Consider the following 184,204-nt stretch of genomic DNA (forward strand, 5'->3'; position numbering starts at 1 on the left):
GTGGCTGACCGAGTTCATGGCGTGGACGGGCTTCCTCGGCATCTGCTGGCTCATCTGGAACCGCCGCAAGAACCACCCGGGCCGTTCGGCCGGCAAGGACGGCCGCAAGTCGCGCTTCTTCGGTTCGTCGTTCTGGCAGGCCTACTACGTCGAGTTCACGATCTTCGGCGTCGGTCTGTGCATCGTCAGCCTGCGCGCGCTCGAGTACGCGCTGGGCCGCGTCGACGGCAGCCACCACGCGAGCGTCCTGCACTTCCCGATGACGTTCTTCCTCGGCAAGCCGTTCGAGTCGATCGGCAAGGACGGCCTCGAGCAGCTCATCGTCGTCATCGCCGCGATCAAGATCCTCATCTCGATGGCGTGGATGATCACGATCTCGCTCAACACGACGATGGGTGTCGCCTGGCACCGCTTCCTCGCGTTCCCGAACATCTGGTTCAAGCGCAACGCGGACGGCCGCACGGCCCTCGGCGCCGCGAAGCCCATGATGGTCGACGGCGAGCCGCTCAAGGACGTCGAGGAGCTCGAGCTCGACGAGGACACCGTCCTGGGTGTCGGCAAGGTCGAGGACTTCACGTGGAAGGGCCTGCTCGACTTCTCCACCTGCACCGAGTGCGGTCGTTGCCAGAGCCAATGCCCCGCGTGGAACACCGAGAAGCCGCTGTCGCCCAAGCTGCTCATGATGACGCTGCGCGACCACTCCGCCGCGAAGGCGCCGTTCCTGCAGGCCGCTGCGGCCGCGTCCGGGCCCGTCGACGAGAAGGGCCTGCCGACGGTCGCCGACCACTCCGGCGTCGACCTGCTGCGCACGCCGCTCATCGGCTCGACCGGCTACGACATCGCGAACCCGCTGACGGCGTACAACCCGGCCGGCACCACCGCGAACGGTGACGCGGCCGGTGCCATCATCGACGAGGACGTCCTGTGGTCGTGCACGACGTGTGGCGCCTGTGTCGAGCAGTGCCCCGTCGACATCGAGCACGTCGACCACATCGTCGACATGCGTCGCTACCAGACGCTCATCGAGTCCGCGTTCCCGACCGAACTCGCGGGCCTGTTCAAGAACCTCGAGAACAAGTCGAACCCGTGGGGCATGTCGGCGCGGGCTCGCCTCGAGTGGGCCAAGGGCCTGCCGTTCGACGTCAAGGTCATCGGCTCCGACGTCGAATCCGCCGACGAGGTCGAGTGGCTGTTCTGGGTCGGCTGCGCCGGCGCCTACGAGGACCGTGCGAAGAAGACGACGCGCGCCGTCGCCGAGCTGCTGCACACAGCGGGCGTCGACTTCGCCGTCCTCGGTGACGGCGAGAGCTGCACCGGCGACCCGGCACGCCGCGCCGGAAACGAGATCCTCTTCCAGATGCTCGCCGGCCAGAACGTCGCGACGCTCAACGAGGCGAAGGCGAAGAAGATCGTCGTCACGTGTGCGCACTGCTTCAACACGATCAAGAACGAGTACCCGCAGATCGGGGGCGAGTACGAGGTCGTCCACCACACGCAGCTGCTCAACCGTCTCGTGCGCGAGAAGAAGCTGACGCCCGTCGCGGCGCCGGAGGAGTTCGCGCAGCAGCCGAAGGACAAGTCGGGCGCTGCGTCGACGGGCAAGTCGGTCACGTACCACGACCCGTGCTATCTCGGCCGTCACAACCAGGTCTACGCGCCGCCGCGCGAACTCATCGCGTCGCTGCCCGGCGTCGAGTACAAGGAGATGGAACGCTCCGGCGAGAAGTCCTTCTGCTGCGGCGCCGGCGGCGCCCGCATGTGGATGGAGGAGAAGCTCGGTGAGCGCATCAACCTCAACCGTACGAAGGAGGCCGTCGCCACCGGCGCCGACCGCATCGCCATCGGCTGCCCGTTCTGCCGCGTCATGATGACGGACGGCCTCACGGCCGAGCAGAGCGACGGCAACGCGCGCGAAGAGGTCGAGGTCGTCGACGTCGCCAACATGCTGCTCGCCGCGGTGCGTCGCGGTGAGGACACGAAGGCCGTCGACGAGGGCGCGACGCAGACCGTCTGAGCCGCCGCACCCGCCCGTCACGGGCACGAGGGTTGACACCCGGGGCGCTTCGTTCCGCTGAGAGATCAGCGGGACGGGCGCCCCGTTCGTCGTTTCATGGGGCGCCTCGGGCGGGGTTTGTTGAGCGAGGTTCGTTGAGCGGGGTTCGTCCATCCCAGTTCGCCTGCCAGGGTTCCGCTACTCACGCCCCCGCCTCGTGCGTCCAGATGCACCCGGGTGCATCTGGACGACGAGGCGGACCGGCGGCGCGGCCTCGTCATCCACAGGCAGTGACGGCCACGGGCCGTTTCGACGCTCTCGGGAGGGCTGATCCACAGGGTCGCGGCGCCCGGGCTGCGCGGGGGCGACGCAGGGACCTAGCGTCGCCGTCATGAGCACTCTCGGAGACGACATCCGGGCGCAGCAGCGGCGAGCCGACCTGCTCTCGAGCGACCTCGCACAGTCCGCCACGGATCTGCGCACGACCATCACGACGACGCAGTGGACGTCCGGTGCGGCCGACCATTGCCGCAGCGTCCTCACCTCGTTCGCCCGCGACCTCGACGCCTGCGGTGACGACGCGGCGTCGTTCGCGACCGACATCGGCCGGCACGCCGCATCGGTCGAATCGCATCAGACCAGCGTGACCAACGTCGTCATGGCGCCGATCGATCTCGCGCGCGATGGCCTGTCGAAGGTGGGCAAGGCCCTGCACCGCGACGAGAGCGAGGGTCCGTACGACTACTCCCACTACGGCGACTGGCGGGGATGACGATGACGCAGCCGTTCCTGCTCGTGCGAGCCCGTGCCGGGCAACACACGTCGTTGCTCGAGGTCACCTTCGCTGACGGGTTGTTCCGCCTCGCGAGCACCCGGGGCGCGAGCGTCCACGCCGCCGAGGACGTCGTCAGCGCCGTGCTACAGCTCGTCGTCGACGCCCCGCCCGACGCCGACGCCGACCTCGTCGTCATCGGCTGTCTGGACGAGGTCGCGACACCTTGCCTCATCGCAGCGCGCCGAGGCGGCGAGTGGTGCGACGTCGGGTTCGACGACGCAACACGCGACTGGTTCGACGTTCGCGCCGAGGTCGTGGCGGCACTCGTCGGCCTCCATGCGCAATCGGGCGCGCCGAGCGGCTGCCTCGCGGCTGGCGACGCCCAGGATGAGATGCGTCCCGACGCCGGATGGGAGCACGCCGCATGAGAGTCGACCCGCCCAGCTCGTCGGTGACAGGCACCGTCATCGCTAAGAAGAGCGCCGGCCCGAGCGCCGTCGACGCCAACCTCGCTGATCTGCGCACCCTCGCCGCCGCGCTGACGACGGCGCACGGTGACGCGAGCAGCGCTTCCACCACGAGCCTGTCGATCGGCTGGGGCCTGCCGTTCACCGGGGATGCCCTCTCCCCTGGCACGGCCACGACATGCGCCACGGCGTCACTCGATCTGGCGGCCACCCTGACGGCCACGGCGCTGCGCGCGCAGTTGCTCAGCACTCTCGTGAGCGCCTCGCTCGACGCCTACGAGCTCGCCGAAGCCTGCGCCGTCGCCCACATGAAAACAGCCATCGCGACGTACTCGCTGACGGTGACTCTGGCGAAGATCTCGATGCGCCAATGGACCGGCAACGCGCCCTCGCCCGATACGACCGCGATGATCGTCGGTGACGTCGTCGCCATCATCGACGCGAGACTGCCGGGTTCGTACGAGGAGAATGTCGCCGGCATCAACATCGGCCTCGTGCGTGCGCTGGGCACTCCGAACCCCGTCACCACCTCGATCGTCAGCGGGCCCGATGCGCCCCGGCCCGCACCCGCAGTGCGCAGCGTCGGCCAGAGCATGGGACGCATCGACGATCTGTACGAGAACGGCAACGACTCCGCCCACATCCAGGTGCAGCGCGTCGTCGACCCGGCCACTGGCCAGGGCCGCTGGATCGCGATGATCCCCGGCACCGCGACGTTCTCCTGGAACGCCCGCACGCCACTCGACGGCTCCGGCAACGTTGCCGCCGCGGCGGGTCTCGTCAGCGGTGGCGAAGTCGCCGTCCGGGATGCCTTGCGCGATGCGATGCAGCGTGAGGGCGTGCTCGGCAAGGGCGAGCCGGTCATGCTCGTGGGTCACTCGCAGGGCGGCATGGTGATGACGAACCTCGCGCGCCGTCGCTCCGACGGTCTCAACGTCACCCACGTCACGACGTACGGTTCGCCGGTCGGGGCCGCCAAGCTCCCCGCGGGGGTGCGTACGCTCAACATCGAGAACTCGGCTGATTTCATCCATCGCATCGACGGGCGGGCCACCGGTGACGGCGACCCTGGACGCGTCCGACTCGTCATCGACGACCCGACGTCGGCGGTGACCGCGAAGGGTTCGACGAGCATCATCGAGCCGCACTCGCACGAGAAGTATCGGTGGAACTACGAGGCCGTCATGGGTCAGGAACGCGGACGCCCCGGCCCGCCGAGCGCCGCCGTCGACTTCGAGACCAGCGCGGCGCCGTTCTTCGAGGGCGAGGCTCGCACCTACCGGTACGACGCCTCGCGCGAGCCCGGCGTCGAAGCAACGCAGAACGCCGTCACGCCGACGCTGACGTGCACGTCGGAGACGACGCACAAGCCGTCACCGACGCCGAACTTCGGCGTCGGCCCCGCCGGGCAGTACCGGGTGACCTCGCCATGACCGCGCCCCTCCGCGATTACTGTCCCCACCGGCGATTTTCGTCTGCAGTCGCGGGGCCGCTGCCGGTGCGCCGTCAGGGCCTGGAGGCCGGGCTGACGGTTTCGTCCCCGGCGCTCTACGTCTCGACGTTCTCCACACCGGTTGCGGGGATGGCGCGGTCGCCGTCACCCGGGGCGGCACCGTCGAGCAAGTGGTCGATGAGGAACCGCGACGTCTCACGGTGCCAGCGCGGCGCGCCCCACAGCATCGCGTGCCAGCCCGGCATCGAGACGAAGCGGGCGTCGCCCCCGAGGGCCGCGACGTCGTCGATGAGCTTCTTCGTCGCGACGGGGTTGGTCACGGTGTCGCGTCGGCCGTGGATGCCGAGCAGCGGGATGGTGCGGAACGTCGCGGGCTCGGACGCTTCTGCCGCCCACGGCGCGAGCGCCACGACGGCGGCGACGTCCTCGCTGCTCGCGATGTCGAGCGCGACCCGCCCACCCATCGAGTGGCCGGCGATGGCGATCGGCACGCCCGGGTAGCGATCGCGCAGCTCGCCGAGAGCCCAGCGTGTGTCCTCGACGGCCGGCTTCTCCGGCTCGTTCCACCCACGGACGGCGAGGCGCAGCGTCGCACCCCCGATTCGGCCGTGGCTACGACGCTCGACGTCGCGCGCGAACGGCACGATGCGCAGGTAGGCGGGGTCACCGCGACGCATCCGCAGGTGACCTTCGACGTCGCCTCCGTGGACGAACAGCACGATCGCCTCGGGGTGACGCACGCGCGGCATCGTCAGCAACGGACTCGCGACGACGGCCGCACCACCGCGCTTCGTCGTCGCCGGACGCTGTGGCGCCTCCACGCTCAGGGGGGCGTCGACGGCAGCCGAACCGTCTTGCGCGGGAGCGTCAGGAGCGGCGGCACCCCCGGCGCCGGCCCGCCCGCCGTCGCGGTCCGCCCTGCCGTCATCCTGCTCGTCCCCGTCGTCCTCACCCTCAGGACGATGCACGTGCGGCATGGGCGTCGGCGGGTTGGTGGACGCCAGCACGTCGGACTCGCGACGCGTCGTTGCGGCACGCTGCGGTGCCCTCACGGCGTCGGCGTCGTCATCGACGGTGACACCGTCGAGCGCCTCGTCGCCGAGTTCGTCGTCGCGCAGCAGCGCATCGGCGGCGTCGGCGGCGAGGCCGACCACTTTGTCGCCGAGGGAGGTCTCGTCGACGGGGGTGGCTTCACCGTCCGGTACGCGCGGAGAATCTGCTTGCCCCGGGGCGACCTCGAGCTCGGAGCCGAGACGACGGCTGAGCTCGACGGCCGCGCGCGCCGGCAGCGACGTGACGTCGTCGTCGCTCTCGTCGGCCATCGTCAGACGTCGGTGCGGTGGAAGGAGGAGAAACTGCGGCTCGCGGTGGGGCCGCGCTGGCCCTGGTAGTGCGAGCCGTATTCGGAGCTGCCGTAAGGGTGTTCGGCGGGGGACGTCAGCTGGAAGAAGCACAGCTGGCCGATCTTCATGCCCGGCCACAGCTTGATGGGCAGCGTCGCGACGTTGCTCAACTCGAGCGTCACGTGGCCGGAGAAACCGGGGTCGACGAAGCCCGCCGTCGCGTGCGTCAGCAATCCGAGGCGACCAAGCGACGACTTGCCCTCGACACGAGCGGCGACGTCATCGGGCAGCGTGATCTGCTCGTAGGTCGAGCCGAGGACGAACTCGCCGGGGTGCAGGATGAACGGCTCGGACGCGTCGACCTCGACGAGGCGCGTCAGTTCCGGCTGCTCGGCGGCGGGGTCGATGAAGGGGTACTTGTGGTTGTCGAACAACCGGAAGAACTTGTCGAGGCGCACGTCGATGCTCGACGGCTGGATCATCGACGGTTCGTACGGGTCGAGCACGACCCGGCCGGAATCGATCTGGCTCTTGATGTCACGGTCCGAAAGCAGCACACGGCTACGGTAATCGACGCGCGTCTGCCGCGGCCCCGCTCTCACTCATCGGCGCCGTCGGTGGCGAGAGACCGACACACCGTCCGTCATGACATGCACGTACGGCGCGGACGCGCTAGAGTACGAGGCGCTTGATCGACGCGCCGGACGTTCACCAGGACGGGCGCCGGACAGGCAAGAACCCCGCCGTGGCGGGGCTCGCGAGTGTAGTTCAATGGTAGAACATCAGCTTCCCAAGCTGAATACGCGAGTTCGATTCTCGTCACTCGCTCCAAGCATGTGAAAGGGGCCGGATCCGATGGGATCCGGCCCCTTTCGTCATTCTTGCTCGGCCTCGCCGGGACGCGAGGTCGGCTGTGGCTCCTTCGAGCACTGCGCACACCGCCCCAGCAGCGCCCCGTGCTCGGCGTCGAGCGTGAACCCCGTCAGCTCCTTGATTCTTGCGGCGAGTGGCGCGAACTCGGCCACGTCGACGTCGACGAAGCGCCCGCACGTGTCGCACTGCAGGTGCGCGTGGGCGTGAGGCTCGGCCACGTGCCCGGTGACCTCGTGCCCGGCGGCATCGCCCTCCCCCGAGTCCCCATCCGATGCACCAACATCGGCCTTCGCCCCCTCACGCGCCACGTCGGCCGCCAGGTGGTAGATCGTCGCGCCGCCCGGAACGTGGGTGTGCGTGACGATGTCAGCGTCGACGAGAGCCTGCAGCGAGCGGTAGATCGTCGCGCGGTGGATACCCGGTTCGACCTCGTCGACGAGCGCCGCGACGGCGTCGGCGTCGATGTGACCCGGTTCGCGGCTCAACACGTCGAGGACGGCTCGTCGTCCAGGCGTCACGCGTTCTCCGCGCGCCCGCAGTCGCGCTAGCGCTGCGTCGCGGCGTGTTTCGCTCGGGATCGCGCCCGCGGGCACGTCAGCGTTCGCTGCAGCACCACGTGCGTCAGGGCTTCGAGGGGTCATGCCTCCATCGTCCGGGCTCCCCACCGGCGAGGCAAACCGAGCACTCAGCACAACCTCACGTACTCATGAGTAGACTTACCGGCGAGTAGCGCCTGGACCATCGCGCTGCACCCCTACCGATCTCGGAGGACATCTTGTCTCACTACAAGAGCAACGTTCGCGACCTTGAGTTCAACCTCTTCGAGGTCTTCAACCGTCAGGACGTGCTGGGCACCGGCATCTACGAGGACGTCGACGTCGACGTCGCGAAGGACATCATCGGCCAGGTCGCGAAGCTCGCCGAGGGTGACCTCGCGGCGAGCCTCATCGACTCCGACCGCAACCCCCCGGTCTACGACCCGGAGACCAAGTCGGTCACGATGCCGGAGTCGTTCAAGAAGTCGTACAAGTCGTACATCGACGCCGGCTGGGGCATGCTCGACGCCCCCGTCGAGCTCGACGGCATGAAGGTGCCGCCGTCCGTGCGCTGGTCGCTCGCCGAACTCGTCTGCGGCGCCAACCCGGCCGTCCACATGTTCTCCGCGAGCTACGCGTTCGCGTCGCTGCTGTACTTCATGGGCAACGACGAGCAGAAGAAGCTCGCCAAGCACATCGTCGACGGTGGCTGGCACTGCACGATGGTGCTGACCGAGCCCGACGCCGGTTCTGACGTCGGCGCCGGCCGCACGAAGGCCACGCAGAACGACGACGGCACGTGGAACATCACGGGCGTCAAGCGCTTCATCACCTCGGCCGAGTCGGACATGGTCGACAACGTCGTCCACTTCGTCCTCGCCCGCCCCGAGGGTGCCGGCCCCGGCACGAAGGGCCTGTCGCTGTTCATCGTCCCGAAGTTCCACGTCGACCTCGAGACGGGTGAGCTCGGCGAGCGCAACGGCGCATACGTGACGAACGTCGAGGACAAGATGGGCCTCAAGGTCTCCACGACGTGCGAGGTGACGTTCGGTGACGGTGCCCCCGCCGTCGGCACGCTGCTCGGCGACGTCCACGACGGCATCGCGCAGATGTTCAAGGTCATCGAGAACGCCCGCATGTTCGTCGGCACGAAGGCGATCGCGACGCTGTCGACCGGCTACCTCAACGCGCTCGAGTACGCCAAGGAGCGCGTCCAGGGTGCCGACATGACGACGCCGCAGAAGGACGCGCCGCGCGTCACGATCACGCACCACCCGGACGTGCGCCGCAGCCTCATGCTGCAGAAGGCCTACGCCGAGGGTCTGCGTTCGCTCGTCATGTACACCGCGTGCCAGCAGGACGTCGTCGACCAGGCGACGAAGGGCAACCCGGCCGCCGAGCTGGAGGAGGGCAGCCCCGCCGAGATGGCGGCGCGCCTCAACGACCTGCTGCTGCCCATCGTCAAGGGCGTCGGTTCGGAGCGCGCGTGGGTGCTGCTCGGCACCGAGTCGCTGCAGACGTACGGCGGGTCGGGCTTCCTCAAGGAGTACCCGCTCGAGCAGTACGTGCGTGACGCAAAGATCGACACGCTCTACGAAGGCACGACGGCCATCCAGGGCCTCGACTTCTTCTTCCGCAAGATCGTCAAGGATCAGGGTGTCGCCCTCGGCATGCTGCAGAAGGAGATCGAGACGACGATCGGCCAGGCTCCCGAGGCCCTCAAGCGTGAGGCGGGTCTGCTCGCGCAGGCCGCGACGGACCTCAAGGACATGGGTGAGTTCATGTTCGGCGCCGCGATGGGTTCGCTCGAGAAGCCGGCCGAGGCGTACAAGATCGGCCTGACGTCGACGCGTCTGCTGCTCGCTGCGGGCGACGTCGTCATCGGCTGGCTGCTGCTGCGGGCCGCCATCGTCGCGCAGGCCCGCCTCGAGGCGGGCGACGCCGGCAAGGACACCGACTTCTACACCGGCAAGGTTGCCGCGGCGCAGTTCTTCGCGCGCACCGTGCTGCCGCGCATGGCGTCGGAGAAGGCCATCACCATCGCCGAGGACGGCTCGCTCATGGACGTCCCGGAGAGCGCTTTCTGATCTGACCTCACCGGTCTCGACCAGAACCGCTGCGGCCCGGCTCCCTCACGAAGGGAGCCGGGCCGCAGCGATTCCGCGACGCCCCACATGACGCGTAGACGCACGATGTGGGGAGGCGCACCGCGACCCACTCGGTGCGCAACTGCAGCGAATGGGGGCGCGCGTCAGGCGTCGATCGCCGCCACCGCGTGACGCGCGATGGCAAGCTCTTCGTTCGTCGGGACGACGCACACGGTCACAGGCGATCCTGCCGCGGAGATGATGCGCGCGTCATGATCGTCGGCGCTGTTGGCGACTGCGTCGAACGTCACGCCGAGCCACCCGAGACGGCGACACACGGCCTCGCGGATGGCGGCGTTGTTCTCGCCGACGCCGGCGGTGAACGTGATGACGTCGACGCCCTCGAGCGCCGCCGCGTACGCGCCGATGTACTTGACGAGCCGGTGCACGTAGACGTCGAATGCGAGCTGCGCCGTCTCGTCACCGTCGTCGACGCGCCGCATGAGGTCGCGGAAGTCGCCTGACCCCGTCAGCCCGAGGATGCCCGACTTCTTGTTGAGCAGCGTGTCGATCTCGTCGACGCCGAGCCCCGCGACACGGTTGAGGTGCAGGACGACGGCCGGGTCCATGTCGCCACCACGCGTGCCCATGACGAGGCCCTCGAGCGGCGTCATGCCCATCGACGTGTCGACGGCGCGGCCCCCGTCGATCGCCGAGATCGACGCGCCGTTGCCGAGATGGCAGATGATCTGCTTGAACCCCTCGACGGGACGTTCGAGAAACTGTGCGACCCGCGCCGAGACGTACTCGTGCGACGTGCCGTGGAAGCCGTAGCGACGGATGGCGTGCTCCTTCGCGAGCTTCGCGTCGATCGCGTAGGTGTACGCGGAGGCGGGCAACGTCGAGAAGAACCCGGTGTCGAACACGGCGACCTGCGGCAGGTCGGGAAAGATGCGCCGAGCCGCCTCGATGCCGAGCGCGTGCGCCGGATTGTGCAGCGGCGCAAGGGTTCCGAGGCGTTTGATCTCGTCGAGCACGTAGTCGGTGATCATCTCGGGGCCCGTGAAGTTGCGCCCGCCGTGCACGACGCGGTGACCCACGACGACGACGTCCGCGTCCTCGATCGGCAACCCCGTCTCGGCCATGACCTTCGTCATCTCCTCGAGGGCGACGCCGTGGTCGGCCATGTCGACGTCGTGCGTCGTCTTCTCGCTGCGGTACTCGTGCGTGATCGTGCCGCCCGAGTCGCCGACGCGCTCGGCGAGGCCCTTGACGACGAACTCCCCCGTCACCGGGTCGACGATCTGGTACTTGAGCGAACTCGACCCCGCGTTGATGACGAGGACGTTGCCGGCCCCGCCGTCCCGCTCGCTGCTCGGCGCCTGCGCCACGTCGTTCATGCCTTCTCCTCCTGCGCCTGCACGGCCGTGATGGCGATGGTGTTGACGATGTCCTCGACGAGCGCGCCGCGCGACAGGTCGTTGACGGGCTTGTTGAGCCCCTGCAGCACCGGGCCCATGGCGACGGCACCCGCCGAGCGCTGCACGGCCTTGTACGTGTTGTTGCCGGTGTTGAGGTCGGGGAAGATCAACACCGTCGCGCGCCCTGCGACGGGCGAGTCGGGCATCTTCGACTTCGCGACGCTCGGTTCGACGGCCGCGTCGTACTGGATCGGCCCGTCGACGGCGACTTCCGGCGCGCGCTCGCGCACGAGTTCGGTTGCAGCGCGGACCTTCTCGACGTCGGCGCCGCTGCCCGAGGTGCCCGTCGAGTACGACAGCATCGCGACACGCGGCTCGATGCCGAACGCCGACGCCGTCTTCGCCGAACTGATCGCGATGTCGGCGAGTTGCTCGGCGTTCGGGTCGGGGTTGACGGCGCAGTCACCGTAGACGAGCACCTGATCGGCGAGCGCCATGAGGAACACGGAGCTGACGATGTCCGCGTCGGGGGCTGTCTTGATGATCTCGAAGCTCGGCTTGATCGTGTGGGCCGTCGTGTGCGCGGCGCCGCTCACCATGCCGTCGGCGAGCCCGAGGTGCACCATCATCGTGCCGAAGTACGACACATCCTGCACCGTCTCGCGGGCCAGCTCGATCGTCACGCCCTTCTTCTTGCGGATCTCGGCGTACTCGGCGGCGAACTTCTCGACGAGCTCCTCGTCGTGCGGGGAGACGATCGAGGCGGACGAGATGTCGAGGCCGTTGCTGCTCGCGAGCGCCTTGATCTGCGTCTCGTCACCGAGGATCGTCAGTTGCGCGATGCCGCCGCGCAGCACCTCGTCGGCAGCCTTGAGGATGCGCAGATCGTCACCCTCGGGCAGGACGATGTGCTTGCGGGCGCTGCGCGCGCGATCGAGCAGACGGTGGCCGAACATCAGTGGCGTGACGGCGGCCGCCTCGTCGATGTCCATGGCGGCGAGGAGGCCGTCGGCGTCGATGGCTTCGCCGAACGCACGCAGCGCCGTCTGCTTCTTCACGACACTGCCGGAGCTGAGGGCGCTGCGCGTGCGCGCCAGGGCTGCCGTCGTCTCGAAGGTGCCCGAATCTGTCACGAGGATCGGCACGTCGAGCTTCGTGCCGTCGAGCAGCTGCTGCACGCTCTCCGGCGGGCGATAACCGCCCGTCAGGACAATGGCGGCGAGCCCGGGGAACGTGCCGGACTGATGCGCGAGGACGAGCCCGGGCAGGATGTCGTAGCGGTCGCCGGGGGCGATGACGGTGACGTCCTCGACGAGGCGCGTCAGCACGTTCGGCAGTGACATCGCAGCGACGACGAACCCGCGCGACTCGCGCTGCAGCCACTCAGGATTGCCGCGCCACAGCTCGGCGCCGGCGGCTTCTGCGAGCGCCGCGACGGTGGGTGCGACGAGCAACGGAACCTCGGGAATGACGCCGGCGACGGGCACGGACGCCGTCTCGGCGTCCTTCGTCAGTGCGAGGCGGATGCCGGTGACGTCACCGCTCGTGGCGCGGTTGACGACGATCGCGACGGGCGTTGCGTGCCTCGCGCGCAACTGCTCGCAACCCATGACGGCGACCTGCGCGATCTGCTCGGGTGTGCGCTCGCGCCCATGGACGACGAGGACGACGGGCGCGCCGAGGTTCGCGGCGACCATGGCATTGATCTCGGCTTCGCGGCCGGTCGAGACGTCCGCGAAGTCGCTGCCGAGCACCATGACGAGATCGGCGTCGGCGGACACCTCGTCAAAACGGGCCAGGATCGTTGCGAGCGAGCCCGACTCGTCATCGTGCATCTGGTCGTAGGTGACGCCGAGCGCGTCGTCGTAGGCCTGGTCGACGGCCGGGTGCGACAGCAGCAGGTCGACGACCTTGTCGCGGGAGCTGGTGGCGACGGGCCGGAAGATCGCGATGCGCCCGGCCTGGCGCGAGAGGAGGTCGAGCAGCCCGTAGGCCACGGTGGACTTGCCGGTTTCACCTTCGGCTGAGGTGACGAAGACACTGCGCGTCATGGTTTCCACCCTAGGCGAGAGCGGTGACAACCCGTCCGCGACCTTGGTCCTGTGCGTCGGGCGACGCGTCCGCCCGAGTCAGCCGTGCGTCGGTACCGAACACCACGTCCGACGAATGTGGAGAAAATCGCAGATGTGGACAGGAATCGCAGTTGGGTCAGGGGGTCGCGGCGAGCGCAGCCAGGCGACGCAGCGCGAATTCGTAGCCCTGGACACCACACCCGACGATGACGGCCACCGCCTTGTCGCTCAAGTACGAGTGGTGCCGAAACGCCTCGCGCGCATGGACGTTCGAGATGTGCACCTCGACGAACGGCGCCTCGACACTCGCGAGAGCATCCCGGATGGCGACACTCGTGTGCGTGTACGCCCCCGCGTTGATGACGATGCCCGCGCTGTCGTGACGGATGCGCTGGATCTCGTCGACGAGCGCCCCCTCGTGGTTGCTCTGGAAGCACTCGACGCCGAACCCCAGCTCGTCACCGACCCGCGCGGCGAGCGTCTCGACGTCAGCGAGGGTGTCGGCGCCGTAGATCGACGGTTCGCGCTCACCGAGCAGGTTGAGGTTTGGGCCGTTGAGGACGTGCAGCGTGCGAGTCATGGGCCCATTGTCGTCGGGTTCGGGCGACGGATCCAGGTGGTGCCTCGGTGGTGGTTCCGCGGCGCCTCGGGCATCCGTCACACCGCGTCCGCGCTACGCCCCGTGCTGCGGTGACCGAGCGCCCCCACCGTCACGACGAGCAAGCCCATCGCGACGGCAACGATGACGAACACCGGTGTACTGCCGTGGTCTTCGAGCACCGGCAGCAGGATGAACGGCAGGAACGCCGTGACGAGCTTGCTCAACGAGTACGCCGCGCCGGCAGCCGTGCCACGGATCGCCGTCGGGTACGAATCGGCGAGATACACGTGGTACGCGTTCGAGAACAGGTTCGACGCGCACGAGTACAGGAAGCCGGCGGCGATGATCTGAGCCGTCGACGACGCGAATCCGAACCACATGCCGAAGATCGCCATGAGCGTCGCCGTCGCCATGACGAGGTACTTGCGCTCGATGCGCTCGACGATCGGTACGGCCAGCAGCGACCCGAGCGGGTAGCCGAGGTAGCTGAGCGCGACGAACAGCAGCGAGCTCGTGACGCTGTAGCCCTTCGCGACGAGGACGAGCGGCGCCACTGTCCCGAAGCCGTAGTAGCCGAACACCTCGAGGGCCGACAGCAGCCACAACATGATCGTGCGCTTCGTGTACGGCGCCTTGAACAGCGACGCCATCGAGACCTGACGGGACGCGACGGGCGTGAGCGACGCGTCCGGCTCGGCGAGGGTGTGGCCCTCGGCGCGCGCGGCGTCCTCGAACTCGCGGGTGATCGCGTCGGCCTCGTCGTGACGGCCCTGCGCCTCGAGCCAGCGTGGCGACTCGGGCAACCCGGTACGCACGGCCCACACGACGATCGAGCCGATCGCGCCGAAGACGAACAGCCAGCGCCACCCGTCGACGCCGAACGGCGTCATCGGCACGAGCCAGCGCGCGAGGAAGCCGACCGTCGGCACCCCGAGGAAGCTGATCGTGTACGCCCACGAGATGAACTGCCCGCGCTTGTTCTTCGGCAGGATGTCGGACAGGTAGGAGTCGCCGAGCGCGTACTCGCCGCCGATGCCGATGCCCGCGAAGAACCGCGTGATGACGAGCCACGCCGCGTTCGGGCTGAACGCGCCCGCGAGCGAGAACGCCGAGTAGAGCGCGAGGTTGACCATGAACGCCTTGCGCCGCCCGATGCGGTCGGCGAGGCGCCCCATGAACAGCGCCCCAATGAACTGCCCGATGAACGCCGACGCGAGCACCCACTTGAGCACGTCGCCCTTCAGCGCGAAGTCTTCCTTCAGCACCGCGGCGATCGTCGAGGCGAGAAAATTCTCGTACGCGTCGAAGAACAACCCGAGGCCGATGACGCCCGTGGCGAGCAGATGCTTGCGTGTGATCGGGAGCCGGTCGAGGCGTGCGGCGACCGACGTCCCCGTCGCGGGTGCCACCGACGCATTGGGCAGCGATGCTTCTGTCATCGCGGCAGCCTAGCCGCGGTGAGACTCGCGCACTAGGTTGAGGTCGGACAGCGATACACGGCATGCGGTCGGCTCGGGCCGACCGCATGGCGGTGGCGACGGACGGACGATGCTCGGCCGCCACACCCACGTGACGAGAGGACACCCGAATGCAGCGCGAATCCCGCGACGCTCACATCCGCCGCTACTACGAGGTCGTCGACGCCGGCGACGTCGAGGGCGTGCTCGACATCTTCACCGACGACGCCACCTACTGCCGCCCCGGATACGAACCCATGGCCGGCCGCGAGGCGCTGCGGGCGTTCTACTCGGGCGATCGCGTCATCGAATCGGGGCGCCACAGCGTCACGTCACTGCTCATCGACGGCGACGAGGCGTTCGTGCGCGGCGCGTTCAACGGGGTGCTCAAGGACGGCAGCGACGCGCACCTCGAGTTCGCCGACTTCTTCCGCTTCGGCGCCGGCGATCACATCGCCTACCGCCAGACGTACTTCTACGCTCCGCTGGTCTGACGCCCGGGGGGGGCACGCTTCGAAGGGGTGCTGACGTCACGTCGGCGGAGCATCGATTACTCGACGTGCTGAACACCGCCCATGCGGGCGCACTGCCTGAGAGCGGCGACCCCGCATCGCCGAGTTGCAGCTCCCGGGGCCGGCAAGAGCCGACGTGAGCGTCAGACGCCGCGCAGGTCGAGCGTCAGCGTGCGGGGGCCGTCGCCGGTGATGACGAGGGGGATGCCCCAATCCTGTTGGTAAAGATGGCAGGCGGCGTGCTCGGGCACCTCGCCGGTGTCGGGGTCGCCGTCGCAGGCGGCTGCGCGGACGCTGACGTGCAGGATGGCCGAGCCGACGCTCTCGTCGATCGTCAGCGTGCGCGTGAGCCCCTGCTGCTTGCCCGCTCCGTCGCGTAGGAACGCCTCGGGAGAGCTGCTCACCTGCAGCATCGTCGGGTCGCCGTAACGGTGGTCGAGTTTCTGCCCCGCCGGCGGCGTGAACGTGACGACGAGTTCCACTGCGCCCGAGGCGATCTCGCTCGGCGGGCGCTGCGTCTGCTGCGCATCGCCCTCGATGCGTTGCGCTTCGGCGGTCAGCGCCACCGGCGTCAGACGATGGGCGTTCGACTCGACGACGAGCAGGTGCGCATCCGCGCCCACCTCCCCCGGGACGACGATGACGTCGCTCGGTTCGGCCAGGCCCGTGGCGAGCGTCGTCACCTCGCCGCTCGACGGGTCGAAGCGCCGAATCGCGCCGTTGTACGTGTCGGCGACGGCGACGGATCCGTCGGGTAGTTCCGTGACACCGAGGGGATGCTGCAGCAGCGCCGCGTCAGCCGCGCCGTCGACGTGGCCGAAGTCGAACAACCCTTGCCCGACGTGGGTCGTCACCTCGAAACCCTCGTCGCTCACGCTGAGGCTGCGCAAGGCACTCGTCTCGGAGTCGGCGACCCAGACGTGTGAGCCGTCCGCGCTCGTCGCGAGACCGCTGGGCTGCGCGAACCAGGCGTCGTGAGCGGCGCCGTCGCGGATGCCCTCGTTGCTCGTGCCGGCGAGCACGGCGACGGTGTTGAGCTCGGGGCTCTCGCCCAGATGCAGCGCCCACAGCTGGTGCGTGCCCGCCATCGCGATGATGACGCGGTCGTGCCACCACGCGAGATCCCACGGCGTCGACAGCGCCTGACGCAGCGCCGGGCCGCCGCCGTCACGTTCGCGCAGCTGCTCGCCTGTGCCCGCGACGGCGCGAATCCGCCCGTCACTCAACCGAATCGCCTTGATCTCGTGGTTGACGCTGTCCGCGACGAGCAGGTCGTCGCCGGTGCGTGCGCGAGCCTCTTCGGGAAGGAGCAACAGCCCCTGTGGTTCGTTGAACACCCCCGGGCCGCCGTAGCGCGCGAGCTCCGTCTGGCCGTCCTCGGCGAGGTGCACGACCTGGTGGTGCGCGGTGTCGCTGACGAAGAAACCCCCGCTCGTCAGGTGCTCCCCGGCACCCGCGGAAGCGGCGGCGTCGTCCGCGCTCTGGCGGACCGTGGGCTGCGCCTGCACCGGGCGAGCTGGCGCGGTGATGACCTTTCCCGGGAAACGCAGCAACGTCTCGGGGGCAGGCGGCGCGACGTACGGACCGTCACCGCGACGCAGCGTCCCCTTGGTCGTGTGCTCGGCGATGAGGTCGTCGATGAGCACGCTCAATCCGTGCGCGTGTCCTTCACCGGACATCGACGCGACGATGTAGCCCTCCGGGTCGAGGACGACGAGCGTCGGCCACGCGCGCGCCGCGTACGCCTGCCACGTCGTGAGGTCGGGGTCGTCGAGGACGGGGTGGTGCACCGCGTACCGCTCGACGGCGGCTTCGAGGGCATCGCGATCGGCCTCGTGCTCGAACTTCGGCGAGTGCACGCCGATGAGGACGAGCTGGTCGCCGTATTTCTCCTCGAGCGGGCGCAATTCATCGAGCACGTGGAGACAGTTGATGCAGCAGAACGTCCAGAAGTCGAGGACGACGACCTTGCCGCGCAGGCTCGTCAGCGTGATGTCGGCGCCGCCGGTGTTGAGCCAGCCCCGCCCTGTCAGTTCCGGCGCCCGAAGTTTCATGACCGCCACCCTACGCGCCCGATCTTGCGTCACGAACGCATGCAATACCGCGCGTTCACGACGCAAGATCAGCGGCTGCACCGGCCAAGGCTGACTCACGTCGCCGGGCACCTCGCCGATCAACACCCGACGCTTGAGCTTGGGCAGCAGCCGCAGGGCGTGCATCATCGCCTCGGGCCGCGCCATTCGTTGTTGCGCCACCATGCTGAGGACGGTCGCCGCCGCACGATCACTGCGCGCCCATGACGCCAACCGCGCAGGCCTGCCAGCATCAGCGCGCTCTCGCCGTCAGCCCAGGCGGAATCGCCGGCGTTGAGCACGGCGGCCACGATGGGTGATCGCTCGTCCCACCACCCGGCTGCGAGCACGTGCACCGCCTGCGTCCCGAGCACGCGCAATCGCCCCGCGACCACGTGCGTCAGGATCTGATGACGCGTGACCGCCCACTTGACGCAGCTACCCCCGCGACACCACCCCGAACGTCGCGGACGCCAGTTCACAGGCGTGGGCGTGGGTCGTCTGCGCTGAAGTCACCCTCCGAGCGTGCCCGAATCGGGGTGGCGCGCGCTGAGGCCCCTGTGGACAACCGGATCTTGTGTCATGAACGCGCGGTATGGCGCGCGTTCATGACACAACATCCGAAGCGAGGTTCAGAGGCGACGGTCGGCCAGCACCGGGAAGGCCGCGCGGGCCGCCGCGACGTCGTCGAGGTCGATGTCGAGGGTGATGGTGCGTTCGCCGCGCCCGGCTTCGGCGAGCACCTCACCGGTCGGCGAGACGATGGCCGAATTACCGCCCATCTCTGTACCGGCGTGCGTGCCGGCGGTGTTGCAGGCGATGACGAACACCTGGTTCTCGATGGCGCGGGCGTGCAGCAGCGTGCGCCACGCCGCGACGCGCGCAGCCGGCCAAGCGGCAGGGATGACGAACACCTGGGCGCCCGCGTCGACCTGCTTGCGGTACAACTCGGGAAAACGCAGGTCGTAGCACGTCGACAGACCAACCTTGACGTGGCCGTCGGGCGCAGCCGCACCACCCCTCGCATCGTCGGCGACACTCGCGGCGGGGGCATCGTCCACCTCGCTGGAGGTGCTCATGTCGCCGTCGAGGTTGACCCCGGCCAGTTCGGCGCCCATCGCCCATTCGCTCTGTGACGCCTCGACGCAGGCCTCCGGGTTCGCCGGGTCGCAGACGGCGCCGTCGTCGACTGCGACTTCGGCGGCCATGGCGCCACCGGCCCTGCCACCACCGGCCATGTCACCCAGCGCCAGGTCGAGGACGATGACCTCCTCGCCGGCTTCGAGCAGTTTGGGTTCGCCGTTGCCGAAGCCGAATCGGTGGATCTTGCGGTAGGTGCCGACGAGGTCGCCGTCACGGTCGAACATCAGCGAGGTGTTCCACAGCCCGCGCCCCTCGGGGCCCTTCTCGCCGGGCTTCTCGATGATCGAGCCGGCGTGCACGAATGCGCCGACGTTCGCCGCGGCCTCTGACAACACCCGCGCGACGGGTCCTTCGACGTTCTGCGCCTTCTCGTTCCACGCCGGGTAGTCGAAACCTCCGGCGCTCCACAGTTCCGGCAGCACGACGAGGTCGGCGCCCTTCTGCGACTCGACGAGCGACGCGACGCGTTCGATGCGCGCCCCCATCGGCTCCGAATCGGTGTACGCAAGCTGGATGACGGCGACGCGCATGGCTACTCCTTGTCGATGCCCCCGACGGTGACGCGGCCGGATTCGCCGCGCCCAGAGGGCTGCTCGGGACGTTCGTCGTGCTCACCTTCGACCGTAGTCGACGACGATGCTTCCGTCGTGCTCGACGACATCTGACGGGCCGGTTCTTCACCCTCCGTCTGACCGGGGGACGCAGCCTGACCACCCTGACCACCCCGCGAGGCGAGGTAGGCGTTGTAGGCCTTGAGCTCAGCGTCACCGTCGCGTTCGGCACGACGCTCCGCGCGCTGACCCTCGATGCGGTCGGATCGGTACCACTGCGCGGCGACGACCATGGCGAGCAAGAATGTCGGGCCCTCACCGGAGCCCCACGTGATCGTTCCGGCGGCCTGCTGGTCGCGCAGCGGATCCGAGACGTAGTGCAGCGCGGTGAAGAACGAGGGCGCGAGCAACGTGCTACCCGTCATCATCGCGACACCGAAGAACGCGTGGAACGTGATCGTGATGAGCAGCACGAGCAGCCGCAGCGGCGCCGGCCACTTCTTGGGGCCGGGGTCGATGCCGATCAGGGCCCACGCGAACAGGTAGCCACTGACGAGGAAGTGGATGTTCATGAGGATGTGCCCGGTGTGCGTGCGCAGCGCCAGCTCGAAGAACGGCGTGTAGTAGAAGACGATGAGGCTGACGAAGAACAGGGCCGAGCTGACAGCAGGGTTGGCGACGACGTTGAGGTAACGGCTGTGCACGACCGACAGCAGCACCTCGCGCGGTCCGCGTGTGCCGTCGGAGCGCTTGGGCCATGCCCGCAGCATGAGGGTGACGGGCGCGGCCATGACGAGCAGGATCGGCACCGTCATCGAGATGACCATGTGTCCGGCCATGTGGACGCTCATCATGACGCGTCCGTAGACCCCGGCGCCGCTGTCGATCGTCACGATGAACACGAGCCAAGCGAGCACCCACAGGATCGTGCGGTGGATCGGCCAGTGGTCGCCGCGGCGGTGCAGGCGCACAGCCCAGCGCACGTACTGGACGATGGCGATGACGGCGAACGTCGTCATCAGCCACTCGATGCGCCACTGCGAGAAGAAGTTCGCGGGCGTCAGAGCGGGCGGCGCCGGGTATCCGGTGAGCGCGACGACCGGGTCGGCGCTCTCGACGACCTGCCCTGACGGCGGCGCGGAGCGCGCTAGCGCCGCAGCGAGGCCCATCGTCGCGCCCATGACGAGCGCCTCGACGAGGGCGAGCCGGGCGAACAGCGCCTTGCTGGGCCGGTCGCTCGCGTCACGTTCGAGGACGGCGACGACACGGCGTCGCTGCATGAGCCCGAGCGCGCCGAGCACGACGAGGCACAGTGCCTTCGCGACGATGACGAGGCCGTAGCGCGTCGTCACGTACTGGCTGAGGTCGGGTACGCGCAGCGTCGAGGCGAGCACGCCGGAGAAAGCGACGAAGCCGACGCACCACGTCGCGACGCTCGAGTAGCGCCGCACCGACGCCGCCGCGGCCTTGCCGAGGCGGCCCCACATGACGCCGAGGGCGATGATGCCGCCCACCCAGAGCGTCACGGGGACGAGGTGCATGATGAGCGAGTCGACAGCCGTCTCGTGATCGCTCGAACCGGCGGCGTGGCCGCTCAACGCGATCGGCCACAGCGCGAGCAGACCGAGTGCCGTCATCCATGCCAGGCTCGTGCGCGAGGAGTGCCACCAGCAGACCACCGCGATGACGAGCGCCGCGATCGCCGTCAGCATCGGGTTGCGCAGGATCTCCAGCTGCCACGTGTTGCTCCACCACTGACCCGTGTACCCGCGCGAACCGACGGGGATGCCGGCCAGGTCGCCGTAGCTGAGGTAGCTGACGACGAGGGTCGCGCCGAACCACAGGGCTGCGCTGATCGAGGCCCAGCGCCCGATGCGCGCGACCCGCATCGTCTTGTGGCCCTCGGCGACGAGAAACGCACCGAGCCCGGTGAAGCCGATGGTCGCCGCCATCGCGACGTCCGCCGCGGGCTTGAACAGAGCGATGCCCCAGCGCACGATCGCGCCGGCGTCGAGCAGCTGCTGCGCCTTGCTCGCTCCGGTGAACACGACGGCGCCGGCTGCTACGGCGACCGCGAGCGCCATCGCAGCCGCGAGCAGACGCCCGCCACCGAGCGGCCCTGTGGGGGCAGACGGGGTGGGTTTCGTGGCGCTCGAACTCATGCGCCCAGCCTACGCGGGCCCGGTGACAACCCCTCGCGCCACCCGATCCCCGCACGTCCGGCGTCGACATGCCCGACAGGGCCCGCGCGGCCCGGCGACCCATCCATCCATCCGATCGACCCCACCCCATTTAATTTGCTTGCATGGCACAACCAAACATATAGTTGTGCAGCCCAAGCATTCTTGGGCACTCCCTCCCCTCAAGGAACCGAAGTGACCGTCGACCTCCCCGTCGCACGCGACATCGCGACATCCTTCGTCGGGGCCGCGAAGGCGATGAGCGCGCACAAGCGCAAGTTGCCACGACCCCACCCGCACGCCGACCACGGCGCGCTGCCCCTGCTCTACGCCCTCGAGGCGGAGCCGCTGCGCGTCTCGGCCCTCGCCGACATCGTCCACTCCGACGTCTCGACGGTCAGTCGCCAGGTGAGCGCACTCACCGACGGCGGCCTCGTCACCAAGATCTGTGATCCGCAGGACGGTCGCGCGCAACTCGTCACCCTGACGCCCGACGCGCGCGAACTCGTCAGCACACTGCGCGAGGATCGCGCCGCGTGGATGCAGAACCTGCTCACCGACTGGAGCACCGCGGAAGCCCGCGAGTTCCAGCACCTGCTGCTCAAGTTCACCGCATCGCTCGATGCCTACCAGGGCGGCTGCACGCCCCGCGCCGGGCAACCCACTCCCCTCCGTCCCCCAGCCTGAACGTCGAAAGGCACCCTCTTGTCTGCACAGACCGCTGCGCCACCCGCGCAGCAATCGAGCTCGGCAGGGCTCTCGCACGGCCAGATCATGACGATCCTCGCGGGTCTCATGATGGGCATGTTCCTGGCCGCACTCGACCAGACGATCGTCTCCACCGCCATCCGCACCATCGGTGACGACCTGCACGGCCTCTCCGCGCAGGCCTGGGTGACGACGGCCTACCTCATCACCTCGACCATCGCGACCCCGCTGTACGGCAAGCTCTCCGACATCTTCGGCCGCCGCGGGTTCTACCTGTTCGCGATCGTCATCTTCGTCATCGGCTCGCTCGCATGCTCATTCGCGAACAGCATGTACATGCTTGCCGCGTTCCGCGCCATCCAGGGCATCGGCGCCGGTGGCCTCATGTCGCTGGCCCTCGCGATCATCGGTGACATCCTGCCGCCGCGCGAACGCGCCAAGTACCAGGGTTACTTCCTCGCCGTCTTCGCGACGAGCTCCGTCCTCGGCCCCGTCATCGGTGGCTTCTTCGCCGAGCAGGGCCACATCCTCGGTCTCACCGGCTGGCGCTGGGTCTTCCTCATCAACGTGCCGATCGGCATCGTCGCTTTCCTCGTCGTCGCCCGCACCCTGCACCTCGAGCACACGCGTCAGGACCACCGCATCGACTACTGGGGCGCCGTCGCGCTCACGGTCGGCCTCGTGCCGCTGCTGACCGTCGCCGAGCAGGGACGCACGTGGGGCTGGGGTTCGGGCAAGTCGATCGCCTGCTTCGCCATCGGCATCCTCGGCCTCATCGCTTTCGTCCTCGCCGAGGCGAAGATGAAGGACGAAGCCCTCATCCCGCTGCGCATCTTCCGCCACCGTGCCGTGACGGTCACCGTCGTCGCCTCCGTCATCATCGGCATGGCGATGTTCGGCGCCATGATGATGCTGCCGCTCTACATGCAGATCGTGCACAACGCCTCCCCGATGAAGTCGGGCCTCATGATGCTGCCGCTCGTCGCCGGCATGATGACGGCCTCCATCACAGCCGGCCAGTTGACGGCTCGTACGGGTCGCGTGCGCGAGTTCCCGATCATCGGCACCGCCATCGTCGCCGTCGGCATGTTCCTGCTGCACACGATCAGCGCCGACACGCCGCTGTGGCAGGTCATGGTGTTCATGGCCATCGTCGGCATCGGCCTCGGCAACTGCATGCAGGCGCTGACGCTCATCGTGCAGAACGCCGTCAGCCCCCGCGAGATCGGCATGGCCACCTCGTCCGCCACGTTCTTCCGTCAGATCGGTGGAACCGTCGGCGTCGCCATCTTCTTGTCGATGCTGTTCTCGACGGTCGGCGGTAACATCAAGACGAACCTCACCGACGAGGCGAAGACGCCCGCGTTCCAGCAGGCCCTCAAGAGCGGTCTCGCCGACAAGGAGCTCATGAAGGACGAGCACGCCTACGGCATCCTGCAGAGCCTGGCGAACCCGAAGTCCGGCGGCGGCGCCCTGAACAACGTGAGCGAGGACTCCTCCGTCATCGCTCGCCTGCCGAAGGCTGTTGCCCACCCGTTCGAGGCAGGCTTCGCGCAGTCGATGGACCACGTGTTCCTGCTCGCCTCCGGCATCGCACTGCTCGGTTTCATCACCCTGCTGTTCCTGCCGAAGATCGAGTTGCGCAAGCAATCGGCGATGGCCGCGGCCGCGGCCGCGGCGCAGGACAAGTCGAACGCCGAGCTCGCCGCTGACGGTGGCGCGGCACGTCGCGCCGACACCGAAGCCGACGGTGGCGTGGACACAGGTTCGACACCCGCCGACGAGACGCACGATGACGTGAGCGACGCCGTCGCCGCCGCCATCGCGCGCGTCGAGGCGCGCAAGCACGGCGAGCAGGTCGATCACTCGGTCGCTCGTCACGCCTCCCACGACGAGTGACGGCTGCTCGCGACGCACGCTGAGTGATGCCCACCCCGACCTGGTCAGGGTGGGCATCACTCGTCTTCGGCGCACCCGATGTTTGAATGGGCGGTTCATCGTCGGCGCCGCACGCCGGGCCGAGGGAGGGACAGGCATGGAGCACTGGCAGCTCGATCACCCCGAACGCGGAACGTTGGAGGCCTACGCCGGGTCGGCTGACGAACTCCGTACCGTCGACCCGGGATTCACACCCGGCGCACCGGATCCCGGCCGCGACGATGACGGCACGGGCGCGTCGCCGGTGGGCGACGAGGGGCACGGGGTCAAAGGATCTTCGACGGGTGCGCCGGTCGTCACGCCGGCCGGTGCCAGTCGCGCCCGCGGCAGCACCCGCCGCCGGGCAGGCGAGCGTCTGCCCCTCTCGCCGGGGCGAAAGGAGAAGCTGCGCACCCATCTCGGCCTCGACGATGAGTGGGCGCGCCCAGGGCTCGTGCTCATGCGTGACGGGGTGGTGTTCGCCCGCCGCCGCAGCATCGGCAACGTCAAGATCCGCCTCGTGCGTTCCACACCCGACGGGCACTTCACCGAGCACACCCAGGCGACGGAGAAGCCGCGCGTCGAGGTGAGCGTCAACCCGGTGCGCGGGTACGTCATGGACGTCCAGCTGCGCGACGACGGCGGGGTCACCGCCTTCGAGGCGCCGGTGGGTTCGATGGCGGCACATCGGTACGCCGCGATGGATTCGTCGCCGCTCAAGCGGGTGCTGTACCCGATCCTCGGCGGGCTCGGCAAGAGTGGATGGGCGGTCAGCGTGCTCGTCCTCGGTCCCCTCGTCGCGCGATTGCTCGCGTGGATCTTCGGCCCGATCATCGCGTGGATGGCATCACTCGTGCCGGACATCGACTGGCCCGAGATCCCATGGCCGAGCGTCTCGTGGCCCTCGGTCGACCTGCCGTCGATCCCGTGGCCCAGGCTGCCGTCGTGGACCCCACCGGGCTGGCTCGCATGGTTGCTCGAGCACCCGAAGGTGTGGGTACCCATCGTCGCGGCCGCGTTCTGGGGCGTCACCGCGGATCGCAACCGCAGACGCTCGGAGCGCAAGAAGGCCGAGTGGGCCAAGCGTCACGCCTACGCGCGCCTCGCGGCGGATCTGCACGCCCTCCACGGCTCACGCACCGAGGAAGCTCAGGGCGCAGCTGAGTCACTTCGTGCCCCACGAGTCAGTCAGAGTGACGCAGGTGGCACGACGTGACTCAGCCGGCCGAACGAGGGAGCGAAATCAGCCCCAGAGCATCGCCTTCGCAGGGTTCTCGAGGATCTGGCCGACGGTCGACAGATACCGCGAACCGACGTCGCCGTCGATGATGCGGTGGTCGAAGCTCAAGGACAGCTGCGCGATCTGGCGGATCACCATCTCCTGCTCGCCGCGCTCGTTCTCGACGACCCACGGCATCGGACGCACCGTGCCGATGGCGAGGATGCCGCTCTCACCGGGCTTGATGATCGGCGTGCCCGAATCGACGCCGAAGACACCGATGTTCGAGATCGTGAACGTGCCGCCGTTGAGGATGGCCGGGCTCGGCTTGCCGTGACGTGCGATCTCGACGAGCTTCGCGATCTCACGCCCCAGGTCGCCGAGGCCGAAGCGGCCGGCGTCCTTGACGTTCGGCACGAGCAGCCCACGGTCGGTGGCCGCGGCGATGCCGAGGTTCACCTCGGAACGCATGACGATCTCGCCGTTCGCGTCGTCCCACAGTGCGTTCATCATCGGCTCACGCTGCATCGCGATGAGGCACGCCTTCGCGACGACGAGCAGCGGCGTCACCTTGATGTCCTTGAGCTCGCGCATGCCCTGCAGCTCGCGGACGAACTCCATCGTGCGCGTCATGTCGACGGTGAGGAACTCCGTGACGTGCGGCGCCGTGAACGCGCTGCTCACCATGGCCTGCGCCGTCACCTTGCGCACGCCCTTGATCGGGATGCGCTCGTCGCTCAGACCGGCCGGGGCCGGAGCTGCAGCCGTCGGCTTGTCGGGGCGCACCGACGGGGCACTGGCCGCAGCCTTCGCGACGGTGTCCGCACTCGGCGCTGATGGGGCGCTCGGCGTCGACATCGCCGCGGGCGCGTTTGAACCCCCGGCCTTCTTCACGTCGTCCCGAGTGACGACGCCGTCCTCTCGCGAGGGTTCGACAGTATCGATGTCGACGCCCTGCTGCTTCGCGAACCCGCGCGTCGCGGGGGCGGCGAGCGTGCCGCCACCCGACGCGCCGCCACCGGCTCCACGGCCGCGACGAGCGCGGCGCGTCGAGCTCGACGGCGTCGGGCCGTAGCCGACGAGCGTCTTCTGCTGCGGCTCGTCATCCGACTCGCCGGTCTCGGCGGGCGCGACGTCGGCCGCCGTCTGCATCTCGGCCGCGACCTCGCCACCGTCGGCAGCTCCGGAAGCGTCATCGGCGGCACCGGCAGCGCCACCGTCCGCAGGGGCTGTATAGCCGCCGACGTCGATCGTGACGATCGGCGTGCCGACCTCGACCGTCTCGCCCTCGGGCACGAGGATCGATGCGACCGTCCCGGCCCATGGGATGGGCAGTTCGACGAGCGACTTCGCCGTCTCGATCTCGAGGACGACCTGGTTGACGTCGACGGTGTCGCCTACGGCGACGTGCCACGTCACGATCTCGGCCTCGACGAGCCCTTCACCGGGGTCGGGCAGGGTGAACTCTTGAATGGCCATGTTCGGCGGTACTCCTAGTAGCTGAAGGACGCGTCGACGGCGTCGAGGATGCGGTCGAGCCCGGGCAGGTATTCGCGCTCGTGGCGGCTCGGCGGGTAGGGGATGTCGTAGCCGGTGACGCGTTGCACGGGCGCTTCGAGCGAATAGAAGCAGCGCTCCTGCAGGAGCGCGGCCAGCTCGGCGCCCACCCCGTACGAGCGTGCGGCCTCGTGCACGATGACGGCGCGGCCCGTCTTGCGCACGGACTCGCAGATCGTCTCCTCGTCGATCGGCGACAGCGTGCGCAGGTCGATGACCTCGAGCGAGCGACCCTCCGCCTCGGCGGCCGCGGCGACGTCGAGGCACGTGCGCACCATCGGGCCGTACGCGAGCAGCGTCAGGTCGGTGCCCTCGCGCAGCACCTCGGCCTCGAACAGGCCGCGAGCGGGGCCGGCTGCGAGGTCGAGCTGGTCGGGGCTGGGCTCGTGGTAGCGGCGCTTGGGCTCGAAGAAGATGACCGGGTCGTCGCAGTCGATCGCCTGACGCATCATCCAGTACGCGTCGACGGGGCGCGAGCAGACCACGACGCGCAGGCCGGCGGTGTGCGCGAAGTACGCCTCGTTCGACTCGCTGTGGTGCTCGACGGCGCCGATGCCGCCGCCGAACGGGATGCGGATGACCATGGGCAGCTTGACGGCGCCCTCGGTGCGGTTGTGCACCTTGGAGACCTGGCTGACGATCTGGTCGAACGCCGGGTACACGAACCCGTCGAACTGAATCTCGACGATCGGGCGGTACCCGCGCATCGCGAGGCCGACGGCCGAACCGACGATGCCGGATTCGGCCAGCGGCGGGTCGATGACGCGCTCGCCGAACTCCTTCTTCAACCCGTCGGTCAGGCGGAAGACGCCACCGAGCTCGCCGACGTCCTCACCGATGACGACGACCTTGTCGTCGGCCGCCATCGCGTCGTGCATCGCCGCGTTGAGCGCCTTGGCAAGGGAGAGCTTGGGGGCCTTCTTCGGTTTCGCGGCCTTCTCGGCGCCGGGGGCCGTGCTCGTGGAAGCGCCGCTCATGCTGCATCGTCCTCGAAGGAGGCGAGGTAGGCCGCGAACTCGTCGCGCTGAGCGGTGAGCTGGTCGTCCATGACCGTGTACGCGTGGTCGAACATCGCCGTCATCTCCGGGTCGGGCATCTCGAGGCACGAGCGGCGCCACTCGGCGGCGAGTTCCTTGGCCTCGGCGTCGACGTCGTCGAAGAACGCCGCGTCGGCGTGGTTCTCGCGCTCGAGCAGCGAACGCAGACGTGCGATCGGATCCTTTGCCTTCCACGCCTCGACGTGCGCCGAGTCGCGGTAGCGCGACGGGTCGTCGGACGTCGTGTGCGCGCCGATGCGGTAGGTGAACGCCTCGACGAGCGTCGGGCCGAGCCCGCTGCGCGCGTTGTCGAGGCTGCGACGGGTGACGGCGTACGTCGCGAGGACGTCGTTGCCGTCGGTGCGCACGCCGGGGAAGCCGAAGCCGTCAGCGCGCTTGTAGGGCGGGATGATGAACTGACGCGTGTTCGGCTCGCTGATCGCCCAGCCGTTGTTCTGGATGAAGAAGACCATCGGCGAGTGGTTGACGGCCGCGTAGACCATCGCCTCGTTGAAGTCGCCCTGGCTCGTGCCGCCGTCGCCGGTGAATGCCATGACGGCCGCGTCGACGTTCACGTCCCCCGTGCCGACGACACCGTCGAGGCGCAGGCCCATGGCATAGCCGACGGCGTTGAGCATCTGGTTGCCGATGACGATCGTCGAGGTGTTGAAGTTGTGCTTGCGTGGGTCGTGGCCGCCGTGCGTGACGCCGCGGTAGAGCGCGAAGACCTGGCTCGGCTGGATGCCGCGGCAGAACGCGACGCCGTGCTCGCGGTAGCCGGGGAAGCCGTAGTCCTGCTCGCGCAGCGCGTGGCCGGCGGCGACCTGGGCGGCCTCCTGGCCGAGCAGCTGCGGCCACAGGCCGAGCTCGCCCTGGCGCTGCAGGCTGTAGCCCTCGATGTCGAATCGGCGCACGAGCACCATGTCGCGGTACATTGCGCGCACCTCTTCGGCCGTGATGGCCTTGAGCGCTTCCATGTACGGCTCGTTGACGCTCGTCATCGGCGAGCGGGTGCCGTCGGGTGCGATGAGCTGCACCATGTCGGGGCCGCCGTCGGTGATGTCCGGCTTGCCGTCGAGGGCATGACCGGCCACGTGCGTCACCCCATCGAGGTGCGCTGCGTGATTGGTGCGCGAAGCGTCGGGAATCGTCATCGTTTCCTCCTTGCGCGACGTCGCCCTGAGTGCGGGGCGCGAGGCGTTCGGGGGTGACGTCACGGAGTGCGGGACGCCACCACAGGGCTTGTGACGCAGATCACGCCACCTAGGAGACGCTACCCGGCTACCGACGAGTAATTCGCATCCGAACGACGGTTTCTTCGTCCAGGTTCACAGTCGTATCGAGGCGCGAAACCCCTGTCTCACGATGTGATCGGCACCACTCGAATCTAGCCTGAAGAGACGACTCACCCCGCGTAGAAGCGCGTCACGACGTCGATGAGACGGTCGTTGGCCTCGACCTCGGCGATCGTGCAGCGCACGCCGTCACCGTCGAAGGGGCGCACGACGAGACCGTTCTCGTCCGCGAAGGCGGCGAACTCGAGTGCCCGCTCGCCGAGCGGCAGCCACACGAAGTTGGCCTGCGTGTCGGGGATGTCGACGCCCGCCTCGCCCAGGGCGTCGACGACGCGTCGGCGCTCAGCGACGAGGGCGACGACGCGCTCCTGCAGTTCGTCGAACGCTGCGATGCTGGCGATGGCGGCCTTCTGCGCCATGTCACTCACGCCGAACGGGGTGGACGCCTTGCGCAGCGCCGTCGTGATGCGCGGGCGCGCCAACGCGTAACCGACGCGCAGCCCCGCGAGGCCGTAGGCCTTCGAGAAGGTCCGCAGGACGACGACGTTGGGAAACTCGCGGTAGATGGCGAGCGCGTCCGGCGCATCGTCCGCGACGACGAACTCGAGGTAAGCCTCGTCGAGCACGACGAGCAGATCCTCCGGCAGCGACCGCAGGAACGCGCGCAACTCGTCAGCACGCACGCTCGGGCCTGTCGGATTGTTGGGTGTGCAGACGATGAGCAGCCGCGTGCGATCGGTGACGGCAGCCGCCATCGCATCGAGGTCGTGCCGCGCGTCGGCGTCGAGCGGCACCTGCACCGAGCGCGCCCCCGCGAGCGCGACGACGATCGGGTACGCCTCGAACGAGCGCCACGCGTAGACGACCTCGTCGCCCGGCTCGCACGTGATCTGGATGAGGGAGGCGAGAACGCCCACCGAGCCCGTGCCGAAGCTCACCTCGTCGGCGCTCACACCCACCCGCTGCGCCAGGGCGTGCGTCAACTCCGACGACGCCATGTCCGGGTAACGGTTCATCGTCGTCGCGGCCTCGCACACGATGTCGAGCACGGACGGCAGCGGCGGGTACGGGTTCTCGTTGCTGGAGATCTTGAACACGCTCGTGACGCCGCGCTCGGAATCCTCCGCGGCCGTGGCCGCCGGCCTGCCCGGCTTGTATCCCGGCACGGAGTCGAGGGTGGTGCGCAGACGGACGGGGGTCTCCAGCGATTCGCTCATGCTCCCAGCCTAGGCCGCGCGAGGTTTCCAGATGTTCTTCATCGTTCCCCCAGCAAGGGCACCTTTAATGACGCCGAGAATCAGATCAGGGGAGGCCACCTTGTCCATCACCAGCCCGTCGCTGCTCACCCTCGTGGTGATCGGTGCCGTCATCGTGCCACTGGCGCTCGTCCTGGTGCGCCAGCGCACGAAGGCGACGTGGCAGCGCGCCGTCGGCAGTTGGGTGGCGGTCGTCGTCGCCCAGGTGCTCGCCGTCGCCTCGCTCGGGTTGTACGTCAACCGTCAGTACGGTTTCTACTCGAGCTGGGACGACGCGCTCGGCAAGACGGACAACGGCGCGGCCGCCATCGCCGCCGGTGGTGTCGACGCCAGCTCCGCCGGCAGCGGCAGCTTCGAGTCGTTCCCCATCACCACGCCGGGCGGTGGCACCGCGCAGAGCGTCGCGTGGTTGCCGCCGGGCTACCACGACAAGGCGAACGCCAACAAGCGTTACCCCGTCCTCGTCGTGCTGCCTGGCTACGCCAACACGGTCGGCTCCACCGTCGAGAACCTCAACTTCGGTCAGACGGCGAGCGCTCTGGTCGAGAAGGGGACGACCGCCCCGTTCGTCGCCGTGTTCGCGCCCTACCAGACGGTGCAGGGACGCGACACCGAGTGCACCAACATCACGCACGGCCCCCAGGAACTGACGTTCCTGACGCGGACGGTGCCCAACGCCATCCGTTCGCACCTGCGAGTCGCCAAGGAGTCGAAGCAGTGGTCGGCGCTGGGCTGGAGCACCGGCGGGTACTGCGCGGCCAAGGCGCTCTACACCCGTTCCGGTTCACCATGGGGCTCGGCAGTCTCGATGGGTGGGTACTTCGAATCGCTGACGGACGGAACGACGGGCGACCTCTACCGCTCGAAGAGTGAGCGCGACCTCAACTCCCCGTCCTACCTCTACCGCCTCTACCAGATGCCCACGACGCGCATGCTCGTCGTCGCGAGCCGCGAGGACAAGGCGACCTGGACCACCTCGAAGCGCATGGCCGACCTGGCCAAGGCCGATCCGCACGTGTCGGCGATGTGGATCGCGCACGGCGGGCACAACTACAACACGTACGTCCCCCACCTGGGCGAGATGATCCAGTGGGCGTTCACCCAACCGCAGACCTGAGGCCGGCCGTCAGCGAGCGCGCCGCTCAGATCGAGGAAACTTTCAGCCCTGCGGGGCAGAGTGGGTTCATGCGCACACTCGTCAAGGTCGCCATCAACGCGGCCGCCATCTGGGTGGCCGCCGCCCTGCTCGAGGGCATGACGCTCGCGGACGGGTTCACGACGAACTCGACGAAGCTGGTCACGGCACTCGTCGTCGGCGCACTCTTCGGCGTCGTGAACGCGCTCGTGCGGCCGCTCGCGAAGCTGCTCGGGCTGCCGTTCCTCGTCCTGACGCTCGGGTTGTTCATCTTCGTCATCAACGCGGCGATGCTCATGCTGACGTCGTGGCTCGCGGGTCAGCTCGGCGTCGCGTTCCACATCGACCGCTTCTGGCCGACCGCTGTCGTCGGAGCCGCCATCGTGTCGGTCGTGTCATGGATCCTCGGGCTCATCATCGACCCGGACGACGAGCGCAGCGACTACCGCGTCTGAGGCTCAGGCCCAGCCCGGCTCGTCACCGTTCTCGAGGTAGACACCGCTCTCGCCGTTCTCGATCGCCGTGACGGCGCGCCGGATCACCTTGGCGGTGTAGGCCGCGACGTGGTCGTCGAGTTCGTCGAGGCCGACGAAGTGGATGCCGGCGATCTCCTTGCGCTGCAGCGCGAATTCGCCTGCCGGACGGTCGAGTTCGACGTCGAACAGGTAGAGCATCGCGTCGTCCCAGCCGCGCCACGGCGGCAGCCACGACACGACACGCAGACCTGTGATCGTCGCCGTCGCGCCGAGTTCCTCCGCGATCTCCCGCACGAGGGCGTGCGCCGGTGACTCGTGCGGGTCGACGACACCGCCGGGCAGATCCCAGAACTTCTTGTACGACAACTGACACAGCATGACCCGACCCTCGGCGTCACGCACGAGCCCCTGTGTGATGGTGCGCGTGCGCGGCAGCTTGCGGTTGAGGTAGACCGCCGCCTTCGAGACAGTGTTCTCGTCGGGCAGGCCCTCGGCGTCGACCTCGGCGCGCGTCGCACGACGCAACTCGTCGACCCCTGCAGGTGTGCCGCTCTGCGCGGCGTCGTCGACCGGCGAGCTCGTCACGGGGGCCGACTTCTCATCGCCTGAGTTCTCGAGGGCGCGGTTCTCGGGAGCCTGGTTCTCAGGGGCCCGGCTGTCGTGGGCGGGCTTGTCGGGATCGGTCATCGCTCGTCATCCCTCCGGTCGCAGGTGGGCGATCTCGTCGAGGAAGTCGTCGACTTCTTTCGGGTCGTATCCGCGCCGCAAGCCCGACGACGCGAAACGCGCCTGCGCCGGGTCGGGCAGCTCGACGCCGCGGCGCATCGCGACGACGACGGAGTCGAGGTAGTCGTCGACGTCGCTCTCGTCGTAGCTCGTCGCCGTGCGCCGCAGCAACGTGAAGTGCTTGTCGCGCACGCGATCCATCTGCTGCGAACTCCAGCGCGGCGCGCCGTCACGCGCACCCGCGAAGGCCGCCAGTTCGGCTTCCTGAGCGCGACGTGCCACGTCCTGCGGATCCTCGATCGGCGTGGTGCGTCGCCACACCGACAGCACGGTGCGCAGACCGTCGACCTGCCCGAGGTTCAGCCCGCCGCGCGCGGTGCGCCGCAGTACCATCGCATCGAGGTCGGGCAGCGGCTTGCCGGCTCTCATCGCGATGACGGCGCGACGGCGCAGGCGCTCGACGTCCTCACGTTCGTACCCGATGGTGCTCGGCGCGAAACGCGCTCCTTCGACGCAGGCGATCTGCTCGGAACTCCACGACATGCCCCCACCTTTTCACGTCCTCGCAAACCCCGCCCGCCGACGATCCGTGCTTGGCTGAGCCAAGAGCGTGAGTCGCACCCTAAGCGCGATCGGCGCAGGCGACGCGGCTGCTGAGGGGGAGGCCATTTGCCGACGAGCGAGTACGTCACGACCCACGCAGGTTCCGGTGTCATCAACGCCGTCCTGGCCGGGATGCTGGGGCTGCTCGCCGTGACGGTGTTCGTCGTCGGCGCCCTCATCGGCGCCACCGGCCTGCTCGTGCGCCGGGCCTGCAGAGCGGATCCCGAGCAGAACGAGGCGAGTGCGCCCGGCTCGGCACCGGGCGGCACCCGAACCGTCACAGCGTGAGGACGAGCTTGCCCGTCGCGCGGCGCTCCTCCATCTCGGCGATGGCCTCGCCGGCACGCTCGAGGGGGCGCACCTCGCCGAGTACGGGTGAGAGTTGACCGGAGGCGACGAGCGGCTCGATCGCCTTCCACTGCGCGGGGACGGTCTCGGGGCGCGGCATCCAGAACGCGCCCCACCCGACGCCGACGACATCGACGTTGTTGAGCAGTAGCCGGTTGACCTTCACCTCGGGAATCGCGCCGCCGGTGAACCCGATGACGAGCAAGCGGCCTTCGACTGCGAGGCTGCGCAGCGAGTCGGTGAAGCGGTCGCCGCCGACCGGGTCGACGACGATGTCGACGCCGCGGCCGTCCGTCAGCTCCATGACGGCGTCCTTGAACCCGTCGGGCGCGATGACGTCGTCCGCGCCGGCCTGGGTGGCGATCGCGCGCTTGTCGTCGCTCGAGGCGACGGCGATCACGCGCGCACCACGCGCCTTGGCGTGCTGGATCGCGGCGATGCCGATGCCGCCGGCCGCACCATGCACGAGCACCGTCTCCCCCTCGGCCAGGCGCCCACGTCGGTCGAGGGCGAACTGCACGGTGAGGTAGTTCATGGGCAGCGCCGCACCCGTCTCGAAGCTGACGTCGTCCGGCAGGTGGAAGGCGAACGGCGCTGCGACGCACACCTGCTCGGCCATCCCCCCGAAGCCGGGGAAGGCGACGACACGGTCGCCCACGCTGAACCCCGACCCCTCGGGCGCCTGGGCGACGACGCCCGCCACCTCGGCCCCGAGCGTGAACGGCGGCTCGGGCTTCATCTGGTACAGCCCACGGGTCAGCAACGCGTCGGGGTAGCACAACCCGGCGGCGCGCACGTCGATGAGCACCTCGTGCGGCTTCGGCGTGGGGGCGTCGACGTCGTTGATACGGACGGCGCCGGGCCCGTCGAGGGTGACGACCTGAACTGCGCGCATGGCTACTCCTTGGTGGGGGTCTGGGAGGTGTGATCGTGAGGGGTGACGGGCTGGGGCACGTCAGGCCCGCAGTCGTGGCGGGGCGCGCCGTCGTCCTGGGGGGAGAAGTGCGACGGCGTGATCGCCACGCCGCTCAACGCGTCGAGCGCCGCCAGCGCATGACGGACGGTGGCGCCGGCGTCGAACTGCTCGCGCACGGCGGGGCGTGTGCCCTGGACGGCGAGATCCTCGACGTACGCGAGCCAGGCGTGGACGACGGCGGGGTGCGGCGTCGTCGAATCGGGTTCTGTGGCAAGCGAAGAGAGGACGATGTCGGTGAGGCGCTCCCGCAGCGTGACAGCGACCTCGGCTCCCCCGACGTCGGCCAGGCTGCCCTCGACGAGGGCGCGATAGAGCTCGTGTCGGCGTTCGATCTGAGCGACGAACGCCTCGACCATCGCGGCGAGCGCCGCGCGGCCCGTCACGTCGTCGGGCGGGGCGACGTTGCGCAGGATGCGGCGACCCGCGGCTGCGACGACAGCCTCGTAGTACGCGGTCTTCGACGGGAAATAATGGAAGAGCAACCCGCGCGAGATGCCGGCCTCCTCGGCGACGGCGTCGAGCGCGACGTCCTGGATGGGTCGCTCGGTGAGCATCTTCAGCCCGATGCCGAGCAGCTGACGGCGGCGCTCGTCCTGTGTCAGGCGCTGACGGGGTCTGGAATCTTTCTCGCTCACCCTATTGAGCATTGCTCAACAAAGGGGTTACGGTCAAGACATGGACCTCACCGTTTCGCCCCGCGCGGCCGAGATCGCCGCAGACGTCGATACCTTCGTGCGCGAGAGGATCGAGCCCGCCGAGGCCGAGATCACGCGCGACTACGCCGCGATGCGCGCTCGCGGCGAGAACTCGTTCGTCGTGCACCCGAAGATCGACGAGCTCAAGGCGCAGGCACGCGAAGCGGGGCTGTGGAACCTGTTCCTGCCCGCCGGCGAGCACGGCGACGAGTGGGCCGCACGCTTCGGCACGCGTGGCGGCAAGGGTTTTTCCAACGTCGATTATGCCGCCATCGCGGAGAAGACGGGCCGTACGGCGCTCGCGCCGCTCATCTTCAACTGCAACGCCCCCGACACCGGCAACATGGAGGTGCTGCTCAAGTACGGCACGCGCGAGCAGCAGGAGGAGTGGCTCGTGCCGCTGCTCGAGGGAAAGATTCGTTCGGCGTTCCTCATGACGGAGCCCGCGGTCGCGAGTTCGGATGCGACGAACATGGCGGCGCGTGCCGAGGTCGACGGGGACGAGATCGGCATCAACGGCCGCAAGTGGTGGAGTTCCGGTGCAGCGCACCCCGACTGCAAGGTGTTCGTCTTCATGGGTCTGACCGACCCGGACGCACCGCGTCACGCCCAGCACTCGATGGTTCTCGTGCCGGCCGACGCGCCCGGTGTGACGATCGAGCGTGCGCTGCCCGTCATGGGTCAGCTCGACGAGCCGCTCGGGCACTGCGAGGTGTCGCTCGAGAACGTCCGCGTGCCGGCGTCCAACGTGCTGTCGGGGCCGGGTCAGGCGTTCGCCATCGCGCAGGGACGCCTCGGCCCGGGCCGCATCCATCACTGCATGCGCCTCATCGGGCTCGCCGAGATGGCGCTCGAGCGCGCCTGCCGTCGTGGCACGGAGCGCGTCGCGTTCGGCAAGCCCCTCGTGCAGCTCGGCGGCAACCGCGAGCGCATCGCGAAGGCCCGCATCGACATCGACATGGCGCGTCTGCTCGTGCAGAACGCGGCAGCGAAGCTGGACGCCTACGGCACCGAAGGCGCGCGCGTCGACGTCAGCGCCATCAAGGCCGTCGTGCCGCAGATCGCCTGCGACGTCATCGACTTCGCCATCCAGATGCACGGCGGCGGTGGCATGAGCGACGACTTCCCCCTGACGTCCGCTTATGCGACGGCGCGTTCGCTGCGTCTCGCCGACGGCCCCGACGAGGTGCACCTCGGCATGGTCGCGCGCGCCGAGCTCAAGCCCTACCTGGCCGCCGCGAAGGGTGAGGCCAAGTGAGCCCGGCCCCGGACACTCCTGGCGCTCCCGCGGCCCCCACCGCCCCCACGGCGGCGCCCGTCGACGACGTCGCGACGAACGCCTCCGACGTGCGCGGCGAGGATGCGTTCGACGTCGAACGCGTCGCCGCATGGCTGCGTGAGCACGCGCACCCCGACGCAGACACGAGCGGACTCGACGCGGCGCCGGAGGTCAAGCAGTTCACCGGCGGCGCGAGCAATCTGACGTATCTGCTGCGTTACCCGACCCGTGACCTCATCCTGCGTCGTCCGCCGGCGGGCACGAAGGCGAAGGGCGCGCACGACATGCGCCGTGAGCACGACATCCAACGCGCGCTGGCGCCCGTGTTCCCCGCCGTCGCGCCGATGATCGCGTTCTGCGACGACGCCGGCGTCATCGGCAGCGACTTCTACGTCATGGAGCGCCTCGACGGCATCATCCTGCGCAAGAACATTCCCGCTGAGCTGGGTCTCGGCGAGGCCGAGGTGCGGGCGCTGTGCACCGCCGCGATCGACCAGCTCGTCGCGTTGCACTCGATCGACGTCGCCGGCACCGAGCTGGAGCGCTTCGGCAAGGGCGAGGGGTACGTCAAGCGGCAGGTCGACGGATGGTCGGCGCGCTACCGCAAAGCACGTACGCACGGTGTGCGTCATGGCACCGGATCGTTCGAGAAGGTGATGGCCTGGCTCGACGAGCACCAGCCACACGACGTCGGAAACTGCCTGATCCACAACGATTTCCGCTTCGACAACCTCGTCCTCGCGCACGACGACCCGACGCGCGTCATCGGTGTCCTCGACTGGGAGATGGCGACGCTCGGCGACCCGCTCATGGATCTCGGCGGCGCCCTCGCGTACTGGGTGCAGGCCGACGACGACCGCATCATGCGCGGCTCACGCCGTCAGCCCACGCACGCGCCCGGCATGCTCACGCGCGACGAGGTGTGGCAGTACTACGCGCACGCGTCGGGGCGCGCGATCAGCCCCAAGGATCAGCTGTTCTACGAGATCTTCGGCCTGTTCCGACTCGCCGTCATCGCCCAGCAGATCTACTACCGGTATGCGAACGGCCAGACGAGCAACCCCGCGTTCAAGCAGTTTCGCGGCATGGTGATCTACCTCGAATGGCGCTGCCGGCGCCTCATGCGACGCGCGGGACGGCTGTCGTGAGCGTCATCCACCTCGTGCGGCACGGGCAGGCCGGGCCCTCGCGCGCGGCATACGACCAGCTGTCGGAGCTCGGCGAACGTCAGGCACGCCTCGCCGGCGAGGGGTTGGCGGCGCGCGGCGTGACGCCCGACGTCCTCGTCACGGGCACGATGCGGCGTCAGCAACTCACCGGGTCGCGACTGTGGGAAGCCGCCGGGTGGGAGTCGGACGTCAGCACGGATGCGGGGTGGAACGAGTACGACCACGACGCGATCATCGAGGCGTACAAGCCCGCGTACCGCAACCACGCCGTCATGCGCGCCGACCTCGCGCGTCACCGTCACCCGCGCAAGGCGTTTCAGGAGATGTTCGTCGCGGCCGCATCGCGTTGGGCGAGTGGCGACTTCGACGACGACTATCCCGAGAAGTTCTCGCAGTTCCGCGACCGCGTCGCGCTCGCGCTCGGGCGCGTGACCTCGCGCCTCGAGTCGGGGCGCAGCGCCGTCGTCGTCAGCTCCGGCGGGCCGATCGCGTGGGTCGCCGCGGGGCTGCTGACGGCGCCGTCACCGGCATCGACGCTGCCCGCGGCGTTGCCTGACGGTGCGGCGACGGTGTGGCGGCGCCTCAACGAGGTGACCGTCAACACGGGCGTGACGACGGTGCTTGCCGGGTCGGCGCTCACCGCAGTGAGCCTCAACGACCACGCTCATCTCGGCGGGGATCGTTCGCTCATCACGTATCGGTGAGCCCTCGCCGCGGGGCGCTGCGGATGTCGGCTGCGGCCGCGGCGTCCTTGATGCCCGAGATGCCCTGGGCCGGCGCACAGCCGCGTCTCATCGTTCTCGGCGGGTGGGGCGCCTAGGCTGAGGTCATGCGCGTACTCGTTGCCGGTGGTGCCGGCTACATCGGATCCCACACCGTCCTTGCCCTGATCGAGGCGGGGCACGAACCCGTCATCGCCGACAACTTCTCGAACTCGAGCCCGGCCGTGCTGCCGCGCCTGGAGAAGATCGCCGGCCGCTCGATCGACTTGCACGAGATCGACCTGACGGACGCTGCCGCGACGAGTGCCCTCGTCGCCTCGGTGAAGCCGGACGCCGTCATCCACTTCGCGGGGTACAAGGCCGTCGGCGAGAGCGTCGAGAAGCCGCTCATGTACTACGCGAACAACCTCGACTCGACGTTCTCGCTGCTGTCGGCGATGACGGCGCACGGCGTCGAGAAGTTCGTGTTCTCGTCGTCGGCGACGGTGTACGGGCCCGACGCGCCGCTGCCGTACAGCGAGACGTACGAGCCGCTGCGCGCGACGAACCCGTACGGCTGGACGAAGGCGATGATCGAGCAGATCGTCACCGACGTCGCCGCTGCCTCGCCCCGCTTCAAGGCCGCGCTGCTGCGTTATTTCAACCCGATCGGCGCGCACTCGTCGGGGCTGATCGGTGAGGATCCGAGCGGCATCCCGAACAACCTCATGCCGTACATCGCGCAGGTCGCCGTCGGGCGCCGCGAGAAGCTCGGGGTCTTCGGCGACGACTACGACACGAAGGACGGCACCGGCGAGCGCGACTACATCCACGTCGTCGATCTCGCGGCGGGGCACGTCGCGGCGCTGGATCATCTTGACGCCATGGACGATTCGGCGCGCGCGTTCAACCTCGGCACGGGTGAGGGCACGAGCGTGTTCGAGTTGCTGCACGCGTTCGAGCGGGCGTGCGGCCGCGAACTGCCCTACGAGGTCGGGCCGCGACGTGCGGGCGACCTGCCGACGACGTTCGCCGACCCCACGCGCGCTCGCGAAGAACTCGGTTGGAAGGCCCAGAAGACCATCGACGACATGTGCACCGACACGTGGCGCTGGCAGTCGGCCAACCCGAACGGCTTCGGGGGCTGAGCCGACGCCGTTCGGAAACCGCATGGCACGGTCTCTCGAGTCCGTGCCCCGCATGTTCAGGCTTCGGCGAGGCGCCGAACCACGCGCCGTCCTGTGCCCCCGGCCCCGATGATGGAAGCAGACGTGCGACCCACGACGAGGAGACTGGCATGACCGAGCCGACGCGCGAGTCGCGACGCGAGAACCCGAGCTGGGCGGAGTGGGTGAGCGAGGATCCGACGCGTTCGCAGTGGTACGTCGACCGCATCCGCGCCATGGCGGCGCGCGGCGACGACCTCGGTGGCGAGGCGCGGCTCGTCAACGCGCTCGTCACGCCCGGCTCACGCATTCTCGACGCGGGTTGCGGGCCGGGACGTGTGGCCGCCGCGTTGAGTGCCCTCGGGCATGACGTCGTCGGCGTCGACCTCGACCCCGTCCTCATCGCCGCCGCACGCGAGGACCACCCGTCGCTGCGTTTCGAGGTGGTCGACCTCGCACGGCTGTCCCTCGACGATCTCGACGTCACGCCGTTGGACGCGATCGTCTGCGCGGGCAACGTCATGCCGTTCATGCCGGACGACGCACGCCGCGACGGCCTGGCCGCGATGCGTCAGTGCGTGCGTGACGGCGGGCGCCTCGCCGTCGGCTTCGGCGCGGGCCGCGGCTACACGTTCGAGCAGTTCTTCGACGACGCCGACGCCGCCGGCTGGCGCCTCGACGCGCGCTTCTCGACGTGGGAGATGCGCTCCCCCGCGCATGACGACGGCTTCGTCGTCGCGGTCTTCACCGCTGTCGCGCCGAGTTGAGGTTACGCGCCTCGTGATGCCCCACCCATGCGTGGGATCGCTCGAGTGAGGAAGGGCGACGTCGGGGATGCCCCACTCGTGCGTCGTGCCGCATCATGGGGGCGGGCACCTGCCAGGGAAGGGGCGGCATGGGCGAGGCACCGATCGAGCTGCGCGCGACGTATCTGTCGACGGAGGAGGCGGACCACCTCATGTCGCACCTCGTCGGCGCGACACCCTGGCGGACGTCGTCGCTCACGATGTACGGCCGCACGATCGCGATGCCACGCCTCATCGCCTGGTACGCCGACGCGCCGTACACCTTCTCCGGCTCGACACAGCCGCCGAACACGTGGACGCCCAAGCTCGCCGCGCTGCGGGAGCGTCTGGCCGCCGACACCGGAGCGCCCTACAACTCGGTGCTGCTCAACCTCTACCGCGACGGCCAGGACTCCATCTCCTGGCACAGCGATGACGAAGCCGAGTTGGGCCCTGCGCCCACCATCGCAAGTGTCTCGCTCGGCGCCACGCGCGACTTCGTCATGCGCCGCAAGGACGATCACACGGTGAAGGAGACGCTCGCACTCACCCACGGGAGCCTCGTCGTCATGCGCGACGACTCGCAGAGCGCCTGGCAGCACGCCGTTCCGAAACGCACGCGAGTGACCGAGCCCCGCATCAACCTGACGTTCCGTTGGTTCGAGCCCCGCCCGGAACATCCCTGACGCTCCTGCAGGATCGATCGAATGTGGAGGTAAATCGCCGATGGGGCAGGTTCGAGAGGGCCCCGAGCGTCACATCTTCTCGGGCGTCTCGATGCCCAGCAGCGACAATCCGTCGACGAGGACGCCCAGCGTCAGTTCGCACAACGCCAGACGCGACGCACGGACGTCGTCGTCATCAGCCTTGAGCACCGGGCACTTCTCGTAGAACGCCGTGAACGTCGTCGCCAGTTCGAACAGGTAACCGGCGAGGCGATGCGGCTCCAACGACTCGCCGACGGCAGCCACGACGGCGCCGTAGTCGAGCAGTTTCAACGCGAGGGCGCGTTCGGCGTCCTCGCCCAGCGTGATCTCCGCCGCCGGCGAGTACCCCGCCTCGGCGGCACGCGCGAGGATCGAGCGAATGCGCGTCGCCGCGTACTGGAGGTAGGGGCCGGTGTTGCCCGTCAACGCCAGCATGCGGTCGAAGTCGAAGATGTACTCCGAGTCGTGCGAGACCGACAGGTCGGCGTACTTCACCGCGCCGATGCCGACCTGACGCGCGACGACGGCGCGCTCCTCGTCGCTCATGTCGGCCTTCGACTCGCTGACGACGCCCGCGGCGCGGTCGACGGCCTCGCCGAGCAGGTCCATGAGCAGCACCGAGTCGCCCGAGCGCGTCTTGAACATCTTGCCGTCCTTGCCGAGCACCGACCCGATCTGCACGTGGATCGGCGTCGACTCGGGGCGGATGTAGCCGGCCTTGTCGGCGGCGGCCCACGTCATGCGGAAGTGCAAGTTCTGCGGCGCGCCGACGACGTACACCATCCGATCGCCCTGGAGGTCGAACGAGCGGTGACGCACCGTCGCGAGGTCGGTCGTCGCGTAGCCGTACCCGCCGTCGGACTTGCGGATGATGAGCGGCACCGGCGCGTCGTCGCGCCCGGTGAACTCGTCCTGGAAGATGCACAGCGCCCCGTCGGAGACGACGGCGATGCCACGCGACTCGAGGTCGTCGCAGATGCCCGCGAGCTCGTCGTTGTACGTCGACTCACCCGCGAGGTCGGCGTCGGTCAACGTCACGCCGAGCAACCCGTAGACCTTGTTGAAGTACGCCTTCGAGCGCTCCATCAGCTTGTTCCAGTGCGCGAGCGTCTCGGGGTCACCGCCCTGCAGCAACGTCACGCGCTTGCGGGCCCGCGTGTTGAAGTCACCCTTCGAACCGGCGGGCTCGGCCTTCTCGGCCGTGTCGAACTTGGTGCGCGCCGCCTGGTAGAACGCGTTCGGGTCGCTCTCGAGCAGCGCCGCCTCCGGCGAATCCTCGCCCACCTCGAGAAGGTGCTCGATGAGCATCCCGAAGGGCGTGCCCCAGTCGCCGACGTGGTTCTGCCGGATGACGGTGTGCCCGAGCCGCTCGAGCACACGCGCCAGCGAATCCCCGACGACGGTGGTGCGCAGGTGCCCGACGTGCATCTCCTTCGCGACGTTCGGCGAGGAGTAGTCGATCGGGATGATCTCGGTCTTCGCTGCCGGCGCGACGCCGAGCGAGCCGTCCGCGAGGATCGTCGACGCCTGCGCCGCGACCCAATCCGTCGACAGCGTGATGTTGAGGAAGCCGGGCCCGGCGATCTCGACGCCTGAGATCAGCGCCATGGCCTCGTCGTCCGCGCGCAGCGCCTCGACGATCGCAGACGCCACCTCGCGCGGGTTCTTGCCGACCTTCTTCGCGAGTGCCATCGCCGCGTTGACCTGCACGTCGGCGCTCGTCTGCTTCTTGTTCGCAGGACGGATGACGGGGTCGGCGTCGCGCCACTCGTCACCGAGGGCCGAGGCGATCGCGTTGCTCAGATGACCGGTCAGTGCGGAGATGGCGTCCATGACGTCAAGATTAGTGGCGCGCGCAAATTCCTTTCCGCACGCCGGCAGCGCGCGGCCCGAACGACGCACACGATCATGCCGGGGCACCCACCGCTCGACTCCCTCGGCGACGAGGGGGCACGATGACGGCGCCCGACACGTCTGAACGGTGAAGGCCACCTGCAACACTGGGGGCACATCCAACTTCTCTGGGAGGAAAACCATGACGAAGCTCCGCACGTCCGCCATCGCCCTCGTCCTCGCGGCCGGCACGGCAGCCGGTGTCACCGGCTGCTCGAGCAAGGAGGCCCCGAAGGCCAAGAACGCCTGGAACAAGGCCCAGGACACTGCCGGCGCCTACAAGAGCCTCGAGCTCAAGGGCGAAGGCACCTCGGACGGCAAGCCGGCCACGATGACGGCCAAGGGCGACGTCAACGGCGGCAAGCTCGAGATGAGCGGCAAGATCGGCGACGGCACGATGGACCTCATCACGGTTGACTCCAAGAACTACATGAAGGCCAACAAGGCCTTCTTCACGCAGACGAGTTCGGGTTCGCCCGCGGCATCCAACACGGACAAGATCGCCGACAAGTGGCTCGAGATGCCGGCGGACGGTTCGTCCAACACCGGGTTCAAGGAACTCATCGACAACATCAAGAACGACTCCTCGGAGCCGAACAAGAAGCTGCTCTCCGACAAGGCCACCGTGTCGGATGACAAGGTCGACGGCAAGGATGCCTGGAAGATCCAGAGTGAGGACAAGAAGGTCACCGCGTGGGTGTCGCAGGAGGATCGCCGCGACATCCTCAAGACCGAGGGCTTCGACAGCGCCTCCGTCGCCCCCACGTCGGGCTCGTCGGCGAAGTCCGATGAGTCGATGAAGACGGTGACCTTCCTGTCGCACGACAAGGATTACGGCATCAAGGCACCGAGCGGCGCCACGTCCATCACGGACGCGATGGGCAGCTGAGCTATTCCTCCACCTCCCTGACAGGACGACCGCGTTGCCCGCGTCCCGCACGCTCAGCACCATCGCCGTGACGGCGGTGGTGCTGAGCGGCTGCACGATGGGGCATGACGCGGGGCAGCCCGCGTCGGGTCCGGTGAAGGGCCCGTCGGGGAGCTCGACGGCACCAGGCACCGCATCGATGAGCGCCTCGGCCCCTGCGGAACAGCCGAGCGCGAAGGATGTCTGGTCGCGCACCCAACAGTCGGTGCGCGGCTACACCTCCCTGTCGTTGACAGGAACGGACAGCGCGGACGGCTCCGGCCCCAGGGCCACCTTCCTCGGCGAGCTGGACGGCGAGCCGTCGGAGATGTCCTACGAGGGTGACGAGGTGGGCCACGTGACGATGCGTCGCATCTCCCATGATGTCTACCTCAAGGGCGATCGCACGTACTGGGATTCCGTCGACAAGGACGACCCGTCCCTCCAGGGCTCGAGCCCACCGGCGAACCGGTGGATCAAGGTGCCCGACAGCGCGTTCGGCCAGAAGGAGCTGTCCGACCTCAGCGCCAAGTCGTACATCGAGGCCATGGGCGACACCACCGACGCCAAGTGGGGTCACCTCGGCGACGGCACCCTGACGCCGGCGACGCTCGACGGCAGGCCGGCGTACAAGATCGTCAGCGCTGACGGAGACACTCGCGCCTGGGTGACCACCGACGACACGCATGACCTCCTCAAGGTCGTCGACGAGGCCGCGGGCACGGACGACCTGGGCACGGCGACGTTCTCACGCTGGAACGAGAAGATCGCGGTGCCGCGCCCCGTCGGCGCTCTGGACGGTGGGGAGATGGCGCCGGACCCGTCACCGTCCGGCGAGGCCACGACCTGACGCGTGGCAGGCGGCCGGTTCGGGCGCCGCGTGAGGCACGACACGCCTACGTCAGGACCATGGTCCCCACGGATTGTGGAACTCACCCCGTAGCGTGGTTGTGAAAGTCTTCACATTCGTCTCGTCGAGGGGTCACTCATGGATGCCTTGGAGCTGGCGAGATGGCAGTTCGCCATCACGACGGTCTACCACTTCCTGTTCGTGCCGATCACGATCGGCTTGTCTGCCGTCGTCGCCGGTTACCACACCGCATGGTTGCGCACGGGTAACACGCAGCATCTGAGGGTCGCGAAGTTCCTCGGCAAGCTGTTCACGATCAACTTCGCGCTCGGTCTCGTCACCGGCATCGTGCAGGAGTTCCAGTTCGGCATGAACTGGAGCGACTACTCGCGTTTCGTCGGCGACATCTTCGGCGCGCCGCTCGCGATCGAGGCGCTGCTCGCGTTCTTCCTCGAGTCGACGTTCCTCGGTCTGTGGATCTTCGGCTGGGGCCGACTGCCCAAGAAGCTGCACGCCGCGACGATCTGGATCGTCCACATCGGCACGGTGCTGTCGGCGTACTTCATCCTCGCCGCGAACTCGTTCATGCAGAACCCCGTCGGTTACAAGTACAACCCGACGACGCACCGCGCGGAGCTCACCGACTTCGTCGCCGTCCTGACGAACAAGGTCCAGCTCGTCACGTTCCCGCACGTCATCGCGAGCTCGTACATGGTCGGTGGCGCCGTCGTCATGGGCGTCATGCTGTGGAATCTGCGCAAGCGCACTCTTGCTGCCGAAGCAATCAAGGGTGAAACTCTCGAAGACCGTTCCGACGGTTCGACGGGCGCGACGAAGTTGGCGTCGACCTCCGACGACCTCACGATGTACCGCAAGGGCTCGCGCGTCGGCGCGATCGTCCTGCTCGTCTCGAGCCTGTTCGTCGTCATCACCGGCGACCTGCAGGGCAAGGTCATGACCGAGGTGCAGCCGATGAAGATGGCTGCCGCCGAGGCGTTGTACGAGACGCAGGAGAAGGACGCGCCGTTCTCGATCTTCACCGTCGGTACGCGTGACGGCAAGCAGGAGAAGTTCGCGGTCACCGTGCCCAACCTGCTGTCGTTCCTCGCGACGGGTGACTTCCACGGCAAGGTCGAGGGCATCAACAACCTCGAGGAATCCCAGAAAGCCAAGTACAGCGGCAACGAGCTGACGGCGGCGGACACGTACGCACCTAACATCATGTGGTCGTACTGGAGCTTCCGCTGGATGATGGGTTGGGGCGCGATCTCCATGCTCATCGCCTGCTGGGTGCTGTGGCTGACCCGCAAGGGCCGCAACGCGACGAACCGCTGGATGGGCCCGGCCGCCCTCGTCGGCGCGCTGTCGCCGGTCGCGGCGATGAGCATCGGCTGGATCTTCACCGAGATCGGCCGTCAGCCGTGGATCGTCAACGGCCTCATGACGACGAAGCAGGGCGTCAGCCCGAGCGTCACCTCGGGTGAGGTGCTGACGTCGATGATCGTCTTCACGCTTCTGTACGGCGCACTCGCCGTCGTCGAGGTGAAGCTGTTCATGGACTACATGAAGAAGGGCGCCGAGCCCGTCGCCTCCGACGGTGAGGATCTGCCCGGCGGTCACGACGATGGCCACGGCTCCGCCGGTTCCGACGATGACGAACTCGCGTTCGCGTACTGATAGGCGAGGTTGAACGATGGAACTCACCACTTTCTGGTTCATCATCATCGGCGTGCTCTGGACGGGTTACTTCGTCCTCGAGGGCTTCGACTTCGGTGTTGGCATGCTGCTTCCCGTGCTCGGCAAGGGCAAGGCGGAGGCGACGGGCGTCACCGACCCGGTCACCGACCACATCGGCGAGAACGAGCGACGCCGCCGCGTCATGCTCAATACGATCGGCCCGGTCTGGGACGGCAACGAGGTGTGGGTGCTCACTGCTGGTGGCGCGACCTTCGCCGCGTTCCCGAACTGGTACGCGACGCTGTTCTCGGGCGCCTACCTGCCGCTGCTGCTCATCCTCGTCGCGCTCATCGTGCGCAACATGGGCTTCGAGTACCGCCACAAGCGTGACTCCGACGGCTGGCGCCGCGGCTGGGACGCCGCCATCGTGTTCGGTTCGTTCCTGCCGGCGATCCTCTGGGGCGTCGCGCTGACGAACATCGTCCACGGCCTGCCGATCAACCAGGACATGGAGTACACGGGCAACCTGCTCGCCATGCTCAACCCGGTGTCGCTGCTCGGCGGCGTCACGACGATGCTCGTGTTCATGACGCACGGCTGCTTCTTCGTCGCGCTCAAGACCGACGGCGCCATCCGTCACGACGCTCGCGCGCTCGGCACGAAGATCGGCCTCGCGGCCGCCGTCGCCGCCGTCGTCCTGCTGCTGTGGCTGGGCATCGAAGGCGGCTCGGTGTGGTCGTGGATCACGACCGTCGCACTCGCCGTCATCTTCCTCACCGGGCTGTTCTTCAACATGCGCGGCAAGGAGGGCCTGGCGTTCCTGTGCACGTTCGTCGCGATCGCCCTGTTCGTTCTGACGTACTTCCTCATGCTGTTCCCGAACGTCATGCCGAGCTCGACGAACCCGGCGTGGTCGCTGACGACGACGAACGCGGCGAGCTCGCACCACACGCTCGTCATCATGACGTGGGTCGCGCTGATCTTCACCCCGATCGTCCTCATCTACCAGAGCTGGACGTACTGGGTGTTCCGCAAGCGCATCACGACGCGTCACATCCCCAAGGCGGTCGACCCGAGCCGCCCCGACCCGATCAAGGTCCACTGACGACTCACGTCCTGGCCCACGATCGCCCCATGACTTCGCTGTGAGCGAAGGTGCAACAGCAAGCGCCACCACCCCGAGCGGGATGGTGGCGCTTGCTGCGTCGTCCGCCATGGGCCACCGAGTGCATGGGATCAACAAGAACGAAGCGAAAGAGCTCGTGCCGTCGTTCTCACGACGCTCCCGTATCATCCTGACCCCGTGACCACGACACCCACCACGCCTGCGGCCGCTGAGCGCCACGCTCGCGGTTTCTGGCTGCTTGCGGCGGCGTTTCCCATCCTCATGGCCTACTCGACCGTGCCGACGCCGATCTATCCGCTCTACCAACGCCACGATCACTTCCCCACCGTGATGATCACGGCCATCTTCGCGGCCTACGGGCTGGGCGTCATGGCAAGCCTCTACCTCGCGGGCCACCTGAGTGACCAGTTCGGGCGACGCCGCATGATCGCGATCGCCACCGCCGTCTCCCTGGTGAGCGCGGCGATCTTCATCGGTTCGCCGTCCGTGCCGGCGCTGTTGGTCGCCCGGCTGCTGTGTGGTGTGGGGATCGGCATCCTGACTCCGGCAGCAACAGCGATGCTCGGTGAATTGCGGCGCGTTCATCGCCCGCACGAGCCGAGCAGTTTCGCCTCGACGGTGGCCTCGAGCGTGAACACGGGCGGGCTGGCCCTCGGCCCCCTCGTCGGTGGAGTCCTCGTGCAGTGGGCCCCGGCCCCCTTGAGGACGCCCTACGTGGTCTTCTTCGTCCTACTCGCCGGGGTGGGCCTCGCGCTCACGTTGGTTCCCGAGACCAACCCGGCAACACCGGCGAACGAGCGCCCGAGGTATCGACCGCAGCGCGCCGTCGTCCGACCAGGTCATGAAGCCCGTTTTCGCTCAGCGCAGGTCGTGGCCGGCGCGGCCTTCGCTGCACTGGGCATCCTGACGTCGATGACGGGGACGTTCCTGGCGCACGTCGCACATCGCTCGTCTCCGCTCGTGTGCGGCGTGGTCGTCTTCCTCGCCATGGGGGCATCTGCCCTGGCCCAGGTCGCCCTTCCGATCCCCAACCCGCGAACGAAGATCGCGTGCGGCGTCCTGTTCGCCGTCGCCGGCCTCGGGTGCGTCGCGGCGTCCGCACTCACCCACCCCTTCGTCCTGTACGCAGGCGGCGCGGTCATGGCGGGGGCCGGGATCGGCCTGCTCTTCCAAAGTGCTGTCGCCGTCGGTTCCGCGGTCAGCGAGGCCGGACACACCGGGGGAAGCGTGGCTGGTGTCTTCCTGGCCGCCTACATCGGCATCACGATCCCCGTCGTGCTGGCGGGGTTGCTCACGACACGCCTGTCCATCAGCGCGAGCCTGGCTCTCTTCTGCGCGCTCACCTCGCTGGTCGTCCTCGTCGCGAGCATCCCCATGATGCGCGGGGCATCGGACTGAGCCCGTTCATCTCGCACGACGAGGCGCCACGCCACGTGAGAGCCGAGCCCAATCGGCCGTTCGCCGGCCGCCCGTGAACACCGAAGGCGCCTGGACCCCATGGGGATCCAGGCGCCTTCGGCATGTTCGCGCGTGGCGCAGCCAGGCTCAGCTCAGGCGCTCGAGCAGCTTCTTGGCGAGCGCCTCGGACGATGCCGGGTTCTGACCCGTCAGCAGGTCACCGTCGACGACGGTGAACGGCTGCCAGGCGGGGCCGGTCGAGACGTCGGCGCCGAGTTCGCGCAGCCGGTCCTCCAGCAACCACTTGGCCTTGTCAGCCTTGCCGGCGGCCTTCTCCTCCTCATTGGAGAAGCCGGTGATCTTGCGTCCGGCGACGACGGGCTCGCCCGCCGACGTCCGCGCCGGGAGCAGCGCTGCCGGGCCGTGGCACACGATGGCGACAGGCTTGCTGCCCTCGAGTGCGTCCGCGATGAGCTTGCCGGACGTGGCGTCCTGCGCAAGGTCTTCCATCGGGCCGTGCCCACCCGGGTAGAACACCGCGTCATAGTCGCCGAGGACGACGTCCTCGAGCTTCATGGGGTGCTGCAGGCCGTCGATCGCGTCGAGGTCAGGACGCACGTCAGCGCCGCCGTTCGCGTCGGGGGCGAGGCTGACCTCATCGGCCACCGGCGTCACACCGCCGGGCGTGGCGAACGTGACCGAGTGACCTGCCCCGGTGATCACACGGTAGGGGGTGAGAAGTTCTTCCGCCCAGTAACCCGTCGGGACGCTCGAGCCGTCGGCCAGGGTCCAGGAGCGGGCGCCGGTGACAACGAAGAGAACGTTGGACATGTCAATCTCCTTGGTGATTCAGTGAGCGGCGTTCGCATCGGGGCGAGTCGTCACTCGTGGTAGGTGAGGCCCTCCTCGATCGGCCAGCCGAGCTGCTGCCACATCGGCAGCTTGTTCCACTCCTTGACGAATTCGACGCGCTTGTCGTCTTCGACGCGGAACAGGGCGCATGTGTACTCGTGCGCGAGGTCGAGGTTGGCCTTCTCGGTCTACGTGAGCTGCGTGGTGTCCGACATTGGGGTCTCCTTCGCTTGGGTGCGAAACGGTGAGATCAGCGACGCGAGCCGCGTCGGGGGAAGCCGGCCGCCGACAGCGCCGCAGCGATGAGGGCGGGCTGGCCGAACAGGCGGACGAGGCGCTTGGTGTCGGTATCGAGGCCGAAGGCGTCGTGGCGCTCCGCGTACTGGCTGATGTTGCCGGGGAAGATCGCGGCGTAGAAGGCGGCGAGCGCCACCCCCACCGCAGCGCGACGCTGCGGCAGGGTGAGCATCGCGGCACCGAACGCGACCTCGACGACACCGGAGGCGAGGACGACGACGTCCTTGTCCATCGGGAACCAGTCCGGCACCTGCGCCTGGAAGTCCTTGCGGGCGAACGTCAGGTGCGAGACACCGGCGAACGACATGAAGGCTCCGAGGCCGAGACGGGCCACCTCCTGCCCACGGGTCGCAGGCGGGGCCGGCTCGGCGAGTGACCGGACGGACTCGATCAGTCGGGTAAAACGAGTCATGGTTGTTCCCTCCTCGCGTCGCGGGTCACGACGCATCGATCACTTGGCGACGCGGACGAGCTTCGTGTTGGCGAATTCGCCGAAGCCCCAGCGTCCGAGCTCACGCCCGTAACCGGAGCGGCGCACACCACCGAATGGCAGGCCGGCCTTCGTCGTGCCGTGCTCGTTGACATAGGCCATGCCGACCTCGAGGCGTCGGGCGATCTGCTCCGCCTTGTCGGTGTCCTTGCCCCAGACGGAGCCGGACAGGCCGAAGGAGGAGTCGTTGGCGAGCTCCACGGCTTCGTCGATCGAGTCGTAGGAGTAGACGACGGCGACGGGGCCGAAGATCTCCTCCTTGAAGGCGTCCATCTCACGCGTGACACCGGTGAGCACGGCGGGGGCCATCCAGGCGCCGTCCTGCTCGAGCGCCGTGCCACCCGTGCGCAGGGTCGCACCCTGCTCGACGGCGCGCTCGACCTGGGCGATCGCGTCGTCGCGAGCCTCGACCGACGAAAGCGGGCCCATGTCCGTGCCCTCGTCGTCCGGGTTGCCGACCTTCATGCCCTCGACGGTGGCGACAACGCCGTTGACGAAGTCGTCGAACATCGTCGACGGAACGAAGATGCGCTTCGGGGAGTTGCAGGCCTGCCCGGCGTTGCTCATGCGCGCGGTGGCGACGGCCTTCGCCGTCTCGGCGACGTCGACGTCGTCGAGGACGATGAGCGCGTCCGAGCCACCGAGTTCGAGGACGCTCTTCTTGAGGTTCTGCGAAGCGGTCTCGGCGACGGCCTTGCCGGCGCCCTCGCTACCGGTCAGGGAGACGCCGCGCACGCGCGGGTCCTCGATGATCGACGTGATCTGCTCGTTGCTGACGAACAGGTTGATGTAGGCATCCTGCGGCACACCCGCGGCGTGGAGGATCTCCTCGATCAGTTCGGCCGTGCGCGCGCAGATCGAGGCGTGCTTGAGCAGGATCGTGTTGCCGAGCATGAGGTTCGGCGCGACGAACCGCGCGACCTGGTAGTGCGGGAAGTTCCAGGGCATGACGCCCATGAGCACACCGATCGGGTCGGTGACGACGAGCGACTTCGCGTCGTCGCCGATGTTCAGCTGCTCCTCGACGAGCAGCTCCTCACCGTGCTCGGAGTACCAGCGGAAGATCGACGACGCGAGCGCGACCTCACCCTGCGCCTGCGCGAGCGGCTTGCCCATCTCGGCGCCGATGACGCGGGCGAGCTCGTCGGCGCGCTCGTCGTAGATGTCGGCGACCTTGGCGAGGACGGAGGCGCGCTCGGACGCGTCCGTCGTGCGCCACGTGCCGAACGCGGCGTCGGCGCGCTCGATGGCGCGGGTGACGTCAGCATCCGTCGCGGAGTTGTACTCCTTCTCGACGACGCCGGTGGCGGGGTTTTCGGTGCGGTAGGCCATGAGGTCTCTCCTTCAGATCGATGAGCTCTCTCATCGATCACAACACCGCCGGCCCCCAGAAGCATTCCTGCACGCAGTTTTTCACCTCGAGGGGTGAAGAAACGCGCCCGCGTGTGCGGCCCTGCCAGCCCGGCGCCGGGGTGCAGCGCAGGCGCCCTCGGGGCGCAGGTGGATCAAGCGTCCGCGAGCGCCCGACGGTGGTTCGTGCGGTGACGTTCGAGCCAGTTCATCGCGGGCGTGACGGTGGAGCCGTGCACGACGACGCTGACGATGATGGCGAGGGCGATCGTCGACCACAGCCAGTCGCTGCCCGCGAAGTCGGCGTGCCCCGTCGCGTACGCGATGTAGAAGATCGAGCCGATGCCGCGCACGCCGTAGAACGACGTGATCCAGCGCTCCCCCGTCGTCAGGCCGACGGCCTTCGCCGTGTCGTCGCGCCGCCCGAGCAGGGACAGCCACGCCCCGCCGGGCCTGATGACGAGGATGAGGGCCGCGACGATGACGGCACTGCGCCAATCAGCGTGCGCGAGAACACCGTTCGTCGCCGCCGCGCCGAGCAGCAGGAGCATGACGAGGGTGAGGATCTGCTCGAGACGTTCGATGAACGCGTGCATGTCCGCGTAGTAACGGTGGCCGCGCTCGGCCTGACGCATCGCCATCGCCGTGACGAACACGGCGAGGAACCCGTACCCGCCGGCGAGCTCCGTCAGCCCGTACGAGCACATGATCGCCGCGAGCGCGGCGAGCGGCTCACCGGCGTCGGCGAGGCGATACTTCTTCGCCGGCAGCCGGAAGAACAGCTTGCCGAGCACCCACCCGACGACGAGGCCGACGGCCACGCCGAGCGCGACCTTGCCGACGAGTTCCCAACCGAGCCACTTCCACCCCCAGTGCGACGGCGAGCCCTCGCTCGCCCACAGGATCGCGGCGTAGACGAACGGAAACGCGAGACCGTCGTTGAGACCGGCCTCCGACGTCAGCGCGAACCGCACCTCGTCCGACTCGTCGATCTCGGTGTCCTGCGTCATCTCCTGCGTGGCCTCGGTCTGCGGCCCATCGACCTGGACGTCGGAGGCAAGCACCGGGTCCGTCGGGGCGAGCGCCGCGGCGAGCAGCAACGCCGTCGGCGCGGCCAGACCGAGCGTCCAGCCGAGCAGTGAGACGCCCACGATGCCGAGCGGCATCGCGATGGCGAGCAGACGCCACGTCGGCGCCCACGCGCGCCACGACGTCAGGCTGCGAACGCGCATCGGCCGATCGAGCGCGAGACCGACACCCATGAGCGCGACGAGCACCGTCGCCTCGGAGGCATGCAGGACGAACGTCTCGTGCTCCTGCGGCGAGAACGTGAACCCCTTCGGCATCGGCGCGAGGCCGACGAGCGCCCCGACGCCGAGCAGCACCATCGGCGTCGACAACGGGAAGCGCTCGACGGCGGTCGGGAGGAAGACCGCGAGCAGCAGCGCGAAGCCGAGCACGATCCAGACGAGGTCAATGGCCACGAGACGCCTTCGATTCAGTGGGAACTCAGGGGGAGGGATTCGCTCGCGACAGTAGGCGATGAGCGCACCCGCCGCACGTCGGCGTCCGAGCGCGCACCCCGTCGGCCCTGCGCTGCGCGTCGTGTCCAGCCCGCGTGGCACCTGGGATCCGCGCCGATTCGAAGGCCAGCCGGACGCACCACACCCCCACCGGGCGAGGGCCAGGGTGGGGCGTGGTCAGCGGTTCAGGACCGCGGCGTCACTGCTGAAGGCGACGGCGAGCGACGACGATGCCGCCGAGCGCACCCGCACCGACGAGACCCGCGACGCCGAGCGAAAGGGCGTTGGTGTCGTCACCCATGCGGTCGGTCTCGACCTTGGGGCCCGTGCCGGGCGTGGTCGCAGCCGTCGTCGACGTCGTCGTCGTCGGGACGGTCGTGTTGGTCGTCGGCGTCGTCGGAACCGGGGTGGTCGGGACCGGCGTCGTCGGAGCCGGCGTGGTCGGAGCAGGCGTGGTCGGGACCGGCGTCGTCGGGGTGGGGGTCGGCTCGGTCGGCTTCGGCGTCGGCGTCGTGGGCTCCGGGGTCGGGTCCGTCGGGGTCGGGTCCGTCGGCGTCGGGTCCGTCGGCGGGACGACGATCGTCACAGTCTTCGACACGATGCGCTGGCTCGTGCAGACATCGGCGCTCAGCGTCACCTCGTAGGTGCCCGGCTTCGGGAAGGTGACGACGACAGGATCGCCGCTCAGCATCACCGGGTCGAACTCGACCGAGCCGTGCTTCGTGCAGGTGGCACGCTTGATGCCACCCTTCGTGGCGCCGCCGGAGACCTCGGCACCTTCCGGGAACGACATCGTGTACACGAGCGGCACACCGTACTTGGCGTGCTTGTTGCGGCCGTACTTCATCTCGTGCTGCGTGCCGGTGACGGAGGGCACGAGGGTCGCGGTCAGGCCGTCCACGGTGTACTCGATGTGCGCGGCGGCGCTCACCTTCGGCGCGGGAGCCGGCTTGGCGATGTTGACCGTCGTCGTCTTCTCGACCGTCTGCAGGCCGCCCTCACCGCAGTAGTAGCCGGTGGCCGTGATCGTGTACGTGCCCGCCTTGCGGTAGGTGTGCGAGTAGCCCGAGGAGACCGAGTCACGGAACGGCGAGGTCGGGCCAGTCGTCTCGCAGGTGAGGCCGGGGCGACCGTCGTAGCCGTCGGGGTCGCTGTCGTCGCCGTAGTCGACGAAGAACGCCATCGCGCCGTAGCGGCTCATCGCCTTCCGGCCGTCGTTGGCGTAGTACTGGACGCCGCTGTCCTTGTAGGCGACGTCGACCGTCTTGCCCGTGACGGTCGCATCGAGAGTGATCGTCATCGACGGTTCCTGGGCGGCGTTGACGGCGGGCGCCACGATCGTCGCGGCGCCGAACAACGACGCGACGGCGACGGCCTTGGTGACACGAATCGAGCGGCTCATGGGTTCTCCTGAGAATCTGCTGGTCCTGGTTTCGTCCGCGCGCGCCGCCCGGGATCGATCGACGCAGGCGCAGAGTGCGCGAGCCTCCCGAACCGCACGCCGACAGGTGCTGGCAGCCATGAGAAGCCCTCCCGCGCTCACCCTACCCAGCACGGACACGCCGCAGTGAGTTGGGTCACAAGGTTCCCCGAGGGCTCTCTCGTACATCCCGTTTCGCCCGTTGCGAGGGCTGTCACCGTCGACTGCGAGAATGGGGCCATGCGTCCGTTCGACCCCCACCTGCTGCGCGCCGCGCCCGCCACCCGCCTCCCGGTCGCCGTGCTGGCCCTGCTGGGCGGCCTCGGCGGCATCGTGGCGATCGCACAGGCCGTGGCGGTGGCGCACCTCGTCGTCGCCGTCGTCGAGGGGCACGCGCTGCTGACGCCGGGCCTGTGGGTGCTGGCGCTGTTCGCAGCCCGCGGAATGCTCTCCGGCGCAACCGAACTCGCGGCAGCCCACGCGGGTGCACGCGTCTCCGGCGCACTGCGCGAAGCCGCGATGCGCCGCTGGATGACGCAGACGGCGGACGAACGCCCCGCACCGAGCGCGATGCTGACGATGGCGACGAAGGGTGCCGCCGCCGTCGAGCCGTACGTCGCGCGCTATCTGCCGGCGCTCGTCACCGCGGGCGTCGTGCCGGTGCTCGCCGTCGTCGCGATGCTGTGGGTCGACTGGCGCAGCGCGCTCATCGTCATCGTCACCCTGCCGTTGCTGCCGCTGTTCGCCGCGCTCATCGGCAAGTACACGCAGCGCGCCACGGCGGAACGCTGGGTCGAGACGACGATGCTCGCCGGTCACTTCGCCGACGTCGTTGCCGGGTTGCCGACGCTCGTCGCATACGGGCGCGGCAACCACCAGGTCGAGCAGGTGCGCAAGGTCGGCGATCGTCACCGCAGCGCGACGATGCGGACGCTCCGCATCGCGTTCCTCTCCTCCGCAGCCCTCGACCTGCTCGCGACGATCTCCGTCGCGATGGTCGCCGTCGCCGTCGGCCTGCGCCTCGCGAACGGCCACGTCTCCCTGCTGACCGGCCTCATGGCGATCCTCATCGCCCCGGAGGCCTACTGGCCGATCCGTCGCGTCGGGCAGGAGTTCCACGCGGCGGCCGACGGCGCCGAAGCCATCGACTCGCTGCTCGCCGACGAGCGTGAACGCCCCTGGCACGCCCCCGCACCCGAGACGTCGAGCGGCCTCGCGCGCGCCATGATGAGCGGCGTCACCTACACCTACCCGGGCCAGAGCGCGCCCGCGATCACGCACACGACGGGAGTCGTCCGCGACGGCCTCACGGCCCTCACCGGCCCGAGCGGCTCCGGCAAGTCGACACTGCTCGAGATCCTCGCCGGCGCGCGCAGGCCCGATTCGGGGCGCCTCGAGGTGCCCAGCACGCACCTCGTCAGCCAACGTGCGTTCATCGCGCCGATGTCGGTGCGTGCCAACCTCGAGCTCGGCAACGACGCGAGCGTCGACGAGATGCGCACCGCGATGGCGGCCACGGGGTTCGACGACGTCGTCCTGTCGATGCCCGACGGGGTGCGAACATCGCTGGGCGACAACGGTTTCGGCTTGTCAGCCGGGCAACGCGCGCGTCTCGTGCTGACGCGCGCCTGGCTCTCCGACGCGGCCATGGTGCTGCTCGACGAACCGACCGCCCACCTCGACCCGGCGAGCGCCGCCGACATCCGCTCGGCCATCGTCGCGCTGAGCAAGCGCAAGCCGGTCGTCGTCGTCACCCACGACGACGCCCTTGCCGCCGCAGCCGACCATCAGTGGCGCGTCTCTGCCCGCTCACCCCAGCGTTACGACCAGGAGGTGACGGCATGAGCAGCGTTGCCTCACGAGCCGATTCGAACAGTGCGTCACGCCAGGGCGTGACACATGCCGATGTGACACCCGACGATGTGGCACCCGCCGACGACGCGCGAGGCGGCTTCGCGCGCGAGCGCGGATCGCGCCCGGATCAGCGCTGCCCGCTGCTCGTGCCGGTGCGCGGCGTCATCATCGCGGGCCTCATCGGCGCTCTCGCGTTCGCCTGCGGCGTGGCGCTGACGGCGACATCCGGCTGGCTCATCGTGCGCGCGAGCCAGCGCCCCATCGTCCTCACGCTGCTGACGGCGATCGTCGCGGTGCGCACGTTCGGCATCGGACGCCCCGTCTTCCGGTACGTCGAGCGGCTCGTCTCGCACAACGCGGCGCTGGCCGACCTCACCGAGCGGCGCACGGCGGCCTACCGTCAGCTGCTGCCGCTCACGCCCGCCCGGTTGGGCACTCGCCGACGCGCCGATCTGCTCTCCGGTGTCGTGCGCGATCTCGACGACGAGGTCGACATCCAGGTGCGCGTCATCGTCCCCCTCATCACGACGGTCGGTGCTGCCGCGGTGGCGCTCGTCGCGACGTTCCTCATCCATCCGCCGGCCGGGTTCGTCATGCTCGGGTTCATCGTCGTCGCGGCGCTCGTCGGGTGGCTGGATCTCGCCCTCGAGCGGCACGGGCAGGCGGCGTCCCTCAAGGCGCGCGGCCAGGTCGATCGCGTCGCGCACCTCGTGAGCTCCGGCGCCACCGAACTCGCGGCGATCGGCGCGACGGACGCTCCGATGGCGTGGCTCGCGCACGCGCAGAAGAACGTCGAGAAGGCCGCGACGGCGCAGGCACGCGGCCGTGCCGCAGGTGTTGCGCTCACGCTCCTCGCGACGGGCGCCGCCACCCTGCTCATGGCGTGGACGCTCGACGGCGAGGTCAGGTCGGGCGCCATCGACGGGCCGTTCGCCGCGCTGCTGCTGCTGACGCCGCTGGCGCTCGGCGACGTCGTCGGGCTCATCCCGGACGCGGTCGGTTCGTTCGCGCGCTCGGCCGCGGCCCGGGATCGTCTGCAGGCGCTGCTGACGCAGGAACCCGCCGTCGCCGCCCGCGGCACGCACGGCGTCGCCGACGGCGCGCCGACGATCGAACTCGACGACGTCACCGCGTCGTGGACGGGCGCGCGCACCGACACCGGCCCGCACACGCTGACGATCGCGCCGGGCGAGCATCTCGCCATCACCGGCCCGAACGGGTGCGGCAAGTCGACGCTGCTCGCCGTCCTCGCCCGTCACCTCGACCCCAGCGGCGGCACCTGCCGCTGGGACGGCGTCGACGTGCGTGATCTCGACGCCGACGCCGTGCGCTCGCGCATCGCGTTCGTCGACGACGACCCGCACCTGTTCGCTGGGACGCTTGGCGCCAATCTGCTTCTCGCGCAGCCGGGTGCGAGTGACGACGAGGTGCGCGCGGCACTGCGTCGCGCCGGCCTCGGTGGGTGGCTCGACGAGCTCACCGACGGCCTCGACACCCATCTCGGCGAGTACCTCGTCGGCGCCGGTCGTGACGGCGCCGAGACGGCCGGCACGGCAACCGAGCGCTCCATCTCCGGCGGCGAACGCGCCCGCCTCGGCATCGCGCGTGCACTGCTGAGCGAACGCCCCGTGATCGCGCTCGACGAACCCGTCGCTCACCTCGACGGCCCGACCGCCGACGCCGTCATCCGCGACCTGCTCGAAGCCAGTGGCGGGCGCACCGTTGTCATGGTGAGCCACCACCCCGTCGCCTTCGACGCGCTCGACCGCGTCGTCGAGTTGGAGTTCGCGCGAGCCTGATCACCTCGGGCCGGTCGGCGTTCGATGCGTCGATGGACCAGGACGGCGAGCATCGCTGCCCCTGGGGCAAGAACGCACCGCCGGCGCGGGGTCGTCGGTGCGCCGAGCACCGTGGTCTCAGGGTGGCGACGCGCCGATGGGCAACGCCCAGCGAGTCAGGGAACGCCCATCGGTTCCTCAGCCCGTCACACGTTGCCCACCAGGATGGACGCGCCGGGGGCGGCGCGTCAGTGGCCTCGCCCAGCCCTTGAATCAGCCCCTGAAGATGCGACGCAGAATGCCCTTGCGGGACGTGTCGTCCCGCGCCGGCAACGGCTTGGGCGCCTCGATCGTCTCCGGCTGCTTCACGGCGTCGATCGGCTCGGCTGCGTCGATGGGCTCTGGACGTCCGACACTCCAGGCGTCGTCTTCATCATCACTCGACGGGGCCTGACCGCCGTTCGCGGCCCGCGTGTCGTCGGAGGCACGTTGCGGCGACGAACTGGCCGCTGCGTCACTGCCCGATCCGTCCACCTGGGGCGCGGGGACGCTGGAGGACGCGTCTGACGAGTCACCCACCGTCCGGGCCGTCTCGGCAGACTCTCCCTCTGCAGCGTGGCCTGCAGCCGCGAGGCGTTCGCGCTCGGCCGCGCGGCGGGCGAGTTCGGCGGCGACGGGCGCCGGGGCGCCCATCGCGTCGCGATCGTCGTGGGGCTCACGCACGCGAGCGACCTCCTCCTTGGCGGGTGCGACTCTGCGAAGCGCCGCAAATGCCGGCGCGGGCGCCTCGTCGTCTCCCCCGGCGGCTGCGTTACCTGTTACTGACGACTCGTCATCGGGCGCAGCAGTGTGGGCGTCGGACGCGGAGGTCTCGTCACGCGACTCGAACGCCTCACCCACGTGCGCCGACGCTTCGCGACGCGAGCCGGGCACCGCATCATGCGACGTGGGGGTCTCGTCGTGGCGTGCGCCGGCGTCGTCCACCTGAGCACGCGACGTGCCATCCGCCTCGGGCGACGGCAGGCGCGGCGTCATCGCGGTCGGACCGCTCGGCTGGGCGAAGGGATCGAAATCGTTTCCAGCGTGCGGGTCGAACGCGGCGACCGGCGCCTCGTCGGCAAACAGGTCGTCCGCGGCTACGTCGGAGGGATGAGACGCGACGGCCGGGTCACGCGACACGATCGGCTCGTCCCACGGCGACGACTCGGTCGTGGCACCGGTCTGCGTCGAAGCGGGAGTAGCGTCGGACGGCGTGCGGTCGAACGCACCCCCGTCCATGCCAGCGTGATCGAGGACGGAATCCGCGGCTGCGGGGTCGGCGGCCGAGCCGACGCGGGTCTCATCGAGGTGACGCGGTTCGCTCTGGTGCTCGGCAACCACGTCGCTGCGGGGCGCCGCCGGCTCGATCGGGGGGATCTCGGAGCCGGCGGGCTCGGCGAAGACCTCGGGCGTGGCGTAGGCGCTGAACTCGGGGTGGTAGTGCCCCTCCGCCTGGCGGTCAGCGTCGGACATCGCACGGCGAACATCGCCGCGGGGCAACGGAACCCGATGATCCGTCGCAGGGTAGGAGATGATCGATTCTTCGCTGACAGGCTCGTGTACGACGGGCACCTCACCTGCGCTCTGGGCCTCTGCGCCCTGCTCATCGACGTCGTTCGCGTCCGCGACCGACTCGGTGAACGCGTCGTCGGCAGCGCCGCCCGTCCACGACTGGCCCATCGAAGGACGGATGGTCGCCGCGCGCTGATCGCCCGACTCGGCCGATCGCTCGACGCGTTCGATCGGCACGCCTCGCGACGCCTCGTCGCTCCTGTCGTCGCCCTCGTCGGCCGACGCGACCGCGTCGCGGCCAGAATCGTCGTCAGCGCCCTCGTCGTCGATCAGCTCGTCGCCGGTAGCGGCGAGTCCGCCACCAACAGGGTGCACCTGCGCCGACGCATGCGACGCCTCGCGTCGGGCCTCGTCGCGCGCGTCGCCAGCTTCGTCGAGCGGCTCCCCACCGACGGGGTTGATGCCCTGCTGGACGGTCCTTTCGTCATCGACGGCGTGCCCGTCACCCTCGACGGCGTCATCGACGACGCGGCCGCCCGCACCTGCCTCGACGACGTGCTCGCCACTGGGGCCGCGCCGCTCTGAGTCGCCCGCGACATCTTCTGCATCGACCACACGCTGGGTGCGGTGATCGTCCTGAGCGCCCGCGTCATCATGCGCACCGAGGAATCCCTTCGCCGGGTCGCCCTCAGACTTGGCGTCGCCAGTCGCGAGCGCAGGCGCCTCGTGGTCAGCGTGCTCGTCGGCGTCATCCCACGATCCATCGGGACGCACCCGCGGCACGCGCACCCCGGGCTCGCCGAGCCTCTCGTGACGGGTCTCGTCGGTCGGCTCCTCGTCCCACGTGCCGTCGGGGCGAACCTGCGGCACGCGCACCCCGGGCTCGCCGAACGAGCCCCCACGCGAGTCGTCGACCTGGTCGTAGCCACGCTCGGGGGTGGGCTCCGCGCCACCACGCTGATTGTCGGCGCCAGAACGAACGCCGTCGGTCACCGCGGCGCTCTGCCACTCGTCGTCGGCCCTGGTGTCACTCTGAACCGCGCCGCGCGGCGCGCCTGACGCGACGGCGAGCGCCGCGGCGTCACGGACACCACCGTCGTCGCGCCGGGGGTCGGCGAGATCGTCGTCGCTCAACTCACTCGCGGGCTCCCACTCATCGTCGGCGTGGAGCGTCTCGCCGCCGTTCGAACCGGAGGTCTCGGCGGCGAACAGGCGCTGAGCGACGCGGTCGAGCAGGTCGTCGACGTCGTCCATGTCGTAGCCGCCGTTGACGTCGGCGGCTCGCTCGGGAAACTCCGCCTCCACGACCTCGTGGGACGTCACGGCGTCGGTGACGCTGCCGTGGCCCTGCTCGAGCGCCGTCAGCGTCGCGATGACACGGTCGAGGAAGTCGTCCACAGCCACCTCGTCGTATCTCGGCGTGCCGGCCGCGGCGCGGCGAAACTCGGCGTCGTGCACCTCGCGAGCGGTGATCATGGCCAATCCCCTTCGTCGTGACGTGCGCCGTCGAACGGCGCTGTTCTCGACCGAGCCTAGCCACCGGCGGCGCGTTCGCCCATGCACCGCGCCGAGTCGTTCGATGACGCCGGACGCGGCCGCCGCTGCAGCCCCTTCACCGTGACGACCGATGTCCGCCCCAGGCTCCCTGCCCTGACGTCCGCTGCCACGCCCCGTCGCGCCATCGCAGCGAGCAGCACCCGCCGTGAGGCAGGTCACCCCCGCCTTAGTTGCGCCTAGCGCGACGAAAGTGCAACATTGCACTGCTGAAGATTTCAGTGCAACAGTCGAAGGGGGCCCGTGCACACCACAGCCTGCACCCAGCCCGCGTCTCGCACGGCGCGCGCGATGCGGCGTCTCGTCGAGATCCAGGAGGCTGCCGCGACCCTCGTCATCGAACGGGGTTATGACGGTTTCACGATGGACGAATTGGCCGAACGCGTCGGCGTCAGCCGCCGCACCCTGTTCAATCACGTCCCGGACAAGGCCTCGGCCGTTCTCGGCCCGTTCGACGAGAACAACCCGCGCCCCGGGGCGCTCGAACTGTTCCTCGAGAAGCAGCCCCACGGCCGACTCGTCGACGATCTCGTCCACGCCATCGACACCGTCATCGCCTCCGCCGACGACCTGGACGCCACGAGCCCCGGACACCGCGCCCTCGTCAATCGGGCGATCATGTCCGACGCGAAGGTGATGCAACTCGTCGCCCACCGCTTCGAGGTCGTCGCCGCCATGCTGCGTGACGCCATCGCCCAGCGGGAGGGGTGGGAGCCGTCGGATCTGCGGGCCCGCGTCCTCGCCACGACGATGCTGAGCATGCTCAAGCTGACGCTGGAGGATTTCGCGGGCGGCCAGGATGCTCCGCCGATCGACTTCACGACCCGATTCCACGAGGTGCTCGCAGCCGCCGTCGAGGTGCACGAAGAGCACTGAGGCAGCGACGCCCGCCCTCTCAGACCCCCATCAGCCCTTGTCCGCGAGCCCGCCCGATCGGCCCACGTTCACCACCCGTCTCGCACCACCGTCTCATCACCACCGTCTCGACGCACTGCGTCGCGCATCCTTCGTCCACCCGCCACTCGCAAGGAGATCTTCGTGGCAAACATCCTCTACCGCCTCGGGCGGACGGCTTACAAGAAGTGGCCGTTCTTCCTCGTCGGCTGGCTCATCGCGATCCTCGCGGTCGGTGGTTTCGCCGCCGCCAAGAGCAAGCCGATGTCCAGCGAGTTCACCATCCCCGGCATCCCGTCGCTCAAGGCGGCCGAGATGCAGAAGGAGCTCTTCCCCGACGCCAAGGCTGCCGACAAGCAGGTCAACGGCCAGATCGTCCTGAAGGCGCCGGCGGGTCACACGCTCTCCGAGCAGCCGTACAAGGGCCAGATCGACGCGCTCGTCAAGAAGTTGCAGAGCGCACCGCAGATGCCGAAGGGCGCTGAGGCGCAGACCATCGCGAACCCCGTCGTCGCCGCGCAGATGCAGAGCAAGCAGCTCGTCGCGCAGTCGATGAAGCAGGGCATGACGAAGGAGCAGGCCGAGGCGAACGCCCAGGCCCTGTCGCCGCTGTCGAAGGACGGGCGCATCGGCACGATCTCGTGGAACTTCGATGTCGAGAACGTCATGGACATCAAGCAGGACACGCAGAAGCAGATCCGTTCGGATGCCGCGGCCGAGGCGAAGAACGGTCTGACGATCGTCGCCGGCGGTCAGGGCATGCAGGAGATGATGCAGCCCGGCGGCACCTCGGAGCTCATCGGCATCGCCGTCGCGCTCGTCGTCCTCGTCATCACGTTCGGTTCGTTCGTCGCGGCGGGCATGCCGATCCTCAACGCCGTCATCGGGCTGCTGCTGGGCACGCTCGGCATCACGGGTGCGACGTACTTCTTCGACCTGCCGGAGACGACGACGGCGCTCGCGTCGATGATCGGTCTCGCCGTCGGCATCGACTACGCGCTGTTCATCCTGTCGCGTTACCGCAGCGAGCTGCGGCACGTCGACCGGACGAAGAACGACGAGCGTGCCCACGCGATGGGTCGTGCCCTCGGGACGGCCGGCTCGGCCGTCGTGTTCGCCGGTCTCACCGTCCTCATCGCGCTGTCCGCATTCTCGGTGCTCGGCATCGGCATGCTGACGGCGATGGGTCTCGGCGCCGCGGGCACCGTCTTCGTCGCCGTCATGGTCAGCCTGACGCTGCTGCCCGCTCTCATGGGCATGCTCAAGGGCAAGGCGTTCGGTGGGCGGGTGCGCAAGGACACGACCGCCGACGACTCCGACCACGACTTCGTCAACGGTTCGGTCCGACTCGGTCGCGGCATCCGCAAGGCTCCGTGGGCCGTCGCGCTCGGCGTCGTCGCCCTTCTGGGCGTGCTCGCGGCACCCGTGAGCAACCTGCACCTCGGCCTGCCCTCCGACGCCACGGCGGAGAAGAACACCGAGGCGCGTCAGAGCGCCGACCTGCTCGCCGAGGGCTTCGGCCCGGGCAAGAACGCCCCGATGATCGCCGTACTCGACGGACGTGACATCAAGGTCTCCGGCACGGACGCCGCGGCGCAGAAGGAACTCGCCGGCAAGCAGATGCAGGCGTACGGCAAGGTCGTGCAGTGGGCGTCGAAGGAGGACGACGTCGCCAACGCGCAGATCGTCCAGATGGCGAAGAAGGGTGACGGCGCCGTCGTCATGATCACGCCGAAGACGGGCCCCGCCGACAAGAAGACCGACGACCTGCTGACGCGCCTGCGCGACGGTCAGGCCGACATCGAGAAGTCGAGCAACGTCAAGGTCGGCATCACCGGCCAGACGGCGATCGCCGCAGACGTGTCGGAGAAGCTCAACGACGCGCTCGCGCCGTACCTCGCCATCGTCGTCGGGCTCGCGTTCGTCCTGCTCGTGCTCGTGTTCCGTTCGATCGTCGTGCCGCTGCTCGCGACGCTGGGCTTCCTCGCCTCGATCCTCGCGACGCTCGGCGTGACGGTGAAGCTCGTCCAGGACGGCACGTTCGGCTGGTTCGACCCGCAGCCCATCATGAGCTTCATGCCGACGCTGCTCATCGGCATCGTGTTCGGCCTCGCGATGGACTACCAGGTCTTCCTCACCACGCGCATGCGTGAGGCGTACGCCCACGGCATGGACGCACGCGACGCCGTCATCGACGGTTTCCGCCACTCGGGCCGCGTCGTCGTCGCCGCCGCGCTCATCATGATCTCGGTGTTCGCCGCGTTCGCCTCGCAGGACAACGCGCTCATCAAGACGATCGGTGTGTCGCTCGCGACGGCCGTCTTCCTCGACGCGTTCCTCGTGCGCATGATCCTCATCCCGGCCGTCATGCTCATGCTGGGCAAGCACGCCTGGTGGATCCCGAAGTGGCTCGACAAGATCATGCCCAACGTCGACGTCGAAGGTGAGAGCCTCAACCAGCACGGTGCGCGCCCCGGCTCGCCCGAGCACGCTGCGGAGCGCGCAGCCGCCGGCACGACCGATGGGGTCGCCGGTGCGGCTGCCGGCTCGGCCGCCTTGTCCGACGCTGCGGGGACGGAGACGGCGGGCACGGCGACGGACGCGGACGCCTCGGAGCACGCGGCCACGACGCCCGGTCTGCACGGCGCAACGCCTGCGAGCATCGTCGAGGAACTTTTCGCCGGTGAGAGCCACTCGACGCCGAAGCACCTCGCCCGCGACGACGAGGACCGCCCGCGTACGAGCTGAGCGTCAGACACCCGGCCGGCTGAGCGCTGACCGACGAAGCGGGCTCCGCGACCATCTGGTCTCAAAGCCCGCTTCGTCGTGTCAGGAGCTTTCGTCCGTGAGGTGCCTGGTCCGTTGGGCGCTGCGTCCGTCAGGGGTTTCGCCCGCCAGCGGTTCAGGCGCGCGGCAGGTCGACGCCCGTCGTCGCAGCCGCGAGCGCCCACACGGATGCGGCGAGGGTCGGGCCCTTGGCGCTGCGGTACACCGGCACCTCGGCGGCCTCTCCGGTCATGCCGGTGCGGCTCTTCGGGCCGTAGAACGCGCCGTTCCGGGCCGCCGGGTCGGTGGTGGCCATGAGTTCGGGGCCGGCGCCCTGGACGGCGTCCATGCTCGGCAGCACGTCGAGGTCCATGATGCGCATCATCATCGTCGTGCGTCCGGAACCGAGCGCGGCGGCGCCGGCGCTCTGCAGGTTGGTCTTCGTGTAGCCGGGGTGCGCGATGGTGGAAAGGAGCCTCCAGCCGCGCTCCTGCGACACGCGGGCGAGATGCAGGCCCATGAGCAGGTCGGCGAGCTTCGACTGGCCGTACGCGCGCCACGAGGAGTACTTCTTCTCCCACTCGACGTCGGCGAAGTTGATCGACGCCGCCTGCGCGGCGATGCTCGACATCGTCGTGACACGCGGCGCGCCCCTCCAGCAGCGTCGGCAGGAGCAGGGTCGTCAGGACGAACGGGCCGAGGAAGTTGCTGCCCCACTGCAGTTCGTGGCCGTCCTTCGTCAGCATGCGCTCCGGGGGCGTCATGACGCCGGCGTTGTTGACGAGGACGTCGAGCCCCTTGCCGTCGCTGCGGATCTCGTCGGCGAGGGCGTGGGCCGAAACGTCGAGGCGGCGCTTCGTCGCGTGGTGCAACCCCACCCGCTCGGGTGGGTATGCCCACGGCCGCCCGGGATGCGGGAGGCGCGGCGGGCCCGCGCGCCCTGCTCCTGACGGGGCAAGGCATTCAACACCTACTCGCCGGTTCAGGACCGGCGCCCAATTCTCGGTTAATGGTCGTTAACCTAGGCCGCATGACTATCACCGACGCACCGCTCACGCAGGCTCCCACGTCCGACGAGGACGTTCTGGCGCGCGCTCGCCGCATCGTGCTCGAGGAGGGCAAGCCGCTCGGCTACGACGACCTCGTCGAGGTGCTGCGCACAGGTGACGATCGCCTCGAGGAGCTGCTGCAGCTCGCCCATGAGGTGCGCCTGAAGTACAACGGTGACGAGGTCGAGGTCGAGGGCATCGTCTCCCTCAAGACGGGCGGCTGCCCCGAGGACTGCCACTTCTGCTCGCAGTCGGGGCAGTTCACGTCGCCGGTGCGTTCGGTGTGGCTCAACATTCCGCAGCTCGTGCGCGCCGCGAAGCAGACGCGCGAGACGGGCGCGTCGGAGTTCTGCATCGTCGCCGCCGTGCGCGGGCCGGACGCGAAGCTCATGGAGCAGATGCGCGAGGGCGTCAAGGCGATCCACGACGAGGTCGACATCCAGGTCGCCGCGTCTCTCGGCATGTTGACGCAGGAGCAGGTCGACGACCTGCGCGACATGGGTGTCCACCGCTACAACCACAACCTCGAGGCCGCGAAGTCGTACTTCCCCGACGTCGTCACGACGCACACGTACGAGGAGCGCTGGGAGACGTGCACGATGGTCAAGGCCAGCGGCATGGAACTGTGCTGCGGTGGTCTCGTCGGCATGGGTGAGACGCTCGAGCAGCGCGCCGAACTCGCGTCGCAGCTCGCCGAGCTCGAGCCGCACGAGGTGCCGCTCAACTTCCTCAACCCGCGCCCCGGCACGCCGTTCGGCGACATCGAGCCGATGGAGTCGAACGACGCGCTGCGCACGATCGCCGCGTTCCGTCTCGCACTGCCGCGCACGATCCTGCGCTACGCGGGCGGCCGCGAGCTGACGCTCGGTGACCTCGGCACGCGTGACGGGCTCATGGGCGGCATCAACGCCGTCATCGTCGGCAACTACCTGACGACGCTCGGGCGCGACCCGAAGGAAGACCTGTCGTTGCTCGGCGAGCTCAACATGCCGATCAAGGCCCTCAACGCGACACTCTGACGCGCCCTGCACGAGAGATGACGACGATGAGTGACGCGACGCTGCCGGGCCGCGACCAGGGTGCGGTCGTGGGGGGCCCGGCTGTGCGTGGGCGGGGTTCGCAGGTCGCGGCGGCGGGCAACTCGGGTGATGAGCCCGCGTTCTGCACGCGGTGCGGGTTGGCGCCCGAGGCGGCCGACCACGCGACGTGCGCTCGGTGGCTCGCCTCGGAAGAGCCGCCGCGCTTCTGCGCGCAGTGCGCGCGGCGCATGAAGGTGCAGATCATCCCGACGGGATGGTCGGCCGAGTGCTCGCGTCACGGCGCGATCAGTGGCGGCGCCGGCGTCTGACCGCGCGTGGCCGGCAGACGCGAGGTCGTGAGCGACGTCGGGGGTGACCCGAGTCACATCTGAACGTATCCTGAGGGTTCAGGCATCGACAGGGGTCGAGGCCAATGTCGCGAGGGGGAACGATGCCCGAATTGACCTGTTCACACGTCAGCCGCCGGAATGCGCTCCTGGGCGGTGCGGGCGCCGCGGCCCTGGGCTGTGTCGCCACTTCGACGACGTCAGCACTGGCGACACCACAGACCCCTCGTACCCGCGCTTCGGCGACAGCCGCTACCGCGTGCTGCACTACCAGATCGGTGACACGATCCTCACCGGCAGCTCGCCGCGGCTCTTCGGTTCGACGACGATGACGTGCGTCGCTGCGCGATCGATGACGAACCTCTTCGTCGACTTCCAGCACACACCGAACGTCGTGTCGATCAACGGCAAGGCCGTGCGATTCTCCAGGACGTCCAGCGTCGCCACGACGTACGGCGACCAGGGCGGGCATCGCCGATTCACCGTCAGCGGCTTCTCGCCGCCGGCGGGAGCGCGATTCACGCTCAAGGTCGGCTACAACGTCTCCGCCGACGCGAACCGCACCGCCTCGCTGTTGATCGCCGGGGCGTACTTCGTCGTCGCCGGCGAGCCGATCGCCGCCACGCACTGGTTCCCGTGCAACGACCGGCTCGACGTGAAATCGACCTACGGCGTCAGCATCTCGACCCAGCGGGCCAACCGGGTCATGCTGGCGAGGCCGACCTCACAGACGTTCTACACCTCGGGCCGCACCGCGATGACGAACATTCGCTTCGCTGTCGCCGAACCCAGCGCCACCTACCAACTCGGCCTCGCCGTCGGGCCGTTCAGCGTCACCTCGGGTACGTGGTCGATCGGCGGGCGTGACGTTCCCTACGGCGTGGCGGCACAGCCGGGGCTCACGAAATCGACCCTGCTCGATCACACCCCGCGGGCCTTGTCGTACTTCGCGGCGCGCTACGGCAGCTTCCCCTTCTCGCACGCAGGCGGGGTCTTGGTCAAAGATATTGGTGTGGGCGCTCAGGAGACCGTCGGCGGGCCGACCTACGACGCGTCCTGCAACACAGCCGCGTTCGTCGCCCACGAGAATGCGCACATGTGGTTCGGCAACAGCGTGACCGCGGCGAGTTGGGCGGACGTCGTGTTGATCCAGGAGGGCCTGGCGCAGCTCCTGGAATGGGACTATGTGCAGATGTTGCGTGCCACGTCAGGCACCTCCGCCGCGATGTGGGCTCCCCTACTGACGCCGCCCACGACCTGGCGCGTGCCGACCCACATGAAGGTGGCGAAGCTGACGTATCAGTACGCGGGTGGCCTCATGCGGGAGCTGCGCCGTGAGATGGACGGCTCGATCGAGCAGGCGCGCGCACCGCGCTTCACGGCATTCCTGCGCACGTTGGCCACGGGCCACGCCCACTCGAGCATCACCCGCGCCCAATTCAAGGCCGAGGCGCAGAAGGCCGCGGGCAAGGATCTCAGCGGTTTCCTTCGTCGCTACGGCATCTGATCTGCGCTACTCGGGCCGCGCGGCATCCGTCGTCCCGACGGTGGGATCCACGACGGACGAAGACGCGGCGGCTCGTCGCGCCTTCGCCCAGCACACCCATGCGCCGAGGCACACCATGACGATGGCGACGAGGTGCACGATCACGGCGGCGATGTCGCTGAACGGCGCGACCAGGATGACGAGAACGGCGAGCACCCCCACGATGAGCGCGTAACGCATCATGAAGGGCGCGGCGGCGCGGTTGGCGTCGAGCAACGCCTCAGGGGTGCGTGCAACGCCGCGCGGGCGCAGCGCGAGCCTACCGCGGAAGGGCAGCGTGCCCGACGTGATCGAGCGTGCGAGCCACGCCGTCATTGCTGCGATGGCGGCGAGGACGCAGGCGCCGATCATGGCGGTCACCGCGAGATCCGTGATCATGGCCTCACAGTAGCGAGAACGGCCGACAACCGCGGAAGGACGCGGTTGTCGGCGCTCGATCCTAGGGTGAGACGCATCACGCCGCCCGTGCTCGAGGCCGCCTTCCGGACTCGCGGGTAACCGGGCGTGGGATGAGAGGATGCGGCCATGACCACGGACGTCGACGCGCTGCTCACCCTCGACGCCGCCCACGTGTGGCACCCCTACGCGAGTGCCACGGCAGGAGTACCGCCCCACGTCGTCGAGTCCGCCTCCGGCGTGCGGCTGCGTCTCGTCGAGGCCGACGGAACGCGCCGCGACGTCATCGACGCGATGAGCTCGTGGTGGTGCGCCGTGCACGGCTACGGCGTGCCGGAGCTCGATGCGGCTGCCACGGGGCAGCTACAGCGCATGTCGCACGTCATGTTCGGCGGTTTGACGCACGAACCCGCGATCCGACTCGCCGAGCGCCTCGTCGCGATGGCGCCGCACCCACAGCCGGAACGTGCGGCGTTGAACCGAGTGTTCCTCGCCGATTCGGGCTCCGTCAGCGTCGAGGTGGCAATGAAGATGGCGCTGCAGTGCTTCGCCGCCGACGACCGGCCACGGCGTCGCATCCTCACCGTCCGCGGCGGCTACCACGGCGACACGTTGCACCCGATGAGCGTCTGCGACCCCGACGGCGGTATGCACACGCTCTGGCGCGGCACGCTGCCCGAGCAGATCTTCGCGCCGCTGCCGCCCGCACCCGCGGACCCGTCTTCCGGCCTCGTCGCTGACGCGGGCGAGATGGCCGCGTGGAAGGACGAGACCGCGCGCTTGTTCGCCGAGCACGCCGACGACATCGCCGCCGTCATCCTCGAACCCCTGCTGCAGGGCGCCGGCGGCATGCGGATCCATGACCCGGAGTGCGTGCGATTCCTCGCCGAACTCGCCCGTGAGCACGGGGCGCTCGTCATCTTCGACGAGATCGCCACCGGTTTCGGACGCACCGGCACCCTCTGGGCGGCCGAACGCGTCGGCGTCACACCCGACATCATGTGCGTCGGCAAGGCGTTGACCGGTGGGTACCTGACCCTCGCCGCAACGCTGTGCAGCGACGAGGTGGGCCAGCGCATCAGCGATCGCACGGGCGCTGTCATGCACGGCCCGACATTCATGGGTAACCCCCTCGCGTGCGCCGTCGCACTTGCGAGCCTCGACCTGCTCGACGCCGAACGCCTCACGCGCGCAGCACAGTTCGAGGGCGCCCTCGAGGCCGGGCTCGGCCCGCTGCGCAGCATCGCGGGTGTGAAGGACGTTCGCGTCATCGGTGCGGTCGGCGTCGTCGAGTTGGAGGGCGACGTCGACATGACGCGCGCTACTGAGGCGGCACTGGCCGAAGGCGTCTGGATCCGCCCGTTCCGGGGCCTCATCTACACGATGCCGCCGTACGTGTGCACCGACGATGATCTCGCGACGATCGTGCGCGGCGTCACGGCCGCAGTGCGGGCGAGCGTCGACGCCGGCTGCCGAGCTAGCGAGGAGTCGCGATGAGCAGGCCTGACGGAATGGAGCCCGAAGCCTCGACGGACGGCGCAGCCGTGCCACGCGGGGGCCTTGACGCCGGCGCCTCAGCCCCAGCGGATGCGACCGTCCGCGGCGGTCAGGTCGATCAGTACGCCGTCTTCCTGCGCGACGCCGCACAGCGCCGCGAAGAGGTGGGCCTCACCCGCACGGCCGTCGACGACCAGCTCGACGGCGTCAGCATCGACCTCGCCGGCAACGACTACCTCGCGCTGCGGCGACACCCTGACGTCATCGCCGCAGCCGTCGCCGCGCTCCAGGACGACGGTGCGGGCGCCGGTGCGAGCCGCCTCGTGACGGGCACGCATGCCTCGCATGTCACGCTCGAACGCGAACTCGCCACGCACCTGGGGCATGAGGCCGCACTCGTGTTCTCCACGGGCTACCACGCCAATCTCTCCCTCATGACGTCCCTCGGCACGGCTGACACGGTCATCATCAGCGACGCGCACAACCACGCGAGCCTCATCGACGGGATGAGGCTCGCGAAGGCGCGCGTCGCCGTCACTCCGCACCTCGACGTGGCCGCGGTCCGCGACGAGCTCGTCGAACGCACCGAGCCGCGCGCCGTCATCGTCGTCGAGTCGATCTTCTCGGTGCTCGGGGATGCTGCCCCGCTGCGCGAACTGCTCGACCTCGCGATCGAGCACGATGCGCTCCTGGTCGTCGACGAGGCACACGGCCTCGGAGTCATCGGCGAGCGGGGCGAAGGCCTTGTGCGGGCGCTCGCTCTGCTCGATCGCCCGGGCCGCGAGCGCATCATCACGACCGTGACGTTGTCGAAATCCCTCGCCGCCCAGGGCGGCGCGGTCCTCGGCTCGGCCGCGCTGCGCGAGCATCTCGTCAACACGGCACGCCCGTTCATCTTCGACACCGGCCTGGCTCCCGCGTCAGCCGGAGCCGCGCTGGGTGCTCTGCGCCAGCTCGTCGCGCGACCCGAACTCGCCGCACGCACCCGCGAGGTCGCAGCACGACTGGCCGACATCGTCGGCGTCGAGGTGCCTGCGGGCGCCGTCCTCAGCGTTCCCATGCCGTCACCGCGCAGTGCCGTGTCCGCCGTCGACGCTGCCCGACGAGAGGGCCTGCGCATCGGCTGCTTCCGCCCACCGAGCACACCCGACGGCATCTCGCGCCTACGCCTGACGGCCAACGCCGGTATCACTGACGACGACCTCGCCGACGTCGAACGCATCCTGCACGGCGTGCTTCGCGCGACGTCGCACGAACGAGCCGGCAGCTCGGAGTCTCCGCGACCTGCTGCCGGCCCGCCCGTTTCCCCACCTCTCGAGGAGATCGCATGACCGCGCCCATCCTGCTCGTCACCGGCACCGACACCGAGGTCGGCAAGACGGTGACGACGGCCGCCATCGCCGCGGCTCTCATCGCACAGGGCATGCACGTGGCCGTCGTCAAACCCACGCAGACGGGTCTCGCGCCGGGCGAGGCCGGCGACGTCGACGAGGTGGCGCGTCTTGTCGGTGATCTGGGTGGCGACGACGCGGCCACGGGCTCGCTCACGACGCACGAGTTCGTCCGGCTGCCCGACCCGCTCGCCCCCGATTCCGCAGCTCGGCTGGCCCAGGTGACGCTGCCGACGGTCGCCGAGCACGCTCGTCGCGTCCTCGAGATCGCCGAGAGGGACGACGTCGACACCGTCATCGTCGAAGGTGCCGGGGGGCTGCTCGTGCACCTCGACGGCGAGGGCAACACCCTGGCCGACCTTGGAATCGCGTTGCGCGACGCCGGCGCTCGCGCCGGTTTCGTCCTCGTCGTCGCCTCGCGCCTGGGCACCCTCAACGTCACGGCGCTGACCGCCGAGGCCCTCGCTCGCCGCGAGCTCGACCTCATCGGGTACGTCGTCGGCAGCTACCCGAGCGAGCCCGATCTCGCCGAGCGCACCAACATCGACGACCTGCCCACCGCGGCCGGCGCCCAGCCCCTCGGCCGCATCCCGACCGGCGCGGCTAGCCTGGAGCCTGCCGAATTCCGCACGCACGCAACAGAATGGGTGCATCTGTGATGTTCCGAACCGACGGCCGTCTCGCTGACGGCCGCACGATCCGCTGGTACGACCGCACCGCGGGCCGTGAGCCGAGCCCCGACACCCGCGACCTGCCGACGACGACCCCGATGTCGCAGATCCGTCGCGATCCCCTGACCGGCGAACGGATCGTGCTCGCCGCGCACCGGCAGAACCGCACGTTCATGCCGCCCGCCGACGAGTGCCCCCTGTGCCCCAGTCGCGACGGATACGCGAGCGAGGTGCCGTCCGACTCGTACGAGGTCGTCGTGTTCGACAACCGCTTCCCGGCACTGTCGGACGCGGTCGTCGACGTCCCGACCGAGGACGACCCGCTGTTCGCCTCGGCTCCCGCGCACGGCGCGTGCGAGGTGGTGTGCTTCAGCGAACGACACGACGCGTCGTTCAAGGATCTCGGCCTCGAGCAGGCGCGCCTCGTCGTCGACGCGTGGGCCGACCGCACGCGCGAGCTGTCCGCGCGCGACAGCGTCGAGTACGTCTATCCGTTCGAGAACCGCGGCGTCGAGATCGGGGTGACGCTGCCACACCCGCACGGGCAGATCTACGCGTTCGGGTTCGTGCCGCCACGCGCGGCGACGGAGTTGGCGCGCGCCCGCGCCCACCATGACGCGACGGGGCGCAACCTGTTCGGCGACGTCATCGCCCGCGAACTCGCCGACGGCGCCCGCATCGTCGCCGAGAACGACACCTGGGTGGCGTTCGTGCCGTTCGCGGCGCGCTGGCCCGTCGAGGTGCACCTGTATCCGCGGACGCAGGTGGCCGACCTTGCGGCCCTCGACGACGCCCAGCGCGACGGGCTCGCGGCGCTGTACCGCGACGTCCTCACCCGCTTCGATGCCCTCTACGACGCGCCGCTGCCGTACATCTCGGCGTGGCAGCAGGCGCCGGCCAAGGCCGATCACCCGGACCGCGAGCTCGCGTGGCTGCATGTCGAGCTGTTCTCTATTCGTCGCAGCGCCGACAAGCTGAAGTACCTCGCCGGCACCGAGTCGGGGCAGGGTGCGTTCAGCAACGACGTCTCCCCCGAAGCTGTCGCACAGCGCCTGCGTGAGGTGGCAGACGCGTTCGACGGCGGCTCAGGCCGCGAAGTGGGTGAGTCGTCATGACGACGCCGACCTCGACGCAGCGTCGCCTGCTCGACGACGCGAGCTCCCTGTTCGATCGCGAGTTCGGCTCGGACGCAGGCGAACCCGACGGTGCGTGGTGGGCGCCGGGCCGCGTCAACATCATCGGTGAGCACACCGATTACAACGGTGGTTACGTCCTACCCATCGCCCTGCCGACGGGTACGGTCGCCGTCGCACGTCGGCGCGACGACGATCTCGTGCGCCTCGCCTCTGAAGGCAAGCGTGTCGAGGTGCGTCTCGGCGAGGTGTCGCGGGAGGCGGGCCTCGGATGGGCATCCTACGCCGCCGGCGTGGGATGGGCCGCCCGTCGCGACGGCCTCGACGTGCCGGGGCTCGACATCGCGTTCGCGGCCGACGTACCGCGCGGCGCCGGGTTGTCGTCGTCGGCGTCCTTGAGTTGTGCGACGGCGTCGGCGTGGAACGACCTCGCCGGCTGGGGGCTCGACGGGTCGGGCATCGCCAGGCTCGGGCGCCTCGCCGAGAACGAGATCGCGGGAGCACCGACCGGAACGATGGATCAGCTCGCGTCCGTGCTCTGCGAAGCGGGGCACGCGCTGCGACTCGACACGCTGACGAACGAGACGATGCAGGTGCCGTTCGACCTCGCCGACGCGGGCCTCGCGCTGCTCGTCGTCAACTCGCACGCGCCGCACGAGCTCGTCGACGGTGCGTACGGCGAGCGCCGCCGCGCGTGTGAGGAGGCCGCCGACGCCCTGGGCATCGCCCGCGGGCTACTGTGCGCCGAGATCGACGGACGCGACGTCGACGCCGTCGATGCGCGCCTCGCCGGGCTGCCCGACGTGCCGCGCCGCCGCGCGCGCCACGTCATCACCGACTCCGCGCGGGTCCTCGCCGTCGACGCTCTCCTGACCGGTGGCGTGACGCGGGACAAAGCGCCTGACGTCGGGGCACTGCTCACGGCGTCACACGTCAGCATGCGCGACGATTTCGAGATCACCGTCCCGGCCGTCGACACGCTCGCCGCCGCACTCGTCGCCGGTGGCGCGTACGGCGCACGCATGACGGGCGGGGGTTTCGGCGGGTGCGTCATCGCGCTCGTCGACGTCGAAGGCGTCGATGATGCCGTCGCGGCCGCTCGACGCGCGGCGCGCGACGGCGGCTTCCCCGAGCCGGAGCCCTTCGTCGCGCTTGCGAGTGCGGGGGCGCATCGGCTCGTCTGAGCGACCTGGCCGCAGCGACTCGACGATCGGTGGTCCAGGCTGATCGACGGGTGTCATAGGTGCTACCCGTCGCGCCCGTCTCGAACGCAGTTCTCCAAGCTCGGCGCACACCGAACGGTGGGGGCCAGCCTCGCGGCGTCAACCGGCGATGTGCTGAGCGATGGTGTCGCGCCCGTCCACCGAATCCTGAGGTATCTCGGGGCCGGCGTAGGCGAGGCCTGTCGGCGCCTCATGCGCGAGGCGCCGACGCACCGCGGACAAGATGCGATTCCCGGCAGGCCCGGAACCGCGCGGTTGTCTGCGTCACGTGATTGGCTGGGAACGTCACCGAGCGAGGCCGGACGGCCTCACCGCGACCGAAGGAGTCGTCATGCCAACCCGCACCACGAACTGGCCCGCCGGCACGCCCAACTGGGTCGACTGCAGCTTCGACCACATGCACCGAGCGAAGGATTTCTACGCCAAGCTGTTCGGCTGGGAGATCCGCGAGGGCGGTGACGACATGGGCGGCTATGCCGTCGCGCTCAAGCATCACCACGCTGCTGCCGGGCTGGCGCCGCGCATGCAGCCCGACGTTCCGAGCGCGTGGTCCACGTTCTTCGCGAGCGACGACGTCGACGCGACCGCTGGCGCCATCCGCGACGCCGGCGGCCGCACGCTCGTCGAGCCGATGGACGTGCCGAACACAGGACGCATGGCGTTCTTCCAGGATCCCGAGGGGGCCGCGTTCGGTGTCTGGCAGGGCGGCGAGCACCCCGGGTTCGGCATCTTCAACGAGCCTGGTTCCGTGGGCTGGAACGACCTCATGACGCGCGACCTCGAGGGCGCGAAGTCGTTCTACGGCAAGGTTTTCGGCTTCTCGTACGAGGAGATGGGCAGCGACTACGTCACGATCAAGCGCGCGAGCGACGGCGAGGTCGTCGCGGGCATGCACCTCACGACGCAGCTGCCCGACGACGTTCCCGCGAACTGGTTGACGCACTTTGTCGTCGCCGACCGCGACTCCACCGTCGCCATCGTCGAAGAGCTCGACGGCGAGGTGCTCATGAGCTTCGACACCCCGTTCGGGCCGGAGGCGACGATTCGCGGGCCCGAGGGTGAGACCTTCAACGTCATCGCTTTCTCACCCGAGGCCGAGAACGGTCGAGACGCCGAGTGACGAGCAGGTGAGGTAAGCCGGCCCTGGCCCAGGAAAATCCCAGGTACTTGTCAGGTCTGCCGGTTCCGGACGAGAGCCTTCTCCTAGGTGGACGCGGTTGGCTGTGGGGACACTGCTCCATTCCACGCGAAGGACCATCATGACGAGCTCCACGCCCGCGAATTCCTCAGCCGCGACGGCACCCACTCGTACGTTCGCAGCACTCGTCGGCGTCGCGTCGCTCGCCGTGCTGCTGCAGGGCCTGTGGGCCGGATTGTTCATGTCGACGCCCGACACCGACCCTGAGAAGACGCCCTGGCTCGAGGTCCATTCGTGGTGCGGGAAGGCCGCCATCGGGTTCGCGCTCCTCGCCACGGTGTGGGCGTTCCTGAAGCTGCGTGAACGCACCGACCTGACCTTCGGTGCGCTGGCGTTGACGGTGCTGTTGATCCTCGAGGCCTATCTCGGGGGGGCTCATCGTGGACGAGGGCAAGGACGTCATGGCCGCCATCCATGTCCCGCTGGCGATGGCGCTCATGGGCCTGGCGGTGTGGCTCCCGCTGCGGGCCCGAAAGCGCTGACTCCACCGTGAGGACGAGCCTCGGATGCGACACGCGTCCGGGGCTCGTCGTTTGGAACAATGGGTGCATGCACAGCCTCGCCGACACCCAGCCCGCCATCGCCCTCGGAGCCCTCGACGGCCGCTACCGCGGCGCCGTCGCCCCGCTCGTCGACCACCTGTCGGAGGCCGCGCTCAACCGGATGCGCGTCCACGTCGAGGTCGAGTGGCTCATCCACCTCACCGACGCCGGCATTCTCGACGGCGTGCGCGCGCTGGACGACGGCGAGAAGGAGGCGCTGCGCGACGTCGTCGAGGAGTTCGACGGTGACGACATCGCCGAACTCGCCGAGATCGAGCGCGAGACGGTGCACGACGTCAAGGCAGTCGAGTACTACCTCAAGCGCCGCCTCACGCAGATCGTGGCCGACGCGGGCCACGACGACGCCGCACAGCTCTCGGAACTCATCCACTTCTGCTGCACGAGCGAGGACATCAACAACCTCAGCTACGCCCTCATGGTGCAGCGTGCGACGCAGCAGGTGTGGCTGCCGAAGGCGACGACGCTCGTCGAGCAGGTCGCGACGATGGCCCGCGACATGCGGGACGTGCCGCTGCTCGCGCACACGCACGGCCAGCCGGCGACGCCGACGACCATGGGCAAGGAATTCGCCGTGCTCGCGCACCGCCTCGGCCGACAGCTGCGCCGCATCGAGGCCCAGGAGTTCCTCGGCAAGCTCAACGGCGCCACCGGCACGTTCGGCGCGCACACCGCCGCCGTGCCGAGCGCCGACTGGCCGGCGCTGAGCCAGAGCTTCGTCGAGGGCCTGGGCCTCACGTGGAACCCGCTCACGACGCAGATCGAGAGCCACGACTGGCAGGCCGAGCTGTACGCCGACATGGCGCGCTTCAACCGCATCCTGCACAACCTGTGCACCGACGTGTGGACCTACATCTCGATGGGCTACTTCGCGCAGGTGCGCGGCCAGGGCACCGTCGGATCGTCGACGATGCCGCACAAGGTGAACCCGATCCGCTTCGAGAACGCGGAGGCGAACCTCGAGGTCAGCTCGGCGCTGCTCGACGTCCTCGGCTCGACCCTCGTCACGTCGCGCCTGCAGCGCGACCTCACGGATTCCTCGATGCAGCGCAACATCGGCACCGCATTCGGGCACTCGGTGCTGGCCATGGACAACGTCGCGCGGGGCCTCGGTGGTCTCGACCCCGTGCCGGGCGCCATGGCCAAGGACCTCGAAGCCAACTGGGAGGTGCTCGGCGAGCCGATCCAGACGGCGATGCGCGCGCTCGGCGCCCAGGGCGTGCCGGGGATGGAGCAGCCCTACGAGCGCCTCAAGGAACTGACGCGCGGACGCCGCATCACCGGCGACGACCTGCGCGAGTTCGTGCGCGGCCTCGGCCTGCCCGCCGACGTCGAAGCACGCTTCGTCGAGATGACGCCCGCGACGTACGTCGGTATCGCTCCGCAGCTGGTCGACTTCCTCGAGGTCTGACGCCCAGCGGATCATTTCGACGCTCGACGTGCACTGGCCTGCGACGAACGCTCGTGCGCCCCTTGGCGATCTGCTGAAGCCCGCGGCTGCCTCGCTGAGAGCTGAGATCCTGCATGGCGGGGCCTCAGCTCTCAACGCGGCTGTTGGGGGCTCAAATCCCGCAATGCGGAGTTTCAGACCTCACCAGATGCGTTGAGGGCCGAAACTCTGGACTGCAGAGTTTCGGCCCTCAACGTCAGGACGGAACGCCGCCCCTCAGATCATCAGATCGTGACGTCGCCCTTGGCGGTCGCGAACGTCACCGACAGCACCGACGGGGTGCCGTGCGGCGCGACGAACTGGAAGTCGATGTCGGGTTCCCAGTCCTCGCGGTCGACGCCGGGCTCGCCCGTCAGGCCGAGCCATTCGCGCACGCGCTCGGGCGCGCCGGCAAGCGTGATGCCCTTGAGCGCGACGTCCGTGGCGCCGTCCTTCGACGGGTGCTGCGCGGGGTCGTCCCAGTGGATGAAGTACGGCAGCTGCGGGTCGACGACGAGGTCGCTGACGCCGATCTGCTGCCACGTGATCTCCGCACCGTCGGGGCGGTGACGGCGACCTTCCGTGGTGGGGCGGCCGAGCTTGGCGACGGGGCCGCTCATGTCGTCGAGCTCGACGACCCAGCCGACCCAGCCGCCGCCGTTGGCGGAGCGAGCCTTGACGGCCTGACCGAACGGCATCTTGTCGACGCTCGGGTGCTCCAGCGCTTCGACGACCTCGACGAAACGCCCCTGCCTCAGCGGCAGGATCATGTTGCGCGTCCCGAAGCGCGGGTGCACGCCGCCGTCACGCACTTCGATGCCGAGCTGCTGCGAGAGGCGCTCGGCTGTGGCCTGCAGGCCGTCATTCTCGGCCGCATACATCACGTGGTCAATCCGCATGGAGACACTGTGCCACGTCACCCAACACAGCTTGTAATCAGGGTCACGTCTCGGCGACGCGGGGCCGCGTCACGGGCTGGCGCCCCGGTGCGGACGGGTGGCGGGGGGCACCTCGCTCGCGGCGCCGGGGTCACCTGAGTGCGTCGGGTGGCCGCTCGTCAGCCCCGCACGCCGCGCTGTCGCATGGCTTCGTAGAGCACGATGGCGGCGCTCGTCGCGACGTTGAGCGAGTTGACCTGCCCGACCATCGGGATGCGGACGCGGGACGTCGCGGCGTCCAGCATCTCGTCGGTGAGGCCGTACTTCTCGGTGCCGACGGCGACGGCGACGGGCCCGGACAGGTCGATGTCGGTGTGCATGACGTCGGTGTCCGGTGTCGTCGCGATGAGGGGAATGTTCTTGTCGCGCAACCATTCCAGCGTCTCTGACGTGGGTGCCGCCGCAACCGGCACGCTGAAGACTGTGCCCTTCGAGCCGCGGACGACGTTGGGGTTGCCCCAGTCGGTGACAGGGTCGGCCGCGATGACACCGTCGACGCCCACCGCGTCAGCCGTGCGCAGCATCGCGCCCAGGTTTCCGGGCTTCTCGACGCCCTCGGCGACGAGCAGCAGCGGGTTGGCGGGCAGGTCGAGCATGCGCGGATGGGCGTTGACGCTCGGCACGACGGCGAGGAACCCGTCCGGCCCCTCGCGATACGCGACGCGTTCGAAAGCCTGACGCGCGACGGTGACGATCTCCGCGCCCGCAGTGCGCGCCGCGTCGATGACGTCATGCTGCCGCGCCGCGTCGAGCATCAACTCGTCACAGACGTAGAGCGTCTGCGGGCGGACGCCGGCGTCGAGCGCCAGACCCAGTTCGTCATACCCCTCGACGAGCGTCAGGCCCTCGGTCTCGCGCGTGCGGCGCTTGCGCAGGCCGACGAGGCCCTTGAGGCGCGGGTTCGTCGCGGACGTCAGGTGAAGATCAGGCACGCCCCATCATCCCAAATCGACGCGCCTCACGCGAAGGTGGACGCCGTTCGCCGATGTGGACAGGAATCGCCGATGTGGACGCCGTTCGCAGATGGGTACGGGAATCGCGAATGTGGGCGTCGATCGCAGAAAGGGGTCAGATGAGCGAACGCAGGACGAGGGCGGCGCCGTCGTCGTCGATGGGAGCGGTGACCTCGTCGGCGGCGGCCTTCACCTCGTCGGGCGCCTGGCCCATGGCGACGCCGCGCGCGGCCCATTCGAGCATCTCGACGTCATTGCGCTGGTCGCCGACGGCCACCGTGTTCGCTGGTTCCACGCACAGTTTGCGCCGCACCTGCTCGAGCGCGGACGCCTTCGTCACGCCCTCGGGGTTGATGTCCATCCAGGCCGTGAACCCGACGGCGTAGTTGACCTGGTGCAGGCCGACGCGTTCGGCGAGGTCGAGGAAGTCCTCGCTCGTGCCGGTCGGCGAGCGGAACGTCACGCGCGTGACGGGCTCCGTCATCAGCTCCTCCCACGGCACGACGACCTGTTCGCCGTCGAGTTCCCCGTCGGGGAACGGCGCCGTCACCTTGAACACGTCACCCGATTCGACGGCGATGACGGCGTCCTCCCACTGTCCGCGCAGCATCTGCAGCGCCGGCGTCGGGTCGAACGTGACGCGTTCGATCGTCTCGAACCCGTCGGGTAGCGAGCTGTCGAGACGCAGCGTGATCGCGCCGTTCGAGCACACCGCGTAGCCGGACGAGAGGCCGAGCATGTCGATGATTGGCTTCGTCGCGATCACCGCACGCCCTGTCGACAGCACGACCTGATGCCCCGCCTCGACACAGGCGCGCACGGCGTCGCGCGTGACGTCGTGCATCGTGCCGTCGTACTGCAGCAGGGTGCCATCGATGTCGAGGCACACCATGAGCGGCGGCCACTCCTTGCCATCCGGCTGCGACGAAACCGCCGAACCGGTCGACGGGGGCGGCGCGCAGGTGTCAGAGACAGTCACGTACCCACCCTAGGCGCAACGGCCCTCCTGGCGGCGACCATCCGTCGCGGGACGTACACGGCCGGGGTCCAGCCGCGTCCGACAGGGAGTCGACGCAGCGTCACCACCGCGTCGACGAGGCCGGCCCACCCCGTCTTGGGCGAGCCGGCCTCGTCAGGTGCGTGCCGTTGAGCGTGTCAGTAGGTCTGCTGACCCCACGGCTGCTGCGGGCCCTGCCCGTTGTTCTGCACGTTCGACGTGTTGTGCGCCGACGGGTTCGTCGCGTCCGCCTTGCGCGACTGCAGAAACGCGACGACGCCGACGGCGATCGCGATGAGGCCGGAGAGCAGCGTCAACCAGACGCCGGCACCGATCGTCGCGGTGTATCCGGCGGCCGCACCATTCGAACTCACGGCGCTCGACGCGGACGGGAACTGGACGATGCCGAGGATGAGGATGACGAGTCCGATCGCCGCGGTCACGAGGCCCGCCACCTTGGCGTTGAGCTTGCCCAGCAAGGCGAGCACCCCGGCCGCGACGAGGCCGAGGGCGAGGATCGCGACGAAGATGCCCGCCGTGTTCTTCGACCCACCGAGCGCGGAGTTCGCGGTGTTGCTGTTGCCGCCGATGCCGTTGAGTGCCACCGACTCGCTGCCGGCCTTGAACGTCACCCACGCCACGAACGGCGCGATCAGCCCGAGCAGCGCGGGCACGAACGGCCCGAACTTCGCGACAGGCGAGGCGGTCGACGTTGTGTGCGACGCGCCGACGCCGGTCACCGTCGCCGCGCCCGTCTGCCCGACGCCCGGTGCGGACGACTGACCGTACGGCGCCGACGTGTAGTGCTGCTGGTTCGACACCGCCGCACCCTGCGAGGACGGGTAACCGCCTTGCGGAGACGACGCGTAGCCGCCTTGCGGGTTGTTCGACGGGTAGCCGCCCTGGGGCGACGACGGGTAACCGCCCTGCGGAGACGACGGGTAGCCGCCCTGCGGGGACGAGGGGTAGCCGCCCTGGGGCGCGGACGGGTAACCGCCCTGCGGGGACGACGCGTAGCCGTTCTGGGCGGACGAGGGGTAGCCACCCTGTGGGTTGTTCGACGGGTAACCACCTTGCGGCGCAGAACCGTAGCCGCCCTGCGGGCTGTTGGAGGGGTAACCGCCCTGCGGGGCCGACGGATAACCGCTCTGCGGAGCGGCCGGGTAACCGCCCTGGCCGTACGACGGACCCGCCGGGTTCTGGCCCCCGGGGTATTGCCCGTATCCGCTCTGGCCATACCCAGGCTGGCCACCGCCCTGCGGCCCGGCATAGCCGACCCCCGGCGCGCTCGGGTATGCCTGCGACGACGCGGCGTTCTGCTGCCCACCCTGACTCGACGGGCCCCATGCCGGCTGAGCCGGCGCATCCGAGCGTGGGGCGACGCGCGTCGCGTCACTGCCGATCGCCTGCGTGTGGTCGTCGGAGGCAGCCGTGTCCTTGGACATCGAGACTCCCGCGCCCGACGACGCGGCCCCGGCGGGCGTGGAACCCGCAGGCGTCGCGCCGGCGCCGGTGCCACCCGCGACGTGGGTGGCCTGCTCGTTGTTGTCTGCGCTCCAGGTCGAGCCCTGGCCGGACTCGTCGTTGGTCGACATGCCCCTCTCCTTCATGATTCGAGGTTCGAAAAAACTTGCTCCCAATGTACGTGCCGCGGCGCCATCCACGGCCCGGTCGTCGCGCGACAGTGGACGGCAGAGTCGTCAGGCCCCGAGCTTGAACGCCTCGCGGTAGGACAGGCGCCCACCGGTGCGCATGATGCTGCGCTCATACAGCCGCGTCGCGAGACGGGTGATGACGTACGCCGCGACGATCGCGATGCCGATGGCAAGGATCGGCTCCCACCATGCGGCGCTGCCGTCCATGATGCGTGCCGGCATCGTCACGGTCGACACGACCGGAACGTACGAGGCGACGACCTGGGCCGTGCCGCTGAGCGACATGCCGACGACGAGCACGAGGACGACGAGCATGACGACGGGCTGCGACGTCGACTGCACGTCCTCGCTGCGTGAGGCGAGCGCGCCGGCGACGGCGAACATACAGGCGACGACGAAGAATCCGACGAGGAAGAACAGCAGGAACCATCCGGAGGCGCCCGCGACGGTGCCGACGAAGGCGCTCCACTTGGTCTGGCTCAACCCGATGAGTGCGACGGCGGCGAGCAACGTCACCTGAGCGATGGCGAGCAGCGCGTTGCCGATGATCTTTCCGGCGAGGATGTGGCGCAGCGGCACGGCGCTCGCGAGGATTTCGACGATGCGTGACTGCTTCTCTTCGACGACGCTCTGCGCGATCGGCATGCCGAACATGAACGCGACGAAGTAGAACAGGAACGCGAAGACGAGTGACACCACCTTCGCGAGCCCGGCGCGGTCGGCGTCGGAGCTGAGCGTCGACGTCGCCACGGCGCCGCCCTTCGTCAGCGACGACAGCTCGACGCCCTGCGATGCCGCGTTCGACGCGAGCGCCAGTTGTGCGGCGCTCGTCGTCACGTTCTTCTTCAACCCGTCGTCGATTCTCTTGTCGCCGATGAGTTGCCAGCCGCCGTTGGTGCGCAGCAGTGCGGCGTCGGCGTCGCCCTTCGTGACGGCGGCGCGGGCTGCGACATCGTCGGGGAACGCCGTGCTCGTGTACTCGACCTTCGCGCCGCCGTCCTTCGCGCTCGTCGCAGCGCCGTCGACGACCTGCTTCGCCGACGGCCCGGAGGCGCCCTTCGTGTCGACGATCGCGACCTTCTGCGTGTCCGTCTTGCCGGCGATCCACACCTGGACGGCGAACGTGCCGATCACCATGGCGAGGGTGACGCCGAGGCCGACGAGGAAGTTCTTGTCGCGCGCCTTGACGGCGATCTCGCGCAGGGCGACGATCTGCCACGCCGGACGCGAATCACGCTGAGCTGTCTGGACGTTCATCACGCCACCTCCCGGTAGATGTCGGCGAGCTGGGGCAGGACCTCGGCGTATTCGCGGATGCTCGCGCGTGCCATGACGGTGCGCAGCAACTCGTCGGACGCCCTTTCGCGGCCCTCGGCGTCGTCGGGCAGTTCGAGCAGCGCCCGCGGGCCGTCGACGTCGACGACACCGATGCCGAGACGGTCGGCGACGTCACGCACCCACCCGGCGTCGGAGTCGAGGACGAGGCGGTGACGGACGCGTCCGCTGCGGCGCAGCTGCGCGGCCGTGCCCTGCGCGGCGACGCGGCCGCCCGCGAGGAAGACGAGGCTGTCGCAGAGGCGTTCGACGAGGTCGAGCTGGTGGCTGCTGAACAGCACGGGCACGCCGCGCGAGGTGAACTCGCGCAGCAGGTCGGCCATCGCGTCGACGGCGCGCGGGTCGAGGCCGCTGAACGGCTCGTCGAGGATGAGCGCGTCCGGCTCGGCGATGACGGACGCCGCGATCTGCACGCGCTGCTGGTTGCCGAGCGACAGCGCTTCGAGCTTGTCCTTCGCTCGGTCGCCGAGGCCGAACCGTTCGAGCAGTTCGAGCCCGCGGGCACGCGCCGCAGCGGGTGCGACGCCGCGCAGCTGGGCGAGGTAGACGAGCTGGTCGATGAGGGGCTGCTTCGGGTACAGCCCCCGCTCCTCGGGCATGTATCCGATGCGCCGGCGATGTTCGCGCGTCATCGGCTCGCCGTTCCACAACGCCTCCCCGGCGCTGGGCTCGAGCACGCCCATGATCATCCGCATCGTCGTGGTCTTGCCGGCGCCGTTGCCGCCGATGAAACCCGTCATCTGCCCGTCGGCGACCTCGAACGACACGTCGTCGACGGCCGTCTTGTCACCGAACCTGCGGGTCAGGCCTCTGGCTTCCAACATGTTCCGCTCCCTCGTCATGTTCGATCGTTCCTCCAGCCTGTCGCGTCGGCCGTCGTGCCGGATCCGGCGCGCGACGGATCTTCGCGCCTCCCCCTCGCGACGGAGCTGTCAGTCGCCGACGCGCACCAGGCCCGTCTCATAGGCCGCGACGACGGCCTGCACCCGATCGCGCAGACCGAGCTTCATCAGCACGTTCGACACGTGTGTCTTGACGGTGGCCTCACCGACGAACAGCGCCGCCGCGATCTCCGCGTTGGACAGCCCACGCCCGAGCAGACCCAGCACCTCCCGTTCGCGCGGGGTGAGGTCATCAAGACGGCCGCCTTCGCCCGTCCTCCTCGGGGGCAGCGAGGGCGTCGAGTGGGCCGATGAGGCCGAGGGCCAGGCCGACGTCGCCGGTCCGACGTTGCCCGGGCCGTCGTCAGCGGCCCGGGCGGCACCGGCGGCCTCGGAGCCCGCGCCGAGCGACCCGTCCTGCACGCGTCGTTCGATGACGCGCCGCGTCACCTCAGGGGCGAGCAGGGCGTGTCCGTGCCCGACGGCGCGCACGGCGTCGGCGAGGTCGTCCGCGTCGGCGTTCTTGAGCAAGAAGCCGCTCGCGCCCGCGTCGAGCGCACTGAAGAGGTAGTCGTCGCGATCGAACGTCGTGAGGATGACGACACGCCCGAGCCCCTCGTCGACGAACCGTCGCGTGGCCTCGATGCCGTCCATGACGGGCATCTGCACGTCCATCAAGGTGACGTCGGGCCGCACCTCGCGGGCCACGTCCAGCGCCTGCGCCCCGTTCGTCGCGGTGGCGACGACGTCGATGTCGTCCTCCACGGACAGGATGAGCGAGAATCCGCTGCTCACCATCTTCTGGTCATCGACGATGACGACTTTGAGCGCGTCCATCAGGCCCGCCTTCCTGTCGTTCGCTGCCTCTGTCGGCCTCTCGCTGCGGCCCCGGTCATGAGCGCCCGCCGTCGTCGCCTCGCGCGTCGGGTAGCGGCAGCCTGACGCGCACGCGGTACCCACCGGTCAGCCGGGGGCCGATCTCGGCGCTGCCGCGATGAGCCGTCACGCGTTCACGCATGCCGAGCAGTCCCATGCCGCTGCCCGAGGTGCCCTGCCGTGGGCGCCCCTCGTCGAGGATCTCGACCTCTGCGTAGCGCGGCGCACCGGCCCCTCCCTCGCCGCCGCCACTGCGCACCGTGACGGACGCGGACGTCGCCGTCGAGTGGCGCCGGATGTTGGCCAGCGCCTCCTGCACGGTGCGGTAGAGGCTGTGTTGGACACTGCCGGGCACGTCGACGTCACCGATGAGGTCGCGCAGTTCGACGTCGAACCCGGGCGAGGTGACCTCTTCGACCAGTCGCGGCAGATCGTCCAACCCAGGTTCGGGACGACGGTGCGTCGCGTCCAGCGCAACGCCCGTCTCGCGCTCGTTCCTCGTCGCGAGCGAACCGTCCGATGACGCGGCGACCGCCAGATCAGCCGACACCACCCCGCCGCCAGGCGGCAGACGGCCCGGCCCGGACGACGCGCCGTCCCCGGTTCGCAGGGTGCCGAGCAGGCTGCGCATCTGCGTGACGGCGTCGCGCGAGGAGGTCTCGACGTTCGTCAGCGACGTGGCCGCGAGCGACAGGTCCTTCGCCATGAGCTTGCGTGCGGCCGCGGCCTGCACGCCGATCGCGGCGACGTGGTGGGCGACGACGTCGTGCAGTTCGCGGGCGATGCGCAGTCGTTCGTCGACGACGGCGCGTTCGGTGAGCTGCGCCGACTGCTCCTCGATCGTGCGTGCCTGATCCTCGGCGCGGGCTCGGGCGCGAGCTCCACGCCACGAGTTGGCGCCCGTCGCGACGGCGGTGACGAAGAACAGGACGTTCATCATGACGCTCGTGAGCACCGCTCCTGTGCCAGGGCCGAACAGCGCGTCATCGCGGGTGCCGCGGCCGTTTCTGTAGGCGTCGACGAGCGCGTCACGCCCCGACGCGACCGACAGCTGCACGGCCACCCACCCGAACATGAACACGACGACGGCGCTCGCCGCGACCATCGTCATCCGGCGATCTCGGCCCCAGGCGAGTGCGGTGAAGATGGAGAAGAAGTAGGCCGCCTGCATCGCGAGGTTGCCCATGACGACGTACTGCGCCATGCCGAAGGCGAACATGTGCGCGGCGAGCAGCAGCATGACGGCGAGGGGGAAGCGTCGCCGCCACACGAGCGGCAGCATCCCGACGAGCGTCGCCGCATAGAGCGCGGGCCGCCCCCAGGTGCCGCGCGGCAGACCCAACGCGCGCATCGCCTCGAGCTCGACGACGGCACCGAGCAGGAAGACGACGGCGATCACGGCATCGCGTCGCTGCCATCCGGGCGGCAGCGGCCGCACCCAGTCGTCGTCCAGACCGAAGAACTCCCTCACGCCTGCGAGGGTAGACGCCACCACCGACAGCCCGCCTCCCCCGCGCGACGGAGCGTCAGTTCGTCGCGAGCGACACGACGAGGTTGATGGCTGTCGCGACGACGCCGACGCCGAGCGCGTAGCTGAGCAGCGTGTGCTGCAGCACGAGGCGTCGCACCCACCGGTTCTTCAGGTTGGTGTCGCTGATCTGGTACGTCATTCCGAGGTCGAACGCGACGTACGCGAAGTCGTAGTAGTCGGGTTCGCCGCCCTCGAAGTCGATGCCGTTGCTGGCCGGCGCCGGCCCGTAGTACTGACGGGCGTAGCGCAGCATGTACGTGAGGTGCACGAGAAACCAGGACGCGACGACGCTCGCCGTGCCGAGCACGGCTTCGGCGGTGCCCGTCTTGTGCTTGCCCGCGACGAGCAGCAACCCGACCCCCGCGAGGCTCGCCATCGTCGCGATGATGACGGTGGCGTCCGCTCCTGCGACGCTCGGATCCTCCTCGCGTGCGTGCTCGGCGGCCTGCGTCGGGTTCATGCCACGCACGTTCAGCCACGTCCACGCACTGACGACGATCGCGCCGACCGTCCACCCCGTCATGACGTCGAACACGATCGTCCGGTCGGCGACGGCGATCGTGACGAACGCCGCGAGCACACCGACGATCACGCTGATCACCAACCGAAACCCCGTGCGGCGCGTGAGGGCACGACGGTTCGCCTTGGACGTCTCGTGGGAGGTGTCGTTCATGCGCTCATTGTCACCCGACGGACGCGAACCACCGGGGCCTGCGGGAACGGATGCAACGACGGGCGCGTCATACGGGCATGAGCATGGAGCGACCACAGCGGCACCGACTGCCGCATCGCGTGGCGGGAGCAGACGACGCGAGGAGACGACGCGAGCGCCGAGCATGCCGCGGGGACGGCCCCCGGCACCGACATGGCCGGGCCCGCCGGCACGAACTGGTCGGGCTCGAATCATTCGGGCCAGCACGACGACCCCCTGCCGGGCGTGCATGAGACGAGCGAGATGGGCGGCGTCATCGGCGGCGTGATCCCCATGGTGCGACCGAGTACGGCGACACCTATCACCCCCGTCGCGATGGCTGGGGCGGGCGCCGTCGGATTCGCCCTCATGACGCTAATGAGCTACCGCACCGCACGGTGGCTGGAGGCGACCGACAACGGCATGGGCGCCAAGAAGATGCGCGAACTCGTCAGCGGCTTCCTGGGCGCCACCATCATCGTCGCCATCATGGTGGCGATCGATCCGCACGGGGAGATCTTCATCGGCTGAGCGCGGGCCGGCACCCGCCCAGGACGCCGGCCCGCGTCAGCCCTCGTCGGACTGCGTCGTCCGAGCTCGTCGTCAGACGACGGGCAGCACCTCGAGGCCACCCATGTACGTGCGCAGCGCCTCGGGCACACGCACCGAGCCGTCAGCCTGCTGGTGCGTCTCGAGGATGGCGACGAGCCAACGCGTCGTCGCGAGCGTGCCGTTGAGCGTCGCGACCGAACGCGTCGCGCCGTCGGTGCGCTCACGGATGTTGAGGCGGCGCGCCTGGAACGTCGTGCAGTTCGACGTCGACGTCAGCTCGCGGTAGGTGCCCTGCGTCGGCACCCAGGCCTCGCAGTCGAACTTGCGTGCGGCGGACGTGCCGAGGTCACCGGCGGCGGTGTCGATGACGCGGTAGGACAGCTCGCACTTGCCCAGCATCTCCTCTTCCCACGCGAGCATGCGAGCGTGCTCCGCTTCGGCGTCCTCGATGCGGCAGTAGGAGAACATCTCGACCTTGTTGAACTGGTGGACGCGGATGATGCCGCGCGTGTCCTTGCCGTACGAACCGGCCTCGCGGCGGTAGCAGCTCGACCAACCGGCGTAGCGCACGGGAGCGTCGACGTTCAAGATCTCGTCCGCGTGGTAGCCGGCGAGCGCGACCTCCGAGGTGCCGACGAGGTAGAGGTTGTCCTCCTCCTGCACGCGGTAGATCTCGGAGTCGTGCGCGACGTCGAAGCCGGTGCCCTGCATCGTCTCCGGCCGCACGAGGGTCGGGGTGATCATCGGGGTGAAGTCGTTCGCGATGGCCTGGTCGAGCGCCATCTGCAGCAGCGCCAGCTCGAGGCGCGCGCCGACACCCTTGAGGAAGTAGAAGCGCGAACCCGAGACCTTCGTGCCACGCTCCATGTCGATCGCGCCGATGAGCTCACCGATCTCGAGGTGATCCTTCGGCTCGAAGTCGAACGTCGGGGCCTCACCGACCGTCTTGACGGTGACGAAGTCGTCCTCGCCACCCGCCGGCACGCCGTCGAGGACGACGTTGGGGACGGTGCGAAGCAGCGCGTCGAACTCCTTGCCCGCCTCGTCGGCAGTGGCCTCGAGCTCCTTGACGCGGGCGCTCAAGGTCGCAGCGTTCTCGCGCGCGGCCTCGGCCTCGGCCTGCAGACGCGCGACCTCCGCGTCGTCACCGCTCTTCTTGGCCTTGTTGAGCGCACCCATCGCGGCGCCGACGCTCTTCGACACCTGCTTCTGCTCGGCGCGTACCCTCTCGAACTCGCCGAGCGAACTGCGGCGCGTCGCGTCGAGCTCGAGAATGCGGTCGACGACGCCCTCGTCAGCGCCGCGAGCACGCTGGCTCGCGCGGACGGCGTCAGGGTTGTCACGAAGCAGTCGAATGTCGATCACCCCTCCAGGCTATCGCCCGCGCGAATCTGCGTCATTCCAGTTACAGTGCAAGGCGTGTCGAACACGCCCTCCCGTCCGCGCGCCGCGATCGTCGTCAACCCCACGAAGGTCGACGACCTCGGCGCCCTGCGCCGCGAATGCGTCGACGTCTCGCGCGACGCCGGATGGGCCGAGCCGCTGTGGCTGCAGACCCGCATCGACGACCCCGGCACCGGCCAGACGCAGCAAGCACTGCGCCAGGGCTGCGACATCGTCTTCGCCGCCGGTGGCGACGGAACGGTGCGCCACGTCGGCGCGGCGCTGAGCGGCACGAGCGTGCCGCTGGGGTTGATGCCACAGGGCACCGGCAACCTGCTCGCGCGCAACCTCGGCGTCTCGGTGGACGGCTCGGCGGCGCTCAACTTCGCGCGGTCGCTCGCGGGCGAGGACACCGTCATCGACGTCGGGCGGGTGCACGCGACGTTCGGGGACGGCTCGGCGACGAACGACACCTTCCTCATCATGGCCGGCTTCGGACTCGATGGCGACATCATGAACGCCACGAGCGAGACCCTCAAGAAGCGGATCGGGTGGATGGCCTACCCCATCGCCGGTGCGCGCTACGTGACCCAGCGCCCCGAGCGCATGCTCGCCTCCTTCGACGATGGCGCGCCGCACACGAAGAAGACGACGACGCTGCTCGTCGGCAACTTCGGTCAGCTGACGGCGGGGGTGCAACTCATGCCAGGCGCCAACGGCACCGACGGGCGCTTCGACACCGTCTGGCTCTCCGCCGACGGGCCCCTGCAATGGGCTGCGCTCTCGGCGCAGATCTTCGCCCGCTCGCGGCGCACCACGGGTCGCGTCGAGCGCACACGCTGCGCCCGCGTCGCGGCCAAGGCCATGGGACGCCCGCGCGCGCTCGAACTCGACGGCGACGTCCTCGGCGACGTGCGTGAGATGGAGATGTGGGTCGAGGAGAAGGCACTGCGCGTGCGCGTCGCCAACGCGCGTCACTCACGCATGTCCGACGTCCGCCGTCACCTCCCCGGCATCCTGGGCCAGACGCTGCGCCGCTGACACGCGCCCCCTGTTCGATTCCCGTCCCCATCTGCGATTTTCGTCCACATTCGTTGCCGAGCCTGGCCCAACCCGTCGCACGGACGGATCGCTTGCGACAGTGACGGGCCGCACTGCGAGAGGGGCTGACGCTTGATGCGTCAGCCCCTCTCGTCGTGTTCAGACCCGCGGTCTTGAACCGAGACCCGTCAGCAACACCGCGCGCCGGGGTTGCGGTCCTGGGCGTCGGTGCGTTCACGCCAGTAGTCGCGCTTCGACATCGGCGCCTCGCCGGGGTGGGCGACGGCGTGATGGCGCAGGTAGCGCTCGTAGTGGTTGTCGCCCATCATCGAGGCGACGTACCACTTGAGCGTGCCGACGATTCCGCGCGGCTCAGGCATGGACGCGCTCACCCGCATGCACGCCCTCGGGGTCGAGGCCCGCCTCACGCCACTGCGCGAGCACGCTCTCCTCGTCGGGCGTGACGCGCATGCCGCTCGGCGCGAAGATCTGCGACGGCACCGCGTCGTCGCGCACCTCGGGGTCGACGTGCTCGCTGCGCAGCGCCTTGAGCGCCGCGAACACACCCGCGATGACGACGACGATGACGAGCACCGCGAAGAGAACCGAGAGCGTCTCCTGGATGAGCGTGTTGCGGATGACGGCGTCGATCTCCTCGGGGGTCTTGGCCGTCTTGAACTTCGTCAACCCCTTGTTCTTGGCGTCGACGAACGCGTTGTGCTGCGCCCAGTAGCCGATCTTCGCGTCGCTCGAGAAGATCTTCTGGTAGCTCGCGACCATCGTCACGAGCAGATCCCAGGCGAGCGGGATGCCCGGGATCCACGCCCACTTCGCCTTGCCGTTGCGGATGACGACGACCGTCACGACCGTCAGCGCGACGGCGGCGAGCAACTGGTTGGCGATGCCGAACAGCGGGAACAGCGTGTTGATGCCACCCAGCGGGTCGGTGACGCCCATGAGCAGGATCGAACCCCATGCGGCGACGACGACGAGCGTCGAGATCCACGCACCGACGCGCCAGGACGTGTCACGGAAGCGGTGCAGCCCGGGCACGTTGCCGAGCGTCTCCGACAACATGAAACGTGCGACGCGCGTGCCGGCGTCGACCGTCGTCAGGATGAACAGCGCCTCGAACATGATCGCGAAGTGGTACCAGAACTGCTTCATCGAATCGCCTGGGATGACGCGGCTGAACACGTCCGACATGCCGAACGCGAACGTCGGGGCGCCACCGGTGCGCGACACGACCGAAGCCTCGCCGACGTCCTTCGCGGCCTGCGTGATCTCGGGCGCGGTGATCGGATTACCGCCCAAGCCTATCGAGTTCACCCACGCCGCGGCCTTCTCGGCCGTCCCACCCGTCACGCCGGCGGGGGCGTTGATGACGAAGTACAGGTGCTGGTCGATGATGGCCGCCGCGATGAGCGCCATGATGGCGACGAACGACTCGACGAGCATCGAGCCGTACCCGATGAGTCGCGCCTGGCTCTCCTTCTGGATGAGCTTCGGCGTCGTGCCCGACGAGATGAGCGCGTGGAAGCCGGACAACGCGCCGCACGCGATCGTGATGAACAGGAACGGGAACAGCGAACCCGCGAAGACGGGACCGTTGCCGTGCTTGCCGAACGACGTGATCGCGGGGATGTCGATCGCCGGACGCGCGATGATGATGCCGAGCGCGAGCAGGACGATCGTGCCGACCTTCATGAACGTCGACAGATAGTCACGCGGCGCGAGCAGCAGCCAGACCGGCAGGACGGCCGCGGCGAACCCGTAGACGATGAGGCACCAGGCGAGCGCCGTCGGAGACAGCGTGAACATGTCCTTGCCCCAGGCCGTCTCGGCGACCCAGCCGCCGGAGACGATCGCGAGCAGCAGGAGCACGACGCCGATGAGCGACACCTCGGTGACCGACCCCGGACGCAGGAAGCGCAGGTAGCAGCCCATGAACAGGGCGATCGGGATCGTCATCGCGATCGAGAACACACCCCACGGCGACTCGGCGAGCGCGTTGACGACGACGAGGCCGAGCACCGCGATGAGGATGACCATGATCGTCATGACGGCGAGCATCGCCGCCCAACCACCGACGGGGCCGAGCGTGTCGCGCGCCATCTGGCCGATGCTGCGGCCGCCACGGCGCGTCGAGATGGCGAGCACCATGTAGTCCTGCACGGCGCCCGCGAAGATGACGCCGAAGATGATCCACATCGTGCCCGGCAGGTACCCCATCTGCGCGGCGAGCACAGGGCCGACGAGCGGGCCGGCGCCGGCGATGGCGGCGAAGTGATGGCCGAACAGGACGCGACGGTCCGTCGGCATGTAGTCCTGGCCGTTCTCGAATTGCTCCGCCGGCGTCGCGATGTCGTCGCGCGGCTGCACGACCTTGTACGCGATGAGACGGCTGTAGAGCATGTAGCCGATGACGTAGCTGCCGACGGCCGCGAACACGAACCAGATGGCGTTGACGTGCTCACCGCGGACGAAGGCGACCATCGTCCAGCCGATGGCGGCGACGATCGCCGCGACGACGATCATGATCTTCTGCCGCCCGGTGATGGTGCGAGGGGGTTCGACGGCGACGGGGGGCAACCCCGGATCGCGGTCGAGGGTGTCGAGACGTGACGCCGCCACGGTGACCTCCTGGTAGTGCTGGTGGCCATGACGGCCGATGTGAGTAAGGCCACACTAGGGGTCTACCCGTGGGTACGGCGTCTCGGCTCGCGGACCGAGCAATCACATCCTGGTCACGACGGCTGAGGGTTTGGGGGCCTGAGTTCGGATGGGGACTGACCTCGGCCGGGCCGCCCCGCACCGTGCCCCTTCTGCGATTCCTGTCCCCGTCGGCGATTCTCGTCCACCTCTGCGAACGGCGGTCACACATCGGCGATTCTCGTCCTCATCCGCGAGTTTCGGTCACATCCGCACCCGAGGCAGCCGGCGTCAGGCCGTCGGTCCCTGCGGAAACGGCGGCGAGCCGAACCAGTAACGACGTGTCTCGCCCGGAAACGCGGGGTGGGAGCGGACGTCCTCGAACTGGCCGCCGCACTTCTCGATGACGGCGCGTGACGCCGGATTCTCGGTGCTGCAGCACACCAGCACCTGTTCGACGCCGAGCGCCCGCGCCTCGTCGAGACCGAGCATCAGCGCGCCCGCGGCGACGCCCCGCCCACGAGCGCTGGGACGCACCGAGTAGCCGATGTGACCGATCGCCTCATACAGCACCTCGGTGAGGGTGTGACGCAGGGCCAGAAAGCCGACGATGTCACCCTCCCCCGCCCGCGGGCCGTCGAGCACCCAGAAATAGCTGCAGTGCACGAATCCCTCAGGCGGCGCGACGGTTGTGTCGCGCTGGCGTGCACGATCGGCGAGGTAGGCGTCGAACCCGGCGCGCGACGTGTCGACGACGTCGTCGCGACGATAACCCGTTCCGTCTTTCGGCGACGCGCCGAACTCGTCGAATGCGCCCTTCCAGTCGTCGTAGCGAGCGGCGTCGGGCCTGATGAGCGTCAGCATCCCGTCATTCCATCACCGTGCGACGCCCCCGGCGACTGATTTTCCCGACGGCCGGCTGGACGAATGTGGACGCAAATCGCCGATGGGGACGAAAATCGCGAATGGGGACAGGATTCGCCGATGTGGACGGGATTCGCGAAGGGGGACGAAAATCGCAGAGGGGTACATGACGACGCGATGCGGGCCCCAGAGACCCGCACCGCGTCATGTCAGCTCACACCGTCAGGCAGCTGCGCCACCCGTCAGGCCGTTGACGCCGACGGGCTTGTCGCCACCGACCGTCACGCGCCTCATGGCACGCGGGCCAAGGTTGGCGTCGACGTAGTCGCGGTTGGCGTAGTGCGACGTCGCGCGGTTGTCCCAGATGCCGACGTCGCCGGGCGCCCAACGGTGGCGGATCGTGTGTTCGGGCTGCGTCAGGTGCGCGTACAGCACGTCGAGGATCGCCCGCGACTCGGCCTGCGACACGCCGACGATGTGGGAGGTGAAACCGGGGTTGACGAACAGCCCACGCCGTCCCGTCTCGGGATGGACGCGCACGACGGGGTGCTCGACGACGGGCAGCTCGGTGACGACCTTGCCGTTCCACTCCTGCCCACCATGCTTGCGCAGGTACGCGCCCCATTCGCGGTTGCCGTCGTGGGCGGCGATGAGCTGGTCGACGAGGCCGCGGAACGGCTTCGACAGCGAGTCGTACGCCGCCTGAGCGTCGGCCCAGGAGGTGTCGCCGCCGTAGTCGGGCAGCGTCACGGCGCGCAGGATGCTGATGGCCGGCGGCTCCTTCATGAACGTGACGTCCGTGTGCCACTCGTCGGAGAACGAGAACTCGGGGTCGGAGGAGTCGATCGAGTAGATCTCCTTGCGCTCGTGCGTGCTCGCGACGGGGTGACCCGCCGTCAGCTCGCCGAGCAGGTTGCCGAGGCGCACCTGAGCGTCGTCGTCGAACGCGTCCTGACCGCGGAAGAAGAGCACCTTGTGCGCGAGCAGCGCGCGGCGCAGGTCGAACGCTATCGCGTCGTCGACCTGCGCGAGGTCGACGCCGTGGACGATTGCGCCGAACGCCGGGCCGAGGCGTTCGATGCGCAGCCCGGGCGTCGCGACGGTGCCGCCGTGGCGCGCCGCTGCGCTCGTCGGAACACCCGTCGGTGCGCCGCGCGCGGAGTCGACGTTCGCGTCGGGCGTGGTGTCGAGGAGTGTCATGGCAGACCCTTCGTTGCGCTTGCCGCCGCGTCGGTCGACGGGCGGCCGGGTCGTTACTCGGGGCACCCCGACGCACCGTGTGCGTTCGCATGGGGGTTGCCGCCCGGCCAGCCGAGACTTCGCGCCGGGGCTCGTGACCCACGCATAACGTAGCACTGGCCAAACATAAAGGTCGAGTTATGCATCAACGGCGGCCACACCGTGACATTCGTCAGGGGCCCCGCCGCACCCGGGCGGCCACACTGAGAGCAGAACGCTCGTGGAGCACTCCCCCGTCGGTGAGCAGCGGTGATCGATGGTTCATGATCGCCCTGACCGTGTTCGAGATCAGAGGGTCGATCGTCACGGTCGAGTTCGTGAAGTCGCACGGTGGCAGCGATTTCAGCGCGTACATGTGGTCGCTGCTCGCGCCGGGCGTCGGCGCTCTCGTCTACTGGGCGCGCACACGCCACGCGTCAGGGGCCAGCGCCGCAATCCTCGCGTTCAACCTGCGCTCCGCGGCCGTCGTCATCGCGAACAGTTCGTTCCAGAACGCGTTCGCGTGGACACAGATCATGACGGTGGCGGCGATGCTCGTCGGCATCACCCCACCGTCATGATTGCGCGTCGCCTGCGTCTGGACGGGCAACGGGCGGCCGCTCAGCACGGCCAGTGAGAGCTCAGCGTGCCCAGTGCGAGCCCAGCGGGTAGCCGCCGTTGTCGCCGTTGTCGGTCGTCTTCGTGGCGAGCACCTGGTGCAGGTGCAGCCAGCCCTCCTCGAACCCGAGGCGTGAACCGGCCATGTAGATGCCCCACACCTGCGCGGTCGGAAGGCCCGCCTCGGCGACGCAGAAATCCCAGTTCGCCTCGAGGTTGCGGCACCAGTCGCGCAGCGTCAAGGCGTACGACAGGCGCAGGTTCTCGTCATGCTGAACCTCGAAACCGGCGTCGTGGCACTCACTGATGAGCCGCCCCGGCGAGGCGAGCTCGCCGTCGGGGAAGACATAGCGATCGGTGAACGGCTCCGGCTTGGCCGATGCCGAGTCGTCGCGACGCGTGATGCAGTGGTTGAGCAGGCGGCCACCGTCGCGCAGCTTCGAGTGCAGGAACGAGAAGTAGTTGGCGTAGTTCTTCACGCCGATGTGCTCCGTGAGGCCGATCGAGCTGACGGCGTCGAAGCCCGTCTCGGTGACGTCGCGGTAGTCGCCGTGGCGGATCTCGACGAGACCCTCGAGGCCCGCCTCACGCACGGCGCGCTGACCCCACTCGGCCTGTTCCTTGCTCAGGGTGACGCCTATGACGTGGACGCCACGCTCGCGAGCGGCGTGCATCGCCATGCCGCCCCAGCCGCAGCCGACGTCGAGCAGCCGTTGGCCGGGCTGCAGGTCGAGCTTGTCGGCGACGAGGGCGAACTTGCGCTCCTGCGCGTCCTCGAGGGTGTCGTCCGGCGTGTCGAACACGGCGCACGTGTAGGCCATCGACTCACCGAGCACCTTCTCGTAGAACGCGTTCGAGACGTCGTAGTGGTGCTTGATCGAGTCGGCGGCGCGGCCCACCGGGTTCACCTTGGCGAGGTGGCGCTTCCAGCGGGGCTCGTTCTCGACCTCGGGCAGCGGCGGGTGGACGAACGCCTTCGGCCCCAGCTGTTTGACGACGGGTGCGAGCGCCGACGCGACGCCCTTCGGCGTCAGCTGCTTCGTGCGCACGTCACGCTTGATGCGGCTGAACACCTCGTAGGGGTCACCAGGGTGGAAACCGGTGCCGGTCAGCGTGCCCGTCAGATAGGCGCGGGCGAGGCCGAGATCGCCAGGGGCGCTGAGGAGGTAGCGCAGCCCCTCCTCGCTCTCGACACGCACGGCGATGTCGCTGTCACGCGGGCCGATGTCGGTGCCGTCGTACGCCGTGATGCGGAACGGCAACGGCTCCTCCAACACGGCCTGGACGGCCTGGGCGACGAGGGGGGTGGCGGTCGTGGTCTGGCTCATGCGTGCGTCCTCATCTTGTCAGCGAACTCAGGAAGGCGGCCCTGCGGGTCGTACTTCCTCTTCATGCGGCGGTATTCGTCTGCGCCGTACAGCTCTTCGAACGTCTCGGCGTCGTAGTAGACGTCGGAATAGAGCGACTTGTGGCCGTGCATCGTCGGCAGTACGGCCTCGATGTCGCGGTTGACGTCGCCGTCAGCCCGTCCGGGGGTGATGGCGACGGTGCCCCAGAACCCGACGTTGACGTACGTGCGGTTCGGTTCGAGCTGGTACAGCGGCCACGCGTCGCCGCGCAGGCGCAGCGGGCACACCCACACGGGCGTCATGCCGACGTGCTCGTCGAACCACGGCATGAACGTCTCGAGCTGTTCGAGGGGCACCTCGACGTCCTGCACGACGCGCTCGCGCGGCAGTTCGCCGCGCATCTCATCGATCTTCGCGGCGAAGCCCCAGCGGTTCTCCCACCCGACGATGCGGTGGTAGAAGTCGCTGCGACGGTACTTGCGCGGCCACACGCGTCGCACCTTCGGGTTCTGTGCGAAGAACGCGTCGGAGCACCAGAACCAGTCGGTGTCCCAACGCCAGATGTAGTCGTGCGCGCTCAACGTGTCTCGGTCGAGTTCGCTGATGCTCTTGTAGAAGATGTTCTGCCCCGTGTAGTCGCTCGGGCGACGGCGCGTCTCGGGGAAGAAGTTGGCGAGCACGAGATAGGCCTCGTTCTTGCTGACGATCATGCCGTCGAGGCCGTCGACGCGTTCGCCCTGCCACTCGCGGGTCTCGACGATGGCGTCGATCGCTCGCGTCATGGCTGCGACGCTCGCGAACCGCACGTTGCGCGTCTCGACGAGGTCGCCGATCGGCTGCAGTTCGATGCGCAGACGCGTCGCGTAGCCCAGGCTGCCGTAGCTGTTCGGGAAGGCGCGGAAGAGGTCGGCGTGCTCGTTGGTCGGCGAGGCGGTGAGCAGCTCGCCGGTGCCGGTGAGGATGTCCATCTCGAGGACGGATTCGTGCGGCAGCCCGTTCTTGAACGACGTCGACTCGATGCCGAGGCCGGTCACGGCGCCGCCGAGGGTGATCGTGCGCAACTGCGGGACGACGAGCGGCATGAGGCCGTGCTCGAGAGTAGCGGCGATGAGGTTCTCGTACGTGCACATGCCCTGGACATCGGCCGTGCGAGCGTCGGCGTCGATTCTGATGACGCCCGTCAGGCCGCTGACATCGAGGCCTACCTTCGCCTTCTCACGCGGACGGAAGAGGTTCGAGGTCTTCTTCGCGAGGCGCACCGTGGCGCCGGCGGGGATGGCTTCGAAGGAGGCCCTCAACTGCGCGACGGCAGAGGCGTGAGCGGCCTCACCGGCCAGTTCCACACTAGGCTGCTTTTTCTTATCGAACATCTATGCTCTCCACGTCTCAGGAAATTACGCCTGCCCCCGTTGCAGCACCAAATCAGGCCGGCTCATTCCCGAGCAACCGCTCGATCCAGGCGTTGCGGAACATGCCGGACGGGTCATGCCGACGCGCCTCGCCGTCGAGGGCATGCAGTCCGGGGAACTGTTCGCTGAGCTGCTGTGGCGGTGCCGCGTGCAGCTTGCCCCAGTGCGGGCGCGGGTGGCCGAGTGCAGCTTCGAGGGCCGGCAGTTCACGGCGGACGGCGTCCGGGTCGCGGCGCCAGGTGAGGTGGATGGCGAGCATCTCGCCGGTGGCGAACGGGCTCGCACTGAGGCTGTCGCCGGCGACGGCGCGGATCTCCATCGAATGCGCGAGGCGGGCGAAGACGTCGGCGAACTGTGGCAGCGCTCCCAGGGCGTCCGCGACCGTTTCACGTGAAACGAAGTACTCGCTCTGCACCTCGTCGCCGACGCTGGGGGCGAAGTCGCTGCGGAAGTGAGTCAGCCGTTCGGCGCTCGGCCCGTGAACACCGAGCTGCTCAGTCACCGCGACGGGATCAGCGCCTGGGCTCGGGTGACGAGGGCTCGTGGCGGCGCGGGCGCCGGCGAGCTGCGCCGGAGCATCGACGCCGCGCGGACGCTTGGCGAACAGCAACGCCCGACCGCCGTCGCTCCAGTCGGGGGCGATGCTGAACGAGTAGAGCGGGCGCGTCAGGTCGTCGAGATGGTCGACGAGGGTGTCGTATTCGAGCCCTTCGTACACCGTCGTCGCGATGTCGAACGCGGGCACGACGTCGAGGATCAACTCGACGACGGGCCCGAACAGACCGAGATGCACGGGATAGTGCTCGAACCCGGGTTCGCCGCGCGTCATCGTGTGCAGCTCGCCCGCAGCGGTGACGTGGGTGAGCGAACGCACCGCAGACGCGAGGCTCGGACGCTCCCATCCGGAGCCGTGCGTCGCCGTCGCGATGGCCCCGGCGACGGTGATGTGCGGCAGTGACGCAAGGTTCTCGAGCGCCCAACCACGCTGCGCGAGAACGGCGTTGACCTGCGCATACGTGGCGCCGCCGTCGATGGTGACGCAGCGCGCGTCCTCGTCGAGGTCGATGCGACGCTCGAGGTCGAGGAGGCTGAGCTGCACGCCGTCTGTGTCGGCGATGCCGTTGAAGCTGTGGCCGGTGCCGACGACCCTCAGCCGCCCACCGTCGGCCGCTGCCCGACAGACCGCGTCCTGCACCTGCGAGGTCGTCCGCGGCGCGTATCGCTCGGGTGCTTCGAAGACGACGGTGCCGGCCCAGTTCGTGGCAAGGAGTGCGCTCATCCCCCGACGTTATACCCGCCCGACGGCGCTCGCCCGGGGTGCTCGAGGCCGGGGTGCTGGGTCTACCGGCGAGTGAGTCAGTCGTGTCCGGGTGAGTCAGTCAGGACTGACTCACCCGGACGTTGGTGACGCAGTTGGATCTCACGTCGCATGCGCCGCCCTGCGGGGCGTGGCGCGACGGGAGTCGAACCATTAGATCGAGACGACCATCTTGCCGGTGTTGGCGCCGTTCAGCAGATCCATGAACGCCTGCGGCGCGTTCTCCAGGCCCTCGACGACCGTCTCGTCCCACTGAACCGAGCCATCGGCGAGCCACGTCGCCATCTTCTGCTGGAACTCGGGCACGAGGTCGCGGAAGTCGCTTTGGATGAACCCGCGGATCGTGATGCGCTTGCCGATGACGAGCGCGAGGTTGCGCGGCGCGGCGGCCGGCTCCGTCGAGTTGTACTGCGCGATGGCGCCGCACATCGCGATGCGCCCGTGGGTGTTCATCGACGAGATGGCCGCCTCGAGGTGGTCGCCCCCGACGTTGTCGAAGTAGACGTCGATGCCGTCCGGCGCGGCGTTCTTGAGCAGGCCGCGGACGTCACCGTCCTTGTAGTTGAAGGCGGCGTCGAAACCGAGCTCCTCGAGACGCGCGATCTTCTGTGCGGAGCCCGCCGAACCGATGACGCGGGACGCACCCTCGAGTTTCGCGATCTGACCGACGAGCGAGCCGACGGCACCGGCCGCGCCGGAAACGAACACCGCGTCGCCGGAGTGGAATTCACCGACGCGCATGAGCCCGCCGTACGCCGTGATGCCGGGCATGCCGAGCGCGCCCAGGTAGGCGGACGGCGACACCTGCGCGCCACCGACGTTCGTGGAGACCTTGCGTGCCGCCTTCGCGGGCACGACGGCCATGTCGCGCCAGCCGAGGCCATGGAGGACGAGGTCACCCTCCGCGAAACCCTCAGCGCGGGATTCGACGACCTCGCCGACCGCGCCGCCGTCGAGGGGCTCGTCGATCTGGAACGGCGGCACGTAGGACTTCACGTCGTTCATGCGGCCACGCATGTAGGGGTCGACGCTCATGACGGTGTTGCGCACGAGCAGTTCGCCGTCGCCGAGGGCGGGGAGTTCCCGCGTCTCGAGGCGGAAGTTGTCGGAGGTGGGCGCGCCGTGGGGGCGCGATGCGAGCACGATCATCTGCGAAGTTGCCATGCCCTCACACTGCCACGGGCCACCGACAACGCTCCAACCGAGCCGGCCGAAGCCCCTGCGCATCAACGGTCCACGACGGTCGATGCAAGGGCGAATATGACCGAAATCGCGGCTGAGGACGCCGTTCGCCGATGTGGGCGGAAATCACCGATGTGGACGCCGCTTGCGAAGATGGACGAATCGCAGATGGGGACGACAATCGCGCAGGGGCGGGCCTTCAGGGACGCAGCGCGTCAGTGGTGGTCGCGCAGTTTCAGCTGGTAGTCGACCGTCGCGCCCGTGGTGTCTAGCTGTTCGAAGCCGTGCGATTCGTACAGGCGGTGCGCGTAGGCGTTGTTGCTCTGCGTGCTGACGCGAACGTGGTGCGCACCGTTCTCACGGGCACCGTCGAGTACCGCTTCGAGCAGCGACCCGCCGACGCGGCGTCCGCGTGCGCCTCCGTCGACGAACAGGTCGGCGATCACCCAGTCGTGAGTGAGGTGGATCGAGTCGAACGCGCGGTAGACCTGCGCGAACCCGACGACGCCCACGCTGTCCCGGGCGCCGAGGACGAGCGTCTGCCCCGTCTCGATGCGCTCGGCCAGAAACGTCCGCGCGTCTGGCGTTGGCGCCTTGCCGCAGAAGCTGCGGTACTGCTCGAACAGATCGACGAGCTCGTCGACGTCCCCAGGCATGGCATGTGCGATATCGATGTTCACGCCTTCATCCTGCCCAATCGCGCACGAAGCGGCCTCTGGGCACCGCAGAGCGGTTCGCCGGGACTCGACGAACCGCTCTGCGGGCGTCAGGTCACAACGAGCGGGCGATGAGTTCCTTCATCACCTCGTTGGCGCCGCCGTAGATCTTCTGGATGCGCGCGCCGGCGTACATCTTCGCGATGGGGTACTCGAGCATGAAGCCGTAGCCGCCGAACAGCTGCAGGACGCGGTCGATGACATTGCACTGCACGTCCGTCGTCCAGTATTTCGCTCGCGAGGCGGTGGCCGAGTCGAGCTTGCGCTCCATGTGCAGCATGATGCAGTGATCGAGCAGGGTGCGGGCGGCGAGCACGTCCGTCGAGCACTCGGCGAGCACGAAGCGCGTGTTCTGCAGGTCCATCAGCGTGCCGTCGAACAGTTCACGCGACTTCGCGTGCTCGACCCCGAGCTTCACGGCCAGCTCCGCCGATCCGACGGCGGTGCACGCGAGGCCGAGGCGCTCCTGCGGCAGCTGCTCCATGAGGTGGTAGAAACCGCGCCCTTCCTCGCCGAGCAGATTCGCGACGGGCACGCGCATGTCGGTGAAGTGCAGTTCGCGCGTGTCCTGACCGTGCTGGCCGATCTTCTGCAGCACGCGCCCGCGCTCGAAGCCGTCGAGGTCGGCCGTCTCGAGCACGATGAGCGAGATGCCCTTGTGCCCGGCGGCCTTGTCACGCTCGCAGGTGCGGGCCACGAGGACGATGAGGTCGGCGTGGCCGGCGTTCGTGATGAACGTCTTCGAGCCGTTGATGATGAACTCGTCGCCGTCGCGCACCGCGCGCGTCGAGACGCGCTTGAGGTCGGAGCCAGCGCCGGGTTCCGTCATGCCGACGGCGCCGACCCATTCGCCGGAGCACAGCTTCGGCAGCCACTTGCGCTTCTGCTCCTCGGTGCCGTAGGCGACGATGTAGTGCGTCACGATGATGGCGTGGACGACGAAGCCCCACGAGTCGTCACCGGCCTTCGCCTGCTCGATGGCGACGACGGCCTCGTGCGCGAACGTCGCGCCGCTGCCGCCGTACTCCTCTGGCACCGACAGGCCGAGCAGGCCCAGCTCACCCGCCTTCGTCCAGACGTCACGATCGACCTGGTGCTGTTCGCTGTAGCGGTCGATGTTCGCGAAGATCTCGCGGCTGAACGTGGCGGCGAGACGCTGGAGGTCTTCCAGTTCGTCGTCCATCCACGGCGAGCGGTACGGCAGGGGTGCGGCCGGGCCCATGGGTCTTTCCTTTCGTCGGTTCCACCAGTGTGCCCCACATCACAACAACCTTGGCGCTGCGGGCGCGTCTCATTCACTGCCCGTCGCACCGGCTCCTTCACCCGAAGGGACCAATGACCCTGGATCTATGTTGACCGTCAGGTACGCTTTATCGAACGCGAGTGGTGAAATCCGACACGCGTAGTGGGTCTGACGTCCGACCGGGTGGTGGCGGACGACAGACCCGCGCGAGCCGCCACGGCGCCGCGCACGGGGGAAGCGCAACCGAGAACGAGGAGCTGCTGCATGGCCAGCCATGACGCCGGGTGGGAGGCGTTCCGCGAGGAGTTCCGCCACTGGATGGAGCTTCGGGGGATGACGAGCAGGGCCCTCGCCGCTCGCCTCAACGAACTCTCCGTCGACCAGCCGTTCGACGAGCACGTCGTCAAGCGATGGCGCCACTCCACGTCACCGCCCCTCGAAGCCGTGCGTCACATCGCCTCGCTGCTCGCGATGAGCGACGATCCGAGCGGTCAGGCTCCCTACGATCCCGCGTTCATCCTGCGTCGCATGGGCCTGCTCGCGCCCGCCGCGCCGGCCCAGGAACTTCTCGACACGAGCCTGCGCCTGCAGGAGCTTCGCCTGCGCCTCAGTGAGGTGCGCGGCCAGCTGAGCCGCCACGCCGCGCGAACCGGCGCCGGCCAGCTCGTCCAGACGGCGCTTTCGTATGGGTACGCCGCGGCCGTCTTCCCCGTCTGGGAGGGGCCGGTCGGCTATCCGATGCATGTCGCCGACCGCATCGACTTCCGCACCCCGCGCGACGACATCCCTGCCGTCGAGGAGAACGACGAGATGCTCGCCGCGCTCGTCGCCAACGCCGCCGTACCGGGCACCCGCCATCCACGATTCAGCACCCAGCCTGATGATCTGGCTGAACAATCGCACTGGGCGATCCAGCTCATCGGCCGCCCCTCGATGCGCAACGGCAAGGCCATCCACCCCGCCGCGCCGGCGATCGCCGTCACCGCCTCGACGACGAGTGCGTGGGCCGACGACGTGGGCGGCATCATCGCGTGGCTGCTCGGCTACGGCTTCGTCTCGACCCGCGAGATCGCGCGTGAGCTGACGCGCAACCCGATCGCGACGGACGCGCTGCGCAGCGAGGTGCACGATCAGTTCGTCGCGCGCCCGCCGTCGCACCACGTGTGGACGCACCACAGCGTCATGGTGCCCGAGGACAACCCGAACTCACCGTGGGCCGCAGCCGACGGAACCGGCTCGCCCGGCCTCGTGCACATCCGACTCGTCGAGGATCACCGGCTCATCGAGTGGACGTCCGAATGGCTCGGCGGGCAGCTCGGCATGAGCGCCGAGGAGGCTCTGACGCTGGCGGAGACCACCGCGTCCACCGTCGAGGCCCGCCTGCACAGCGGCGCGCTCGCCCACGTGCGACGACGCACCCTGCTCGTGCCGACACCGTTCGCCGAGACGCCGGCGCAGCGGTGGGAGAACGCCCTCGGCGCGGCGCTGGCCGCGACGCGCTTTCTCGCCGAGCTCGGCGTCGAGCGCACCGACGGCCTCGACGCCGTGCATGATCGGTTGCTGCGAGACGAACCGGACATCGCCCACTCCTTGCTGCGGTGGCTGGCCGACCACGAGTGCCCCCTGGTCAATCCGAAATTTTCGTCCTGGTCGAATAGGGCCTGACGAGGGTCGGCGAAAATTTCTGTCCACAGGTCGGACAACCGACTTAGTGGGCGGCGAAGCGAGCCGCGCCTTCCTACACTGGCCGGAAGCCACGGCATGCGCCCGCGTCGGACACGGGCACGCTCACGAGGGGACCACCGACGATGGCAGCGCACGACTCCAGCTGGGAGATCTTCCGCAGCGAACTCAAGCATTGGATGGAACTGCGCCGCTTCACGAACAAGGCGCTCGCCGAGGCGATCAACGCAGACCTGCCCTCCAGCGGTCTGAGCGCACCCGTCGACGAGCAGATCATCAAGCGCTGGCGGCACTCGACGTCACCGCCCCTGATGACGCTCAAGGTCATCGGACGCATCCTCGGCATGAGCAGCGACCCCACCGGCCGCGCGATCTACGACCCGACGCACCTGCCGCGCGTCATGGGCATCCTCGACCCCGCCCCCGAGAACCCCGAGCTCATCGAAGCGGCCTACCGGCTGCAGACGGTGCGCGCCAAGATCGCCGAGGCCCAGAGCACCCTGACGGCGATCACTGCTGACGAGGGCGCCGTCAACGTCGTGCGCACGGCCACCGCGTCGGGGCTCGGCGCCGCCGTCCTGCCCGTCTTCGAGGGCCCGCGCGGCTACCCGATGCACGTCTCCGACCGCATCGACCTACGCGCACAGGGCGCCGAGGCCACCGCGCCGCAACCGAACCAGTACCCCCTCGTCCACGACGCGCTGCACGACGCGTTCGCCGTCCGCAGCCGACGCGCACCGCGCTTCGCCGACACGAGCCTGCAGCCCAACCCCGACGCCTACGCCGCCTGGGCCGTGCAGCACGTCGGCTGCCCGCGCGCGAGCGAGGTGCATCGCCCCCATGTCGGCCTGCCCGCCATCGCCATCACGTCCGTCACGACGACGCCGTGGCCCGACGAAGTCGGCGACCTCATCGCGATGGTGCTCGGCTACGGCTTCACGACGACGCGTGAGCTCGCCCGCGAGCTCGTGTGCGACCCCTATGCGGCGGAACCGCTGCGCGCCGACATCCATGACAACTTGCTCTACGCGGCGACCCCGCTGCGTCGCGTGTGGACGCACCACGGCGCCGTCGTTCCGCCGGCGAACGACCATGCACCGTTCGGCGACGCGCAGGGCCGCGCGACGAGTCAGCTGCTGCACTTCTACGTGCGCGAGGACGATGCGTCCCTGCGTCACGCCGCCGAGCACCCGGCGGGCCGCCTCGACCCCGTCTCTCCGGAGGAGCTCGACGCCGCCGTCGCCCGCACGAGCGCGACGCGCGCGGAACTCGACGCTCGGTTCGAGCGCGTGCAGGACAACCCGCGCATCCGACGCATCGACTACGCCTTCACGCCCGAGGCCGAGGACCGCTGGGCGCTGGTGTTCGAGATGACGCTGACGATCCTGCGCACGCTCGACGAGCTGGGCGTGCGCCTCAACCTCACCGAACTGCACGAGCGACTCGCGCGCACCGAACCGCAGGTCGCACCGCAGGTGCTGCGCTGGCTCGCCGACCACGACGCGCCGTTCGTCGAGTCGCGTCACCGCACGTGGCACTGACGGGCGACTGACGCGCGGCGCCCTGCGACGAGGAGACCCCGTTCAGGCGGCCGGCGCTCAGCGCAGCGCGTGCAGCCAGGCGCGGGCGCCCGCGAAGGCCTCGTCGCTCGTCTCGGGGGCGACGTCGACGGGACGCTTGTCGGCGCGTGCGTACGAGCCGAGGTAGCGCACGTCGGCGGCGACGCGCTTGAGCCCCATGAGCGCCTCCCCGACACGTTCGGACGCGATGTGCCCCTCGATGTCGAGCGAGAAGCAGTAGCTGCCCATCGCCTCGCCCGTCGGGCGCGATTCGAGGCGCGACATGCTGATGCCGCGCGTCGCGAACTGCTCGAGCAGTTCGAGCAGCCCACCGGCGCGGTCGGCGTGTTGGTACAGCACGAGCGTCGTCTTGTCGTGGCCCGTCGGCGCGGGGGTGCGGGGGCGGCCCGCGGCGTCGCGGGCCTTCGTCACGAGGACGAATCGGGTGACGGCGCCCGCGTTGTCGCCGATGTGCGTGGCAAGGGTCTCGAGGCCGAAGACGTCGGCGGCCATCGGCGCGCACACGGCCGCCTGGAAGTTCTCGGCGGCGTCATCCGCGAGGCTCTGCGCGGCGGCGGCCGTCGACAGCGTCGGCACGTAGGTCGCCTGTGGCAGGTTCGACGCCATCCAGCCGCGCACCTGCGGCCACGCGTGCGAGTGCGACCCGACGCCCGTGATCTGCTCGGCGCGCGTGCCCGGGCGGGCCGCGAGGACGAACGTGATCGGCACGAGCACCTCACCGACGAGCAGCAGCTGCGAGTCCGTGGGGGCGCCGGCTCCCGCGTTGAGGGCGTCCAGCGTGGAGCTCACGCCACCTTCGACGCTGTTCTCGATCGGCACCATGACGCCGTCGACGCCACCCGAACGCACCGCGTCGAGCGCTGCCGGGACGGTCGCGAACGGGACCGAACGTTCCAGGGCAGCCGCGACGAGGCTGTCCGTCGTGGTCGGGGCGGCGGACGAGCTGGGAGTCTGGTGCGGGTGCGAACTCGCCTCACCTGGGGTCGAAGCACCCGCGGCAGGCGCGGTCGCGGCCGCCCCCTCGTCACTGGCGGGACGCACCGCTTCGGCGGCGTCACGCGTCTGCTGCTCTAGCCACCCCCGCAGCGCAGCCTGCGTGAACGTGCCGGCAGGGCCGAGGTAGCCGTAGGTCGGTTCGTCGTGCGTCATCGGGCATTCCCCTCACCGGCGCGCGCCGCGGCGACCGCCTGCTTCTCCTCGGGCGTGAGCTCGCTCGAGCTCGCGCCTGCTTCGACACTCTTGGCGTACGTGCGTGACTCGGCGCGCCCGTGGATCGACGAGATGACGAGCCCGTCACCGGCGTCATCGACGAGGGCCACCGAGAACGACAGCTGACCCGCCATGTCGCCGAACGCGTCGTAGCGGACGACGGCGACGTGCTTGAGCGCGCGTCGCGAACCGGCACGGGCTGCGGCGAGTTCGGTTCGGGCGGAGGCGATCTCGCGCGCCAGCTGCCGCGGGCCGCCGTCGTCGTCACCGATGATGGACGCGAGGCGGACCTCGCTCGCGCGGACCTGCAGGAGCGCCCACCCGGCGAGCAGGAGAGCACACACTGCGACGGCGAGAGCGACGGCGATCACGACGTCAGCCTATGCAACCGGGCGTGGTCGATCAGACCGGCACCCAGGCCGGGAATTCGACGCCGGCGAGGGCGGCCACCATGAGCGCCGCGAACAGCAGGCACACGACGCCACCGGCGGTGCGGATGGCGGAGAGGCTGAGCCGCTTGAGCAGCGCCTTTCCGGCGACGGCGCCCAGCGCCGAGACCAGGGCGAGCGCGAGGAACGCCGACAGGCCGACGAGCCAGGGGTTGCCGCCACGCGCGACGAAACCGGCGGTCGCGAGCTGGCTCAGGTCGCCCCACTCGGCGAGGAACAGGATGAGGAAGCTCGCCCCGATCGCCTTGAGCCCCTCGGCCGGCTTGGCCTTGGCACCGAACTCCTCCTCGGCCTCCGCCTCACCCTCATCGGCCTCCTTCGCGCCCTTGATCAGCACGAAACCTGCGACGAGGAACAGCAGCGCGACGATGGCGTGCACCGGCTTCTCGGGAAGCAGCGTGAGGACGCGTCCGAACAGGACGGCGACGACCGTCTGGACGGCGAACGCCGACGCGACACCGATCCACACGTACAGCGGTCGGTATTTCGTCGCGAGCACGAGCGTCGCGATGAAGGTCTTGTCAGGGAGTTCGACGAGGAACAGCGTCGTGAAGACGGTCAGGGCGAGAGCGAGATCCACGGGCCACGAGCCTACCGGGTCGCCGCGAGGATCCAGGATCAGCGACTACGCTTGAGCGGTGTTCCGTCGGTGGCTCGTGACTGCTCTCGTCGCCGCCGTGACGTTCGCGGCGCTCGCCGTGGGCATCTCCGTCGCCAAGTCCGACACCTCCCCCACGCATCGCGCGCAGCCGGGCAACCTCGTCGTCGTCGGCATGCCGGGGCTGACATGGAGCGACATCAACCCCGACACGACACCGACGCTGTGGGACATGTCGCAGCACGCCGCCGTCGGCAACCAGCTCGTCCGCGTCATCAGCGACCACTCGTGCAGCGACGCGGCATGGGTGACGCTGGGCTCCGGTACACGCACCCCGCTCGGCTACAGCCCGCCGATGGCGGCAGCGTCCGGCACGAACGACTTCTGCCCGCCCCCGGTGAAAGGCGAGTACGACGCGACGCACCACACCTACCGCTACCCGCAGTGGAGCACGTGGGCCAAGGACGCGCTGAAACGCAACATCCCCTCACGCATGGGGCTCGTCACCTCGACACTGGAGAAGGACGGCCAGTGCGTCAGCGCCGTCGGAGAACGGGCGACGCTCGGTGCGGCGAACCGTCAGGGCGTCGTCTCGCACTACTGGCCGAGAATCTCCGGCGCTGACCTCGCCGCGTGCCCCGTCACGTACGTCTCGCTCGAGGGGCGCAGCGACGCGCAACTGCGTCAGGTGCTCGACGCGGCACCCATCGACACGACCGTCCTCGTCACCGGCCTCACCGACGACGAACGCCCCGAATCGCCGCGCGCGATCATGCTCGACGGGCCGACGGTCGGCTCGGGCATGCTGCGCTCGCGCCAGACGCGTCAGCGAGGGATCGTCACGACGACCGACATCTCCGCGTTCGTCCTCGAACGCACCCCCCGCGCGCCGGTGCTCGGCGAGGGGCGCCCCCTGTCGATCGAACCCGTCTCGACGCCCGCCGCACTGCGCTCGGTGCGCAACACCCAGACCCTGCTGCGCACCGAACGCAACCTCGTCGGTCCGTTCTTCGTCTGGGTTGCGGCCCTCGGCGCGCTCGCCGTCACCATCGGGGCGTGGCTGTCGGTCCGCGCGCGCTGGTGGCCCTGGAGCGGACGTGACGTGGCCGACGGCAACGACGCGGGCGTCGGTGCGGGCCCACGTCCTGGTGTGGCGTGGTGGCCCTGGAGCGGACGCGACGCGGCTGACGGCAACGACGCGGCCCGCGCCGTCATGACGCGCCGGCTGCGGGTGGCGCGCGGTTGGTGGGCGACGACGGGTGCGCTGCTCGGTGCGGTGCCGGTGGCCACCTTCCTGGCGAAGCTCTACGCCTGGTACCTCCACGACCATGCGTTGGCGTGGCTCGGCGGGTGCGTCGTCGTCATCATCGTCGTCATCGCGACGCTAGCACTGCTCGGGCCGTGGCGTCGCTGGACGCCCGGCCCTGCCGTCTTCGTCGCCTCCTGCACCGCGCTGGTGCTCGCGATGGATGCGGTACAGGGATCGCCGCTGCAGCTCGTCAGCGTGCTCGGGCTGCAGCCGGTGTACGGCGGCCGATTCTTCGGGATGGGCAACGTCGGATACGCGCTGTTCATGACGTCATGCCTGTTCGTCGCGGCGATGCTCGCGGGGCGTTATCGCGCGATGAAACGGCCGCGGCTCGCATTGCTGACGGTGCTCGCGATCGGCGTGCCCGCCATCCTCGTCAACGGGGTGCCGCAGTGGGGCAACGAGGGTGGCGGCTCGGCAGCGTTCGTGCCCGCGATCATCTACCTGGCGATGCGTGCGCGCGGGTGGCGGATCACGCTGACGCGACTGCTGCTCGCCGCGTTGGGCGGTGCTGCGTTCGTCTTCGTCATCGGCTGGCTCGACTACCTGCGCGGCGAGAGTGCGCGCACACACCTCGGCGACATCTTCGCCGGCCTCATCGGCGACGGGCAGGTCAACCCGATCAGGCGGGTGCTGTACGCAAACTGGCACATGCTCAACACGCATTGGTTCTACTGGTTCGTGCCGATCTGGCTCGTCGTGTGCATCGTCGTGCTCGCGTTTCCCGACGGGCCCGGGCGCTTCCTCAAGCCACTGCTCGTGCGCGTGCCCATGATGCGGCACGGCCTCATCGCCATCACGATCATGCTCGCCGCCGGATTCCTCGCCAACGACTCGGGCACCTCGATCCCGCCCGCCGGGGCGCTCGTCATCATGCCACTGCTCGTCATCGTCGCGGCGCGCCTCGGATCGCCGCGCACGAGCGAAGCCCCTCGCGTGCCTGCCGTGAAGAGTTGACGGCCGTACCCATCTGCGATTTACGCCCACGTTCAACGGACGTTGCGGGCAGGCGAGTGTGGACGAGAATCGCAGATGTGTACAGGCTTCCGGGGGCTTCGAGCCCTTCCCACTGCTCCCTTCACACCGTCGCCGACGTGGAGCCGACGTCGGACGCGCGCCGCGCTCGGCCCCTTCCGTCAGACGACGACGCCCCCGGCAGCGACACGTGTGAGGCCCCGCACCTGACGATGTGGGGGCCTGACGAAGAGTGCAGGCGAGGTGAGCGCCTGGCGACGGAGTCGACGAGGCAGACGCCCCACGCTGAGCCCTGACTCACCAGGATCTGACGGTGAGAGCCGAGCTCAGTGCGACCTGAAGGCGGACGTCAGCGCAGCGTGATCTGGCGCGAGACGATGCCGTTGCGGGCGCGACCTTCGTCGGCGGTGAGCGGCTCGGTCTCGAGCGAGGCAAACGCATCGTCGAAGGCCTTGGCGAGTTCGGCCATCGGCGCGGCCTGCTGCTCGGGCAGGCGGTCGGTCGCGACCTCCCAGACGGGCGTCAGCACGCCGCACGCACGGAACGCGCCGAGGAGGCGGCCTTCGTCGTCGTTCTCCGGCATGCGCGCCTTGCCGGATGCGGACAGGCGGGCGAGCGCGTCGGTGGCCTTGTTCTCGTCGTGCGGCAGCACCCAGCGGATGAAGGCGCGATCGCCGATGAGGCACCAGTAGGCGGAGTCGACGCCGTCGATCGGGGCGGTCGGAGCGATCGACTCGTTGGCGTCCTCCATCGAGACGGAGGCCTCTTCGCCGATCTCGTGCTCCTCGGGGATCCAGAAGTCGAACGTCTCGTGCACGGTCGGTTCGAACGTCGTGCTCGTGATGATGTCCTGCAGGCGCGGCGTCGCGGCGCTGACGCGCGGCGGTGCGGGCAGCGGCTGGCCGTTCTCGAGCTGCGTGACAGCGATGAGCTGCGCGGCGAGGTCGCGGCTCGCGTCGCCGGATCCACCGCCCGTCTGCAGCGCCACCATCATGTCGCCGTCCTCGCGACGCAGGCCGGGCCACGCCATCGGCAGGATCGTCGCGATGACCGCCTCGTGCTCCTGCCCGTGGACCTCGAAGGTGACCTTTGCCGTCGCCGACGGGACGATCTCACGCATCGCCACCCAGTCCGTCTCACCTGCGAGGCCCTCGAATGGACGCGCGACGAACGGCGCCGGCATCTGCGACGGATCGAGCGGACGCTTGTTCTCTTTGCCCTTGCGGCGTGAAGCCTTACCCATGGTCGATGAGTCTAGTGATGTCGTGTGCCCGCGGCGGCGCGATGCGTCATCTCGCTGCGGTAGTGGAACGTCGTCAGGCGCGCCTGCGCGACGGCCCACACGCGTGTCGCAGCGAGTGCATCTGCCGAGCCTGAGAGGCCGATGCGCCGCAAGACGCGCAGAGAAATGTTTGGGCGGGCCGCCGCGGAGGCGGCCTGCCCGAGCTTGCGAGGTCAGGCGCGCCTGCGCGACGGGCCGCACGCGTGTCGCAGCGCGTGCATCTGCCGAGCGTGCGAGGCCGATGCGCCGCAAGACGCGCAAAAAAACTTGGGCGTCGCACGTCGACGCCCGCGCTGGGCGAACGTAGTGAGCTCAGGCGCGGCGTCGGCTGGGGCCGCCCAAACTGGCCCACACCGTGCGGCCGTTGCGTTCGTCGCTGACGCCCCATTCGTGGGCGAGGGAGCGGACGATGCGCAGGCCGCGGCCAGAGTTGACCCATTCACTCTTGGGTTTGGGCATGGGGATGTCGTCGCCGCCGCCGTCGGTCACTTCGATCTCGACGCGCGGGGCGCGCACCTTCCAGTGCACGCGGATGCTGCCGTCGGGCAGGGGCTTGGCGTGGCGGATGGCGTTGGTGACGAGTTCGCTGACGACGATCTCGCATTCGCCGATGACTTCGTCGCTGATCTCGCCGTCGGAGAGGTCGTCGACGATGGTGCGGCGGATGCTGGGCACGGATTCGAGCGTCCAGTCCAGGCGGACGGTGCGGACGCGGGCGTCGCTCGACATGTCGTGGCTACCTCGTGCGGTCGGACCTCGCGGGGCGGGGTGGTGTTCAGCGTTCGTTCAACCTTGCCACACATCGCAACGGGCGTGGGGTTGGGTGCGCGGCCCCACGGGTGCGCCGCGGCGGATCTGAGCGAACCGGCCGGGGATGGAGCTGGCATCCCGGCCCCGGTGTCAGTGGCTGTGCGGTTCGGGAGGCAGTCGCCGAAGAGGCAGGCGCTGGTCGATGCTGAATGCTGCCGCCTGCAGGGCTCCGCGGGCGTGGGGCCACACGGCATCCAGGGCTCCGTGAGCGTCGGATTCGGGCCAATCCCGAGCGAAACTCTCATCATTCGGCACTGCGAACTCACACAGAAGCTCAGCGCGAACGGCGCACATGCCGTCGTCCCCGGTGGCGGTGATGTCGATACGAACCCGGGCCGCCTTCTCGAAGTGGGCCGCGTCGAAACTCGCACTCATCTTGCCCGCGAGAGGAGCCCACTCGGGTAGCTCGTCGTCAGCTTTCACAGCCGCGCTGGTGCTCAACACCGTCACCGCTCGCAGCTCCACGTCGACCCCGGCGATCAGCACGGTCAGCCACCCACGGCGAAGATCATGGTGCGGGCATCGCGTCGCGCGCGAGGCACTCCCACCACCGGAGCGACATCTTCGGGCTCGATGTCGACGGTCAACGTCGGGCGGGCAGGGTTGACGACGTGTCGCACCTCTGCGCCCACGGCGATGGCATAGCGACGCAGCGATGACAGGTGGAGATCGCGGTTTCCTGCTTCGATGCGCGCGACACCGCTCTGCGAGATCCCCATGCGTTCGCCCACGTCACCTTGGGAGAGATTCTTCCCCTTGCGCAGCTCGACGAGGCGGCTCAGCCACTCCTCCTCGTGCACGAGGTTGCGCTCGGCGAGACGATCCTCGTCTGTCTCGGGCCCGAAGATGTCATCGAGAAAATCCATCACACACCCCCACGTATGCACTCAGAGTCATATACCCCCAGTATGACTCATGAACTGAAATGCGCGAGGCGCACCGCCTCAGCCTCGTCCATGTGCCCGTTCTGGGCTGCGCGCCACCCTGCTGTGTCGGGGTACTTGGCCCGGAACGTCAAAAAGGTGAGCTCATCGAGGTGCTCGGGCTCGGTGAAATACAGCCGGGCTGCCAGGTGAGCACCGTCCTCGTCGATGACGTTCTTCCACCGCATCTCGAGCACGAGTGGCCGCCGCACGGATTGTTTGACGTCGTGCGCGCATCCCCTCTGCGACGGGCCGCAGGGACAGAACTGCAATGTGCCTTCCAGCGCCCGGTCGCGCTTGCGCTTGATCTGAGCGCGCAGGTCGGCGCGAACCGCCGGCGGCAGGGACGCCAGCATCTCGCGCAGGCCAGGGTCTGCTCGAGCAACATCCGGCGTCACCCACATCGCGGCGCCGTCACGCGTCGACCGGACTCCGGGCGGCCACGCCAGCCTCATCCGGCACCTTCACTCATCATGATCCCGAGAGTGCCACTCGCCACCGACAACGCTCAACGCTCACTCGAGTAGGGCCTCAGCGCGGTTCAGCACCTCACGAACCGAAGCGGTACGCCGCTGGCGGCCGAACGTGGCGAGCGTGGCGGCCTGGACTTCGGGGGCTGACGCCGGAGCGCCGAGCTGGTCGGTCCAGTAGCGCAATGCGTTCGCTACTTCGCGTGGACACAGATCCTCCGGTTTTGTCCGGGGCCCGGGCCGGAATTGCGTCCACTCCGCGAGCTTGATATCCACCGGCCAGATGAAGCCATCACTGTCGATGTCGCCCGGGAGCTGCTTGATCTGGCGCATCAGGCTCCGCCGCAGGGCAGGTGAGATGCGACGCTCGAAGGCTGCGGCAGTAAGCCGCGCCAGCCGTTCCGTCGACACCGGCCCTTCTGTCTCTACGATGATCTTCAGCGTGCCTTGCACACGTTGACGGCAAGCGTCCCGTTTCAAGTTCTCGATGTCCGAACGCTCCCCGAGGATGACGGGGTGCCACGGTTCGTATGCCAGCCGTTCGTCGCCGAGTGGGGCACCGTCCAGCACTGCGGGGATGGCGGGGATGGGGACCTCCGGCGTGACGGCCCCGTCGATGTCCTCCGCGGGCATAAGCTCGCGCCGCGCTGGCATGGGCTGCCCACCCCCGTACAGTGCGCGTCCAACGTCGTCACGAATCGCAGCGAGACGGCGCGCCCCTTCAACGTCTCCCAGCGCATCGAGGAGTTGCGCAGCATGGTCACCGGCGCGCCATGCGTCGCGGGGTTCAAGAACGTCGTTGTGTCTTTCCGTGTTCCGGAGCTGTCGCAGCTGGGTGCCGAGGGACGAGACGCGTCGGGGATGTCGCGGGTCATCGTCAAATGGGTAGCCGAGTTCACCCAGTCTCTCGGTGAGCATGCGCAACTGCGCGGCGAGGTCGTTTCGCGAGTACTGGCCGCGTGGACGCCCCCGGGATTCGTCGAGGGCTCGGAGAATCTCCGTCCATTCCAGACCGTGGAGGAACTCACGAAGACGCGCGTCGATCAGCGGCTCGAGTCTTTCTTCGAGAGCGTCGAGAGCCCGGCGGACCTCGTGCCTCGTCTGCACTGGGTCACTCATCGCGCGTCCTCCGCATACTTCGGGGCCAGGGTTTCCATCTGCTGCATGACTCTCACGATGGCTTCGGGTTGCTGATCCGGCGGGTAGCCGTACTTGCGCAGCAGTCGTCGGATGGTGGTGCGTAGCTTGGCGCGCACGTCTTCACGCACCGTCCAGTCGATGCGCGTGTCGCGCCGCATGGCGGCCACCAGATCACGGGCGATCTGAGCGAGCACGTCGTCGCCCATGACGTCGACGGCTGCTTCGTTCTCGGCCACGACGTCGTAGAACGCCAACTCGTCATGTTCCAGCGGTGGCGAGAACCGCTCACCACGCCGCCCTTCGGCCGCGGCCTCCTTGGCCAACTCGACGAGCTCGGCGATCACCTCGGCCGACGTCAGCTGCTGGTTCGTGTACTTGAACATCAGCTCGTTGACGCGCTCGGAGAACAGCTTGGAACGCACCTCGTTGCCGGCGGTCGCGGTGCGCGCGTCGGTGAGCAACTGCGCCTTGAGCGCGTCGATCGCGGCCTGCGCGCGGTCGGGCTGGGCGGCCTCTTCGATCCAGGTCGGCGACAGGTCCGACAGCGTCGGCGGTTCGAGCCCGGCGGCACGGTAGATGTCGACGACGCCCGTCGCCTCGGTCGACTCGACGACGAGGGCCCCGAGCCGCAGTCGGATGTCCTCCGGGATCGGTTCACCGCGCGCGACACGATCGGCGGCGTCGCGCTTCGCCATCCACTCGCGCACCTCACCGAAGAAACGCACCTGCGGGCGCACCCGCTCGACCGTCGCCTCACCGGCCGCGAGCGCCCACGCTCGCGCGAGCTTCGCGGCGGTCACCCGGAACTGCTCACCCAGGGGCCGCACGTCGGGGTCGCCCTCGTCGCGGTTGCCCGGCGTCAACGGCGAACGCAACGCATTCGTGACGGCGAGCGCCGCGTTGCGCCACGCGCGCGGCGTGTCCTCGTTCGCGAGGGCACGCCAGTCGACGCCGGCAGCGGTGACGGTCTCCTCCAGCGAGTCGACGAGGTCGAACACGATCTCCGCGGCGTCACCGGCCGTCTGCCCGACGGCTTTCTCGCCGGGCGTCCCGGCCTCGCGGGTGAACTCGCCGAGCGCCTTCGTCAGGTTCTCCGCGAGCGGCGCGTACGCGACGAGCAGGCCGTCGGCCTTGCCCCGGTAGGTGCGGTTGACCCGGGCGAGGGTCTGCATGAGCAGTGCGCCCTTGAGCAGACGGTCGATGTAGATCGTGTGCAGCGCCGGCGCGTCGAAGCCGGTGAGCATCATGTCCTTGACGATGACGATCTCGAGCGGGTCGTCCGCGTTCTTCATCCGCTTCTTCACGGCGGCCGTCGCGCTGGGGCGTCGCAGGTGTTTCGTCACCTCGGCGTCGTCGCTCGGCGTGGCGTTGTAGACGACCTTGATGACGCCCTTGTCGTCGGCGTCGTCGTGCCATTCCGGGCGCAGCGCGACGATCTTCGCGTAGAGACGCGCCGCGGTGCGTCGCGTCGCGCAGACGATCATCGACTTGCCGGGCCCGCCGATGAACGGCGTCATGAGTTCGCGCCGCCTCTCCCAGTGGCTCACGACGTCCGCGGCCAACTTCTCGAGACGTTCGTCGGAGCCGTAGATCGTGTCGAGCTTGGCGATGCTCTGCTGCAGTCGCGCCTTGTCGGCGTCGTCGAGCCCGGCGGAGACCTCCTCGGCGCGTTCGTCGATGTCTTCGTCGCCGAAGCCGTCGACGCGTTGTACCTGGATGAGGCGCTGCTCGAACGCGACCGGCACGGTCGCGCCGTCCTTGACGGCTCGCAGCAGGTCGTAGACGTCGATGTCGTCGCCGAACACGCGCCGCGTGTCGCGCTCACCTTCGGCGATGGGGGTACCGGTGAACGCGATGAGCGTCGCGTTCGGCAACGCCATCTTGAGGTGACGTGCGTACCCGTCGAGGGTGTCGTAGTGGCTGCGGTGCGCCTCGTCGGCCATGACGATGATGTTGCGCCGATCCGACAGCAGCGGATGGTCGGCGCCCGCTTCGCGTTCGCTCTGGGTGAGGCCGAACTTCTGCAGCGTCGTGAAGTAAATGCCGCCCGTCAGCTGTTCGCTGAGCAGGCGCCGCAGCTCGTCGCGCGAGGCCACCTGCTTCGGTTCCTCCGGCAGCAGGGCGCTCACCCGGAACCCGTCGAAGAGCTGGGTGTCGAGTTCTTGACGGTCGGTGATGACGACGACCGTCGGGTTCGCGAGGCGCTGGTGGCGCATCACCTTGGCCGTGTAGAGCTCCATCTCCATCGACTTGCCGGAGCCCTGCGTGTGCCAGACGACGCCGGCGCGGCCGTCACTGTCGACGGCGTTGATGGTGGACGCGACGGCTTTCGTCACGGCAAAGTACTGGTGGGGTTTGGCGATGCGCTTGCCGAGGCCTTCTTCGGATTGATCGAACGCGATGAAGTCGCGCATGATCTGCCCGAACCGGTCGATGTTGAACAGGCCCGTCAGTGTGAGGTCGAGTTCGGTCGTCGCCTCCCCGTCGAGGTCGGTCTCACCGAACTCCATGAGGTGGCCCTCTTCGTCGACGTTCCACGGCGCGAAGTGGTTGTACGGCGTCCACGGCGTGCCGTACTTCGCGCTGATGCCGTCGCTCGCGACGACGAACGCGCAGAAACGAAAAGCCATCGGGAACTCGCGCAGGTACGTCTGCAACTGGTTGTAGGCGCCCTCGACCGTCGCGTTCTTCGCGGCGGCCTGCTTGAGTTCGACGATGACGAGCGGCAGGCCGTTGACGTAGAGGACGACGTCGAAGCGACGCTCGCGCTCACGGCTGCGGATCGTCACCTGCTGCACCGCGAAGTACGCGTTCTTCGAGACATCGCCGTGCGCCATGAAATGGATCGTCGGGCTCTGCTCGCGACCCTCGTCGTCGACGTACGTGATGCCCGTGTAGCCGCGGACGAGGATGTCGTGCAAGCGCTTGTTCTCCGCCAGCGCGTCCTGCGACTGCGGCGCGAGCACCTCCGCCTTCGCCTGCTGCAGGTACTCCTCGGGCACCCCGGGGTTGAGGTCGCGCAGCTTCTGACTCAGCGTGCCGTGCAGGACGATGTCGGCCCACGACTCGCGCTCCTTCGAGCCGGGTGCCAGCTCCTTGCCGTGCTTCGGCTGCCACTCCAACTCACCGAGCTGATCGAGCACGAGCTGCTCCCAATCGGCCTCAGTCATGACCGGCACTCACACCACCCCTTCCACACGCTTCTCCGCGTCCTTAACGGTGATCTTGCCCGACATGAGCAGCGGCAACAGCTCATCGCGGGTTTTCGCGAGGGTTTCGTTCTCCTCGCTGAGTGCACGTTCCTGCGCGGCAAACATGTCGCACTCGTCTTCCAGGGCGCCCCGCACATCTTTTCCCGGTACGGCAAGCTCAAGTGTCTTGAGATTCCCCATACTGATCTTGGGTTGGACAGCGCCCGTCACAAGGTGGCGTGCTTCTGCCCTGTAGACCAACCATCGGAGAAGAGACGTCGAGACCGTAGTTCCACGCAGGACATGCGCATGGTTGTTCACCCACGACGGCCCCCAGATGTACTGCACGACCGCACGCCCCTCGTCCGTGATGACCGTGCCGTCTTCCCCCACAAGCACTAGCGGCTCATCGAACAGCGAGTCATCCACCGTATCGAGCCGCCCGGCCGCCCCGTAATAGGGCACCTCACCTGGGCGAGCTTCACGCTCGCCCTTCGAGAGCGGCACCCGCTTGCGGTTGAGGAACTCGGCGACATCACCAACACGGCACCGGTCAGCGTCTCCGAGCGCAACTTCGACCCGAAACTGCGCGATCTTGTGGCCACCATCGATCACCCGGCGGTTGGCGGCGATCTTGTCGTCCAGCGCCCCCAGTACCTCCGCGATCGCCCGTTGCAGGGGTAAAGGGGCAACAGGGATGACCAATTCCCTGAGTATTCCCAGGTTGATATGAGGTACACCCGTACGGATAGCCACCGAGTCGATGAGCTGGCGAAACTCCTCCAACTGGCACGCATACAGAACGTAACGACTATCGGCCTTTCGCGGGTCCACGCGTAGTCGCATCTGACTTTGCGAAATAACGAAGGGATGGCTTCCCTCATCTAGGCGTGCCACCTGTCCGAGCGTTCCCCGCTGAGTAAAGACCAGGTCGCCCGCAGACGCTGTGTTGCGTGCAAGATCAGACTTGAACTTTTCCTCGCTAACGTAAACGAACGGGCCGTGGAGGCGCCCGTCTTCACCCATGTTGGCCCCGCGAATGACTGGAACGCCCGAAGGGCGGTAGTCATGGCTCACCAGGTTGGAGCCGAAGGGCCCCCCCACGAAACCTTTTTCTGCCGCCAGCTCGCCAAGAGGCACATAGGTTGTCATGCCAACCTCCCCAACTGCTCGCGAACGACGGCATCCAACCGCGCCGACTCGTCGAGCGCGGCCGTGAGTTCCTTCGTGAGCCGCGCGATCTTCTCGTCGATGGGTTCGGAATCTTCCGCAGCCGCCGCGGCACCCACGTACCGGCCGGGCGTCAACGCGTAGTCGGCGGCGCGGATCTCGTCGAGCGTCACGCTCTTGCAGAAGCCGGGCACGTCCTCGTACTCGCCGTCTGCCGATGCGCGGCCGCGCCAGGTGCGGAACGTGTTCGCGATGCGCGCGATGTCGTCGTCGGAGAACGTGCGCTCCACGCGGTCGACCATGTGGCCGACCTCGCGGGCGTCGATGAACAGCACCTGCTTGCGCCGGTCGTTCGCGCCGGCCGCACCGGCCTTCTTGTCCTTCGCGAAGAACCACACGCACACGGGAATCGCTGTGCCGCGGAAGAGGTTGCCTGGCATCGCGATCATGCACGAGACGACGTCGTCCTCGAGCATCGCCTTGCGGATGTCGCCCTCGCCGCCGCTGTTCGACGCCATCGTGCCGTTCGCCATGACGACGGCCGCCTCACCGTGCGGCGCGAGCTTGCTCAGGATGTGCTGCATCCACCCGTAGTTCGCGTTGCGCGCGGGCGGCACCCCGTACTTCCAGCGGGCGTCTTCGGTGTTGCGCGCCCACTCCTTCTGATTGAACGGCGGGTTCGCCATTGCGTAGTCGGCGACGACACCCGGGTGGATGTCGCGCGCGAACGTGTCACCCCAGCGCGGGCCGAGGCCCTGGGAGTCGATGCCGTGGATGGCGAGGTTCATCTTCGCCAGGCGCCACGTCTCCTCGATGCTCTCCTGGCCGTAGACGACGATCGCGTCACGATCCTCCTTGTGCCGCTCCAAGAACTTCTCGGCCTGCACGAACATGCCGCCCGAGCCGCACGCCGGGTCGTACACGCGCCCGGAGTGCGGTTCGAGAATTTCGACGAGCGTGCGCACGAGCACCGGCGGGGTGAAGAACTCGCCGCCGCGCTTGCCCTCGGCCTTCGCAAACTTCTCGAGGAAGTACTCGTACACCTCACCGAGCAGGTCGCGTGCCTTCGTCGCGCCCTCGCCGGTGAAGCGCACCGAGTTGAACAGGTCGATCAGTTCGCCGAGGCGACGCTGGTCGATGTTGTCGCGCCCGAAGATCGTCGGCAGCGTGCCCTGCAGCGACTCGTTCTGCTTCATCAGCGTCGCCATCGCCTCGTCGATGAGCTTGCCGACGCTCTTGCTCTCCTGCCCGCCCGCAGCCTCCATGCCCTTGGCGTGACGTGCGATGAAGCTCCAGCGCGCGTTCGTCGGCACCCAGAACACGCCGTTGCCGACGTATTCGTCGGGGTCTTCGAGCGTGTCGCTGACGAAGTTCTCCGCCTCACCCGCCAGCTCCTCACGGATCTGCTCGCGGCGCTCCTCGAACGCATCCGAGACGTACTTGAGGAAGACGATGCCGAGCACGACATCCTTGTACTGGCTCGCGCTCATCGAGCCGCGCAGCTTGTCCGCGGCCTTCCACAACGTGTCGTGCAGTTCCTTCTTCGACGACGGCGCCATTGCGGCGGCCTTGGCCTTGGGTGGGGTCACGGGGTTTCTCCTTGCAGGTACGGGCTTTGAGTCTTCGGTGCCGCGTCGAGACGTGTGCGCGTCGTTTCACGGCAGATGGATGTGGCGGGATCGGGGACGCACCGACGAGGTTCGAGTCCCTGTTGCTGGTGTGGCCATCCCCTGCGGCGACAGGAGGGGACGCGCTGCTCGGCAGAGTGGGGGCACGCCTGGGGCCCACCATCGATGTCAAGGCTTAGAGTCCCTTTACATCGGTGTTGTGGCCTCGCTGGGACGAGCCACTGCAGTGGCGGTCGCGCGGATCGGACGATCAGTCTTCCAAACTGATCACACGACATTGCTCCCGGCTGCAGAAAGCGCGCCGCTCGAGTCGCGGGTTCAAGTCCCGTTACTCGCGGCGTTTCTGCCTGCGGCCATCGACGGACTGTTGCTCCGTAGGTCGAGACGCCGACCTCATAGGTGTTCCACAACCACCTGTTGACAAGGCAGGTGGACAGTTGCCCGTGCCACTGCCAATCACGGACGGTCATGCGGCGCCGCCCCTCGACGCTGCACCTTCTTGCATGTCATGCGTAGGACGCGTGGACGAGATCTCGGCGCGCAAGACGCCCTCGGCGATGCCGGTGAGCACCGTCGTCTCGTATGCGTCGAGCGCTGTGAGCTGGTCGCGCAAGGCCCGCCTACGGGCGGCCACCGTCGTCGCGACACGCTGCGCTGCGTCGGCCTGCTCGGCCGGCGTGAGATGGAGGTGCCAACCGGCGGTGTCGACGCCGCGTTGAACGTTGATGTCGAGCGCAGCCTGCGCCGAGATCAAGCGCAAACCGTCGGGCGCGCCACTTCGAGGTCGCAGGATGCGTGCCGGCGTCTGCACGACGCGTCCACCCCGCTCGTCGACGATCGCGGCCGGTCGTTCGACGGCGACGAACACAACATCCCCAGGTTCGGTGTAGCGCACCTGCGGCACGACACGCTCGACCTCGAGACGATCCACGCGCCGCGCACCGACCGCGCGCAGGCCCCGCACCTCGTCAGCACCGATGACGTCGACGAGCGCGCCTCGCGTCGCCGCGGTGATCTCGTCCGGCACGCGGTGGCCCCGACGCACACTCGCCCACGTGCTGACGACGTCAGCCCAGGTCTTGGGCGCCTGGGCGGCAACCAGCCCCGCGGAGACGAGGTCGACCTCGGACGCCAACGGCGCGCCGGCGCGGCTCTCGTGACCCCACGCCTGGGCAAGCACCTCACCGCCGTCACGCGGCTCGCGCACGCCGGGCGGAACGACGAGCGACGGCTCGTCGAGCAGGTTGTACGTCGCGCGATGACGCGCCCGCAAGAATGCGTGCGTTGCGCGATCACCCGAGCAGGCGGCGGCGACATCCGCAGCAAGGGCATCGCACTCACCGGGGTCTAGTGCGTGGTTCGCGTGGTCGTCGTACGTCGTGAAAGCCGGGCGCGTGTCGTCGGTGTTCGGGGCCAGTGCCCACAGTGCGAGGCGGCGGCGACCCGTCGCGCGCAGCATCCCCTTCGGCAGCGTGGCGACGTAGCGTAGCGGCAGCGTGTAATCCGGTGCGAGGCCGGCTCGCTGCTCCTGACGATGACGTGACACCGCCCTCTGGGCCTGGCTGATGTTGAAGCACTCACGGCGGGCTTCGTCGAGGTTCGATCCCTCGCCGAGGGTGCCGACGAGAAGATCGGCGGGGGCGAGGACGAGGGCCACGTCGCGATCTGCAAGGTCATGGGAGACGGCGCGAACCTTCTCGAACAGCGTGATGGCAGCATGCGCGTCGGCGCGGTTCTCGACGATGACGTGGAGGTTGTCGCCTGCGTCGGTGCCCGTCGTCTCGATTCCGCGCGCGGCGAAGGCGCGTAGAGCCAGGCGTGACGCAGCCGAGGCCCGGCCCGGTGCCACCTCGGCGCCTTTCTCGCGCACACTCAGCCCGGCGTTGAGCGGCATGGTGCCCTGGCCGAGGGATGACGTTCCGTCGGCGGGGATGTCCGCCGCGACCTGTGTCAGCAGGGCCAGCGCGCCCTGTCCGTGAAGGACGACGTGATGGTCAGCCGTCGCCACCGCACGCAGCAGCGACGTGAACATCGCGGCGGCGTCGACCGTGAGCGAGTGCTCCGCGAAGGCTCCGCCCGGTGCGTGCTCCGCCGCGACGAGCCGCCACAGCACGCGTTCACCGCCGTAGCCGGCTTCGGCGAGGGTGTCGACGTCGGCGACGAGGGCTGCGTCATCGAGAGCCGCCAGCATCTCGCGCGGCGGGAGCAACGCCGGCAGCTGCGCGTCCAGAATCGCGTCGAACGCCGTCTCCGCGTCGAGGTCGGCGAGGAGTTCGCCGGTGAGGGCCTGCAGGAGCAGCAGACCCGACGCGGCGTCGAGATGCTCACGGATCGTCGCGAAACGGGACGAATGGAGCGCCGCATCGACCGCCGCGTCCGGGTTGTTGCCGCGGCCCGTACGAGTGAGCCATTCGCCGACCGCGTCGGCGCTGAACGTGAGCGAGCGCGCGTCAACAGGGGCCGGGAACCCACCCTCGGTCGTGGGGTAGCGCGATCGCCACATCGACACGACGGCTCGTCGGACGCCCGCGAGGTCGGCCACCTGCTGCATCGTCAGGGTGTCAGGCATCGGCGGCTCCTCTCATGGTCTCGGGCGGTTCTCAGGGGGCTGGAGGCGACAGCTGACCGATGCGGCGGCTGCGGTCGCCCCTCGGCACTGACTCTACGGGGCTGAGCTCGCATCCATATGAAGTGCGCGATAAGTGGTCTTATCGCGTTGCTGGTTCCTTTGTTCCGCGTCGGAGACTGATGGTGGAGACACGACGCACCACCCGCACCGAACGAAGGAGAGCTGACGATGAGCCGCCGCACCCCGTCCCACATCCGCACCACCCGCCGTGCCCTGCGGCACTTCGCGAAGAAGCATCCCGACCGCAGCTGCGACAGCGGCAAGATCCGCTATCGCGATCACGCCGCCGCCGTGAGCGCCCTACACAGCGCCGCGACAGCCCGCCACTTCGCCGAACTGGCTGGCCACGACACCCGTCGTCGCGAGAGCCGCATCTACGGCTGCGCGATGTGCCAGGGGTTCCACCTGACGTCGATGCGCGAACTCGCCGCTGCCTGACGGTGCGCGCGCCATCCGTGCATCACGATTGTCGCCGCGCCCCTGGCAGCCCATTCGAACCACCGATTCCGGCACACACACAGACGCTTGCCTCTTCCTGCTGCCCACGTTGTCGGTGCCGGCAGACAGACTTACTCACACCTGGCACTCCACTCCTCGAGACAAGGAACAGTTCCGTGAACGGTGCACCCTTCAACCAGCCCGCCACCCTCGCCACTCTCCTCGTCACCGCAGCCCGCGATGACTACGACTTGCTGACCGCGAAGGTCAACGACCAAACCGTCATCCCGCTCTTCACGAGCCATGCCGCACTGTCCGCCAGCCCGCTCGTTGCCGGGTGGGCAAAAGTCGAAGGCGACTCCGCCATACGTTTCTTCATCAGAGCGGCACAGCGTGACATGGGTGTGACCATCGACGACGGGTACGTCAGCGTCCCGTTCAGCGTCGAAGAGGTTCGGCTCATCACGGACGCGTACATGACCCTGCGCGATTGACTCCCCCGACGCCCCAGACTCCGTATCTGCGCCGAATCTGCCGTCGGCGCAAGGAGAGCCCCGGGCGCCGCTACGAATCCGAGCGAAATGGGTGACTTCGAGCGCTCTGCCGCTCGTTTCCGCGCATTTCGCTCGGATCCACGTTGGCGACGCCCGCCAGACGGCCACAGCAGAAGTGATCGGCGCCGACAGCGTCAGCCCCAGAACGCCTCTCGAGCTTTGAGCGCCTTCTTGGGCTTGTTGGTGATGATGGCGTCGACACCGTTGCGCAGGCAGCGTTGGATGTCGTCGGGGTCGTCGACCGTCCACACGTGCACCTCGTGTCCGCGTGCGTGCTGTTCGGCGACGAGGCCCGGGTTGCGGCGCAGCATGCCGACGCTCATCGCCGCGATCGAGATGCCGGGCGGCAGTTGGCCGCCGCGGATGCGCTGCGGCACGACACCCTCCATGAGCCACGCGAGCGGCACCTGCGGCGCCAGCGTCGTCATGCGGGAGACGGCGGGCAGCGAGAACGACATGACGCGGACGTTGCAACGCGACGGGTCCGGCGTGTCGAGGCCGAATTCGGCGAGCGCGCGCGCCAGTTCTTTCTCGACGCGTCCGGTGTGCTTCGACGGATGCTTCGTCTCGACGGCGAGGTCGACGCGGCGCCCGGCGTCGAGCGTCGTGCGCAGCAACTCCTTGAACGTGAGCAGATGTGAGCCGCTGCGGTCGGCGATCTCCCAGTCGTCGTCGGTATCGTCAGATTCGAGACGCGCCTTCCACGACCCCCAGTCGAGGCCCTCGAGCTTTGCAAGCTCCAGGTTCGAGATCGCGCCACGCCCGTTCGACGTCCGCTTCGCCGTGCGATCGTGCACGCAGACGAGATGGCCGTCAGCGGTCAGCCGGACGTCACACTCGAGCGCGTCGGCACCGACGCGGATGGCGCGTTCGTACGCCTCGAGCGTGTGCTCCGGTTCGTGGTGCGACGCCCCGCGATGCGCCACCACCTGCGGGCGCTCACCGGACAGCGTCGGCAGATCGAGCGGCGCGACGGCTGGGCGAGCCGCGCGATAACCGGCAGCGAGCGCCTTGGTCGGGCGCGGAACGGCAAGACGAGACTTCGACGAACTCACCACTACATCTCTACCCCCCGCGCATGAATAGCGGGTTAATGAGGCGCCACTCGTCCGCACCACAGACGCTACGGTCTCGGCGCGTGGCTCTCATTCGTGAACGCACCTCGCGGGCGGGCCACCGCTCCTCGCGGTTCGTCGCAGGCGCGCAGTCCGCGGCGCGCGCCTCTCGCGTCGGCCGGCAACGGTCGGCGAGCTGGCGATTCCGACGGGTGGGGGCGCGTCTCGTACGTGCCAACACGCTCGGCGCTCCCTCCCTTTCCGCGGAATGGCGGGGTTGTCGGGCGTGGAGGTTATGGTGACCGGGATCACCAGCCGCACTGGCCGCACCCGCCCGAGGAGGCGCGCATGCCCAACACGACGACCGACGATTTCACCGAGACCGCGACGCCGGACGTCCGCGTCGCCCGTCGCGGTTCACTCGCGCGCATCCTGCTGAACCGGCCCAAGGCCATCAACGCGCTCACGACCGACATGGTGAACGCCGTGAGCGCCGCGCTGGAGCAGTGGCGCGACGACGACTCCGTCACCGCCATCACGATCGAGGGCGCCGGCGAGCGCGGCCTGTGCGCGGGCGGTGACGTGCGCAGCGTCCGTGAAGCGTTCGCCGACGGCGACGGCGAGCGCGCGTTCGAGTTCTTCCGCGACGAGTACCGCATGAACGCGCTCATCGCCGACTACCCGAAGCTCATCGTCAGCCATCAGGACGGCATCGTCATGGGTGGCGGCGTCGGCATCTCGGCGTTCGCCGGGCTGCGCGTCGCGACGGAGCGCACGAAGGTCGCGATGCCCGAGACGATCATCGGATTCTTCCCCGACGTGGGCGCGCTCTACCTTCTCTCACGCGCGCCGGGCGGCACGGGCGCCTACCTCGCACTGACAGGCACGACGGTTGGTGGCGCCGACGCCTGCTACGTCGGGCTGAGTGACGTCGTCATCGAATCCGACTCGTGGGCAACGGTTCTCGAGCGTCTCGCCGAGGGTGCTGACGCTGACGCAGCCGTCGCCCGGCTCGCGTCGTTCGATGCCGCTGGCAATGCACCTCTCGGTGCGCAGCGGGCTTGGATCGACGAGGCCTTCGGCTCCGGCGAGCACCTGCGCGCGCCGTCCGAGGTGCTCGAGACGCTGCGCGCGTCCGACGTCGAGGCCGCGCGCGAGGCGGCCGACCTGCTGACGCAGCGTTCACCGTTGTCTGTCGCCGCGACGGTCGAGGCGATGCGGCGCGCGGCGGGCATGGACTCGGTGCACGAGGTGCTCGCCCAGGACATGGTGCTCGCGCGCGGCCTCATCGAACACGGCGACTTCGTCGAAGGTGTGCGCGCGCAACTCGTCGACAAGGATCGCCAGCCGATGTGGTCACAGGCCTCGTTCGCCGAGGTCAGCGACGCCGACGTCGCGCGCTTGTTCGAGGGCTGAGCCCCTGGCGGGACGCCCGTGGGGCACTCATCGCGTCGCCGGGGCCTCGACTTCGAACTGGCGTGCACCCATCTGCGATTCTTGTCCACTCAACGGCCATTGCGACGACGCCCCCGATGGAGACAGTCGTGATGGTCACGAGCGCGTCGCATCCCCGGTGCTCGCGCAGGATGGCGGGCAACTCACACGTTGGCGCGCAACTTCCCGCCCACTCGTGAGTTACTCGCCATCTTGACGACGCCCGCCAGCGCTCAGATGCACGCCCGTGTCAGTGGACGAGCTTGAGTCCGATCACGCACCCGATGATGCCGAGCAGGAGGCAGATCTTGACGATCGAGACGGACTCGGCGCCCGTCATCATCGCGTAGGCGATGGTGAGCACGGCTCCGATGCCGACCCATACGGCGTAGGCGGTTCCGACAGGGAGGGTCTTCATCGCGTAGGCCAGACCACCCATGCTCAAGGCGCACCCGAGGGCGAAGACGACACTCGGGCCGAGGCGACTCAACCCGTCCGACTTGTCGAGCGCCGTCGCCCAGACGGCCTCCATCGCACCGGACACCACGAGCACGAACCACGCCATCATTGATCACTCCTGATGGCCGTCTTGTCGCGCTGCCGGGTACGGCTCCCTCGTCCGGGCCCGCATCGACGGGCTCTGCAAGCTTGTCACACGAACGGCGCTCCCTCGCTTCGCTCTGCCCAGGGGTGTGCCGGCAACCCGCAGCCAACTTCCACAGGATGGCGGGTAACTCACACGTAGGCACGTAGTTGTCCGCCTACTCGTGAGTTACCCGCCATCTCGTGCGATTGCCACGTACCCCAACGCCACGCCCGCCTATATGGGAATGATTCTCACTAAAGGGATGTTGAACCCACCGTCGAACGAAGGAGAAGATCATGACCCGCACGACGAACCGCCCGAAGATCACCCTGCGCTCCACCGCGGGCACGGGCTACAGCTACACGACGCGCAAGAACCGCCGCACGACGTCCGACCGTCTCGTGCTGCGCAAGTACGACCCGATCGCGCGCCGCATCGTCGAGTTCGCCGAAGCCCGCTGACCTCGCAGGAGCACGCGTCAGACAGCCGAGGAGCGAAACCTCGCTCCTCGGCTGATGCGCGCCCCCGCTCCTCGAACGGCAGACCCGGTCCTGCACATGGCCGAGGCCCGCCCTAACCCACTCTCTTAGCTCTTTCTCAGCCACCCGGTGATGAGGTCTCACCATTCACCACCCAGGCGAGCACCCGGTGGATGCTCGCTCGCCGAGAGAGGCCATTCATGTCGTCCGTCGTCGCCACCCGCCCCCGTCGCTCGCCGACCGCCGACGCCCGCTGCGCCCCGGCAGCCGAGCCCGCTGCACACCACCTCACCGCCAAGGCCGGCGCAGCCGGCGCAACGCTCGTCGCCGGCGGGCTCGGCCTCGGCGCCGTCGTCACCCACGAAGGTGCTGCGGCGACGGGCGAGCTCGGCCTCGACACGGCTCTCTCGCACGACCGCCTCAGCCCGCTCGTGAGCCTCGCGCACGGCATCGACGTCGTCATCGGCCCCATCGTCGGCCCGCTGCTCGTCGCCGTCGTCGCGGCGCTGCTCTTCGTGCGCCACCGTCGAGCAGCCGTCATCTTCGCGCTGAGCACGGCCGGCCTGTGGCTCGCGACGTCGTCGCTCAAGCTCGTCTTCACCCGCGCGCGCCCGCCGGCCGATCAAGTGCACGCCCTCGTGCACGAGACGGCGCGCGACAGCTTCCCGTCCGGCCACACCGCGCTCGCGGCGGCCATCGTCGCGGGGGCGTTCTTCGCGGCTCGCTCGCTCGGTCGATCCACGCGCCTCGTCCTCGCTATCGGCATCCCGTTCGCGCTCATCGTCGCGGCGTCGCGCCTCTACCTCGGCGCTCACTTCCTCGGCGACGTCACCGCCTCCCTCGTCTTCGTCACCGGATTCGCGCTCGTCGGCGCAGCACTCGCGCCGCTCGTCGCACGCCGGTTGGACCACTGACGACTGCGCCGACACCCGGCGGGACCCGGACAATGGGGGGTGCGGGTATCGGCATGCCAGCGAGCATCCCACCCACGACCGGGGCCACACTGGACGACCCCCGGCCCAGGCAGCGACATACGAGCAACGACCCCACCGACGCCCCGGCCGTCGACCGGCCGACACCACTGCCGCACGTCGAGGACGAATCGATGACCACCCCACTCACAGGCCCCGCATACGGTGAGGGGGTGCATTATCACCTCCCTCGCCGCGTACGGGGCTTGCGCGTGCGGGTCGTCGCGACGTTCGTCGTCGCGGCGCTCGTCGCACTCGCCATCGCGCTCGCGGCGTTCACGTTCGGGCTGAGGCAGATCCTCACCTCGAGCGCAGGCGACAGCGCGACAACGGAGGCGCAGCAGGTCGCGAGAGAACTCAGCACGACGGATGACGCCTCCGCAGCGTTGCGTGCCCCGGGCGTCCACACCCAGGTCGTGCAGGTGCTCGACGCCTCGGGCGCGCTGCTCGCGACCAATGATTCCCACGCCTCGACGCCCCTCGCCCGCCCCGCCGAGAGCACGCGTCGCACGGAGATCACCCTCGATGGCGACCGCGACCACTACGTCGTCGTGACGCTCGCCGCGCACACGCGATCCGGCGCCGAGCGCTGGGTCGTGGCGGCCGCGCCGATCGACCACGAGGACACGATCGTCGACACGACGATCGTCCTGCTCGCCCTGACGGCGGGATGCCTGCTCGTCATCACCGGCTGGGGCATCCACCGTGTCGTCGGGCGCGCGCTCGCCCCAGTCGAACGTATCCGTCTCGACGTCGAACGCATCCGCTCCTCCCACCGTCCCGAACGCGTGACGGTGCCCGCGACGGGCGACGAGATCGAGCGGCTCGCCATCACGATGAACGCGATGCTCGACCGTCTTGACGCCGCCGACGCGAGCCAGCGCGCGTTCATCTCCGACGCCTCTCACGAACTGCGCAGCCCCCTCGCGACGATCCGCACGCTCACCGAGACCGACCCCGAACCGTCCGAATCGACGCGCGTCATCCACTCCGAGACGCTGCGGCTGCAAGGCATCGTCGAGTCGCTGCTCGCCCTCGCGCGCGCCGACGATGACGCCCTCGCGCTCACCCTTCGAGACGTCGATCTCGACGACGTCGCCCACACCGAGGTGCTGCGCGCCCGCAGCGCTTCCCCGACCCGTGACGGCGAGCCGGTCGTAGTAAGCGCCGACCTCGCGCCCGTGCGCGCCGTCGCTGACGGCGAGCGCCTCGCGCAGGTCGTGCGCAACCTCGTCGACAACGCACTGCGTCACGCGACGGGTGCCGTGCGCGTCACGACGCGGGTGGAGGATGCGGGAAGCCGCGAGCCGGCCACGGACAGGGACGCGGCGGGCCGAGTGAACGAGCGCCCTGACGACGCACGCGGAACGGCCGTTCTCACCGTCGACAATGACGGAAGCGTTCTCGATGCCGATGATCGTGAGGCGATCTTCGGCCGCTTCGTCCGCCTCGATGACGCCCGCAGCCGCGACGCCGGCGGCAGCGGCCTCGGGCTCGCCATCGCGCGGGCCATCGCTCAGGCCCACGGCGGGACACTCGTCGCCGAAGAATCACCCGACGGATGGTGCCGCTTCACACTCCGGTTGCCGCTGGGCTGAGCCTCATACGCCCCCCGACCTGACGCGGCCCGCCGCGTCCTCCCCTCGCCCAGCGTCACCCCTGCGGCGCCCACCGCTCGGCGAGCGTCACTCCGCCGCCTCAACCAACCTGTAGCCGTGACCCCGCACCGTCTCGAGGCTGGCGGTGCCGAACGGCGCGTCGATCTTGCGACGCAGATACCCGACGTACACCTCGACGACGTTGTCGTTGCCCTCAAAGTCGGCGCCCCACACGTTGTCGAGGACCTCAGGTTTCGACGCGGGCTCTCCGCCACGTCGCGCGAGGTAGAGCAGCAGCGCGAACTCCTTTGCCGTCAAAGAGATCTCGACATCACCACGCATGACGACATGGCGCGCCGGGTCGATCGTCAGCCCGCCGACGTCGAGCACCGTCGGCCGCTCCGGCGCCCCGCGTCGCGCGAGCGCCCGAAGCCGCGCCACGAGCACGGGAAAGCTGAATGGCTTCGTCAGGTAATCGTCGGCGCCGAGGTCGAACGCGTCGACCTGATCGAGGTCGCCGTCCTTCGCCGTCAGCATGAGCACGGGCGCCCACACCCCGTCGCGGCGCAGCCCGGCTAGCACGTCGTAACCGTTGCGGCCGGGCAGCATGATGTCGAGGACGATGACGTCGTACGGGTTCTGCGCGCCGAGCCACTGGCCGGTGATGCCGTCACCGGCGACGTCGACCACGAATCCCTCACGCCCCAGACCGCTCGCGACAGCGTCGGCGAGGTGCTTCTCGTCCTCGACGAGCAGAACCCTCATGCCGCCTCCTCGCGCGCGTCGATCGTCATGCCCCAGGTCTACACGACACCGGTGAGCCGACGCGATGCGTCAGGACGTGACGATGCAGCACCCGGCGAGCATGAGGGGCAGCGCGACAAGCCCGATGCCGAGCACCTCGAGCGGTTCGACGGCGGCGCGACGGCGCGTCAGCCACCAGCATCCGGCGAGACCGATGGCGAGTGCGACGGGCGCGAGGAGCAGCGTCGACGAGGCGAGCGACCCCCAGGCCGACGCGGGCCATACGTCGCCGATCAGCTGCCCGACGACGGTGCCCAGCGCCAGCATCGCGGCGACGGCGGCGACCCAGGCGACGGCGAGGTCGGTGAAGCGTGAGCGCGGGGCGAGGTTCATGCCTCGACGATGCGCGTCACACCCAGGCGACACCTCGTGCGCGCCTGTGGCGTGGCTGTGGGGCGAACGGTGCGTCCTCATCCCCTTTGTGTGCCAATGCATCCGGGTGCATTTGCACACAAAGGGGTCCGGGCGTCGAACGCACGCACCGTCGGGTTCGGCGCAGGTCAGCACGGCACTCATCGTCATGACCGGGCGGCGAGCATCAAGAAGTGGCCGACGATCGCCGCGACGACGCTGACGACGCCGATTCCGGCCCGAAGCGCGCTTCTCGGCCGTGGGTTGCCGCGCCCTCCTGAGGCCTTGTGCCAGTCATCTCGCCCATTGCACTCTGCCTCTCCTCACGTCGCCGCTCGAGCATGTCCACACTGCGACGCACCAGACGACATCACCGTTCCCCGCGCGGCGCGACGGGCGTTCGGCCACGCGTTGTTAGGCTCGCAGGGTGTATGTGAGCCGCGCAGAACTCGAGAAGATCCTGGGCGCGAGCGTGCCCGAGAGCGTCGACGGCATCGACGCCGTCACCCATGATTCTCGGGCCGCGAAGCCGGGTGGCGCGTTCGTCGCGATCCCCGGATTCACCGTCGACGGTGTGACGTTCGTGCCGCAGGCTCTCGCGAACGGGGCGAGCCTTGTCGTCGCCGAGCGTGACGTCGAGGGTGCTCCGACCGTCGTCGTGCCAGACGCGCGTGTCGCGCTCGCCGCCCTCGCCACCGCGACGGCCGGGCATCCGAGCCACGACGTCACCGTCTACGGCATCACCGGCACGAACGGCAAGACGACGAGTAGCTACGTCCTGCACGGCATCCTCAGCGCCGCGTACGGCGAGGAGAAGACGGGCCTGCTGACGACCGCCGAGATCGTCGTCGGCCGCGAGCGTGAGCCGGCCGTCCGTACGACCGGTGAGGCTCCGCAGGTGCAGGGCAACCTCGCGCGGATGCGTGACGCGGGCGTCGAGCACGTCGTGCTCGAGACGAGCTCGCACGGCATCCATCTCCATCGCGTCGCCGGAACCCGTTACGCCGCAGCGTTGTTCACGAACCTCACCCGCGACCACCTCGACCTGCACGGCACGATGGAGGACTACTTCCTGACGAAGCGGCGCCTCTTCGAGTGGACCGACGGGCCGAAGCTGACGAACGTCGATGACGCCTACGGAGCGCGCATCGTCGCCGAGGTGCCCGGCACGCTCGGGTTCGGCGTGAGCGAGAACGCCGACTACCGCATCACGAAGGTTCACCCCAGCGATGGCGGCACGGCGTTCACGCTGACGACGCCCGAGCGCTTCCTCGACGGACGCGACGCCCCCGGCGTCATCGAGCTGCAGATGCCGCTGCTCGGCGACTACAACGTGCACAACGTCGCGGGCGCGTCCGCGATCGCGCTCGAGATGGGCATGCCGCTCGACACCCTCGTCGGCGCCGTCGCCCACATGGCACAGGTGCCGGGCCGCTTCGAGCGCGTGCCAGCGGCCACCGCGAAGGGCTTCGAGGTCGTCGTCGACTACGCCCACACCGAGGTCGGCCTCGAACTCGTCCTCGACGTCGCGCGCGCCGTCGTGGGCCGCGACCACGCCGACGGCGGCGTCCGCAGCGAAGGCGGGCGCGTCATCTGCGTCTACGGCGCAGCGGGGCGGCGCGACCCGGCGAAGCGCCCGAAGATGGGCGAGGTGGCGAGTCGCCTCGCGGACGTCAACATCATCACGAACGACGACACGTATGACGAGGACCCGCAGGCCATCGCCGACGAGGTGATGGCGGGCGCCGATCCGTCGAACACGACGATCGTCCTCGACCGCCGCGACGCCATCCGTCAGGCGCTGACACAGGCGCGCCCGGGCGACATCGTCGTCGTCGCGGGCAAGGGCCACGAGCGCGTGCAGCACCTGCCCGGAGGCGACGTCGACTTCCACGACACCACCGTCGTCACCGAGCTGCTCGCCGAGCTCTGATGCCCCCCGTCCTCATCTGCGCTTCCTGTCCACCTCTGCGAACGGCGTGCACAGGTGACCGAAAATCGCGGAAGGGGACGTAGGTCGCCGATGTGGACGGGAATCGCAGAAGGGGACGGCGGGCGCGGGCGCGGCCACCCGATGTGTCGGAGGTGACACCACCCCCCGCTTGCCACACTCTTACTACAGGCGTAGTGTTCACATCAGACACCAGCACTACAGATGTAGAAGGAGCGTTTCCCATGGACAACCTCAACACCGTCTTCTGGATCCTCATGACGATCAGCGCCGTCGGCGTCGTCGCCTTCTTCGGCTTCCTCGCCACGTGGGGCGCCCAGATCGTCAAGGCCAACCGTCCCGTGCGCCTCGAACGCCACGAGAGCATTCCCAGCTACTACGGCCGCATGGTCGCCGCGCACTGACGCAGACCGCTCGTCGCCAGGTACGTCGCTCCGCGCCTCTCGTCGCCAGCCCGTCGCACCACGGCTCGTCGTGCCGCAGGGACGCAGCCGCCACGGATGCACCGGCCACCCGCGCAGCCTCAGTCAGACGAGGGAGTCGACTTACCCCGACTCAGGACGGCGTCGATCGACTTGCTATAAAAGATCTTGGCCTACCTGGCCGCCAGCTTCGAAGGCCACAAGCCTTCGAGCGCCACTGCTCGCAGTGGTCGACGACGAAGCCCGCATCACCTCACCACAGGTGACGCGGGCTTCGTCACGTCCGGGGCGGCACCGGCGGCAGGTGCGAGGCCGACGAACGTCGATCGCGTCAGACGTCAGGCGTCACCTACCAGCCGTCCAGACGGAAGCCGCCAGCCGGACGATGGGGCATCCCGTCAGTCGATGAGCGTCTCGCGCAGCTGGGGCGTCAGCAACCGCCGTGCGCAGATCATGCGCTGTTCGACGGCCGACGTGACGGCCTGCGCAGCCAGGATCGACGTCGAGACGACGACCTGCGCCGTAGCCGCCTGCACGGCCGATCCGCCGCCGAGCATGACGCCGATGAACGCGCCGGGCAGCGTCACCATGCCGGCTGTGCGTGTCTGGTCGAGCACGGGGATGAGCGACTCGGGGAGGCGTCGCGCAATGACTTCGCTGATCGCGTCGCGGGGCAGCATGCCGATCGACAGCCCCGCTTCATACATGTTCTTCTCCTCGCGCAGCCCGTCGAACGCGCGCCGCGAGACGAGGGTGTGCACGCTCATGACGTTGCCGATGACGATGCCCGCCGTCGGGATGATCGACACACCCTTCATCGGCACGACACCGCTGACGGTGAGGATGACGAGGACAGGCACGAGCCCTGCCGCCATCGCGAGCGCCGCAGCGAGCCGAGCCCGCACGTCCGTCGCGCCCGACCGCTTCGTCGTCGTCAGCACAGCCACGATGAACATGACGGCAACCGCGAGCACCGACGCCCACAGGTAGCGCACGACGCTCGTGATGAGCAGGGCGGCGAGCGTCAGCTGCACACAGGCACGGGCGACGGCGACGAGCGACGTCCGCGTCAGCTTGACGCCCGAAGCCCGGTAGCCGACCTGGATCATGACCAGCAGACATGCAATGGCGACGACGACGTGCCAGCCGAACCCTGTTGTCATACGGCCATTCTCACCGACGCCGGCGCCGCTTCGCACACCGCACGACGCCAGGGGCCTCGCCCGTCGCGCACCGCCCGGCTGCAGGCGGGGGCACTCGCCCCAGCGTTAGGGACGTTTCACTCCTGTCAGGCGTTCGGCGGGCATGATGTGTTTCAAGGGGAGGAGCACACCATGACGACCCAGGCGCACCACGTCGGCGCACGCGACATGACACCCGAGCAGGTCGGCATGCTCAACGGCCGCGCAGCCGCACTGCAGGCGGCGACGGCGGATCTGCTCGAACGGGGATATCTGCGTCAGACGGCGTACGGGCGCCTCGAGGCGTGGACGATCCCACCCGCCGACGTCACGCCCCTGCAGCGCGCGGTCGTCGACGCCGTCCGTTGCCGCGCGCCACGTCTCGAGAAGGTCCCCGCCGTGCGTGCGGCGCTCGACGAACTGCAGCGTGACGCCGTGCGCCGTGGCCTGCTCAATCCGCCGCGCAGAGGCGGTAGGGGCGAGACCCTGAAGACGACGTTCATGACCCTGTTCGGGGTCGCCATGGCGATCATCGCCGCCACCGGAAAGTCTATGGGTGGCGTGCTGGTCGGCTTGGGCTTCACGTGTTTCGGGGCGTACAACCTCGTGCGTGCTGTCCGCACCACACGGCAGGGGCGCCGCACGCAGGCCGGGGCTGCGGCCCTGGAGCAGATGCGGTTGCGCGTGCCGAGCCCTGCGGCGGGGCTCACGCAGCCACCGATGCGCGGCGGGCTCGGCTACTCCGTCGGCCTGTACGGGACGCGGCCGCTGCTCATCGCGTTCCCGGCCACCGCGGCCCTGGGATGGGGGCTGAGCGACCACGTCGTCGACGAGGAGATGCAGCGTCACGCGAGGGCGAGTTCGGGCGCAGAGCCGTCGAGTACGAACGGGTACACGTGCTCGTCGGGTACGTCGAGCTCCGACTGGTCGTGCGACACCCATTCCGGCGGTTCCGGTGACGCCTGGTGCAGCGGCGGAAACTGCTGCGGCAGTGCAGGATCGTGCAATTCGGGTTCGTGCGGCGGCGGCTCGTCCTGCGGCGGCTCGTCGTGCGGTTCGAGTTGCGGTGGCGGCAGCAGCTGCTCGAGCTGACGCTCCGCACGGCCACCGCGTCGTCAAGGCCTGCACCATCGGCTGCCGCGTCAGCTCCATGAGAAATGCGCATCTGCCCGAGGAACATGCTGCGTATTTCTCGGGCAGATGCACATTCCTCGTGCAACGTCAGCGGGTGCGCGACAGCCTTCGCAGCTCCTCACGTCGACGCTGACTCACGCAGGGAGCTTCACGTCAGCCATCCGACGGAAGTCACACGTCACCGTGCCGGCAGTACGTGCTTACCGTCGCGGTCGGTGGCGACGCACAGCGAGCAGACAGCACCGTCAGCCGTCGCGGAGGCCAGCATGTCGGGGCGTTCGAACACGTCGCCGCAGGCCTCGCAGTCGATCTCGGCCGCCGACGGGTTGCCGTGCTCGTCGAACATCTCGTGCGCCAGCCCGTCGGTGTCGCGGCGCAGGTAGTAGCGACCTTTCGTCGCGACGGCGATGACGGGCGGCAGAACGACGGAGAGCACGACGGCGATGATCGGCGAGTACGGCTGCAACCCACTGCCGAGGCCGCCGAAGAAGGCCACGATCGACAGACCCCCCGCGACGATGACGGAGACGAACCCGACCGGGTTGATCGCGTACAGCATGCCCCGGCGAAATTCGGGAGTCTTCGGCGAGAGCTTCAACAGATAGGTGTTGACGATGATGTCGCTCGCGACGGTCACGATCCACGCGATGGCAAGGTTTGCGTAGAAGCCCAGGATGTCGTTGAGGAAGTCGAACATGTTCGCCTCCATCATGACGAGGGCAATCGTCACGTTGAACAGCACGAACACCATGCGGCCGGGGTAGTGCTTCGTCACACGGGTGAACGAGTTCGTCCACGCGAGCGAGCCGGAGTACGCGTTCGTCACGTTGATCTTGATCTGGCTGATGACGACGAGCACGACGGCGAGCGTCATCGCGAGCCAGTGGGGCATCATCTGCTCGTACGCCGACAGGAACTGGTGCACGGGCTCGTTGGCGATCGACGCACCGCCCGCGACGTTGGCGATGAGGTAGACGGCGAGGAACAGCCCGATCATCTGCTTGAGTGCACCGAAGAAGACCCAGCCGGGGCCGGCGACGATGACGGCCGTCCACCAGCGTCGCGAGTTCTCCGGGGTCTTCGCGGGCATGAAGCGCAGGTAGTCGATCTGCTCGGCTATCTGCGCGATGAGCGAGAGGCAGACACCTGCGGCGAGCATGACGGCGCTGAAGCTGACGCCACCACCATGGGCGCCCTTGTAGTCGAGGAAGGTGTCGACCGAGCCGGGGTGCGCCTGAACGAGATAGACGAGCGGAACACCCATGAGCAGCAACCACAGCGGCGTCGTCCACACCTGCAACTTGCTCAGCGCCTTCATTCCATACACGACGAGCGGTATGACCATGAGACTGCTGACGAGGTAACCCGCCCACAGCGGCACCCCGAGCCCCAGCTTGAGCCCCTGCGCCATGATCGAGCCCTCGAGCGCGAAGAAGATGAAGGTGAAGCTCGCGAAGATGACGTTCGTCAGCACCGAGCCGTAGTAGCCGAAGCCCTTGCCGCGCGTGATGAGGTCGAGATCGAGGTTGTAGCGCGCCGCGTAGTAGGCGAGGGGCACACCTGTCACGAAGATGATGGCGGCCGCGACGAGAATGCCGAGAATCGCGTTCGTCGTGCCGTGCTGGATGCCGATGTTGGCGCCGATCGAGAAGTCGGCGAGGTAGGCGATCCCACCGAGCGCCGACGTCGCGACGATGCCTGGGGCCCAGCGCCGATAACTGCGCGGCGCGAACCGCAGCGTGTAGTCCTCCAGCGTCTCGCTCTTCGCCTTCGCGGTCCCGACGGCGGACGCGGTGGCCCGCTCGTCGACCAATGGTTCCAGTTGCGACGTCGCCATGCTGTGCGCCCCTCTGCTCTCGTCCTGCGTTTCGACAACCGAGGTAGCGGTATCGCCATTCGGTAGGCAGGAATCTAGGCAGCCGATGTTTTCGACGGATGCGTGACGATGTTTCACGAGAGTTAAGCCCCCTACCCCCATGTTGCCCGCGTTTTCGGTCACCCGCGCCGCGAAAAGCGGGCAACATCGCGACTGGACGAGGCGTCGGCGGGCCGGACGCGTCGGCGACCCGCCGTCAGCGCCGTAAGGGGCTGAGGTGGACGTCGTCACCCAGCCAGCGTTCGATGCGTCCAGGCGCGAAGAGGTCGAGGCGCGTGACGCCTACCGGGAGGTCATGACCCACCGGCGCCGAGCCCAGCATCGTCGAGTCCGGGCGCGTTGACTCCGGCGCGGCGGCTGCCGGCTTTGCGGCGTCTGCCCGCGTCAGTGCCCCCGGCGCCCGCTGCAGGATGGCGGCCGCGCCGAGCGTCGTCACCTGATCGACGACGCGGCGCCCGCCGCGGATGCCGGGCGCGTCGTCGTCGGCTGCGAGGCGAAACTCCTCGACGAGCGCCGGGCGCCCCGCATGAGAGATGTCCGTGCGAGCGACGAGTTCGCCGCCCGCCTCACCATGGCGGCCGAGGACGAGGGTGTCGCGCAGCATGAGCGACCCACCGTCGGCGATGTCCGCACGAGTCGTCCGGGTGGCGCGGGCGTCGGTGGCGACGACGAACGGCTCCCCGGGCCAGCGAAGCGACGCCCCCTCCGCCACGCTCAGATTCGCCGACCAGGAACACGCTCCCCCACGCCCGGCGTAGGCGACCGTCGCCGCGACCTCGACGATCTCGAGTGCGACACCGTCACCGACGACGATGTCGAGTTCGGCCTCGTCACCCGCGAGCAGCAGAGCCGTCGTCGCGACGAGGGCGACGCGCGCGGACGTCGGCGTCACCCGCAGGATGCGCGGCGCAAGCAGGCTCGAGCGGGTACGGACCCGAACGGCTGAGCCCGCGGCGCCTCGTTCGACGTGGAGCTTCATCGCTCACCACCGGCCGGCCGGGGAGCCCACGCTCGCGCCTCCTGCTCCGCGAGGACTGAAACCCGGCCAGGCGCCATGTGGTGTTTCGGCCCCCAGGCCGCGCACGGCTCGCGTCGCTCAGTGCGTGTGAGTGACGCCGTCATGCGTGTGCTCACCCTCGCTGTCGGCGTGGACATGCGGCGCCATCGGACCCGGATCCTGCGCGACGTGCCCGCCGCCTTGGTAGGCCGCGAGCACCTCGCGCACCCAGGCCGTCAATCGCTCGACGGAGGCCGCATCCGTGCGCGACAGCGCGATGACAGGGCGTCCGTCACGAGCCTCACGGCCCTGCTGCTCCATGAGTGCGGCGTCGACCCCGACATGCGGCGCAAGGTCTGTCTTGTTGACGACGAGCAGGTCGGCGCGTGCGATGCCCGGCCCGCCCTTGCGGACGACGTCACCGCCGCCGGCGACGTCGAGGACGAAGATCTGCGCGTCGGCGAGGGCCGGCGAGAACGTCGCCGTCAGGTTGTCGCCGCCCGATTCGACGAGGACGAGCTCGACGTCAGGATGGTCGGCTGCGAGATCCTCGACGGCGACGAGGTTGGCGCTGACGTCATCACGGATCGCGGTGTGCGGGCATGCCCCGGTCTCGACGGCGCGAATGCGATCGACGTCGAGAACGCCTGCGGCCCTGAGCATCTGGGCGTCTTCGTCGGTGTAGATGTCGTTCGTGATGACACCGAGCGAGATCTCCTCGCCGAGTTCGCGGCACAGCATGCCGATGAGCGAACTCTTGCCCGTACCGACCGGACCGGCCACCCCGAGCCGCATGGGGCGCGATGGATTCGATGCCGCGTCACGGCGCGAATCGACGCCGACCGTGATCTTCTGGGACGTCGTCGCGCCCTGTCCGGCGGCGGCGGGCGTATCGATGCCGGACGTGGCGGTGGCTTCACTGCCGGGGCGCGAGGTCATGGCGATCTCAGACACGGAACAACTTCCTCTCGGTGGCGGCGTGAGCGGCATGCCACGCCTCGAGCTGGGGTGCGGAATGGGCTGGGATGTCGTACGGCGCGACCAGGTCGGCGCAGGCCGCGACGAGGTCGTCGAGATGGGACGCCGAATCGAGCGTCCAGGCCACGGCATCCACAGGGTCGAGCGGTTCGAGCTTCAACGCGGCGGCGGTGACACTCTGGACGTCGTCATATCCGACGACGCGGGCGACGGACGCACCGTCGAGGCCCAGCTCGCCGGCGAAAGCGCCGAGGACGGCGGCGCGGGCGGTGAGCGGGCGGGGCAACCCCTCGAGCCACTGTGCCGCGGGGCCGTCAGGACGCAGCCGGTGCACGAGGCGCAACATCGCCCGCCCCTGGGCGATCGACGAATCACGCACCGCCGCGACGGGGTTGCGGGCCGCCCAGGCCCACGCGACGTCCTCGGACGCGAACGCGGGCTCGGGCACGGGCACGGGCTCGGCCGTGGCGGCATCCCCGCCTTGCGTGCAGGTGCACCCGGGTGCACCTGCACGCAGATGACGGACGGCGGCGGACGCGACGACGGCCGTTCCCGCCTCGACGCGTGCCACCGTCGCGAGGCGCATCGCGATGAAGGCGGGCACCTCGTGCACCGGCAATCCCCCGAGCAACGCCGGTTCGAGACCACCTGAGGCGGTGTAGCCGCCAACAGGCAGCCTCGAATCAGCGAGCAGCAGGCTCGCCATCCCCACACCGTCCGTCGCCGCGTCGGGCCTCATGACGCCACCGCCCCGCCCCTGCGTGCAGCTGCACCCGGGTGCATCTGCACGCCGGACGTCGGACGTGGGAGCTGAGCCGCAGCAGGACATGGCGATCAGAAGAGCGAATACCGCTGCGCGAGCGGCAGTTCCGTCGCCGGCTGCGGGGTGACGAGCTCACCGTCGACGGCGATGGCGAACGTCTCGGGATCGATGTCGATGCGCGGTGTCGCCGAGTTGTTGATCATGTCGGCCTTCGTCACCTCGCGTGTCGGCCGCACGGCTTCCACCTCCCGCCGCAACCCGAGCGACTCCCGCAGACCATTCTCTGCAGCCGCCGGCGACACGAATGACACCGCGAGCGACGCAGCGTCGTCCGCCACGAGCGCCGGGCGCATCAGCACGGGCTGTGGCGTCGGGATCGACGCGTTCGGGTCGCCGAGGGCAGCCCACACGATGGCACCCGACTTGAGGACGACGGACGGCCGCACGCCGAAGAACTTGGGCTCCCACAGCACGAGGTCGGCCAGCTTGCCGGGCTCGATCGACCCGACGAGATGGTCGATGCCGTGCGCGGCCGCCGGGTTGATCGTGTACTTCGCGACGTACCGACGGGCACGTTCGTTGTCGGCCGGCAGCGTCTCGCCGAGCGAGCCATAGCGTGACTTCATGACGTGCGCGACCTGCCAGGTGCGCGTGATGACCTCACCGATGCGACCCATCGCCTGAGCATCGGAGCTCGTCATCGACAACGCGCCGATGTCGTGGAGCAGATCTTCGGCGGCGATCGTCGTCGCCCGGATGCGCGATTCGGCGAACGCGAGATCTTCCGCCACCGCCGGGTTGAGGTGATGACACACGATGAGCATGTCGAGGTGCTCGGCGACCGTGTTGACGGTGTGCGGCAGCGTCGGGTTCGTCGAACCGGGCAGGACATTGGGGTGCGACGCGATCGACATGATGTCGGGCGCGTGCCCGCCCCCGGCGCCCTCGGTGTGGAAGGCGTGGATGCTGCGCCCGCCGATGGCGCGCAGCGTCGAGTCGACGTAACCGGCTTCGTTGAGCGAGTCGCTGTGCAGCGCCACCTGCAGCCCGTGCTCGTCAGCCGCGCGCAGGGCAGCGTCGATGGCGGCGGGCGTCGCGCCCCAGTCCTCGTGCACCTTGTACGCTGCCGCGCCCGCGAGCGCCTGCTCGGCGAGGCCCTCGGCGCTCACGGTGTTGCCCTTGCCCATGAGCAGCAGGTTGACGGGCAGGTGATCCAAGCCGCGCAGGACGCGCCCGAGGTGCCAGGCACCGGGTGTCACCGTCGTCGCCTTCGACCCCTCGGACGGGCCGGTACCACCGCCACCGAGCGTCGTCAGACCGGTCGCGAGCGCTTCGTGCACCTGCGACGTCGACAGGAAGTGCACATGCATGTCGATGCCACCGGCGGTGAGGATCTTGCCCTCCCCCGCGATGACGTCGGTGCCCGGGCCGATGTGGAGATCCGGGTGCACGCCGTCCGCGACATCGGGGTTGCCGGAGCGGCCCAGCGCGACGATGCGCCCGTCACGGATGCCGACGTCGGCGCGCACCACACCCCAGTGGTCGAGGACGACGACGTTCGTGATGACGGTGTCGAGCGCCCCGCCCGCGCGGGTCGTGAGGCCCTGCGCCATCGACTCGCGGATCGACTTGCCCCCACCGAAGACGGCTTCCTCGCCGCCGACGGTGTGGTCGTGCTCGACCTCGATCCACAGGTCGGTGTCGCCGAGACGAATCTGGTCACCCGTCGTCGGACCGTAGAGCGCGGCGTACGCGTCACGTGTGATGGTCGTCGGTTCGGACGGCCGTGGGCGGACAGCCGGCACCTCGGGGTGGGACGTCGTTCCGTGCGGGACCGTAACACCGGGCCCGAGGTCGTCGTGTGACTCGTCGGCCCCACCTGCGTCAGCCTGCGAGGTAGCTTCGAAAGACGCGGCCGTGTCGCGGATCTGCAGCCCCGGCACACGCCGCTCGCCCCGCAACGCGACGAGCGCCACCTCGCGGCTGACGCCCGGTTCGAAGCGCACCGACGTGCCGCTCGGGATGTCGAGGCGGTAGCCCTGCGTCAGCTCGCGGTCGAACGCGAGGGCCGCGTTGGCGTCGGGCAGATGCAGGTGCGAGCCGATCTGGATCGGCCGGTCGCCCGTGTTCTCGACGACGATGCGGAGCCGTTCGTTCACTGAACGATCGGTGTTGAGCGAGATGTGCCCCGGGGCGACGCGGATGGCGCCAGGAGCGCTCGTGGCCCCGGGGGTTGCTGGGTCGTCGGCTGCGTCCTGCGGCCGACGGCCTGAGTTCGCTGTCATGGCTCGTTCCTTCAGGCGATCGGGTGATGGAGGGTGACGAGCTTGCGGCCATCGGGAAAGGTGGCCTCGACCTGAATGTCGGGGATCATCTCGGCGACGCCCGGCATCACCTGCTCACGTGTCAACACCTCGCGTCCGGCGCTCATCAACTCTTCGACACTGCGACCCTCGCGGGCACGTTCGATGACCCACGTCGACAGCAGCGCGACGGACTCGGGGTGATTGAGCAGCACGCCGCGCTCGAGTCGATCACGCGCCACCATTCCCGCGACGGACAAGAGCAGCTTCTCGGTGTCGGCGGGCGTCAGATGCATGGCAGGAGGTTAGCGAGGCGATGTTTCGCGGGTGTTTCGCCGGTCCTGGCGGAGGGGAGGTGACCACGAATCGTCGCGAGTACGGCGGGCCGGAGCCGCAGCTGCGCGAGAAATACACATCTGCCCGAGGAATGTGCGTCATATACCTCGAGCAGATGCACGAGAGTCGAGCAGGTGACGTCACACCACACCTGTCGGTGCGGCATCATGCGAGACATGAGCATCACGACGTCCGACGCAACACGGCCCGCACCGGCCACGTCGATGCCTGCGGGCGTCGGCATCGGATGGCGCCCCGAGATCGCGGACGTCCTCGCCGCCCAACCGGGCCTGACGTGGGTCGAAGTGGTCGCCGAATCCGTCATGCACGGCATGCCGCCAGCCCTGAGGGAGCTGCGCGAGCGCGGCGTCACCGTCGTCCCGCACGGGGTGAAGCTCGGGCTCGGTGACGCCGAGGGCCTCGACGTCGATCGCGTCGCGCACTTCGTCGGGACGGCCGCCATCACGGGCGCGCCGCTCGTCAGTGAGCACATCTCGTTCGTGCGGGCGGGTGGTTTCGAGGTCGGCCACCTGACGCCGCTGCCGCGCACGCGCGCCGCCGTCGACGTGATGGTGCGAAACGTCCGCAGCGTCCAGGCCGAGCTCGACGTCCCGCTCGCGCTCGAATGCGTCGCGGCGCTCTTCACCTACCCCGAGGACGAGATGAGCGAGGCACAGTTCGTCACCGAGATCATCGAACGCACCGACGCGCTGCTGCTGCTCGACATCGCGAACGTCTACGCCAACGCCCGCAACCACGGGGGCAATGCGCTCGAGACGCCCCTCGCGATGCCCCTCGAACGGCTCGCGTACATGCACGTCGCGGGTGGGGTCGAGAACGACGGGATCTACCACGACACGCATGCGGCCGCGGTGAACCCCGAAGTGCTGCACCTCATCTCGGAGCTCTCGAGACGCACGACATTCCCGGCCGCGATGCTCGAACGCGACGGCGACTACCCGCCTGCCGAGGAGTTGCTCACGGAGCTCGACGCCATCGCCGACGCCGCCGGCATGCCGCGCGTCACGGCCGCGCAATGACGATCCGCCGCGCATCGTCGACGGGCGGGCACAGCGACAGTTCGACGTCCGCGCCCGTATCCGCCGACGAGGGGGGCCGCCCCCACGAGTTCGACGGCAGGACGGAGGCCGCGTCCCCCATGGATTCTGCGTCGGATGAACACGCTGATCTCGCCGCACGCCAGGCGCAGATCGTGGCGGCGCTGACGGGGTTGGCGTCCGCCCCGGCCGGCTTCGACGCTCGCCATCTCGACGTCGCGCGGCGAGCGCTGCTGCGCAAGCGAGCGAACGAGCTGCAGTTCGTGTGGCCGATCCTCATCGCGTCGCTCGGCCCGCGGTTGCACCCGTTGTTCGCCGAGTTCGCTCGTGAGCGTCCGACGCGTGGCTCGCGCGCTGACGGTCACGCGTTCGCGCAATGGTTGCGCCGACGCGGCGACCTCCCCCTCGCCGCCGACCTCGAACTCGCCGAGGCACGCCTGTTCTGGGCGTTTCCGACCGACACATCCGGCATGCCGACAGCGCCGGTGCGGCGCACGTCCCGCGTCGCCGTCGAACGGTTTCCCGGCGGCATGCTCGTGCGCCGCGGCCGTCGCGTGACGACGCTCGGACGCCCGTCTGAACGGTAGACACCGACCTGAACGATAGACACCGACACAGAACCGTTCGCGGTCGACGCCCGCTGGCCGTGGACGGAAATCGCAGGGGGTCAGGGTTGCATGTGGCGCCAGGGCTTGGAGAGCTGGAAACGTCGGCCGGTGATCTCGTTCACGGTGATGCGGACGACCGTGTGTTTCTCCGTCGGCACCCAGGGGCGCAGCGGCAACTGTTCCGCACGAGCCTTTTCGGCGCCCTCGAGCACCTCAGCGCGTCCTCGGATGATGACGCTCGACGCCTCGCCGTCGCCGAACCGTCCACTGCCGTTGAGGTCGTCGACCTCGAACGCGACGTCGGAGTTCATCGTCACCCCGAGCAGTTTGCTGCCCTCGGCCGTGCGGAAGAAGATCGCTCCCGCGTCGCTGACGTAGTTGATCGGGACGATCTGCGCCTCACCGACGAGCGTGTATGCCAGTCGCCCGAACGCGTGCTGCGCCAGGAACGCCCAGCACTCGTCCTCGGCGAGGGCGTTGATGACGTCGTGGTCGGCCTGGAAGTCGGGCATGGTGGTCTCCTTCGGGCGGGCGTGTCCTCGTGCCGTTCTCGACATCACCAGCTTGCCGCGTCGAAGCCTCCGATGGGGCAAGACGCGTCCGGGCCCTTCGTCCCTGCCCGCTCGCCCCGTTCCCGCACTTCGACGAGCCACGTCCGCTCCTCACTGTCTTCAGCAACGAGCGCTCTCGACGGGAGGGGCGCATGCCTCGCCGCGTCAGGGCCAGCGCGATTACCCTGGGAGGAGCGACGGGACGAGGGAGGAAAGCACATGCTGGCCGCAGTGTTGCTCATGATCGTCTCGGGTGTGCTCATGGTCGCGATCGTCGCGTTCCTGCTCATCATCAACACCCGCATCGAACGGCAGCAGCGCGAACGCTACTTCGGCGACATCAGCCACGTCCGCATCCCCGACAACGCCCGAGAACTGTCGAAGCCGGCGAAACGCCCCAAACCGCCCTATCGCCCCTTCTGACGGCGATGCACCTCACCCATCTGCGATCTTCGTCCACATTCGGCTCCGCCCGCCCCAGGCACCGTCAGTGCGCGGGGTCGCGCACGACCAGCAGGACGACGAGGGCGACGCCGCAGCCGATGAGCGTCTCGACCGCGCGGTCGACGAGTAGCGGCCCGACGGGCACCTCGTGCACGATCTGCCCCATCATCAGCGCGAGCGGCGTGATGCACAGCAGCGCGAGCGCGTAGTTGCGGCCCACGAGCAGTTCGGCGCCCACCTGCAGCGCCGTGATGACGAGCACCGCCGCGAAACCCTGGGGGTGCCACGGCAGGATGGCGGCCGCCGCGAGCACGCCGAACAGCGTGCCGACGAACCGTTGACCACCGCGGATCATGCGCGCCCGGTGCGTCGCGCCGGACAATCCCGCGACGGCGGCAACCATCGCCCAATAGGGATGCGAGCCGCCGTACTGCGTCCCGATCAGCTTGCCGACGACGCCCGCCGCGCCCACCGCGATGACGAACCGGGCGAGGTGCACGCGCGTCCCCTCAGCCTGCCACGCCTCACGGATCCTGGCCCGCGGCAACGGAATCCAACGACGTTCCCCCGTCTCGCGCAACAGGCCGACACGTCCGATGAGCACCGAGAACGCAGCCGACGCCGCGGAGACGAAAAAGCCGACGGCGACGTTCGACGCCGCCGCGGGCAGCGTCGCGCAGACGGTGAACGCGAACACGACGAACAACGGCCCCGGCGGGTGCCAGCGGAAGGCGTCCGACAACAACGACGCCGCCGCGGCGACGAGCGCACCGGCGGCGATGAGCCACCACTGGTGATGCGGCAGTAGCCCGACGGCGCATCCGAGCGTCACCGCCATGACGAGGACGCCGGCGACGGTCATCTGCAACGCCGTGCGTTCCGCATGCGGCGCGGCGCGTCCGTAGAGGGACGTGAATGCCCCGAAGGCCGCGAACGCCGACCAGTCGAGGTGCCCGGTCACCGTCAGCAGAGTGAGCGGGACGAAGACCGAAACGCCGGCCCGCGCCGCCACCCGGTGAGCACCCGCGTGCGGGCCGAAGCGGAAGAACTCCTGGAGAAAACTGGGATGGGCAGGCGTCGTCACCACGCCATCCTAGAAGCCGTGCCCGCAGCAGCCGGATGCGCCGCGTTTGGACGCCACAGCCACAACTCGTCACCACCCAGGCAGAGCTCCTGCCACCCCATCACTCCTCATGACGACGACACGGCTCGTCGGGGCGACGAGCGACCGCCTCCAGCCCCCTTCCACCGCGCGACGCTGGGGTCACGACCCCGACACCGCGGTTGGTCATCACCCCTCGAGCCCACGCCGCCCTCAGACTCGACCATCGTGTGAGATGGTTCACGCAGCGCCCGAGCAACCTCATGACACTCTCCAGCCATGACGGGGCGTTCGAGGTCTATTCTTACGCCCCCTCACCCCGCGGGGGCTGTACCCGTCTGCGTCAACCGCCTACTGTGAGCAGCAAGCTGGGCGGCGCCGTCGCCCCCACCATCCGGAGCGACGCTCGCCCGGATCGGCCAGATCTGCACAAGGAGTTGCCATGTTCGCTCTCGCCGTCCTGCTGCTCATCGCCGCAGCAGCCCTCGTCCTGTGGGTCCTCTTCGGGCTCAACGGAGAGAACAACAACGACGTCCACTTCCACGGTTTCGGCATCGACGCCAACCTCACGCCGCTCACCGTGTTCCTCCTCGGCGCCCTGACGCTACTGCTCGTGTGGGCCGCGACGCGCCTGATCGCCGCCGGCACGAAGCGCAAGTACCGCCAGCACAAGGAGACGAAGGAGCTCAAGAAGGAGCACCAGCTCAGCGAGAAGCAGCGCCTCGAGGCCGAGCGCGAGCGTGAGCGCCTCGCCGCCGAGCGCGACAAGGAGCACGATCTGCGCGAGACCGCCGAGGCCCGCCAGCGCGTCGCGCAGCGCGACGTCGAGCGCTACCCCGAGGACCACCGCACCACCGAGCACATCAGCACGGAGCGTGTCGGCACCGACCGCGCAGCCGAGGGTCGTCGCGCGGGCGAGGGCGACGTCATCGGCAACCGTGTCGACGGTGTCGTCGACGAGCGCGCCACCGACGGGCGCCACTACCGCAACTGATCTCACCGCGACGACGGTCTGCGTCACCGACCGGATCGCGCCGCCCATGACGAAGGCGCCGCACCCCAGCGAGGGTGCGGCGCCTTCGTCGTTCTCGACGCCCGTGACGCCGGAACCCATCGCCCCGGCGCCCTCCACGTCAGGCCACTCAGACCGCCACGTCAGGCCACGCAGACACGGCCGTTGCGGCCGGGCCCGCCCGTCAGCCTCACCCAGCTGGCGGGGCGCCACCCATCACACACGACAGCGCGCGTGCTCCGCGGGCAGAACCGCAGAACCACGCGCGCTGACGGCGACATCGGGCGTCAGCTCACTTGGCAGCCTCGACGTGCTTCGGCTCCTTCTTCGGCGCCGGCTTCGAGTTGGCGGCGTCGACGAACGCGTGGCGCGGCGTCTCGAGGTCCATGAGGGCGGTGGCGTCGCGGCCGAACATCATGCCGACGGCCCAGTTGCCGAGGATGCGTGCCTTGCGCTCGAGTGTCGGCATCGCGTACGCGTGGTAGCCGCGGTGCATCATCCACGCCGGCAGGCCGCGCAGGCCGTACTTGCCGACCTGGGCGACGCCCTTGCCGACGCCGAGCCCGGCGACGGAGCCGATCGTCTTGTGCTTGTACTGCTTCATCTCGCCGCCGCCGCGAATCGTCGTCAGGATGTTCGCGGCGAGGACGGGCGCGTGACGCAGCGCGTGCTGGGCGTTCGGCACGCAGAACCCGCCGGGGCCCATGCCCGTGACATCGGGGACGGCGGCGTTGTCGCCGGCACCCCAGGCGCCCTCGACGACGTTGCCCTCGTCGTCACGCACACGCAGGTCGGTGCCGACCATGAGACGGCCGCGGTCGTCGATCGGCAGGTCGGAGTCGACGAGGACGGGATTGGCCTTGACGCCCGCGTTCCACACGATCGTGTCGGCGTCGAACTCCTCGCCAGTCGACAAGACGATGTGCTTGTTCTCGCAGCTCTTGAGCTGCGTGTCGAGGTAGACGTCGACGCCGCGCTCGCGCAGGGAGGCGACGACCCACTTCGCCTGCTCCTCGCTGACCTCCGGCATGACGCGGCTCATGGCCTCGACGAGCACGAAGCGCGGGTCTTCGGGCGACAGACGCGTGTAGTACTTGATGGCGTCCTTCACCATGTCCTGGATCTCGGCGATCGCCTCGATGCCGGCGAACCCGCCGCCGACGAAGACGAACGTCAGCGCACGCTTGCGCTCCTCGGGATCGGTGAGGACGGCGGCCTCGTCGAGGCGCGCGAGGACGTGGTCACGCAGCGTGACGGCTTCCTCGATCGTCTTGAAACCGATGCCCTCCTCGGCGAGGCCGGGGATCGGCAGCGCGCGCGGCACGGAGCCGGCGGCCATGACGATGTGGTCGTACTCGAGCGTGAAGTCGTCACCGAGCTCGGGGTCGACGTTGACCGTGCGGTTCGCGTGGTCGATCGACGTCACCTTGCCGGTGATGATCTCCGCACCCTTGAGGTGACGGCGCAGCGGCACGAGCGCGTGACGCGCCTCGATCGAACCGGCGGCGACCTCCGGCAGGAAGGGCTGGTACGTCATGTAGGGGTTCGGGTCGACGACCGTCACCGAACCTTCGCCGTCCTTGAGGGAGGCGAGCAGCTTCTTGGTGGTGATGAAACCCAGGTACCCGCCGCCGACGACGAGGATGCGCGGACGCACGTTGGTGTTCTGCGTGAAAGCCATGCAACAACTCTAGAACCGCCGAGTACGTTCGGCGAAACGCTGACCAAACGACTGATGTTACCGGACAGTAAGGCGCAGCGGGGGTCTGTGAGCCGCGCGACTTTCCAGAGCCCCTCCTCTTTCTGCGTACAAGTGCCCGGGTGCACTTGCACGCAGAAGGAGGGGCCAGCGCGTCAGGTCCTGAGCATCGACAATCGAGCGTCAGAGCTCGAGCGTCAGTTCCTTGCCCTTGCAGCGGCTCACGCAGATCATCATGATGTCGCCCTCTTCACGCTCGTCGTCCTCGAGCACGGAGTCGCGGTGGTCGATCTCGCCGGCGATGACGCCCGTCTCGCACGTGCCGCAGATGCCTTCGAGGCAGGAGCCGAGGACGCTGACACCGGCCTCGCGCACGACCTCGAAGATCGACCTGTCGGCGGGCACGGTGAGGCGCATGTCGGATTCTTCGAGGATGACGTCGAACTCGGTGTTGCCCGAGTCGTCGATCTCCTTGGGGCTGAAGCGTTCGACGTGCGCGACGAGGTTGGCGCGGCTCTTGCACCCGTCCTCGATCGCCGCGAGCAGACGCTCCGGCCCGCACGAGTAGACGAGCGCGGGGCCCGCAGCGTCGGCGTCGGCGAGGGTGGCGGCGAGGTCGAAAGCACCCTTGTCGGCCTTGGGCCAGAACGTCACCCTGTCACCGAAGGAGGCGAGTTCGTCGCGGAAGGCCATCGTCGCCCCGCTGCGCCCGAGGTAGTACAGGTGCCAGTTCTTGCCCTGCGCCTGCGCGGCGCGCACCATCGTCAGGATCGGGGTGATGCCGATGCCGCCCGCGACGAAGACGTACGTCGGCGCCTTGCGCAGTTCGAAGTGGTTGCGTGGGCCGTAGCTGACGAGTTCGTCGCCGACCTTCAGCGTTTCGTGGATGTAGGAGGAACCGCCTCGCGATTCGCTCTCGCGCAGGACGGCGACCTGGAAGCGGCTGCGGTCGGCCGGGTCGCCGCACAGCGAGTACTGACGGATGAGTTCGTCGAACGGGTCGTGCTCGGGCAGGTCGCCCTGCTCGGCGTCCTTCAACTCGGCGTCGCTCACGCCGCCGAGGACGAGGTCGAGGTGCGCTCCGGGGGCCCACTCGGGCAGGTCTGCGCCGTCGGCGGCGCGCAGCGTCAGGAGGCGGACGCCGTCGGCGGCGTCGTCGATCCCGTCGACGACGAGAAGCGTCTTCGCCTCGGGCTGAGTCGATTCCGAAACCATGCCTGTCTCCTTCACTGGGCACAGCGCGCCGTCTCGCCCCCCCTGGCGTGCACGTGCACCCGGGTGCATCTGCACGCAGGGAGGCGAGGCAGGACGCGATGTTGTTCGGGTGCGAACGAGTTGTCAGTCTACGCATGTTCGTGACGGGTGCGTGACCCAGGAAACATTCCATCGCCGCAAAGTCTTTCGGGGGCGAACGATCTGGCCTAGCGTGGGAGCACGCCGCCCCATCGCCCCCGCCTGACGCCTCGATCGTCGTGCGGGCCGTCGCCAGGAGTTCATCATGACCAAGCGTGTCCTCATCGTCCAGCACGACCACTGTTCGCCCCCCGGCGCCGTCGCGGATCGCTTTCGCGAGTGCGGTTACGAGGAGACGCTCTTCCAGGTCGTGCCGGAGAAGGATTTCGAGAACCCGGGCGTCGACGTCGAGTTTCCCGACGTGCGCGAGTTCGACGCGCTCGTCGTCATGGGCTCGTACTGGTCGGCGTGGGACGACGAGATGATCGGCTCATGGTTGGCGCCCGAGATGCAGCTGCTGCGCGACGCGGACACCGCGGGCGTCCCCGTCCTCGGCATCTGCTTCGGCGGGCAGCTTCTGGCGCGCACGCACGGCGGCTCGGTCGGGCGCGCGCCCGAACCGGAGATCGGGTTCGTCGAGGTGAGCAGCGAACGCGAGGACATGGTGCCCGGTGGCAAGTGGTTCGCCTGGCACTACGACCGCTGGCAGGTGCCGCCGGACGCCGTCGAATTCGCGCGCAACGACATGGCGTCGCAGGGTTTCGTGCTGCGCAAGAACCTCGCCGTGCAGTTCCATCCCGAACTCTCCAGCGAGATGCTGACGGGCTGGTGCGACAACGGCGGACGCGAGATGCTCGCCTCCCTCGGGCGCGACGCCGACGCCGAGATCGCTGCCGCGAAGGAATGGGATGACGAGGGACGCCGCCGCGCCGGCGTCCTCGTCGACGGGTTCCTGGAGCAGGTCGCCGCGAGCTGATGAGCGCTGACCTATTCGAACGCGAGGTTCGGCGCCACATGGCGCCGGCTGACGCCCGAGTTCTCGAAGAGACCGACGTAAGAGACGACCTCGACCCCCTGGTCGGCTGGAGCGCGGAGCATTTCGACAGCCTCGACTGACGCGGGCGTCAACGTTGCCCGGATCCGCATCACGGTCGACGCGTTCTCGGGCGATGTTCACGCCCGATCAGGCGGACGCGCCTTTCAGGACGTGAGGTCGTCGCGGTAGAGCCGCGCACAGAAGTCACGCAGCTCGGCGGCGAGGGCGGCGATCTCGTCGACGGCGTGATGCGTCGGCGTCCACGCGGCGTGCAGCGGCATCGTCAGCACCGAGCCGTTGGCGTCACGCACGCGGCGCGGGATGAGCCCGAACCGGGTGTCGTTCGTCAGCACCGCGACGCCGCGCCCCGAGGCCGCGAGCGCCTGGGCGGCTTCCGGCGAGTCGACCTCCTGCACGTGCTGTGGCGCGAGGCCCGCCTCGGCGAACGCGCGCGTCAACACCTGGCTGACGGGGTGTCGGCCCGGCAGCATGACGAGCGGGTCGACGCGTGCGAGCGCCTCGAGACTCACCGAGCGGTCACGCTCGGCGCCCTCACCATCGAGCACGCCCCGGGCGCCGACGTACGCGCGCACCGGCAACTCGGCGATCAGCATCGACGCCACCTCCGGCGGCGGAACGGCTGGTGCGACGACGATGTCCGCGCCCTCCCCGAGCGCCGCGAAGACCTCACTCGTCGAGCGGCTGACGACGTTGACCTCCGGCGCCAACGCACCCCGCGCCGGGCCCGCCGCGAGGAACGGTGCGATGACGTCGCTGAGCGTCGTGCTCGGCGCGGCGATCGTCAACGACGTGAGCCTCCCGGACGCGAGAAACGCCGCAGTGCGCTTGAGCGTCGCCTCCTGTTCGAGCAGGCCGCGGGCCAGCACGAGCAGTTCGGCCCCGGCCGCTGTCAGCCGCACCCCACCCTCGGAACGGACGAGCAACTCGACCCCCAGCTCGCGTTCGAGCGCCCGCAACTGCCGCGAAACCGCAGGCTGGCTGACGTGCGACGCCGCGGACCCCGCCGTCACCGATCCGGCGTCGGCGACCGCGACGAAGTAGCGCAGGACTCGCAGCTCCACGACGGGCGACCTTCCGATGAGGCCATGCCTAGAAGGCATGGCAGAGAGTGAGAACAGGTATCGAGGAGCCTAGCCCCATCTCGTCGATTTCACGTGGCCCACGTCACAGAATGTGCAGGGCACCACTGCCTGACATCACGCGCGAGCATCGGAGACGACCATGACGATCACCCCGCCTGACGGCGCCACAGCTGCTGCCGGCGTGCCCGGGCTGTCGGCCGACGCGATGCCGCAGCTGACCGAATACCTCGGCGAGGCAACGCGATTCATCACGGAGTGGATGAACGAGTACGGCCCTTCCACCCCGCATCCGGCGCAGAGCGTCGAGCACGCGCAGTTCAAGGCGGCATTCGACGAACTGACGTCGCGTCTGAGCGTCAACTACCCGTTCTTCCACCCTCGCTACGTCGGGCAGATGTTGAAGCCGCCGCACCCGGCGGCCGTCGTCGGGTATCTCACGACGATGCTCATCAACCCCAACAACCACGACCTCGACGCCGGCGCCGCGACGACGCGCATGGAGGTCGAGGCGGTCGATGAGATTGCGCGCATGTTCGGGTGCACCGCTCGTCGAACTGCGAGTGAGGACACGAGCGACGCGAGGCCCGGAGCGAGCAGCCGAGACGAGCCAGAGGAATGTGGTGACGGGAACCGACTTTGCCACCTCGGCCACCTGACGACCTCGGGCACCGTCGCGAACCTGGAGGCGCTGTTCGTGGCGCGGGAGACGCATCCGCGCAAGGCGATCGCGCACAGCGCTGACGCGCACTACACGCATGGGCGCATGAGCCACCTGCTCAACGTGCCGTCGGTGTCGATCCCGACCGACAGCCGCGGACGCATGGATCTTGACGCGCTCGAGTGGTTCCTCAAGGGCGGCGGCATCGGCACCGTCGTCATGACGGCCGGGACGACGGGGCTCGGCGCCGTCGATCCGATCGACAAGGCGATTCCGCTGTGCCGCAAGTACGGCGTCCGCGTCCACGTCGACGCCGCGTACGGTGGGTTCTTCCGCCTCCTCGCCGACGACGACTCCCTGCTCGCGCCCGAGGTGGCGGCGGCGTTCCGCGCGATCGACGAGGCCGAATCCGTCGTCATCGACCCGCACAAGCACGGCCTTCAGCCGTACGGCTGCGGCGCGGTGATCTTCAAGGATCCGAACGTCGCGAACTTCTACGACCACACCTCGCCGTACACGTACTTCACGACGGGCGACGACATCCACATGGGCGAGATCTCGCTCGAGTGCTCGCGCTCCGGTGCGTCGGCGGCCGCGTTGTGGATGACGCTGCAGCTGCTGCCGTTGACGCGTGAGGGCATGGGTGAGGTCGTCGCGCCGGGGCGTCGCGCTGCGCTTGCGTGGGCCGAGAAGTTGCGCGCGTCCGACGTGTTCGAGCTGTATCAAGAGCCCGACCTCGACATCGTCAGCTACTTCCCGATCGGCGACTCGCTCACCGACATCGACCGTCGCTCCGGCGCGATCCTCACCGCCGGCATGAACGCCCCACGCGACGAGTCGCTGTTCGTCGCGACGTACCAGGTGGACGCCGACGACATGGCCGCGCGCGGGCACGTCATCGACGAGCGCAGCGCCGGGTCGGCGCAGGAGGGCGAACCCCTCGTCGGCGCGCGCATCCTGCGCAGCGTGACGATGAAGCCCGAGACCGAACCCGTCATCGACCAGATCCACGCGGCTGCCGAGGCCCTCGCCCGACAGGCCGCCACGGCCGAACGCGACGCTCCCCTGCCCGACGAAGAGGTCGCCGAGCCTGGCATCTGACGCATCGCCGGGCCCGTCACACGCGCGTACGGCCAGGTGAGTCACGAAGTGCCGGGTGAGTCATGTGAAAGCGACTCACCCTGCACTTCGTGACTCACCTGCGTCCTGGATAGCCGCCGCGAACACCCGGGCCGACGCCTCGAGACCGTGCGCCCGAGGTACGCGCCGCCGGGACGAACAGTGCCTTTCGTCAGCGCACCTGCGGTTGAGCGACGAGGTCGCCATATTTGGTGCCCCAAAGGCGGTCAGCCAGTTCATAGGCCGCGAGCGCCCAGGGGGCCAGTCGTTCACCCTGCTCGATGTCGAGGGGAGTGAAACGCACGAGCGCGCCCATCGACGCCGGTCCGATCTCGAGCTGCCCCGTCGCCCCGGCCTCGTCGGCGACGACCTGGAGCGCGCCACGCACGTCATCGGTGACGAGCGCGTCGGGCCCCGGGTGACCGCAGACATGGACGGTGGTCGTCTTTGCGGCCTGCACGGCCTCCGTCGCCAGGTAGGCAGAGCCGATTCGCGCCGCGCCGCACGCCTCGACAACGAGGTCTTCGAACTGCGTCACCGCCAGAGGCAGCGTGCCGTGGATGAGCAAGTGCTGGTGCGTGTCGAGCAACGAGAACCGCTCGAGACCCTTGCCGAGCGTTGAGATGCCGCCGCTGTGACGCGGATTGAGCTCATGGGGGATGAAACCCTCAGCGGTGAGGATGCCGTCGATGCCGAAGGAGCCGCGGTAGTGATGGCGCCGCGCGAGCACTTCGCCGACGGCGCGGGCGGTGGCGCGCATCTGATCGCGATCAGCCGGCGCCGGATCCCACCACGAAGAGATGCCCGCCTGACGAAAGCGATCGCTGCCGTGGGGCTGCAGCATCACCAGTTCCACCGGCCGGAGGACGGCGACGCCGTCGTCAGCGACCTGGCCGTGGATGGAGCAGGGCACACCTTCGAGGTAGGGCATGAGACGCAGCCGCTCGGCATGGGGCGCGAGCGCTTCGTATGCGGCCGCGCCGTCGTCCGTGACGTGCCGCACCAGCACCGCGCCACCGTTGAGACCCTCGCTCGCGTCAGCCGACCAGACCGTTCCGACACCGCGATCGAGACGCGCGGCGGCCCCTCGCACCTCGTCGAGGCGTGCTGGGACGACCTCTTCGGGCGCATGCGGGACGCCTGCCGCCTCCCACAGCTCGCGGCTGAGCGTCTTGTCTTCCAACCGCTCCTGCGTCTCGCTGCGCGCGCCGTAGGTGCCTCGCCCGTAGAACGAATCAGCGCCGAGAGCGAGCGCGACGATGACGACAGCCCTCGCCTCGGGGTCGAACGCGTCGAGCACCGCGCCCACCCCGTCGTCTGACTCCCGCAGAAGGTGCTGCCAGGCGCGTACCTCATCGACCACGTCATGCACCGGGCTCATCGCCAAGCGGTGAACCGTGATCCGATCTGGCTCGGGCAGCGGGCCGGTGCCGTCGCCCCACGTGATCACGAGGATGCGCGCGGCACCGTTCTCGCGGGCCTGCACGACGTGACGGGTCGCGCTTGCCAGGACGGGTGCGAGGATGACGACCGGGCGCCCCTCGATGTCGTCACGCCGGCGCGCCGCGAGGTGCTTGCTCAGGCGCTGCAGAGGGTCCGGGCTGGTGTCCATACCCGATCGTAGGGCGGTTCGTGGCCACCGTTCGACCGATTTTCTCACGCGGCGCCATGGCCTGAGGCCGCGCAGCGCACCCCGCGATGGCACCCCGGCGCGGGACACCCGCGCTGCGTGCCGGCACCACGGCAAGACGCCGTATGCGAGCGAGTCGAAGATTCGGGCGGAGGGTGAATCACCCCGCGCCGGGTCATGTCGTTCTATCGCACGCCCCGTAGGCTGGGGGCATGGCTATGAACACGGCGTTCGCCGTCCTTCCCGGCATGACGATCGACGAGCTTCCCAGCGGCATCCTCGACGCGACGACCGACTACGTCACGGGTGAGGAAGCCATCTCGAACGCCCTGCCGGCCGGTTACGTCGGCGCCTTCACAGCGCGCACGAACGACGAGCGCGACGCCGTCGTCCTCGTCGGCTACGAGCTGATGCTGCAGCCCGACCTCATCCCAGACATCGCCGACGAAGCCGTCACCGCCGTCTTCGCGGGCGGCTCGAAGACGTGGCTGCTCATCATCGACGCCGGCGAGTCGAGCCGCATGCTGTCGCTCGACGACGCGCAGATCACCGCCGAGGACGGCGAGCCCGTCGAGGGAGAGCCGACGTCCGTCATCGACGGTGACCCCGAGAAGACGCTCAAGAAGGCGGTCGGCGACCTCACAGGCGTCAGCCTCGACGCCGTCATCGCCGACAAGGGCCTGCTCGTCATCGTCGAGGACTGACGCTTCGGGTGGCCGCGCGAACCGACCGACCACGTCGACATCGCGTTCGCCGCTGCCCACGCAGCAAGGCGGGTAACTCACGGGTAGGCGCGAAGTTCCGCGCCAACCCGTGAGTTACCCGCCACCGTGCGTCATTCGCCGCGTCAGTTGGCCCACTGGACACGAACCGGGAGCTTCTTCACCCCGTTGACGAAGTTCGAGCGCACGCGCTTGACGTCGCCGGCAAGCTCGATCGAGTCGATGCGCGGCAGCAGCTCCTCGAGCAGCAGACGAATCTCGAGGCGCGCGAGGTTGTTGCCGAGGCACAGGTGCGGTGAGCCCTTGCCGAACGTCATGTGATCGACGTTCTTGCGCGTCACGTCGATCTTGTACGGCTCGGGGAAGACGTCTTCGTCGCGGTTGCCGGAAGCGAACCACATGACGACCTTGTCGCCGGCCTTGATCTGCTTGCCGCCGAGCTCGACGTCCTTCGTCGCCGTCCGACGGAAGTGGTAGACGGGCGACGCCCAGCGCAGCAGCTCCTCGAGGCCCGACTCGATGAGCGACGGGTCGTCCTTCATCGCCTTGAACTGATCGGGCTGCGCGATGAGGCCGAGCGTGATCTGGCTGATCGCGTGACGCGTCGTCTCGTTGCCGGCGATGACGAGCAGCGAGAAGTAGTTGTTGAAGTCCTGGTCGGTGAGCGAAACCCCGTCCTCGGGCATCTTGTTCGCGAGGATCGAGACGAGGTCCTTGCCGTCGCCACCGACGCGCTTGTCGCGCAGGTCGCGGCCGTAGTCCCACACGTCCTGAACCGTCGGCGAACGGAACGGCAGGTGACGGTACTTCTCCGACTCGGGCGAGTCGAGCAGGTGCTCGGTGTAATCGGGGTCGGTGTTCGCGACCATCTCGTTGCCCCACTGGATGAGCTGGCCCGTGTGCTCACGCGGCACGTCGAGCAGACGCGCGAGCACCTGGATCGGGAAGTCCGCGGAGATCTTCTCGACGAAGTCGAACTCGCCGTTCGGCGACGCCTTCTTCGCCTCGTCGACGGTGTTCTTCGTCAGCTCGCGCAGGAACGCCTCGTAGTTCTTCAGCAGGTTGCGCGGCGAGAACTCGCGCTGGATGAGCTTGCGCAGCGCGGCGTGACGGGCGCCGTCCGTCTCGAGGATGGAGCGGCGGAAATCCATGAGGTCGTCGTCGACGTCCTCGAGGTTGACGAACTGCTCCGACGTGAACGTCTCGGAATCCTTGTCGACGGCCCAGATGTCGTCGTACTTCGTGACGGCCCAGAAGCCCTTGCCGTCGCTCTCCTGGGTCCAGTGCACCGGGTCGGCGTGACGCAACGCGTCGAACTGCGCCCATCCCTCGTTGTCGCGGAAGCGGTCGATGTTGGACAAGTCGACGTCGGCGACGTCGAACGCGGCGTCGGCCTTGGGAGCTGCGCCCTGGTCGATGATGGTCATGTCGTCTCTCCTCGTTCAGCAGGAAAATCGGGAAGGGTGCGCGAAGCGCCTGGCCGCGGGCGCGATCACAGGTGGTAGGTGTACTCGCGGAACTCCCAGTCGGTGATGAAGCTGTTGAAGCGCTCGATCTCGTTGCGCTTGTAGGCGAGGAACGTCGCGACGAACTGCTCGCCGAGCACCTCACGCATCTCGGTGTCCGCCTCGAGCGCGTCGAGTGCGGCGCACAGCGACGACGGCAGCATCGGCGAACGTTCCGGGTCGTAGCCGTAGCCGACGAGCGGCTCGCCGGGGTCGATCTCGTCACGGATGCCGAGGTAGGCAGCGGCCAGCGTCGCCGCCGTCAGCAGGTACGGGTTGGCCGACGCGTCGCCGAGGCGCAGTTCGAGACGCGATGCGGAGCCGCGCTCCGGCGGGATGCGCACCATCGCGCTGCGGTTGTCGAGACCCCAGTCGATGAGCCACGGCGCGAGCGTGTCGGGCCCGAACCGCTTGTACGAGTTGATCGTCGGGTTTGCGAGCGCCGTCAGCGCCGGCGCATGCTTGAGGATGCCGCCGATCGCGTGGTGCGCGACCTTCGACAGGCCGTGCTCGCCGTTCGGGTCGTCGAACAGGTGGTTGCCGTCGGCGTCCTGCGTCGAGAAGTGCAGGTGGAAACCGGAACCACCCTCGTCGTTGAACGGCTTCGCCATGAACGTCGCGAGCTTGCCGCGCGCCCGCGCCATCTCCTTGACGGCGGCCTTGAAGCGGAACGCGCGGTCGGAGGCGTCCATCGCGTCGGAGTGCCACAGGTTGATCTCGAACTGCCCGCTCGAGAACTCGTGGTTCGCGGCGACGACCTCGATGTCGTACTCGCCGAGCTGACGCAGCGTCTGCAGCAACACGTTCTCCGGGTCACCACGCAGGCCGCTGACGTAGACGTTGCCGCTCATCTCGCCGTAGCGCGACCAGCCGGAATCGGAGTTCTCGTCCTCCTGCAGCACGTAGAACTCGAGCTCGGGCCCGCAGATCGGCGTGCCGGCGATCGAGGAGAACTTCTCGATGACGTTCTTCAGCACGTAGCGCGGGCTCTCGGCTGACGGCGAGCCGTCGGGGTTGAAGACGTCGGCGATGACGTGTGCGACGCCCGGCTCCCACGGCACGCGCGTCAGCGTCTCGATGTCGGGGCGCGCGACGATGTCCGGCAGGCCGGCGGCGAGCCCACCCTCGATGTCGACGACGTCGCCCATCGGCGTCGTGCCGTACACGCTGCGGCAGAACGCAACGCCGTGCCCCGTCGTGCGTTCGAAGCGGTTGACGAGCAGGTCCTTGCTGCGGTCGGTGCCGATGATGTCGGAGTAGCCGAGGCGGATGACGTCGATGCCCTCCGCCCGACACTTCGCCATGGCCTCGGCCATGGCCCCCGGCTCGCTCGACTTGCTCCCTGAGTTCGTCATGCCTCGTCGCCTCTCACGCCGTTGTGAGCGAACCTCGACGGTTGCCGGGTCGGGGTGCGCACGTTTCGTTCGGGTCCGAACATACCGTGTGACTCACGCCACACAAACCCTCATGATCGGATAGCCTAGCGCGTGTCGTACGGATACGAACGATTTACGGCGAAGGAACTTCGACGCCCTCGCCGCGCGCACACGCGCCGATACCGAAAGGGCTCTGCCATGAGCGAATCCCCCGAACTCAAGGGTTTCTTCTACCCGCGCACCGTCGGCGGCACGTCGGGCATCATCCCGTCACCGCCGTGGTACTACTCGGGCGACCTGCTCACCGTCGAGTACCGCACGAACCCCGAGCGCGTACGCGAACTGCTGCCCGAACCGCTGGAGCTCGCCGACGAGGACCCGGGCGCCGTCGCGCTCATCTGGGCCGACTGGCAGTCGTGCAGCTCGTCGCGCGAGGAGCTGCTCGACCCGGTGCGCGCGCAGTACAAGGAGGCGTTCGTCGTCGTGCGCTGCTCCTACGAGGGCCGCACGTTCAGCCGCTGCGTCTACATCTGGGTCGACAAGGACTTCGCCATCGGCCGCGGCCTGCACCAGGGCTACCCGAAGAAGCTCGGCTCGATGTGGCAGACGCGCCCGCACCCCTTCAGCCAGGGCGCGCCGCAGATCGCGGAGGGCGGAATGTTCGGCGCGACGCTCGCGGCGGGCGACCGTCGCCTCGCCGAGGCGGTGCTGACGCTGCGCGAACCGTCCGAGACGAGCGGCTTCGTCAACGGCCACCCGATGGCCCACCACCGCATCTACCCCGACATCGCGCGCGGCGCTACGGGTGACGCCTACAGCGAGCTGATCTCCTCGGGCGCGTCGGAGTTCGAGGGTGGCCAGGCGTGGAAGGGTGACGTCGACCTGCGCCTGTTCGAATCGCCCACGGAGGAACTCGCCGCCCTGGAGGTCGACGAGATCATCGGCGGCTACTACCGGCAGATCGGCGTCGTCTGGAACGGCGGCGAGACGCTCGAACGTCTCGTGTGAGCCAGGCGGCCGCGAAGGGCGGCAGCCTGCGTCGCAGATGAGTTCGTGGACACACGGCACGCAGCGTCACGCCGCCGACCCACCCCACCCCGGACGGGTGTAGTGTGATTTGGGTCACTACGAGAGGGGAAGGGATGCGGCACAAATCCCGTCCACAGGGTTGCGCCTGCGGGTGCGGCCCCGGCTGCGTCCACGCTCGGCTCGCCGACGCGATCCCCCTCGTCAGTTCGCTGTTGAGCGCGACGGCACGCGACGAGGGTCTCGTCATCGCCATCGCGGACCGCGAGGCACGCCTGCACTACGTCGACGGAGACTCCCGCGCCCGCAGCCGCGCCGAGAGCATCGGCTTCACCGCGGGGGCGAACTGGTCGGAGGCGCAGGTCGGCACGAACGCGCCGGGCCGAGCTGTGGCCCGCGGCGAGGCGGTCTCGATCCATCGCGAGGAGCACACGCGCCCGGACGTCCACCCGTTCAGCTGCTCCGCGGCGCCGCTCGTCGACCCCGTCACCGGCGAGGTGCTCGGCGCTCTCGACGTGACGGGAGGTGACGCTGCGGCAGACCGGCGCACCCTCGCACTCGTGCAGGCCACCGCGGCCGCGGCCGCTCGTGAACTTCGCCTCGCCGGGGTGCCGGTCGCCCCTCCACCGCACACGAGCGCGCGGCTGCGTCTCGTCCACCACGGCCGCCCCTGCATCGAAACGGGTACGGCCACCCACGCACTCACCGACCGCCACGCCGAACTCCTCGCGACACTCGCGCTCGAACCCCAAGGCCTCAGCGCCGACGAGATCGGGGCCCTCGTCTACCCGGACGGCACGCCGCCCGCCACCATCCGCGGCGAGTTGCTGCGGCTTCGTCGACGGCTCGACACGATTCCCGGCGCGCCGAACCTCGAAAGCCGCCCCTACCGCCTCACGGGGCCACTGCTCATCGACGCCGTCCAGGTCACGGAGCATCTGCGTCGCGGCGAGCACGACGAAGCCCTCGAGCTGTATCGCGGAGCCTCGCTGACGCGCAGCGAGGCGGAGCCCGTCGTCGACCTGCTGCGTTCGACGTCCGGGTCGCTGCGCGAAGCGATGCTCAGTGACGCCACTCCCGAGACCCTTCTGCGCTACCTCGACCTGCCCGAGGCCGCCGATGACGTCGAGTCGTGGCACATGGCACTCACCGTCCTGCCACCGCGCGCGCCACAGCGGGCCATCGTTCTCACGCATCTCGAACAGCTCGACACTCGCCTGCGCCAGGCGAACTGACGCCCGCAGAGCGCGTTGCACGGGCAGTGCAACGTTGATGCAACGCAGCCCTTCGTAACGTGACGCACATCACGCAACCCCGCGTCACACCCGCGGGCTCAGGGAAAGGAAGCTGCGATGACGGTCTACGCCAACCCGGGAACCGAGGGCTCCAAGGTCGAGTTCAAGAAGCGCTACGAGCACTTCATCGGCGGCGAATGGGTCGCGCCGAAGAAGGGGCAGTACTTCGAGAACCCCACCCCGGTCACCGGCAAGACGTTCTGCGAGGTGGGCCGCGGCACCGCCGAGGACATCGAGGCCGCCCTCGACGCGGCATGGGCGGCGGCACCGACGTGGAACAAGACCTCGCCCGCGGAGCGGGCACTCATCCTCAACCGGATCGCCGACCGGATGGAGGAGAACCTCGAGAAGATCGCCGTCGCGGAGACGTGGGACAACGGCAAGCCGGTGCGCGAGACGCTCAACGCCGACATCCCCCTCGCGATCGACCACTTCCGCTACTTCGCCGGTGCCATCCGCGCGCAGGAAGGCAGCCTCTCGCAGATCGACGAGGACACCGTCGCTTACCACTTCCACGAGCCGCTCGGCGTCGTCGGGCAGATCATCCCGTGGAACTTCCCCATCCTCATGGCCGTGTGGAAGCTCGCGCCGGCGCTGGCGGCCGGCAACTGCGTCGTCCTCAAGCCCGCCGAGCAGACGCCCGCGTCGATCATGGTGCTCATCGAACTGATCGAGGACCTCCTCCCCGCAGGAGTCGTCAACGTCGTCAACGGGTTCGGCGTCGAGGCCGGCGCGCCGCTCGCGTCGAACAAGCGCATCCGCAAGATCGCGTTCACGGGTGAGACGACGACCGGCCGCCTCATCATGCAGTACGCCTCGGAGAACCTCATCCCGGTGACGCTCGAGCTCGGCGGCAAGAGCCCCAACATCTTCTTCGAGGACATCGCGCAGGCCGACGACGCGTTCTACGACAAGGCGCAGGAGGGCTTCACCCTCTTCGCTCTCAACCAGGGCGAGGTGTGCACCTGCCCGTCACGCGCGCTCGTCCAGGAGTCGATCTACGAGCAGTTCATGGCCGACGTCGTCGAGCGCACGAAGAAGATCAAGGCCGGTAACCCGCTCGACGACTCGACGATGATCGGTGCGCAGGCCTCCAACGACCAGTTGCAGAAGATCCTGTCCTACCTCGACATCGGCCAGAAGGAAGGCGCGAAGGTGCTCACCGGTGGTCGGCAGGCCGAGTTGGACGGCGATCTGGGCGGCGGCTTCTACGTCGAGCCGACCATCTTCGAGGGCACGAACAACATGCGGATCTTCCAGGAGGAGATCTTCGGGCCGGTCGTGTCCGTGGCGAAGTTCGGCACGTACGACGAGGCACTGAAGATCGCGAACGACACCCTCTACGGCCTCGGCGCCGGTGTGTGGTCCCGCAACGGCAACACCGCCTACCGCGCGGGCCGCGACATCCAGGCGGGCCGCGTGTGGGTGAACAACTACCACAACTACCCGGCCCACGCCGCGTTCGGCGGCTACAAGAGCTCCGGCATCGGGCGGGAGAACCACCTCATGATGCTCGACCACTACCAGCAGACGAAGAACCTCCTCGTCTCCTACTCGGAGAACAAGCTCGGCTTCTTCTGAGCCGACCCGCATCACGGATCAGATCGCAACCACACGAAGGGAAGAGTCATGAGCACCATGCAAGCTGCAGTCGTGGACGTCTTCGGCGAAGACCTGAACGTCAAGGATGTGGAACTGCCGGAACCCGGGCCGGGTCAAGCGCTCGTCAAGCTGATCGCATCGGGTGTGTGCCACACCGACCTGCACGCCAAGGACGGTGACTGGCCGGTCAAGCCCGAACCGCCGTTCATCCCCGGCCACGAGGGAGTCGGCGTCGTCGAGAAACTCGGCGAGGGCGTCACCGAACTCGCCGTCGGCGACATGGTGGGCAACGCCTGGCTCGCCTCCGCGTGCGGCACGTGTGAACACTGCCGCAACGGCTGGGAGACGCTGTGCGAGGAGCAGACCAACGGCGGGTACAGCGTCAACGGCTCGTTCGGGCAGTACATGCTCGTCGACGCCACGTTCGCCGCTCGCATCCCCGAGGGCGCGGACCCCCACGAGATCGCTCCCGTGCTGTGCGCCGGCGTCACCGTGTACAAGGGTCTGAAGGTGACGGAGGTGCGCCCCGGGCAGTGGGTCGTCATCTCCGGCATCGGCGGGCTGGGGCACATCGCCGTCCAGTACGCCAAGGCCATGGGCATGCGGATCGTCGCCGTGGACGTCGCCGACGACAAGTTGGAGCTCGCGAAGAAGCACGGCGCGGAGGTCACGGTGAACGCCGCGGTCGAGGACCCGACGCAGGCCGTCCTCGACGCCACAGGCGGTGGCGCCCACGGCGTCCTCGTCACGGCGGTGCACCCCAAGGCGTTCGGCCAGGCCATCGGCATGGCGCGTCGCGGGGGAACCATCGTGTTCAACGGTCTTCCTCCGGGTGATTTCCCGGCGCCGATCTTCGACGTCGTCCTCAAGGGCCTGACGATCCGCGGATCGATCGTCGGCACCCGGCAGGACATGGTCGAGGCGCTCGACTTCTACGCCCGAGGCCTCATCCACCCGACGTTCAGCAAGCGGAACCTCGACGACATCAACGCGGTGTTCGACGAGATGCACCACGGCAAGATCGACGGGCGCGTCGTCATCGACTACACGACGGAGCGCGAGGACAAGTGATGAACCTCGAGTCACGAGCCGGTGTGGCCGGAGAGACCGTCAGCCGGGTCGCCCTGACGCCGGACGCCGTCGCTCTGCTGCACCAGCTCGTGGCCGAGCACGGTCGTCTCATGTTCCACCAGTCCGGCGGGTGCTGTGACGGGTCGACCCCGATGTGTTACCCGGCAGGACAGTTCCGCACGGGTCAGGCCGACGTCCTGCTCGGCACGTTCACGCTCCCGGACGTGGCAGGCGACGATGCCGAGTTGGAGTTCTGGATGAGCCGGGAACAGTTCGAGACGTGGAAGCACACTCACCTCACCGTCGACGCCATCGACGGACGCGGCGGAGGCTTCTCCCTCGAGGCGCCCGAGGGCAAACGCTTCCTCATTCGCTCCGATCTGATGTGAGAGAACCTCGCGCGGCCGGGGGCACGGTGGACGTCATCCACGTCTGTTCGGATCCGAAAGATAATGTGGGCTGATGCCGAGTCATCACACGCTGCTCGAGACCGAGACCCTGGCCTCCAGCAAGCTGGCCGACGCGAAGATCGATGTTGCCGCCATGCACGCCGTCAGCAGCATCCACCGCGCGGCGAACGCATCGCGCAACCACATGACGAACACCGTCCTGCGTCCGCACGAGCTGTCGTGGACGGGTTTCGTCGTGCTGTGGAGCGTGTGGATCTACGGCGAACCCGAGACGCGCGAGGTCGCCGAGAGCGCCGGCATCAGCAAGGCGACGCTGTCGGGCGTCGTCAAGACCCTCTCAGCCCGGGGATGGCTCAAGCGCACCCAGTCGTCGAGTGACAAGCGGTTCGCGCACCTGTCACTGACGCCCGCCGGTATGACGCTCATGGAGGAGCTGTTCCCCCAGTTCAACTCCGGCGAACAGCAACTCGTCGCCGACCTGACGCCCGACGAACTCACCGTCCTGACGAAGGCACTCCGCAAGGTCGTGACGACGGCCGAAGGCCTCGGCGCCGACACGTCCGCCTGACGTCCACCCGAGGCCCGCCCGGCGCAGCATGGCCGATGATGTGACGCCTACCAGTCAACCCGCCCGATCGAGGAGAACCATGCCGTTGCGCCCCGTCACCACGTGGACGCTCGAGATGCCCGAGCGCCCGCACACCACGCCGCGTGGCCACTGCATCAGCACCCCGACGGCCGACGCCCCCGACGTCGCATCCGGCCCGCATGACGACATGGCGAGCCGTCCTGAGGACGTTCGGATCGACCTGGTGCCGAACCCGAGCCCCGAGTTTGCCCGCTACCTCTACGCCGTCGTCGGCGGGCCGTGGACGTGGACCGACCGCCTCGGATGGACGCGCGAGCAGTGGCTCGCCGACCTCGGCGTCACCGGCACCGAGACCTACGTCGCGTACGTCGGCGGCGAACCGGCGGGCTACGTGCAGATCCAGCCGACACCCGTCGGCGCGGCGGAGGCGCGTGGTCGAGCAAGCGTCGAGATTCGCTACTTCGGACTCGTCAAGACCGCCATCGGACGGGGCCTCGGCCGCACGCTGCTAGCCCATGGCATCGACGCAGCCTGGACGCTCGCCGAACGTCATGAGGCGCCGGCGACGCAACGCGTCTGGGTTCACACGTGCAGCCTCGACGGCCCGGCGGCGCTGCGAAACTACGAGCGACGCGGCTTCGTCGTCATCGACGAGACGACGGAACTCATGGACTACCCCGCACAGCCCCTCGGCGCCTGGCGTTCCGCCGGCGGGCCCGCGTGAGCAGGGCCCGGCCGGCACGCCCCATCTGAAGTACGCCCGAGGCGAGTGAGTGGCTCCGCACTCAGACTCTGCGCAAATGCACCCGGGTGCACTTGTGCCTAGGTGAACTGCCCCCCGGGCCGAGGTGAACGCGAGACGCCGACGGCCCCTTCGGCGCCTGGCTCTTGGCTCACGTCCTCGGAAACACAGCGTGAAGAACCGGGGTCAGTGTGCGTGGGCTCAGGCGTGACGAGCGCGCTCGACGTGACGAGCGCGCTCGACGAGATCGCTGAGCAGCCGCAGTTGTTGCACGTCGGCGTCGAAAGTGCGTCGCGCTCAGGCGTGACGAGCGCGCTCGACGAGATCGCTGAACAATCGCAGCTGCTGTCCGTCGGTGTCGAAGGTGTCCTCCGGGTGCCATTGCACCGCGACGATGCTGGCCCCCGCGCCCACAAGGCCTGACTCGCGCTCGCTCGCCGAGGTGCCTGCCGCCACAGCGTCGGTCGTCGGGTCGAGTTCGACGGCTTCCGTCGTCCCGTCATCGGCACGCGCGACGACCCGCCAGCCGGGCGCGACGTCCCGTAGGCACTGGTGGTGGTAGCAGCTGGCCTTGACGGTCGGCCCGCCGAGCACCTGCGCGAGGCGAGACGACGGGTCGAGCTCGACGTCCTCGACGCGATGACGGTGCGCCGACACGCCGAGCTCGTCGTCCATGTCGAAGTGCAACGTGCCCCCCAAGGCCACGTTGAGCAACTGCATGCCACGACAGATCGCGAGCGCCGGCACGGCCCGTCCGACGATGACGCGGGCGAGTGCGAAGTCGAACGCGTCCTGTTCGACGTCGACGTCGTAGTGGGTGTCGTGCATCGCTTCGCCTGTCCAGACGGGCGAGATGTCGCCACCACCGGGCAGGAGGATGCCATCGGCGAAGGCCACGCGTTCGGCGACCTGGTCGACGAACGCGTCTGGAATACCGGCGAATCCACGCGTTGGGTCGACGAGTGCGTCGGGAGCCCCGCGCTCGGTGCCGTCATCGCCCCCAGCGGTCATCGGCTCGGCGATCGGGGCAACGGGGTGGATGACGACCGGCTCGCCCCCCGCCGCCCAGACGGCGTCCATGAGCGCGCGCGCCATGACATCTGCGCCGTAGCGCAGAGCTGACGCGGACACGGAGAACCGCGCCGGCATCGCGATGATGGGTCGACTCACGCCGTCACCCGCCTTGTCTTCGTCGTCATCGTCATCACTTCACAGTTCTCCCACGTGGTGCGTTCAGACACCACGTGGGGAGATTTCGCCACGAACAACTCCCACATCGTGCGTATCAACACCGAGTGGGGAGAACTCGCCACGAACAGCTCCTACTCGTGGCGTGATTGCACCGAGTGGGACATCATTTCGCGCCGTCCCCGCCGGATGTGTCGCACCGAGCACACCGGCTGAGCCTGCGAGGTCTGTGCGCCGGAAGACGCGCCCAGACGATACGAGCCGTGTCGTACCGAGCACACCGGCCAAGCCCGCGAAGCCACACCGCCGGAAGACGCGCCAGAAGGTGCGGGCATCACGGCTGCGGAGGCATCGGCTTTCGGATACCGCGGAACTCCCAGTCGCCACCCTGGGCGGTGGAGAGGACTTCCTCCGACTCGGTGACCTGCGCGCCGACGTCGGTGCGGATGGGCGTCGGGCCTGTCACGATGTGGTTGCGCAGCGTGCCGAGGCCTTCGACCTCGACCTCGACGACGTCGCCGGGGTACACCGTCCGCGAGATGGCGGGCGTGCCGGACAGCAGCAGGTCGCCGGGCTGCAACGTGATGGTGCGGGCGATGTCGGCGACGAGGTAGTGCATGTTCCACTCCATCTCGTCGGTCGTGCCGTCCTGCTTCACCTCACCGTTGACGAGGGTGCGGATGCGCTTGCCGCGGAAATCCCAGCCCTCGACGACGCCGGGGCCGACGGGGCAGAGCGTGTCGGCACCCTTGACGCGCAGCATCGAACCGGAGTCGGTGTCGCGGAAGTCGTGCAGGCCGTAGTCGTTGGCGACGGTGTAGCCGCGGATGTAGTCGCCGGCCTCCTCGGGCGAGATGTTGCGGCACGTCTTGCCGATGACGATGGCGATCTCGCCCTCGTAGTTGAGCCACTTGCAACCCTCGGGGCGCACGACGGCACCCTCGTGCGTGTTGAGCGCGGAGACGGGCTTGTGGAAGTACGTCGGCGCCTTCGGCAGCGTCGTCATCATCTCGTCGACGCGGCTGCGGTAGTTGAGGTGCACGCAGACGATCTTGCTCGGCGTCACGGGCGGCAGGTGCGTCGCGTCGGCGATGGCGACGCGACGACCGTCGCCGGCGACGAGGTCGTCACCGTCGACGACGACGTCGACGGGGTTGCCGTCCAGCAGGATGCGGCGGGTTTCGCGCAGGGTCATCGGGTTCTCCTCGTGGGGTGGATCGGGATCAAGGTCAAGGTCGGCGGACAGCCGACGCCCTCAGCCCGCGGCCGGGACGTCGGGAATGTGTTGCGGGCCCGCCTCAGCAGCCGCCGAGGCAGCCTTCTGACGCAAGACGTCGTCGTCGATGACGGTGCGGTGCGGCGCGGGGAAGCCACCGTCGGGCTGGTCGAACCACAGGTGCACCTGGCCAGTACCGACGGAGTTCTCGTACTCGCCGTACTGACGCGACGGGGCGGTGCAGTCGCCTTCGCCGAGGGCACCGATCATCATGAGGTAGTGCCCGAATCGTGCTTCGGGCTTGTACCGGTAGAACTCGTCCATCGTGTCGAGGACGCGCGCGTGATCGCCGTTCGCGAACCATTCCATGCGCTGCAGGTCGGCTCGGCACGCCTCCTGTGAGAAGATGTGCTCGCTGCCGGCGGCCTCGTGGTCGCGCAGCTTGCGCAGCGGCCAGAACGTGTGGCTGAGCGCGCCGGAGGCGATGAGCAGCACCTTGCGGTCGCTCTCGCGGATGGCGTCACCGAGCGCGCGGCCGAGGCGCAGGTTGTCCTCCGTGTCGGCTGTTTGGCACACGCCTATGGAGATCCACTTCTTGTCGTCGAGGCCCTTGCCGAGGTACTCCCACATGTTCGTCGTCGCGTAGAAGATCGGCAGCGAGTGGTCGTCGATCGCGGTGATCCACGTGCCGTGCTCGTCGGCCTTGCTCGCGATGAGGTGCGCGAGCTCCGGGTCGCCGGGGAAGTCGTAGTGACGGCGCGTCATGCCGCGCGGCAACTCCTCCGACGTGAACAGCCCCGAGCGGCGATCCTGCGCCGTGACGACGAACTCGACGGTGGTCGCCCAGTGGCTGTCGAGTACGACGACGGTGTCGTAGTCGAGCACGTCGAACACCTCGCGCCGCAACTGCTGGAGCCCGGCGACGAGCGTCGTGTCCTCGCCGTTGTTGAGGCTGCGCCGCACGTCCTCGGGCAGCATGATCGTCGGCACGTGCGCCAGCAGACCGGCGCCTACCACTTCACCCATGTCCGTCTCCTTCGTTCATCGTCGTTTCTCGTCACTGACCTGCCCAAGGCCCGCCATCCTCTGCGTGCGCGTGCACCCAGGTGCCCCGCACGCAAAGGATGTGCGGCGGGCACCTGCGAGCAGTGCCGCCAAATTTCTCGGCCATTCAGTTGTTCAGCGACTCGATCGTTCAGTTGCTCGGCGCGAAGACGGAGTTCTTCACGTCGCAGTAGAAGTCGAAACTCCAGATGCCGCCCTCGCGGCCGATACCGGACTGGCCGCTGCCACCGAACGGCGCGCCGAGGTCGCGGACGAAGAAGCAGTTGACCCAGACGGTGCCCGCGCGCAGTTGCGCCGAAACGCGTTCTGCCCGCTCGGGGTCCGACGTCACGAGCGTCGCGGCGAGGCCGAAGCGCGTGTCGTTCGCCATCGCGACGCCGGCCTCGTCACCGTCGAACGTCTCGATCGTGAGGACGGGGCCGAAGACCTCCTCGGTGAGGATCTCCGAGCCCTCGGGGCAGTCGGCGAGGATCGTCGGCGAGTAGAACAGGCCGCCCAGCTCGTCGTTCGGCCCCCCACCCATGAGGACGCGCGCGCCGTCGGCCTTGGCGCGCTGCACGAAACCGTCGACGGTGTCGAAGTGCTTGCGCGTGATGAGTGCGGAGAGGTCGCTCGTCAGGTCGCGCGGGTCGCCCTGCTTGAGCGTGCGAGCCTTGTCGAGCACGCGCTGCGTGAACTCCTCGACGATCTTGGCGTCGACGAGCAGACGCGCGCCCTTGAGGCAGACCTGCCCGGCGTTGTCGAACTGCTCGACGGCGATGTCGACGGCCAGATCCATGTCGGCGTCGTCGAGCACGAGCAGCGGCGACTTGCCGCCCAGCTCGAACGACAACGGGACGATGTTCGGCGCGGCCGCAGCGGCGATGACGCCGGCCGTCGGGACGGAGCCGGTGAAGCACAGCCGGTTGATACCGGGGTGACGCGTCAGTGGGGCGCCCGCGTCGACGCCCGTGCCCTGTACGACGTTGAACACACCGTCGGGCAGGCCCGCGTCACGCATGATGTCGGCGAGCAGCGACGCCGTCAGCGGCGCCCATTCCGGCGGCTTGACGACGACGGTGTTGCCCGCCGCGAGCGCCGGGCCGATGCGCCAGGTCGCGAGCATGAGCGGCGCGTTCCACGGCGTGATGATGGCGACGACGCCGGCCGGGTCGTACGTGATGCTTTCGCGATGGCCGCGCCCGGGCACCGTCATGTCGGGGTGGGCGAGGTCGTTCTCGAGGTAGTCGGCGAAGAAGCGGAAGTTCATCGCGACGCGCGGCATGACGCCGCGCAGGTGGCTGCGCAGCAGCGCGCCGTTGTCGCGCGTCTCGACGTGCGCGAGCTCCTCGACACGCGCCTCGACGCCGTCGGCGACATTGCGCAGCAGCGCCGCGCGCTCCGCGACCGGCATGCCGGCCCATGCCGGAAAGGCCTTGCGCGCAGCAGCGACGGCAGCGTCGACCTCGGCCTCGGCGCCTGCGCTGATCTCGCCGATGACGCTCTCGTCGATCGGGGAGACGTCGGTGAACGTCGCACCGTCAGCGCTGGTGACGCGCTCGCCACCGATCCAGTGACGCGTATCGACCTCGACCCCCTCGACGGTGATCTTCTCGGGCTGCGGCGCGGTGACCATGACGCTCCTCGCAAGGTTGGCTGGTGCGGTGATGCGCATCACACTACCAATCGTTCGGGCCCAAACGGACATCCTACGGCGAGATCAAATCGTCACCTGATCCTCGTGTGTCTCAGATCACATCATGGGTTACCGTGACCCCCGAGGCGAGATCGTTCGCCCCCGAACGAAAGGCCCGGCATGGCAACTCCCACGTCGTCTCCCGACATGAGTCCGCGCGCAGATTCCGACATCCCACACACCGAGCACCGCCTGCGTTCCGGGCGCCTCGGGGTCATCGCGATCGCGTTCATCGTCGTCTCCGCCGCCGCGCCCCTGACGGCGATGGCCGGCGGCGCGCCCGTCGCGATGCTCGTCGGCAACGGGCGAGGCATTCCGTTCGCGTACCTCATCGTCAGCGCCATGCTGCTGCTGTTCGCCGTCGGCTACACCGCGATGGCACGTCACCACACGAGCACGGGCGCGTTCTACGCGTACGTCGCGCGCGGCCTCGGCCAGCATGCCGGCGGCGCTGCGGCGTGGATCGCGCTGCTCGGTTACAACGCCATGCAGATCGGCCTCTACGGCCTCTTCGGCTCGGCCACCGCCAGCTTCTGCGCGGACAACCTCGGCTTCGACCCGCCGTGGTGGGCGTGCGCGTTCGTCGCGTGGGCCGTCATCGCGCTGCTCGGCTACCGCCAGGTCGATCTGTCCGTCAAGGTGCTCGGCGTCCTCGTCGCCGCGGAATTCCTCATCGTCCTCCTGCTCGACGGCGCCATCATCGGCAAGGGTGGGGAGGGCGGCCACGGCGGTGTCGCATCGCACCTGGCCTGGGATTCGTTCAGCTTCGACGCCCTGACAAGCGGTTCGCTCGCCATCGCACTGCTGTTCAACTCGGCGAGCTACATCGGGTTCGAGTCGACGACGATCTACTCGGAGGAGGCGAAGGATCCGCGTCGCACCGTGCCGCGCGCGACGTACCTCGCCGTCGCCGTCATCGGTGTCTTCTACTCGATCACGACGTTCCTCATGGTGAGCGCGCAGGGCGGTTCGACGCTCGTCGAGCACCTCGGCGGCCTCAAGCCGGACCCGACGGTCTTCCTCTTCGAACTGGGCGATACCTACCTCGGTTCGAGCGCGACGAAGGTGATGTCGCTGCTGTTCGCGACATCCGTCTTCGCGGCGCTGCTCGCGTTCCACAACGCCGTCGCGCGCTACCTGTTCGCCCTCGGACGCGAGGGGCTCGTGCCCGCCCGCCTCGGCCACACGCACACGGTGCACCTGTCGCCGCACATGGGCTCGATCAGCCAGACGGTGCTCGCCGCCGTCGTCCTGACGATCTTCGTCGTCACCGACAAGGATCCCGTGCTCGCCCTGTTCACCTGGCTGACGCAGCTCGGCACGCTCGCCATCCTGTTCCTCATGGCGTTCGCGTCGCTCGCCGTCGTCGTGTTCTTCGCGAAGTACCGGGGCGCACGAGGCAAGGCCGCAGCCGACGACACGGTGACGGGCGACGTCGCCACCGCCGGCACCGGCCTCGGCGGGCTCTGGCGCACCCTCGTCGCGCCCGCGCTCTCGGCGGTGTTCATGGGCGGCGTCGCCGCGTATGCCGCATCGCAGTTCGGCAACCTCATCGGAGACCCGAACAGCGCCCTCGCGTGGCAGCTGCCCGCGCTCATCGGCGTCGCCGTCGTCATCGGTGTCATCTCGTCGTTCGTCCTCAGGGCCCGCGCGCCGCAGCGGTGGGCGCTCATGGGCATGGACCGCGTCGAGGCGACCGACGGCGCAACACAGATCGACGGGACGTCGGCGGCGCCGACGTCCTGAGCGACCCGCGACGCAGCGCGCCCACCTCGTCACTCGACGGGGTGGGCGCGCTGCGTTCTGAGGCGCCCGGTTCGAGCGCGACGGACGTCAGTTCAGCTGCCAGATGACGGCTTCGTCCGCCTCGGCTGCCTTGGCGTAGAACTCGCGCAGCTCGGCGTCGTAGGGCATGACGTACACGTCGAGCACGTCGTCCTCGTCCCAGATGTCGGGGTAGATCTCGTCGCGCGTGAACTTCTTCGCGTCGTAGCCCTTGCGCAGGATGCTCGGCGTGATGCGGCCCATCGCGGCGGCGATCGCCGTCACCCGCGCGGGCGTCACGTGGCCGACGACGACGTCCTCGGAGTCAGGCACCCGCCCCTCCGAGATCGGGCTCGGAGCGTGCGCCTGTTTGTAGAGGCGCTCGAGCGCATGCCAGGCCTTGTCGACATCGAGCATGCGCTCGTCGTCGATCTTCACGAGCGTCTCGAGCGCCTGCAGGGGCGCGTCACCCGTCGACGTGAGGTCGGTGACGAGTCGCTGCGCCTCGGTATCGTCCATGCGGTAGGCCGTCCAGATCATTCCCATGGGCCCGACGGTACTGCCCACGCCCCCGCGTGTCAGCGCCGCCGTCAGCCGCGGCTGGCAGACTGGGAGCGAACACGGCACGCCCGGGCGCCCCGGGCCCTTCGAAAGGCTGACGATGTCGCACGAGATCACCTGGAAGTCCGTCCACGACGAGCGCGAGTCGCTGCTCGAGGATCTCGCAGGGCTGAGTGACGCGCAGTGGCGCGCCCCGTCGCTGTGCGAGGACTGGAGCGTGCAGCAGGTCGTCGCGCACCTCGCGTCGTCGGCGCGCACGTCGAAGGCGAGCGCCGCCAAGCAGATGCTGACGCACAAGGGCAACGTCCAGGCCGTCAGCGACGCCGGCGTTGCGCGTTTCTCTGGTGGCACACCCGCCGAGACGCTCGAAGCCTTCCGCGAGTCGATGCACGAGCGCGTGTCGCCGTTCTCCGCGGAGGCCGCGCTCGGCGAGGTCGTCGTGCATGCAGAGGACATCCGCCGCGCGCTCGACATCGAACACACCTACCCCGCCGAGACGCTGCGTCAGCTCGCCGACCACTACAAGGACGCCGGCCTCGGCATGGGTGCGGGCGACCGCATCAAGGGCCTGCACCTCATGGCTACCGATCAGAAGTGGGAGACGGGCAAGGGCGACGTCGTCTCCGGGCCGATCATCGCGCTCATCATGACGATGCTCGGACGCACCGCCTACCTCGACGACCTGTCCGGTGACGGCGTCGAGACGTACCGCGCGCGCCTGACGCGCTGACGCTCGTCGATGTTGCCCGGGATTCGCGGCGCGGGTGCCTGGGTTCCCGGGCAACATCGGGCGGTGGAGCCATGACACATGCCATGGGGGATCCGTGAGCGTCGGCCGCGTGAGGCGACGAACGGCGCGCCTAGACTCGAGTCATGAAGGCCTCATCGAACTCCACGGCTCAGAAGTTGCTCGCGATCTCCGGCTCGTTGGCGCTCATCGTGTTTCTCGTGCTCGGCTTCGCCTTCCACGCGTGGCCGATCGCGTGGGTGGCCTTCCTCGTACCGGGGATGATCCGGACGTGGATGGCAGTCGAGGCCCCGGAGAAACAGCACGGTTACGGCATCGGCGCGGACGATGAATCCAAGCCGTACCCCTACTCCGACGACCCTGGGGCTGCGCCGCCGGCGCCGCGTCAGTAGCGCGACGTCGTCGGCGTGCCGGCCTGCGGCATGAGCGGGCGCGCCGCGCTCTCGGGGACGATCTGCTTGCCCAGCGGGAACAGTGCGAGCGGGATCATCTTGAGGTTCGCCCAGGCGAGGGGCAGACCGATGATCGTGACGGCGAGGGCGATGGCCGTGCCGATGTGCGCGATGGCGATCCAGATGCCCGCGAGCACGAACCAGATGATGTTGCCGATCATCGACCCGACGCCCGCTGTCGGCTTGTCGACGTACGTGCGCCCGAACGGCCACACGGCGAAGTTGGCGATGCGGAACGACGCGACGCCGAACGGGAACGTCACGATGAGAATGCACATGATGAGCCCGGCGAGCATGTAGCTCAACCACAACCACACCCCGGCGAACACGAACCAGATGATGTTGAGCAACGTCTTCATTGTTCTCCCCCTGTCGTCGAACCCGGGTGGTGTCGATACGACCTCCACAGCCTATCCAGATGACCTGAATCGCTCCTGGGTCGCCTCACATGCCACCTCAGCAGGGTGCGCCAGACGTGTTCGAGGCAGGCCGTCGCCAGGCGGCGGGTGTCGACGTCGTCACCGCGACGAGGCCCGCACGCTGCAGGATGGGGCGCGAGTACTCGGTGCAGTCGACCTGCAGTAGCGCCTTTCCGTGCGTCTTGGCCGCTCGGGCGCGCTGCGCCGCGAGCACACGATAGAGGCCTCGCCCGCGATGACGTTCGTCGCACGCGCCACCCCACAGGCCCGCGAAGTCGGTGTCGTCCACGAAATCGACCCGCCCCGAGCACACGATGTCGCCTGCCGAGTCGCGCACGAACCACATCTCGAAGCTTTCCGGATCGCGCCTCATGCGCTCGACGAGTTCGTCGCCCTGACGTCGGCTGCGCTCGGGGGAATCGCCGAAGACGCGCCCGGCGAGGCCTTCGGCGTCACGCATCGCCTGCTGGGTGGCGGCGCGTTCGAGCGTGTATCCGGCGGGCAGGCCCTCGTCGGCGGCGATGACGTCGTCGACCGACCCGACCATGACCGTCTCGGGCTCTTCCAGTTCGAATCCGCGCGCCTCGAGCCGCTGGAGAAGTCGCGGCAGGACGTCGTGGCCGCGCGTCTTCCATTCGAAGTGGTCGACGCGCTCGTCGGCCTCGAAATGGCTGACGACGGCGTCGATGAGTTCCTCGAGCCCGTCGTCCATGACGAACGGGTCGTAGGTGACGAATCCGCGCCGCCGGCCCGGGAACGTCGCAGCGAACACCGGGCCGATCGGCGTCACCTCGTCGGCGTCGGCCACCTCCGCCCGACCGCGCAGCTGAGAGTCGTACAGGTCGCGAAACGCCTCAGGGTTCATGGGGTGAATCTCGCAGCCCGGCGCCCCACGCCACAACTGAATTTCTCGACCGACGCGTCGTGTAGATCGCTTTGAGCTGCTCGCGCCCCACCCGGTATCCGCCAGGTGGGGCGTGAGAAGCGTGACCAGCTCGTGTCGCGCCGAGCGGATGGGGTGAGCTTGTGAACCCCTTCCGCCGGAAGAAACAGCGATCGCGCCTGGGAAGCCGGAAGACGCTCTGTGTAATTGTGGTGGCAGTTGATGCGTTCCTGTTCGATGACGGGTTCGCCAGCCCATTCGCTGTACTGGCGGACGACGCGGTCCATCATTTCTTCGCGGTTGAGCAGGGCGAAGTGCTGTGCCCACTCGAGTTCGCTGATGCCGGAATGCCGCAGCATCCCGAGGACACGAGCGCAGCGAGGCCCGCAGGGCTGCGTCGCGGCGCGACCGGGAGTAGGCGTCGAACTGGGGTGTGCCCTGGACGAGGTATGCGAGGTCGCGGTCGGGCAGGTCGATCCAGTTCGTCGCGCAGTAGTCGGTCGCCGTCTTGATGTGGTGCTGGGCGATCTTGTTGCCAACGCCGCGCGAACCGGAGTGCAGGAACAGCCAGACGCGGTCGTCCTCGTCGAGGGAGATCTCGATGAAGTGGTTGCCCGAGCCCAGCGAGCCGAGCTGTAGCGTCCAGTTCTTCGCGTACGTCGCGGGGTCGAACCTGGCGTCGGCGGCCATGGCGTTGAGTTCGTCGAGGCGCGTGCGCGTGTGGTCGCGGCTGATCGTGCGGTTCACTCCCCCGGCCGACAGCGGGATGGCGCGCTCGATCGCCTGACGTACGGGCGCACGGTCGACGGGCAGGTCGGTGGCGGTGTGCTGCGTGCGCACCGCGATCATGCCGCAGCCGATGTCGACGCCGACGGCGGCGGGGATGACGGAGTGCCGCAGCAACCCGAGGACATGAGCGCAGCGAGGCCCGCAGGGCTGCGTCGCGGCGCGACCTAAGACATCGCGCTGAGCGTCGGGATGACGGAGCCGACGGTGGCGCCGCGGCCGAGGTGAGCGTCGGGCATGAGCGCGAGGTGCGGGAAGATGAATGGCATCGACGCCGTCGTCAGGGCCTGTTCGCGGGTCGATTCCTCGAGGATCGAGGCCCAGTTGTACAGCTTCGCGTTGATTCGCTCCATGGTGTTCTCCTTGCGTGTTCGCCTGCGCCGCATGGAGATACGGAGCAGACGTCAGGTCGTTCGGGCCGAGGGTTCGTCCGATGCCTGCGGCTTCGGGGGGCCCTGCGACGCAGATGCTTCGGGTGCGGTGAGGCGCGCGCTGCCTGCGTCGTCGACGTCCGCAGGCAGCGTTGCCGTCAAGGTGTAGGTCGCGGCGAGCCGCGCGGGATTCTCGGCGAGTTGCCACTCGTTCGGTTCGATCTCGACCATCTGGCCGGGCAGCGCGTTCCACGGGACGCTCTGGTGCTCGACGAGTGCGTCGAGTCGGAGCCCGGCGTTCAGCAGCGCCGTGACGACCTCGCCGAGCCCGTGATTCCATTCGTGCGTGACGTTCGCGGTGAACTCGTGGCCGGTCTCGACGTAGGTGCCCCCGTCGTCGAACACGAGTGGTTGCTCCTGCTCGAAGTAGGGGAACTCCACGGCAGGGGTGGTGAATTCGTCATCGCGCAGGGTGCGTTTCCCGGTGGCTGGGTGGTCGCCCATCGCTCAAAGCATCGGGTGGCCTTCGCGGATGAACAGTCGCCCGCCGGGCTTGAGCAGCGCCGCGACGACCTGGGCCCAGCGTTCGATGCTGGGCAGCCAACACAGCGCGCCGATGCCGGTGTAGACGAGGTCGAACTGCCTGCCGCCCAGGGCTTGCGGCGCCGAGTAGACGTCGGATTCGACGTACTCGATGTCGCCGTGTCCGGCTGCAGCGGCGATGCGCTGGGCCTCTTCCAGCGACTTCGGCGACAGGTCGACACCCGTGACGCGCTGCGCGCCAAGCCGTTTCAGCGACAACGTGTCGGTGCCGATGTGGCACTGGAGGTGGACGACGTCGAGCCCGTCGAGCGATCCGAGCCCCGGCGCACGCTCCACGTCGAACCGGACGACACGGCTGATGGCGTCGGGGTGGTCGATGAAGTGCTGCACCGAATAGTCGGGGCTTGCGGCATGGGCGACGGCACGGTCATCCCAGTTGGCCTTGTTGACGCGCAGGTACTCCTCACTACCAGCCGTCGCCGTCGGCGACGTGGATGCGGTCGAGAGCTGCGTGTCGTTCATGACGTCGAGTCTGCCGTGACCTGACGAACCACGCCACCGATTTTTTCGTCATGGTCAACCGCAGCGGGCCCACCTATGCAACGTCGCACCGTGATGAGTCGGCGCGGTCGCCGAATTGGAGGAAACCTCCAAACGAGACCGTCCAGAGTTGGTGCGTCTCTTGACGAAGTCGCACCAAGCAGTGCGCTTCGATGGTGAGGTACCCACCACCTGCGCGAAAGGCTCATGATGCCGAGGACCGCCACACCGACGTCGGCCGACACCACCGTCCGCGAGGAGGTCGGCATCCAGTTCCCGGCCGGATCCGACGGCACGCGCCCGACGACGCCGACCGTCAAGGCCATCGTCGCGGAAGCGGTTCGCAACAGTGACCCCGCACTGGCGGGCCGAGTCGAGGCCGACACGTCGTGGCGTCAGGGCTACGTCGGCGCGATGCGCGAACTCACCGTCCGCACCGCTGCCGATGACGATGCAGCGACGACGATCGCCCGCGACGGCCTCGCCGCGGCGCGCGCCCATCTCGTCCACGTTGCCAACGGCGGCACGCAGACACCGCTCGCCGACCTCGACGTCGACGCCGCCGTCGATGCCGCCCGCGGCACGTTCGGCACCCACACCGTGGACGGCACCGCCGAGCCTCGTCAGGAACTCGCCATCCCCTACCAGGGGCGCATGCTGAGCGGCCACGATCTCGAACGCCAACTCGCGGCGTGGGTGCACAAGGGCATCGTGGAGCAGTCGTGCGCGGACGCCGTCATGCGTGTCGTCGCGCACCCGGAGTGGCTGAGCCTGCCTGGCCACGTCATCGCCGACATCGGCGCCGGCGCCGAGATGGGGCCGCTCGAGATGCTGTCGAGCTGGGGCGCACGCATCCTCGCGATCGACATCCCCCGCGTCAGCGAGCGCCTCGAGAAGATGGCGCGCGACGGTGCGGGCCTCGTCAGCTTGCCGACGAAGGACGGCGAGACGGGCGCCGACATCACGCGCGACACCGCGGCCGTCGCTGCGTGGATCGACGAGCAGGCGGGTGACGACACCGTCGTCCTCGGCATGCACGCCTATGCCGATTCGGGCATGCACATCCGCCTGACGCTCGCCGCCGACCTCATCGCCACCTGGCTGCAGGAGCGCCGCCCGACGACGGTGCTCGCGTATCTCGCGACGCCGACCGACGCGTTCGTCGTGCCCCAGGAGATCATCGACGCCGCCCGCTCGCGGTGGTCACGCCACGGCAGCAAGGGTTTCGCGAAGCGCGCGCTGCGCACCGCGTCACGCGGCCAACTGTTCACCGAGCCCTACCCGAAGGGCTCGCGCGTCGCCGACTGCATCATCGCCCAGCAGGGTCCCAACTACGCCGTTGCGAAGCGCCTGCAGCGCTGGCGCGCCGTCGCCTCGGAGGCTGACGGGCGCCGCGTCTCGTTCAACGTCGCACCCGCGACGTTCACCCGGTCGGTGACGAAGAACACCGCCCTCAAGGCCGCCTACGCCGGCGCGCACCACTTCGGTGTCGAGGTCTTCGCCGCCGAGACGAGCCGCGCGCTCATGGCGGCGCTGCTCGTCCACGACGTCATGCGTGACGATCTCACCCCCGGCGCCGCGCCTCAGCGCGCCCACGCCGAAGAACTCTTCAGCGACGGCGCCGCACACGGTGGCTTGTGGCGCACGGCCTGGGCACCCCGCTCGGCCCTCGGCGTCGCGGCCGCTCTCGGCGCCCCCAAGGCGCTGCGCCGCAAGGCATAGCGACACACGTCTCGCCCGCCCGTCCTATCGCCTCATCGCGACCGCCGTCCGAGGGGGCGATGCGCGTTACGCTCGAAAGAGGGGAACACACGATTGCTCGAGCACCCCACGCAACCTGCGTGGGGGTTCATGCGTCCTCATACCGAGACCATCGTTCACGGAGAGGGGAAGTCGATGTTTGCGCCAGCCTTCATGTGCCCACACGCACACCGCGTCACGACCTCCGCAACCGACGCCATGCCCACCCGCGGCCATGCCGAGAAGCCCAGCACAGCTGCCGGCATCCTCGCGCGCCACACCGCGAGCGAATTGATCGGCACGCAGGGCGAACAGCTGCGCCTGCGCGTCGTCGTCGAACATGTCACCGCCGCGCGACGCACGTTCACCTACGTGCTGCGCGTCGAGGGCACGAACGATCTCCTCGAGTGGTCGACTCAGCGCCGTTACGGCATCACCGAGGGTGAACGACTCGCCCTGTCCGGCCTCGTCAAGGCCCACACCACCCGCGACGCCACGCGCGTCACGGTGCTCCGCGACTGCTTCAACCCCTTGAGGATGACGTGATCTCCCTCCCCGTGACCATTCCGCGCATCGCGCGCGGCCAAGACCGCAAAGACGCCGACCAGCGCTACTCCGGCGTCGCCGCCGGCCCCGCCGAACGAGGCTCCGGCACGACGACGTCCGTCGCGTTCCTCGCCGACGTGGGCACCACCGTCGACGTCATCGCCCGCGTCGCCGGCACCACCCCGCCACGTGACGGCGACACCGCCGACGTCGTGCGCCACTGCTTCCGAACCGTCGACGACGGCCTCGCCCTGTGCTGCCCGCTGCCCGCCACCGAGCACCTGCGCCTCGGCTCCGTCATCCGCGTGCGCGGCGACGTCACCGAGCAGCGCACCCAGGGCAGCAACCACGTCACCGAGATCCGAGCCGACGAGCTCGACCTGCTCGGCTGACGCCGCCCTTCCACTGACGGGCCACGCGCGAACCTGACGGCCCGCCTCGTCCGCGCGGCTCGACCACGCTAGCCGGTGGGGCCACGCGCGAGAAATCTCGCACCCCCACCCGACCGTCCCGACACAGCACCCACC

General features: G+C 68.9%; 163 protein-coding genes, 1 tRNA gene, 2 pseudogenes and 2 riboswitches (1 of these 168 running past the window's edge). Of the genes and pseudogenes, 76 read left to right on the forward strand and 90 right to left on the reverse strand.

The genetic code is table 11. The annotated features are described in order from the left end of the window. The 4 genes from J4Z35_RS04480 to J4Z35_RS04495 form a co-directional block, all read left to right on the forward strand. Nucleotides 1-2,014 carry the 3' portion of a (Fe-S)-binding protein gene (locus J4Z35_RS04480; RefSeq protein ID WP_006947058.1) on the forward strand. The gene continues 332 nt to the left of window position 1, outside the view, so 2,014 of the gene's 2,346 nt are visible here — the last part of the coding sequence; its start codon lies off the left edge, out of view; it ends in the stop codon at nucleotides 2,012-2,014. A gap of 370 nt (nucleotides 2,015-2,384) precedes the next feature. Beyond that, nucleotides 2,385-2,765 (forward strand): hypothetical protein, encoded by a 381-nt coding sequence (locus tag J4Z35_RS04485; RefSeq protein ID WP_040015042.1) that lies wholly within the window; start codon nucleotides 2,385-2,387, stop codon nucleotides 2,763-2,765. Further along, complete coding sequence (locus tag J4Z35_RS04490) at nucleotides 2,762-3,196, forward strand: hypothetical protein (RefSeq protein ID WP_006947121.1); 435 nt, start codon at nucleotides 2,762-2,764, stop codon at nucleotides 3,194-3,196. Before J4Z35_RS04485 ends, J4Z35_RS04490 begins: the two co-directional genes overlap by 4 nt. Next, nucleotides 3,193-4,668 carry a hypothetical protein gene (locus J4Z35_RS04495; RefSeq protein ID WP_131940421.1) on the forward strand — a complete coding sequence of 492 codons (1,476 nt, stop codon included), beginning with the start codon at nucleotides 3,193-3,195 and terminating at the stop codon, nucleotides 4,666-4,668. The genes J4Z35_RS04490 and J4Z35_RS04495 overlap by 4 nt, the downstream gene beginning before the upstream one ends. A 115-nt stretch (nucleotides 4,669-4,783) precedes the next feature. Here J4Z35_RS04495 and J4Z35_RS04500 read toward each other — a convergent pair whose 3' ends face one another. Together J4Z35_RS04500 and dcd are read right to left on the reverse strand one after the other, a co-directional pair. Then, nucleotides 4,784-6,010, reverse strand: a complete 1,227-nt coding sequence (locus tag J4Z35_RS04500) for an alpha/beta hydrolase (protein WP_208065368.1) — start codon at nucleotides 6,008-6,010, stop codon at nucleotides 4,784-4,786. 2 nt (nucleotides 6,011-6,012) lie between these two features. Continuing rightward, the gene (gene dcd, locus J4Z35_RS04505) at nucleotides 6,013-6,588 is read right to left on the reverse strand and encodes a dCTP deaminase (protein ID WP_006947114.1); all 576 of its coding nucleotides are present in this window, start codon (nucleotides 6,586-6,588) and stop codon (nucleotides 6,013-6,015) included. A 200-nt stretch (nucleotides 6,589-6,788) separates the two neighbouring features. Between dcd and J4Z35_RS04510 the strand changes: the two genes are divergently transcribed. Beyond that, a tRNA-Gly gene (locus J4Z35_RS04510) sits at nucleotides 6,789-6,862 on the forward strand. Nucleotides 6,863-6,906: 44 nt separating this feature from the next. Here J4Z35_RS04510 and J4Z35_RS04515 read toward each other — a convergent pair. Further along, nucleotides 6,907-7,422 carry a transcriptional repressor gene (locus tag J4Z35_RS04515; protein WP_254653998.1) on the reverse strand — a complete coding sequence of 172 codons (516 nt, stop codon included), beginning with the start codon at nucleotides 7,420-7,422 and terminating at the stop codon, nucleotides 6,907-6,909. Between the two features lie 257 nt (nucleotides 7,423-7,679). Here J4Z35_RS04515 and J4Z35_RS04520 point away from each other — a divergent pair, with 257 nt between their 5' ends. After that, nucleotides 7,680-9,527 (forward strand): acyl-CoA dehydrogenase, encoded by a 1,848-nt coding sequence (locus tag J4Z35_RS04520; RefSeq protein ID WP_006946982.1) that lies wholly within the window; start codon nucleotides 7,680-7,682, stop codon nucleotides 9,525-9,527. A gap of 164 nt (nucleotides 9,528-9,691) precedes the next feature. Here J4Z35_RS04520 and J4Z35_RS04525 read toward each other — a convergent pair whose 3' ends face one another. From J4Z35_RS04525 to J4Z35_RS04540, 4 genes are all read right to left on the reverse strand, one after another. After that, nucleotides 9,692-10,927, reverse strand: a complete 1,236-nt coding sequence (locus tag J4Z35_RS04525; RefSeq protein ID WP_006947118.1) for an acetate kinase — start codon at nucleotides 10,925-10,927, stop codon at nucleotides 9,692-9,694. Then, entirely contained in the window at nucleotides 10,924-12,999 is a 2,076-nt protein-coding gene (gene pta / locus J4Z35_RS04530) for a phosphate acetyltransferase (RefSeq protein ID WP_208065369.1), read from the reverse strand. The genes J4Z35_RS04525 and pta overlap by 4 nt, the downstream gene beginning before the upstream one ends. 157 nt (nucleotides 13,000-13,156) lie before the next feature. Next, nucleotides 13,157-13,600, reverse strand: coding sequence for a type II 3-dehydroquinate dehydratase (gene aroQ, locus J4Z35_RS04535; RefSeq protein WP_208065370.1), 444 nt, complete (start codon nucleotides 13,598-13,600; stop codon nucleotides 13,157-13,159). 77 nt (nucleotides 13,601-13,677) lie between these two features. Continuing rightward, nucleotides 13,678-15,060, reverse strand: a complete 1,383-nt coding sequence (locus tag J4Z35_RS04540) for an MFS transporter (RefSeq protein WP_208065371.1) — start codon at nucleotides 15,058-15,060, stop codon at nucleotides 13,678-13,680. Between the two features lie 149 nt (nucleotides 15,061-15,209). Between J4Z35_RS04540 and J4Z35_RS04545 the strand changes: the two genes are divergently transcribed. After that, nucleotides 15,210-15,572, forward strand: coding sequence for a nuclear transport factor 2 family protein (locus J4Z35_RS04545; RefSeq protein WP_208065372.1), 363 nt, complete (start codon nucleotides 15,210-15,212; stop codon nucleotides 15,570-15,572). Between the two features lie 161 nt (nucleotides 15,573-15,733). Here J4Z35_RS04545 and J4Z35_RS04550 read toward each other — a convergent pair whose 3' ends face one another. The 3 genes from J4Z35_RS04550 to J4Z35_RS04560 form a co-directional block, all read right to left on the reverse strand. Continuing rightward, entirely contained in the window at nucleotides 15,734-17,644 is a 1,911-nt protein-coding gene (locus tag J4Z35_RS04550; protein ID WP_208065373.1) for an NHL domain-containing thioredoxin family protein, read from the reverse strand. A 650-nt stretch (nucleotides 17,645-18,294) separates the two neighbouring features. After that, entirely contained in the window at nucleotides 18,295-19,335 is a 1,041-nt protein-coding gene (locus J4Z35_RS04555; protein WP_208065374.1) for a nitrilase-related carbon-nitrogen hydrolase, read from the reverse strand. A gap of 2 nt (nucleotides 19,336-19,337) precedes the next feature. After that, nucleotides 19,338-21,518, reverse strand: a complete 2,181-nt coding sequence (locus tag J4Z35_RS04560; RefSeq protein ID WP_208065375.1) for a cytochrome c oxidase assembly protein — start codon at nucleotides 21,516-21,518, stop codon at nucleotides 19,338-19,340. Nucleotides 21,519-21,731: 213 nt separating this feature from the next. Between J4Z35_RS04560 and J4Z35_RS04565 the strand changes: the two genes are divergently transcribed. The 3 genes from J4Z35_RS04565 (at nucleotide 21,732) to J4Z35_RS04575 (ending at nucleotide 25,377) form a co-directional block, all read left to right on the forward strand. Then, nucleotides 21,732-22,223: a MarR family transcriptional regulator gene (locus J4Z35_RS04565; protein WP_062256553.1), complete on the forward strand. Its 492-nt coding sequence runs from the start codon at nucleotides 21,732-21,734 to the stop codon at nucleotides 22,221-22,223. An 18-nt stretch (nucleotides 22,224-22,241) separates the two neighbouring features. Beyond that, nucleotides 22,242-24,143 (forward strand): MDR family MFS transporter, encoded by a 1,902-nt coding sequence (locus tag J4Z35_RS04570; RefSeq protein ID WP_208065376.1) that lies wholly within the window; start codon nucleotides 22,242-22,244, stop codon nucleotides 24,141-24,143. 136 nt (nucleotides 24,144-24,279) lie between these two features. Next, the gene (locus J4Z35_RS04575; RefSeq protein WP_208065377.1) at nucleotides 24,280-25,377 is read left to right on the forward strand and encodes a hypothetical protein; all 1,098 of its coding nucleotides are present in this window, start codon (nucleotides 24,280-24,282) and stop codon (nucleotides 25,375-25,377) included. 27 nt (nucleotides 25,378-25,404) lie between these two features. On the opposite strand, the gene J4Z35_RS04580 is transcribed toward J4Z35_RS04575, so the two are convergent. The 4 genes from J4Z35_RS04580 to hisC form a co-directional block, all read right to left on the reverse strand. After that, complete coding sequence (locus J4Z35_RS04580; protein WP_208065378.1) at nucleotides 25,405-26,859, reverse strand: dihydrolipoamide acetyltransferase family protein; 1,455 nt, start codon at nucleotides 26,857-26,859, stop codon at nucleotides 25,405-25,407. 14 nt (nucleotides 26,860-26,873) lie between these two features. Continuing rightward, complete coding sequence (locus tag J4Z35_RS04585; protein WP_208065379.1) at nucleotides 26,874-27,914, reverse strand: alpha-ketoacid dehydrogenase subunit beta; 1,041 nt, start codon at nucleotides 27,912-27,914, stop codon at nucleotides 26,874-26,876. Next, complete coding sequence (locus J4Z35_RS04590; protein ID WP_243754858.1) at nucleotides 27,911-29,128, reverse strand: thiamine pyrophosphate-dependent dehydrogenase E1 component subunit alpha; 1,218 nt, start codon at nucleotides 29,126-29,128, stop codon at nucleotides 27,911-27,913. Before J4Z35_RS04590 ends, J4Z35_RS04585 begins: the two co-directional genes overlap by 4 nt. A 251-nt stretch (nucleotides 29,129-29,379) precedes the next feature. Then, nucleotides 29,380-30,486, reverse strand: coding sequence for a histidinol-phosphate transaminase (hisC, locus tag J4Z35_RS04595; RefSeq protein WP_208065381.1), 1,107 nt, complete (start codon nucleotides 30,484-30,486; stop codon nucleotides 29,380-29,382). Between the two features lie 100 nt (nucleotides 30,487-30,586). Here hisC and J4Z35_RS04600 point away from each other — a divergent pair, with 100 nt between their 5' ends. Beyond that, nucleotides 30,587-31,642, forward strand: a complete 1,056-nt coding sequence (locus J4Z35_RS04600) for an alpha/beta hydrolase-fold protein (RefSeq protein ID WP_208065382.1) — start codon at nucleotides 30,587-30,589, stop codon at nucleotides 31,640-31,642. Between the two features lie 68 nt (nucleotides 31,643-31,710). Next, a complete protein-coding gene (locus J4Z35_RS04605; RefSeq protein ID WP_208065383.1) occupies nucleotides 31,711-32,115 on the forward strand; it encodes a phage holin family protein in 405 nt (134 codons plus the stop codon). Nucleotides 32,116-32,118: 3 nt separating this feature from the next. On the opposite strand, the gene J4Z35_RS04610 is transcribed toward J4Z35_RS04605, so the two are convergent. Continuing rightward, nucleotides 32,119-32,823, reverse strand: a complete 705-nt coding sequence (locus J4Z35_RS04610; protein WP_082740537.1) for an NUDIX hydrolase — start codon at nucleotides 32,821-32,823, stop codon at nucleotides 32,119-32,121. 6 nt (nucleotides 32,824-32,829) lie between these two features. Next, the gene (locus tag J4Z35_RS04615) at nucleotides 32,830-33,405 is read right to left on the reverse strand and encodes a DivIVA domain-containing protein (RefSeq protein WP_144693651.1); all 576 of its coding nucleotides are present in this window, start codon (nucleotides 33,403-33,405) and stop codon (nucleotides 32,830-32,832) included. 126 nt (nucleotides 33,406-33,531) lie between these two features. Here J4Z35_RS04615 and J4Z35_RS04620 point away from each other — a divergent pair, with 126 nt between their 5' ends. Next, on the forward strand, nucleotides 33,532-33,753 hold the full coding sequence (locus J4Z35_RS04620) for a hypothetical protein (RefSeq protein ID WP_038566657.1): 222 nt from the start codon (nucleotides 33,532-33,534) through the stop codon (nucleotides 33,751-33,753). Here J4Z35_RS04620 and J4Z35_RS04625 read toward each other — a convergent pair. Continuing rightward, complete coding sequence (locus J4Z35_RS04625) at nucleotides 33,743-34,708, reverse strand: NADPH:quinone oxidoreductase family protein (protein WP_208065384.1); 966 nt, start codon at nucleotides 34,706-34,708, stop codon at nucleotides 33,743-33,745. The genes J4Z35_RS04620 and J4Z35_RS04625 overlap by 11 nt on opposite strands. Before the next feature lie 2 nt (nucleotides 34,709-34,710). Next, nucleotides 34,711-35,424 (reverse strand): TetR/AcrR family transcriptional regulator, encoded by a 714-nt coding sequence (locus J4Z35_RS04630; RefSeq protein ID WP_208065385.1) that lies wholly within the window; start codon nucleotides 35,422-35,424, stop codon nucleotides 34,711-34,713. A gap of 40 nt (nucleotides 35,425-35,464) precedes the next feature. Here J4Z35_RS04630 and J4Z35_RS04635 point away from each other — a divergent pair, with 40 nt between their 5' ends. The 6 genes from J4Z35_RS04635 (at nucleotide 35,465) to J4Z35_RS04660 (ending at nucleotide 41,270) form a co-directional block, all read left to right on the forward strand. Further along, nucleotides 35,465-36,742 (forward strand): acyl-CoA dehydrogenase family protein, encoded by a 1,278-nt coding sequence (locus tag J4Z35_RS04635; RefSeq protein ID WP_208065386.1) that lies wholly within the window; start codon nucleotides 35,465-35,467, stop codon nucleotides 36,740-36,742. Beyond that, nucleotides 36,739-37,911 carry a phosphotransferase family protein gene (locus J4Z35_RS04640; protein WP_165583756.1) on the forward strand — a complete coding sequence of 391 codons (1,173 nt, stop codon included), beginning with the start codon at nucleotides 36,739-36,741 and terminating at the stop codon, nucleotides 37,909-37,911. Before J4Z35_RS04635 ends, J4Z35_RS04640 begins: the two co-directional genes overlap by 4 nt. Continuing rightward, the gene (locus J4Z35_RS04645; RefSeq protein ID WP_208065387.1) at nucleotides 37,908-38,636 is read left to right on the forward strand and encodes a histidine phosphatase family protein; all 729 of its coding nucleotides are present in this window, start codon (nucleotides 37,908-37,910) and stop codon (nucleotides 38,634-38,636) included. Before J4Z35_RS04640 ends, J4Z35_RS04645 begins: the two co-directional genes overlap by 4 nt. A gap of 125 nt (nucleotides 38,637-38,761) precedes the next feature. Then, a complete protein-coding gene (galE, locus tag J4Z35_RS04650; RefSeq protein WP_208065388.1) occupies nucleotides 38,762-39,781 on the forward strand; it encodes a UDP-glucose 4-epimerase GalE in 1,020 nt (339 codons plus the stop codon). Nucleotides 39,782-39,930: 149 nt separating this feature from the next. After that, the gene (locus J4Z35_RS04655) at nucleotides 39,931-40,566 is read left to right on the forward strand and encodes a class I SAM-dependent methyltransferase (RefSeq protein ID WP_208065389.1); all 636 of its coding nucleotides are present in this window, start codon (nucleotides 39,931-39,933) and stop codon (nucleotides 40,564-40,566) included. 128 nt (nucleotides 40,567-40,694) lie between these two features. Then, entirely contained in the window at nucleotides 40,695-41,270 is a 576-nt protein-coding gene (locus J4Z35_RS04660) for an alpha-ketoglutarate-dependent dioxygenase AlkB (RefSeq protein WP_208065390.1), read from the forward strand. Nucleotides 41,271-41,339: 69 nt separating this feature from the next. On the opposite strand, the gene argS is transcribed toward J4Z35_RS04660, so the two are convergent. After that, nucleotides 41,340-43,124, reverse strand: a complete 1,785-nt coding sequence (gene argS, locus J4Z35_RS04665) for an arginine--tRNA ligase (RefSeq protein ID WP_208065391.1) — start codon at nucleotides 43,122-43,124, stop codon at nucleotides 41,340-41,342. A gap of 202 nt (nucleotides 43,125-43,326) precedes the next feature. Between argS and J4Z35_RS04670 the strand changes: the two genes are divergently transcribed. From J4Z35_RS04670 to J4Z35_RS04690, 5 genes are all read left to right on the forward strand, one after another. Further along, a complete protein-coding gene (locus tag J4Z35_RS04670) occupies nucleotides 43,327-44,073 on the forward strand; it encodes a hypothetical protein (protein ID WP_208065392.1) in 747 nt (248 codons plus the stop codon). Between the two features lie 178 nt (nucleotides 44,074-44,251). Beyond that, nucleotides 44,252-44,941: a hypothetical protein gene (locus J4Z35_RS04675; RefSeq protein ID WP_208065393.1), complete on the forward strand. Its 690-nt coding sequence runs from the start codon at nucleotides 44,252-44,254 to the stop codon at nucleotides 44,939-44,941. Between the two features lie 138 nt (nucleotides 44,942-45,079). Then, entirely contained in the window at nucleotides 45,080-46,618 is a 1,539-nt protein-coding gene (locus J4Z35_RS04680) for a cytochrome ubiquinol oxidase subunit I (protein WP_144693663.1), read from the forward strand. 16 nt (nucleotides 46,619-46,634) lie between these two features. Further along, on the forward strand, nucleotides 46,635-47,723 hold the full coding sequence (cydB, locus tag J4Z35_RS04685; RefSeq protein WP_208065394.1) for a cytochrome d ubiquinol oxidase subunit II: 1,089 nt from the start codon (nucleotides 46,635-46,637) through the stop codon (nucleotides 47,721-47,723). A 198-nt stretch (nucleotides 47,724-47,921) separates the two neighbouring features. Then, nucleotides 47,922-49,142 (forward strand): MFS transporter, encoded by a 1,221-nt coding sequence (locus tag J4Z35_RS04690; protein WP_208065395.1) that lies wholly within the window; start codon nucleotides 47,922-47,924, stop codon nucleotides 49,140-49,142. Nucleotides 49,143-49,289: 147 nt separating this feature from the next. On the opposite strand, the gene J4Z35_RS04695 is transcribed toward J4Z35_RS04690, so the two are convergent. From J4Z35_RS04695 to J4Z35_RS04715, 5 genes are all read right to left on the reverse strand, one after another. Further along, on the reverse strand, nucleotides 49,290-49,973 hold the full coding sequence (locus J4Z35_RS04695) for a type 1 glutamine amidotransferase domain-containing protein (RefSeq protein WP_208065396.1): 684 nt from the start codon (nucleotides 49,971-49,973) through the stop codon (nucleotides 49,290-49,292). Between the two features lie 271 nt (nucleotides 49,974-50,244). Then, entirely contained in the window at nucleotides 50,245-50,703 is a 459-nt protein-coding gene (locus J4Z35_RS04700; RefSeq protein ID WP_006947037.1) for a hypothetical protein, read from the reverse strand. A gap of 39 nt (nucleotides 50,704-50,742) precedes the next feature. Then, entirely contained in the window at nucleotides 50,743-52,113 is a 1,371-nt protein-coding gene (locus J4Z35_RS04705; RefSeq protein WP_062256594.1) for an NAD-dependent succinate-semialdehyde dehydrogenase, read from the reverse strand. Nucleotides 52,114-52,286: 173 nt separating this feature from the next. Then, the gene (locus J4Z35_RS04710; RefSeq protein WP_208065397.1) at nucleotides 52,287-53,615 is read right to left on the reverse strand and encodes a cation:proton antiporter; all 1,329 of its coding nucleotides are present in this window, start codon (nucleotides 53,613-53,615) and stop codon (nucleotides 52,287-52,289) included. Nucleotides 53,616-53,853: 238 nt separating this feature from the next. Continuing rightward, complete coding sequence (locus tag J4Z35_RS04715) at nucleotides 53,854-55,056, reverse strand: hypothetical protein (protein WP_208065398.1); 1,203 nt, start codon at nucleotides 55,054-55,056, stop codon at nucleotides 53,854-53,856. Between the two features lie 258 nt (nucleotides 55,057-55,314). Between J4Z35_RS04715 and cydD the strand changes: the two genes are divergently transcribed. Further along, complete coding sequence (gene cydD / locus J4Z35_RS04720) at nucleotides 55,315-56,919, forward strand: thiol reductant ABC exporter subunit CydD (protein ID WP_074039665.1); 1,605 nt, start codon at nucleotides 55,315-55,317, stop codon at nucleotides 56,917-56,919. Next, a complete protein-coding gene (cydC, locus tag J4Z35_RS04725) occupies nucleotides 56,916-58,727 on the forward strand; it encodes a thiol reductant ABC exporter subunit CydC (RefSeq protein WP_083603800.1) in 1,812 nt (603 codons plus the stop codon). The genes cydD and cydC overlap by 4 nt, the downstream gene beginning before the upstream one ends. 252 nt (nucleotides 58,728-58,979) lie before the next feature. Here the strand turns inward: cydC and J4Z35_RS04730 are convergent, their stop codons facing one another. Continuing rightward, nucleotides 58,980-61,733, reverse strand: a complete 2,754-nt coding sequence (locus tag J4Z35_RS04730; protein ID WP_074039663.1) for a DivIVA domain-containing protein — start codon at nucleotides 61,731-61,733, stop codon at nucleotides 58,980-58,982. Nucleotides 61,734-62,054: 321 nt separating this feature from the next. On the opposite strand from J4Z35_RS04730, the gene J4Z35_RS04735 reads away from it, so the two are divergent. Both J4Z35_RS04735 and J4Z35_RS04740 read left to right on the forward strand, forming a co-directional pair. Continuing rightward, nucleotides 62,055-62,687: a TetR/AcrR family transcriptional regulator gene (locus J4Z35_RS04735; RefSeq protein WP_074039661.1), complete on the forward strand. Its 633-nt coding sequence runs from the start codon at nucleotides 62,055-62,057 to the stop codon at nucleotides 62,685-62,687. Nucleotides 62,688-62,849: 162 nt separating this feature from the next. Beyond that, the gene (locus tag J4Z35_RS04740) at nucleotides 62,850-65,453 is read left to right on the forward strand and encodes an MMPL family transporter (RefSeq protein WP_074045922.1); all 2,604 of its coding nucleotides are present in this window, start codon (nucleotides 62,850-62,852) and stop codon (nucleotides 65,451-65,453) included. Between the two features lie 154 nt (nucleotides 65,454-65,607). Here J4Z35_RS04740 and J4Z35_RS04745 read toward each other — a convergent pair whose 3' ends face one another. Beyond that, nucleotides 65,608-66,102, reverse strand: a complete 495-nt coding sequence (locus tag J4Z35_RS04745) for a hypothetical protein (RefSeq protein WP_074045921.1) — start codon at nucleotides 66,100-66,102, stop codon at nucleotides 65,608-65,610. Between J4Z35_RS04745 and J4Z35_RS04750 the strand changes: the two genes are divergently transcribed. The 4 genes from J4Z35_RS04750 to J4Z35_RS04765 all read left to right on the forward strand — a co-directional run bounded on the left by J4Z35_RS04750 (nucleotide 66,092) and on the right by J4Z35_RS04765 (nucleotide 69,393). Next, a complete protein-coding gene (locus J4Z35_RS04750) occupies nucleotides 66,092-66,421 on the forward strand; it encodes a hypothetical protein (protein ID WP_208065399.1) in 330 nt (109 codons plus the stop codon). The two genes, J4Z35_RS04745 and J4Z35_RS04750, sit on opposite strands and share 11 nt — an antisense overlap. A gap of 80 nt (nucleotides 66,422-66,501) precedes the next feature. Next, nucleotides 66,502-67,539, forward strand: coding sequence for a biotin synthase BioB (gene bioB, locus J4Z35_RS04755; RefSeq protein WP_006947112.1), 1,038 nt, complete (start codon nucleotides 66,502-66,504; stop codon nucleotides 67,537-67,539). Nucleotides 67,540-67,565: 26 nt separating this feature from the next. Beyond that, entirely contained in the window at nucleotides 67,566-67,868 is a 303-nt protein-coding gene (locus tag J4Z35_RS04760; RefSeq protein ID WP_136788592.1) for a hypothetical protein, read from the forward strand. 277 nt (nucleotides 67,869-68,145) lie between these two features. Beyond that, the gene (locus J4Z35_RS04765; protein ID WP_074039658.1) at nucleotides 68,146-69,393 is read left to right on the forward strand and encodes a M1 family aminopeptidase; all 1,248 of its coding nucleotides are present in this window, start codon (nucleotides 68,146-68,148) and stop codon (nucleotides 69,391-69,393) included. A 6-nt stretch (nucleotides 69,394-69,399) separates the two neighbouring features. On the opposite strand, the gene J4Z35_RS04770 is transcribed toward J4Z35_RS04765, so the two are convergent. Then, complete coding sequence (locus J4Z35_RS04770) at nucleotides 69,400-69,810, reverse strand: hypothetical protein (RefSeq protein WP_074039656.1); 411 nt, start codon at nucleotides 69,808-69,810, stop codon at nucleotides 69,400-69,402. Between the two features lie 147 nt (nucleotides 69,811-69,957). On the opposite strand from J4Z35_RS04770, the gene J4Z35_RS04775 reads away from it, so the two are divergent. From J4Z35_RS04775 to purB, 8 genes are all read left to right on the forward strand, one after another. Continuing rightward, the gene (locus J4Z35_RS04775) at nucleotides 69,958-71,325 is read left to right on the forward strand and encodes an adenosylmethionine--8-amino-7-oxononanoate transaminase (RefSeq protein WP_074039654.1); all 1,368 of its coding nucleotides are present in this window, start codon (nucleotides 69,958-69,960) and stop codon (nucleotides 71,323-71,325) included. After that, complete coding sequence (locus J4Z35_RS04780; protein ID WP_235006068.1) at nucleotides 71,322-72,656, forward strand: 8-amino-7-oxononanoate synthase; 1,335 nt, start codon at nucleotides 71,322-71,324, stop codon at nucleotides 72,654-72,656. The genes J4Z35_RS04775 and J4Z35_RS04780 overlap by 4 nt, the downstream gene beginning before the upstream one ends. Continuing rightward, on the forward strand, nucleotides 72,653-73,375 hold the full coding sequence (gene bioD, locus J4Z35_RS04785) for a dethiobiotin synthase (protein ID WP_038566593.1): 723 nt from the start codon (nucleotides 72,653-72,655) through the stop codon (nucleotides 73,373-73,375). The genes J4Z35_RS04780 and bioD overlap by 4 nt, the downstream gene beginning before the upstream one ends. Further along, on the forward strand, nucleotides 73,375-74,502 hold the full coding sequence (gene galT, locus J4Z35_RS04790) for a galactose-1-phosphate uridylyltransferase (RefSeq protein ID WP_074039784.1): 1,128 nt from the start codon (nucleotides 73,375-73,377) through the stop codon (nucleotides 74,500-74,502). Before bioD ends, galT begins: the two co-directional genes overlap by 1 nt. Then, nucleotides 74,499-75,704, forward strand: a complete 1,206-nt coding sequence (gene galK, locus J4Z35_RS04795) for a galactokinase (RefSeq protein WP_074039652.1) — start codon at nucleotides 74,499-74,501, stop codon at nucleotides 75,702-75,704. Before galT ends, galK begins: the two co-directional genes overlap by 4 nt. Nucleotides 75,705-76,074: 370 nt before the next feature. After that, a complete protein-coding gene (locus J4Z35_RS04800; protein ID WP_074039650.1) occupies nucleotides 76,075-76,863 on the forward strand; it encodes a VOC family protein in 789 nt (262 codons plus the stop codon). A 226-nt stretch (nucleotides 76,864-77,089) separates the two neighbouring features. Next, nucleotides 77,090-77,434, forward strand: a complete 345-nt coding sequence (locus tag J4Z35_RS04805) for a hypothetical protein (protein WP_131940379.1) — start codon at nucleotides 77,090-77,092, stop codon at nucleotides 77,432-77,434. 56 nt (nucleotides 77,435-77,490) lie between these two features. Continuing rightward, complete coding sequence (gene purB, locus J4Z35_RS04810) at nucleotides 77,491-78,912, forward strand: adenylosuccinate lyase (RefSeq protein WP_074039646.1); 1,422 nt, start codon at nucleotides 77,491-77,493, stop codon at nucleotides 78,910-78,912. 263 nt (nucleotides 78,913-79,175) lie between these two features. Here the strand turns inward: purB and J4Z35_RS04815 are convergent, their stop codons facing one another. From J4Z35_RS04815 to J4Z35_RS04855, 9 genes are all read right to left on the reverse strand, one after another. Further along, nucleotides 79,176-79,829 (reverse strand): VOC family protein, encoded by a 654-nt coding sequence (locus J4Z35_RS04815; protein ID WP_074039645.1) that lies wholly within the window; start codon nucleotides 79,827-79,829, stop codon nucleotides 79,176-79,178. 158 nt (nucleotides 79,830-79,987) lie between these two features. After that, nucleotides 79,988-80,800, reverse strand: a complete 813-nt coding sequence (locus J4Z35_RS04820) for an RNA methyltransferase (protein WP_074039644.1) — start codon at nucleotides 80,798-80,800, stop codon at nucleotides 79,988-79,990. A gap of 136 nt (nucleotides 80,801-80,936) precedes the next feature. After that, on the reverse strand, nucleotides 80,937-81,800 hold the full coding sequence (locus tag J4Z35_RS04825) for an HAD family hydrolase (RefSeq protein ID WP_006947074.1): 864 nt from the start codon (nucleotides 81,798-81,800) through the stop codon (nucleotides 80,937-80,939). A gap of 176 nt (nucleotides 81,801-81,976) precedes the next feature. Then, nucleotides 81,977-83,413 carry a hypothetical protein gene (locus J4Z35_RS04830; protein WP_074039643.1) on the reverse strand — a complete coding sequence of 479 codons (1,437 nt, stop codon included), beginning with the start codon at nucleotides 83,411-83,413 and terminating at the stop codon, nucleotides 81,977-81,979. A 105-nt stretch (nucleotides 83,414-83,518) separates the two neighbouring features. Continuing rightward, nucleotides 83,519-84,730: an ABC transporter permease gene (locus J4Z35_RS04835; RefSeq protein WP_074039641.1), complete on the reverse strand. Its 1,212-nt coding sequence runs from the start codon at nucleotides 84,728-84,730 to the stop codon at nucleotides 83,519-83,521. Beyond that, nucleotides 84,730-85,632 (reverse strand): ATP-binding cassette domain-containing protein, encoded by a 903-nt coding sequence (locus J4Z35_RS04840; RefSeq protein ID WP_038566572.1) that lies wholly within the window; start codon nucleotides 85,630-85,632, stop codon nucleotides 84,730-84,732. Before J4Z35_RS04840 ends, J4Z35_RS04835 begins: the two co-directional genes overlap by 1 nt. Nucleotides 85,633-85,740: 108 nt before the next feature. Continuing rightward, nucleotides 85,741-86,526: a response regulator transcription factor gene (locus J4Z35_RS04845; protein WP_074039640.1), complete on the reverse strand. Its 786-nt coding sequence runs from the start codon at nucleotides 86,524-86,526 to the stop codon at nucleotides 85,741-85,743. A gap of 55 nt (nucleotides 86,527-86,581) precedes the next feature. Beyond that, nucleotides 86,582-88,036, reverse strand: coding sequence for a histidine kinase (locus tag J4Z35_RS04850; RefSeq protein WP_235006067.1), 1,455 nt, complete (start codon nucleotides 88,034-88,036; stop codon nucleotides 86,582-86,584). A gap of 55 nt (nucleotides 88,037-88,091) precedes the next feature. Beyond that, nucleotides 88,092-88,769 carry a DUF1345 domain-containing protein gene (locus J4Z35_RS04855; protein WP_160126169.1) on the reverse strand — a complete coding sequence of 226 codons (678 nt, stop codon included), beginning with the start codon at nucleotides 88,767-88,769 and terminating at the stop codon, nucleotides 88,092-88,094. 264 nt (nucleotides 88,770-89,033) lie between these two features. Here J4Z35_RS04855 and J4Z35_RS04860 point away from each other — a divergent pair, with 264 nt between their 5' ends. Then, a complete protein-coding gene (locus J4Z35_RS04860) occupies nucleotides 89,034-89,318 on the forward strand; it encodes a hypothetical protein (RefSeq protein ID WP_083603794.1) in 285 nt (94 codons plus the stop codon). Nucleotides 89,319-89,390: 72 nt separating this feature from the next. On the opposite strand, the gene serS is transcribed toward J4Z35_RS04860, so the two are convergent. Next, nucleotides 89,391-90,704, reverse strand: coding sequence for a serine--tRNA ligase (gene serS, locus J4Z35_RS04865; protein ID WP_074039636.1), 1,314 nt, complete (start codon nucleotides 90,702-90,704; stop codon nucleotides 89,391-89,393). Nucleotides 90,705-90,758: 54 nt separating this feature from the next. Here serS and J4Z35_RS04870 point away from each other — a divergent pair, with 54 nt between their 5' ends. Beyond that, nucleotides 90,759-91,763, forward strand: a complete 1,005-nt coding sequence (locus J4Z35_RS04870) for a diacylglycerol kinase family protein (protein WP_074039635.1) — start codon at nucleotides 90,759-90,761, stop codon at nucleotides 91,761-91,763. A gap of 188 nt (nucleotides 91,764-91,951) precedes the next feature. Here J4Z35_RS04870 and J4Z35_RS04875 read toward each other — a convergent pair whose 3' ends face one another. From J4Z35_RS04875 to J4Z35_RS04890, 4 genes are all read right to left on the reverse strand, one after another. Further along, nucleotides 91,952-92,143, reverse strand: coding sequence for a YbdD/YjiX family protein (locus tag J4Z35_RS04875; protein ID WP_006946985.1), 192 nt, complete (start codon nucleotides 92,141-92,143; stop codon nucleotides 91,952-91,954). Beyond that, nucleotides 92,136-94,397 carry a carbon starvation CstA family protein gene (locus J4Z35_RS04880; RefSeq protein WP_074039633.1) on the reverse strand — a complete coding sequence of 754 codons (2,262 nt, stop codon included), beginning with the start codon at nucleotides 94,395-94,397 and terminating at the stop codon, nucleotides 92,136-92,138. Before J4Z35_RS04880 ends, J4Z35_RS04875 begins: the two co-directional genes overlap by 8 nt. A 309-nt stretch (nucleotides 94,398-94,706) precedes the next feature. Continuing rightward, nucleotides 94,707-95,279 (reverse strand): GNAT family N-acetyltransferase, encoded by a 573-nt coding sequence (locus J4Z35_RS04885; protein WP_074039631.1) that lies wholly within the window; start codon nucleotides 95,277-95,279, stop codon nucleotides 94,707-94,709. A gap of 222 nt (nucleotides 95,280-95,501) precedes the next feature. Next, nucleotides 95,502-96,479 (reverse strand): TauD/TfdA family dioxygenase, encoded by a 978-nt coding sequence (locus J4Z35_RS04890; RefSeq protein WP_208065400.1) that lies wholly within the window; start codon nucleotides 96,477-96,479, stop codon nucleotides 95,502-95,504. Nucleotides 96,480-96,489: 10 nt separating this feature from the next. Continuing rightward, nucleotides 96,490-96,618: riboswitch (SAM riboswitch) on the reverse strand. A gap of 163 nt (nucleotides 96,619-96,781) precedes the next feature. On the opposite strand from J4Z35_RS04890, the gene J4Z35_RS04895 reads away from it, so the two are divergent. After that, entirely contained in the window at nucleotides 96,782-97,078 is a 297-nt protein-coding gene (locus J4Z35_RS04895; protein ID WP_074039628.1) for a hypothetical protein, read from the forward strand. Between the two features lie 60 nt (nucleotides 97,079-97,138). Here J4Z35_RS04895 and J4Z35_RS04900 read toward each other — a convergent pair whose 3' ends face one another. The 6 genes from J4Z35_RS04900 to J4Z35_RS04925 form a co-directional block, all read right to left on the reverse strand. Next, on the reverse strand, nucleotides 97,139-98,443 hold the full coding sequence (locus tag J4Z35_RS04900; RefSeq protein ID WP_074039625.1) for a cyclopropane-fatty-acyl-phospholipid synthase family protein: 1,305 nt from the start codon (nucleotides 98,441-98,443) through the stop codon (nucleotides 97,139-97,141). After that, nucleotides 98,440-99,834, reverse strand: coding sequence for an FAD-binding oxidoreductase (locus J4Z35_RS04905; protein WP_074039622.1), 1,395 nt, complete (start codon nucleotides 99,832-99,834; stop codon nucleotides 98,440-98,442). The genes J4Z35_RS04900 and J4Z35_RS04905 overlap by 4 nt, the downstream gene beginning before the upstream one ends. 52 nt (nucleotides 99,835-99,886) lie before the next feature. Beyond that, complete coding sequence (locus J4Z35_RS04910; RefSeq protein ID WP_074039620.1) at nucleotides 99,887-101,152, reverse strand: FAD-binding protein; 1,266 nt, start codon at nucleotides 101,150-101,152, stop codon at nucleotides 99,887-99,889. Between the two features lie 192 nt (nucleotides 101,153-101,344). Beyond that, nucleotides 101,345-102,355: an NADP-dependent oxidoreductase gene (locus J4Z35_RS04915; protein WP_074039617.1), complete on the reverse strand. Its 1,011-nt coding sequence runs from the start codon at nucleotides 102,353-102,355 to the stop codon at nucleotides 101,345-101,347. Between the two features lie 233 nt (nucleotides 102,356-102,588). Continuing rightward, nucleotides 102,589-103,053, reverse strand: coding sequence for a GNAT family N-acetyltransferase (locus tag J4Z35_RS04920; protein ID WP_083603792.1), 465 nt, complete (start codon nucleotides 103,051-103,053; stop codon nucleotides 102,589-102,591). A 91-nt stretch (nucleotides 103,054-103,144) separates the two neighbouring features. Then, nucleotides 103,145-104,311 carry an acyl-CoA dehydrogenase family protein gene (locus tag J4Z35_RS04925; RefSeq protein WP_074039615.1) on the reverse strand — a complete coding sequence of 389 codons (1,167 nt, stop codon included), beginning with the start codon at nucleotides 104,309-104,311 and terminating at the stop codon, nucleotides 103,145-103,147. Between the two features lie 285 nt (nucleotides 104,312-104,596). On the opposite strand from J4Z35_RS04925, the gene J4Z35_RS04930 reads away from it, so the two are divergent. Continuing rightward, on the forward strand, nucleotides 104,597-105,997 hold the full coding sequence (locus tag J4Z35_RS04930; protein ID WP_062257184.1) for a hypothetical protein: 1,401 nt from the start codon (nucleotides 104,597-104,599) through the stop codon (nucleotides 105,995-105,997). A gap of 143 nt (nucleotides 105,998-106,140) precedes the next feature. Next, the gene (locus J4Z35_RS04935) at nucleotides 106,141-107,556 is read left to right on the forward strand and encodes a hypothetical protein (RefSeq protein ID WP_074039613.1); all 1,416 of its coding nucleotides are present in this window, start codon (nucleotides 106,141-106,143) and stop codon (nucleotides 107,554-107,556) included. A gap of 57 nt (nucleotides 107,557-107,613) precedes the next feature. On the opposite strand, the gene pheA is transcribed toward J4Z35_RS04935, so the two are convergent. From pheA to J4Z35_RS04950, 3 genes are read right to left on the reverse strand one after another with little or no spacing between them, the layout of a single operon-like run. Further along, nucleotides 107,614-108,744, reverse strand: coding sequence for a prephenate dehydratase (gene pheA, locus J4Z35_RS04940; RefSeq protein WP_074039611.1), 1,131 nt, complete (start codon nucleotides 108,742-108,744; stop codon nucleotides 107,614-107,616). Beyond that, nucleotides 108,741-109,175 (reverse strand): DUF4446 family protein, encoded by a 435-nt coding sequence (locus J4Z35_RS04945; RefSeq protein ID WP_074039609.1) that lies wholly within the window; start codon nucleotides 109,173-109,175, stop codon nucleotides 108,741-108,743. The genes pheA and J4Z35_RS04945 overlap by 4 nt, the downstream gene beginning before the upstream one ends. 31 nt (nucleotides 109,176-109,206) lie before the next feature. Further along, on the reverse strand, nucleotides 109,207-109,833 hold the full coding sequence (locus J4Z35_RS04950) for a TMEM165/GDT1 family protein (RefSeq protein WP_074039607.1): 627 nt from the start codon (nucleotides 109,831-109,833) through the stop codon (nucleotides 109,207-109,209). Nucleotides 109,834-109,891: 58 nt separating this feature from the next. Here J4Z35_RS04950 and J4Z35_RS04955 point away from each other — a divergent pair, with 58 nt between their 5' ends. After that, nucleotides 109,892-112,117 carry a hypothetical protein gene (locus J4Z35_RS04955; RefSeq protein ID WP_208065401.1) on the forward strand — a complete coding sequence of 742 codons (2,226 nt, stop codon included), beginning with the start codon at nucleotides 109,892-109,894 and terminating at the stop codon, nucleotides 112,115-112,117. A gap of 367 nt (nucleotides 112,118-112,484) precedes the next feature. Here J4Z35_RS04955 and J4Z35_RS04960 read toward each other — a convergent pair whose 3' ends face one another. The 10 genes from J4Z35_RS04960 to J4Z35_RS05005 all read right to left on the reverse strand — a co-directional run bounded on the left by J4Z35_RS04960 (nucleotide 112,485) and on the right by J4Z35_RS05005 (nucleotide 125,318). Next, nucleotides 112,485-113,378 (reverse strand): DUF5926 family protein, encoded by an 894-nt coding sequence (locus tag J4Z35_RS04960; RefSeq protein WP_074039601.1) that lies wholly within the window; start codon nucleotides 113,376-113,378, stop codon nucleotides 112,485-112,487. 351 nt (nucleotides 113,379-113,729) lie between these two features. After that, nucleotides 113,730-114,146: an ATP-binding protein gene (locus J4Z35_RS04965; RefSeq protein WP_006947063.1), complete on the reverse strand. Its 417-nt coding sequence runs from the start codon at nucleotides 114,144-114,146 to the stop codon at nucleotides 113,730-113,732. A gap of 171 nt (nucleotides 114,147-114,317) precedes the next feature. Then, entirely contained in the window at nucleotides 114,318-114,713 is a 396-nt protein-coding gene (locus tag J4Z35_RS04970) for a hypothetical protein (RefSeq protein ID WP_074039600.1), read from the reverse strand. A 2-nt stretch (nucleotides 114,714-114,715) separates the two neighbouring features. Beyond that, nucleotides 114,716-115,093, reverse strand: a complete 378-nt coding sequence (locus J4Z35_RS04975; RefSeq protein WP_074039599.1) for a helix-turn-helix transcriptional regulator — start codon at nucleotides 115,091-115,093, stop codon at nucleotides 114,716-114,718. A gap of 47 nt (nucleotides 115,094-115,140) precedes the next feature. Then, on the reverse strand, nucleotides 115,141-115,554 hold the full coding sequence (locus tag J4Z35_RS04980; protein ID WP_131940348.1) for a hypothetical protein: 414 nt from the start codon (nucleotides 115,552-115,554) through the stop codon (nucleotides 115,141-115,143). Nucleotides 115,555-115,665: 111 nt separating this feature from the next. Then, nucleotides 115,666-116,739 carry a Swt1 family HEPN domain-containing protein gene (locus J4Z35_RS04985; RefSeq protein WP_208065402.1) on the reverse strand — a complete coding sequence of 358 codons (1,074 nt, stop codon included), beginning with the start codon at nucleotides 116,737-116,739 and terminating at the stop codon, nucleotides 115,666-115,668. Beyond that, complete coding sequence (locus J4Z35_RS04990) at nucleotides 116,736-119,930, reverse strand: type I restriction endonuclease subunit R (RefSeq protein ID WP_208065403.1); 3,195 nt, start codon at nucleotides 119,928-119,930, stop codon at nucleotides 116,736-116,738. The genes J4Z35_RS04985 and J4Z35_RS04990 overlap by 4 nt, the downstream gene beginning before the upstream one ends. 9 nt (nucleotides 119,931-119,939) lie before the next feature. Further along, nucleotides 119,940-121,103: a restriction endonuclease subunit S gene (locus J4Z35_RS04995; RefSeq protein WP_208065404.1), complete on the reverse strand. Its 1,164-nt coding sequence runs from the start codon at nucleotides 121,101-121,103 to the stop codon at nucleotides 119,940-119,942. Continuing rightward, nucleotides 121,100-122,680 carry a class I SAM-dependent DNA methyltransferase gene (locus tag J4Z35_RS05000; protein WP_208065424.1) on the reverse strand — a complete coding sequence of 527 codons (1,581 nt, stop codon included), beginning with the start codon at nucleotides 122,678-122,680 and terminating at the stop codon, nucleotides 121,100-121,102. The genes J4Z35_RS04995 and J4Z35_RS05000 overlap by 4 nt, the downstream gene beginning before the upstream one ends. A 535-nt stretch (nucleotides 122,681-123,215) precedes the next feature. Then, the gene (locus J4Z35_RS05005) at nucleotides 123,216-125,318 is read right to left on the reverse strand and encodes a hypothetical protein (RefSeq protein WP_208065405.1); all 2,103 of its coding nucleotides are present in this window, start codon (nucleotides 125,316-125,318) and stop codon (nucleotides 123,216-123,218) included. A 228-nt stretch (nucleotides 125,319-125,546) separates the two neighbouring features. On the opposite strand from J4Z35_RS05005, the gene J4Z35_RS05010 reads away from it, so the two are divergent. Beyond that, the gene (locus J4Z35_RS05010) at nucleotides 125,547-125,816 is read left to right on the forward strand and encodes a hypothetical protein (RefSeq protein WP_074045895.1); all 270 of its coding nucleotides are present in this window, start codon (nucleotides 125,547-125,549) and stop codon (nucleotides 125,814-125,816) included. 176 nt (nucleotides 125,817-125,992) lie between these two features. Continuing rightward, nucleotides 125,993-126,310, forward strand: coding sequence for a hypothetical protein (locus tag J4Z35_RS05015; protein WP_208065406.1), 318 nt, complete (start codon nucleotides 125,993-125,995; stop codon nucleotides 126,308-126,310). Between the two features lie 194 nt (nucleotides 126,311-126,504). Here J4Z35_RS05015 and J4Z35_RS05020 read toward each other — a convergent pair whose 3' ends face one another. Beyond that, the gene (locus tag J4Z35_RS05020; protein ID WP_338812059.1) at nucleotides 126,505-127,425 is read right to left on the reverse strand and encodes a glycerophosphodiester phosphodiesterase family protein; all 921 of its coding nucleotides are present in this window, start codon (nucleotides 127,423-127,425) and stop codon (nucleotides 126,505-126,507) included. 348 nt (nucleotides 127,426-127,773) lie between these two features. Between J4Z35_RS05020 and J4Z35_RS05025 the strand changes: the two genes are divergently transcribed. Further along, nucleotides 127,774-128,841 carry a 3-hydroxyisobutyryl-CoA hydrolase gene (locus tag J4Z35_RS05025; protein WP_208065408.1) on the forward strand — a complete coding sequence of 356 codons (1,068 nt, stop codon included), beginning with the start codon at nucleotides 127,774-127,776 and terminating at the stop codon, nucleotides 128,839-128,841. Nucleotides 128,842-129,109: 268 nt separating this feature from the next. On the opposite strand, the gene J4Z35_RS05030 is transcribed toward J4Z35_RS05025, so the two are convergent. Further along, on the reverse strand, nucleotides 129,110-129,424 hold the full coding sequence (locus J4Z35_RS05030) for a multidrug efflux SMR transporter (RefSeq protein ID WP_131941975.1): 315 nt from the start codon (nucleotides 129,422-129,424) through the stop codon (nucleotides 129,110-129,112). Between the two features lie 14 nt (nucleotides 129,425-129,438). After that, a riboswitch (guanidine-III (ykkC-III) riboswitch) is annotated at nucleotides 129,439-129,503 on the reverse strand. Nucleotides 129,504-129,741: 238 nt separating this feature from the next. Between J4Z35_RS05030 and rpmG the strand changes: the two genes are divergently transcribed. The 3 genes from rpmG (at nucleotide 129,742) to J4Z35_RS05045 (ending at nucleotide 132,493) form a co-directional block, all read left to right on the forward strand. After that, the gene (gene rpmG, locus J4Z35_RS05035; protein ID WP_038566531.1) at nucleotides 129,742-129,906 is read left to right on the forward strand and encodes a 50S ribosomal protein L33; all 165 of its coding nucleotides are present in this window, start codon (nucleotides 129,742-129,744) and stop codon (nucleotides 129,904-129,906) included. Between the two features lie 218 nt (nucleotides 129,907-130,124). Continuing rightward, entirely contained in the window at nucleotides 130,125-130,838 is a 714-nt protein-coding gene (locus J4Z35_RS05040; RefSeq protein ID WP_208065409.1) for a phosphatase PAP2 family protein, read from the forward strand. Between the two features lie 191 nt (nucleotides 130,839-131,029). Beyond that, entirely contained in the window at nucleotides 131,030-132,493 is a 1,464-nt protein-coding gene (locus J4Z35_RS05045; protein ID WP_208065410.1) for a HAMP domain-containing sensor histidine kinase, read from the forward strand. 87 nt (nucleotides 132,494-132,580) lie between these two features. Here the strand turns inward: J4Z35_RS05045 and J4Z35_RS05050 are convergent, their stop codons facing one another. Continuing rightward, nucleotides 132,581-133,258, reverse strand: a complete 678-nt coding sequence (locus J4Z35_RS05050; RefSeq protein WP_208065411.1) for a response regulator transcription factor — start codon at nucleotides 133,256-133,258, stop codon at nucleotides 132,581-132,583. Nucleotides 133,259-133,327: 69 nt separating this feature from the next. After that, entirely contained in the window at nucleotides 133,328-133,630 is a 303-nt protein-coding gene (locus J4Z35_RS05055) for a hypothetical protein (protein WP_006947131.1), read from the reverse strand. A gap of 451 nt (nucleotides 133,631-134,081) precedes the next feature. Between J4Z35_RS05055 and J4Z35_RS05060 the strand changes: the two genes are divergently transcribed. Continuing rightward, the gene (locus tag J4Z35_RS05060) at nucleotides 134,082-135,581 is read left to right on the forward strand and encodes a UDP-N-acetylmuramoyl-L-alanyl-D-glutamate--2,6-diaminopimelate ligase (protein WP_347813534.1); all 1,500 of its coding nucleotides are present in this window, start codon (nucleotides 134,082-134,084) and stop codon (nucleotides 135,579-135,581) included. 242 nt (nucleotides 135,582-135,823) lie between these two features. Next, nucleotides 135,824-136,003, forward strand: a complete 180-nt coding sequence (locus J4Z35_RS05065; RefSeq protein ID WP_006947113.1) for a hypothetical protein — start codon at nucleotides 135,824-135,826, stop codon at nucleotides 136,001-136,003. A 416-nt stretch (nucleotides 136,004-136,419) separates the two neighbouring features. Here the strand turns inward: J4Z35_RS05065 and J4Z35_RS05070 are convergent, their stop codons facing one another. Continuing rightward, entirely contained in the window at nucleotides 136,420-137,184 is a 765-nt protein-coding gene (locus J4Z35_RS05070; protein ID WP_062257244.1) for an ABC transporter permease, read from the reverse strand. 171 nt (nucleotides 137,185-137,355) lie between these two features. Here J4Z35_RS05070 and J4Z35_RS05075 point away from each other — a divergent pair, with 171 nt between their 5' ends. Continuing rightward, on the forward strand, nucleotides 137,356-138,294 hold the full coding sequence (locus tag J4Z35_RS05075; protein WP_074040955.1) for a TIGR04222 domain-containing membrane protein: 939 nt from the start codon (nucleotides 137,356-137,358) through the stop codon (nucleotides 138,292-138,294). 220 nt (nucleotides 138,295-138,514) lie between these two features. Here J4Z35_RS05075 and J4Z35_RS05080 read toward each other — a convergent pair whose 3' ends face one another. The 7 genes and pseudogenes from J4Z35_RS05080 to J4Z35_RS05105 form a co-directional block, all read right to left on the reverse strand. Next, nucleotides 138,515-140,173 carry a hypothetical protein gene (locus tag J4Z35_RS05080; RefSeq protein ID WP_074040954.1) on the reverse strand — a complete coding sequence of 553 codons (1,659 nt, stop codon included), beginning with the start codon at nucleotides 140,171-140,173 and terminating at the stop codon, nucleotides 138,515-138,517. Between the two features lie 235 nt (nucleotides 140,174-140,408). Further along, nucleotides 140,409-141,191, reverse strand: coding sequence for an urease accessory protein UreD (locus tag J4Z35_RS05085; protein WP_062256139.1), 783 nt, complete (start codon nucleotides 141,189-141,191; stop codon nucleotides 140,409-140,411). A 117-nt stretch (nucleotides 141,192-141,308) separates the two neighbouring features. Next, a complete protein-coding gene (gene ureG, locus J4Z35_RS05090; RefSeq protein WP_040015085.1) occupies nucleotides 141,309-142,004 on the reverse strand; it encodes an urease accessory protein UreG in 696 nt (231 codons plus the stop codon). Between the two features lie 151 nt (nucleotides 142,005-142,155). Next, entirely contained in the window at nucleotides 142,156-142,926 is a 771-nt protein-coding gene (locus tag J4Z35_RS05095; RefSeq protein WP_074040953.1) for an urease accessory UreF family protein, read from the reverse strand. A gap of 95 nt (nucleotides 142,927-143,021) precedes the next feature. Beyond that, nucleotides 143,022-144,716: an urease subunit alpha gene (locus J4Z35_RS05100; protein ID WP_040015086.1), complete on the reverse strand. Its 1,695-nt coding sequence runs from the start codon at nucleotides 144,714-144,716 to the stop codon at nucleotides 143,022-143,024. Between the two features lie 222 nt (nucleotides 144,717-144,938). Then, nucleotides 144,939-145,235: pseudogene (gene ureB, locus J4Z35_RS14395) on the reverse strand (urease subunit beta); the annotation flags it as partial. An 11-nt stretch (nucleotides 145,236-145,246) separates the two neighbouring features. Continuing rightward, the gene (locus J4Z35_RS05105; protein WP_074040951.1) at nucleotides 145,247-145,549 is read right to left on the reverse strand and encodes an urease subunit gamma; all 303 of its coding nucleotides are present in this window, start codon (nucleotides 145,547-145,549) and stop codon (nucleotides 145,247-145,249) included. 216 nt (nucleotides 145,550-145,765) lie between these two features. Between J4Z35_RS05105 and J4Z35_RS05110 the strand changes: the two genes are divergently transcribed. Together J4Z35_RS05110 and J4Z35_RS05115 are read left to right on the forward strand one after the other, a co-directional pair. After that, nucleotides 145,766-146,629 carry a DUF692 domain-containing protein gene (locus tag J4Z35_RS05110; RefSeq protein WP_074040965.1) on the forward strand — a complete coding sequence of 288 codons (864 nt, stop codon included), beginning with the start codon at nucleotides 145,766-145,768 and terminating at the stop codon, nucleotides 146,627-146,629. A 119-nt stretch (nucleotides 146,630-146,748) separates the two neighbouring features. After that, nucleotides 146,749-147,234 carry a hypothetical protein gene (locus tag J4Z35_RS05115; RefSeq protein WP_074040964.1) on the forward strand — a complete coding sequence of 162 codons (486 nt, stop codon included), beginning with the start codon at nucleotides 146,749-146,751 and terminating at the stop codon, nucleotides 147,232-147,234. 80 nt (nucleotides 147,235-147,314) lie between these two features. Here J4Z35_RS05115 and J4Z35_RS05120 read toward each other — a convergent pair whose 3' ends face one another. Next, nucleotides 147,315-147,767: a pyridoxamine 5'-phosphate oxidase family protein gene (locus J4Z35_RS05120; RefSeq protein ID WP_074040950.1), complete on the reverse strand. Its 453-nt coding sequence runs from the start codon at nucleotides 147,765-147,767 to the stop codon at nucleotides 147,315-147,317. Nucleotides 147,768-148,025: 258 nt separating this feature from the next. On the opposite strand from J4Z35_RS05120, the gene J4Z35_RS05125 reads away from it, so the two are divergent. After that, nucleotides 148,026-148,229: a hypothetical protein gene (locus J4Z35_RS05125; protein WP_006947152.1), complete on the forward strand. Its 204-nt coding sequence runs from the start codon at nucleotides 148,026-148,028 to the stop codon at nucleotides 148,227-148,229. A 64-nt stretch (nucleotides 148,230-148,293) separates the two neighbouring features. Here the strand turns inward: J4Z35_RS05125 and J4Z35_RS14690 are convergent, their stop codons facing one another. After that, a complete protein-coding gene (locus J4Z35_RS14690) occupies nucleotides 148,294-149,334 on the reverse strand; it encodes an FUSC family protein (protein WP_074040963.1) in 1,041 nt (346 codons plus the stop codon). A 460-nt stretch (nucleotides 149,335-149,794) separates the two neighbouring features. Here J4Z35_RS14690 and J4Z35_RS05135 point away from each other — a divergent pair, with 460 nt between their 5' ends. Continuing rightward, on the forward strand, nucleotides 149,795-150,346 hold the full coding sequence (locus J4Z35_RS05135) for a hypothetical protein (RefSeq protein WP_062256229.1): 552 nt from the start codon (nucleotides 149,795-149,797) through the stop codon (nucleotides 150,344-150,346). 310 nt (nucleotides 150,347-150,656) lie between these two features. On the opposite strand, the gene J4Z35_RS05140 is transcribed toward J4Z35_RS05135, so the two are convergent. Together J4Z35_RS05140 and J4Z35_RS05145 are read right to left on the reverse strand one after the other, a co-directional pair. Then, nucleotides 150,657-152,045, reverse strand: a complete 1,389-nt coding sequence (locus tag J4Z35_RS05140) for an NAD(P)/FAD-dependent oxidoreductase (protein ID WP_006947068.1) — start codon at nucleotides 152,043-152,045, stop codon at nucleotides 150,657-150,659. Between the two features lie 201 nt (nucleotides 152,046-152,246). After that, a complete protein-coding gene (locus tag J4Z35_RS05145; protein ID WP_074040949.1) occupies nucleotides 152,247-153,278 on the reverse strand; it encodes a PDR/VanB family oxidoreductase in 1,032 nt (343 codons plus the stop codon). A gap of 283 nt (nucleotides 153,279-153,561) precedes the next feature. Here J4Z35_RS05145 and J4Z35_RS05150 point away from each other — a divergent pair, with 283 nt between their 5' ends. Together J4Z35_RS05150 and J4Z35_RS05155 are read left to right on the forward strand one after the other, a co-directional pair. Next, nucleotides 153,562-154,272, forward strand: coding sequence for a type 1 glutamine amidotransferase (locus tag J4Z35_RS05150; protein WP_074040948.1), 711 nt, complete (start codon nucleotides 153,562-153,564; stop codon nucleotides 154,270-154,272). After that, entirely contained in the window at nucleotides 154,272-154,412 is a 141-nt protein-coding gene (locus J4Z35_RS05155; protein WP_186316786.1) for a hypothetical protein, read from the forward strand. The genes J4Z35_RS05150 and J4Z35_RS05155 overlap by 1 nt, the downstream gene beginning before the upstream one ends. Before the next feature lie 84 nt (nucleotides 154,413-154,496). On the opposite strand, the gene J4Z35_RS05160 is transcribed toward J4Z35_RS05155, so the two are convergent. Then, nucleotides 154,497-155,414 (reverse strand): LysR family transcriptional regulator, encoded by a 918-nt coding sequence (locus J4Z35_RS05160; RefSeq protein WP_074040947.1) that lies wholly within the window; start codon nucleotides 155,412-155,414, stop codon nucleotides 154,497-154,499. Nucleotides 155,415-155,574: 160 nt separating this feature from the next. On the opposite strand from J4Z35_RS05160, the gene J4Z35_RS05165 reads away from it, so the two are divergent. Continuing rightward, the gene (locus J4Z35_RS05165; RefSeq protein WP_074040946.1) at nucleotides 155,575-157,194 is read left to right on the forward strand and encodes an aminotransferase class V-fold PLP-dependent enzyme; all 1,620 of its coding nucleotides are present in this window, start codon (nucleotides 155,575-155,577) and stop codon (nucleotides 157,192-157,194) included. A 190-nt stretch (nucleotides 157,195-157,384) separates the two neighbouring features. Here the strand turns inward: J4Z35_RS05165 and J4Z35_RS05170 are convergent, their stop codons facing one another. Next, nucleotides 157,385-158,824 (reverse strand): hypothetical protein, encoded by a 1,440-nt coding sequence (locus tag J4Z35_RS05170; RefSeq protein ID WP_074040945.1) that lies wholly within the window; start codon nucleotides 158,822-158,824, stop codon nucleotides 157,385-157,387. A gap of 230 nt (nucleotides 158,825-159,054) precedes the next feature. On the opposite strand from J4Z35_RS05170, the gene J4Z35_RS05175 reads away from it, so the two are divergent. Then, entirely contained in the window at nucleotides 159,055-159,546 is a 492-nt protein-coding gene (locus J4Z35_RS05175; RefSeq protein ID WP_131940319.1) for a hypothetical protein, read from the forward strand. 143 nt (nucleotides 159,547-159,689) lie between these two features. Here the strand turns inward: J4Z35_RS05175 and J4Z35_RS05180 are convergent, their stop codons facing one another. Together J4Z35_RS05180 and J4Z35_RS05185 are read right to left on the reverse strand one after the other, a co-directional pair. Beyond that, a complete protein-coding gene (locus J4Z35_RS05180; RefSeq protein WP_074040944.1) occupies nucleotides 159,690-160,991 on the reverse strand; it encodes a cytochrome P450 in 1,302 nt (433 codons plus the stop codon). Nucleotides 160,992-161,056: 65 nt separating this feature from the next. Beyond that, the gene (locus J4Z35_RS05185) at nucleotides 161,057-162,424 is read right to left on the reverse strand and encodes a glutamine synthetase family protein (protein WP_208065415.1); all 1,368 of its coding nucleotides are present in this window, start codon (nucleotides 162,422-162,424) and stop codon (nucleotides 161,057-161,059) included. 219 nt (nucleotides 162,425-162,643) lie between these two features. Here J4Z35_RS05185 and J4Z35_RS05190 point away from each other — a divergent pair, with 219 nt between their 5' ends. From J4Z35_RS05190 to J4Z35_RS05220, 7 genes are all read left to right on the forward strand, one after another. Continuing rightward, nucleotides 162,644-163,453, forward strand: a complete 810-nt coding sequence (locus J4Z35_RS05190) for an acetoacetate decarboxylase family protein (protein WP_074040943.1) — start codon at nucleotides 162,644-162,646, stop codon at nucleotides 163,451-163,453. A gap of 233 nt (nucleotides 163,454-163,686) precedes the next feature. Next, nucleotides 163,687-164,706: a GAF domain-containing protein gene (locus J4Z35_RS05195; protein WP_050786604.1), complete on the forward strand. Its 1,020-nt coding sequence runs from the start codon at nucleotides 163,687-163,689 to the stop codon at nucleotides 164,704-164,706. Between the two features lie 117 nt (nucleotides 164,707-164,823). Further along, a complete protein-coding gene (adh, locus tag J4Z35_RS05200; protein ID WP_038566502.1) occupies nucleotides 164,824-166,347 on the forward strand; it encodes an aldehyde dehydrogenase in 1,524 nt (507 codons plus the stop codon). A gap of 48 nt (nucleotides 166,348-166,395) precedes the next feature. Next, complete coding sequence (gene adhP / locus J4Z35_RS05205) at nucleotides 166,396-167,439, forward strand: alcohol dehydrogenase AdhP (protein ID WP_006947064.1); 1,044 nt, start codon at nucleotides 166,396-166,398, stop codon at nucleotides 167,437-167,439. Further along, nucleotides 167,439-167,828, forward strand: coding sequence for a DUF779 domain-containing protein (locus J4Z35_RS05210; RefSeq protein WP_006946990.1), 390 nt, complete (start codon nucleotides 167,439-167,441; stop codon nucleotides 167,826-167,828). Before adhP ends, J4Z35_RS05210 begins: the two co-directional genes overlap by 1 nt. Nucleotides 167,829-167,901: 73 nt before the next feature. After that, nucleotides 167,902-168,417 carry a MarR family transcriptional regulator gene (locus tag J4Z35_RS05215; protein WP_074040942.1) on the forward strand — a complete coding sequence of 172 codons (516 nt, stop codon included), beginning with the start codon at nucleotides 167,902-167,904 and terminating at the stop codon, nucleotides 168,415-168,417. A gap of 79 nt (nucleotides 168,418-168,496) precedes the next feature. Then, nucleotides 168,497-169,162, forward strand: coding sequence for a GNAT family N-acetyltransferase (locus J4Z35_RS05220; protein WP_074040941.1), 666 nt, complete (start codon nucleotides 168,497-168,499; stop codon nucleotides 169,160-169,162). Nucleotides 169,163-169,477: 315 nt separating this feature from the next. Here J4Z35_RS05220 and J4Z35_RS05225 read toward each other — a convergent pair whose 3' ends face one another. From J4Z35_RS05225 to J4Z35_RS05240, 4 genes are all read right to left on the reverse strand, one after another. Then, nucleotides 169,478-170,350, reverse strand: a complete 873-nt coding sequence (locus tag J4Z35_RS05225) for a gamma-glutamyl-gamma-aminobutyrate hydrolase family protein (protein WP_208065416.1) — start codon at nucleotides 170,348-170,350, stop codon at nucleotides 169,478-169,480. A 352-nt stretch (nucleotides 170,351-170,702) separates the two neighbouring features. Beyond that, on the reverse strand, nucleotides 170,703-171,563 hold the full coding sequence (locus tag J4Z35_RS05230; protein ID WP_197418830.1) for a fumarylacetoacetate hydrolase family protein: 861 nt from the start codon (nucleotides 171,561-171,563) through the stop codon (nucleotides 170,703-170,705). A 60-nt stretch (nucleotides 171,564-171,623) separates the two neighbouring features. Beyond that, nucleotides 171,624-172,610, reverse strand: coding sequence for a catechol 1,2-dioxygenase (locus J4Z35_RS05235; RefSeq protein WP_208065417.1), 987 nt, complete (start codon nucleotides 172,608-172,610; stop codon nucleotides 171,624-171,626). 169 nt (nucleotides 172,611-172,779) lie between these two features. Next, nucleotides 172,780-174,264, reverse strand: coding sequence for an aldehyde dehydrogenase (locus tag J4Z35_RS05240; protein WP_243754860.1), 1,485 nt, complete (start codon nucleotides 174,262-174,264; stop codon nucleotides 172,780-172,782). A gap of 207 nt (nucleotides 174,265-174,471) precedes the next feature. Here J4Z35_RS05240 and J4Z35_RS05245 point away from each other — a divergent pair, with 207 nt between their 5' ends. Continuing rightward, complete coding sequence (locus tag J4Z35_RS05245) at nucleotides 174,472-176,070, forward strand: APC family permease (RefSeq protein ID WP_243754861.1); 1,599 nt, start codon at nucleotides 174,472-174,474, stop codon at nucleotides 176,068-176,070. Between the two features lie 87 nt (nucleotides 176,071-176,157). Here the strand turns inward: J4Z35_RS05245 and J4Z35_RS05250 are convergent, their stop codons facing one another. Next, nucleotides 176,158-176,634 (reverse strand): DUF1877 family protein, encoded by a 477-nt coding sequence (locus J4Z35_RS05250; protein WP_208065420.1) that lies wholly within the window; start codon nucleotides 176,632-176,634, stop codon nucleotides 176,158-176,160. A gap of 115 nt (nucleotides 176,635-176,749) precedes the next feature. On the opposite strand from J4Z35_RS05250, the gene J4Z35_RS05255 reads away from it, so the two are divergent. Next, the gene (locus J4Z35_RS05255) at nucleotides 176,750-177,379 is read left to right on the forward strand and encodes a maleylpyruvate isomerase family mycothiol-dependent enzyme (RefSeq protein ID WP_038566487.1); all 630 of its coding nucleotides are present in this window, start codon (nucleotides 176,750-176,752) and stop codon (nucleotides 177,377-177,379) included. Between the two features lie 143 nt (nucleotides 177,380-177,522). Next, entirely contained in the window at nucleotides 177,523-177,789 is a 267-nt protein-coding gene (locus tag J4Z35_RS05260; protein WP_038566485.1) for a hypothetical protein, read from the forward strand. Here J4Z35_RS05260 and J4Z35_RS05265 read toward each other — a convergent pair. The 5 genes and pseudogenes from J4Z35_RS05265 to J4Z35_RS14410 form a co-directional block, all read right to left on the reverse strand. Further along, nucleotides 177,783-178,208, reverse strand: a complete 426-nt coding sequence (locus J4Z35_RS05265) for a YccF domain-containing protein (RefSeq protein ID WP_074040936.1) — start codon at nucleotides 178,206-178,208, stop codon at nucleotides 177,783-177,785. The two genes, J4Z35_RS05260 and J4Z35_RS05265, sit on opposite strands and share 7 nt — an antisense overlap. A 97-nt stretch (nucleotides 178,209-178,305) precedes the next feature. Continuing rightward, nucleotides 178,306-179,133 (reverse strand): hypothetical protein, encoded by an 828-nt coding sequence (locus J4Z35_RS05270; RefSeq protein ID WP_074040961.1) that lies wholly within the window; start codon nucleotides 179,131-179,133, stop codon nucleotides 178,306-178,308. A 212-nt stretch (nucleotides 179,134-179,345) separates the two neighbouring features. Then, a pseudogene (locus tag J4Z35_RS05275) lies at nucleotides 179,346-180,290 on the reverse strand (RtcB family protein); the annotation flags it as partial. 51 nt (nucleotides 180,291-180,341) lie between these two features. Then, on the reverse strand, nucleotides 180,342-180,812 hold the full coding sequence (locus J4Z35_RS14405) for a hypothetical protein (RefSeq protein WP_074040934.1): 471 nt from the start codon (nucleotides 180,810-180,812) through the stop codon (nucleotides 180,342-180,344). Nucleotides 180,813-180,815: 3 nt separating this feature from the next. Then, the gene (locus tag J4Z35_RS14410) at nucleotides 180,816-181,373 is read right to left on the reverse strand and encodes a class I SAM-dependent methyltransferase (RefSeq protein WP_074040933.1); all 558 of its coding nucleotides are present in this window, start codon (nucleotides 181,371-181,373) and stop codon (nucleotides 180,816-180,818) included. A 225-nt stretch (nucleotides 181,374-181,598) separates the two neighbouring features. Between J4Z35_RS14410 and J4Z35_RS05285 the strand changes: the two genes are divergently transcribed. From J4Z35_RS05285 to J4Z35_RS05295, 3 genes are all read left to right on the forward strand, one after another. Then, nucleotides 181,599-183,113, forward strand: a complete 1,515-nt coding sequence (locus tag J4Z35_RS05285) for a hypothetical protein (RefSeq protein WP_208065421.1) — start codon at nucleotides 181,599-181,601, stop codon at nucleotides 183,111-183,113. Nucleotides 183,114-183,350: 237 nt separating this feature from the next. Continuing rightward, nucleotides 183,351-183,677: a hypothetical protein gene (locus J4Z35_RS05290; RefSeq protein WP_208065422.1), complete on the forward strand. Its 327-nt coding sequence runs from the start codon at nucleotides 183,351-183,353 to the stop codon at nucleotides 183,675-183,677. After that, entirely contained in the window at nucleotides 183,674-184,069 is a 396-nt protein-coding gene (locus J4Z35_RS05295; RefSeq protein WP_208065423.1) for a hypothetical protein, read from the forward strand. The genes J4Z35_RS05290 and J4Z35_RS05295 overlap by 4 nt, the downstream gene beginning before the upstream one ends. Nucleotides 184,070-184,204 lie beyond the last annotated feature (135 nt).

This window comes from Dermacoccus sp. NHGro5 (assembly GCF_017565385.1).
GTDB lineage: Bacteria > Actinomycetota > Actinomycetes > Actinomycetales > Dermatophilaceae > Dermacoccus > Dermacoccus nishinomiyaensis.

Coding starts and splice junctions, on each gene's coding strand:
- bioB (WP_006947112.1), top strand. CDS start 66,502: ATGACTATCACCGACGCACCGCTCACGCAGGCTCCCACGTCCGACGAG.
- J4Z35_RS05085 (WP_062256139.1), bottom strand. CDS start 141,191: ATGAAGCTCCACGTCGAACGAGGCGCCGCGGGCTCAGCCGTTCGGGTC.
- J4Z35_RS04485 (WP_040015042.1), top strand. CDS start 2,385: ATGAGCACTCTCGGAGACGACATCCGGGCGCAGCAGCGGCGAGCCGAC.
- argS (WP_208065391.1), bottom strand. CDS start 43,124: ATGGACGCCATCTCCGCACTGACCGGTCATCTGAGCAACGCGATCGCC.
- cydC (WP_083603800.1), top strand. CDS start 56,916: ATGAGCAGCGTTGCCTCACGAGCCGATTCGAACAGTGCGTCACGCCAG.
- J4Z35_RS05180 (WP_074040944.1), bottom strand. CDS start 160,991: ATGACCATCATCGACCAGGGCGCAGCTCCCAAGGCCGACGCCGCGTTC.
- J4Z35_RS05220 (WP_074040941.1), top strand. CDS start 168,497: ATGCCGTTGCGCCCCGTCACCACGTGGACGCTCGAGATGCCCGAGCGC.
- J4Z35_RS04715 (WP_208065398.1), bottom strand. CDS start 55,056: ATGAGCCGCTCGATTCGTGTCACCAAGGCCGTCGCCGTCGCGTCGTTG.
- J4Z35_RS05215 (WP_074040942.1), top strand. CDS start 167,902: ATGCCGAGTCATCACACGCTGCTCGAGACCGAGACCCTGGCCTCCAGC.
- J4Z35_RS05125 (WP_006947152.1), top strand. CDS start 148,026: ATGCTGGCCGCAGTGTTGCTCATGATCGTCTCGGGTGTGCTCATGGTC.
- ureG (WP_040015085.1), bottom strand. CDS start 142,004: ATGCGGCTCGGGGTGGCCGGTCCGGTCGGTACGGGCAAGAGTTCGCTC.
- J4Z35_RS04540 (WP_208065371.1), bottom strand. CDS start 15,060: ATGACAGAAGCATCGCTGCCCAATGCGTCGGTGGCACCCGCGACGGGG.
- J4Z35_RS05190 (WP_074040943.1), top strand. CDS start 162,644: ATGAGCGAATCCCCCGAACTCAAGGGTTTCTTCTACCCGCGCACCGTC.
- J4Z35_RS04575 (WP_208065377.1), top strand. CDS start 24,280: ATGGAGCACTGGCAGCTCGATCACCCCGAACGCGGAACGTTGGAGGCC.
- galK (WP_074039652.1), top strand. CDS start 74,499: ATGACGACGCCGACCTCGACGCAGCGTCGCCTGCTCGACGACGCGAGC.
- purB (WP_074039646.1), top strand. CDS start 77,491: ATGCACAGCCTCGCCGACACCCAGCCCGCCATCGCCCTCGGAGCCCTC.
- J4Z35_RS04965 (WP_006947063.1), bottom strand. CDS start 114,146: ATGTCGAGCGACGCCCGCGTCCGCACCGTCCGCCTGGACTGGACGCTC.
- J4Z35_RS05230 (WP_197418830.1), bottom strand. CDS start 171,563: ATGACCCTGCGCGAAACCCGCCGCATCCTGCTGGACGGCAACCCCGTC.
- hisC (WP_208065381.1), bottom strand. CDS start 30,486: ATGAGCGAATCGCTGGAGACCCCCGTCCGTCTGCGCACCACCCTCGAC.
- J4Z35_RS05265 (WP_074040936.1), bottom strand. CDS start 178,208: ATGAAGACGTTGCTCAACATCATCTGGTTCGTGTTCGCCGGGGTGTGG.
- J4Z35_RS04655 (WP_208065389.1), top strand. CDS start 39,931: ATGACCGAGCCGACGCGCGAGTCGCGACGCGAGAACCCGAGCTGGGCG.
- J4Z35_RS04905 (WP_074039622.1), bottom strand. CDS start 99,834: ATGTTCGATAAGAAAAAGCAGCCTAGTGTGGAACTGGCCGGTGAGGCC.
- J4Z35_RS04700 (WP_006947037.1), bottom strand. CDS start 50,703: ATGACTCGTTTTACCCGACTGATCGAGTCCGTCCGGTCACTCGCCGAG.
- J4Z35_RS04980 (WP_131940348.1), bottom strand. CDS start 115,554: ATGTGGGTGACGCCGGATGTTGCTCGAGCAGACCCTGGCCTGCGCGAG.
- J4Z35_RS04855 (WP_160126169.1), bottom strand. CDS start 88,769: ATGAACGACACCTCCCACGAGACGTCCAAGGCGAACCGTCGTGCCCTC.
- J4Z35_RS04930 (WP_062257184.1), top strand. CDS start 104,597: ATGGCCAGCCATGACGCCGGGTGGGAGGCGTTCCGCGAGGAGTTCCGC.
- J4Z35_RS05185 (WP_208065415.1), bottom strand. CDS start 162,424: ATGACGAACTCAGGGAGCAAGTCGAGCGAGCCGGGGGCCATGGCCGAG.
- pta (WP_208065369.1), bottom strand. CDS start 12,999: ATGACGCGCAGTGTCTTCGTCACCTCAGCCGAAGGTGAAACCGGCAAG.
- J4Z35_RS05150 (WP_074040948.1), top strand. CDS start 153,562: ATGACCAAGCGTGTCCTCATCGTCCAGCACGACCACTGTTCGCCCCCC.
- J4Z35_RS04590 (WP_243754858.1), bottom strand. CDS start 29,128: ATGACGATTCCCGACGCTTCGCGCACCAATCACGCAGCGCACCTCGAT.
- J4Z35_RS05165 (WP_074040946.1), top strand. CDS start 155,575: ATGACGATCACCCCGCCTGACGGCGCCACAGCTGCTGCCGGCGTGCCC.
- J4Z35_RS04670 (WP_208065392.1), top strand. CDS start 43,327: ATGACGAAGCTCCGCACGTCCGCCATCGCCCTCGTCCTCGCGGCCGGC.
- J4Z35_RS05210 (WP_006946990.1), top strand. CDS start 167,439: ATGAACCTCGAGTCACGAGCCGGTGTGGCCGGAGAGACCGTCAGCCGG.
- J4Z35_RS04840 (WP_038566572.1), bottom strand. CDS start 85,632: ATGTTGGAAGCCAGAGGCCTGACCCGCAGGTTCGGTGACAAGACGGCC.
- J4Z35_RS04490 (WP_006947121.1), top strand. CDS start 2,762: ATGACGATGACGCAGCCGTTCCTGCTCGTGCGAGCCCGTGCCGGGCAA.
- J4Z35_RS05170 (WP_074040945.1), bottom strand. CDS start 158,824: ATGGACACCAGCCCGGACCCTCTGCAGCGCCTGAGCAAGCACCTCGCG.
- J4Z35_RS04895 (WP_074039628.1), top strand. CDS start 96,782: ATGATCGCCCTGACCGTGTTCGAGATCAGAGGGTCGATCGTCACGGTC.
- J4Z35_RS05005 (WP_208065405.1), bottom strand. CDS start 125,318: ATGCCTGACACCCTGACGATGCAGCAGGTGGCCGACCTCGCGGGCGTC.
- J4Z35_RS05145 (WP_074040949.1), bottom strand. CDS start 153,278: ATGGTTTCGGAATCGACTCAGCCCGAGGCGAAGACGCTTCTCGTCGTC.
- J4Z35_RS05075 (WP_074040955.1), top strand. CDS start 137,356: ATGACGACCCAGGCGCACCACGTCGGCGCACGCGACATGACACCCGAG.
- J4Z35_RS04545 (WP_208065372.1), top strand. CDS start 15,210: ATGCAGCGCGAATCCCGCGACGCTCACATCCGCCGCTACTACGAGGTC.
- J4Z35_RS05030 (WP_131941975.1), bottom strand. CDS start 129,424: ATGGCGTGGTTCGTGCTCGTGGTGTCCGGTGCGATGGAGGCCGTCTGG.
- J4Z35_RS05055 (WP_006947131.1), bottom strand. CDS start 133,630: ATGAACCTCGCCCCGCGCTCACGCTTCACCGACCTCGCCGTCGCCTGG.
- J4Z35_RS05040 (WP_208065409.1), top strand. CDS start 130,125: ATGTCGTCCGTCGTCGCCACCCGCCCCCGTCGCTCGCCGACCGCCGAC.
- adhP (WP_006947064.1), top strand. CDS start 166,396: ATGAGCACCATGCAAGCTGCAGTCGTGGACGTCTTCGGCGAAGACCTG.
- J4Z35_RS04800 (WP_074039650.1), top strand. CDS start 76,075: ATGCCAACCCGCACCACGAACTGGCCCGCCGGCACGCCCAACTGGGTC.
- J4Z35_RS04775 (WP_074039654.1), top strand. CDS start 69,958: ATGACCACGGACGTCGACGCGCTGCTCACCCTCGACGCCGCCCACGTG.
- J4Z35_RS05025 (WP_208065408.1), top strand. CDS start 127,774: ATGCCCAACACGACGACCGACGATTTCACCGAGACCGCGACGCCGGAC.
- J4Z35_RS05045 (WP_208065410.1), top strand. CDS start 131,030: ATGACCACCCCACTCACAGGCCCCGCATACGGTGAGGGGGTGCATTAT.
- J4Z35_RS05250 (WP_208065420.1), bottom strand. CDS start 176,634: ATGGGAATGATCTGGACGGCCTACCGCATGGACGATACCGAGGCGCAG.
- J4Z35_RS04495 (WP_131940421.1), top strand. CDS start 3,193: ATGAGAGTCGACCCGCCCAGCTCGTCGGTGACAGGCACCGTCATCGCT.
- J4Z35_RS04550 (WP_208065373.1), bottom strand. CDS start 17,644: ATGAAACTTCGGGCGCCGGAACTGACAGGGCGGGGCTGGCTCAACACC.
- J4Z35_RS04975 (WP_074039599.1), bottom strand. CDS start 115,093: ATGGATTTTCTCGATGACATCTTCGGGCCCGAGACAGACGAGGATCGT.
- pheA (WP_074039611.1), bottom strand. CDS start 108,744: ATGACGCACGACGAACCGACCTACGGCTACCTCGGCCCTGCCGGCACG.
- galE (WP_208065388.1), top strand. CDS start 38,762: ATGCGCGTACTCGTTGCCGGTGGTGCCGGCTACATCGGATCCCACACC.
- rpmG (WP_038566531.1), top strand. CDS start 129,742: ATGACCCGCACGACGAACCGCCCGAAGATCACCCTGCGCTCCACCGCG.
- aroQ (WP_208065370.1), bottom strand. CDS start 13,600: ATGACTCGCACGCTGCACGTCCTCAACGGCCCAAACCTCAACCTGCTC.
- J4Z35_RS04935 (WP_074039613.1), top strand. CDS start 106,141: ATGGCAGCGCACGACTCCAGCTGGGAGATCTTCCGCAGCGAACTCAAG.
- J4Z35_RS05110 (WP_074040965.1), top strand. CDS start 145,766: ATGAGCATCACGACGTCCGACGCAACACGGCCCGCACCGGCCACGTCG.
- J4Z35_RS04635 (WP_208065386.1), top strand. CDS start 35,465: ATGGACCTCACCGTTTCGCCCCGCGCGGCCGAGATCGCCGCAGACGTC.
- J4Z35_RS05115 (WP_074040964.1), top strand. CDS start 146,749: ATGGATTCTGCGTCGGATGAACACGCTGATCTCGCCGCACGCCAGGCG.
- J4Z35_RS05050 (WP_208065411.1), bottom strand. CDS start 133,258: ATGAGGGTTCTGCTCGTCGAGGACGAGAAGCACCTCGCCGACGCTGTC.
- J4Z35_RS04995 (WP_208065404.1), bottom strand. CDS start 121,103: ATGACAACCTATGTGCCTCTTGGCGAGCTGGCGGCAGAAAAAGGTTTC.
- J4Z35_RS04780 (WP_235006068.1), top strand. CDS start 71,322: ATGAGCAGGCCTGACGGAATGGAGCCCGAAGCCTCGACGGACGGCGCA.
- J4Z35_RS04675 (WP_208065393.1), top strand. CDS start 44,252: ATGAGCGCCTCGGCCCCTGCGGAACAGCCGAGCGCGAAGGATGTCTGG.
- J4Z35_RS04555 (WP_208065374.1), bottom strand. CDS start 19,335: ATGCGCGTCGCCGTCATCCAGCTTGCGTACACCGATTCGGAGCCGATG.
- J4Z35_RS04625 (WP_208065384.1), bottom strand. CDS start 34,708: ATGCGCGCAGTTCAGGTCGTCACCCTCGACGGGCCCGGCGCCGTCCGT.
- J4Z35_RS05070 (WP_062257244.1), bottom strand. CDS start 137,184: ATGACAACAGGGTTCGGCTGGCACGTCGTCGTCGCCATTGCATGTCTG.
- J4Z35_RS05140 (WP_006947068.1), bottom strand. CDS start 152,045: ATGGCTTTCACGCAGAACACCAACGTGCGTCCGCGCATCCTCGTCGTC.
- J4Z35_RS04500 (WP_208065368.1), bottom strand. CDS start 6,010: ATGGCCGACGAGAGCGACGACGACGTCACGTCGCTGCCGGCGCGCGCG.
- J4Z35_RS05120 (WP_074040950.1), bottom strand. CDS start 147,767: ATGCCCGACTTCCAGGCCGACCACGACGTCATCAACGCCCTCGCCGAG.
- J4Z35_RS05095 (WP_074040953.1), bottom strand. CDS start 142,926: ATGAGGCCCGACGCGGCGACGGACGGTGTGGGGATGGCGAGCCTGCTG.
- J4Z35_RS04890 (WP_208065400.1), bottom strand. CDS start 96,479: ATGACACTCCTCGACACCACGCCCGACGCGAACGTCGACTCCGCGCGC.
- J4Z35_RS04760 (WP_136788592.1), top strand. CDS start 67,566: ATGAGTGACGCGACGCTGCCGGGCCGCGACCAGGGTGCGGTCGTGGGG.
- bioD (WP_038566593.1), top strand. CDS start 72,653: ATGACCGCGCCCATCCTGCTCGTCACCGGCACCGACACCGAGGTCGGC.
- J4Z35_RS05175 (WP_131940319.1), top strand. CDS start 159,055: ATGGCTATGAACACGGCGTTCGCCGTCCTTCCCGGCATGACGATCGAC.
- J4Z35_RS04960 (WP_074039601.1), bottom strand. CDS start 113,378: ATGGGTAAGGCTTCACGCCGCAAGGGCAAAGAGAACAAGCGTCCGCTC.
- adh (WP_038566502.1), top strand. CDS start 164,824: ATGACGGTCTACGCCAACCCGGGAACCGAGGGCTCCAAGGTCGAGTTC.
- J4Z35_RS05080 (WP_074040954.1), bottom strand. CDS start 140,173: ATGGCGACGTCGCAACTGGAACCATTGGTCGACGAGCGGGCCACCGCG.
- J4Z35_RS04770 (WP_074039656.1), bottom strand. CDS start 69,810: ATGATCACGGATCTCGCGGTGACCGCCATGATCGGCGCCTGCGTCCTC.
- J4Z35_RS05285 (WP_208065421.1), top strand. CDS start 181,599: ATGATGCCGAGGACCGCCACACCGACGTCGGCCGACACCACCGTCCGC.
- J4Z35_RS04750 (WP_208065399.1), top strand. CDS start 66,092: ATGCTCGACATCGTCGTGACACGCGGCGCGCCCCTCCAGCAGCGTCGG.
- J4Z35_RS05260 (WP_038566485.1), top strand. CDS start 177,523: ATGAAGGCCTCATCGAACTCCACGGCTCAGAAGTTGCTCGCGATCTCC.
- J4Z35_RS04875 (WP_006946985.1), bottom strand. CDS start 92,143: ATGCCTGAGCCGCGCGGAATCGTCGGCACGCTCAAGTGGTACGTCGCC.
- J4Z35_RS04660 (WP_208065390.1), top strand. CDS start 40,695: ATGGGCGAGGCACCGATCGAGCTGCGCGCGACGTATCTGTCGACGGAG.
- J4Z35_RS04560 (WP_208065375.1), bottom strand. CDS start 21,518: ATGAGTTCGAGCGCCACGAAACCCACCCCGTCTGCCCCCACAGGGCCG.
- J4Z35_RS04830 (WP_074039643.1), bottom strand. CDS start 83,413: ATGTCGACCAACGACGAGTCCGGCCAGGGCTCGACCTGGAGCGCAGAC.
- J4Z35_RS04730 (WP_074039663.1), bottom strand. CDS start 61,733: ATGATCACCGCTCGCGAGGTGCACGACGCCGAGTTTCGCCGCGCCGCG.
- J4Z35_RS05235 (WP_208065417.1), bottom strand. CDS start 172,610: ATGGGTGAAGTGGTAGGCGCCGGTCTGCTGGCGCACGTGCCGACGATC.
- J4Z35_RS04910 (WP_074039620.1), bottom strand. CDS start 101,152: ATGAGCGCACTCCTTGCCACGAACTGGGCCGGCACCGTCGTCTTCGAA.
- J4Z35_RS05290 (WP_208065422.1), top strand. CDS start 183,351: ATGCCCACCCGCGGCCATGCCGAGAAGCCCAGCACAGCTGCCGGCATC.
- J4Z35_RS14410 (WP_074040933.1), bottom strand. CDS start 181,373: ATGAACGACACGCAGCTCTCGACCGCATCCACGTCGCCGACGGCGACG.
- J4Z35_RS04845 (WP_074039640.1), bottom strand. CDS start 86,526: ATGGACGCGCTCAAAGTCGTCATCGTCGATGACCAGAAGATGGTGAGC.
- J4Z35_RS05255 (WP_038566487.1), top strand. CDS start 176,750: ATGTCGCACGAGATCACCTGGAAGTCCGTCCACGACGAGCGCGAGTCG.
- J4Z35_RS04835 (WP_074039641.1), bottom strand. CDS start 84,730: ATGAACGTCCAGACAGCTCAGCGTGATTCGCGTCCGGCGTGGCAGATC.
- J4Z35_RS04885 (WP_074039631.1), bottom strand. CDS start 95,279: ATGCTGACGCTCATCAGGCCCGACGCCGCTCGCTACGACGACTGGAAG.
- J4Z35_RS04580 (WP_208065378.1), bottom strand. CDS start 26,859: ATGGCCATTCAAGAGTTCACCCTGCCCGACCCCGGTGAAGGGCTCGTC.
- cydD (WP_074039665.1), top strand. CDS start 55,315: ATGCGTCCGTTCGACCCCCACCTGCTGCGCGCCGCGCCCGCCACCCGC.
- J4Z35_RS04695 (WP_208065396.1), bottom strand. CDS start 49,973: ATGTCCAACGTTCTCTTCGTTGTCACCGGCGCCCGCTCCTGGACCCTG.
- J4Z35_RS04900 (WP_074039625.1), bottom strand. CDS start 98,443: ATGAGCCAGACCACGACCGCCACCCCCCTCGTCGCCCAGGCCGTCCAG.
- J4Z35_RS05105 (WP_074040951.1), bottom strand. CDS start 145,549: ATGCATCTGACGCCCGCCGACACCGAGAAGCTGCTCTTGTCCGTCGCG.
- J4Z35_RS04605 (WP_208065383.1), top strand. CDS start 31,711: ATGCGCACACTCGTCAAGGTCGCCATCAACGCGGCCGCCATCTGGGTG.
- J4Z35_RS14405 (WP_074040934.1), bottom strand. CDS start 180,812: ATGGGCGACCACCCAGCCACCGGGAAACGCACCCTGCGCGATGACGAA.
- J4Z35_RS05270 (WP_074040961.1), bottom strand. CDS start 179,133: ATGAACCCTGAGGCGTTTCGCGACCTGTACGACTCTCAGCTGCGCGGT.
- J4Z35_RS04815 (WP_074039645.1), bottom strand. CDS start 79,829: ATGCGGATTGACCACGTGATGTATGCGGCCGAGAATGACGGCCTGCAG.
- J4Z35_RS04925 (WP_074039615.1), bottom strand. CDS start 104,311: ATGGGCCCGGCCGCACCCCTGCCGTACCGCTCGCCGTGGATGGACGAC.
- J4Z35_RS04915 (WP_074039617.1), bottom strand. CDS start 102,355: ATGGCAACTTCGCAGATGATCGTGCTCGCATCGCGCCCCCACGGCGCG.
- J4Z35_RS04990 (WP_208065403.1), bottom strand. CDS start 119,930: ATGACTGAGGCCGATTGGGAGCAGCTCGTGCTCGATCAGCTCGGTGAG.
- cydB (WP_208065394.1), top strand. CDS start 46,635: ATGGAACTCACCACTTTCTGGTTCATCATCATCGGCGTGCTCTGGACG.
- J4Z35_RS05245 (WP_243754861.1), top strand. CDS start 174,472: ATGAGTCCGCGCGCAGATTCCGACATCCCACACACCGAGCACCGCCTG.
- J4Z35_RS04705 (WP_062256594.1), bottom strand. CDS start 52,113: ATGGCCTACCGCACCGAAAACCCCGCCACCGGCGTCGTCGAGAAGGAG.
- J4Z35_RS04985 (WP_208065402.1), bottom strand. CDS start 116,739: ATGAGTGACCCAGTGCAGACGAGGCACGAGGTCCGCCGGGCTCTCGAC.
- J4Z35_RS05155 (WP_186316786.1), top strand. CDS start 154,272: ATGAGCGCTGACCTATTCGAACGCGAGGTTCGGCGCCACATGGCGCCG.
- J4Z35_RS04585 (WP_208065379.1), bottom strand. CDS start 27,914: ATGAGCGGCGCTTCCACGAGCACGGCCCCCGGCGCCGAGAAGGCCGCG.
- J4Z35_RS04615 (WP_144693651.1), bottom strand. CDS start 33,405: ATGTCGTGGAGTTCCGAGCAGATCGCCTGCGTCGAAGGAGCGCGTTTC.
- J4Z35_RS05065 (WP_006947113.1), top strand. CDS start 135,824: ATGGACAACCTCAACACCGTCTTCTGGATCCTCATGACGATCAGCGCC.
- J4Z35_RS05010 (WP_074045895.1), top strand. CDS start 125,547: ATGAGCCGCCGCACCCCGTCCCACATCCGCACCACCCGCCGTGCCCTG.
- galT (WP_074039784.1), top strand. CDS start 73,375: ATGTTCCGAACCGACGGCCGTCTCGCTGACGGCCGCACGATCCGCTGG.
- J4Z35_RS04525 (WP_006947118.1), bottom strand. CDS start 10,927: ATGAACGACGTGGCGCAGGCGCCGAGCAGCGAGCGGGACGGCGGGGCC.
- J4Z35_RS05000 (WP_208065424.1), bottom strand. CDS start 122,680: ATGGCGCCGTCGTCGAAGAAGGAACTGCACGACACGTTGTGGAAGGCC.
- J4Z35_RS05240 (WP_243754860.1), bottom strand. CDS start 174,264: ATGGTCACCGCGCCGCAGCCCGAGAAGATCACCGTCGAGGGGGTCGAG.
- J4Z35_RS05135 (WP_062256229.1), top strand. CDS start 149,795: ATGTTCGCTCTCGCCGTCCTGCTGCTCATCGCCGCAGCAGCCCTCGTC.
- J4Z35_RS04745 (WP_074045921.1), bottom strand. CDS start 66,102: ATGTCGAGCATCGCCGCGCAGGCGGCGTCGATCAACTTCGCCGACGTC.
- J4Z35_RS04610 (WP_082740537.1), bottom strand. CDS start 32,823: ATGACCGATCCCGACAAGCCCGCCCACGACAGCCGGGCCCCTGAGAAC.
- J4Z35_RS04680 (WP_144693663.1), top strand. CDS start 45,080: ATGGATGCCTTGGAGCTGGCGAGATGGCAGTTCGCCATCACGACGGTC.